The following is a 230,117-nucleotide window of genomic DNA, read 5'->3' on the forward strand; positions in this document are numbered from 1 at the left end:
ACAATCACGAACACGTACAAAAATACAGAAACAACAGAAGTAAATGGTAAGAAAGTATGGGAAGACTACGACAATAAATTCAACACACGTCCAGAAAGCATTAAGGTACAATTGCTTCAAAATGGAACAGAATTTAAAACAGGAGAAGTAAAAGCAGATAAAGAAGGAAACTGGAACTTTAGCTTTAAAGATCTACCGAAGTACGATGAACAAGGAAAAGAGTACGAGTACACAGTAGATGAAGTAAAAGTGAAAAACTATGAAACAAAAGTAGAAGGAACAAAAATTATAAATACTTACAAGAATAAGGATGAAACAGAAGTAAGTGGTAAGAAAGTATGGAATGATAACGATGCAATAGATCGCCCAGCATCCATCAAAGTAGACTTATTACAGAATGGAAAAGTTATTGAAACGAAAGAAGTAAGCGTGGGAACAAACTGGAAGTACACGTTTGAAAAACTACAAGTGTATGATGCGAACGGATTAGCTTATAAGTATGAAGTGAAAGAACAACCAGTAGCGGGATATAAATCCGAAGTGAATGGTTATGACATCACAAATACAAAAATCAAGGACGAACAACATACAGATCCAAAAGATCCAAGCACAGATCAAAATGCAAATACAGAAAAAAATAGCGATTCAAAAGCCCCACCTATTACAGAAAATGATAAGCCGACATTACTTCCTAACACAGGAGGAACATCTACAGAAAGTATTTCAATTCTTGTAGGTATGGTATTATTCGGTTTAGGGGGAATTCTATTCGCTCGACAACGAATCAAACAATAAAGAAATTTAGATTATTCACTGTAATTTAAGCTGTAGATTGTTATAGTTAGTTTATTAGAAAACTTCTTAGGCATGGACTCGGTATTTTACCGGGAGCATGCCTTTTATTTTTGCCTTAATTATTTCGTGTTTAAATGGAAGGCGTTTATAAAATCACGATGAAAAATTTGTATTTTAAGAGCAACATGTGAAATGTAATAGGGTAAATACATTCACTATCTTAGTTGATGGTTTTATAATATTGAATTACAGGATTGTTTGCTTTAACAATTCAACGAGGACTTTTAGCTGTTTCTGTTTTTACGACTTGTATATAGAGAAAAAGAAATAGGGAAAATATCAGTTTCTGCAGTGTTCTTTCGTACTTGATTTTTGCTCCTGTATAACGATTCAAATGTAATTATATCAATGAAATAAAACGGTTAATTCAATGGATGAGTTTGGTGAAAATAGTAATGGAATTTGTTAAAAATGTCTTCGATATATTTTATTCTTCAAATATCTCCGGCCTCTCCACTCTAAATGATTTCACCTCACCACATTCTAAACAAAATGTAGTTAATAGTTTGGAACCAGATAATGAATAAGGCACATAAAGAAAAGGTACCTATATATAGGTACCTTTTCTAATAGTTTTTTAGCAGAAACAACTACATCCGATAATGATTAATAGAATAAATAATACAACTAGTAAAGCAAATCCTCCAGCGAAACCGCAGCCTTCGCCGCAACTACCACCATATCCCATAACAATAGTGCCTCCTTTAGATAAAAGGGTAAAACTAGGGTTCATTCCATGGATTTTAACGGGTTCACTTTACCTTATGTTTTAAAGAATGAATTGAGCAGGTCCTTTTGAAAATATAGAAAAGACGCCATTAGGCGCCTTCCTGTTAGGTAGATAAGACTTTAGTTTTCCAATCTAAAGAAATTTTGTATCAGCTCTTTGTGAGTATATCATAATATCCGATTGATTTATTATGCATTGTTACATACTTTTCTAACTCCCTCTATTTTCTATTTGATAAAATAAAATCCCAATATTACCAAAAGTTAAATAAATATTTCTACATATTCAAGATATTTACATAATTTACAAAAGTGATACAGTTGAGTTGTAAGATATAAAAACTATTAAAGGGGGATTTATTATGTTTAAGAAATTAGTAGTAGGGCTATTGGCAACTGGTATTGCATTAACAGGAGGAATTGGGGCAGCTTCAGCTGATATACAAAAAGATGTGAGCTCTCCGAAGCAAGCAACATGCTCAATTCCTTATGAGTATTCTAATGGTAAATTCAAAAGAACTCTTTATTACTCAAATGGAGTATATGCTAATAGTTTTAATGAAAATGTTTGTGGTGGAACGATTACGTGGTATTTAAAACATGTTCAAAATGGAGTTGCTTTTTACGAAGGTAATTTAAAATAGTAGATTTTTTGAACCTCATTTATTGAGGTTCTTTTATTTTTAGTTTTTAAACTGATCCTCCATAAAAAAAAGACACCTAAAGGTGCCTTTCTCCGACTTGAACCACGCTCATTTAATATAAACCTATCCGTATTATCCCTTTGTTATACATGTAAACACATCCTATAAAACAGAATCATCTATATACACCAGATTGTTAGTTTACAAAATACAAGAGATTTGAGATCAGTATTAGAGTGACGCCACACCTTCTGCAATGATTGATATGTTACGCCTTTCAAAAGAATCTGCTTTATAGAATGTATCCACAATTTATATTTTACTACATGTAATATTTATTTTGTGTAATTATTATAACTATGTATAATTGCATAAAGTTTATAAAAAAATGAGAGCATAATTTGGTATTGTGTAATAAAGATAAGACCCACCTACGGAAATAGGTGGGTCTTATCTTTATTGCTATCTCATTGCACAAAAGGGAATTTGTATCAAAATAATAGCATATTCTTAAAGTTTTTATATTGAGAAATAAAGAAAAGACACCCAAAGGTGCCTTCCTCCGACTTGAACCATCCTAATTTTAATAATATGTATTGAACTCCTATCCAAATCTTTTTTTACATGTTAAGTAATATCGATCATCGAGAAAAAAGAAAAGGGGCTTTCTTATGAAAGGATAGACTTTCATATTTCATCATTACTACTAATGAAGTGTTATTTTATATATAGAAACGAATAAGGGACAGAACAAATTATAAGTTTAAAGAGTTGAAATGGTGAAAATGTATTGAGAAATTTTTTTGAAACAATAATATTCAGAAAATTAAATGTTTTATAGGTTTATTTTTGTTATTATGTTAGTAATCTATAGACAAAGGAGAAGGGGCTATATGAGTGTACACGTAATAAAAAAGGAAGAAATCACTTTACTTTTACATGATTGGTATCGAGAAATTCGTTCACAGAATTTCGTTAAGGCAAAGGAATTAAAACAAAGTATTGATACAAAAATGAATAGTATGGAAGAAAATCAAAAGAATACAGAGTTTTATGCACTTTTAAATTTTAGATTTCAAATGTTAAGTGCAGAGTTTTATCCACATCAATCTGATATATCTAAGAATGATCTAAGAAAAATGAAGTTAGATGAAGCGCCATCGGATGAATCTTTATTATATTATTACCATTTCTTTAAGGCTTCTCATGCTACGGTAAACGGTGATTTTAAAGTGGCTGAAAAGCATTATGGAATAGCAGAATCTTTGTTGGAAAATATTCAGGATCCAATTGAAAAAGCAGAATTTAACTTTAAGCTATCCAGCTATTATTATCATGTTTGCCAGCCTATTTTAGTCATTCAATATGCAACTAGAGCAAGGAATACATTTGAAGGGCTGTACGGATATAGCAGGAAGGTTGCAGCATGTGACAATGTTCTGGGTTTAGCATGTGTAAAGTTAAATGAATTTGAACAGGCAGAAGTTTATTTTATGTCGTCTCTGGATATTTTGAAAAAGCAGAATGAAGAAGAGCTAATGTTACGAGTTCGACATAGCTTAGGGGTTATGTATGCAGAGCAAAACCTATCTGATTTAGCACTTCGTTATTTATCAGAAGTATCACAAAAAATCCCGAATCACTTTAGAGCAATTTTTTTGGAAGCTAGAGAGAATTTAAAGTTAGGAAAAACAAAGCTTGCAGCCTCTTTAATTGAAAAAGGATTAGTAATCTGTAATGAACTAGAACAAAAAGAATATGAACATCATTTTACCATTCTAAAGGGAATGAATGAGAATGTTTCTGCTGAAGAATTAGAGTTAGCTATTTCTAAAGGAATTTCCTTCTTTAATGAAGTAGGTTTATGGCAATATGTCCAGGAATATGCTGAAAAATTAGCGGTTAAATATCATAAAGAAGGAAATTCAATAAAATCCAGTGAATACTTCTATTTAGGATATAAAGAAAAAGAAAAAGGTTTTCAGAAGGGGGCTTTAAAATGAAAAGAATTATAAGCGGTTCAATTGGATTAATAATTACGGTCATACTATTAAATGGAGTAAATGCTCCAACAGAACAATCAAAGGTTAATACAACAAACGTTATACAATATACGCATGGAGAGCCGTGGGGTTGACGTAATATTGAAGTATAAAGAGTTATTAGATCAAAGGGAAGAAAAAGTAATTATTAGGTATATAGATGAAACGCTCAAATGAGCGTTTTTTTTTATTTTATAATCAGATGTTTTATGTTCATATGTACCGCAGTAAAAATTTATTCCTGACTTAAAAAAAGAGCCTCCACCGGAATGGTATTTGTATTAACTACAACCACATCTATCAAGAAAATCAGTTTTTTTCCACATGAAGGACATCTCGATTCTAGTGTTTTATTCCTTAAATATCTCCGGCTTCTCCACTCTAAATGATTTCACCTCACCACATTCTAAACAAAATGTAGTTAATAGTTTGGAACGTTTTCCCACTGAAAAGAGCCTACTAGAATCATTTTCACAAACATATGCATGATAAGCAAATCCAACTCTTCCTTCTTTAAATGTAGTAGAACCACAATTCTCGCATCGTATATTTTTCATGCTACTAACACCTCTTTTTCTGTATTTTTAAGATAGAAGTAAAGCAACTTGGTTATACATGATGTTTTCGACATGATACAACATAGCCCTTTATATATTCGCAAGTAAAACAACATAATACCCCTATAAACCTCTATAATAATATGATTTTTTACATATCATTTAATGTGTATCGGAAAAATAAGTATTGAAATATTGATTTTTATTATTCAGATGATTATAATAAATGGAAATCAAACAATTCTTATGCTGAGAAGTGGAGGGACGGGCCCTATGAAACTTCGGCAACCTCGTTTTAGACGAAAGGTGCCAAATCCTGCAGGTGAAAAAACACCTGAAAGATAAGAGCGGTTCACTTAGTCAAGAAGGCTACTCTTATTGTGATAAGAGTAGCCTTTTTTTATGGCTAAAAGTTAAAGGGGGAATAGGTAGTGGAGTATGGTTTTTGGTTACCGGTTTTTGGGGGATGGCTTCGAAATGTAGATGATGAATCTATGCCACCTACGTTTGAGTATGCAAAGCAAACAGCGCAAGCGGCAGAACAATTAGGTTTTTCAACAACACTGATTGCAGAATTAAATTTAAATGATATAAAAGGTGTGTCAGCACCAAGTTTAGAGGCGTGGACAACTGCGGCAGCACTTGCAGCAGTGACGGATAAATTAGAGATTATGACGGCTGTAAGACCTGGCTTCCATAATCCAGCAGTTACAGCGAAAATGGCAGCGAATATCGATCAATTAAGTAATGGTCGTTTTACATTGAATGTAGTTTCAGCGTGGTGGGAAGAAGAAGCGAGACAGTATGGCGGAGTATTTACCGCACATGATGAAAGGTATGATCGCACAGAGGAATTTGTAACAATTTTGAAGGGGCTTTGGAAAGAAGACGAGTTTTCTTATAAGGGGAACTTTTATGAGCTTCAGCATACACATTTAAGTCCAAAACCTGTGCAGAAACAAGGAATTAAGCTTTATGCAGGTGGTGAGAGTGAGAGAGGAAAAGAGGTTATTGTAAATCACGCGGATGCATATGTAATGCACGGGGGAACAGTGGAAGAAGTATCTGTGAAAATAGAAGATATGAAGAATCGTAGAAAGAAAGTGACAGAGGAGCCATTGCAGTCATTCGGGCTTGCGGCTTACGTCATTTGTCGTGATACAGAAGAAGAGGCAGTAGAAGAATGGAAACGCATAACGGATGTGAAAGATGATGCGTTAGGTTACGCGGGTTACCAAGATTTTGTGAGTAAATCGCAGTTGGAACAGCAAGTGAAGCTCAATGATTATTCCGTATCGAATCGCGGGTTACGTCCTAATTTAATCGGAACACCAGAACAAATTGCAGAAAGGATACTTGCTTTTGAAAAAGTGGGTGTTACGTTATTACTTTTACAATTTTCACCACAGCTTGAAGAGATGAAACGATTTTCTGAAAAAGTGATGCCATTAGTTGAAGCGAAAAGAAAGGAATTGATTACAAATGAGTAAAATTTACATATTACATGAGAATAAGGAATGGACGGATCATTTAGTAAAAAGGTTGGAAGAACTGGAGTTACCGTATGAGGAATGGCTTTTAAATGAGGGAACACTTTCATTAGAACAAGAACCTCCCAAAGGTGTTTTTTATAGCCGTATGAGTGCCTCCTCACATACGAGAGGGCATCGATATGCACCTGAATTAACTGAAGGGGTTCTTGCTTGGCTAGAGGGATACGGGCGCACAGTATTTAACGGATCTCATGCATTACGCCTTGAAGTAAGTAAATTGAATCAATATGCAGCATTAAGAAAATTTGGGATACAAGTGCCGAAAACAATTGGTGCTGTTGGCCGTGATCATATAGTAAAAGCGGCAAAGGAGTTAGGGGAAGTACCGTTCATTACAAAGCATAACCGTGCAGGTAAAGGCCTTGGTGTTCAACTGTTTCATTCCATTGATGCTTTAGAACAATATTTGGATGGTCCAGCGTTTGAAGAACCGATTGATGGAATTACTTTAATTCAGCAATATATTGAAGCGCCCGAACCATATATTACACGTTGTGAGTTTGTAGGCGGTCAGTTTGTATATGCGGTTAAAGTAGATACATCAGAAGGATTTGAACTTTGTCCAGCAGATGCGTGCTCGATTCAAGATGCTTTCTGCCCAGTAGGAGAAGAGAGTAAGACAGAAGCGCCAACAAAATTTGAAATTATATCAGACTTCCACGAGCCAATTATTGAACAATACAAAGAGTTTTTGAAAGAAAATGAAATTACCGTCGCTGGTATTGAATTTATTCGCAGTGTGGATGGAACAATTTATACGTATGATATTAATACAAATACAAACTATAATTCTGACGCAGAGTCTGTAGCGAATCAATTTGGTATGCTTGAACTTGCTACATTCCTTGGAAGAGAATTAGAAAAACAAGTAGAGTCAGTTAAATAGTATAGAAGGTTCTAGTGAAAACCTTTGTTAAAGTAATAGTGGTCATATGGCCAAATTTTTATTGTTTTTGTACAAAAGTATAAGAAGTAGCCCAAGTTTCGGTGAGGAGCTTGGGCTGTTTGTATGTTGTATTTCTTTTTTATTTATATATCCGCAAGTAAAACAACATAATATTAATACGAAAAAATATACTAATATGAGTTTTTGCATATTTCAAAAATTATTGTATCCCTCAAAAAGTTTTAATTGTATAATATGTTTTGTCATATTCTTTTAGATTTTTCGACAAAAAATAACATAAATAGAGAACGTATTGGGAGAAGGAATTATGTACACAAAACTATTAAAATCAATTACATCATTATCACTTATTGGTGGTGCTTTATTGTATACAAACGGCAGTGACGTGAGAGCTGCTGAGGCGGGTATTTTTTCTGATGTGCCTACGTCGCATTGGTCGTATCCGGCGATTAAAGATTTAGCGAATAAAAATATTATTTCAGGTTATGGAAATGGGAAGTTTGGTTTCGGAGATGTTGCGACGAGAGAGCAAGTTGCAGCTTTAATTTATCGTGTGTTAGTACCGAATAAGCAAGGTGGTACGTTTAGTAATGACGGTGCTCGTTACGTATTACAAGATGGATCTACTTTAAACAATCCGTATCGAGATATTCGCACAGGATCAACATTGTTCCCAGAAGAGGTTTTAACGTTAACAAAATTAGGGGTTTTTAAAGGTGATGCAAACGGTGGTTTTAGACCGAAAGATTCTGTTAGCCGCGCAGAAATGGCACAAATTCTTACAAACGCTTTCCATCTTTCAGCAAAACAAAAGCATACATTTAACGATGTTCCGAGTGGTTTTTGGGGTGAAAATGCGATAAGTGCAGTGCAATCAAACGGGATTGCTTCTGGTACAGGTGAAGGGAAGTTTGAGCCATATAGTACGGTAAAACGTGAACAATATGCGCAGTTTTTATATAATACTTTGAAATATAAACAGCCTGAAGTTCCGGTGCAAGATACAGGAGATGCGGCATTATTAACAGCATTCAAAGATGAAGTGCAAAAGCGTATTAATGCGTATGAAACGAATATTACACTTCCATATAAAACGAAAAATAGTAATCAGGAAGAAGTAATGAATACACTTTTTAACGCCTATAAAGAAGTGGCAAGTAAAAATGAGTATACAAATTATAATAGGTCGAATGTTTCATATGGAATTTCTGGATCTTCTGGAAATTATACGTTTACGTTAAAGATTACATATCGTGAAACGAAAGAACAAACAGAATATGTAATGAAGCAAGCGAAGGCAATCGTTTCTTCGATTACGCAAGTTGGAATGGATGATCACGAAAAAGTGAAGGCGATTCATGATTATGTCGTAAAGCATATTTCTTACGATACGTCTTATAAAGCTTACACAGCATATGAAGCACTCGTAAATCGTTCTGCGGTTTGCCAAGGTTACGCACTATTTAAAAGAAGCTGGAATTGAGAATCATTTTGTAGTAGGAACTGGAGACGGTCAGCCCCATGCTTGGAATTTGGTGAAAATCGAAAACAAATGGTATCACCTTGATACAACATTTGATGATCCGGTGCCAGATGAACAAGGGCGTGTAACGTATTCTTATTTCAACTTATCAGATGAGCAAATCGCAAGAAATCATGAGTGGAACCGAGGGGACTATCCGCAAGCTACAACAAATTATTATAGTACACTAACAAATAAAATTGCGGCAGGTGGTACGAAGATCCCTGCATATCAGCAAATATTAAAAGATACAAAGTTAAATTATTTAGGAAATGAATACATCGCAAATAACTATAATGAGTTCAAAAATAAAATGCAGCAACGTTATAACGAAAAGTCACCAAAGATCGAAATTCTTTATAAACAATCAATGGATGGCGCATTGCAAGATGTGAAAAAAGTAATTGGAGAAATCGGTTATCCACAAGGAGCAAATCGTGTTTCTTATAAAGCTGAGCCGTATAATGCGAAAGAAGGATATTCTTTAGTGACGATTACGTTTATGTAAAAAAGCAACCTAGATTCCATGTTGGATCTAGGTTGTTTTTTTTTTAACTTAATTTGACATATAAAGTTAAACTGTATAAAATCAAACTATACAGTTAGACTATATAGTTTAGCTATATATTTATCGTTACATTGGAGGTCTTTATGAATAGAGATAAAAATTTACCATTAACGGAAACAACGTACTACGTTCTTTTAGCTTTATTAGAGCCAGCTCATGGATATTTAATTATGCAAAAGGTGGAGGAACTGAGTAATCATCAAGTGAAAATCGCAGCGGGTACATTGTATGGTGCGGTTGAAAATTTATTAAAACAAGGGTTAATAGAATCGGTAAAAAGTGAAGATAAACGAAGAAAAGTGTATGTCATTACGGGACGTGGGAAAGAAGTATTGCACTTAGACTTTATGAGAATGCAGCACATTATTGAGGTTACAAAGAGTTTATTACACGTATAGTTAGGGGGAAATGATGATGTGGAGATTGAAATTCTTTTTAGACTTTGAGAAAGAGGAAAAATGGTTAGAAGAGATGGCTTGGAAAGGCTATCAATTAGAAAGTACTACATTTGGTTATACATTTAGATATACAGAGCCGGAAGATGCGACGATTAGAATAGACCATAGAGTATTTAGTAGAAAAAGTGAATTTATTAATTACTGCACGTTATTTGAAGATAGTGGCTGGGAGCATATAGCTGGTAATCGGTGGTCAGGTACGTACTATTTTAAAAAGATAAATGAAGAAAGTGAAGATGACATTTTCTCAGATCAAATGTCACGAGCGGGGAAGTATAAACGTCTATCTAAAACCTTTTTAGAATTAGTGATCTGTTATTTGCCGATATTATTTCTATTTATGTATAATAACACGATTAATGTAGATGCATTTGTAAATCCGAAAGAACTATACTTGACGCCTGGATTATGGGATAAGCAAGGCGTATCATTTCTATGGTCATTCTTATTTGAAACACCATTTGCATTAATGAGAGGACTGTTTTGGACGTTTATCCCCGTTGCGACATGTATGTTTTTCATTTGCTCGTATAAAGCAAATCGGTTGTATGAGGCGAGAAGATGATAGAAGAAATCTCCTTAAAGCTGACGCTTTGAGGGGATTTTTTGAGTTTGTAAATGTATCTTTTTAAAATGGGTAAAGGAAAAGAATACGTATTGGAAACAAGTTATTATGATTATCACTTTGTAAATAGTATCCAATGGAATAATATGTTTAAAATATCCATAATTAACCTGTATTTAATATCTTTATATATTAATATTAAATAAGGTGTGTGTAATATTCTTTATGAACACACTATATTAAGGATAAGGGGATTTAATTATGAATTTTAAACAACTAATATTGGCGGGGACAGTTATTGCATCAACAACACTAACACCCCTAACAAATGTACAAGCAGAAAACAAGATAGGATTTAAAGATGTTCCTGTAAATCACTGGTCTTATAAAGCAATCATGAATTTACAAGAGCGAAATATTGTAGCTGGTTATGGAAATGGAATGTTTGGTTTTGGCGATAGTATTACACGTGGACAAGTAGCTAGAATGATATACCTTTATTTGAATCCAGCAGATGAACCTAATGCACCAAACGCTTTTACTGATATTAAAGGTCATATGTTTGAAAAAGAAATTTTAAGTCTTAGTAAAACAGGTATTATGAGTGGATTCGGCGACGGTAAATTTGGTCCGGATGATCTTTTAACACGCGAACAATTGGCTGCTGTATTAACAAGGGCTTTTAACTTAAAAGCGACATCTACTACCACTTTCAAAGATGTAAATAAAAATTACTGGGCAACAGACGCTATTAGCGCATTACAAGAAAATAAAATTACTGTTGGTACGGGAGATAATATGTTTGAGCCTAACAGTATCGTAACTCGTGAGCAGTATGCACAATTCTTATACAATGCAATTATTAAATCTGAAAAACCAGAAAAAGAGCCTGAGTCAAAGCCTATTGTTATCCCACAAGATTTAGTAATCGATGATATTTATTATTATGAAGGTTGGATGGAGAGCTCATCTGTACTGAAAAAATCTGTATCTAAGGAAGCACAAAATCTTCTTACTCAAATTAACACAAAATATAATGCTGAATTAAAGTATTCAGCGATAGGTGGTCCAGGTTCAGAGGTCGTTTTATTCTCTCCGGTATTAGAGGGGATTCCAGAATTTTATGGGAATTTCACTGTCAGGGGTGATGATGAAAATAACTTTACTGTTAATTTTGTAATTGATAGAGGTCAAGGTAATAATGCGTTAATAGAGTTAGGGAAAAAGTGGATCACTATGATAAATCCAAACTTAGATTTGAGTACAGAGATTGATAATATAGTGTCTTCTAATACACGTACAGGTAATTTTGATATAAATAAAAACAAACTTAAAATAGATATAAGCGTAGAGAAGCAAAATTCTAGTAGCGATCTAATGAGTGTTAAAATCCACAAGTAAAAAAGAGGAGTGAAAATTCACTCCTTTTTTAATTTTTATGTAGGGTGACCCTATATAGCTAAAGTTACTAAAAATTGATATGTTACTTCTTTCAAAAGAAGCAACTTTATAGAGCATGCCCACAATTTATAAATTACTACATGTATTGTTGTAAATATGTATAATTACATAAAAATTCAGAGGAAAAGAGAGTATACTTTGATATTGTGTAATAAAGATAAGGCCCACCTACGGAAATAGGTGGGCTTTTTTTACATATAAAGAAAAGACACTCACATGAGTGTCTTTCCGATAGTTTTTTAGCAGAAGCAAGCAGCTCCAACGATGATTAATAAAATAAACAATACAACTAATAATGCAAATCCTCCGGCGAAGCCACAGCCGCCACAACTACCCCAAAAGCCCATCATAGTTCCTCCTTTTAATAGGAGGGGAAAACCAAAGGTTCACTCATGTGTTTTAACGGATTCAATTTACTTTATGCTTTTACGAATGAATGGAGCAGGTCCTTTCCAAAATAGATTTATTTATTCTTAGAAAGAGTTCAAGGGCAAAATAGGAGAATCTATATTATTCATTAAGAGGGAATAAGTGAAAAATAAAATATCCAAAAATACAGATGGAAATCCGCTTTTATACCTTTCATTAAAATAATACTAGCATTATATATTATAAGGAATACTTGTCCTTAATTGTAAATGAAAGGGGGGAATTGATATGAGTTATGGCTATGGTCATCCTCCTGGAAAATGTTATAAACATCACAATGAAACTTTATCAACGGGTATATTACGTAGACATTCCGCTACGTTGTTTCTTACTGTGGAAGCGATGAATGTTGATCCAGATGATACTCATACAGTAACTGTTGAAATGTTTGATTGGTCATCGGGTTCTCCGGTATTGTTACCATTAGTAGACCCTTCAACACAAACATTGGCACCTAATCGATATGTTACTTTTCGTTCAGCAGCTCTTCCTCCAGGACTTTTTGCTTATGAAGTAAGAATCATTCGTCCGAAAGATAGAGATGTTGTTACGAATGTTTTTGGTCTTAGTGCAATAGTATTTAATCCACAAGAAGGAAATAATGTTTTACAACATGATTTAGCAAAATTAGACCTTAAATAGATTTTATCCCGCGTTAACGGACAGTAAAACTCCCACCTCAAAACTCAGTTGGAGCAAAGAAGTTAGGTGGGAGATCAACTGTCCGTAAACGTCCGATTGGTTCAACTAATAATCAGTGGGGGATGAATAAAACCCCCACTGATTAAAGTTTATTTATTGGACAGGATTAAAAAAAGAGTAGGATGTAATTCTACTCTTTTTTTACTGCGATTATATTAGAATTTTAAAAGAAATCCTTCATCATTTTCGCATCTTTAATATTCACTACCACACCTTCAACCTTATTTTTCTTCTCATCTTTAGCAATCGTAATTTGCTCCTTATTATCAACCCACACAAGAAACTCTTCTTTCGTGTCATCTTTATATGTAACGGTAATAGTAGAATGCGCAGACTCTTTCTTTTTTTGATCTAATGTAATTGATTTAGGAGTGCCTTTTTGAACTGCTGAAACGATTGATTGTATTATTTCTTCGTTATCTGTTTGAGATTTTGAAACGTTGTTATTTATTGTGCTAAGTATTTCAATATCTGTAATATTTGCGGAGTTTAATTGAAAGGCATTTTGCTTCTGTTCTTGTTTAGCTTGTGGAGATTTGTCTGTAGCTGAGGTACTGGCACAGCCTATTAAAGTGAAAGATATAGCGGTTAGAGCGCATATAGATATGATTTTTTTCATAGTATCCCTCCTTATGTTTAATTGTAACAATTTTCTGTTAATTAAGGTAGTTATTGTAAGTAGATTTATTCTACTAGTTTTAGGATAGAAAAAAATCAAACAACTTTTTTCAAATTTTATGTTTAACATTTCGAAAATGGGTGTACTACATATAATATAACAAATAATTCATTTTAGAGGAGGAAGTTAAAGATGGAAACGAAGTATAGTAAACCTTTTGTATATGAATTTATTACGGAGAAAGAGGTCATGAATGCGGCAAATGATCTAGTGAAGAAAGGAATAGACCAAAAAGATATTTACGTATTAACACATGAAAAAGAAAGGACAGATAGAATTGCAGACAATGCAGACGTGAATACAATTGGGATAAAAGAGGAGGGACTTGGGACAAGCATCATTAACGTCTTTCAAAAAACGGGAGATCAATTAAGAAATAAGATGCAAGAGTTAGGACTTAATGAGGAAGAAGCTAACTTTTATGAAGAAAAACTGGATGAAGGGAAAATCTTGTTATTCGTTAAGGATTTAGAAAGAGTCGGTGAATGGTTACAAGAAAGAAGATGCATGTATACTCTTTAAATCTATAAATCTATTACGAAAAGGAGATGGGAAATATGAGTGAGAGCGGGCTGAAAGAACAAATTACGGGTAAGGTTGAAAAGACAAAGGGACAAGTAAAAGAAGGAATTGGTGAAATTACAGAGGATAGAGAGTTGAAAAATGAAGGGAAGTGGGAGAAGACGAAAGGAACTATAAAAGAAAAAGTCGGAAAAGTGAAACAAAAGATAAGTGATGGATTGGATAATAAAGAATAATACATGTTTATCAAGCTTTGGTTACATACCAAAGCTTGATAAATCCAATATAAAACGAATATAGGAGGGTTAATAGTGGGACTTATTATTACGTGTATTGTAGGTGGACTTATTGGTGCGTTAGCTGGAATGATTACAGGAAAAGACTTTCCTTTAGGTATAGTTGGTAATGTGATTGCTGGATTAATCGGATCTTGGGTAGGTAGTGCGTTATTTGGTCATTGGGGCCCTGAATGGGGAGGCATTTTCGTTCTTCCAGCGTTATTAGGTGCAATCGTCTTTATTTTAATCGTTACATTCTTTTCTAGAATGCTGCGGAAAGCGTAAGTATGATAATGAATAGTAATCTTAAGTTTATTATATATAGCTATAAGGTTAACAAACTGATAAATATACATAAAAAAGCATCCAATTAAAATAATTTGGATGCTTTTTTCATGTAATCTGCATAGGAATGAGTGGAGGATGAAGAACCCCCACTCATTAAAATTATACTTTCTATTATGTATTAAACCATTGTTACTTTTTCACAATTATTTATTCTTACGACTTGCCTTGGTTCTATATGAGATAAGTCCTCATCATTACCTATATCAACTACAATTGTATTCGTTAGTATGTTAATAATGGAACCAATTAATTTTGTAGCATGATCGTGTCGATAAGAAAATTGAACGAAATCTCCCTTTTTAAACTTGTGCTCTTCCATAGATAGATCCCCCTAAAAATAATGTTTATACATTATACATACACAAATTTACAAGGTTTAAACATTTGGTAGCATTTTTTAAGCATGAAGCTGGGAAAGGTGTAGAAAATTTATTTATAATTAAATGGATAGTACAGGTTTAGGCGTGTTTATAGCTCTATTAAAAGCGATTAAGAAAAATGATGGAAAGCTAGAGTTTATTGGTGTATCTAAAAGACTAAAAAGATTATTTGATATTACAGGACTAACAGAAATATTAAATTTGAATTCCGATTTTGAAAAAGTAGAAAGAAGGTGACTAGGGATGATGGAGAAATTTGAAAAGATAGAAATGAAAATTCCTGCAAAAGCAGAATATGTAGCTATTATTCGTTTAACAATGGCTGGTGTTGCGAATCGAATGGGCTTTGCTTATGACGATATAGAAGATATGAAAATTGCTATTAGTGAAGCTTGTACAAACATTGTGCAACATGCATATAAAGAAGACGTTGGAGAAATTACAATTGTCTTTGGTTTATATGAAGATCGATTAGAAATTATGGTTGCGGATAATGGGGTTAGCTTTGATTTCAGCACTTTAAAAAGGAAAGTTGGTCCGTATGATATTAATAAACCAGTAGAACATTTGCCAGAAAATGGTTTAGGTTTATATTTAATCAATACGTTAATGGATGATATACAAATTATGCATGATGAGGGCATGACAGTTTTAATGACAAAATATATACAAAGAGAGCAGGTGGAGAATGATGGAAATCCAATCTCAACCTACAAATCTTGCTAAAGAAGACGTTATTAAACTAATTGCAGAGTTCCAACAAAACCAATGTGATGAAGCACAGGAAAGATTAGTTAATCACTATAAAAATCTCGTACATTCCATTGCATATCGCTATTCAAAAGGTGGACCGATGCATGAGGATATTATACAAGTAGGGATGTTAGGGCTCTTAGGCGCAATAAGAAGGTATGATTATTCGATAGGAAATGCTTTTGAGCCGTTTGCAATACCTACGATAGTAGGCGAAATAAAGAAGTATTTACGTGATAAAACTTGGGGTATTCATGTTCCAAGGCGAATTAAAGATTTAGGCGGGAAGATTAAACTTGCGATAGAGGAGCTAACAGATCATTTGCAACGTTCACCGAAGATTATAGAGATTGCAGATCATTTAGGACTATCCGAAGAGGAAGTGCTAGAAATTATGGATGCGAAAAATAATTATCGAGTATCTTCCTTAGATGATGTAGTTGAAAATTCATCTGATGGAAGTTCGGTAGCGAGAATTGAATCTGTAGGTGAAGTAGAGCAAGGATATGAAGAGACAGAAAGACGTCTCGTTTTAAAGGATATTTTTAACGTATTAAATGATACCGAAAAGAGTGTCATTCATTATATATTTGGAGAAAATTTAAATCAAAAGGATACAGGGGAACGGTTAGGTATTTCACAAATGCACGTTTCTCGTATTAAAAGACAAGCAATAAGTAAATTGAAGCAAGCGGCATTTTTAGATACATAAAAATTTAAAAGAATTATGTTTAAAACATGAGAAACGGGGTAGTTATTAAGTATAGGAGGAGATATAAAAATGTCACACGATGTGAAAGAACTAATCGAAGGATTGAATGAAGATTTAGCAGGAGAATACTCGGCAATTATTATGTATAACCATAATGCAGCTACAGTTTCTGGTATATATAGACAAGTGTAAAAACCTTTCTTTGAATCTGAAATTAGTGATGAATAAGGACATGCCCTATATTTAGCGGAGAAAATTAAGACGTTAGGTGGTACACCTACTACAATCCCTTTACCAGTGAAACAAGTAGAAGATGTTAGAGAAATGTTAGAATACGCTAGACAATCAGAATATGAAACAATTAAGCGCTATGAAACGAGAAAAGAACAGGCAGCGAAATTAAATATGACAGAGTTAGTTGTAAAGTTAGAAGATATGATCGCAGATGAAACAAATCATATGGAAGAATTAGATCGTCTTTTAAGTGACAAAGCAATGGTGTTAAATTAATAGTGAAAATTTATAGAGTGAAAGAACAAACTCTCATTTCTAGGGGGTTTGTTCTTTTGCTGTATAAATATGTTTGAGTAGGAAATTTTCATTTTATAACTGAGTGTGCAATACTAGAAAAATAGAAAAATGATAATCGATTTATATTTTAAATAAGAAAAGGGGAAATAACTTGTGTCCATTTTAATTGTCGATGATAATCCGGTGAACATCTTTGTAATTGAAAAAATTTTGAAACAAGCCGGATATCAGGATCTTGTATCGCTTAATTCTGCACAAGAGCTTTTCGAATACATCCATTTTGGAAAAGATTCTTCCAGGCATAATGAAATTGATTTAATACTATTAGATATCATGATGCCTGAAATTGATGGACTTGAAGTTTGTAGGCGATTACAAAACGAGGAGAAGTTTAAAGATATTCCTATTATTTTTGTAACAGCTTTAGAAGATGCGAATAAATTAGCTGAAGCGCTTGATATAGGCGCAATGGATTATATTACGAAACCAATAAATAAAGTTGAATTGTTAGCGCGTATGCGTGTAGCATTACGCTTGAAATCGGAATTAAATTGGCATAAAGAACAAGAAGAAAACCTTCGGAATGAACTAGATTTAGCTACACAAGTACAAAGAAACTTATTAAGTAGCCCATTACGAGAAGATCATATAAAAATTGAAGCAAGTTACTTACCTTCATTCAAACTAGCTGGAGATATGTATTATTGGTATAAAATCGATGAAAACCGCTACGGTATTATATTATTAGATGTGATGGGACATGGTATATCTGCTTCATTAGTTTGTATGTTTATTTCGTCTGTATTACGTGAAACGATTAAATGTTTAATCGATCCGGAACTTGTCATTAAAGACCTAAATAAATATATGACTCTTTTACATAATGAGAATGACAATATTCCATATTATTTTACAGCGATATACTTAGTAGTTGATACAGAAAAAAGAACCATTGAATATGTAAATGCAGGACATCCTGCTGGATATGTTTTAGTTGATGAAGAGAATGTAGTGGAACTAAATCGCGGGAGTTGTGCGGTAGGATTTTTTGATGAAATAAAAGTTGAAAAGACAGTTATATCTTTTGAGAAGAACGCTCAAATTGTATTGTTTACAGATGGTGTTCTTGAAGCAATTGCACATGATGAATTTGAGTCTGAAGAGAAATTACGTGCTTTTACAGAAAGAAAATGGGGAGATTTAGAAGAAGAGATAGAAGGGTTTTACAAGGAAGAACAGAAGAAAGCACAATCAGATGATATGTGCCTCATTATGATACAAACGAATGCGAAATAAAAAGCGTATGAAATCCAAAAAGAGGATTTCATACGCTTTTTATTGTATTTTTTGATAGATTTGTTCGTTCGGATTAAATTGAATATAATGCGGCATTATATGTGAAAAACGGAGAGTTTCTTTATTTCCTAAACATAGGAATCCGTTGTGACCTAAACTTTCATAAAATAGTTGCTGTACTTGGTTTTGAAGTTTACTTGTAAAGTAAATTAAAACGTTACGGCAAAGTATAATATGAAATTCATTAAAAGATTGATCAGTTACTAAATTATGCTGAGCAAAAATAATGTTTTGTAAAAGAGAAGGATTAAAATAAGCGAAACGATTATCTGTTGAATAATAGTTAGAAAATGCTTGTGTACCGCCAGCTTGTAAATAATTTTTCGTATAAGTTTGCATTTTATTTAACGGAAGGATACCCTGTTTTGCTTTTTCTAACACATTTGTATTCATGTCTGTTGCGTAAATAACAGCTTTTTCACTTAATCCCTCTTCATGAAGTAAGATGGACATGGATAATACTTCTTCACCAGTTGCGCATCCAGCGTGCCAAATTCTAATTTCGGGCTGCTTTCTTAATTCAGGAATCACATGCTCTCTGAGCGCTTTAAAAAAGTTAGGGTTACGGAACATTTCAGTTACATTAATGGAGAAATCATTTAATAACTGTTCTAAAAACCCTTCCTCATGAATTACTTTTTCAATTAACCTTGAAATGGTTGGGATATTAGAGAGCTGCATTCGATTACAAATTCTTCTATAAATAGATGTGCGAGCATATTGGCGGAAATCGAAGCCAGATAGTTTAAATACTGCTTCCAATAGTAATTCAATTTCTAAGTTCGTACGCTTATCCATATCTACAGATGGATCAAAATTATAATACTTATTTTCCACTTAAACTAAACCTCACTTATTTTATTAACCATACACTCATTACCGAATAGAGTTGATGTAAATTTAATGGTTTACTTATATAATCTGAAGCGCCAGCAGATAAACATTTTTCTTTATCATTTGGCATTGCTTTCGCAGTTAATGCGATAATAGGTATTTCGTGTAACCCTAAGTTCATTCGGATATGTTCCATCGTTTCATAACCGTCCATATTCGGCATCATAATATCCATTAAAATAAGGTCAATATTTGTATTGTTTTTTAGTATGTCCAAACACTCTATGCCGTTTTGTGCAGTAATAATGTTAGCATGTTGTTTTTTTAATGCATTTTGTAATGCAAATATATTTCGGTGATCATCATCGACAATTAAAATAGTTTTCTCTTGGAAGACGTTATTTGTTTCTGGCGTCACAATAGTTTCCTCAGCAACTTCAGCAGGAACAACATCTTCTATCGTTGCTGCAACTTCTAAATTGGATACTTGTGTATCAGTTAACCCATTTGGAAGGTTAGGAATATATACGGTAAAAGTACTACCTTCTCCTACATGACTCTCTAACGTAATCCAACCACCTAACAATCTAGCAAACTCTTTACAAATAGATAATCCTAAGCCTGTACCACCATATTTTCGAATCGTTGCGCCATCTGCCTGTTGAAAGGCTTCGAAAATAAGTTGATGCTGTTCTGTAGCGATACCAATACCAGTATCTTTTACCGAAATTGTCATCCAATCATTGCTTATAGACTGCATTTCATGACTCAAATGAGTTGCTTCTATCGAATCAAAATGTAAAGAGACGGATCCTTTTTCTGTGAATTTAAATGCATTGGATAATAAGTTTTTAATAATTTGTTCAATCCGTTTTGCATCTGTATAAAACAGATCAGGAATCATATCACTGTCTTTAACGGTAAATTCGACATTTTTTTGTGCAGCGATATGTAAAAAGTTTTGCTGCATACTTGCTGCCATGTCACTTATATTAGTTGCTTCAAAAATCACATCTAGTTTCCCGGCTTCTACTTTCGATAAATCTAGTATGTCATTAATTAAAGTAAGTAAATCTTTCCCTGATGAATGAATGACAGTTGCTAATTCAATTTCATCATCGGATAAATGATTATCATGATTTTCTTTTAACATTTCAGATAATAGTAAAATACTATTTAACGGTGTGCGTAATTCATGTGACATATTTGCTAGGAATTCTGATTTGTATTTTGAGCTACGTAATAACTCACTTGCTTTTTCTTCTAATTCTGATTTAGTAATTTGTAAGTCAGCTGTCTTTTGCTCCGCCTCTTCCGTTCTAGACTCTAATTGTTCATTTGTTGTTCTTAATTCTTCGGCTTGCATTTGTAGTTCCTCAGCTTGCGTTTGCAATTCTTCTGATTGAACTTGCAACTCTTCCGTCATCGCTTGTGATTCATGTAAAAGAGTTTGAATTCGCATACGTCCCATAATACTATGGATTGTTAAACCTAGATTATCAACAGTTTGTTGAATTAAATCTTGATGCAAGTCTGAAATCTCAGTTACACTTACTAACTCCATTACTGCAATCACTTCATCTTCAAATAAGATAGGGATAACTAGTAGGTTTTGAGGGCGTATTTCTAATAAGCCGCTAGTGACATAACGAAATTCTTCTGGTATTTCTCGAAGAACAAAGCTTTGCTTTTCTAAAGCACATTGCCCAATGAAACCTTCACCCATTTTAATGGATTGTTTCCCAATATCAGAACCTTGATCGGCGAAAGAAGCTTTCTTCACATAGTAAACAGTGTCTTCAATTTCTTCACGTACATAAAATGCACCACAAGAAGTTTGCGTTTTTTGTATAATGCCGCTCAGAATTTTATTACCTAACATTTCGATAGAAGATACACCTTGATACTTTAAAATTAACTCTGCAAGCTCAGTTTGTAACCATTCTCTTTTAGATATTTCGTCTAGTAGATGGTTCGTTGTATGAGCCAAATCTTTTATTTCATCCCGCGTATTTACATGAATTCTTTCCGTAATTTTTTCTTTAGAAGAAATGGATTTAATAGCTTGAATTACATTTTTAATCGTTTTTGTAATGGAATTCGAAATATAGAGTGAAATGATAATAGAAATAAAAGAAAGTAAGAACAATAAACTGTATAACCAAAGCTCTAATTTATTATTTTCAGTATCTAATTGTGCAGCTCTTTTCTTCGTTAGTTGCTCCTCAACACTACGGAAGTTCGTTACCTGCGATTGTAGTGACTGAATTTGAGTTGTGTCGATTGCTTGTACGTTATTACTATTGCTATTTGTAATAAGTGGGTGAATCTCTTTATTAATCCAACTAGTAATGTTTTCATTAATCTGTTTTAACTTTTCTTGCTGAGAGGGGTTATCCGCTAATAGAGCAAAAAGATCTTGATAATGTTTTTCGTAATCCTTTTCCGCAGCGTTAAGGGATTGAACGTAATTTGCATCATTAGAAGTGATAAATCCTTTCGCTTTATTTTCAATTGTTAGCAATTCTTTTTCTACTTGATTCGTTAAATTAAGAACTTTAAAATCGTGATCAATAATAAAATTACGAGATTTTTGTAAATTAGAAATCTCATTGTTTAGCATAATGAAAGAAATAAGTAAGAACAAAATGATAACTAAATAACCAGCCATAATTTTGTAGCGAATACTAAATTTTGCTTTCGAGTTCATTAAAAATTCCTACCTTCAAGGTTATTAAGAGTTTTCAATCGTAAAGAATGAAAAACGTAATATATATTATATCAGTTTTCGTAAGGCCAAACTAGAAATCCCCCTATTGTATTAGGGGGTCTCGTTTTGAATTGAGGAGCTCATTTTGAAATATAAAAACATATATGAAAAGTAACAATCGAGGGAATAGGGGAATCATAAAACTTTTAAGAAGGAAAGAGTGTTCTTAAAGCTTTTTTTGCATCTATTCCTTCAAAGATAAATAATACAAGTTCTTTCTTTTTGACAGTAAGGAAAAAAGATACTAATGTGCTTAAGTTTTTAATAGAAGTAAGTGTTCCGTGTTTACCTATAAATAAAGTTGTTTGAAATGTTGTCATCAAAGCATAAAAATGATGAATCTGCGTTATTGTAGGTGTTTCATTATAAAGAATAGTAGTAGATTGGATTGCATTCATTGAAATATTCCTTTCCATATAGTAAGCATAACAATATAAACATACCCGTTTTAAAAAATGTTAAACATATAAATAAGAAAAAATATAATTATAGTTTTTTATGTTTAGAAAGGGTTACGGAGGGTATACATAAACTACAAAGAGATTGACTGAAGATGAATTGTAAGATTTCTAGTCTATAAAAATATACTTTTACTTTAAATAAAAAGGAGTCTGGTATACATGAATGAACTGATGATTGATATTACATTTGATTTAATTTACTTGTTAAGTAGTTCGCTTGTAATGCTTTTACTATTCGCTTTTTTCATAAATGGTTATGTTAATAAGAAGATTAGTGTATACAGAAATGAAGAAAGATAAAGATACATTATATAAAACTTTAGGAGGTTAATAGTTATGAATGTAGATAGAAAAATAGTAGGTGTTTTTAGAACAATCGATGATGCGGCATGTGTTATTAATGAATTAAAAGGTAAAGGATATCCAGCTGATAATATTTCAGCTATTGCAAAGGATCAAAAGGAAATTGAACATCTGGAAGAAAAATCGGGTGAAAAAGTGAATCATGAAACCGCACATAAAGCGGATATCTTTTCAGCAACAGGGCTTGTGGCAGGAGGAGTAGCAGGCGGACTCGGGGGTTTATTAACAGGTCTTGGTATACTTGCTATTTCTGGAATGGGTCCAATCGTAGCGGCAGGACCTATCGCAGCAGCTATTGGAGGAGCCGGTATTGGCGGAGGAGCTGGAAGTTTAATAGGAGCATTTATCGGCTTAGGAATCCCTGAGGAACATGCTAAGAAATATGAAGAATACATTTACGATGGAAATATATTAATTTTAGTAGATGCAAAATTAGATGATAAGTTAGAAATCTATAAAATATTTGATAAGCATAATGCGTATAACTCTGATTTCTTTAAATAATATGTACATCACTAAACATAGTGAATATCGTTTTTGATCTTACCAATTTGGCGCGGCCGAGGAGTCGTATGACTATAAGAGAGGAAGGGCTTATAGTAAAAGATCAAGTTCTATTCTGGTATTTAAAAGGAAAGAGGTGCCTTTTCGTGATTGTAAAAATAGTAAAGGATAGTAGTAATAGTTTCCTTTGTACAGTTCAAAATAAAAATGGAGATCAGTATGTGAAGAAATGGTTTCGTAAACAGAAAAACAAGGAAGAAGTAGGGCGACCAACGTTTAAAGAAGTAGAAAAGGATTGGAAAGAAAATAGAGAATCATTTATGTATCCAAATGTAAAAGCGCTTTATTGAACATAATGGGCGTTTTATTCTTACAAAATTGTCACACTGCTGTAAGGTAATTCAATAGATTAGATACTTTTTCCATGTCATAATAAAGACATAAGAAAGCTTATTCAAACTACAACTTATTAGGAGAGTGTCAGTCATGATTGTAACAACAACGTCTGGAATTCAAGGTAAAGAAATTATTGAGTATATCGATATTGTAAATGGTGAAGCTATTATGGGTGCAAATATTGTCCGCGATTTATTCGCTTCTGTTCGTGATGTTGTCGGTGGTCGTGCTGGTTCTTATGAAAGCAAGCTAAAAGAAGCTCGTGATATCGCAATGGATGAAATGAAAGAACTTGCAAAACAAAAAGGTGCGAACGCTATCGTTGGTATTGACGTAGATTACGAGGTTGTTCGTGATGGAATGTTAATGGTTGCTGTAAGTGGTACAGCTGTACGTATATAAGTAAATAAAAAACAGGCTCACCCCTTGAAGTTTATGCTTTGAGGGGATGTTTTTTGTTTCATGAATAAAGTTAACATGAAGAAGAGCTGATGGATTTTTATAAATGAAAAATAAGATGAGAGTGAATGTACTAACTCGCTAAAATGATAAGCTGAAAAAAAACTATACTGTGCATATGTTGAAAATAGGAAAAGGGTTATTGTAAAAAATGCTAGGAGTGCTCTCCTAGCATTTCGTGAGGGGGTATTGCACGGGAATTTAGATAATAAGCAGACACACTTGCTTATCTCAAATGTAGTATATATTGTTTTCAAAGAGAAAAGTAAAAAATACAACAATCTTTATATATGTTTAACGAAGTTGTTAATTTTATGACAAATAATAAAATTGTTATTTGAGGTAAGAAGAGAAATAAATGGTATGAATAGCTTTAGAGAGTGTATAGTTGATAGAAATAAACGATTGAGCATGTAAAGAGTTATATTACATAAAATTTATAAAGGATTGGAGGCGATTACATTATGTTTTGGTTAGGGTGCTTTTTAGGATACATTGTAGGTTCTGTCATTACATGCGCTCTACTTTACTATGGGTATAGATCCAATGAAAACAAAAAAGCGAATATACAAAAGAGGGAGGAGAGGAAAATCAATCAAAAAGGTGTATAGGATGTGGAAGGTAGGGTGATAGCATTGGTGCAAAAATAAAGGACATTACATATTGTATATGACTACTATGTAATGTCCTGATTATTCTTTTTGGATTATGAAAAGTTATCTCCTGTCTTACTATAAATTTCATAGGCGAAATAACCAAATAGATAGCCTATTCCAGATCCTAAACTAACTGGAAGCAGGGAGAAGTCCGGGAAAAACATACCGAAAATCAAAACGATTATACAGCCAACAAGCATTCCTATAGGTATTAAACTGTCTAATAAAATTTGAGCCTCATTTGATTTTTTCTTACCCAATTTGCCGTTCTTATATTTATGCTCTAATCTTTTTATTACAAATACTACAATTCCACCAACTATTAAAACAGGCGTGATTGCCGAAATGAACCACATGTTAGAAGCTCTTTTCGTTTTTAACTAAATTATACCATATATTAACATTTTTAATTTAAGCGGAGACAAGATCTTCTGCATTTCTTTTTCTTTTGTTCATAACTAAAGTTAATAGGAATAAAAGGAAGCTTAAAAATGCCATTATAATAAAAACTTGCGTATAACTATTAAAATAGTCACGAGCGATTCCTGCTAGGACAGGAATGAATCCGCCCATAATATATCCTCCTGACTGCATCATAGCAGTCCATGCACTCGCATCTTCTGAAGTTTTTGTTTCATATAGCGGCAGCATGAGAGCGAGTGGAAATACGCCGCCGAGCCCGATACCTAGTAGGATAGAAGGGAGCCATGGTGTAGTTAATGGGTAAATCATAAGCGATAAACCTCCGAGTACAAAGCATATGCTCCCTAATAACCAAAGTGTCCTGTTTTTATAAATATCCGCTAATGTTGGAATTAAAAAACTACATATCATTTGAATGACTGTAAAAACAGTTATAAGAGTACCCGCTTGCTCGCTACTTACACCCATACTTTGATTTGCCGGCGCAAGCCAAGTCGTAATAGAGTAAAATATTCCTGATTGTAATCCGAAAAAGATTGTAAATAACCATGCTTTTTTATTTTTTAAAGGTAAGCTATTATTCTTTTTATTTTGTGTACTCGTATTCTTTTTTCGTTTCATAACAGGATACCAAAATATAATGGCGATAATCGTAAGTACACCCCAAAAAGCGAGTGCCATATTCCAAGATCCTTTTAATACATGTTGTAAAGGAATCGTTAACCCTGCACTTAAAGAAGCCCCAGTTCCCATACCAACTGAATATATGCCAATCATTAAGCCGATTTTCGTAGGGAATTTTTCTTTAATAAAACCTGATAGTAACGGACCTGCAAGTGCAATTCCAATACCGATAAATAAAGCGCTCATGAATAATGTTGAAATGGAAAAGGTAAAAACCCTCATACATGTTGCCAAGCCAATTAAAATAAGACAAGCCATAATTGATTTTTCTGCCCCGTATTTCTTAATTACCTTCCCAGTCAGTAAGGCAAATGTCCCCATACAAAAAACAGGAATAGCTGTTAAAAAACTAACGGAGAAATTGCTTATGTGTAAGTCTTGTCGGATTGTTTCTAATAAAGGTGAAACAGATGTAATTCCGATACGTAAATTAATGGAAACAAAAAATAGTGCTAGTATATACAAATAAGTTCGTTCTTGATGTTTCAATTTTATTTTCTCCTCTCTTAAACATCAGATGTTATTGGGTATATCATCTGATGTTTGTGTGTAATAGATAAGGAGCTTATTTCAGCTCCAAATTTTGAATAGCGTATGTTCGTGCCTCTTCAGTATTTTGTTTTAAAATCGCTTGAAATAACTTTTCATGAATGTCAGAGTTATCTTCATAGTTCGCGGTATTTAATATGAATTGGCTTAAAATGTGACGAAGGGCAGGTACGAAAGATTGATACAAATCAAGTAGAACTTCGTTTTTACTCGCCTTTGCAATGGCTAGATGAAACTGAATGTCTGCATCTATGTATGCTACATAATTTCCTTCTTGAAGGGCATTTTTTCTTTTACTCAAATGTCCTTTTAAGTATAAAAGATCCTCGTCACTTCGGCGCTGTGCCGCTAACATTGCTACTTCCTTATCTAACATATTTCGTGCTTCATACACATGATGTATATTAGCTGCTTGCAGTCGTTTTTCAAATGAATCTTGCGTTGTATTGAGTGAGACAATACGAGTACCTTGTCCTTGTCGAACTTCTAATATGCCAGCATGTACTAATATCTTTATGCTTTCTCTCAGCGTTGAACGTCCTACCCCTAACTCTTCCATTAATTGCGGCTCTGTAGGAAGGCGATCGCCAACTTCATACTCGCCAGAAAAGATTTTCTCTTGTAGACGTTCTAGCACTTCATCGACTAATTTCCGCCGAGAAACTTTTGAAAAAGATTTCTTTTCGTTCATATTCATCTGCTCATCTCCTGTTATATTCGCTTTTATGATAACCAATTTAAGTTCAGTTGACAATGTTATTTTTTAGGTAGTTGAAGCCAGGATACTAAAATAGGGTTTATAAGACATAAAAAAATCTATTTTGAAAAAATCAATCAAAATAGATCCTTCAATTGCATTTAATAACTCGTCAAAAACACTTTCCCTTTCGTTTTTTCAGCAGACTGCACAACATCAACTGCTGCTTTCACATCCGCTAAGTCATACGTAGAATGTACCGTCATAAAACGTAATTGCTTATTTTCCACTAAGCGAATTAAGTGACGAAACGTTTCTTGCCATGTATATGATGACACTTCATTATTCCAATGTCGTAAATGAAATATGTTCGCGTGTACTTTTGCTTTCGTGACAATCTCTGCCCAGTTCACTTGTATTCCTGATAGAAGCCCGATCGTTAAAAAGTGCCCGTTTGGACGTAAGGAGAAAGCTAATGCATTTCCATCTGGTCCTCCGATAGAGTCAATCGCAGCATCTGCACCAATCCCGTTTGTTAATTCCATAACTGTTTCATAAAGAGGGGCAGTGGAAGTATCAATTACATGTGCAGCACCAAGGCGCAGTAATTCTTCTGTATGCTTATTATTTCGTGTAACAGCAATTAATCGGAAGTTTAAAATTTGTGATAACTGTGCAAATAGATGTCCAATAGCGGACCCACAAGCATTCACTAATAAAACGTCATTACTCTGTAAGTTTAACGTTTCTGTACAAGTAACCCACGCCGTAAGAGGATTAATATACATTTGCGCCGCTGTGAAATCATCAATGGAATCTGGAATTGGGACTACAAAATCAGCTGATGTCTTCACATACTCTTGCCAAGTACCTTCCCCGCGTAACGGTAAAACACGTTTACCGATAAGCTCTCTCGTAACGCCAGCACCTACATCTTCTACAATACCAACACCTTCATAGCCAGGTATGTTAGGTAACGGAATTCTATGAGCGTACGCTCCCGTAACGGGAATTAAGTCAGATGGATTAATCGGTCTAACTAACATACGGACTAAAACTTCATTCTCTTTTAATGGTTCTATATTTTTATATTCCACTTGTAATACATCTTTTGGGTTGCCGAACTTGTGAAATTGAATGTGTTTTCCGTGCAAGATAAATGTGCCCCCTTAGTTTGATTGGGTTTATTATAGCATTTTCAATTTAAATGATTATTTCATTAGCACTAAGTAAAAGGGACCAGAAAGTCGACGTTTATACTTTGAGGAGATTTTGATTGTGCAAACTTTTAAAATATACATTAATTATGTAGCATTGTATGGATTGCTGAATAATAATCTTACATAAACATCAATGCATTTCGATATACAATAATTCATATTTGTATTTGGTAATGAGGATGAAGAGGAATAAGTGACTTATCCCGCTATTTGTGGGAGTCGGGCTATATGTAAAAGCCTTCACTTTATCAAAATGTAAGTTGCATCTTGTATAATGTAATGGTGGAGGTCAGATATGAAAAAAATTAGTTTAAATATAGATTTGGATACAAATGTATTGGAAGTGGTATTTATTCCAAGAAGGTTTATTATTTTATGGATTACACTCGTATATATAGCTTCAATACTTTTAGAATTTCGTAATAATATTTTCTCTATGGATAGTTTTTTCTTTACAATAGTCATTGTTATTCATACTATTTTTCATTGGTATGCGAGTTCATTAAAAAATAGGCAATTGTTGTACTTCTTTTTTGTACAACTTTTCATTGTGTTTTTGGCTGCGTTTATTGCAACAAATGCTTCGATAGCGATTTTTGTTGGATTAACTCCTATTTTAATCGCTCAAAGTTTATATGTTTATAACAATATATTTAAAGTAATGGCAGTTTTTACTCTTATGTATGCAATATTTTGTGCTGCAATTAGTATCAATTATGGTGTGAATAAATTAGCTATTCTTATTTCTATGTTTCTTTTAGTGTTAGCAATTATTATTCCTTTTTCTTATATTAATAAGCAGCAATTTGATGCACGTAATCGTATACAGAGCTATATTCAAGAGTTAGAGTCTGCATATATGAGAGTGGAAGAATTGACATTAGCTAATGAAAGGCAGCGTATGGCAAGAGATTTACACGATACGTTAGCGCAAGGTTTAGCAAGCTTAATTATGCAATTGGAAGCGATAGATGCCCATATGCAAAAAGGGAATACAGGACGATCTCAAGAGATTATGAAACAAACTATGATAAGAGCGAGACAAACTTTACATGATGCAAGGTTGGTTATTGATGATTTGCGTCATACTACTAATTCATTTAATGGAGCAGTAAAAGAAGAGGTTCAACGTTTTTCTGAAGCTACGTCTATACATGTGAGATGTACTATCCAAAGTCCACCGTATATTTCAAGCGTAGTAAAAGAGCACTGCTTATATGTAATTAGTGAATGTTTAACAAATATCGCAAAACATTCACAGGCAGCAGATGTAAATTTAAATGTTGAATATATCGATGATCTTGAAAAACTTACTATTGAAGTTGAAGATAATGGAATTGGTTTTGACACTAGATATATCGGTAAGAATCCTGGACATTATGGTTTAATTGGTCTAAATGAGCGTGTTCGATTGATTAAGGGAGAAATACATATATTGAGTGAAAAGATGAAAGGTACGAAAGTGTATATTCAAGTGCCTATAAATAAAGAAGGAGATAGCCATGAAGCATAATGTATTAATTGTAGATGATCATTTCGTTGTAAGAGAAGGTCTGAAATTAATAATAGAAACGAGTGATTTATTTCAAATTATAGGTGAGGCTGCAAACGGAGAAGAAGCCATTTCTTTCATAGAAAAGAAGAAACCTGATGTCATTTTAATGGATTTGAATATGCCTAAAATGAGTGGTTTAGAAACAATTGAGGCTTTGAATGAAAAACAAAACCATACGCCGATTATTATATTAACTACTTATAATGAAGATGAATTAATGTTAAAGGGAATTGAGTTAGGGGCAAAAGGATATTTGCTAAAAGATACGGATCGAGAGAATTTGTTTCGAACATTGGAAGCGGCTATTCGAGGTGAGATTTTACTACAACCAAATATTATGGAAAAGATAGTGAAGTATAAAAGGAAAGAAGTACATGCTGATAAGGTTGTAGAAAATAACTTAACGGTTAAAGAATTGTTTGTGCTGAAAGCTATTGCGCGGGGATATAAGAATAAAGAAATTGCATTTGATATGGGAATAGCTGAGCGAACGGTAAAAGCATATTTAACAAATATATACAATAAATTAGGTGTTAATTCACGGTCAGAAGCAGTAGCTGTATCTATTGAAAGGAAGTTGATTCATTTTTAAAACATTATATATGCCCAATCGTACATGAAAGGCTTGCCCTTTTGTACGATTTTTTTATTTCTTTCTCATGTTATGCTTCAGAAAGTATGAGAGATTTAAGAACAATCTAATTGCATTACAATTATAGACGTTTCTAATGTAGGAAAGGAAGAAGAATAAGTAAATGGAAACTTTGCTTTTAATTCCTGTATTAATTTTCTTTATTTGGCTGCAAAGCAAACAAAGAAAATTAAACTGGATAGATATTATAGCTTTTCTCATGATGATAGGGATTATTACTTATATGGCGCCGCATCCAATGACTAGGGATTTACAAGCAGAGTTACTGGCAGTTACGCTTGTTTCTTTCGCTATTGGTGTTTGGCAAGGTGGGGGAATTACAGTCTGTTATGAGGATGAAATTTTATATATTACAAATGGAAAACAGTTTTCCATTTCATGGATTCTCTTAATAATTGGCAACATAATTATTATTAATATATTTGAAGATGGATTTACATTTAATGGACCGTGGTTTCTTTTGTGTAGTGTTGTCATTACATCTGGGGTGAAAACCAGTATTCTATGTGTTCTGTACAAATTAACAGTGCGAAATTGAATAGGAAATCAAAGCTGTTTTCTTTTATCCCAACATAAAACGTATTGCTGTAAGCTCATTAAAAGACTGTAGTTGATAAAAAAATGAGAAGGAAGTATTGGAAGAATGGGGGAGTTAACGTAGATGTTTCTACCTATTACTATATTTGATAGGTTTAGTTGGCTGGGGAATGTTGCTTTCTCTTCAGAAAAGACTAGCAGAAATCGAGCACTTTCGAGGGCAGAAGAAAGCAATGTTAATTTGTGTGAAAATAAATGTAGAGATTCAGTTAATAATATTCATCAAAAAATAAATGTGGATGCTTTGGAATATAGTAATAATCGTATATGGGGCCGTGCAGAACCTCATTCAACAATTATCATAACAAGTGGTGATATGTATGTTGGAAGCGGACGAGTTAATAAGTATGGAGAATTTAAAATATATACAAATGATTATCTGGAAGAGTATTTGGTACTAGAGATTCAGTTGATAATGGGTGGTTTTTATCAAGAGAGTATAATGGTAAATAAGATAGGATTATTTCTTTTTTCAGCTAAATAAAAAGGAAGCAACCGTAGTTGCTTCCTACATCAATTAAGCCGAAGCTCTCTTCATTCTCTCAAGTAAACTAGATAACACATGCGTACGATATGATTCTAGTTTTTTACCTTCATAAGTACGAATACCTAATTTTTTAAGTTCTTTTACATACCAACCTTTGCTTCCGAAATACATGTAATCGCTCCCCTTCAACTTTGTTTTTATTTGTTCTGATTGTACTTGGAGGTACAGGTAATATAATGAAGGAAATGAATTTCGCGCGAAAATGGTTAACTTTGTTGCAAAAGACATATATACTAAGGATAGTATATAACGAGGTGGGCAAGACGTGATTATAGAGAAGCACGAAATTCAAATTGACCAAATTACGAGCGGTAAAGTGAATATCTTTACTTTCTATAGAAATAGAAAGCAAGTTGATGATCATTTTTTACGATTGCAAGAATCATCGCTTACAGCAAACTACTTCTTCCATTTTCATTTTGATGCAGAGAGCTTACATCTACTGCAGGAAGAGTTTCCAAGCGTATATCCGTACAACGGTAGTGAAACGATTCACGACTGGACGGAAAAGATGAAAGCAGAATTGCAACATCAGATCCAAACAGGAAAATGGAATAAGCGCGTACGTATCGGTAATCGCATTCTAGATGTGGCGTTTACGTGGTGTGACGAAGATATAGTAGAGTAAAAAGAAGCGGATGACGCTTCTTTTTTTAGCGCTGGAATAAAACGAGCTTACCTGCAGAAGATGTGCAGCGATGTGTTTTTTCATACAATCCTTTTTCTTGTAAAATAGATTCACCTTTTGCTTTCGCTTCTTTTTCAGTTGCCGCCTCGAATGATTCGTCTAATGCTTTTGAACCATCTTTTTCAAAGACTGTTAGAACGTATACTCCCATGAAAATTCCCTCCAATAATAAAAATCAGAATCTTATAACTATTTTGGCATAAATCACTAGAATATGCAAAGAAATATATGACATTGCGTGTTACAATAAAGTGAAACTTTAATAAGCGGGGGAGTTTTTTCATCCCCTGCTTATTATTAGTTGAACCAATCGGGTATTTATGGGCAGTTAACTTTCAGATAAGCTTCTTTGTCTACTGCCCGTTAATACGGGGTAAAGTGAAACTTTAATAAGCGGGGGTGTCTATTCATTCCTACTTATTAAAGTTTTCAGCAATTTTAATATTGATAAAATGAAACTTTTGAAAGATAGAAAGGATCGTTATTTGTGAAACAAGTGAAGTTTATACATGCGGCTGATTTGCATTTGGATAGTCCGTTTAAAGGGATGGAGATGAATGTTGCGCAGTCTGTTTGGGAGAGAATGAAGCAGAGTACGTTTGAATCGTTCGAACGTATTGTTGATAAAGCGATTCAAGAGCGCGTTGATTTCGTATTACTAGCCGGGGATTTGTATGATGCGGAGACGAGAAGTTTGAGGGCGCAAGTGTTTGTGCGCGAGCAAATGAAGAGACTGTCGCAGTATGATATCCCTGTTTTTATTATTCACGGTAACCATGATCATTTAGGGGGAAGCTGGGCAGCAATTGAGTTTCCGGAAAATGTTCATGTGTTTACGGAGCCTTATGTAGAAGAGAAATCATTTTATAAAAATGGTGAGCTAGTAGCTTCTATTTACGGGTTTAGTTATTTACAGCAAGCGGTAACGGATAATATGACAGCGCAGTATACGAAAATGAGTGATGCGCCTTTTCATATTGGTATGCTTCACGGAAGTGTGGAAGGGGATGCAGTGCATAATCGCTATGCACCGTTTCAAATTCGTGAGCTAAAAGAAAAGCAGTTTGATTATTGGGCTCTGGGTCATATACATAAACGTGAAATTTTATCAGAAGGGCCGTGTATTATTTATCCAGGTAATATACAGGGGCGTCATCGTAAGGAAACGGGCGAAAAGGGTGCGTATCTTATTGAACTTACGAAACAAGGAACTCAATGTTCATTTTTCCATACGGCGGATGTTGTGTGGGATGAGATAGAAGTGAATATCGATGGACTTGAAACTGTCGATGAACTTATGACTGTGATATCAAGTGCGATGAATGAATGCCGAAGAGAAGAAGAAGGGACGCTTTTAACTGTCGTATTTACAGGGCAGGGACCACTTTCTCCTTATTTACGTGATGAAAAACGTGTAGAAGAGATTTTTCATATTTTAGCAGCTGGAGAAGAGAGAAAAGACTTCGTATATGCGATGAAGTGGAAAAATGAGACGGTTTCGTTTGCGGAAATCGAGCGTTTGAAAGAGGAAAATCATTTCGTCGGTAGTGTGCTGAAAGAGTTAGAAGCTTTCACCAATATGGACGGAGTATTGCGCAGTATTTGGACATCTCCTGTAGCACGTAATAGTATTGAATCTTTTACAGAAGAAGAGAAGAAAGAGATTCAAAAGGAAGCAGAAAATATTATTTTAGAGCAATTATTCCAGCAAGAGAGGGATAAAAAATGAGAATTGAAAAACTCCATATTTATGGGTACGGAAAATTAGAAAATGTGGAAATGGATCTTTCATTGCTGACTGTTTTATATGGTGAAAATGAAGCGGGGAAATCGACAATTCGCTCATTTATGAAAAGTATTTTATTCGGTTTTCCGACGAGAGGACAACGTCGTTATGAGCCGAAAGAAGGCGGCAAGTACGGCGGTGCGATGATTGTGCAAACAGAGAAGTATGGTCGTTTGAAAATTGAACGATTGCCAAAGACAGCAGCTGGCGAGGTGATCGTTTATTTTGAAGACGGGAAAACGGCCGGCGAGGAAATTTTACACGATATATTAAGCGGGATGAATGAAAGTTTATTTGAATCTGTCTTTTCATTTGATATGCACGGTCTTCAAAACATTCATCAGCTCGGCGAAGCGGATATCGGAAATTATTTATTTTCAGCAAGCGCAGTCGGAAGTGATGCGTTATTACAGCTAGATAAAAAGCTAGAAAAAGAAATGGATCAGCGCTTTAAGCCGAGTGGGCGTAAACCAGAAATTAACGTGTCACTGCAAGAAATGAAGAAGCTTGAAGAGAAGATGAAAGAGTGGCAAGGGAAAATTGGCACGTATGAAAAGCAAGTGGAGCAGTTAAAAGAAAGTGAAGAGAAACTTGCTACTGTTCGCTTGGAAAAAGAGAGTGCAGAAAAACGAAAGCAAGATTATGAAATATTAGCAGCGCTTGAACCTCTCGTTATTGAAAAGCGTGCGCACGAGAAAGTGTTAGAAAACGAGAGCGGGCAATTTCCTGTAAACGGAATGGCGCGTTATGAAGCGATTAAGGCGAAGATGGAGCCGCTTCAATTACAAGTGGATTCGCTTCATAAAAAAATTGAGAATGTGCAATTGGAAATGGAATCGATTCAAATAGATGAAGTGTTTTTGCAAAAAGAAAGTTATGTAGAAGAACTTCGTATGCAGCACATGTCTTATGAAAGTGCACGACAAGAAATGCGCGATATGACAGGAACGATTACGAATATAAAAGAAGAACTGGCAGAATTAGAGCAACAAATTGGTGCTACTTTTGAAAAAGAAACAGTTCTTTCGTTTGATATGAGTTTGGCAACGAAAGAGTTAATTACGCAAGCAGTGCAAAAGGCGCGCGAATTAGAAACGCAAAAAGCACAGCTCGATGATCGTTTTAAAGTAGCGCAGGATCAATTAGAGGAACAAGAAGAAAACATAAGACAAATTAAGCAACAAATGTTAGCGGATGAAGAGCGAAGTGCATTAGTTGAGAAAGAGAAGTCGTTCCAAGATGCGGCGTTTATCGGTATGGGCGCAGAGAGAATGAAGCGCAAGTATGAAGAAAAAGTAGGAGCAGCAGTGCAAAAGAAAAAGCAGTGGCAAAGAGTTTGTCTTCTGTTACTTCTTATTAACACAGTCGTTTTATTCACAAGCTTATTTATAGACAATCGCCCGCTCTTATTTATTAGTGTCATTATTTTTGTAGGGATTGTTCTTGCCCTTGTTTTATATAAAGATCCGTCAAGTGGATTACAAGAGGAGCTCCTTACTCTTCAGCAAAGTGCTGGCGGAAGACAAAGTGAAGAAGCGATGTCTGTGCGCTATGCGTTAGAAAAAGATGAAGAGATTCGTAAGCTATTTGAGCGCGAATCGTATAAGTTACAGCAAATGGAGCGAGCGTATGATAAAGTCGTTTCATCGTATGAGGAATGGGAACGAGAAACGTTCCGCATGAGCGAACAAGTAAATGTGTATAAAATGCGCTATACGTTCCCTGAGTTTTATACGTATGCACACATATTGCCGGCGTTTGAGCGTATGGAAAAAATGCAGCAATTATATCGTGATTTAGAGAAGAAAAGTGAGCGCAAATCTTCATTGTATGAAATGATTTCGCATTTTGAACATAAACTAGAAACTGTTATCGGTAGTGCAGAGTATAGTAAGCTGCACGAGGCGCAAATCCGTATGCAAAATGAGAAAGAAAAACGCCAAACTTGTAAGCAGCTAAAAGAGAAGCTCACGGAATGGCAAGAAGAGTATGAGTTTATGCAAGAGCAATTGAAACAACTGTTAGTAGAACGAGATAGTTTATGGCATATCGCACATTCTACAGATGAAGAGATGTTTTTAGAAGCGGGTAAACTAGCCGAAAAACGTGAAGATGCTGAGAAGCAAGTAGGGCGTTTATTACCGCAAATTGATCTATTAGAACAGCGTTTAACGAGTTTGTCATTAGCTGAACATTATGAGGCTGACGGTTATGATGAGAAATTAAAGCAAGAAATGACAGCCGCGCAAAACTGTCTTACAAAGGAAAAAGAACTGACAGAGCGCATTGCGAAGCATCGTATGGAAATTGCGAATTTAGAAGAAGGAAATACGTACGGTGATTTACTACATGAATGGGAAATGAAAAAAGCGCAAGTGCGTGAACAAGTGAAGAAGTGGGCTGCGTATGCGGCCGCAAAGACAGTGTTAACGAAAACGAAGCAATATTATCACGAAGTACATCTTCCTCGTATTTTACAAAAATCAGAAGAGTACTTTGTGTATTTAACAGGCGGACGATATAGTAAAATCTTTTCACCGTCAGAGGCAGAGCCGTTCATTGTCGAGCGTAACGATGGTATGCGTTTTTACAGTCATGAACTAAGCCAAGCGACAGCAGAGCAGTTATATCTATCGCTGAGATTTGCGTTAGCGAAAACATTTGAGCATGATTATCCTTTCATTATTGATGATAGTTTCGTGCATTTTGATGCGGTAAGGACGAATCGTACGATTGAACTCATAAAGGAAATTGCGAAAGATAGGCAAGTGATCTTCTTTACCTGTCATGCGCATTTACTAACGTATTTTACAGAAAAACAGATTATAAAATTAGTGCGTAAGCGTAAAGAAAATGAGTTGTAGTGTGCTATACTAAAAGTAACTGATATGGTGGAGGAATTCGAATGAAAAAGAAAATTGCAGAATATGAAGTTGGTGAACAAGTCGATGTTTTCTTGTTAATTAAAACAGCGACAAAAGGTCTAGCAAGCAATGGAAAGCCGTTTTTAACAGTAATCTTACAAGATCCAAGTGGAGATATTGAAGCGAAGCTATGGGACGTATCACCAGAAGTTGAGAAACAATATGTAGCGGAAACAATCGTTAAAGTAGCTGGTGACATTCTAAACTACAAAGGCCGTATTCAATTACGTGTGAAACAAATCCGAGTTGCGAATGAAAATGAAGTAACGGACATCTCAGACTTCGTAGAAAAAGCGCCAGTGAAAAAAGAAGATATGGTCGAGAAGATTACGCAATACATATTTGAAATGAGAAATCCAAATATTCAACGTCTAACAAGACATTTATTAAATAAGCATCAAAATGAATTTTTAGAATATCCAGCAGCGACAAAGAATCATCACGAATTCGTATCTGGATTAGCTTATCACGTCGTATCGATGCTTGATTTAGCGAAAGCTATCTCAAATCTATACCCATCTTTAGATAAAGACTTACTATATGCGGGTGTTATTTTACACGACCTTGGTAAAGTAATCGAATTATCTGGCCCAATTTCTACAACATACACGTTAGAAGGAAATTTATTAGGCCACATTTCTATTATGGTGAACGAAATTGGTAAAGCCGCAGATGAGCTGAACATCGATGCAGAAGAAGTATTAATTCTTCAACACATCGTCCTTTCTCACCACGGAAAAGCAGAATGGGGTAGCCCAAAACCACCGTTAGTAAAAGAAGCAGAAATTCTGCACTACATCGATAACTTAGATGCAAAAATGAATATGATGGACCGCGCATTAGGACGCACAAAACCAGGCGAATATACTGAGCGTGTCTTTGCACTTGATAATCGTTCGTTCTATAAACCGACGTTCCATAATTAATAATGTGAATCAAATGGCCTCATTAAGTGTTAATACGCTTAGTGGGGCTGTTGTATAATGATAATAAAGTTATTGAATTTTGATTATTAAAAGCTAAGAGCCTTACTACATTCTACGTAGCAAGGCTCTTTAAAGTTGTTTCAAATTACATCCATCTGTTCGTTCAAGTGTAACTATTCGCAATTGTTTGATATTATACAGGTGAATAGAAAGATACATTAAAATTTAGTTTCGTAGTTGTAAAAGGAGGTTATTTATATTATTCTCTTATAATTTTCCAAAAAGGAGAGTTTATGAAAAAGATTATTGTTTTTGTATTAACGATATTTATATTATTCTCAGGATTTGCAACACAAAGTTATGCGTTGTCAGATTCGCAATCTGCGGCAATACAAGCGTTGCTAGATGATGCCTGTCGTATATCAGGTGTGCCGGGAATGTCAATCTCAATACTTGCTGATGATGAAGTGTTCTACTTTTCTTCAGGTTATGCAGACCGTGAAAAGGGATTGTCTGCAAGTGAAAATACACTCTATGAGTTAGCCTCGGTCAGTAAAGCTTTTACCGGTATGGGTATTATGCTATTGGAAGAGCAAGGGCTGCTTTCAATGACTGACCCTGTCCAAAAATATTTACCTTGGTTTACATTAAAGTATCAAGGGAAACCTGTTGATATGCAAAGTCTTACACTAAATAACTTTCTTCACCATACCAGTGGTCTAACAAATATTAGGCATCTTCAAAATATTCCACAAGGCAATACACCGGATATGTTGCAAAAGACTGTGGAAATGCTCGTTGATGCTGAATTGGCGTTCCCTCCCGGTGAACAGTATAACTATGGAACCGTTAATTATGACGTATTGGGTTTGGTTATTGAGGTTGTGTCGCGACAAAGCTATGAAGACTTTATGAAGGAACAGGTATTTCAGCCGTTAGGTCTTCACCAGACATATGTTTATAAAGAAGATACTCAAGCCACTGGACAGTTGGCACAGGGCTACCGTTCTTCCTTTTTTATGACAACTCCATTTAAAGCTCCGGATTATGCTGGGAATAAACCCGCAGGCTACATCATTTCTAATACAAAAGATATGGCGCGTTGGATGGGCATACAGATGGGGATCGTGCAGGACATACCCGAAATATTTCACATGGTTATCGAAAAATCACATAGGGGTGATATGTCTGTGTCGGCTGTCAACGGTATGTATTATGCGGCAGGCTGGTCCGTAAACGCCGAACAAACGATTATAGAACACACTGGGGGCAATCCAAATTTCAGAACCGAAGTAGTCATACTGCCAAATGAACGAACAGCCGTCTCCTTGCTGAGCAACGGCGCAAATACCAATACAAACATAGTACTAAAAGTTAAAGATATATTAGAAGGCAATCTAACTCAGTCATATGAAATAAGCGGCACACAGCTTTTGGATATCATTTTGTCGTCTATCACAATTATTCTTTTCCTATTGGCTGTTTTGCTATTTCTCTTAGGATTACGCAGAAGGAAAACGAATAATCAGCAGCCAATGACAAAAAAGAGAATAACCGTAACAGTTATTTTCCTGACCGCTACGATTGCCCTGGGTATACTGTGCTGTGCTTTCGATTGGGAAACACTACTTATTTGGCAAACATGTAGTGTTCTTACAGCTTTGATTTCGTCAACATTATTAACAGCAAGCATTACATGGTTTGTATACACTCACCGATAAAATACCTCGCTCCTAAGATAAGCATAATGTTAAGTCATTAAATTTTAATTTATCGGTATGCTTAATTTGAAAAAAAAAAAGACACTTCGGTGTCTTTTTTAATATCATCGACAAAATTCCCAGCCAAACCTAATTACCATAGATTTCACGAACCTGCTCCGTTCGTGGAATAAGGATTTTTAAACAACTATATTATTTCTGCACAGCTGTTTTTATAGGAAGTACATAAGACTTTATAAAAAATATCTCGAATCTGAGATAAATCACTTGCTTTTTAATCACTTGAGTTGTAAAGTGATAGTAACGAAAGCGATTGAGTCATATGAAAAACATACACCCAGTTGCTTTCGATTAAAAAAAACGAAGTAACTTATTCAGTAAAAACTAAGATGAATTTACAAAAACATAATGAGAATAAATTGAAAAGCTAAGAAGTATATTATTTTTTAATTATCACTTGACTAGTAAAATGAAACGGAGGAATTATCAATGTATGAAATTAAAGGGCATCATCACATTTCAATGGTTACAAAAAATGCGAGTGAGAATAACCATTTTTATAAAAATGTACTTGGTTTACGCCGTGTGAAAATGACAGTAAACCAAGATGATCCGTCCATGTATCACTTATTTTACGGAGATAAAACAGGAAGTCCAGGTACAGAACTATCATTTTTTGAAATTCCTTTAGTAGGAAAAACGTACCGTGGTACGAATGCAATTACGCGAATCGGATTACTCGTTCCGTCAGAGGAAAGTTTACATTACTGGAAAGAACGATTTGAGAAGTTTGGTGTAAAACATACTGAAATAACAACATATGCAAATCGTCCTGCTTTGCAATTTGAGGATGCGGAAGGTCTTCGCCTCGTACTACTCGTTTCAAACGGAGAAAAAGTGGAGCACTGGGAAACGTGGGAGAAATCAGAAGTTCCTGCACAACATCAAATTCAAGGAATGGGTTCAGTGGAAATGACAGTGCGTAGACTTGATAAACTGGCGAGTACATTAACAGATATATTTGGTTATACAGAAGTTAGCCGAAGTGACGAAGAAGCGATTTTCCAGTCTATTAAAGGAGAAGCCTTCGGAGAAATCGTTGTGAAATATTTGGATGGTCCTACTGAAAAGCCGGGCCGTGGTAGCATTCATCATTTAGCAATTCGTGTAAAAAACGATGCAGAGCTAGCTTATTGGGAAGAACAGGTGATACAAAAAGGTTTCCATTCTTCAGGCATTATTGACCGTTTCTACTTTAAAAGCTTATACTTCCGCGAATCAAACGGAATCCTATTTGAAATTGCGACAGATGGACCAGGATTTACAGTTGATGGAGATGTAGAGCATTTAGGAGAAAAACTTGATTTACCGCCGTTCTTAGAAGAAAAGCGAGCAGAAATTGAAGCGGAATTAGCACCTATTGAAGAGAAATAATAGAAGAGAAAATAAAATTTAAAACCACTGGGGGAATATAAAATGAACCAATTAAAAGGAATTCACCACGTTACAGCAATTACAAGTAGTGCAGAAAAGAACTATGAGTTTTTCACTCACGTTTTAGGAATGCGTTTAGTTAAAAAAACAGTAAACCAAGACGATATCCAAACGTACCATTTATTCTTTGCAGATGATAAAGGTAGTGCAGGAACAGATATGACATTCTTTGACTTCCCAGGTATTCCTAAAGGAGTACACGGTACAAATGAAATTTCAAAAACTTCATTCCGCGTTCCAACTGATGTAGCATTAGCGTATTGGGTGAACCGTTTTGACCGTCTTGAAGTGGAGCATATAGGAATTAAAGAGCAATTTGGTAAGAAAACTCTTTCTTTCGTTGATTTTGACGATCAACATTATCAATTAATCTCAGATGAATTAGATAACGGGATAGAATCAGGTACACCGTGGCAAAACGGTCCAGTTCCATTAGAATATGCAATTACTGGCTTAGGACCTGTATTTATCCGCATCGCAAACTTTAGTTTCTTCAAAGAAGTGTTAGAAAAAGTTCTATTATTTAAAGAGATTGCGCAAGAAGGAGAATTCTATTTATTTGAAGTAAACGAAGGCGGAAACGGTGCTTCTGTTATTGTAGAACATAATACGGTTCTTCCTGAAGCACAACAAGGATTTGGTACAGTGCACCATGCTGCATTCCGCGTAGAAAATCGTGCTGTATTAGAAGAATGGATTGAGAGAATCGGTAGCGTTGGCCTTCCGTCATCTGGATATGTAGATCGTCACTTCTTCGAGTCATTATACGCAAGAGTAGCACCGCAAATTTTATTTGAATTTGCAACAGACGGCCCAGGATTTATGGGAGATGAGCCATACGAAACACTTGGCGAAAAATTATCATTACCTCCGTTCCTAGAGCCAAAACGTGAAGAAATTGAAAAATTAGTTCGTCCAATTGATACAGTGAGAAGTACGAAGGAATTTATTAAAGAGTAACAATAGAGATAATAGGTAGGAGAGCAAGTAGTTTTAGCTGAGTGCTGGAACTGCTTGTTTTTTTGTTTTCGCTTTATAAGTATTTTGCTAAAATGAATGTAAAACTGATGGAGGAATAGAATGACGAAAATAAGTGGGTATACTTGTAGGTGCTGCGGTACATATCATGAAGAACTTCCAATAAGTTATGGGTACCAAGCTCCAGCTTATTATTATGATGCTGAACCTGAAGAGCGAGAAGCTAGGTTTGAGATGAGTGATGACTTATGTGTAATGGATGGAGAACATTTTTTCATTCGAGGAATTATTGAAATTCCTATCGTTGGTACAGATGAGCACTTTCTCTGGGGTGTATGGGTTTCGTTGAGTGAGGCGAATTTTGATAAGGTAAATGAATTCTGGGATAAACAAGAACTTTTAGAGCCGATGTTTGGGTGGCTTTCTACAGATTTACCATATGAGTTGGAAACAGTAAATTTAAAAACGATGGTTCATCCGAGAGCCGATGGCATTCGTCCTTATATTGAACTAGAGCCGACAGATCATCCTCTAGCAGTGGAGTTTAGAGAAGGAATAACGATGGAACGGGTACAAGAAATAGTGGAACAACTGTGTGTAAATAACGAGGATGATGAGGAAGAGTGCTGATGTTTGTTCAGTGCTCTTTTTATTATATGGAATAAAATAATTGACTTACTTTAAATGTGTAACTATAACGGTTACAAAGTAACCGTTAGTAATGGCAGTGAGTAATATTTTTTTAGTATAATTGTAACCGTAATGGTTACAATTAAAATTAATCATAAAACAACCAAATAATGTAAAAACTTTAAATAGCAACAAGAGAAAGGAGAAGGGAATATTGAAACGGTTTAAATTTTATTTCATTAGCGGTATTGTGCTCGTTTTGTTAATTGTATGTAACTTCGTTGATAAGCCGATTGCGAAGGTTGGAGAAGTGAAAAATACTGTTATGATGAAGCTGCATACGAAAGAGAGTATGGCGCAGATTGATGGGCAGACGATTTATTTTAAGCAAATTGGTGAGGGGAAACCGCCTTTACTTATGCTGCACGGGTTTGGTGGTTCTTCAGATGGATTTAGTGATATTTATCCAGAACTTGTAAAGGACCATACAATTATTGCGGTTGATATTTTAGGATTTGGACGTTCTTCTAAGCCGGTTGATTTTCAGTATTCGTTTCCTGCGCAAGTGAATTTATATTATAAGTTAATGAAGAAGCTAGGATACGATCAATTCGCAGTACTTGGTCATTCGATGGGCGGAGAGATGTCTCTAAATTTAGCGTATTTATATCCGGATGCAGTAACACATCTCGTTTTGGCAGATTCTACAGGAATTGAGTCTTTCCAGCAAAAAGAAAGTTATGAAGTGCCGCCGCTATCGACAGACTTACAAACTGTAACAGAGATTACGGATTATAATAAAAATGCAGTGAAAAATAGTCGCGATGATAAAGAGCATTATGATCAGCTTACGAAAATGAGGGAGCGCCGCATCGCGATGGAAGCAGACAAAATTAAGGTGCCGACTTTAATTATATGGGGACGTCACGATAAGAGCGTTTCTTGGAAAAATGGTGAACTGTATCATGAGCTATTTGCGAATAGTACGTTCCATATCATTGAAAAAGGATACCACGCGCCGTTTCGTCAGGAACCAATAGAGTTTATGGAATATGTACAAGCGTTCTTCGCAAAGAATCCACAATAAAATTTAAGCATAAATCCACTTCTTTCCTCATACAGTGAAACTAATAAGGCTTGTCTAAGGAAAGGAATGAAGTACAGTGGAAACTTTACCATGGTGGGTGTATCTTGTAATCGTCGGGATCGTATTAAGTGGCTACATGGTTTTATATACTTCGAAAAAAGAGCAAGAGATGGATAATGAGTTTATCGAAAAAGAAGGCGAAGTGTATATGAAGCGTTTAGAAGAAGAGCGAGAGAAGCGGAATCAGGATAGTGATAAAGATTCGGTATTGCTTTAATAGAAATTTTGAAAGGCTACCACCTAGTAGAACTTTACATCTAGGTGGTAGCCTTTTTTCTTTTTGGGAGCATGTATACGAAATTCAGCATGAATCTTTACTGATGGTATTTATATATTTTTTTTCTCATAAGAATGGAACTAGCGTGATATTTACTGGGGGGGATTAACAATGCATAGGGATGAAACATCATTACATCCTGATACGGGTGTTACGTCTGTAATGTTTGTTGAGCGTTCATTAAATGAAATTCGTTTTTGGTCTAGAATCATGAAGGAGCATTCTTTTTTTCTTCGCTTAGGGTTTAGATGCGAGGATACGCAACTAATCGAAGAGGCGAATCAATTTTATCGATTGTTTGAACATATTGAACAAATAGCGCATTCCTATACAAATGAAACAGATCCTGAGCAAATAAAAAGATTTAATGCAGAAGTACAACAAGCCGCAACTAATATTTGGGGATTTAAACGAAAAATTTTAGGATTAATTCTCACATGTAAATTGCCAGGACAAAATAACTTTCCACTTTTGGTTGACCATACAAGTAGGGAAGCTGATTATTTTAGAAAACGTTTAATACAATTAAATGAAGGGAAATTAGATGCTCTTCCTGATGCTATTATTAAAGAAAATGTTTTCTTTTTAAGGATTATGGCAGATCACGCTAAATTTATTGGGCATCTTCTTGATCCATCGGAAAGAAAGCTTGTAGATACAGCACGGAATTTTAGCAATGATTTTGATGAATTGATGTATCAAGCAATTGACTTAGAATCGATGAAGCCACAATCTCAAACGGTTCCTCTTTTAGATCAATTTTTAGATCAAAATCGTGTGTCGGTTACATCTCTTCGGGATTTTAAGAAAACAGCACGTGATTTAATTGAGCAATGTAAAATAAAGAGTATCATTCATCCATTATTAGCAGACCATGTTTTCCGTGAAGCTGATAGATTTCTTGAAATCATTGATATGTTTGATGTTCATCTTACAAATATTCAATCACAACCTAGATATTAGAAGATAAGGAAAGATAATATTTTATTTTCAGCTGAGAAGTTAACGATTTATTGCTAGCTTCTTTTCTTTTTGATGAAAATGTTTAAAAATGAAACTTTACGTTATTCCTTCTGGAGAATGATAAGAAAGGATGGCGTATTTTTATGCTTAATCTAGTCTTAACTAGTATCTGTTCGTTGTATTATTGTTCGGGAAATTATTATAGAAGAAAAATATATGAAATCGACATACCACATAGCTTCATTTTTAGATGTAACGCACAAGTTGCACCACCTACGCAACGACAACTCGCTTTACTCTTCATCAGTTATTTGCCCATACTAGGCATAGAGAGGTGATAAACACAGTATGATTTTTAGTGAACGTTTAAAACAAGAACGAGAAAAACGAAATTGGTCGCAACATGATTTGGCTGAAAAAATTCATGTAAGTAGGCAGTCTGTTTCGAAATGGGAGACGGGAAAGAACTATCCGAGCATTGAAATTATTATTCATTTAAGCGATCTGTTCGGTATTACGATTGATGAACTGCTAAGGAGTGATGAAGAGTTGACGCAAAAAGTAATTGAAGATAGTAAACAGTTAGCATATCCAAAATGGAAGGTGTTTTTCGATAGTCTATTCATGCTAGGAGTATTTTTGTTTCTTACCAAAATCGTTGTATGGATGTTAAATAAGTTTGCCGGAGCGAGCATTACAATTGTAGCGGACGCGCCGTATGTAATGAATTTTTTACCTCTCATATTAATGGTCATAGGTGGTATGGGATCTGATAAGTTGAAGAAAATATGTAGATAGAGGAAATAATTCCCCGCACTAGCTGTTCTTTCTACTCAAATTGTGTACTATAAAGGATAGGATGACATAAAGAAGGGGACATTTAGAATGGAATTTCATGAACAGAAGATTTTGCCGGCAGTGAGGCAAATTAAAGATTTGGAAAAGCTATTACATAGTTCGTATGAGTATATCGTTATTTTAGATATTCATGTCGGTCAATTGAAGAGTGTCGTGTCACTTGCGAAGCAATATTGTAAGAAGGTATTTTTACATGTGGATTTAATTCATGGCTTGCAGAGTGATGGGCATGCGACGGAGTATTTATGCCAAGAGTTTAGACCGTACGGGTTACTTTCGACAAAGGCGAGCGTGATTATGAAGGCGAAGCAAAAGGGTGTCGTCTCCATTCAACGCATCTTTTTAATTGATTCTAGCGCGATGGAAAAGAGCTGTAATTTGCTAGAAAAGACGAAGCCGGATTATATAGAGGTGCTTCCGGGTGCGCTAACGGATGTGATTGCTGAAGTGAAAGAGCGTACTGGTGTCCCGATTTTAGCGGGTGGTTTCATTCGTACTGTGGAAGATGTTGAAAGAGCTTTAAATGCTGGTGCGACAGCAATTACGACATCAAAACGCGAACTATGGAAACATTACCAAAAAAAGTGACGAAAATGTGAAAAAATTCTGTTGACACCGCTTTCACGAAAGGTTAACATTATAGACAAGTTAATAAACGTGACGGAGAAAAGAAGAGATCCACATTTCATTGTTTCTATATAAATTTATATAGAAGCGTGCAAAGCTGTGGGTCTTTTTCTTTTGACAAAAACGAATGGCCATTCATTTTACCTCTATCACATTTGGAAGCGTTTAAATTGATTGTGGAGGGATACTATGTCAGCATTTTTAGGAGAGTTAATAGGGACTGCGTTGTTAATCTTACTTGGTGGCGGCGTTTGTGCTGGTGTAAGTTTAAAGAAGTCGTTTGCGAAAGATTCTGGTTGGATTGTCATTACAATGGGCTGGGGCTTAGCGGTAGCGGTTGCAGCGTATGCGGTTGGATCAATTAGTGGGGCACATTTAAATCCAGCATTAACGATAGGATTAGCATTTAAGGGAGCGTTCCCATGGAGTGACGTACCAGGTTATATCGCAGCACAAATGATTGGGGCAATTATCGGGGCAGTTCTTGTATATTTACATTACTTACCACACTGGAAAGAAACAGAAGATCCAGGAACAAAATTAGGTGTATTTGCAACAGGTCCAGCAATTCCGAACACATTTACAAACCTTTTGAGTGAAATGATTGGAACATTCGTTTTAGTATTTGGTATATTAGCAATTGGAGCAAATAAATTTGCAGATGGTTTAAATCCATTTATCGTAGGTTTCTTAATCGTAAGTATTGGTTTATCATTAGGTGGAACAACAGGATACGCGATTAACCCGGCTCGTGATTTAGGTCCGCGTATCGCACACTTCTTCCTTCCGATTGCAGGAAAAGGCGGTTCAAACTGGAAGTATGCATGGATTCCAGTAGTTGGTCCAATTCTAGGTGGATCACTTGCAGGATTATTCCATCAAGTTGTATTTGAAGGAAAACAAAATGTAGCACTTATTTATGTGATTATTGCAACTGTGATTGTACTAGCAATCTCTTATATGACAAGTAAAAAAAGTGAAAGCAATACAAATAGTAGAAAAGTAGCATAGGGGGAAACCGATATGAAAAAATATATTCTTTCTTTAGACCAAGGGACAACTAGCTCACGCGCAATTCTGTTCAATAAAAAAGGTGAAATTGTTCATTCAGCTCAAAAAGAGTTTACACAACATTTTCCAAAGCCAGGTTGGGTAGAGCATAACGCACAAGAAATTTGGGGATCTATTTTAGCAGTTATCGCAACTTGCTTAAGCGAAGCAGATGTAAAACCAGAACAAATCGCTGGTATCGGTATTACGAATCAACGTGAAACAGCGGTTGTTTGGGATAAAACGACTGGAAAACCAATTTACAACGCAATCGTATGGCAATCTCGTCAAACAGTTGAAATTTGTGACGAGTTAAAAGAAAAAGGTTATAGCGGAACGGTTCGCGAAAAAACAGGTCTTTTAATTGACGCATACTTCTCTGGTACGAAAGTAAAATGGATTTTAGATAACGTTGAAGGTGCAAGAGAAAAAGCAGAAAACGGCGATCTATTATTCGGAACAATTGATACGTGGCTTGTATGGAAACTATCTGGCGGTAAAGCGCACGTAACAGATTACTCAAATGCATCACGTACATTAATGTTTAACATTCACGACTTACAGTGGGATGATGAGCTTCTAGATATGTTAACAGTGCCAAAGAGTATGCTTCCAGAAGTACGTCCATCATCTGAAATTTACGGAGAAACAATTGACTATCACTTCTTCGGTCAAAATGTACCGATTGCAGGTGTAGCTGGTGACCAGCAAGCAGCATTATTTGGACAAGCTTGTTTCGGTGAAGGTATGGCGAAGAACACTTACGGAACTGGTTGCTTCATGTTAATGAACACAGGTGAAAAAGCAGTAGCTTCTGAGCATGGCCTATTAACAACAATTGCATGGGGAATAGATGGTAAAGTAAATTATGCATTAGAAGGAAGTATTTTCGTAGCTGGTTCTGCAATTCAGTGGTTACGTGACGGAATGCGCATGTTTAAAGATGCAAGTGAGAGTGAAGTGTACGCATCACGCGTTGCATCAACTGAAGGTGTATACGTTGTACCAGCATTCGTAGGTTTAGGTACACCGTACTGGGATAGTGAAGTACGCGGCGCTATGTTTGGTGTAACGCGCGGTACGACGAAAGAGCATTTCATTCGTGCAACACTAGAATCTTTAGCTTACCAAACGAAAGATGTATTATGTGCCATGGAAGCAGATTCAGGTATTGAACTGAACACATTACGCGTAGATGGCGGAGCTGTTAAAAATAACTTCTTAATGAAGTTCCAAAGTGATATTTTAGATGTTCCTGTAGAGCGTCCAGTGATCAACGAAACGACAGCTTTAGGCGCAGCGTATTTAGCTGGTCTTGCGGTTGGATATTGGAAAAACCAAGATGAAATTAAAGAACAGTGGCATATGGACAAACGCTTTGAACCAACGATGGAAGCGGAAACAAGCGAAGAGCTATATGCTGGATGGAAAAAAGCAATTGAAGCAACAAAAGCTTTCAAATAATCATAAACAGTGTTATAATGGTGACAAGTTAATAATTCGGTAGGAGATTTGGAGAGACCACAACGCGCTATAGAGGCGAAATCTATAGCGGAGTTTGTGGTCTCTTTTTTCGTTATCAAAGGGAGGAATTACCATGAAATTTTCAAGTAAACAACGTAAAGACGTATTAAACGGAGTAAATAAACAAGAGTTAGATGTGATCGTAATTGGTGGAGGTATTACTGGTTCTGGTATTGCATTAGATGGAGCAACACGCGGGTTATCAACAATTGTGTTTGAAATGCAGGACTTTGCAGCAGGTACATCAAGTCGTTCAACGAAGCTTGTACACGGTGGTCTACGTTATTTAAAACAACTTGAAGTGAAAATGGTAGCAGAGGTGGGGAAAGAGCGTGCGATCGTATATGAGAACGGTCCCCATGTAACAACACCAGAGTGGATGTTACTTCCGTTCCATACAGGCGGTACGTTCGGATCATTCAGTACATCAATTGGTCTTCGTGTATACGACTTCTTAGCAGGCGTAAAACGAAGCGAGCGCAGAAAAATGTTTAACCGTGAAGAAACATTAAACAAAGAGCCTCTTGTAAAAAAAGAAGGATTAAAAGGCGGCGGTTACTACGTAGAATATCGTACAGACGATGCGCGTCTTACAATTGAAGTAATGAAAGAAGCAATTGAACACGGTGCAAAAGCTGTTAACTACGCAAAAGTAGACGGTTTCTTATATAAAGATGGAAAAGTATGTGGTGTACGTGTAATCGATTTACTAGACGGTGAAGTATATGAAGTGTACGGTAAGAAAATTGTAAACGCAGCTGGTCCTTGGGTAGATACACTTCGTGAAAAAGATAACTCGAAAAAAGGGAAAGTACTTCAGTTATCAAAAGGTGTTCACTTAGTAATTGACCAAAAACGTTTCCCATTAGGTCAAGCGATTTACTTCGATACACCAGATAAACGTATGGTGTTCGCGATTCCTCGCGGCGGAAAAACATACGTAGGTACAACAGATACGTTCTATGATAAAGACGCAGCTGTACCGCACATGACAACAGAAGATCGCACATACATCATTAATGCGATTAACTACATGTTCCCAAGTGTAAAAATTACAGAAAAAGATGTAGAATCAAGCTGGGCTGGTGTACGTCCGCTAATTTATGAAGAAGGTAAGAATGCATCTGAAATTTCTCGTAAAGATGAAATTTGGACTTCTGAATCTGGTTTAATTACAATCGCAGGTGGTAAATTAACAGGATACCGCAAAATGGCTGAAATGGTAGTAGACTACGTAACGAATCTATTACAAAAAGAAGGTCATAGTGCATATGCGAAGAGCGACACGAAACATATGCCAATCTCTGGTGGACATGTAAGTGGTTCACAAGGATTCCCAGCATTCGTTGCGAAAAAAGCAGACGAAGGTACGAAATCTGGTTTAACGAAAGCGCAAGCAGAAGAATTCGCGAAATTCTACGGCTCTAACGTTGACGTACTGTTCGACTTAGCGAAAAAACATAAAGACGAAGCGAAAGAATACAACATGCCGCTAGACGTTCTAATCCCACTTGTATACGCAATGGATTACGAAATGACAGCGAAACCAGTTGACTTCTTCGTACGCCGCAGAGGCGCTGTATTCTTCAATATCCACTGGGTATACGAGTGGAAAGAAGCAGTAATCAACTACATGGCTGCGAAACTAGGCTGGAGCAAAGAAGAGCAAATGAAATACACAGCAGAACTAGAAAAAGCATTAACAGATGCTGTCATTCCTGTAGATCAACAAGAGCAGGCAGCTGCGTTAGCGTAAAATAGAAACCACCTGAAGGGGAGCCTTTAGGTGGTTTTTTGTGTTATTTATATAATCAAGCCATCTTTGTATGGTCATGAAATATTAGACCCTTTAAGTGAGTGTTGGAAAGAAGGAGGATTCGATTAAATCGGTTCTCTTTTTAATGTAGCGATGAGGGGAATCTTGGCGATAGAAAACTAAGACACCCCCCTTATTGCAAACGTAAAGAGCGCCTTGGGAGAGAGGCGCTCTTTAGGTGAATGTATTGTAACGACTATTCGGTTTATTATATGTAAGTTGTTGCGGAAGTGCTTTATAAAAAATGTTACTTTCAAAAGATAGGGCAACGGATGGGATTAAGGGTTCCTAGGGTTGCTGGTTAATTAATCACGTATTTTTTCAATGGTCGCATCAGTTGCGATTGGTGGTGTAGATTTAGTCGTTACTCCGAAGGATATAACGAGTTTATCCCCTAATTGATAATTCTTATTTTTTTCTATGGGAAGTTTTAATAGTTTATTTGGAATAAATTTCATTGCTTCCATCTCTGAGTAGGAAAGGGCTTCCTTTTTTGTAGGGGTATCTGCAACCAGTATGTATACAGTGTCAATTGAAATAACATATCCCGTGAAAGTCTCCGTTTTTAGAGCGGCAGTACTAGTTTGGTTGGGTGAATCTAGTGATACTGTACATCCGCAAGCTAATGTTAAGGTGGTTACTAAAGTTATGATTTTTTTCTTTGGCATTATTATTTCTGGCCTCCGTATAGTATATGTTTCGTATTATGATATTTGAATGTCTAGAGAAATGAAATTATACCATGAGAAAGTGAATTTAAGTTATAGATAGAGTATAAGCGCGATTAAAAATATTATGTGGAAGTGAAAATGAGCTTGAACTTTAGAGGGAGATGGAGTAGTACTTATAAATAAGTGGCTGTTTCCTATGCGGATTTTAAAGGGCTATATGGATTTTATCCCGCATTAACAGGCAGTAAAACTCCCACCTCAAAATTCACTTGGAGCAAAGAAGTTAGGTGGGAGTCGGGCTGCCCGTAAACGTCCGATTGGTTCAACTAATAATCAGTGGGGATGAACAAAACCCCCACTGATTATAGTTTCACTTTATGAAATTAAGGGTAAACAAAACGGTACGGACATTGCCAACCGAATTTTTTCATAAATTTATAAAACTTTTCTATACGGTACGTCGTCTAATATATGGGAAGGAGGAAATGATTGTGGATGAATTAACGGTAGAAGCGTTTGAAATAGAAGATAAGGAACTCCTTATCGATGAAATTATGAACAAGTATGGACAAGAAGTGCTGCAGCTTGTGTATTCATATGTAAACAATAAAGAGATTGCTGAGGATGTAACGCAAGATATATTTGTGAAATGTTATAAATCTCTTCATACATACAAAGGGAAGTCGAATGTGAAAACGTGGTTATGGAGAATTGCGATTAATCAATGTAAGGACTATATAAAAAGTTGGTATAACAAAAAGGTGATCGTGACAGAGGATGACTCTGCTTATATGGGGGTTCAAAATGATAGTGTCGAACAAACTGTCATTCAAAATGCGGAGGACCGTGAGCTCGCTTCTGCGGTAATGAATTTACCGATAAAATATCGAGAAGTCATTTATCTATTTTATTATAAAGAATTATCAATTAAAGAGATTGCTATTGTAATAGACGTGAAAGAAAACACGATAAAAACGAGACTGAAAAAAGCGAAGGAGCTTTTGAAGAAAGGATTGGAGGAATAATCAAATGGAAGATCGATTAAAAGGCCTGCGAAAATCAATGGAGAATACAACGTTTAAACATTTGAGCTTTTCCGATCAACATCGAAAGCAGGTGCGCGAAAAAATCAATGCTTCAAACGAAAAGGAAGAGGACATCTCTTTAGCGATTTTACAACTCCTCAGTAATGAAAAAACAGGGTACGAATTGTCGCAGCTACTACGAGGGAGAGGGATTCGAAAATTTGAAGGAAATGAAGGGTTTTTATATACCGTATTACATCGTCTAGAACAGAATCGTTTTATTCAATCAAGCTGGGATCATGCAGGAGCGAAATATTATCAATTAAACGATAAAGGAAGAAAGATGCTACGAAAGGCAGAAAAAAATGCTACAAAGGTGCAATTTATATTAAAAGGCTTAGTACAGGAGTGAGGCGAAATTGAATAAAAAAAGGGATCGTTTTGTAAGCGAAGTTACGAGCCATATTAAATCAAAAGAAGCAAAGAGCTTTGTAGCAACTGAACTAGATTTTCACTTAAAACAAGCAAAGAACACATGGATAGAAAAAGGGTTAAGTGAGGAAGTTGCTGAAAATAAAGCGGTGGAACAAATGGGAAGTCCAATTAAACTTGGCCAGGAACTTAATAAACTGCATAAGCCAAAGGTGGATTGGTTTTTACTTATTTTATTAGTGGCTGCTATGGGGTTAGGTTTTTTGCCGGTTATAGCTTTTGGATATATGGATGACTTACTAATGAATAAGGTGATATCTGTTATTCTAGGTAGTGCAACAGTTGCAGTGATGATGCTGACTGATTACCGGAAATTAGAGAGGTTAGGGTGGCTGTTTTACACAATTGGTGTACTTATCTTGTTAATATTATATTGTTTTCCGAGCGTTTTGGTGGCTGGAGAACCGTTAATAAAAATTGGTCCCGTTGCAATTAGTCGTTTAATGGCGGTGCCGTTCTTTTTTCTAGCTTGGGCTTCTTTTTTCAATAATAGTAGGTTAAAAGTTAGGTATCTTGTCGCTTTGTATTTATTTTCTCTCTATTTATTCTTAATTGGATCCGCTTTTTCAACAATGTTTATTTATATCGCAATGATCTTTGTTATGCTTTGGTGGAGTAAATTAGGAAAGAAAACGGCATTAATTATTACAATTGTACCAATCTGTTTATTGATTATAGGGGCCTCTTTTTCCTGGCCCACAGTAAAAGGAGTTTATTTGGATAGATTTTTAGGGTATTTGAATCCAGAGCGTGATGCACAGGGTGCAGGATTTATGTATATACGTTTAAAAGAGGTAATGTCGTCAGCAGGTTGGTTTGGTACATATGGAGATGTAAAGCTCATCCCTAATCCAGATACTGATTTTGTATTTGCAAGTTTGACTTATTATTATGGATATGTACTTGCACTGGTCCTTGTCTTAATTCTTTCTCTTTTTGTAGCACGGTTAATGTTCATATCTTATACAATAAATGACCGGTATGGTAAATTGCTTCTCATTGGAGGAATGACTCTTTTCGTAGTTCAATTTCTTTATAACGTTGGTATGATCTTAGGTTTATTACCGATTACTGCTATATCTTTACCTTTTATTAGTTACGGATTAACGCCGACTGTATTTCATGCGCTTATAATGGGGATCGTGCTGAGTGTATATCGGCGTAAGGATATTTCATTTAGTATGAGAAAAACACCTTGATGCTAAAAGAATTCATTATTATGATCAAGTACAAACGAAAATAGATAGTGGAAGAGGGTTATGATAAATAACCCTCTTTTCTTGTTTAAATAAGTGCACTCGCTTTAATAGAAATACATAATTCAGAACGAGATATCGATTCAGCTAGTTGTTGTAAATAAGTGTATTCTTCCGCATCTTTTTCGGAAGTATTAGGATCTAATAAAGGTGAAGATAGAAGTACATCAAGTGTAAGTATGTCTGCATCATGAGAAGTGATATTATAACCTGCAAATACTGGTCGTTTTAAATCTTTTACTTTTTGAATCATCTTATGGAATTTCGTAACACTTATATTAATTTTGGCTAATGGAAAACATTTTTCGGTCGGGTTATCGATGGTCTTTCTAATTTTATAATCGTATACGTAATAGTACTTTTCTTGTTCTTCTAGTTTTTGCAATTCTTTCGTTAATAAATGGTATGTATCTGTAAGGCCGGTTGTAAGTGCATCGTGTTCTGCGCCAACTAATAATGTAAAAGGTCTTGGTGATGAGATTTCGAGAGGACGGACGTTTAGGGTGGTAAAAGTAGGATTAGATTGTAAAATGTTATGTAATTTTTCGGTAGGAAACACGCCGTCATAAATAGCAATAAAATAATGGTTCATCTTGTCACTCCTTAGCTTGTTCTAAACTGATATATTCTATTTTTAAGGTGTAAATCCTGCATAAAAAAGAAACACCTTGAACAATCAAGGTGTTTTCGTTATAAGCTCAAAACTCTCCGAATTAGCCCCAAGTATAAAAGGACTAACCTCGCCAACGCTATAAAGTTGTAACTCATGCATTGCGCGCGTACAAGCAGTGTAGAACAATCTACGAACGCTCTCATCACTGTATACATCTTTAGAAGCATCGTAAATAATAACAGCATCAAATTCGATACCTTTCGCTAAGTAAGCAGGGATCACGACAATACCTTGCTCATACTCGGCTGAGTTACTCTTCACAAGTTTAATATTGTCGATATGACGAAGTGCTTCGTAGGCAGCGGCACTTTCAGCTGCAGATTTACATATAATTGCGATTGTATTATGCTGCTCTTTTTGTAGGTCAGCAACTTTGGCAGTAATATGCTCATGCAGTTCGCTGTCATTCGATACTTTCGTCACTGTAGGTTTCTCGCCATCACGTTCAAAGGCGTGAATGTGCTCTCCTTCCGGTACGAGAGAGCGTGTAAATTCAATGATCGGTTTTGTTGAGCGATAGCTACGAGTTAAGTTGATGCCGTTCGTTTCATCTGGTCCGTATAAGCTAGTAAGTGTGTTGAAATTCACTGCTTCACTCGCGTGGGAAAATATCGCTTGGTTAAAGTCCCCGAGTACAGTCATTCTTGCAGCAGGGAAGAGACGTTTTAAAAACTCAAACTGAAACGGCGAATAATCTTGCGCTTCATCTACGAGTACGTGTTTAATCGATCTATTCGTTTGGAAGCCTTCAATTAACTCTTTTAAAAGTAAAAATGGCGTCGCATCCTCGTAATATAGCTTTCCTTCATCAAGCATGTTTACTGTTAAGGAGCAAATGTCATCCCATTCTTTCGGTTTTTCTCCAGTAACCCATGATGCATCTGTGAAGAGCTGTTTATATATGCCTGTGAAATTGATGAAACGCAATGTTTGAACGCCTTTACGAAGTGGTTTCAATCTTTTACGGACAATCATACGTCCAAGTACTTTCGTTTCTTTGTCAAAATCATGAAAGGAGTTGTCGTCAAACTCGCCTTTTTTCTGTAAATATTTATAAGCCTTTTGGTATTCATCTTTACTCAGTAATTCAATTTCTTCTTCTACCCAAGGCTTTTTCAGTTCTGCTTTTTCAATTGCATCTATTTGTTTATTTAGCCAATCCGTTAACTTTTCAATTCGATTATGGAAACGGAGGGAGGAGTCAGTGTTGTAAAATTGTTCTGTAATTTCTTTAGCAGAAACAATTAATTTCCCTCTGAATTTCATTCCTCTAAATAGCATGCCAGACGATTCAAGAGATTGTCTGTACGTTCTAATCATCTCGAAAAATTGAGTAGATGCTTTAAATCGAATGCTCGCATTTCTCGTTTTATAGGTAGGGTTATCCGTTTCCGTTAACATATATTCTAATTGTTCATAAGGATCTTCAACGTCAAATGACTTGCTTAGTCTATGGTTTAAATATTCTTGGAACGTCACTTGCTGCATATTTTCTTCACCGAGTTCAGGTAGTACGTTAGATACGTAGCTGTTGAACATAGAGTTAGGGGAGAAGAGAATAATTTGATCGGCTTTTAACCATTCGCGATATTTATATAGTAAGTAGGCGATTCGTTGCAGGGCAGCTGACGTTTTACCACTACCAGCAGCTCCTTGCACGATAAGGAGTCGGCCTTCATCGTGACGGATAATTTCATTTTGCTCGCGCTGAATTGTAGCAACGATGCTCTGCATATGTTTGTTCGTACCTTTTCCGAGCGCTTGTTGCAAGATTTCATCACCAATTGTAAGGCTCGTATCGAACATAGAATCAATCTCGCTATTTTGAATAATGTATTGTAATTTTTTCTCCACATTACCGTGGATTACGCCACCTGGTGTACTGTATTCAGCCGGTCCTGGTGGATAATCGTAGTACACACTCGAAATGGGTGCGCGCCAGTCATATATAAGAAAGTTTTCTCCGCTTGCATCAGTAAGTGTAGCTACGCCGATATAAATTTGATCCGCAGTAGATTCTCCTTCTTCTTTGAAATCAATTCGCCCGAAGTAAGGTGCTTTATGCATGCGTCTTAATGCGGCAAGTCGATTAAAGGTGTGCTTATGGGTAATTTGTGTGACAGCTAGTGACTGAGCTTGTTGTCTTAAGTTGATAACTGTTTCAAGATAATCATCGAAAGTATCAGTATTCACTTTCACGTCATCCCAAAAGTGTTTACGAATATGGATTACTTCTGCCCGGCGTCTGCCAGTTTCGTTTTCCAGTTTATCAATTTGCTCCGTAATCGTTTCTATTACGGTATCCAATCGTTTTTGCTCTAAATCAAGTTTTTTGTTCATACGTAAGCACTCCTTTAAAAGTGAAAAATAGAGGTTGACTGAAGATGTGTTTTGGTGTACAATTAAGATACGGATAAATACGTTCTGAATATTTTTGAAAACGTGTTTCTGTACTAATTTAACATAGTTTTTTCATTTAATCAATGATAATAAGATAAACCTTGGTTCCGTGTGTGATGGAATCAAGGTTTTTTGTTGTTTTTCTTTAAGAAAGAATTGCAATTTTGCCGAGGAGAATTTAAGTAAAGCGTAGAAGAAAATGAGGAATAGGGGGATGCTGATGGAAAAATATTTTGAGGAAGCACATCGTTTTTGTTCTCGTAATAGAAAGCACTTAGAAAAAGATGCTGTATGTGGTTGTTTTTATTGTTTGGAAATTTTTAATCCAGAAAAAATTACAGAGTGGTGGGATGATGATAACACAGCAGTTTGTCCGCATTGTGGGATTGACTCTATTATCGGAGAAAGTTCTGGGTTTAAAATTACAGAAACATTTTTAAAGGAAATGCATAAAAAATGGTTTTAGTTAAATGAATGACAAAATTAATTTCTGTTAACGAAGATTATGTAAATATAAGTAACTAAGATTTTACACGATCCATAAAACGAAAAAGACGTTATCTTTTTTGGAGAATCGGGGAAGTAATTATATAATTTCATTTACCGAATTTGCACGTAATGTATCGTAAAGAGAGAGCAAACAAAAAAGCTTAGGCCGAAGCCCAAGCTTTTTTTACTTCATTATTTCTTTTCGTCTTTTTTAGCGTCAGCTTTTTTCTCTTCGAAAAGATCTTTTAAATCTTTATCGTCAACTTTTACGTCAGCTTTTTTGATTTCTTTCATCATAAGATCGTTCATGAATTCAGCGTCTTGTGCTTTCTTCGCAACTAACTCTTTTTTCAGGTCAGCTTTTGATTGCTCGAATGATTTTTCTGGCTCTTTAATGTCTGTAACTTTAATGATGTGGTAACCGAATTGTGTTTTTACAGGTTCGCTTACTTCATCTTTTTTCAGTTTATAAGCAGCATCTTCGAATTCTTTAACCATTTTACCATGTTCGAAGAATCCTAAGTCGCCACCTTTTTCTTTTGAACCAGTATCTTCAGAGTATTGTTTCGCTAACTCTTCGAAAGATTTACCTTGTCCAAGTTCCTCTTTAACTTTTTTCGCAGTCGCTTCATCTTTTACAAGAATGTGGCTTGCTTTAACTTCAGGCTTGTAGTTATCTTTTAATTCTTTATCAGTGATTGTTTTCTCGATAGCTTTTTCTTGCGCTAATTGAGCACGCACACCAGTTTTTAAAGTTTCTTCTTTAATACCTTGTTGTTTTAATAGTGTATCGAATTGATCACCGTATTGTTTTTTCATTTCATCGTACTTTTTGTCTACTTCTTTGTCTTCAACTTTGTAGTTTTTAATAAGTACTTTTTCCATAACCATGTTGTTTAGTACTTGTTTACCAGCTTGTGTCTTCATTTGATTGTAGAACTCGTCTTTTGTAATGTCACCAGCTTTAGATGTAACGATTTTGTCTGATGATGATCCTGTTCCACATGCTGATAATGCGATTACACTTGTTGCGGCTAAGGCAAGCATAGCTTTCTTCATTCGATAAACACTCCTACTATTATGTATTTTTAATTTATCCTACCCAATGAATTTTAGTTCATAAGAGCCCGATTAAGTCTCACTGATACTTTTGCTTTTGTATTGGTAAAGCGCGCTTAACAGGGCTTACCGAGGCTTTAGGATAAAGTTAAGATGCGTGTCAGTTATTTCATAGTATAAGCAATATGTACAAAATTTAATATATCATATTTCGACTCGATTTCATATTGATAAAGAAAATTTAACCAGTATGTGTCAGATTTTGAAGGTGTTCCATATTGGGCGTATGTCGCATATACAGAAAAGAGGAGGGGATGGGGATGAATTCTCAACTTATTTTATTACTTGTACTGTTTATTTTATTGGTTATAGTAGGTATAATTTGCTTATAGAGGAAAAAAGTGAGGAAGGGGCTTCCTTCCTCACTTTCCATGAAATATAATTTCTATATAACTAGAAATTAATAAAATTGTTATACATACATTAATAACCCGAAAGACACTGGGTTGGCGGCTCGCAGCTATTTGTTTTCGTTCACACAGTGTATGTGTCATAAAATTCGTGTAAAATATAACAAGAAGTGCGAATGCGACAAAAACAACTGTTATAAGTGTCATGAGGCGAGACCTCCTTTTGGCTAAAATACATATACTTTATATATTGTATCATACGATATTTTGTTCGTGTTATAAAATTCAGAAATAGAAGACTTTGTGTTAGAAAGTGAGGGAGAAAATGGACGTTGTTAGAAGATTAGAACAAGCTGAATACTACGTAGACCTACTATTTAAAATGATTGATGAAGAAAAGTGTCCATTTTATTCTTTGATCATAAAGAAAAAAGCTCGCAAAAAAGATATTGAACGTATACTACAACTTTGTGAAATACTGAACGAGCAATATGTAGTGGAAAAAGCAGAAGGGCTTCTTTTGTTCGATGCGCTGTTAGATCAATTTGAAAAAGCGCTTCCACATCAGCTCGAAGTACACGAAACTGCGGAAGCGCTAGCAAAACAAGGTTTATTTAACCCGCTTATGAATGAATTCTTAAGCATGATTGCGAAAAAATAAATAGATTACTTCTTAACTAACTTCTGATCGGATTCCGTAAAATTCTCCTCAATATTCTCTAATGATTTCTCAAAAATATCGATGAAGTCTTGTCCGTAAATGTTGCGCAAGATAGCGATAAGTTCGATATTTTCTGGGAACTTACCATAGAAATTACGAAGTGCAAGAGCCCCATTAAATACAGAGTTATTTTCAGGATCATACTCCTCCATTAAGCGAAGTAGTAATTCTTCCCCTTTGTCTGTAATCTCAATGTACGTATTTCGTTTATCATCTTCTTTTTTCGAGAATACAAGATAGCCGCGTTCTTCCAGCTTTTTCGAGAAGTTAAACGCCGTTGATACGTGCATAACCCCAAACTTAGCAATCTCAGAAATAGAAGCCCCTTTTAAATGATAAGCGATTGATAAAATATGATGCTCATTAATGTTTAAATCGTAAGGCTTAATCCACTGTTGCCAATCTTTCTCTACACATTTCCATAACGCTTTCGATAATTGAGCAATGCGTTGGCTGAAAATCATCGCTTCTTTTACCGAGTAATCTTTTTCTCCACTTTTCATTTACTCACCCACTTTAACATTCTTTTTCATTACTATCTATTATGCCAGTAAAGTAAAAATTAATAAAGTCTTTTTGTGAGAATTGTGAAAATTTTTCGGAAAAATGACATTCTATACAAATCATGCATAACTATGGAAGCGTTTTATGAGTCGTGAATACATGTGTTGTCCTTACATGTTAAGTGATAACATATATTGTAAATGCATAAAAACACGGCATATCTGTGTGATATGCCGTGATAAGGTCAATTTATATAAAAATATTTGTTATATGCAAAAAACTAAGCAGGAATTTGTTTACGCTTTTTCCGGAACAGCTTCTTGTAGTTTCTCAATTGATTTTTGAATGTCCAAAATTTCTTTCTCAATATGGCGCTTGTTTTGAGAAATATCTTGCTTCCAGTTCGAAAGCGTGTCTTGCATATCGTCTTTTAATTCTTGAAACACTTCTTTACCTTCTGAAGCAGTTTCAACGATTTGACGTTTTAATAATTTTGTATCAGCTGTAATATCAGCTAAAGTCTTTTTAATATCAGTTCCTTTTTCTTTCAGCTTACCGCGCATAGCTTTACCAGAAGAAGGAGTAGAGAAAAGAACAGCTAGTCCAGCAACTGCTCCGCCGCAAATGACACCTGTAATAAAGGATTTAGCTTTTGACATAAAAGGAAACCTCCTTATTTTTTGTTCGTATTCATGATGTGAAAAAATATGCATATCTTTAAGACAAGGGAAAGAAAAGTGTGCAATGCACAGTCCCCGGCATCTTGAGTGGAGAAACAAGCCGTGCAATATGTAATCACTTTAGGAAAGTGGCTTGTTATGTATTACTTCTTATTATAGTGTCACTATTTCACACTATTTGCAATTGTACTTGCGATGTTTTGTAAATTTTCCATTGTGTATTCATTTTGATGTGATTTCCAAACAGCACCGAAACCATCGTTTTCACCGTAGCGTGGAATTAAATGAAGGTGGAAGTGGAACACAGTTTGTCCAGCTTTTTCACCGTTATTGTTAAGTAGGTTAAAGCCAACTGGATTAAACTCTGTTTTAATCGCATTTGAGATTTTCGGAACGACAGAAAAAATGTGTGATGCGATTTCTGGCGTTAACGCAAAAATGTCTTGTTTGTGAACTTTTGGAATAACAAGGGTATGTCCTTTTGTTACTTGACTAATATCTAAAAATGCAAGCACATGTTCATCTTCGTATACTTTTGAGCAAGGGATTTGCCCATCAATAATTTTACAAAAAATACAATTGTCCGCTGTATGATTCATTGATCTCATCCTTTCAAATATCCTTAGCCGTATTTTACCATAATTACATAAGAGAACAAACACGAAAAACAGGAAGCTGACTCAGCTTCCTGTTTTCTGAAGAGGGATTGAAAAAGCATTATCGTAATTTACGTTTCGCAGACACCTCATTTATTTAAGAAATGCACGGTAAATCGGCTAAAGTTTCTGCCGTAGACACCTCATTTTCAAGTGAAATGAATTGCAATCTTTATAAAGGGAAATTGTTTATTTTTTAAAACAGTATATGCTCTTTCGGAGACACCCCGTTTCTAAAATGAAACAAATAATCTGGTTATGTGTAAATTTCTTTGTCCAACATGGACACCCCATTTCATGATGACTTCACTATGTTGTTGTACTCATCAATTGGTGGTTGCTTTTTCAATGTGTTCCTTCTTCACTAATTATGATGTCCGCTTTTGTAAAAATATATGCCAACAAATTTAAATTTTTTTTGAGGGCATCGATACTATGTAGTACAGCGCTATTTTTGGTAAGATGAATATAGAATGAATACTAATGAAGAAAGTGGTGTCGTATGAGCGAGTTATTGCGTGTAGAAAATGTTACAGGAGGATATACGAAACGACCTGTACTAAAAGATGTTTCGTTCTCTGTGAATAAAGGTGAACTTGTCGGCTTAATCGGTTTAAATGGAGCGGGTAAAAGTACGACGATTAAACATATTATCGGCTTAATGGAACCGAAAAAAGGAACTGTCACAATTAATGGGAAAACAATTCGTGATGATATGACAGCGTACCGTTCTAGTTTTTCGTTCATCCCAGAAACACCAGTATTATATGACGAGCTAACGCTAGAAGAACATTTGAAGTTAACAGCGATGGCGTACGGTGTGGATGAAAAACAATACGAAGAACGTGTAGGACAACTATTACAAGAATTTCGCATGAAAAATCGTTTAAAGTGGTTTCCATCTCATTTCTCAAAAGGGATGAAACAAAAAGTAATGATTATGAGTGCGTTTTTAGTGGAGCCATCTCTTTACATTGTGGACGAACCATTCGTTGGACTTGATCCGTTAGCAATTCAATCACTCCTTCAAATGATGGATCAAATGAAAAAGAGTGGTGCAGGTATTTTAATGAGTACACATATTTTAGCGACGGCAGAGCGTTATTGTGATTCGTTCATTATTTTGCATCAAGGTGAAGTAAGAGCGATGGGAACATTATCTGAACTGCAATCACAGTTTAATATGCCGGGTGCAACGCTAGATGATATTTATATTGCATTAACGAAGGAAGAAGATTATGAATAGCACAGCATTATGGAAAGAACGATTTCGTCACTTTCTAAAAGAAGTTCGTACATATAGTAAATACGTATTTAATGATCATTTGAAATTTATTTTCGTATTTATCATCGGCGCAGGAGCGTACTATTACCAGCAATGGTTACAAACGTTAACGCCTTCGTTTCAGGCGGCCCTTGTTATGGCAGTGTTACTCGGTCTCGTATTAACGGCCGGATCCATTCAAACGTTATTAAAAGAAGCAGATCTCGTTTACTTACTGCCAGTTGAAGAAAAGTTAAAACCATACTTCACAAAGGCATTTCTCTTTACGTTTATGATTCAGTTATACATAATCGCAATCGTAGCGGCAGCGCTTGCCCCGTTATACTTCCAGCAAATGAAGCAAACAGGAGCGGCTTACATATGGATTGTACTCGCGTTTGTTATTGTAAAAGCGTGGAACTTATTTGTTGCGTGGGAAAAGTCATTTTTAACAGATCAAAATATACAAAGAGCGGATTGGTTCATTCGTTTTATTTTAAACGGCTTATTTGTGTATTTCCTTGTAGAACGTACTTCGGTTATGTTAATTGGTGGAATCGTCCTTCTCATGGTGTTATACCTCGTAGTACTGCATCAAATGGTGAAGGGAAAGCCGCTAAACTGGGAGTATTTAATTTCTGAAGAAGGTAAGAAAATGATGCTGTTGTATCGCATTGCGAACATGTTCGTTGATGTACCAGCATTAAAAGAAAGAGTAGCACGTAGAAAATGGCTTGATTTCATCCTTTCGATGATCGGTGAAAAGCGTACCTATTTATATTTATATACAAGAACGTTTTTACGATCTGGTAACTATTTCGGCTTATATGTGCGCCTGCTCGCTCTTGGCGGAGTTATTCTTTACTTCATTCCGTTTTTATATGGACGATTTATCGTAAGCCTTATTTTCCTATACTTAATCGGTTATCAGCTCTTAACTTTATGGAAACATCACCGCATGAAGATTTGGCTTGATTTGTATCCGGTCGGGGGAGAAGAGAAGAAGAAAGATTTTCTTGTCTTATTAAATGCAATCCTTATTATCGGTAGCGTGATATTTACAGTTATATTCGCCCTTGCGACGAAAGATTTCATGATGACGGGCATTTTATTAGTCGTAAGCATAGTATTTAGTATCGGTTTCGTTTATCAATACGGGGCGAAACGTATTGAGCGTTTAAATTGAAGGGAATGAACCTATGATTACATACGAAGAGAAGGTTATAAAAGAATTGGAGCAGTGGAAAGCTACATTCATGAAAGATTCTTCTATGATGACACGGTTCTCTAAGAAAGTGCAGACGAAAGTACAACAGCTTATTCCGGCGAAAGTGCAAAAAGTATTAACAGAAACGATTCGGATGATGGTGCAAACGATTAGTGCTGGATCAAACTTTATAAAGCCGAAATTAAAAGAGACGAACTGGTCATTGCAAAGAAGAGACGACGAAGTACGTAAAAAAATGGATGAGTACAAAAAAATAGCAGCGGCAGAAGGAGCAGGGACAGGAGCTGGCGGTATTCTCCTTGGCCTTGCTGACTTTCCGCTTTTACTCGGCATTAAAATTAAATTTTTATTCGATGCAGCAACGTTGTACGGATTTGATACGAGCGATAAAGAAGAGCGTCTTTTCATCCTTCACGTTTTCCAGCTTGCCTTTTCAAGTGACGACCACCGAAAAGAAATATGGAAAGCAATCGAAACGTGGGATACAGAAAAAGAAAATCATATGGACTGGGAAAAGTTCCAAACAGAGTACCGAGACTATATTGATTTAGCAAAAACGCTTCAGCTCGTACCAATAATCGGTGCCCCGGTCGGCGCCTATGCGAACTATCAACTACTGCAAAGGCTCGGCGAAGTAACGATGAATTGTTATCGTATGCGATTGTTAAATAGGAATTAAAAAGAAAGCATCCTAAATTGTGAGTTAGGATGCTTTTTTGTTTTCATGATTAATGCTTGAAAAGAAGAATGTATAATTCAGATTGTCTTTTCAGCGTTTTAGGCTGAAATTAGTGGTAGAGATAGAACCGATATTATAATCATCTTTATAATCAATTGAAGTAGTAAATTTCTTATTTGTATCATCTTTGATATGACCCGTTATAAAAATAGTTTCGATATCATTAGAAGGAAATCTATGATTTGTAATAGTCACTTCTAAATTCTCTTTTTCTTTGAAATACTGAATGGTTTCTTCTGTTGCTTTATTAATGATTTGTTGTTCCTCATTCTTTTGATCTATAGTACATCCTCCTAAAAGGATAAGTGTAAAGATAAAGAATAATCTTATAGCATATTTTTTCACGAATAATCACTCCATGAATGTTGCGTTATATTCCTCTTCAATAAATTTTATATTCACTGAACATTGTGTGGTGAGGTATAAAGAAAAGGCACTTTAAAAGAGTGCCTTTTCTTTATTATTTTAAATGTAAATTTTCACTTGTAGAGATAGAACCTATTGTATATTCATCTCCACCGTATTCTATTGTAATATTAAATGTTTTGCTTTCATCATTTTTTATATAGCCGGAGATAAAGATACCTTGTAAATCACTTGGACCAAATCTATAATCAGTGATTACTACATCTAAGTCTTGTTTTTCTTTGAAGTATTGGATTGTTCTTTCTTGTGCCTTTTCAACTATTTGTTGTTCAGTATTTTTTTGATCTATCGTACATCCTCCTAAAAGGATAAGTGTGAAAGTAAAGAATAATCTTATAGCATATTTTTTCAAGAATAATCACTCCATGAATGTTGCGTTATATTCCTCTTCACTAAATTGTATATCCACAGAATATGTTGTGGCTGGGTATAAAGAAACGGGACTCTAAAGTAAAAAGGTTATTAGTTTTTAAGTTTTAAATTTTTAATGTTGGGAGTTAGCCTTATTGAATAGTCATCCTAGCTTATATGCACATGAAATAATTAGAATTAATATAAATTCCCAACAAAAATATATTGTATTTTTATATTAATTTCACTCATCATAACTAATACTTTCAACCTTATATTTATCTTTATAATTTATATCTGCAGTTATTTTACGATTTGGATTATTGGTTACATGACCCGATACAAAAATTACTCCAAAATCTGCAGGGCCGAATTCGACTTTTGTCACTGTAACATCTAGTTTTTTATCCTCTTTAAAATGTTGGATTGCGATCTTTGTTGCTTTTTCTTTTAATGCTATTTCTTCATCATTTTTTTGTTTGTTCATATACATCAACCCTCCAATAAAAAGTATTATTATAATTACTATTAACAAAAATCCCTTTTTTTTTCAAAAAAATCACCCTCTTCTAATAATAAACTATTTATTATAGGGGTAAAAGAATGAAAGAAAGTGCAGTTTTAGATCAAACTTATTATGATTTGGCAAAGGGAGCTTATAGGAATAATTTAGGTGAAAATTATGAGATAAAGGATTATATAGATCAAAAAAAGTTTTACAGACATGAAAAGTAGGAGAAACATTCCACGATAAACCGGAATGGGCGCAGTAGTCTTTTTATTAGATGTGAATGGGGAAAAGCAAGTTATGGTAGCTTTCCGAGGAACAGAAGGGGATAAAATTATAAAGTAAAACTCTGTAGGCGTTCCGATGAAGCTAGGGAAGGTATGAGGGATTTAAAAACAGATACAAATCATTTTGTTAATAAAAAAATTTATATGCTAAAATATTTTACGTAAAAAAGACACTCTAGTGAGTGTCTAATAATTATTCTTTTAATTTTAGATTTTTAGAGTATGATCTAGAACTTATATTATACTCTCCACCCCCATATTCTACACCTACTCCAAACGTTTTGCTTTCATCTCCTTTAACATGTCCATCTATAAAAACAGTTTGAAAATCATTGGGGGAGAACTCATGTCCTGTAATTACTACATCTAGCTCCTCTCTTTCTTTAAAATATTTAATGGTTATCTCTTCTGCCTTTGCTACTATTTCTTTTTCTTCATTTGTTTTATTATTCATACTGCATCCCCCTAAAAGTATAAGTGTAAGGATAATGAATAATCTTATACCATATTTTTTCAATCAAAATCCCTCCATTAATGTTATTCAATATTTAGAATATATTAAATTATCTGGGAGGGGAAATGTTTTGAATGAAAATGATAAAGTTTTAGATTCTAGTTATTATCAAATGTCAAGGTTTGCTTATCGTGGTGATGAGAAGTTAGGAAACAGTATTGAGGTCACCGACAACAAAGGTAATCCTTTACAAAAATGGGAAGTAAGCGAGACGTTCCACGACAAACAAACCGGAATGGACGCAGTAGTCTTTGAACGAGATGTCGATGGGAAAAAGCAAGTTATGGTATCTTTCCGAGGAACAGAAGGGGATAAAATTATAGAGAAAAACTCTTTAGGCATTCCGATGAAGCCAGGGGAAGGCATGAAGGATTTAAAAACGGATACCAATCATTTTGTATTACGAGAAGGTGTTCATGAACCAGCAGCACCTCCTGTAGCAGGGACTGAGAATGAAGGTTCAAAGAAATATTGGAATGAAGAGAATCAGCGCTGGGAAACACATAATCAATTCGAACAAGCTGAAAGGGTCATGAAACAAGTAACGGATACATACAAGGACAGGGATGATGTAGAGATATATACGACGGGTCATTCGTTAGGGGGGCTTTAGCGGAATATGCAGCGGCATCTAATGACAATGTAAGATGTATGTCATGGAATGCGCCGAGTGCAAAACATTTGTTACCACCTGATTTACAAGAAAGAGCAAATAATGGTGAGTTTAATAATAGAATTGTAAGTGTTGTTCACGGAAATGATTCAATTGGCTATGGACCATTTGGTGCATATGAAAGTCATATAGGCTCTACTTATGCGGTAACACCACCAATTTCAAAAGAAGAGATGTCAAAGCTATCATTACAGCAAAAGCTTGGGATGGAGGTTACTCGATTTTTGAATTCGATAAGTGGCCCTGGTTATCATTATCAAACAGATCAGAACTTCCGGTTTGGAGAGAATGGGTCTTTATCCAATAAATACTTGTTAAATGTAGACACGAATGAAAGAGTTTATGATTCACCAGGCGCGTTATTAGGCGGGGGAGAGATTCGTGTAGTTGTAGAGGATTTGGAAAAGGCTGTAAGAGATATGAAGCGAAACGCGCAAGAATTTCAAGATAGAGTACCGAGGTTAATTTCTAATATGATGACATTATTAGAAACGGCTGAAAGTAGACGGGTAGAAGCTAAAGTAAATAATATACGTGCACATGTAGAGCATTTAAGTTTTTGGTACATACGAACAGCAACGGAAATTTCAGATTTTATTGAGAAGAAAGCCGATGATTATAAGAAGACGGATCAACAATATTAAGGGAGAAGATTAGGATGCCGAGAATTTACTTAAATGAAGAAGCTTTGAATCAAGCAATACAACAATTTGACCATATGATTCAAGACTTAAATCATAATAAAAGAGTTGTAAGTAATGTACATAATTTACTCTTATCAAGCTGGTCGCAACTTGGAGTAGGGAAAAAAGCCATTAGCGATTTAGAATCTTTTAAAAAAGATATCGAAAGAAGGATGGAAGAATTAGAGTCTGATAAAAGGGAGTTAAAGGGTGCGATTGATTTATTGAAAGCGCTGGACCAAAGCTATGATTATATGGGTCCTAAATATTAAATTACAAGAAGCACTCACAAAGGTGCTTTTTGTAGTTTAACTGGATTCAAGATTATTGTAGTCATTATTAAGGAATATGATTCTAGATCCGTAATGTAGATTGAAAAAGTAATATACAGTTTTGAATCAAACTTGCAAACGATGATTTTTTATTTTACAATTTATTTACCGACCGGTAAGTAAAAATAAGTGAGGTACAGTATGACAAAGAATTTACAAACATCGCAAAATATTGTCGAGGCATCATTTAAACTCATGGCAGAGCACGGCATTGAGAAGATGAGCCTTTCTATGATTGCGAAAGAGGTAGGTATTTCAAAACCGGCTATTTATTATCATTTTTCTTCTAAAGAAGCGTTAGTTGATTTTTTATTTGAAGAAATTTTTTCTGGGTATCATTTCGTGAGTTATTTCGATAAAGAGCAATATACGAAAGAAAACTTTGCAGAAAAGTTAATTTCAGATGGTTTACATATGCTCTCTGAATATGAAGGGCAAGAAGGAATATTACGCGTCATAAATGAATTTATCGTAACTGCATCGCGAAATGAAAAGTATCAGAAACGCTTATTTGAAATACAAGAAGATTTCTTAAATGGTTTCCACGATTTATTGAAGAAAGGTGTGGAACTTGACGTTGTGTCACAACATGCAACAGAAGAAAATGCTCATACGTTAGCGCTCGTGATCGATAATATGAGTAATTACATGTTAATGGGATTCCAGTTAAAGTACAAAGAAATTTGGATTCGAAATGTGAAAAACGTAATGAAGGAGGAATAAAAGTGAAAATGCAAAAAAACTGGTGGCTCGGTTTTCTTGGATTCATTGGGATTTATAAAATACCAGGTATGATCGAAGCTTTTCAAGCGGATGGAAGTTGGATGAAACTAATCGGTTTCATTTGGTTACTTTGGTTCGGATATTTTATTCCGGAGAAAAAAGAGGATAAATAATAAAATTTCAATTTTATGTAAAGTTATGTAAAATATAGATTGAGAGTATTCATATATTAGATTACTAGATTTGGAGTGGTTACATGGATCCATTGAAAAATGAAATTCACCCTGACATGGTCAAGGTGTGGAAAGTTCGTGCTGTAATTGAAGAAGGAATCGGTATTCTCGTCATTTTAGCTTACCTATTCCTCATGATAAAGTTTGATTGGTGGGCGTGGATTTTGTACGTGTTAATCGGCTTAACGGTTGCACTAGCGCCATTGGAGTACTTCGTATTCCCGAAACTTCGTCAGCGTTATTATAGCTATCAACTAAATGAAGAAGAACTTGAAATTCAGCACGGTCTTTTCGTCGTAAAGCGTGTATTAGTACCGATGATTCGTGTACAGCACGTTACGATTGAACAAGGGCCGATTATGAGAAAATATGGCTTAGCAGAATTACACATTTCAACAGCAGCAACTTCTCACAGCATTCCAGGCTTAACGATGTATGAAGCAGAAATGTTGAAAACGAAAATCGCAGAATTGGCGAAAGTGAGTGATGAGGATGTATAAGAGGCAGCATCCAATCACGATGTTATTAGAATTAAAAATAACAGATTTTATACCACTTATTATTTTTATGTTTAGTTTGAATGGGAAGTTTCCGTTTTGGTATTTAATTCCCGCTGCATTCGGTTTACTCACCGTTTTTTCAGCATTTGAAAAATGGTATTACACAACATATTGGGTTGAAAATAACGTATTACATGTGAAACAAGGGCTCTTTGTGAAGAAGGAGAGCTACTTAAATAAAGAGCGTGTGCAAACAATTAATACAAGTTCTAACGTGTTATATCAAATGCTTGGCTTAAAGAAAATTCAAATCGAAACAGCTGGTGGGGGCGACGATGCAGAAGTTAGCTTAGCTGGTATTACAGTAGAAGAAGCAACAGAACTTATTGCAATGCTAAATGAGCCAACGCCAGAAGTGAAAGCAGAAGAAACGCTAGATGAAACAGCAGAAAACACAGTAGAAAAAGAAATCGTTACAGAGGAAAAACAATCGACAGAATACAAGTTAACTTGGAAAGAGATTTTATTAGCCTCTGTTACATCTGGTCAGTTTGGACTATTATTCTCATTAATCTTTTTCGTGTATCACCAAGTAGATGAGTACATTCCGAAATGGATAGAGAATGGCGTAAAGTCATATATAATGGAACATGATATATATGGTTGGATTTTCATGGTAGCCATTTTGATCGTCCTTTCGTGGATTATATCGACAATTGGTTACGCGTTAAAACATGGTAATTTCACAGTAAATCGAAGAAATGATGAGGTCCGCATTGCTCAAGGGTTACTTGAGAAAAAAGAACTCGTCCTAAAATTGCACCGTATTCAAGGTATTACGATAAAAGAAAGTATGTTACGTCAGCCATTCGGTTATTGTGCTGTGCAAGTAGAAGTTATTCAAGGTAAAGGATTGGGTGACGAGAAAGAAAAAGTTACATTGCATCCTATCATTCGAAAAGATCGCGTACAACAGTTACTCGCACATTTACAATTACCATACGAACTGAATACAAACATTATTTCATTACCAAAAGCAGCATTACGCCGCTATCTCATTGATAGTTTCATCTTTTTCGCAATGCTAGCAATCCCGCTTACTGGGATAAGTATATACTTTGAAAAGCACTTCATCATGTGGGCATTAATTCCGCTCGCGATTCTCATCTTTACACTTGGATACGCAACATTTAAAACAAATGGTTACAGTGTAAACGGAGAGCAAATTACGCTTGTATATCGCAGCGTTGGAAAATATACAGGACTTGTTAGAAGAAGACACGTTCAATCAATGGAAAAGACACAATCATATTTCCAGCGCCGTGCAAATCTATGTACGTATAAATTCTCTAATGCATCATCGAATTACAAATTAGAGCATACGAGAGTAGAAGATGCGGAGAGAATGCAGGATTGGTATAAGAAGAAATTAAGTGAGAATTAAATAAAACAGCTCGTCTTTTGCGGAAGGCGGGCTATTTTTTTATCCCGCATTAACGGGCAGTAAGATTCCCACCTCAAAATTCAGCAAAAGCAAAGACGTTAGGTGCGGGATCAACTGCCCGTAAAAGCCCGATTGGTGAGGGCTGATAATCAGTGGGGAATGAAAAATCCCCCACTGATTAAAGTTTCACTTTATGTAAAAATAATGAATAATATATAGGGAAGGAAAAGTGAGGTGAATGAGAGTGAGCAAATTTTTAATACCGTATTCATTTTCTATATTAAGTTTCTTTATTTCAGTAACGGCACTTGATTTATTCGATAGGATGGGAAGAAATGATGAGATGACTTCGCCGAACATAATTGGAAAGATAATTCAATCTACTGCGCAAATGGGAGTCCTTACATTGTATTTCGGAGTACCTATTATTTTAGGTGGCTGTCTACTGGGTGAGTTATTGTTTAGAGGTATCATTGTACGATTTAAACTAAGCTATATTATATCTTTATTATTATATTTACTTTTAGCTTGTAGTATTGTTTCCGTAACGGTTGGAATTCCAACTACATATGAAGATTCTAATACTACTTTCATGGTAATAACTATGATTTGTGCTGTTACATTCTTTATGGGGCGGAATATATGGGAGAAAAAACAAGTTAACAATGGAGTGAAATAATGAAATACACATGTCCGTGCTGCGGATATAAAACACTAGAAGAAAAACCACCAGGTACATATGGAATTTGTAATATATGTTATTGGGAAGATGATGAGGTTCAGTTTAATGATCCTGAATTTGAAGGCGGAGCGAATGAAGTCTCGTTAAGACAAGCACAAAAAAACTTCATTGCATTTGGTGCTTGCGAGGAATGTTTTGTGAAATCAGTTAGAAAGCCGACTAGTGAAGATGTGAAGGATGCTAGTTGGAAGCAAATTTGTTAAATAGATTAAAATAAAAATGTTATTACTCGATGTAACAGGAGTAATAACATTTTTTTATGTAGTGAATCAAGAATTAAGGCCGTCTTATAAGATAAAAGATTAAAGATGATACAGTAATCGGAAGGCCAGTATCCAGAAAAGCTTCTAAATAAAAGGATAGAAAATCTCTTTTGTTAAACCACATAAAGAGTAAATGATTGTAAGAAATACCTAACAATATAAATAATGGAATACCGATTTTTAATTCGTGAATTCCTTTTATTTTTCTATAACAAAATTCACCTATTAAACAACCGATAAGAACAGGAATGCTTCCAAGAATTGAAACCGCAATAATAGATACCCAAATCGGTCCCCATGAATCCGCATAATTTGGAATGCTTGCATATGGTAAAACATTCATACCAATAGAGAAAACTAGTAAACATGCTATATAGCTAATAGTAAATTTCTTCATTATTATCCCCCGATACTATGTAAAATGGCATGTAGCAATAGAACTAGATACAAATAAAAATCTTCGGTTTTCTATATATGATTATATCAAGTATAGAAAAAGCTAGCTTTATTTTTTCGCTTCTAATATAAACAGTAAACTGGTAGTATAGTATTTCTTTTTATATTTTAATTGGAATATTTAGGATAAAAGGTTATAATTAACATTTGTGTGATCTGTCATTATGATAGTTTTTGTGAAACGAATCACAATAGTACTATGAGTTAGTTTAATTAAGAAGAGGGGACATATATAAATATGAGGCTTATAAAAATAGCAGCGATAGGTATGATTGCGGTAGGATCTCTTTCTATTTCTTCAAGCTCTTTAGCTGAAATGGAAAACGTAACGAAGAATGAAGTGCAAGCAGCTCCAAGTAGTTTCCCGGATGTTCCAGGTTGGGTAAAGCCATCAGTAGATTATCTTATAAGTAAAAATGTATTGTCAGGTATGCCTGATGGCACATTTTCACCAAATTTAGAGATAGATAGAGGCTCAGCTGCCAAAATGATGGCGAAAATATTAAATCTTCCTGTCGATCAATCGGCAACGCCTTCTTTTGAGGACTCAAAAAGGAACTGGGCAGCGCCGTATATTGCGGTTATAGAAAAAGCGGGTGTTATTAAAGGGGATGGGAACGGGAAGTTTAATCCTAATGGAAAGCTAACGAGAGGCGCAATGGCTTCTATGTTAGTAAATGCATATAAATTACAAGAGAAAGTGATAGGGAATCCTCCGACAGTATTTAACGACTTAAAAGGGCATTGGAGCGAGAAATATGTAAACATCTTGGTTGAATTAGGTATTTCAAATGGATACGGTCATGATAATTGGAAGCCTGATCAAACGATTACTCGTGCTGAAACTGTAAGTTTAGTCGCTCGAACTGATACTTCAAAAGATAAAGAGTTCAAGCGTAAACAAATTCAGATGTCCAAAGATTTCTTTGCTTATCACGATGCCTCATTATCTTCAGGAATCGCTTTTGAATGTACACCACAAAATGTAGCAGTGTATGAAGAAAGAGGAGATGGTTGGGTTAAAATTCATACATATCAAGGGTTCAAATGGATCTTATTAAACGAGAAAAGAATTCATATTAATAGAGACTTTTTCACATATGATTATCCAGCAGACTCAGCGAATGTACTGTTAAAATATACAGCGCAAACGGTGACAGTAGTGGAAGAAAGAGGTACGTGGTTACGTATAAAAACTGGTTCTGGTCTACAATGGATGAATACGAATGAATCTAGAACAGTAATCGACAACCTAAAAACGATTCAAAATAATCAACAGGTTATTTTAGTCACAACAAAAGGCTATAATACGAATCAAGCTCAGATTCGTACATTTGAAAATTCAAATGGGAAATGGAGAGAGCAAAAGAATATAAGTGGATATATTGGGAAAAAAGGTTTTGCAGTTGAGATGAGTGAAAGTGGTATGAGTTCGCCAAGAGGAAAATACACAATTGGCTCAGCTTTCGGTAGGCAAGGGAATCCTGGTACGAAACTTCCCTTTATTCATTTAACACCAAATCATGTCTGGGTAGATGATTCTACATCCCCATACTATAATACCCTGCAGGAAAAGCCTGTAAGAGGTCGATGGAAGTCAGCTGAAAATATGTATATCCCAGCGTATGATTATGGATTCGTAATTAATTATAATACGGAATCACGTACACCATACAAAGGAAGCGCAATCTTCTTCCATGTCTCTACTTCATGGACAGAAGGATGTACAGGTGTAGATAAACAAAATGTGATTGATATTTTAAGATGGATTGATCCCGGGAAAAATCCTGTTATTATTCAAACTCCTGAGAATGAACTGACAAATTATTAATTTGATACTCTTAAAAAGTTTTTAGTTGTAAAATGTATTCGGCATTATTTTAAGTCTACTTTCATTAGTAGGCTTTTTTTATTAGTGTAAGGAATTTTTGTTTCAGAGTACTGTTTACTTTTTGGCTTAATGATAATGAGCGGGGGAAAATAATGTAAAAAAACTATTGTATGTTTAAAATCCTTATGTTGCATTTGTGTTACAAGATAGTTACAAACGGTAACTTATGTTACGGTTTGTTTTCTTTTTGTTTTTCGGTATGTTACAAATCGAGGATATGTAAAGTTAAAAAAATAACAAACTAAAAATAGTTATTCTATGTGTATAAGAGTGTGTGTAGTAAAGAGCCTGGTGAGAACTTTACGCACATGATTAAAATTCCTTTCTGTCTTTAAAAGAAGAAGAAAACCAACTACCAACTATTTAGGAGTTTTAAGTAATGATAGTAAATGAAATGTACTTCCTTTCCCACACACAAAGTACATCTTTATTTTCAGTCTAATTACTACACAGACCTTTATACATATGAAGTTATTGTTTTAGGAACACATAGGGGGAGAAAGAATGAGGAAGTTATTAACGGTAATTGGACTTACATTTTTAATGTTAGCTGGATGTAGTAATGGAGATTTTGAAAAGGAAATGGATGCAGGGAAGACAGCGTTAACGAATAAAGAATATAAAAATGCCTTATCATCATTTGAGCGAGCGCTAGATGAGAAAAAAGACGATTCAGATGTAATAGTGCTTGTAGAACAAACGAAAATAATGATTGAAGCAGTGAAGTTAAAAGAAGAAACAAAGGTAGAAGAATCCATCAAGTCATTTGAAAAAGTAGAGAACATGAAGGATGGGAATAATACACTTATAAAGCAGGCAAAGGAAGAACGAACAGCATTACTAGCTGTATTAGAGCAAAAAAAGAAGTATAGCGAGCAACTGACGAAAAGTGAAGAGTTAATCAGTAAGAAAAATTATACAGAAGCGAAAGAGATAGTAAATAAGCTAGTTGCAGAAACAAAAGATAACAAGAACCTTGAAGAATATAATAAAAAAGCAGTAGGATTAGTTACTAAAATGAATGAAGAGGAAAAAACTGCAAAGAGTGAAGCGGCGACGAAAGCACAAAAAACAAATGTAGTAACGAATCAAAAGGTAGAAGCAGAAAAGAATCAAAATGCATTTACTTTTGAGAAAGCAAAAGAATATATCAAAAATGAATATAAAGAAGACTATGATTACACGCTAGAGAATACGCAAGTAGAGAATGGAAAGAAATATTATCAAATTAGAGTGCGTACAACATATAAAATAGAAGGCGCAGCTGGAGCAGGGTTTACTGGCGTATTCAAAGTATTCGAAGATGGTACAATCGTTGAACTGCACTAAATTGATGGAAAAGGTATCCTCAAAGTATATGAGGGTACCTTTTTTAGCATAAAAAAAGGCATCTAGCAAAAGTACTAGATGCAAATAAAAACACAAGGGAAGACAAAATTCTTCCCGTTTCCCGTATGTAATTATATCAAAAAATATATAAAAAACTAGCTTTATTTTTTATATAATTGAAGTGTAAAGCTATGAAAGTGTAAGATTACACTATTTTCATAGTGTTTTATTGAAAAAGGAGCTGGGTATATGATGAATTTTAAACCAGAAAATTTGAACCAACTATTAAAAATAACGTTAATTAGTGCGAATAAATCTTATGATGCGATTAAAGATTATGAATTTACGGGAGAAGCAGTAGTATTCCGTGTAGATTTCGAATATATTGACGTTTCTCTAATGATTATAGATATGTTAGGAAGATCAGCTTCTAAATTTAACATTTTGCCATATGCCCGTCCGAATACGAACGACATAGATTATATTCAGTTTCAAGTGTATTCGATTAATGAAGGGAATTTTAAAGAAATGATTGATACGATGTAGAGGAACTATAATTTTACAAAAATGTATATACCAACTAATATATAATTAATAAATTCATATAATTGGAGTGATGAGATGCAGCCGTTAGAAAGGGAGATTCATTCTAATATGCTGAAAGTGTGGCGAATTCACGCTTTAATTGGGGCGGCAGTTATACTAGCAGTCGTAATTGCGTATTTCTTTTTTATGATTAGTTTTAACTGGTGGGGTTGGTTGTTTGGCTTATTAGTAACAGGCGCTATTACATTTATCCCGCTTGATTATTTTGTGTTTCCAAATTTACGTCAACGTTATTATAGTTACAGATTAAATGAAGAAGAGATTGAGATTCAAAAGGGAATGTTCGTTGTAAAACGCGTACTCATTCCGATGATCCGTGTGCAGCACGTAACGATTGAACAGGGCCCGATTATGAGAAAGTATAATTTAGCAGAATTACATATTTCAACAGCGGCCACTTCTCATAGTATTTCAGGCTTAACGAAGGAAGAAGCAGAGCAACTGAAAAGACAAATTGGAGAACTTGCGAAAGTGAGTGAGGAGGATGTATAAAAGGCAACATCCGATCACGATTTTATTAGGTATTCGAGTTGCGACTTTGTTGCCTTTTATTTTTCTTGTTCTATTTAAATCAGATGGCCAAGTAAAACCTTGGTATTTCTTTCATCTCGTTCTTTTGGCCATATTATTTATTATGGCAATTTTCTCAGCGATAAAATGGTATTTCAAAGTGTACTGGGTTGAAAATAATATTGTACATATAAAGCACGGTGTGTTCGTTAAGAAGGAAAGTTACTTAAATAAAGAACGTGTGCAAAATATTAGTACGTCTTCTAACATCATTTATCAGCTGCTCGGACTGACGAAATTAAATATTGAAGTAGCGGGCGGCGGTACTGAACCAGAAGTGATGTTAGCTGGTATTAGAGAAGAGGAAGCGAAGGAACTGATTGCTTTATTACATAAAGAAAGAAGCGTTGTGACTGAAGAAGAGTCCGCAACAGCAGAAAATAAGACAGTTTATCAGTTAACGGTGAAAGAGATTTTAGCAGCTTCCATTACGTCTGGTAGATTCGGATTAGTGTTTTCTGGATTACTTCTTATTTACTCAGAGTTTAATCAATTTCTACCAGAATGGCTCATCAATAAAGTAGAAGCGTATGTGATGGATAACGGTGTATATGAATTAATTGTTATGGCTGCGATTTTAATGGCGGTTTCGTGGGTCGTTTCGACAGCTGGTTATGCGTTAAAATATGCGAACTTTAAAATTGAGCGAAATAGAAATGAAATTCGCATCGTGCAAGGGTTATTTGATAAGAAAGAGTTTGTTTTAAAACTACACCGCATTCAAGCAATTACGGTGAAAGAAGGAATTCTTCGCCAGCCGTTCGGTTATTGCTCTGTCGAAGTGGAAGTTATTCAAAGTATAGAAGCAGCAGGGCATGAAGTGATGTTACATCCTTTTATGAAGAAAAAAGATGTCCAGCAGTTACTTACGTATTTGAAGTTACCGTATGAAACGGAAGAAGAAATCGTTCATTTACCGAAAGCTGCATTACGCCGTTACATAATAATGGGTTGGATTACAAGTACCATACTCGCAGTGCCGATCATCGGTGCGAGTATATATTTTAAGCAAAATATGGCGTTATTCACTTTAATCCCACTATTTATCATATTTACGTTACTCTCATACGCCCGGTATACAAGTGGTGGATATATGATACGAGACAATCAGTTAGTCATGGTATACCGAGGCCTTGCAAAATATACAGGAATCATGCGAAGAAGGCATGTTCAAGCAGTAGGATACAATCAATCGTATTTTCAAAAGAAAGACGAGCTATGTACAGCTGCCGTATCAGTAGCGGGGCATAAATATAAAGTGAAGCATATGCAAAAAGAAGATGCGCTTCGCATATATAATTGGTACAAAGAAAAAGGAAACACCGGTACGTAACGGTGTTTCCTTTTTTGTGTCGTGATTTGTCAATAAGTCGATATATCTCAAAAATCGCCGATATAATTTCATGTACTGAATCCTTGGAGGACTACCGTACAAAACCCTTAAACTAACACATCAAAAGTAGTTACAAATGACGGACGAGAGAAAATACTTTTTTGCTGCTCTGCATGTGGATGTGCTTGAGTCTGAGCTTGTCCTTCTGCTTGTGCAGGGCGTTTTTTGTGAGCGTTTTCGAATGAACGTGATTCTGTCCAGTCTTTAAAGTTTTGCTCTGTTTCCCACATCGTTAAGATGACATATGTATCGTTACTTAATGGGCGTAGAACGCGAATTGCTTGGAAGCCTGGTTCGTTTTCAATAAGGCCTGCACGGTTTTTAAAACGGTTTTCAAATACTGGGCGACCTTCGTCTGTGACAGAAATGTTGTTACAAACGATATAACCAGGTTGTCCTTTAAATTCGCCAACAGCGTCTAGTACGTCATAGCTAAGTGAGCCTTCTACAGATTCTTCTGTATTTTCTTTATAAAACATATCTTTTTCATTATTTTTTGCAGTGAAATGTGCTTGTTCTAGAGGTGTTTCGTATGAAATAATAGCCTTCATTTTAATGCCCCCTTTAATTGTTTGTATCTATTATATCAACTCTCTTAAAAAACTTCGAAGATTATATACATAAAGATACTTCTTTTTCAAATAATAAATGTACCATCATTTGGAAAGAAGGCCGATGTATGAAGAAAGTAAAATGGACTTTATTAGGTGGATTAGCGACGCTTGTATTAGCGATTGTACTTTATAAACTTATTGTGTTAGCTGGTGGCTATATGATGGATGAAAAGCAGCTCGTTTTCCACTCTTCATCACGTATCGTTGACCAGAAAGGGAAAGAAATTACGAAATTATATGTAGAAAATAGAGACCTCGTACCAATCGAGCAAATTCCAAAATACGTGCAGCAGTCATTTATTGCGGTGGAAGATTCTCGTTTTTATGAGCATCAAGGAATTGATTACCCGTCTATATTCCGGGCTCTTTATAAAGATACGTTAGCAGGAGAAAAGGTAGAGGGCGGTAGTACGATTACGCAGCAACTCGCTAAAAACGTTTTTTTAACTCGTGAAAAAACAGTTACGCGTAAATTGAAGGAAGTCGCAATTTCCCTTCAATTAGAGCAAAAATATACGAAGCAACAAATTCTTGAAATGTATATGAATCATATTTATTTTGGGCATGGGGCTTACGGTATTCAAGCGGCAGCAAAGTTGTATTTTAATAAAAATGTAGAAGATTTAACAGTAGAAGAAGGGGCAATGCTTGCAGGTCTTCCGAAGTCGCCAAACGGATATTCACCGTATTTCTCTCCAGAGAAAAGTAAGGAGCGCCGCGATCTCGTATTGTCACTTATGCATAAACAAGGCTATTTGACTGCCGAAGAAAGCGTACGTTATCAAGGGAAGACGATTGCGCTATATAAAAACTTAGATGAGAATGAGCTCGCATATATGCCGTATATTGATATGGTTATAGATGAAGCAGCTCGTTTATATGGATTGTCTCATCAAGAAGTACTTCGCGGAGGATATACGTTTGTCGTTCCGATGGATGAAAAGATTCAAAAGGTAGCGTATAACCAGTTTCAAGATGCGAGGAATTTCCCTGGTAAAGAAGAGGGGGCGCAAGGTGCTTTTTTATTAATGGATAATCGTACGGGCGGAATTAAAGCGGCGATTGGCGGAAGAAAGTACGTCCCGAGAGGCTTTAATCGTGTTTTCGCAAAAAGACAGCCCGGTTCTGTGCTAAAACCACTTATCGTCTATGCGCCAGCACTCGAAACGAAAAAGTATAATCCGTATTCTTTATTAACGAATGAAAGAAATTCATTTGAAGGCTATGAACCTCGAAATTACAACCATACGTATTCGAAAGAAATGACGATGTACGATGCGATTTTAGAGTCAGCAAATGTACCGGCAGTTTCTTTATTAAATGAGTTAGGGGTAGAAGAAGGAAAGCAATATTTAGAGAAAGGTAATGTTCACATTGCCGATGCTGGTTTAAGTACAGCGCTTGGCGGATTGAAAAACGGTGTTTCAACATTTGAACTTGTGAAAATGTATCGTGCGTTTTTAGCAAATGGCGCTATTATTGAGCCGCACGTGATTGATAAAGTGTTCAATAGACACGGCGCAGTTATTGGAGAATCACCAAAAGTAGAAACGAAAATTTTCTCGAAACAAACGGCATGGTATATGACGAAAATGCTTGAAGGAGTTGTGAAGGAAGGGACAGCGAAAGCAGGTGTATATAACGGGGCGCTAGCTGGGAAAACAGGTACAACTTCCTTACCAAATGACGATAATGGAGCGAGAGATATGTGGTTCGTTGGCTATACGCCAAATTTAGTAGGAGCTGTTTGGATTGGTTATGACCGTACGGATAAAGAGCATCAGTTGCAAGGAGAAAGTGTGTCAGCAACGAAATTGTTTAAGAAAATTTTAACGAAGGCAAATATAGAACAGAAAGAGCAGTTTATGAAACCAGAAGGTGTGGAAACAATCGGTGCTCCAATTCGGCTGCGCAAGATTGAAGATGTGAAAATAAAATTAGCGTTTAGCCCTTTCGGTTTATTTAAAGCGAAATTAAGCTGGACACCACTTCCAGATGATAGAATTATGTATCGGATTTATAGAGTGGAAAACGGAGTTCATACGCTTGTAGCAACTGTAAATGGTGCAGGAGAATATGAAGAAAAGTTCGTTAACATCTTTTCAAAACCGAGTTTTTACGTTGTGCCATATAACACACAAACGAATCGCGAGGGAGAAAAGTCAAAAGTAGCTAAACCATAGTTTTTCTCTGTGTTATAATAAGAATGTTGTGAAAATAGTAAGCGTTTTTAAGAATGTTTGTGTCAATTTAATGAACAACGTACATAATATTATGCATTTTGTTTTTACAAGCTGTATAGTAAAAAAAGATAAATATCGAACGTATTCGAAGCATTGGTAAGGAAGGGAGCAAGGGTCTTGGTAAGAAATATAAATGAGACATTTTTAAAAGCATGTAGGGGGGAACGTACTGATTATGTACCAGCATGGTATATGCGTCAAGCAGGTCGTTCACAGCCGGAGTATAGAAAGATAAAAGAAAAGTATTCTTTATTTGAAATTACACATAATCCAGAGTTATGTGCTTACGTTACAAAGTTGCCAGTTGATCAATATAACGTAGACGCAGCAATTCTTTATAAAGATATCATGTCACCACTACCTGCAATTGGTGTGGATGTAGAAATTAAATCGGGTATTGGCCCAGTTATTGATAACCCAATTCGTTCTTTACAAGACGTAGAAAAGCTAGGGGACATCAATCCAGAAGATGACGTGCCGTACATATTAGATACGATTCGTTTATTAACGACAGAAATGTTAGACGTACCGTTAATCGGTTTTTCAGGAGCTCCGTTTACATTAGCGAGCTATATGATTGAAGGCGGTCCATCTCGTAATTATCATAATACGAAAGCGTTCATGTATGCAGAGCCGAAAGCTTGGTTCGCTTTAATGGATAAGCTAGCAGATATGGTTATTACATATTTAAAAGCGCAAATTAACGCAGGAGCAAAAGCAGTTCAAATTTTCGATTCTTGGGTTGGAACAGTAAATGTAGCAGATTATCGCGTATTTATTAAACCAGCAATGGAGCGTATTTTTGCAGAAGTTCGTCCGATGGGTGTACCGATGATTATGCATGGCGTAGGAGCTGCACATTTAGTAAATGAATGGCACGACTTACCGCTTGATGTAGTAGGCTTAGATTGGCGCTTACCGATCGAAGAGGCACGCACGCGTGGCGTTTATAAGGCGGTACAAGGTAATATGGACCCTTCATTCTTACTTGCGCCATGGTCTGTTATTGAAGAACATGTAAAAGGTATTTTAGATCAAGGGATGAAGCAGCCAGGTTATATCTTTAACTTAGGACACGGTGTATTCCCAGAAGTAAATCCAGATACATTAAAACGTTTAACTACATTTATTCATGAATACTCTAAAGGGCAGTTAGCGAAGTAAAGGAGAATTGCTGTATGAAAAAGAAAATTGGTTTGCTTGTAATGGCATACGGAACGCCATATAAAGAAGAAGATATTGAACGTTACTATACACATATTCGCAGAGGAAGAAAGCCAAGTCCTGAAATGCTAGAAGATTTAACAGAGCGTTACCGTGCAATTGGTGGTATTTCTCCTTTAGCTACTATTACATTAGAGCAAGCTAAAAAGTTAGAGAAGCGTTTAAATGAAGTACAAGATGAAGTAGAGTACCATATGTATCTTGGCTTAAAACATATCGAACCGTTCATTGAAGATGCAGTAAAAGATATGCATAACGACGGTATACAAGATGCAATCGCACTTGTTCTTGCGCCGCACTATTCTACATTTAGCGTGAAATCGTATGTAGGACGAGCACAAGAAGAAGCAGAGAAACTTGGAAACTTAACAATTCACGGCATTGATAGCTGGTATAAAGAACCGAAATTCATCCAGTACTGGGTTGATGCAGTGAAAGGTATATATAACGGTATGGCAGAAGCAGAGCGTGAAAAAGCAGTATTAATCGTATCTGCTCATAGCTTACCAGAAAAAATTATCGCACTTGGCGATCCATATCCAGATCAATTAAATGAAACAGCTGATTATATTGCAAGAGGCGCTGAAGTAGCAAACTATGCAGTAGGTTGGCAAAGTGCAGGAAACACACCAGATCCTTGGATTGGTCCAGATGTACAAGATTTAACGAGAGAATTAAATGAAAAGTACGGTTATACTTCATTCGTATACGCACCAGTTGGATTTGTTGCGGAACATTTAGAAGTTCTATATGACAACGACTTTGAGTGTAAAGTTGTAACAGATGAAATTGGCGCGAAGTATTATCGTCCAGAAATGCCAAATGCATCGGACGCATTTATTGATTGTTTAACAGATGTTGTATTAAAGAAAAAAGAATCTGTATTGTAAGAAGAAAGGGGGAGCCTGCTTGAGGAAAAAAGTTGTAATCATCGGCGGTGGCATCACAGGATTAACAACAATGTATAACTTGCAAAAAGAAATTCGTGACAACAACTTGCCGATCGATACATTACTGATAGAAGCATCGGGTAAACTTGGCGGGAAAATTCAAACCGTTCGAAAAGATGGATTTACAATTGAACGCGGACCGGATTCTTTCTTAGCACGAAAAGAAAGTGCAGCAAGATTAGCGAGAGAATTAGGTCTTGGCGATGAACTTGTAAATAATAAGGCCGGTCAATCATTTATCCTCGTAAACAATCGGTTACATAAAATGCCGAGCGGATCAATGATGGGAATTCCAACGCAAATTACGCCGTTTCTATTTTCCAGGCTGCTCTCTCCAATTGGTAAATTAAGAGCTGGCTTTGATCTGTTAATGCCAAGATCAAAGCCAGTATCTGACCAATCACTCGGGCAGTTTTTCAGACATCGCCTCGGCAACGAAGTGGTTGAAAATTTAATCGAACCATTACTATCGGGTATTTATGCAGGGGATATTGATGAAATGAGCTTAATGTCAACATTCCCGCAAATGTATCAAATTGAGCAGAAACATCGCAGTATTTCACTCGGTATGCGTACACTTGCCCCGAAAAAAGAGACATCTGAACCGAAAAAGGGAATCTTCCAAACAGTGAAAACAGGTTTAGAATCTATCGTAGAATCTCTCGAAGTGAAGATGCATGAAGGTACGATAATAAAGGGAACTCGCATTGAAAAAATTGCAAAACTTGGTGATGGTTATACGATTACTCTTAGTAACGGAAAAGAAATAGAAGCGGATGCGGTCGTAGTGGCAAGCTCACATAAAGTATTGCCATCTATGTTTGCGCAGTACAAGCAGTTTCGTTTCTTCCGCAACATTCCGTCTACATCAGTTGCGAATGTAGCAATGGCTTTCCCAAAATCAGCCATTCAGCGCGATATTGATGGAACAGGATTTGTCGTATCTCGAAATAGCGATTACACAATTACAGCATGTACGTGGACACATAAAAAGTGGCCACATACAACGCCAGAAGGAAAAATGCTTCTTCGTTGTTACGTTGGACGCCCTGGTGATGAAGCAGTTGTAGAACAAACAGAAGAGGAACTCGTTCAGCTCGTACTAGAAGATTTACGAAAGACGATGGATATTACTGAGGATCCAGAGTTTACAGTCGTAAGCCGCTGGAAAGAAGCGATGCCCCAATATACAGTAGGTCATAACGAGCGAATGAAGAAACTCACAACATTTATGGAGAAAGAGTTGCCAGGTATATACTTGGCAGGTAGTTCTTACGCTGGTTCTGGTCTTCCGGACTGTATTGATCAAGGTGAGTTAGCGGCGAAACGTGTACTATCTCATTTGGAGAAAGTAATGGATATGGAATCAATTGCACAATAAAGTGAAACGCCTTCAATCAGATTGAAGGCGTTTTGTTACTTATTCACCAATAAACATATATAAGTTATTGGGCTTTATAACGGCATCTCCCGCATAAATAATCCACTCTGTTAAGTTATCAAAATCTAAATGGTAACTATTTCCTTCACTCATATCTTTTATAAAATACGGTTCGTTAATAAGTATTCCTTGAATGAAGTCTTCCGTAATGTTTTGCATTTCAAACCACATATGTTCACTTTTTCCTTCTTCGTAGGAGACACCAAACTTAGCGAGGAAACGAAAATCTTCATTCGATTGTTCAATGTGAAAAATGTTGCTGAAATATCCGAAAGTATTCTTTGCATTGTAAGCCATACGATCGGTTTCACTATTTGTTTTATAGAACATAAGCCCTGTAGCCTCCTCGTGTTCTTGGAAAAAGCTTTCAATATATTCTTCCGAAGTATTATATTTGAATAAGAGAACGGATGGAGATTGATGGTATTCATCTCGGGCATCCATCCCGCCTAAGAATGTGTTTTGTGCATCTATTGGTTGTAGTTTCACTTCTTCATCCTCGATTGAAGATAATTGATCCATCCTCGTTTTATGTCCAATATAAGATAATCCCTTTTCCCATGGAATAGCTACTGTATGTATAGAACCTTGCTGACTATGCGCGATAACGATAGGCTCATTCATAGGGACTTGTCCGTTCTCAACGGCATTATTAGCAAATGTTTGAAAAAGATCGCCAATGCCGTAATAGGAAGAAATGCGATTGGGAATAATTAATTCTATCTCTGTTACGCCTGCTCTTAAAAGGCCATGTGTATGAAACCAATATTGCGTAGGCTCACCGTCTTTATCGTCTTCATAAACGGAATGAATAACGTATAAATCAGGAATGTCAGGTAACAATTCATTTTCAACGTGATATTCAATATAGCTTCTAGATATCACTTTCATTGCTGCGCTTGAATCGATTACAAATAATAAATCTGGAGCGAGGTTCCATAAAAACTGTAATTGCTGGAAAAAGCAGTCCAGCACATCACCTACAAATAGCGTACGAGCGAAAATTTCAGTGCCATAAGCAGCATCTTCAAAATGACGATCTACGATTGTAGAATCTTCTCTATTGTACATTTTATATTCTTCTGGGTCATTTGCTTCATCAATATGCAGTTCATACGGTATGATTGTTTCATCCATATGTAATTCAACAATAAGGCTTGTCTCATCACTGTAAACAACTTTTAATTCATCAACTTTGGTAGAGATAGTCTCTAACCGCTGTTTTAACTGTTCAATTGTAATTCTAGTTGGTATAACGGCAATCATATCTGAAAAATGACGTTCTAATGTTCCATTCATAGCTGCGCGGTATGTTTCTGTTTGTACTTCCATCCAATCACTCCTATTCAAATGAATCCATTTTACATGCCAATGAACTTTCGATATTTTCTGTTTTCTCTCTAACATTATAGAGTGCATTCGTAGAAGGTGTAAAATTATTATTTTGTATTATAGTTTGAAAGCTTGTAAATTAAATAAATTTTTTGTAAAACTTGTCGAAATAGCATTCTATATAACGAATCATTTGATATGATAGAAATGTTGAGAAAATATGAAATAGGGAGAGGAAAATGGCTGTGAAGAAATTGTTAAGTGTCTTTTTATCATTCATACTATTGCTTTCATTTACTGGAACTTTAGTACAAGCAGAAGAAACGACTTCTATGTCAGTAGAAAAAGCAATTCAAGTATTTAAACAGCAAGGTAAAACGAAGGGGATGGTGGAAGGATATATCGTTGGATATACGCAAAGTCCTTCTAAATACACGAAAGATCCGGCTAAGTTTGATGATACAAACGTAGCAATTGCGGATTCGCCAAATGAAACGAATCCAGATAAAATCATGCCAGTTCAGTTGCCAAAAGGCGATGTGAGAGCGGCAGTAAATGTGAAAGATCATCCTGAAAATATCGGGAAGAAAGTTAGTTTAACAGGGACACTTGAATTATATTTTAGTAGCCCAGGTTTAAAATCAGTAACCGCTCATAAGTTTCAAGGGGAAGGACAAAACCGTGTTAGCGATGTAGTAGCTTCACCTGGTGGCGGAGAAGTTGCGAAGGGAACAGCAGTAACATTAACAACGAATACAGAAGGAGCAACAATCTACTATACGTTAGATGGCTCTAACCCTACAAATAAGAGCGTTCGTTATAACGGACAAATTGTAGTGAATGAAAATAGTGTAATTAAAGCAATCGCAGAGAAAGAAGGACTTACCTCTTCAGCGATTTCAACATTTTCATTTATTATCGTAAATCATGAACCAGTACGTATTCATGATATTCAAGGGAAATCACATGTCTCTCCTTACAAAGGGAAGAAAGTATACAATGTGGAAGGCGTTGTAACAGCGCTTGATAAAAATGGTTTTTATATAGAAGATAATCAGCCGGATAATGATCCAGCTACTTCAGAAGGTATGTATGTATACAAAAAAGATGCGAATGTAGCGGTAGGAGACCTTATTCAAGTTGATGGAGAAGTAGAAGAATATGTTGGTCCTGGATATGCAGAAAGGTTTGACACAGATTTAACGACGACGGAAATTAAGGCGAGCCGTGTTGCTGTAATAGCAAAAGATCAACCTTTACCAGCACCGATTGTACTTGGAGAAAACGGTGTGAAAATCCCTGATCAAATTATTGATAATGATGCATTCGGTTTATTTGATCCAAATGAAGATGCAATCGACTTTTATGAAAGTATAGAAGGTATGCGCGTTACGATGCCAACGCCAAAAATTATTGCACCTCAGAAAAATGGGAATTTATATGTCACAGTAGAAAATGGCGGAAATAAAGTCGTAACGAAATATGGCACACCTGTATTAGATGAAAATCAATTAAACCCAGAGCGTCTTTCTGTGAAAGTACCTCGTGATTATGTAGCAAAAGTAGGAGATACTTTCACTGGAGATATAACAGGGGTAGTCGGATATGATTACGGTTCGTTCCGCATTTCGCCAATAACGGAATTACCATCTGTAGTGGACGGTGGATTTAAGCAAGTAGGGGCGAATATTCAGCCTCGTCTTGATAAGTTAACAGTTGCTACATATAACATTGAAAACTTCTCGGCGAATAAAAAAGAAACAACAGATGAAAAAGTAAAAGCGTTAGCGTATTCTATTAAATACAATTTAAAAATGCCAGATATTATCGGTGTAGAGGAAATGCAAGATAATAATGGATCAATTAATGACGGTACAACAGATGCTTCTTTAAGCGCAAAACGTATCATTGATGCAGTTCTAGAAATTCGCGGACCAAAGTATGAGTATGTAGAAATCGCTCCGCATAATAATCTAGACGGAGGAGCGCCAGGAGCGAATATTCGCGTTGGTTTCTTCTACAACCCATCACGCGTGAAATTAGCAGCAGTACCGAAGTTACTTGATAAAAATGTTGTTCGTATTGGAGACGAAAACCCATTATTTGAAAGTACACGTAAACCGCTTGCGGCAGAATTTACGTTCCAAGGACAGAACGTTGTTGTCGTTGCAAATCACTTAAACTCAAAAATAGGAGATGCAACGCCATTTGGAAAAGTGCAGCCGCTCGTATTAAAGAGTGAAGAAAAACGAATTCAGTTAGCGCAAGAAGTAAATCAATTCGTACAAGGAATTCAGAAAAAGAACACGAATGCACCAGTTGTTGTGTTAGGGGATATGAACGATTTTGAGTTTGCTAAACCACTAAAAGCACTAGAAGGAACAAACTTAAAAAATATGTTAAACACAGTGCCGAAAGAGAACCGCTACACGTACATTCATGAAGGAAATGCACAAGTGTTAGATCATATTTTAGTAACAAATAACATCGCACCACATACAATTGTAGATCCAGTACACTTAAACTCAAACATTATGAAAGAACATGGACGTGTAAGTGACCACGATCCAGTACTTGCTCAAATTGATTTGAAGAAAGCTTCTTAAATGAGGGGAACGCTTAGGCAACTAAGCGTCCTTTTTTGTTTTTGTAGCGTCATAGAATGGTACGAGGCGATTCCTTTTTTTGTAATCTGGTGATAAAATTAATTGAATATTTAGTTTTCGGAAGGAGGGCAACGATGCCAGCACAAATAAATGGGAAATTAATGAATCAGTTAGCGATTTTTTTTAGTACAATCGTTATGTTTCAATTTGTAGCTGAGGTAACAGGACTTACTCAAAATTTAGACCTTACGTATAACTTAATACATACAGCATCGTCCTATATAACGTTTAGTTTGGCAGTCGTTTTTACTTTAATAGGTGCAAGGAGAGAATTAAGTAAATATGCAATTATTTTACTATGTTCAGTTGTAGGTATTAAAGCGATTTATTTTGCGCTGTTCGTTATTTTATGGGGATTGGCAGGTACGCCGTAAAGGGGAGGATGATTATATGAGTAATGATAATAAGAGCGTAATTATCTAAGCTAACTTAGGTAATTACGCTCTTATTCGTTCAATGATCTAGTCTGAAATTGCTTGAAACGCTTTTCTACACCGATCTCTTTTTTGCAGTCTTCTTCTATATTTTTTTCTATCCCGCTTTACTCCTTGTATATACATGAATAAGCTAACGAGAAGGAAGAAAGTACATTGCATCGTTAAAATGTACGGTGACATGCCTTGTAATGGTTGCTTTGGGTCATACAAGTGAAAAGGTGCTCCACCTATTGTAGGGAATATTGTATTTAGCAGGACGTACGGAATGGAGGCAACTGCGAATGGAAAGAGAATCGCCATATAGTCTTTTTGTGACCATACAGATGCAGCAAGTCCTAAAAGGGCCATTAAACCTGCGAATAAAAAATTAATTCCGATATATACAGTAATATAAGTGAGAGGCGCATCGAAATATAGGTTTGCGAACATTCCATCAGCATTTATGATACCTGAACCAATCGTAGGTGTTCCGTCTGGAATGGTTAATTTGCAAAATAATAACGATAAGATGAATGGAAGCGTATAAAGAAACCCTCCGCAAAAAAACGTAACGATATATTTCGTTACTGAATAAGGAAATATAGAAATTCCCTTACTCACGAACGGTTTAAAACCATCTGACTTATCCGAATTGTAACTTGTACTAAAGGGGAAACTCGCAATAACTGGCATTAATAATAAATAAACATCCATTTCATTGTCGCGGAATCCAATCCATTTTAAATCTGTTGATATAGGACCATTCGCTGCGTCTCCTAAATAACGAATGACATAGTAATAGTGATAAATGCAAATAAGAACGAATCCACTAAACATCATAATTAAAGAAATACGACTACCAAAAGCTTGCTTTATATTTAAACGAAGCGCACGCATCATGACTGAAAAAGCCTCCACTATTTTGATAAACTTGTCTATTTTCTATATTACTATTAAATGTAAAGATTTTCTTGTTTTTTTATTTGATTATTTGAAAAAAGAGAAATTCGTTGTCGTTAAGTAAGGTTTATTTATGAGTTAATAAAATCTGGTTTCTAAAATACATTGGTAATTATTAATCGTAGTTTAGATAAGTTAGGAGAAATAGCGTTGTATAATAATAATTAGAACAGATGATGAAATACTATGTTGAAATAAAAAAAGTGTTCCTGAATTGCTTACATTTGGAACACTTTTTTACAGTTAAATGATATAAGGTAATATGATTATGAAAGAAATACACCCTCGTATTAGATGGTGATGTATATGAATTTTGTCGTGAAGATAATAGCCATTCCTTATTGTTAATACGTGTACAGTAGTGAGAGTGACAATTAATAGAAATAATATAGAGGGGATGAAAAAAATTAAAATGCTAGATACAAGCATAATTATTCCGGACACAGTAATTCCGACAGCAGAGTAAGTAGGTATACGTTTCTGTTTATATTGAGTTAACCCAGCTAAGATGAGAAGAGAAGCATAAAAGATAGCTAAAATACTACTACTCCATGAAAAGATATTCAAAATACTTCCTCCTTGTATATTGCTAAAATATGATTTCATTAAAATATGCGGGGTTAACCCCCTGTCAATAAATAATGTTAAGGAAGTGAAAAAAATGCGAATCGGAGAATTTGTTACGCTATTACATACTACAAAAGATACAGTTCGGCACTATGAAGATTTAAATTTAATTGTTCCAAATCGAACAAATAATAGAAAAGGGTATAGTGAAAAAGAAATAGTAGACTTTCAAGTTATTATTGAATTAAAAGAGATGGGGTTGAGCCTGAAAGACATTCAACTACTATTTGAGCTGAAAGGTTTATTAGGATGTGGGGATAAGAAACTAATAGATGAAGTAGTAGCTAAACTTAAAAATCATGCAGATTCTTTACTGTTAGAAGAAGAAAACATCCGTAACAGAAGGATTCAATTACAAAAAAATTGAGTGAAATAAAGAAATTATTATGAAGATATTCTAGTTTTTCATATAAGCATTCTTTTTGATACACTATGGACAGTGTTATATAACTTGACTGGAATTTTTTAATACTGGAAATAATAAAAAAGAGAACTTGTATAGAATGTAAGCGTGTGGTAATATCAAAGATGTACTGATTGACTATATTATCCAATTGGTCATTTTTGGAGGTGACGATGTGGCGATAGATCGAAAACGTTCTATTATTGATGCTGCAACAAAGTCTTTTTCAGCGTTCGGTTATAAAGCAACAACGATGGATCAAGTAGCGAAGTTAGCGAATGTAGGAAAAGGAACGATTTATACTTTTTTCAAAAATAAAGAAGAGCTATTTGGTGAAATTATTTCTAATTTAATTACAGAGATGAAGCAAGTTGCAGAAAATGCAATTCGTTCAGATGTTTCATTTTTTGAAAATGTACATAGAGCATTATATAGCATATTAGAATTCAGAAAAGAACATCAGCTCATGATTAAGTTAATTCAAGAAGAGCGCGATATGGGAACGAAAGAAGTACAAGAAGTGATGCAACAAGTAGATGTGGAAATCGTTTCTGTCATTCAATCGTATTTAAAGATTGCGATTGAAAAAGGTGAGATTGGCAAATGTGATCCAGAAATTACAGCATTTATTATGCTTCGCTTATACGTATCGCTTATTTTTGATTGGGAAAAAAATCATGAACCGCTAGAAAAAGAGAAAATCGCAGAATTATTTGAACTTTATTTATTAAAAGGATTGTCAAACTAAGATAATCCTTTTATTATTATAAAAAATGACCGTTTGAACAAAACGGTCATACGTTTATTTTAGGGAGGGATAATAGAAATATTCACTTCATATGAAGAAACAGTTGCATAGTATAAATTCGGGGATAAGGCATATGTATGAATAGGTATAGCCTTTTTATTTGGGAGGAAATGACCAAATGAACAATTTGGTCATTTAGAAAAGGGGGAGAAATGATGAAATGGAATCAGTTACTTCGTAAAGAGTTTACTGAAATTATAAAAAGTAAAAAAATATTAATTCCAATTATCGCGGTTTTATTCGTACCAATTTTATATGCAGGTATGTTTTTATGGGCCTTTTGGGATCCGTATAAACAGTTAGATGATTTACCAGTGGCGGTAGTCAATTTAGATAAAGGTGCAGTATTTGATGGGAAACCAATTGAGGTCGGAAAAGGGCTTGTTGACAACTTAAAAGATAATACAAGTTTCAAATGGGAATTTGTCAGTGAAAAAGAAGCGAAAAAAGGAATGGAAGGTAGAAAGTATTACATGTTAGTACGCATTCCAGATGACTTCTCAAGTAACGCTACAACGTTATTAAAAGATGATCCAAAACCATTAAACTTAGAATATATTCCAAACGAAAGTTTAAACTTCTTATCTTCACAAATTGGCGGAACAGCGATTGAAAAAATTAAAGGTGAAGTATCAAGTACGTTAACGAAAACATATGCAGAGAAAATGTTTGATTCCATTCAAGACGTCTCAAAAGGATTAGCAGATGGGGCGGAAGGAGCAAATAAACTACACGACGGATTAAGTGAGCTACATGATGGTTCAAGTAAAGTGACGGATGGCCTTCATACACTTCAAGGGAAGTCTGGAGAGATGAAGGATGGAGTGGGGAAATTAGCAGATGGATCTGGGAAAGTAACGGAGGGTCTTTATACGTTGCAAGGAAAATCAGGCGAAATGACAAGTGGTATTAATAAGCTGTTAGATGGATCTGGTCAGGTAACAGCTGGTTTGCATACTTTGCAAGGAAATTCAGGAGAGATGACAACAGGCATTGCTAAGTTATTAAATGGATCCAGTGAAGTGACAAATGGAGTAAGTAAATTAACAGATGGTTCAAGCCAATTAACAAATAATTTAAATACATTTGCAAATAAAACGGGTGAATTACAAAAAGGGGTGGATGACCTTTCAATTGGATCAGGTCAATTATATGGGGGATTAAACGATTTAACTGGCCGATTTATAACATTTAATAATGGTTTACATGATGCTTCTCTCGGATCTAGTGATTTGAAAAAAGGTGCTACTAACCTTTCAAATGGGATGAAAACGCTGGATAGCGCACAAGGTAACCTAGCGCAAGGAGCTCAAAATATTCAACAAGGTTTACAAAATTTAAATAATCAATTGGAAGGTTTTAAAACTGGATCATTGAACGTGAAGCCAAATGTAACAGGTTCATTGAAACAAGTAAATGACAAGATAAATGGAGCTGAAAGTAATATAAAACAATTAGATTCAGCTGCGCAGTTGAATGTAGAGAATTCAAATAAAGCAATGCAAGATGTAGCGGCTTTACAAGAACAGATTAAGAGCTTACCGGAAGAATACCAAGAAAAATTAAAGCCTTTTATTATGAATGCTACAAATAGTACTGCTGTTGTTCAAAAGAATTCAGCAGGAGTAGCAGGTACTACAGGTCATTTAAAAACTGAAGTATCAAATTTAAAAGAGAATGTAAGTGAAACCGTTAATGGATTACAAACGGAATTACCGAATCCTCAAGTTTTAAAAGAACTAGCTATGGGTGTTGAAAAGTTAACGAATGGACAGAACGTTTTTGTTACTAAATTCCAGGAATTCGGTAAAGGTTTAGATGAAGTAAAATCTGGGGCTATAAAAATTGAAGAAGGTAGTCAGCTGTTAGATGGAGGAATAAGTAAATTAGCTGAAAATGGCCCGAAACTTATAAACGGATTAAATGAATTAACAGCTGGTTCAAATAAGATAAATGGCGGGTTAAATAAATTATCAACAGGGTCAGAGCAGTTAACGCTGGGAGCGAATAAGTTAGCGGACGGTTCTAATAAAGTAACAAGTGGTTTAGGACAGCTAACCAATGGTTCGGGTCAAGTGACAACAGGCTTAGGCACATTATCAGGGGGAACAAACCAATTAGTCGATGGAGTAAATAAGTTAGCAGACGGTTCCGGCCAAGTGACAACAGGCTTAGGCACATTATCAGGAGGAACAGGTCAATTAGTTGATGGAGTAAACAAGTTAGCAAATGGCTCTGGCCAAGTAACAACAGGATTAAGTACATTATCAACCGGCTCAACCCAGCTAATCGACGGCGTAAATAAACTAGCAGACGGATCCGGAAAAGTAACGGACGGCCTCGTAAAAGTAAATGATGGTTCCGGTGAACTTGCTGAGAAACTTGGCGAAGGAGCAGAGAAAACTGGTGAAGTGAAAGGGACGGATAAAACGTATGATATGTTTGCAAGTCCTGTAAAAGTGAAGACGGAGAAAATGGCGGAAGTTCCTAACTACGGAACTGGATTTACACCGTATTTCTTATCACTCGGTTTATTTGTTGGGGCGTTATTATTATCAATCGTTTATCCATTACGCGATACAGTTGGCGTTCCGAAATCTGGATTTAGTTGGTTTATTAGTAAGTTCGGCGTGTTACTATCAGTCGGTATTATTCAAGCGATTGTAGCAGATATTATATTACTATTCGGCTTAGGTGTAGAAGTACAAAGTATTCCGTATTTCATACTCTTTAGCATCGTTACAAGTTTAGCATTTATCGCATTAATTCAATGTTTAGTAACGGCATTTGGTGATGCAGGGCGTTTCATCGCCATCATCACATTAATTATTCAGCTTACAACAAGTGCGGGAACATTCCCACTAGAATTGATTCCGAAGTTTTTACAACCATTCAACGCTTGGTTACCGATGACATATTCTGTATCAGGACTGAAAGCAGTCGTATCAAGCGGAGACTTTAATTTCATGTGGCAAAACGTAGGGGTGCTCATGATTTTCATTGTTGTATTATCACTTGGAACAATTGCATCCTTAACTTGGATGCACAAACGACAATTTAGAAATATTGCTGAAAATCAATCGATTGAAGCGTAGAAAAAAGCACCTTTCTGGTGCTTTTTTTATTTTAATGTAGGCATCTTTTCTATAGTTTATATATGAATCTTTTTAAAAGCTATAGAGACGAAAGAAAAGGGTTTACAACAATTTACAGAGAAAACTAGAATAGAGGAGTTGATATGATGAAAGGAAATCTTACTTATTATTTTATCTTAAATCCGCTAATCATCTTTCTTGTTTACGCCCTTTCACCTATCTTGTTTCATAAAGAAAAATATATAAATATGAAAGATGCACTAGGAATACTTTTAGTTTACTATGTGCTAATTAGCGGATATTACTTTATGGATGTTGTAAGTAAAAGAATGAAGAAAAATAATAAGGACGAACAATAAAGTTGTAGTATTAAAAAACCGATGGAGGATAACAAAATGACCGAAAATGAAATGAAATTCAGAGATACGACGATTCGTAACTTTTTCGATAAAGAGGACCGCCTAAAATCGATTCCAGGTCAAAAGAAGAAAAAACTAGTATTGTTAGAGCATTTAACTAGCAAATTAAATGCTGAAAATCAATATACAGAAAAAGAAATTAATACATTCATAAAACAATATCACGATGATTTTTGTACGATTAGACGTGAGTTTATTGTGCACGGGTTTATGGAGCGAGAGGATAATATGTACCATATAAACGGGAGAGAAGTTTGGACGAAGTGGGAGGAGTTAAAATAATGAATTAGAAAGGGAATCCTCACGTTATCTATTCTTCTTTGTAGTTTTTAGAAAAAGGTATGAGGTGATTCAGTGATACGATTAGCAAAAGAGATTGATGCAGAATCCATTATGAATATTAGAAAAGAAATTATATTATCGGAAACTACTACTAAGTTTTTTATAGTATCTCCAACTAAACTGCCCAATGATATTGATGCAGAAAAAGAAAAGATAGGGAAAGGCAATGAAAAGGGTAATCTTTACATAGTTTATGAAGTAGATAAAAAAGTGGCTGGCTTTTTAATTTTCAATCGATATGAATTAGACCGCTTACGACATGCAGGCACAATGGGAATGGGGATTAGAGAGGCGTACTGTAATCAAGGCATTGGTACGAAACTAATTGAATTTCTTATTAGCTGGGCTAAAGGACAGGAAGGTTTAGAGAAAATTTGCTTAGGCGTAGTTTCTATTAATGATAGGGCGATTAAGGTGTATAAACGTATGGGATTTATAGAAGAAGGAAGACAAATAAAGCAAATTAAATATGAAGATGGATCTTATGGAGATGACGTATTGATGGGGCTTTATATTGAATAAAATAAAGGAGTTTTCTATTGATAGTAAGTGAGACTTTATGAGTCATCATATAGACGGTGCATATTTTAGTGATAAGACTGCCAATATTGGCAGTCTCTTTTTAGTGGAAGGTTTACACTTAGCAAGCCTTAAGTTCCAATCGCTCTTTCTGACGAAGATGATGTGCAAAATGCATAGAAATAAGCTGGAACCATTCTGCTGCATGTAAGTAACCAAGCCCAGGATGTTCGACTTTACAATCACTTGGGATAGAAGAAAGTGTTGGCTCAATGTCTTTAACAATTGTAATTAAGTCTAGAAGCTGTTTCTGTACGTCTTCTTTATTAGCTGGGTTTTCAGGCGTATATCCAGGATGATCTGGTAATTTGATTTTTATGTCTGGGAAAGCTCCCATCATATATACCTTTTCTCCCATATCCGTTTTTTTATTAGTTACAGAAGGCGCTTCAGTTCTGCATTTCGCGATTGCATCTAACTGCATGTGTGTAGCTGAAATTAAGTGATTATACATTTGACCGAGAGACCATTCCTCATGAGAAGGCTTCATCCTAAATTGTTCTATAGAGTACTTTTCTAATTCCTCTATGTAGTACGTTGCTAACTCTTCAAAATTCTTCATATCACTAACTCCTTTTTATGAAAATGTATTTGTTACTCCCTACTATAAAGAAGTAATGCTGACAACATTATGTCAGTAGTGAAATGCAACAATTAAAGTTTTAACATTTTCCTTGCTTCATCACGGATTTTCTCAGATAGAACGTTTGGTTCAAGTACTTGCACTTGGCTTCCCCAGCTTAATACCCATTGAAATACTTCGTCTATGTTTCTCGATTTCAAAAAGACGTGAAAACCATTGTCTCTATGCTCGTATGAATCTATGAAGAAGTATCGTGATTCAATAATTTTATGTGCAATATGGGCTGGGAATAATAAATGAATCATCACAGTACGGTTGCTTTCAGGCTGATATTCTTGCAAAGAAAAGTCTTCGGGTTTTGTAAAGAATTCTTGTTCTCGCTGTAATTCCTCCATTCGATCTAAGCGGAAATTACGTATTTGTTCTCGCAGTAAACAATGGGCAACGACATACCAAATTCCTGAAATATTGACTAAGCCGTAAGGATGAACGGTCCGTTTTATTTTTGTAGTTTCTCTTGGTTTACGATAAGAAAAAGAGATAGCCTGTTCTTTTTGGATAGATTCTTGCAACAGGATAAGTTGTTTTTCAAGGTTTTCTTGTTCAGATTGTTTGTGTGAAAATATAGGAGAAAGGAAACGGAAAGTCCCTCGTAACTCTCGGGATTTCTTTTGTTGATCAGTAGGGAGGACAACCTCAAGTTTTTCTTTTGCCGATTTTGCATGTACAGAGAAAGAAGAAGTGAAAGTTTTCTCGATATAATCACCGCCTAATAAAAGAGTAACAGCCTCTTCAGACGTAAGCTGAATGGGTGGTAAGAAATAGCCATCCATTAATGAATAACCTTGGCCAGGCGTGGCGAAAAGTGGGACGCCAGATTCACCAAGTGCATCCATATCTCTATAAATCGTTCTTATACTTGTCTCAAATTTTTCAGCTAAGCTTTGTGCTGTAACAGTTTGTCTTCTTTGTAATTCAATTAATATAGCTAATAAACGATCCGTCCGATTCATGAAGTATCCCCCTGTATCTTTTATAAATATGCCTACTGTAAACTTCTAAAACTAATATAAATTTCCCTCCTATTAACAGACTTTTTCCTATGTATAATATTAATATAGTAAAATCATAACAACCCATATTGCAGTTTCCAATAATATACTATATAATCAATTTAAGAAAACGTTTTCATGCAAAGGGGGAGAATTTCGTGTCGACTATAGAGGACGTGGCGAAATTAGCGGGGTTATCAAGGACAACGGTTTCTAGGGTGATTAATAATCATCCATATGTTTCAGATGAGAAGAAAAAAAGGGTTCAATTAGCAATGAAGCATTTAGGCTTTGTTCCTAATTCTGCGGCGAGAAGGCTTCGTAAACAAAAGACGGAAACAATTGCGGTGCTCGTTCCAAGGATTACAAATCCTTTCTTCAGTAGATTTATCGAAGCAATCGAGATTGCTGCTTCTGAACATAAATATAAACTGATTATTTGTCAAACAAGATATTTACCGGAAAAAGAGATGGAGTATTTACAATTATTATCTACGAAACAAGTAGATGGGATTATTCTATGTTCACTAGAAAATCCGTGGGAAGATGTAGAGCCATACTTACAGCACGGTCCAATCGTGTTATGTAATGAATATATTGAGGAAGCAAATGTTCCAACAGTGAAGTTTGATCATGCACAAGGAGCATACATAGCTGCTAAGCATGTGTTAGAACAAGGATATCGTAATCTTATTTTTTGTCGTGGTAACGAAACCAAAGTGGTTAGCCAACAGCGAAAAATGGGCTTTTTACGTGCCATCACGGAGAAGAGCCGCCAAGTAGAAGCGATCGATTTTCTTGAAAACGCTTTCTCTTGGGACGATGGAAAGAGAATATTCCATGAAGTATTAAAGGACAAAAAAAATCCTACCGCGATTTTGGCAGGAGGCGACGAGGTTGCAGCTGGAATTATTTCAGAGGCAAAACGCCATGACTGGAGCATTCCAGATGATCTCGCTGTTATCGGTTTTGATAATCAAATATTATCACAGATTACAGAGCCAGGTATTACGACAATTGAACAGCCAATCGATGAGATGGCCCGAAAAGTTGTCGACCTGATGATGGATAAAATCCATACGAAAAATTATCGACAAAAAGAATTGTATGAGTTTGAACTGGAGCTCTTGGTGAAAGGTTCAACGATGAAGAAAGATACGATGTTATTAGCCTAGTAGACTATGTCTGCTAGGTTTTTTTATGTTCATAAACTACTATTCTTCGTGAACGCAGTCATCACATTTGTTATGGTACGCTTCGTGCTGCTCATCAATTTCTTTCCCGCAGTGCGCACAAGTTTTCGTCGGTAAATTTCTGAAAAACTCCATTGGTTGATCGATCATGTCAATCCCTCCATTTCCATTTCTTACTATCATTGTATTAGTACAAAAAACAAAAGTCAACAACTGTTTTATAACAAAATTGAAAATTAATGAAAAAGTTTAGGAAATGGATTATAGTTAACAATGTAGGATGTAAGTGAAACATGCATTCCTACTCGGTTTTTAGAAAGGATGGATACATATGAAAATGACTGTTGTCGGCTTTTGGGGCGGCTTTCCAGAAGCGGGAGAAGCAACGTCGGGGTATTTGTTTGAACACGATGGTTTTCGTTTACTTGTAGACTGTGGTAGTGGTGTACTAGCACAGCTTCAAAAATATATAACACCGTCTGATATAGATGCAGTTGTACTTTCGCATTATCATCACGATCATGTTGCAGACATTGGGGTATTGCAATATGCGAGATTAATTACGAGTGCGACAAAGGGGCAACTACCGGAATTACCAATATACGGTCATACGTTTGACGAGAATGGATTCCATTCTTTAACACATGAACCACATACGAAAGGAATCGCATACAACCCAGAAGAAACACTTCAAGTTGGACCGTTCTCGATTTCATTCTTAAAAACTGTTCATCCTGTTACATGCTTTGCGATGCGTATTACAGCTGGTAGTGACGCTGTAGTATATAGCGCGGATTCCAGTTATATTCCTGAATTCATTCCATTCACAAAAGATGCTGATCTTTTCATTTGTGAGTGTAATATGTATGCACATCAAGAAGCGGCAAAAGCAGGACATATGAATAGTACAGAAGTAGCAAGTATTGCGAAAGATGCGAATGTAAAAGAACTTTTATTAACGCATTTACCGCATACAGGCAACACATCTGATTTAGTAACAGAAGCAAAACAAATTTTCAGTGGCTATATTACGCTAGCGCATAGTGGCTACGTATGGAACTCATGAGGTGATATGATGTTATTTATTGATAATAAAGGAATTACAGATCCTAGAATAAACTTAGCAATTGAAGAATATTGTGTGAAGAATTTAGATATTAACGAAACATATTTACTGTTCTACATTAACGAACCTTCCATTATCATTGGTAAAAACCAAAACACAGTAGAAGAAATTAATGCAGATTACGTAAAAGAAAAAGGTATTCATGTCGTTCGTCGTCTATCAGGCGGAGGCGCAGTATATCACGATTTAGGAAACTTAAACTTCAGCTTTATTACGAAAGATGATGGAGACAGTTTCAGCAACTTCAAAAAATTCACAGAGCCTGTAACGAAAGCTCTTGGTAAATTAGGCGTAAATGCAGAACTAAGTGGTCGTAACGACATTTTAGCTGAAGGTAGAAAAATTTCAGGTAACGCGCAGTTCTCAACGAAAGGTCGTATGTTCAGTCACGGTACGTTACTATTTGACTCTGAAATCGATCACGTCGTATCAGCGTTAAAAGTAAAAATGGATAAGATCCAATCAAAAGGAATCAAATCAATCCGTAGCCGCGTTGCGAATATTACAGAGTTTTTAAATGAAAAAATGACGACAGAAGAGTTTAGACAACTTCTTCTAGAAACAATTTTCGAAGGTGAAATAGACATTCCGATGTACGAATTAACAGAAAATGATTGGAAAGAAATCCATAAACTTTCTGAAGAACGTTATCAAAATTGGGATTGGAACTACGGAAAATCTCCAAAGTTCAACTTACAACATTCACACCGCTTCCCAGTTGGCCAAGTTGACGTTCGTCTTGAAGTGAAAAAAGGAACAGTAACAGAATGTAAAATTTACGGTGACTTCTTCGGCTCACTAGATGTACATGACATTGAAGAGCGTCTAACAGGTGTACAATTTGATAAAGATGCATTCACTGTAGCTTTAGAAGGCGTAGATATCGCACGTTACTTCGGTAATATTACAACAGAAGATTTCTTACATTTATTCTTCTAAAAATGAGGGAGGCTGCCGTAACTGGCAGCCTCTTTTTTTTGCGTAAATTTTCGGTAAGTCGATACAATTTCACTCACCATACAATCACAGGACATTTCCCCCTTATAAAGGAATATATATATATTTAAAAGGAGGCGGATCGAAATGAAAAGGGTAATGTACGTCGTATTACTACTCAGTTTCGTCATCGGAATGACAGCGTGTAACGATGAAACGTCCTCAAGTCGCACACTTTTATCTATTGGAAAACCAGCGAAAGATAATGTCATATATTTTACACATACAGATAACAGGCGAAAGATAGATGATATACGAACTATGTTTCAAAATAAGGAATGGAAAAGAAATGGAGCGTTTAGTACGGTGAATAAAACGCCAGATCTTGTCTTGTCGATAGACGAGGACAATAAAGGAATGCCAACGTTATATGTTACATTGTTCTTTCATGAAAATGGAGCGGATGCAATCAACTTGTATGGGGAGTATACGAGCTTGAATAAAGAGGAACTAGAAAAACTTAGTGAAAAGATGAGTGCATATTATCCTGAAATGATTTTAGCCTTCGTTTCATAATTTATTAACACACGAAATTCCCGTATCCTTCCAAAGTGAATCAACAGGAGGTGATCGTTGTATATGCAATTAATGGAATATCACTTGCTACTTTAATTTTCTTTTAATATAATTAATTTAGAATTTTTAAATATTCTAAATTTTATAAAGGTGGGGTTTGTGTGAATCTCGTTCAATCTTTGGCTGAAACGGCGAAAAAGAAGGGGGATAAACCGGCTTATATATTTATGGATCAGTCGGTCTCGTATGACCAATTAAATAAAATGGTCACAAGGTTTTCTAGCAATTTAGCAGCGATGGGCATTGGAAAAGGGGACAATGTCGCATTAGTTGTTGGAAACTCACCACATTTTTTGGTCGGTTTATACGGAACAATGAAAGCTGGAGCAACTGTCATTCCGGTTAATCCAATTTATACAGCAGACGAAATGCATTACATTTTACAAAATGGAGATGTAAAAACAATCATCGTACTCGACGTCCTTCTACCTGTTATACAATCTCTTACAACAAGACTTCCTTCACTTGAAAACATCATCATATGCGAAACCTCATCAGATTTTAAACATACAGAAACCGAAAAAATGAAAACGTTTACGACAATGGTAGGGGCTGGAGATTTAACTTACGAAGGCCCAGAGCTAGATGAAGAAGATGTAGCGGTTATTCTATACACTTCAGGCACGACTGGAAAACCGAAAGGCGCTATGTTAACACATAAAAATTTATATAGTAATGCGAGCGACGTGGCGTCGTATTTACAATATACTGCCGATGATCGCGTCGTTGCCGCCTTACCGATGTTCCATGTATTTTGCTTAACAGTGGCGGTCAATGCGCCAATTGTGAACGGAGCGACTATTTTAATGTTACCGAAATTTAGTCCGAAAGAAGTATTCCGTATTTGTCGTACGTACGAACCGACGATTTTTGCTGGTGTACCGACGATGTACAATTATTTATATTTATTCGAAGAAGCAAGCGCAGAAGATGTGAAGACGCTTCGCCTTTGTATTTCAGGTGGTGCATCAATGCCTGTTGCTCTTCTGCAAAACTTTGAAAAACGTTTTGACGTTATCGTTTCAGAAGGATACGGTTTATCAGAAGCATCACCAGTTACTTGTTTTAACCCGCTAGATCGTCCGCGTAAACCAGGGTCGATTGGTACAAATATTTGGCATGTAGAAAATAAAATTGTGAACGAACTTGGGGAAGAAGTACCTGTTGGTGCAGTTGGCGAATTAATTGTTCGCGGACCTAACGTTATGAAAGGATATTATAACGCGCCAGAAGATACAGCTGCGACATTGAAAGACGGCTGGCTGTATACAGGAGACTTAGCGAAAATGGATGAAGAAGGTTACTTCTATATCGTTGATCGTAAAAAAGATATCGTCTTAGTTGGCGGTTATAACGTATATCCTCGTGAAGTAGAGGAAGTATTATACACACACGAATCTGTAGCAGAAGTTGTCGTAATTGGCGTTCCTGATGAAAACTTAGGAGAAGCAGTGCGAGCTTACGTCGTTCTGAAACAAGCTCAAGTAACAGAAGAGGAGCTTATGCATTATTGCACGTTACATTTAGCAAAATATAAAGTGCCGGTGAGTATCGAGTTTTTAACAGAATTACCAAAGAATACGACGGGTAAATTGTTAAGAAGGGCGTTAAAAGAGAAAGCGATGCAAGTATAAAAATAGGGGCAACCATCTTTATGAAGGTGGTTGCCTTTGTATTTTTTAGCATTGGTTAAGCTATGGTGCCATATATTTAGACCGTAATATGACTAATAAGGAGGAGATATACGTGGAGCAAAAGGAATTACGTTTACGGAGAGTTCAATACCTTATTTGTGACATTATGGATGAAATGAACGCGGAAAGTGAAAAGAAAAACTTAGAAATACTGCAACAAGTCATTGATCATCTTTCAGGTGCGATAGGTGATTTAGTCGATCCATCAAGCTCGTATTCTATTGATTATTTGGAAAGAAAAGTTCATACGGCACATTATTTACTGTTTAAAAATGAGCGAAAGGCATATTTGTGCAGGAAATGATATTTTTTATTTGACATTGATAATCATTATCAATATGATGGTTATGTTGGGTATAATCATATAAAGAGAGAGGTCATGTTGATAATGATTAAGAAAAAATATGTTAATGCGTTCGTTATAGCAGCAACTTTAGCAGTTCCATTTAGTGGTATTATGGCACCGATTGCGAAAGCAGAAGCGGCAGTAGAAATGAAAGCAACTAGCAAACTAGCAGATGGCACATATGACGTTATTTTAAAGACTTATAAAGATCAAACGAATGATACATCAGTTGCATCTACATATTTAAAAAATCCAAAAGTAACGATTCAAGGTGATAAAAAAATCGTTACGTTAACAGTTCAAGATAGTAGCTATTTTCAGTATCTTAGAGTAGAAGATCCAAATAAAATAGGGACATTCCATGATGTAAAAGTAATCTCCGAAGATAAAGCGAATAATGGCACGAAAGTTGTTCGATTTGAAATCGGTGAGTTCTCGAAAAAATATAATATGCAAATGCATATATTAATTCCAGCAATTAAATATGATCATAAATATCAACTACAGTTTGAAATTGATGCAAGTGCAATTGAACAGAAGCCTAAATTCTCAGATGTACCGGCCTGGGCACAAGAATCAGTTCAATATTTAGTAGATAAAGAAGCAGTGCACGGTAAGCCAGATGGTACATTTGCTCCGGCTGAAAATATCGATCGTGGCTCAGCTGCGAAAATATTAGCAACTGTTCTAGGTTTAGAAATTAAGAAAGATGCAAAGCCATCATTCCCTGATGCACAAAATCACTGGGCTACACCATACATCGCAGCAGTTGAAAAAGCAGGTATTGTAAAAGGTGATGAGAAAGGTAACTTTAATCCAAGCGGGTTAATTAACCGTGCATCAATGGCTTCTATGCTAGTAAATGCATATAAATTAGAAAGAAATGAAAATATGAAACTACCAAAAGAATTTGCTGACTTAAACAATCATTGGGGTGCGAAGTATGCCAATATTTTAATCCAAGAAAACATTTCAATTGGAACAGATAATGGCTGGGCTCCAGATAAAGCGGTAAGCCGTGCGGAAGCAGCGCAATTTATTGCGAAGACGGATAAGTTAAAGAAATAAATTGAAACTGTAATCAGTGAGGGACGATCCTCACTGATTTTTATTTAGGAAGAAAAAACAAAATCCAAGTTGACACATATGAATTACGGAATTAAAATGAAAAGAAATCGAATAAAATGCATTAGAAGCTAATCAGATAAACTGAAGGCGCACAATGTTCACTTTTGTGAATATATTGTGTGCCTTTTTCTATTATATAAACTAAGGGGGCTTAACAATGAAAAAGTGGGGTAAGACAGCGTTTATGAAAAGTACAGGTATTTTATTATCAGCAGTTGTGCTTTTATCAGGATGTGGTTCGGCAACATCCACTAATAATTCTGAAGGAAGTGGAGATAAAAAAACAGTTGAGCTTTTAAATGTTTCATATGATCCAACTAGGGAATTATATCAAGACTTCAATAAAGAATTTGCGAAGTATTGGAAAGAGAAAAATGGGCAAACGGTAAATGTAAAACAATCACACGGAGGGTCTGGAAGTCAGGCGCGTTCTGTTATTGATGGTTTAGAAGCAGATGTTGTTACGCTAGCGCTTGCTTATGATATTGATGCGATTAGCAAGAAGAAACAGTTAGCAGAAGACTGGCAAAAGCGATTTGCGGATAATTCAACTCCGTACACATCAACAATTGTATTTCTAGTGCGAAAGGGCAACCCGAAAGGAATTAAAGACTGGGATGATTTAACGAAAAAAGGTGTGTCTGTCATTACGCCAAATCCGAAAACATCAGGCGGAGCACGTTGGAACTATTTAGCGGCGTGGGGATACGCACTGAAAAAATATAATAACAGTGAAGATAAGGCGAAAGAATTTGTTGGGCAAATTTATAAAAACGTGGAAGTACTTGATTCAGGAGCACGCGGAGCAACGACAACATTTGTTGAAAAAGGAATTGGAGACGTATTAATCGCGTGGGAAAATGAAGCGTTGTTATCACAAAAAGAACTTGGAAAAGATAAATTTGAAATTGTAACACCGTCTATTAGTGTACTTGCGGAACCACCAGTAGCGGTTGTAGATAAAGTCGTTGATAAAAAAGGAACGAAAAAAGTAGCAGAAGGATATCTGGAATATTTGTACTCAGAAAAAGGGCAGGAAATTGCGGCGAAAAATTTTTATCGTCCTCGTAATGAAAAAGTAGCAGAAAAATACGCATCTCAATTTCCGAAGATTCAATTATTTACAGTAGATGAACTATTTGGTGGTTGGAAAAAGGCACAGGAAAAACACTTTAATGACGGCGGCGTATTCGATAAAATGTATCAAAAATAATGGGCGCTGCTAAAGGGGGATGAGGTGAAAGAAGATGAGAAAGAAACGTGTTTTACCAGGGTTTGGATTATCTCTTGGGTTTACAATGCTGTATATGAGTTTATTCGTACTTATACCACTTTCTATCGTATTTATTCAAACTTCACAGTTAGGTTGGAAGAAGTTTGCTGGGGTTATAACGAACGAGCGTGTGTTACATTCCTATCAAGTTAGCTTGACAACTTCATTTGCAGCGGCGGTTGTAAATGCCATTTTCGGCTTATTAATTGCTTGGGTACTCGTTCGCTACACATTTCCAGGGAAACGATTATTAGATGGACTCATTGATTTACCGTTTGCCCTGCCTACAGCCGTAGCTGGTATTACACTTACCACTTTATATGCGGAAAATGGCTGGATTGGAAAAATATTAAGCGTGTTTCATATAAAAGTAGCATTCACACAACTTGGAATAATCGTTGCGCTTACTTTTATCGGTTTACCATTTGTCGTCCGGATGGTGCAACCGGTACTGCAAAATATTGATAAAGAAATAGAAGAAGCGGCCTCGAGTTTAGGGGCATCACGCTTTCAAATATTTGTGAAAATCATTTTACCAGAAATCTTTCCCGCTCTTCTGGCGGGTTTTTCACTCGCATTTGCACGAGCATTAGGAGAATACGGATCTGTCGTTTTCATCGCAGGGAATATGCCGATGAAAACAGAAATTGCACCACTGATGATTATGACAAAACTAGAACAATATGATTATGCGGGCGCAACAGCTGTAGCGACTGTAATGCTTATTGTTTCTCTCCTTTTCCTTCTTCTTATCAATATGATTCAAAGCTGGAGTAGAAGGCATGAACTGAAAAGCGAATAGGAGGGGAGAAAATGGAACCAACATTACTAGAAAAGAAAATAGTAAAAAGCAAATCACCTAAAAAAGAATCTAAGTTTGTACCAATTGTATTTATTACGATTACAGTTTTATTTTTATCTCTCTTTCTATTACTGCCGCTTATAACAATTTTTCTAAAGGCTTTCGAACGAGGGATTGATGTATACGTTGCAGCCGTAACAGATCAAGAAGCATTTTCGGCAATTCGGTTAACGCTTCTCGTTGCATGTATCGTCGTACCGCTTAATACGATATTCGGGATAGCGGCTGCATGGCTTATTACTAAATTTCAGTTTAAAGGAAAACAAATATTGCTTTCTCTTATTGAATTGCCATTTGCTGTGTCACCAGTTATCGCAGGATTAGTATTCGTTTTACTTTTTACACCGAGGGCTGCTCTTGGCGGATGGTTACTCGAGCATGGGATCAAACTCATTTTCTCTGTCCCAGGCATTATTATCGCAACGATTTTTGTAACGTTTCCTTTTGTTGCACGTGAACTAATTCCGATTATGCAAGCGCAAGGGAAAAGTGAAGAAGAGGCAGCTCTATCACTTGGCGCAAGTGGCTGGAAAATGTTTTGGCGCGTTACACTTCCCAATATAAAATGGGGTCTTTTATACGGCATGATCCTATGTAATGCCCGGGCTATCGGTGAGTTCGGAGCAGTTTCTGTTGTATCAGGTCACGTACGCGGTGTTACGAATACGATGCCGCTTCACATTGAAATTTTGTACAATGAATATCAATTTTCAGCAGCGTTCGCTGTGGCGACTTTAATGTCACTCATCGCTGTTCTTACGCTCGTTATAAAAAACTGGATTGAATGGAGAATGGAAAAACGACAATAAGGGGGATTATGGTGAGTATTCAAATTCAAAATGTATCAAAACAATATGGTGCATTTCAGGCGTTAACAGACATTCATTTGGATATTCCAAAAGGCGAACTTGTCGCCTTATTAGGCCCGTCAGGTTCTGGGAAAACGACGTTATTACGAATTATTGCCGGATTAGAAGAAGCGGATGACGGCTCTATATCATTTGATGGGGAAGACTTAACGAGCATTCATGTGAAAAATCGGCAAGTCGGCTTCGTCTTCCAGCATTATGCGCTCTTTAAACATATGGATGTATTTGAAAATGTCGCTTTCGGCTTAAAGGTAAGAAAGAAAAGCTTAAGACCGTCAGCAGAAGTGATAGAAGAAAAAGTAACAGAACTATTGAAACTAGTAAAGATGGATGGTTTCGCCAAACGTTACCCAGCGCAACTATCTGGCGGACAACGACAGCGTATCGCGCTAGCGCGGGCACTTGCAGTTGAACCGAAAATTTTATTACTCGATGAACCGTTCGGGGCACTTGATGCAAAAGTGAGAAAAGAATTACGAAGATGGCTCCGGAAACTACATGACGAATTTCAAATAACGAGCGTATTCGTAACGCATGACCAAGAAGAAGCACTAGACGTTGCGGACCGCATCGTTGTAATGAATGAGGGTCGCATTGAACAAATGGGAACACCGGAAGAAGTATATGAAAACCCAGCAAGCCCGTTCGTGTATGACTTTTTAGGGAATGTAAATTTATTTCACGGCCGCGTCCATAAAGGTAAGCTGAATGTAGGATCAGTGGAACTAGAAGCACCAGAGCATAAGCACGTTTCAAACGTAGACGGAGTAGCCTACGTAAGGCCGCATCACTTATCCATCTCCCGTACGAAACAAAGCGTAGATGCAATCCCTGCAAAAGTATCATACTCTCACGCAGTTGGCCCTGTCGTATATGTAGAATTAAAACGAGACGGAACAGATGAGTATTTAGAAGCAGAAATTAGTAAAGAACAGTTCAAACAGCTCAGCATTCAAGCAGGTGATGTTGTATACGTACAGCCGAAAGAAGCGAAGGTGTTTATTCCAGAGGATTTTGTTATTTAAGAGAGTTAAAATCAGCAGTCTATTAATAAGAGGAAGCCTCCAAAAATATATTTTTGGAGGCTTCCTCTTTGTTTGTAGTGATAGTTCTTCGTGTGCGAAATGTAGTGGGGAAAACTATAGATATCATAAGAAGAGGGGGAACGCGTTCAAACAGTTATTTGGTATGAATAGCGAGGAAGATATTCTAATTACCTGCTATAAATAAAGGTATTACAGTTAGAGGAACCATATTTATCCCAGGAATATGAAGCTCATTGTACTAGCTTCATTGAATATTAGAACAAAATGGAAAGTGAAAATAAAAGGTTAGTTGAATGAGGTTCATATCATGTTGTTAGTAAACAATAATCGTATCAATTATTGTTAATCTTAAATTATATAATAAAAATAGTTATCTGCAATAATATTTGTGAAAATGTTGTTAATTTGTCGGATTTTGTGCACGAAATCTTCAAAACTTTAAAACTATATTTACTTTACTCTTTCATTTGTTTACATTGTGATATGTAACATTATATGTGTTAAAAATATTTCAGCGAGGTGAGTTTATGGAAGCAAAGAAATGGTATAGGTACTTAATACAACTTATCGTAGTTGCATTAATCGTTACTTCCGTACCACTGAATGGATTGGCGGAAACGGCACCACCGTTTACACCATCTCCAAATTCAGAACAAAGTCCAGAAGTAGAAAAGAAAGAGGAAAAGGAGTTACCAGCTCCACATCCAGATCAGTTAAAGAAGGATCAGGCTAAAGCGCAAGCGAGTCCGACTGAGATTGTAGAGGAAAGAACGGAAACCGAAAAAGTTTTCGATAATAATGATGGTACATATACGAAAAAGGTATATACGGAACCGATTCATATTGAGAAAGATGGAAAGTTAGAAGAGGTTTCACCGAAATTAGTAGAAGCACCAAATGAAAAAATTGTAACAGAAAATACAACATTAGAACCAGAATTTGAAAAGGCAGCACAAGATGGAAAGTACGTTCAATTTAAAGTAAAAGATCATACGATTCAGTATAAATTAATGAGTGCAAATGGTGAAAAAGGTGAAGTGAAGCCGTCACCGGTCACTGCAACACATGAAAATAATACAGTCTGGTATAAAGGGATTTTCCCAAATATAGATTTAAAGAGTACGACGTTTAACGAAAATGTAAAAGAAGATTTTGTATTACGCGAGTATACAGGACATCATATTTTTACATTTGCATTAGAAACAGATTTAACACCGAATATACAGGAAGATGGTTCAATCGACTTCCAAAATGAGAAAAAAGAAAAAGTCTTCACATTACCGAAACCGTATATGAATGATTCAAATGTGGATCAACAATCAGGTGAGGCTGTAACGTCAGATGCGGTTCGTTACAATATTGAGAAGGCAGATGAAAAAACATATACATTAACTGTTACCGCAGACCCGCAGTGGTTACAAGCACCAGAGCGAAAATATCCGGTATATGTAGATCCTTCTGTTGAACTAGGTAACTTTGAAAATGCTTACGCTGCAAGTGCCTATCCAACTGTTAACTATTCAGGAGGAAAACTTTGGGATTCTGGTCAAAATGCCTACACGTTAAAAGTAGGGTATTATGATGGATCATCTGGAACAAACTTTGCATTTGTTAAACCGAATGTTTCAAATTTAAAAGGTGCAAAGATTGAAGGTGCAACATTCCATGCCTATACAGTTTGGCATTATTATGCGAATCAACCAAATGGTGTTTGGTTAGATGAAGTTACTGGTAGTTGGAATGTTGGCGGAGTGAACTGGAATAATAAACCGAACTCTGCAAATATTGCGCATGCTGATGTAACAAGAGGACAATGGGCAAAATTTAACGTAACAAATACAGTAAAAGCATGGGTGGAAGGCACAAAACAAAATAACGGTTTTAAGCTACATGCAAACGGAAATGGACAAAACCATTGGAAGAAATTTATTGCAGCTGAAAACGGAGCAAATGCACCGTACTTAGAAGTGAAATATTCTTACGCAAAACCGAATAAGCCAAGAGTACAAACTTACTCAAATGGTAGTGGTAGTGGTTCAGGTCACTTCAATGTACAATGGGATGCAGTTCCAGGAGCAACAGGTTATAAAGTTGCTATTTTTAATGGGTATGATTATGAATATATTCCTGTTGGGAATGTGACGAGTTGGACGACAAAAGATAAAAAAATCTTCCCGACGCCAGCTGAAATTGCACAAGGGGAATTTGAGTTCCATACAGATGGTGCAGGTGGTGGAGAAGCACCAGTTAATCCAGGGCCAATTTATAAAAATGCTCATTTAGCAGGCAGCCCATATGGAGATTATAGCGGGAGACGTGGTTATTGGATTCGTGTTGTTGCGACATATCCATTTGGCGATAGTCCGCTTTCAGATGAAGTAGTTCCAACTATTCCATTAGAACAAGTGAAAAAGCCAGATGGTTCAGCATATATTAATGCGACCGATAAGGCAACAGGATATGTGACATTGAAATGGGATCCGGTTCCTGAAGCATCTGGATATAAAGTTTGGATTTATAACGGAAAAGATTATGAAGCGTTCGATGTCGGAAATAAAACGAATTGGACAACGCAAAATGAGAAGATTTGGCCAACGAAAGATGAAATCGCAAAAGGTCAATATTTACTTCATCATGATAAAAAAGGGACAGAATTAGCAGTTGATCCATCACCTGTGTATAAGAATTCTGGTGGAATCTATGCAGGTGCACAAAACTATTGGTTCCGCGTAACAGCGTATAGTACAGCGGGGCATGCTGAAAGTGAAATTTCGCATGAATTTGTCCCTAAATTCTCTCAAGACTTTGGATTTATGGGGATGTTTGATTACTGGGCATCAGTTCCGGTGTTAAATGGTAAAGTGAATGCTACAAATGGTAACTTTATCATGAGTGAGAAAGATATTACATTATCAGGGCGCGGGCCAGACGTATCAGTAGAAAGAACGTATAATAGTCAAAGTAAGAAGGTAGGTTTATTTGGTACGGGTTGGTCGAGTGGATTAGAGGAAAGAATTTGGGCCGACGGAAATGGAAACTTACTGTTAATTTCTGCTGACGGAGCAAATGTTACATTTACTAAAACTGGAGATAATAAGTATCAAGCTCCTACTGGTATATATTTAGAGATTAAGCAAGTATCAGGCGGATATGAAATAAAAGATAAAGATCAAACTGTTACATTCTATAAATCTGGTGATGCCCAGGGGCGTATTGAGTATACAAAAGATAAATATGGAAACACGACGACATATGAGTATGATGGTGCATCCCGTTTATCAAAAGTAAAGAATGCTTCTGGTAAAGAATTAGTCGTACAATATGACGGTAATAATAAAAAAGTAGCAAGAGTAATCGGTCCAGATAACAAGACCCTTACCTTTAATTATGATGGAGATTTACTCGTTTCTTCTACAACACCAGAAGGAAAAGTATATAAATATGGATATGATAATGGGGTACTAACATCTATTTATGATCCACAACATACAGATGCCAAACCATATAAAACATCGTATGCATATGAGAATGATAGATTAGTAAAAGTGACGGATCCATTAGGAAAAGCTACGACATTAGCATATAATACAGGTTCGAAGGAAGTTACGTTAACGAACCCTAAAGGACGTAAGACGGTTTATACGTATAACGATGCTGGAAATCCAGTGAAAACAGTTGAAGATGTGGGACGTCTGAATTTAACGACATCGTCTGAATATAATGCGAACAATTTAGTGAAAACAACAACTCCTAAAAATCAAACAGAAACAGCAACCTATGATGGTAATGGGAATGTAACTTCTGTTACTGATGAAATGGGAACTGAGAAATTTGAATACAATAAAGATAATGGGATTGTTAAAGCGACAGATAATGAGAATCGTGAAACAACAGTTGCTTATAAAGGAGCAAACACAGAAGTATCTGAAACAGATCAAGCAGCAAATACATCATCTTTCATGCAGTATGATCAATTTGGAAACCCAATTGAAACAACTAGAGAGCTAGGGACAGGGGAAAACCTGATTAAAAATCCAAGCTTTGAGACGGATATAACGAATGGATGGAAAGAAGAAAAAGGCAATAGTCAAGGGGCTTTGAAAAAAGATGCAATCTTTGCACCTGGTGGATTGGGTGGAGCTTCATCTTTACAAATGATAGTAAAAGCACAAAATGCTGGTTGGGGCTACCATAGTGCGATTCAGGATATTGTAGTAGAACCAAATACAACATATACATTAAGTGGGATGATGAAAACAGCATTAACGCATGCTGGTGCATTCTTTAATGTTCAGTTGTTAAAAGAAGACGGAAATCCTCTTGATGGTGGGAATAATTGGTTTGATACACGTCATAACAGGATAGAGGGCGAGAAAGATTGGACGAATCGCCAAGTAACTTTTAAGACGACAGGCCAAACGAAAAAAGTTAGAATCTATCTACAAGTTGATTATAATCGAGCGGATTCAAGTGGTTCTGCATGGTTTGATAAGATGCAACTTGAAAAAGGAGAAGTTTCTTCTAGCTTTAATCCAATTGAAAATAGTAGTGTAGAGAATATGACGGAGAAAGGTTGTATTCCAGGATGGATTCGAGGTAATGGGTCAAGTTGTGATCCGAAAGATACTTCCCATGAGGAAAGCTTTACAGGAGATTCGTCTATTGTATTAGAACGTAGCCAATATGGCGGTTCAGATGTAGGCTATGGTGCACATATACATTTAAACCAACAAAAAGCAGAGACAATTACATTAACAGGGATGTCTAAATCTCAGAATGTAGAAAATACTGCACCAGATAAGCTCTCACGAGATTACTCTATTTGGGCAGATGTGTATTATCAAGATGGTAGTGGTACGAACTATCAGGCGAAATTCCCAAGTGGTACAAATGATTGGAATCGTAGTGCGGTTGTCATTCCTGCCACGAAACCAATTAAGCGTATGGAAGTCTACCTTCTATTTAGAAGAGAGAATAAAGGAAAAGTTTGGTTCGATAATATTCGTTTACTAGAAGGTAACGCCCTTATTAAAAACGAGTACGATAACGACGGAAATGTTGTTGCGACGTATGATGAAGAAGGACAGAAGAATACATTCACATACGATGCATCAGGAAATAAAAAGAGCGAGACAGATGAAAAAGGAAATACAAAACTATATGATTACAACAAAGATAATCTATTAACGAAGGTTACATTAAAAAATGGTACTTCTGTAAATTATCGTTATGATCATAATGGAAATACAACAGAGAAATCTGTCATGTTTGGTGGAAAGACACAAACACACAAATATGAATATGATGTAGATAATAAAAATACAGTGTATATCGATGCATTAAACCGTCGTATTGAAAATACGTACGATGAAAATGCAAACAAGATTAAAACAACAATGCCAAATGGTTCGATTTTAGAATCTGTATATGATACAGCAGACCGTGTCATTGGTGAAAAACGTAATGGAAAAGATTCATTTACATTTGAACGTGATCAAAATGGACAAGTTACGAAAGTAAAAGATCTTGTCAATGGCGTAGAACGAACAAAAACATACGACAAGGCAGACCGCGTCACAAGCGCAACAGATAGCCGAGGCGGAAAAATTGACTGGGCATATCACGACAAAGCAAACAGTAAGACAGAAAAATTAAAAGAACAAACAGTAACACAAGGTGGATACACAAATAAAGTATCGTACGACTACAACACGTTAGATCAAAACATTCGTGTGACAGATGGCTCGCAAACGTATCGATTTGATTATGACGATCAAGGAAATGTTCGTACGTATACAGCTGGAAATGGTTCAGGTTCTACCTTCAACTACGACCATGCGAACAAAATTAAAGATTTAGTAGTAGGTACGTCAAATAGTATTCTACTTTCTGAACGATATGAATATGACCAATCAGGTAACCGTACGAAAATTAAACATGAAGGTGCGGGCGGAAAAGTAACAGAAACAAACTTTGTATATGACCCGATTAACCAATTATTAAATGAAGCACTACCAAACGGAACAACTAAATCATACACATATGATGGATTTGGAAACCGTACGAGTGTGAAAGTTGTAGAAAATGGCAAAGAAACAAAGTCTATAGCAGCAACATTTAATGAAGGAAATCAACTTGTAAAATTCGGAAATGAATCGTTAACGTATGATGCGAATGGAAATCGTACATCAGACGGAAAGTACAAGTATACATGGAATGAAAATGACCAAATTGTAGCTATCACAAAACAAGGTGAGAGCAATGCATTCGCAACTTATAAATACGATGAGAATAACCGTCGTATCGAAAAGAGTGTAAATGGTCAAGTAATACGTTACTTCTATGATGGAGATAGTATTAATCCGTTGTATGAGACGGATGGAAGTGGAAAAGTACTTCGTCAATATGTGTACTCTGTAGATGGTGTACGTTTGACTATGAAATCGAATGGACAAACGTTATATTATCACTATAACCCTCGTGGTGACGTGGTGGCGATGACAGATCAAAACAAAGAAGTTGTAGCAACGTATGAATATGACTCGTGGGGTAACGTATTAAAGAGTGATACGAAAGGTATCGCAGCAGATAATCCATTTGGATATGCGGGATACATGTACGATAAAGAAATTGGCATGTATTACTTAATTGCAAGATATTATAGCCCAGAGCATGGTGTGTTCTTATCGGTGGATCCTGATCCGGGTGATGAAGATGACCCGGTTACAATGAATGGGTATACGTATGCTGATAATAATCCGGTGATGAAGGTGGATCCGGATGGGCACCTTGCATGGTGGGTCGCTTCTGGAGCTGTTGGCGGAATTGCTAATGTGGGCAGTTATGTAGTAGGGCATTATGCAAAACATAAAACTTTAAAAGGAATGAATTATAAAAGAATGGGTAAGGATTTCCTTTGGGGAGTTGCCGGTGGTATTATAGGAGGATCAGGAGGTCATGTTGCTAGGCATTTAGGAAAAGGGGCTCGTTTATTTGTTAGTACTCATACAGCGGTACCTGGATACGCTGTAGCGAATGCTGGAAGTGGTGTAAAAAGAAAAGGACAAAGTGGTTATAGTGGAAAAGGTATGGCTCGAGATGTAGCATATTCTATGACTGGAAGTAAAGGTTATTTAGGATTAACCTTTGCGACTGCATATCGTGATAATCGTTCTACTAAAAATATAAGTAGTAAGAAGAAAAATACAAAAAGTAATAAAAAGGCTGCTAAAAAAAGGCGAAGATAGTTTTTAATAGAAAATTGAGGTTAGTATATTAGTTAGAAGTTATTTTATTATTATGAGTAAGATGAATGTTTATGAATAATATTTATTAAAGTGAAAATATATTTTTCACTTAATGGATAAGGTCCTTTAAAAAATCATAAAGTAGGAGAGATATATGGAAGACATTTTTTTTATGGTACTGTGTTTTTTTATAGCCTGTGGAATTATAATTTTTGGAATTATAATAGATAAAGAAACTTTTAAAAAGCAGCGTGTTAACTCACTGTTATTTTCTTTATTAACACCATTCCCAATCGTACTGTCTTTCAGTTTTTATTTGTTTAAGATATTTTCGATCGGTGTAGGGGCAGCTATATTATATTCGATTTTTTATGATGTATATAGTTATTTTGGATAATAATTTATCACGCTTTAATGGGCAGTAAGCCCCCCCTCAAAATTCAGCGAAATCAAAGAATTTAGGTGGGGGATCAACTGCCCATAAAAGTCCGATTGGTTCAACTAATAATCAGTGGGGGATGAAGAAAACCCCCACTGATTAAAGTTTCATTTTATTATAACTTAGTGTCTAAGTACTTGAGAGATTAAGAAGAAAATAATTATTGATGATAATATAAGGATTTTTAAAAAAAGAAGAGCTGAGAGTGGCTCTTCTTTTTCTACATATGATTTCGAGAATTTAGATTTTAAGTTGAGTGATATTTTTAAAGTCTCATACGTTAGTATTATATGAAGATTGGGTGAATTGAATTTCTTGATTGATAAAATTAGAGTGATGACGGAAATTAACTTGTAAAATTTAGAAACAAATCGTTAATGTATGATGCGAATAGCAATATAAAAAGATTTTATCATATAAAAAGAAAAATAATGGGAAACGTCCCCCGCTAAATAAAAGCGATTATTGAAAAGGACGAGTGATTATGAGATTTTTTTAAGTGGTGAATTAGAAGGTGACATTGCTGAAGAATTTATAAATATTATTTCAGAAATAAGCAGTGAACTTGAAAAATTAAATAATAATAATTATGGGAGTGAGGTAGAAAAAATATCTATAATTCCTATAGTGGTTAAAATAACTCCGAAATATGAAGCTGCGGGTTTCTTTAAAGAAAGCTTTTTAAAAAGAAGAGTAAAGTAGCAGACTTTCGATTAAGGATTGACTATGAAACATTTTCAACGGCAAATTATTCCGCGAGGAAAATATTAATACTAAAAAACATTATTCAATCTATTAGAATACTAGGGGAAAAGGCGAAGTCTGATTTTAATGCAATAAAGTTAGAGCAAGATATTTTACAAGTTTTTGATATCGATGGGAGTATATAGTAGGTCATTTTGAAGACGAGTACTATATAGTATCTTTATGTTCGGAAAAGTCAGTATTTGTTTGTTATGCAAAAGAACGGATTATTAAAATAAAAGCTATAAAAGTTTTTACGTTGAGAATGAAAGTGCACCCAACAATTCGGGTGCACTTTTTCATAACCGTTATATATTCCTCCCCATCAATTCCCCAACTTGCGTCGCAACATACTCAACATCATTATCAATTTCATCCAATACGTAAGATTCCAAAATGCCCATGACAGCTGTTCCTAAAAATTTTAAAACGATATGTTTATCAATATTTTTATTTACGGATGTATTTGTGTTTAATTTTTTTTCTAGTTCACCCATGATGAACGTTAGGAACTTTTTCTGAAATGATAATGTGCTGTTGCTTCTAAATAACGCTGCGAAAAATGGTTTGTGTTCTTTGAAGTATTCAAACCATATGACAGTTCCTTCTATATAGCCTTTTGTTTGTTTTATATCGCATATTTCTCTTAATTGATTTAAATGGTCGTCCACAATTTTGTCTAATAAATTGTATTTATCTAGGTAGTGTAGGTAGAAAGTTTTTCTTCCGATGTTCGCTTTTTCTGTAATGTTTTTTACTGTAATTTCGTCAAAGCCATCTTCAATTAACATTTCTATAAATGCGGATTGAATGGCGTTTTGTGATTTTATAATTCTTCTATCGATTTTCTCCATATGATGTTCCTCCGTTATTGATACACATATTTCTTTATGTGTGTATTATCACCCAAATGCGTAAATGTGGTCATTGAAACAAGTGGTTGCTCGCTTTATTATAAATATACACGTGAGTATTAACTCTCACAAGTGTAAATTAAAAATAAAGTAAGGGTGGTTTTATATATGGCAGTTACGAAGAGAAATGTTCATTTTTATGCAAGAGGATTACAAGTTGCAGGTGTTTTAAATATTCCTGTAGGTGCTGAGGAAAAGAAACAAAATGCAGCGATTGTTTGTGTGCATCCAGGTAGTAGCTGTAAAGATCAAACAGCAGGATTATATGCGGAGAAATTAGCAGAACAAGGTTATGTAACGCTTGCGTTTGATACATCATATCAAGGTGAAAGTGAAGGGGCGCCGAGATATATGGAAGAACCAGCTGCGCGCGTTGAAGATATTCGCTCAGCGGTAGATTATGTAACTACTCTTCCTTATGTAGATGAAGAACGTATCGGTGTGTTAGGCGTTTGTGCAGGCGGTGGTTATACGGTAAATGCCGCAATGACGGAGCGCCGTATTAAAGCAGTTGGCACAGTTGTTGGTGCAAATATCGGCCGATTAAACCGTGAAGCTGATCCGATTGGGGTGTTAGAGGCGATTGGTAAACAACGTACTGCTGAAGCACGCGGAGCAGAAGCGATGATTACAAACTGGATTCCTAAAAATGAGGAGGAATTAAAGGCAGCAAGTATGACGGATATAGATATTGTAGAAGCAGTTGAGTATTATACAACACCGCGAGGGCAAAGTGTTAACTCGCCAAATAAGTTAAACTTTACGAGCATGGGATCGGTAATTGGCTTTGATGCGTTCCATTTAACAGATACACTATTAACACAGCCGTTACAAATTATTGTCGGCAGTAAGCAAGGTGCATTCGGTTCTTATAAAGATGGTCATGAGCTGTATGAGAAAGCAGCTTCAGAGAAAAAAGATTTACTTGTTGTGGAAGATACGAGTCATTACGATTTATACGACCAACCAGAACCAGTAAAAATTGCAGTTGAAAAATTAACAAGTTTCTATAACGAAAATCTGTAAAAGTAATTTTGTTTTGAATGGCACCTCTAATTGTTAGGTTTGCATCTAGCAGTTAGAGGTTTTTATTGTGAAGATTGCTGTGCTTAATATTTACGTTAAACGTGCATAACAAGATATAATAGAAGAAATCAATAAGGAGGCTATCAGTGAAAAATTTTCGTTATCTCAATATATTCACTATTTTAATTGTATACACACTACTCATGTTTTACATCGGCTGGAACGGCTGGGTTTGGCTTCATGCGGTATTTGGCTGGGAGTCTTGGGGATATTACGCTTTCGTAGTCGGATTTATTTCATATGCGTACATTCTCGTGCAAGTGTTTAAGTTCCTTCCATTCCTACGAACGATTGGTTCGATTTGGTTTGCGGTTATCCAATACGCGCTGATGTTGTTGCCAATTGCTGATATCACAGTCTTTCTTTTACAGTTTTCAGTAGAGAAAGAAGCGGCAATTATTTGGACAGGAGCGGCCGTGTTACTTGCGTTTATCTTTATTTTTGCATATGGGGTATTCAACGCATATAGCCCAGTAGTAAGAAAGTACGAGGTGCACATCCCGAAAAAAGTAGAGGGACGTAAAAGCTTACGTATTGCGATGGCTTCGGATATGCATTTCGGTAAATTATCTGGTGTTTCGCATTTAAAAAGACTTGTCCGTCATATAAATGAGATGGAGCCTGATATTATTTTACTGCCAGGTGATATTATTGATGATCATCCAGGTGTGTTCATTCAAAAAAATATGGGACCAATTATGAAACAAATGAAAGCTCCATTAGGCGTATATGGTGTGCTAGGAAACCACGAATATTACGGACGAGCGGTTCCTGAATTTTTACAAGAGATGGATAAGATTGATATTCGTATTCTGTTAGATGAAGTGATTACAATTGAAGATCATTTTTATCTCGTTGGAAGAAGAGATAAAACAGAGCGAGATCGCCAAAGCTTTGAAAGTTTAATGAGTACGGTAAATAAATCTATGCCAGTAATCGCAATGGATCACCAACCATTCGAGTTGAAACAAGCGGCGGATGCTGGCGTCGATTTACTATTATCCGGCCACACGCACCGCGGACAAATGGCACCGAATCATATTGTAACGAGAAGAATGTACGAATTAGACTGGGGATACGTACAAAAAGGCACATTCCACGCGATTGTTTCTTCTGGTTTCGGATTCTGGGGACCACCGCTTCGACTTGGAAGTAGGTCAGAGATTGTACAGGTGGAAGTTACGTTTGAGTAGTGTTATAAAATTTTACTTATTTAGAAGTAGAATCACATACGCAGTAAGCTGAAATTTTCATCCGTTACTAGGATTTGAATTGTAAAAAAAGGATTATACATGACTCATATGTATAATCCTTTTTTGTTTCGCAATCGCGCCCGTTACTTGAATAAAATTTCAATTAGTTGTAGTGGATGTGCATTAATTAGTCCATGGACAATAATAATTGCCCATACTTTACGATAACGTGCCCACAAATATCCAAGAAATAGACCTACGATACCAAGGTTCACAATAACCGTAGCGGTATCAATATCCCAATGACCAGAGCCGTGTAATGCAATATGCCAGCTCGCCCATAACAATGAGGTAAGAAGAATAGCCGGCCAAGTGCCTAGTAATAATTCCAAACGTGTTTGCAACCAAACCCTATAAAAAAACTCTTCCAGTAAACTATTTATAAGAAAGCCTACAAGTAAAATTAATATTAAAACCATGGGTTCCATTTTAGCCGGAACAAATGGTGTAGAGAATGTAGAAAAGAAGTTGAAGTATCCCCATATTATAATGACAATAAGTGGTGTAAAACGATACCATTTATGATTCTCTATTGATTTCATAGATTTTAGTTTCTCTTTTTGGGGATTACTTTTATAAAACAAAAGAAGCATGAATGGCGTGAATAATAATAAAATGATTTTAAATATCATAAACCAAAATTGTAATGCCATCCCTTCAAAGTTTGTGGTGAGAAGACTAATTGTGAAGAGGGATCCGCTCAAGAACAAGACAATAGCTTGAATCATGATGCGCCTTTGTTCAAACTGTCGAAGAGGATTATAGTTTTTATGATAAAACGGTAAGAAACGGACAAGAAGTATACCGATTATAACAGGGATCCACTTGTGCCAAAAAGGCATCGTGCCCGTATGATCTCCACTATAACGAATATTTGTTTCGCCAATCCATATAAGCCAAAGCGATGAAAGCAAAATGACAAGTACACATAATCCACCAATTAACTTCCCCATTTTTGGAAAATAACTGTCCATAGATTCCCGACCTTTCGTACTATAACTGTAAAACTAGTTTTTTCTAAAATCATACGTATCCGTCTCTACATGTAATTTATGTTTATTAATCATTACTGTATGATTGTCTAACCACTGTGCAGTTGCATCTTCTTCACGATAATTCCAGTATATATTTTTCGTGTTCATAAATTTTTTATTATTTGCTACAAGCTCTCCTCTTATAGCAAAGCTAGTCGTTGCACCGCCATTATGCCTGTATATATGTAAAGTATACGTTTTATCTGGGGAGTGTATGGATTGAATTTTTTCACCGCCTGAAACCCCAGATAAAGTAAAGAACTTCCAATATCCTAAACTAATTAATACAATAATGATGAATAGAATGGTGAAGAAAATCTTTTTCATGTTTCCCCTCTTTTCCTTGACGGCCATACCTGTATTAAATCAAAAAACAATAAAACTGGCAATCTTATCCTTTTTCTCGCTGGAATATGTATGCTCCTATTTCTAACGTAATGTTCGCAATTCAAATGAATTAAAAGAAATAACAGACATGTATAATATATAATAATTATAAAATTATATAAAAATATTTAGATTTAATATTTTTGTTGATGTCGATTTCATAAAAGAGGTACGATTAGAAGACTCTGCTGAAATAAAGGGGGATTATAAGTGGTTATATCAGATGTTATTTACGGTGAGTTTAAAGTGGATCAAGTAGTAGAAGAGTTAATTTTAAGCAAGCCTGTGCAAAGGTTGAAAGGCATCCATCAAAACGGTGCAAGTTATTTAATGAGCGAGAAATGGAATGTAACGCGCTTTGATCATTCAGTTGGTGTTATGTTGTTAGTGAAAAAACTAGGTGGTTCAGTAGAAGAACAAATTGCAGGTTTACTGCATGACGTATCACATACTGCTTTTTCCCACGTGATTGATTACGTTTTTCATAATGAGGGTGAAAGTTATCATGAAGAGATATTTAGTTCTGTCGTGAAAAACTCAGAAATTCCAGCGATTCTTTCAAAGTATGGTTATAACTATGAAGATATTTTATTAGATGATTCGAAGTGGACATTACTGGAAAGGTCAGCACCAGAATTATGTGCAGACCGAGTGGATTATACGTTACGAGATATGTATACATATGGGTATGTTTCTTTAGAAGAAGTTCACAGTTTTTTAGAAGATGTCATCGCTGTAGATGGGAAAATGGTTGTTCAAAGTGTCGAAATGGCAGAATGGTTTACAGAAACGTATTACAAAGAAGTAATCGATTTCTTTATGAACCCAATGAATATTTACGGAAACGACATGTTAGCTAAGACGTTAAAGTTAGCTCTTCATAAAAAGGTTATTCATGCAGATGATTTCCTTCTTGAAGATGAGTCGCTTATTTCAAAATTGCAGCAATGTAACGATCGAGAAGTACATGCTTTATTAAGTAAAGTCCATCCAAATGTAAAAGTAATAGAAGATAGAAACGATTATGATTTGTATCAGAAAAATAAAGTCCGACTCATTGATCCGCCATTACTTCATGAAGGTGAAATTGTTTCATCGTCTGTCGTATCAGAAAACATAAGGCAGATGAGCGAAATTGCTTATGAAAAAGCGGTGGGAGGGATGTATGTGAAAGTGATTTCGAATTAAAAAGGAGAGCATATCTTTGCTCTCCTTTTCCTCATTAATAATCAAACCAATTCCAATCCTCAATATCCCCAAGAGTCGCATAACGCACATTCGGTGAGTTTTGTAATTTTAATAACTCTTTTGACGGGCCAGTAATGACCATGCCGTATACTTTAACGCCATTATCTTTTACATACTGGTAGCGCTTATCTAATTTTAGTTCTTTCTCAGGAATTATAGCTATTTTACTTACCGTTTCCGTATGTGTAGAAAGAATACGCATCATTTCGATAACTTTATCTTCTGGCGTTTTCTGATTCTCTGTATCACTATCTAGGAATCTTATATGTTCTGGAAAGCCTATAGCTTCTCCGCCATGTAGGATGTGGTCTTCTACATTTGTTTTTTCTTGTCCCGTATCTAAAGCGTACCATAAAGGAGTTGGAGGGAGTTCTTGTGCTTCAAATACGTTATATAAAAGTGGTTCTAGCTCCTTTAAAGTGTAAGCTTTGTCAAAAGAAATTGCTATTTCTGCAACGGTTCCTTCATGTACTTTTGCAAGTGTATCCCATACCTTCTTTGAAGATTCCTTTAAATAATCACCCTGTTCTGTTTTTGGGTGAACAAAGAAGAGCTTTGGCTGATAGAATGTATTCATCCAAGAGTTATTTAGGACATTTACAGATGATAAGAAGCTACTCGTTTCTAATGTCCCGAGTGGTATTTCTTTTTTACCGACCGTTTTTACTACATCAAAGTGGCTGTTCGTACGGAAAAAAGCTTCTACACTTGTTCCACCGCCCATAACGCGGCTATTTGGCATAGTCGCTTCAAGTGCAAGAGAAGGAACACTTCTTATTTCTTCTAACCTTTTATCGTTATTAGATTGGAAATAAAAGGCGGATAATATTCCGCCGATTATATATATGACGATACAAATGGATAGGATGAAACCAAGCGTCTGTAATCGATGTTTCCACTTAATTCTCCAAAAAGGAACTTGAAGATCTTTTGGCGATAATTTTTTCTTAACTGGTTCTGTTTTTGCGAGCAATTCATCCAAATGTGCTTCACACTCTTCGCAAGTCTCGATATGACTTTCTAACTCTTCTTGTTCATCCTGCGTGAGCGTTCCGTTTTCGTACTTCCCCCATAGTTTTTTAAACGCTGTACAACCCATGACTATCACTCCTTTATGCTTTTCGTTTCTTTTCGTCCTCGGTGTAATTCAATTTTTACTTTCGCTAGTGAGAGACCGGTCATCTCTGCTATTTCCTTATAAGAGAATCCGTAGTAATCTCGTAGTAGTAGGACATTTCGTCTTTCAAGGGGAAGCGAAGATAAACTGTCTAACCAACTAGCAATCTCGTGTTTTATAAAATAAGAGTGCTCTGTACTTGGTACGTTTGGTAAATGGAATTCTTCAACTGTCGTTGTTTTATATCTTTTTTCTTTTCGATACCAATCGATAAAGGCGTTGTAGGCAATCGTAAATAACCACGGCCTAATCTCTTCTCCTTTATAATAATCAATATGGACGAGCATTCGGTAAAATGTTTCTTGCATGAGATCTTCCGCGTAGTGGGAATCTCCGGTTAGGGAGAGAAGATAGCGAAATAAATCTTGCATATGTTCGGAGTAAATTTCTTCTAATGATTGTTTGCGTTTCACTACATTTCCCTCCCTTCATACATAACAACGAAATACATATAAAAAAGTTACATTTGTTTTTAAAATTATAGTAAAAAACGTCAAGAATTGGATAGGATTCTCTTTTATCATAATACATATAAGGCGGGTGAACAGAGATGGAAAGCTATGAAACACAAATTCAAAGGTCAATTGATTATATTGAAGAAGATGTAATGGAAAAACAGACGCTGCGTAATTTAGCGCGGATTGCAGGTTTTTCTGAGTCGCATTTTCATCGTGTATTTCAGGCGTTAGTAGGCGATACAGTAATGGAGTATGTTCGAAAGAGGAGGTTAGCCCGGGCAGCTTATCAACTTTCTCATACGGATGAAAAAGTTATTGATATCGCGTTTGAGCATGGCTTTCAATCTCATGAAACGTTCACGAGAGCCTTTAAAAAATTATTTCAAATGACACCGAGTGAATATCGAAAACAAGAAATTGAAACACCGATGTATTACAGCGTGAATGTAAAGCAAAGAAAATTAAATCCGTATTTAGGAGGCATACAAATGGAATATCGTATTGTAAATAAACCAGAATTTTTAGTGGCGGGTTATGAACTGAAGACGACAAGTAAAGAAGGGAAAAACCATCAAGACATCCCAGCATTTTGGCAAGAATATTTACAGAAAGATCTTGGAACAACGATTCCGAATCGTAAAGATACGAGTCAATGGGTAGAGCTTGGATTATGTACTGATTTTAATTTAGAAACAGGGGACTTCACTTATATAATTGGAATGGAAGTTACAGGCTTTGAAAATGTACCAAATGAAGTTGCGAAGCGTACTTTCCCGGCAGCGACATACGCCGTGTTTACAACACCGAAAGTTCCTCATGAAGAGATGGTATCGTCTATCCACCAAACGTGGAATGCCGTATTCTCAGAATGGTTCCCGCATTCAGGATACGAACATTGCGGCGTTAATGAGTTTGAGCTATACGATGAGCGTTCCCATGCAGATAAAAGTGAGTTCGCTCAAATTGAACTTTGGATACCGGTGAAGAAGAAGTAATAGAAGGAAAAGCGAACCACTGCGTGGTTCGCTTTTCTAATATCGCAACCTATATTTGACGATTTTTGTCGGTAAGTCGATATATATTGAAAATCGCTTATATCATTGCATTTCATTTACCGCTGAACTACGCAAAAAGAAAAGACGCCACATAGCGCCTTTTCTACGAATGAAACGGGAACACAAGTATAATCGTCGTTCCTTTTCCAAGTTCGCTATCAATCGAAATCGTTCCATTATGAGCATGAACGAGCTGTTTCGTAATGGCGAGGCCAAGTCCTGTTCCAATGTTACTTTCTTCTGTATTTGTTCCTCTGTAATAGCGCTCAAAGAGAAGCTCTTTCGTTTTATCATCCATTCCTTTTCCGTTATCTGAAATAGAGAGTGTAAATGAAGTAGCGTTTTGGGAAAGTTTTACGCTGACATTTGTCGTTTCATTATTATGTTTTACAGCGTTTACGAGTAAGTTTTCGATAATACGCTGGAACCATTTTTCTTCAATGAAATATTGAATTTTGTTTGAGCTTGGTACGAATTCAATATTTTGATTTTGAAGTGTCGGATTATTAATGAATTGTAATAATACTTTTTGGACGAATTGATTCATTTCAATATTTACGTGCTGCGCAGGAAGACTGTTATTTTTTAATTGATACGTTAAACTTAAGTCATCAATTAATGTCGTCATATATTGAGATTTCTCTTTCATAACGCTGCCAAATTGTTGAATGTCACGATCAGTCCAGTTGTACTGCTGTGATTCTAGTAATAATGCGTAGCCATATATAGAGCTAAGTGGCGTTTTTAAATCATGCGTGAGACCGGTAATCCATTCTTCACGTGTTTGCTGCAATACTTGCCTCATTGCATCATTTTTTTTAAGTGTAATAGAAAGATGCTCTAGTGAATTTGTCACATCACTAAATAAGCGGAATGACCATTTTTCTTTACCGGATCGCCGGAACCTGACAGGTTTCCCTTTTTTACTAACAGGTTCTTCGTACTTTCCACCAGCTATATTCTTAAGCCAGCGCATCGCATGCAATAACGGTTTTCCAAATTTATTACCGTACCAAATAGAAAGAATGACTAAATAAACAAATACGATAAGCAGGATTAATCCGCATCCGATTAGAAACTTTTTAGCAAATACATCTTCTATTTCATCATCTGGGTAGTAGTGCTCATTTTTGGCAGTTACAACGAGAAGATGATTGCTATTTGTGTCGTAAAAGCTAGACGTGTTTTCTTTATGATTCCACGGTTCTTTTGCGTTAAGAGCAGCTTGTATGGCAGAAAACGTTTTTTTCTTTCCATTTGGATAGGAGAATACTTCTTCGCCGCCACTATTAAAGATTTGAAGCGTTGCTTTTTCTTTAGAAAGTAACTGTTTTTCTTCTTCTGTTAATGTGAATGTACCCGTAGATACAGAAGGGTGCTCTTTCTGGATTGATTTCAGTAATTCATTGCTTTTTAACGTACCGCCGTAAATAACAAGTACGTTTTTTCTTCTAATTCAATTTCCCAATATGTAAATGTATAAGGGCTTTCTATGTGATTCTGTATATATGAGAATAAAGATGTTTTCGTATAAGATGTCGGTACGTCATTTGGCGTATTAAAGTGATAGAGAACTTTTCCGTTTTCCTCTACAACTTGAATCCAATCATTTTTCTCTTTAATTAAGTCTTTTACTTCAGCTTTTAATGAAATATCGCCATCTTCTGAAGAGATATATCTTGCAATCACAAAATTATCAGAGTCTGGAATGTTCGGTTCGTATGAAGTACTCGTAACAAGAAAAATTAAATAAGTGAAAGCAGCTACTACAGCAATTAGTAGTGTAACCAAAACAAATACGTGTTGCATAATAAACTGGATAATAAGTCGTTTATTAAAGTTCATATCGTCACCCTACTTTGTAATGAACTTATAGCCAAGTCCGCGAACAGTTTTTATATATTCTGGTTTACTTGGATCTTGTTCAATTTTTTCACGTAGTTTTCGAATGTGGACCATAACGGTATTGTCATCGCCATTGTAGGCAGGTGCTCCCCAAACTTTTTCGTATATTTCTTCTTTCGAAAATACGTAGTTCGGATTCTCGCAAAAGAAGAGTAATAGCTGAAATAGCTGGGCGGAACATTCGACAACCTGTCCACCTACTGTAAGTTCTGCGGAATATCGATCAATTTCAAATCTGCCAAATGAACTGGAGTGTGCTTTTTGTTCATTGGGTACTGCTTGTTTCATATGTCTACGGAGTTGTGCTTTCATACGAGCTACTACTTCAAGTGGATTAAATGGCTTCGTAATATAATCATCTGCACCATGTGAAAATCCGGATATTTTATCTAAATCAGATGTTTTAGCTGTGAGGAAGAAGATAGGGCAATCTGTTTTTTGGCGAATGATCGGACAAATATCAAAACCAGATTGTCCAGGAAGCATGACATCTAAAATAATTAAATCGTAATCGTTTTGCTCAGTGAGAGATAACGCTATTTCAGCGGATGTTGCAGTTGTAATATGAGAAAAACCTTCTTTTTCAAGAATGGTAGTTAGTAATTGTAAAATTGCTGTTTCATCATCAACGAGCAAAATATTTGCTTCATACATAAAAATCCCTCCTAATTTCCTCGAATATCATATCATCTTTCTATAACTTATGGAATTTTTAAGGAAATTTTAAGGTTTTCTTTCGCAAAAAATTAAGAATCAAATGATATGATAAAAGTAACATAGGGGAGGAGATGAGTGTGAATCCGTTTCAAACGATGCGAGCTAGATATTTTTTAATTGTATTTGCACTATTAACTTTAGTTGCAAGAGTCAGTAATGAATTGATAGAAAATACATTTCATATGCAAAATTCTACTTTTATAAATATTCTTATATTCTATATCCTTCCGTTTACGTGGATTTTTTTTGAGTATAGAAAACACCGTGTTTCATTTTCATTATTTATTAATAAAAATGAAACATTTAACCTGGTGCAAGTTTTATACATTGCACTTATGTTAGCCGTGTTTAGTTATGGATATCTTATTTTGTACATGTATAGCTTTGCTTGGATTACACCGGAATTTATTATGAACGCGTTACGTGAACCGATTATAGATAGCACAGGGGGATTTGTATATCAGTTTATTATGGTCGTGTTCATCGCACCAATTATTGGTGAATTTGTTTTTCGGGGATTTTTACTGCAACGTTTTGCGGCAAAATGGGGAACGAGTATAGCAATTATTGTAGTAGCAATATTGTTTGCGTTGTTACACGTTGATTTCCTAGGCGCAGTTGTATTTAGCGTTGTACTATCAATCGTATATATTCGTACGAATAGTTTACTTATGCCAATTGCTATTCACATGTTAAACAATGCATTTGTAATCGGTGCTTCTTTTTTAATAAATAAAGAAGAGATCATGAGTTTTGCAGATTTCTCAAATTATACGACGTTCTTTCCAGGGCTTATTATTTTTATAACAGGATTAAACTTAGTACTCATCTTTTTATTTGTTAACCGCAAATATTGGAATAAAGAAATGCCAGCTATATATGTAGAGCAAGAAAAGAGTTTTTCAGACGTAGTGGAGAGTAAATAAGATGAAGAAGACAATTGAAAAAATATTGAAAGACATTATAGATGCTACGTCACTTACAGATATGTGTGATAAAAGCGTGTGTCATTGGGTGCAACCTGTAGTAGATACGATTGTGTTTCCAGAGTATTACTTATTTTCTAGTACTCATGTAAAAGAAAATATTATTTCTCTTCTTATTGTGTTAGGGGTTTTATTAATATTTGGTCTAATTGTAGAAGAAATGATGAAGCGCATCTTCAGAAGAAATGAAGAGAAGTATATGTGGGTTCATAAAATATTCGAGAAAGTAATGGTGGCTTTCCTTTTGTTTTATAGTATGAAAACAATTATTTACTTTATAGCTTTGAAACATCATTAATTCTAAATTTGAAAGGGATGTATAAAATTATATGAATGAAACAATATCATCAAATAAGTTTTTTTATTTGATTTTGCTTAGTATAGTGCTGATAACGACAGTCAATGTTATTCTTCGCTGGGAGGAAGCTTATTTCTTTATGTATTTAGCACTCCATTTGTTAGGAATATTATGTATAAGCGGCGGAATAGTTGCTGAAAAAAAGAGTGAAGAAAGCGTTAATTATATGTGTGTGACAGGTCTTATTTTACTTTTAGCTGTACAAGGTATTATGAAATATAGTTCTTTTTCTTTACAAGATTTTAGTTTATTAGTGGATGTACTTCCTTAAGGGGGGCGCGTTATGTTATCTAAGAAGCAAATAGGATACGTACTAGTTTTAATTGGATTTTTTACGCTTATTGTAACGACTTTATTTTTTCAAGACTATGAATATATACGCTATATAAAAGGCGCTGGTTTAATATGTTGGGTTGTAAGTACGTTTCTTATCCCAGAGTATGAACCGAAGAAAGTGTCTAAAGGTAGGTAAAACTCTTCTTTTTGTAGAAGAGTTTTTTTATATAAATAGAAGGCTCTTGAACAATTCGTGTAATAAGCTTGTTCTAATTTAGCATGTACGAACTTACAATAATAATAGACAGGCAGCATAGAGGAGGGAATAGCGTGAGGAAGGTTATTGGGTGGTCGCTTTTTTTGTACGTTGGGTTTGCGTTGCTTATATATTGGTATTTATTTGGATGGAATCATGAACTGATTCCGGACATGTATAAAGGAACAAAGGCAGATCCAGAAACGTTTATGAATGCAAGGGAGCTTACGCTAAGCCAAGATTATTCGCGCGTGAAAAACTTACTGTACTTTTTAGCGACGCCTCTGGAATGGATTATTTTATTATTTGTACTTGTGCTCGGTGTTTCAAGAAAGTTTGAGAAATGGTCGAAGGAAACGACGAAAATAAGTGTCCTGCAAGTTGCGATTTATTTCTTTTATTTATCACTACTCACAACAGTTCTTGCCCTACCGATGCAATGGATTAGCCGAAAAGTGTCCGTTGATTACGGCATTTCAACGCAAAGTACACAAAGCTGGATAAAAGATCACGTTATCGATTTTTGGGTGAATTATGCGACGATGTTACTCATTGTTACTGTTTTGTTATGGCTGATTCGTAAATTTCCGAAGCGATGGTGGCTAGCAGGATGGGCGCTCTCTGTACCATTTACAATCTTTTTAACATTTGTGCAGCCGGTTGTTATTGACCCACTTTATAATGACTTCTCGACGCTACAAAATAAAGAATTAGAAACGAAAATTTTAGCACTTGCAGATAAAGCTGATATTCCATCTGAACACGTATATGAAGTGAATATGTCAGAGAAAACGAATGCGTTAAATGCATACGTAACGGGGCTTGGAAAAAACCTGCGCATTGTAATGTGGGATACAACGCTTCAGCAATTAAAAGATAAAGAAATTTTATTTATAATGGCCCATGAAATGGGGCATTATGTTATGAAACATATATATTGGGGCGTTGCGAGTTATGTGTTGCTATCGTTTATAGGGATGTTTCTCATTAGTCGTATTATCAATATGTGTATTCGAAAATGGGGAGATACGCTGCAAATTTCAAAAGTAGCATGTTTCTCAATTTTACCTTTATTTTTCTTAATTTCTTCTGTACTCTCTTTTGCATCGCAGCCAGCAACAAACTATGTTTCTCGTATAGAAGAACGAGCGGCAGATCAATATGCTTTAGACATGACAAAAGATGGGGCATCTGGTGTAAAAACGTTTCAATATTTATCAAAAACGAGTTTAAGCCAAGTAAATCCGCCTGCGCTAGTGAAGTTTTTCCTATACACACATCCACCAATTTTTGAAAGAATTCATACGTTTGAACAATATGAGAAACAAAGCAAAAAGAAGTAGCGATTATGCTACTTCTTTTTTAGAGATATAAGTTTTATATTGGGAATATTTATCATTGCTTTTTATTGCGATTTTGTAAATAATAAGCTATAAAATTCTAAAAATCTATATATAAAGGAATAAAGGTGAAAAAATGTATTTTTTAAAAAATTTAAAAGTGAAATATAAATTATTATCGCTTATTTCATTAGCAGTATTGAGCATGGTAATTATGAGCTGCGTAGCAATTAATTCTATTAACAAGATTAAGCATGATACAGAGGTTGTAGTAGATGATTATCAACATTCTGTAGTTTTATTAGAAGGAATGCTTCGTACACAAAATTCACTAGAGTATAACTTACTAGAATTAATTACAGCGTCACCAAATGAGGCGACAAATAAAGAGGGGATTATTGGTAATATTGAAAAGGATCTTGAAAAATATGATTCTTTATTAAAAGAATATGATGATGGCTTCAATTTAAGTAAGCAAGAGGATGAACTGTTTCAGAAGATGAAGAAATCTTTGCCAAGTTATATGGATACATATAAGAAGTTGTTTGATAAAGCGAAGCTAACAAATGAATCTCAAATGGTAAACGAATTTCATAAGGAATTAAAACCGAAGGGAGTAGAGTTAGCTAGTTATGCTGTAGATCTAGAAGCGTATGTTTCAAATTTAGCTGACCAAGTATTTAAAGATTCTCAAAAAATGATAGAGCGGTCTGTTATTACTTTTATCATTCTTGTAGTAGTTACTACAGTCATTATATGTATAGTAAGTTATATTATTAGCAAGCTTATAGTTGCCCCTTTACAAACGGTTAGTCTTATGATGGAAAGAGCAAAAGATGGGGATTTAACTGTACATGGTGAGTATAATGCTAAGGATGAATTAGGTGTATTAGTAAGTGATTTTAACGAAATGATTGCAGGGCTAAGAACAAATATGCAAGAAGTAGAGAATAATATTCAGCTTTTATTCCAACATGCAGACGGAGTAGTATCTGCATCGGAAGTATCTAGTGGTGCAGCGAAGAAAATCACTATAGATATTGAAGAAGTTGCAAATGGCGCAGAGAGTCAAATGCAAGCAATGGAGCAAACTGCGGGTGCGATGGAAGAGTTGACACAAGGAATGCAGAGTATAGTGAATACATCATCCTCTGTAAATGAATTGTCTGCTCAATCAGCATTAGATGCAGAGAGTGGTAACAAATTAATGAAACAAATGATTCAACAGATGGATACAATCCAAAATTCAGTACATAACGGTGTGAACCAAGTAGAGACTATGAAAGAACAATCAGAAGAAATTGTTAAAATCATTGATGTTATGCAAGGTATTACCTCTCAAATTAACTTATTAGCATTAAACGCCGCAATTGAGGCTGCACGTGCTGGGGAAAGTGGTAGAGGATTTGCAATTGTGGCAGATGAAGTAAGAAAATTAGCAGAACAATCCAGTGATTCTGCAAAACAAATTGAGAAGCTTATTACTCAAGTTATGGGAACAACGAACCATACGGTACATATGATGGGGAAAGTAGATAATGAGGTACAGGCAGGTACACAAGTAGTAATGCATACAGAAAAAGTATTTGGAAAAATTACAGAAAAAGTACAGCAAGTATCTGAGCAAATTCAAACGGTATCTATGTCTACAGATGAAATTGCAGCGAGTAGTGAAGAGATTTCGGCTTCTGCAGAAGACATGGCTCAAATTTCCCAAAGATCATCTGACCGAACTGATAGGGTAAAAGAGTCTATTCAACAGCAAGAAAAATCTGTTCAAGAGATCTCGGTTTCAATTGAACATATGCATAATGCAGCAGGAGGATTAAAACAAATAGTTGCCCAATTTACTCTTCAAAAGTAGTAGTATATTTAAGTTTTAATATAGAAAAATTCCATTTAATAAATAAAGAAATCATCCTATATAACAAAGGATGATTTTTTTATGGGAATTTTGTGCAGCTATCACTCAATAAATTCTAATTTTTTACAATTTTCCGATTGTAATATATAATAATACGTAATGTTTTGGAGATTTTTCATTTGTAAAAGATAGTTTATAGGAGGAGAGAAAGGGTGTTCAATAAAAAATCAATGCCGGCTATAAAAATGATCCTTTCGATGTCTATTTTCGGATCAATTGGATTTTTTTCTGTTCAAACAGGTTTACCGTCTTTTGAATTAGTATTCGTTCGTTGCATTTGTGCGACTATATTTTTAGCATTATGTTGGCTCGTAACAGGACAGTATAAAAGTGAAAAATGGAATAAAAAAGAAGTAATGCAAATATTGGCATGCGGTGTATTTCTCGTTTTTAACTGGGTATTTTTATTTAAAGCATTTGAAGTTATGTCGATTACAATTGCGATTTCAGTGTATCACCTTGCACCCATTATCGTATTAATGATTGGTAGTATTGTATTTAAAGAGAGACTTACAGTGTTTGCGGTTATGTCCATTGTCATTTGTTTTATCGGTACAGTTTTAGTAGCTGGAGTAGATGGAAGTCTATCGCTCGAAAAACTGATGTCATCTGGAATGGTATGGGCACTTCTTGCAGCTGTATTTTATGCTTTTACCACTTTATTAGGAAAAGGAATTCAGCATACGAGCGCATATGCGATGACCTTTTTACAAACGTTTTTAGGTATATTTTTATTGCTACCATTCGTAGATTTTGGCAAGTTTCAAGGGTTAACAGAGATGAACTGGATGATGATCACAGCAACAGGACTTATACATACCGGATTTGTATATTACTTATTTTTTGACAGTTTAAGAGGTTTATCGACGAGATTAATCTCGGTATTAGTGTTTTTAGATCCTGCGGTTGCAATATTATTAGATACAGTCTTTACCGGCTTTAGACCGACTAGTATACAAGTAGTAGGGATTGTTCTTATATTTGTAGGAATGGCATTTACTTTTCGAAAAACAAAGGATGAAAAAATAGCGGTAAAAGAAAACTTGTGCTCTTAATTGTAAAAAAATAGGTATATTATATTGAAAAATTTTCTATTTTTTGTACAATATAAAAGGTAGGAAAATAAAGGAAAAGGTAGATGAGAGAGATGAAAAAGCTAGTAAAGGTAGCGACATCGTTAACTTTAATGGGAGGAATATTTGTAGGTGCAAATGGTGTGTCTGCAAATACAGATGTTATCGAAAAATCTAGTCCTAATATTATGATAGAGTTTGATGATGTAGCAACAGATCATTGGGCATATGATGAAATTACGAATTTAGTATATCATCGCATTATGTATGGGTATGGAAATGGTAAGTTTGGGACAGAAGATAATATAACACGCGAACAGGCAGCGGCAGTATTGCATCGTGCACTTCATTTAAAGCGTAGTGTGTTTGATGAAAACCCATATGGAGATATTAGTGGGAAATCAACAATGTTCCCTTACGAAATTTTACATTTAACGAGTATCGGTATTTTTAAAGGTGACGAAAATGGGAATTTCCGTCCGAAAGATACACTGACTCGTGCAGAATTAGCACAAATTTTAACGAAAGCATATGAGTTGAAAACAAAGAGTCCACATACATTTACAGATATACCAGAAAACCATTGGGCAAGAGATGCAATTAGCGCATTGCAATCTAATAATGTAGCGATTGGAACGGGAAATGGCAAGTTCGAGCCTGAAATGCTCGTTACACGCGGGCAATTTGCGAAGTTTTTACAACGATCAATTGATAATTCTTCAGGGAAAATGGAATAGATAAAGAGAAAGCTCATAATTTGTAGAGGAGACATCCTCTGCTCATTATGAGCTTTTATTAATTAGGTAGGTTATTATTTTCGTATTTTGTAGTTCAGTTGATATCCTTTGTCGAAACGTCGAAATATACAGAGTAACAACATATATTTGCATTTTTTGTCTAGAAAATGAAGTTTTAAAATGTGAAGGATTTCTTTTTTAGAAAGTAGAATATTTAATGTATAGAAACACCTTTAAACGACCATAGGAAAGGGAAATGATTTGCGTACAATTCGGCATAAAAATTGAAATTGAGAGCGAATTGGCTCTCCTTTAGTAGTGATTTTCACAATAATAGATTTTTTAAATGTAATATATTGCATAATGGGTGCGAAGGCAACATATGTAATATTGGAAAGGATTTCAGTCTATTATTTTCCGTTTTTTCAAATGGAGATAAAGGGGAGAGGGCAATGAAGAAGAACATGTTACGTATAATGGCAACGGTAACTATTATGGGCGGCTTGTTTGTAAGTACAAATGTTCCAAACGTAAAAGCAGAAGAATATCCAGAAATGATTGTGTTTGATGATGTTCCAGTAAACCACTGGGCATATGACGATATAATGGACGTAGTATACAATAAAGTAATGTTAGGCTATGGAAATGGTAAGTTTGGTGTAGGAGATAATGTAACACGAGAACAAGTAGCAGCAGTACTTTATCGTACATTGAATTTGAAAAAAGAAGGACCTTTAAAAAATCCATATAAAGATATTTCTGAGAGGGCAACAATGTTTTTAGATGAAATTTTAGTATTAACAAAGCATGGTATTTTTAACGGCGATGAAAAAGGAAACTTTAGACCAGCTGCACCAGTAACACGTGCAGAAATGGCTCAAATTCTTACGAAGGCATTTACATTTGAGGTGAAGAAGAACCATACATTTAAAGATGTACAAAATAATCATTGGGCAAAAAATGCAATTAGTGCACTGCAGTCTAATCATGTCATAGTAGGAACAGGAAATGGGAAATTTGAACCGAATACAGTTGTAACACGTGAGCAATATGCAACGTTTTTAAATAGAGCTGTTTTTTATTTTCCTGTAAAAGATGAAAATTATGAATAAAAGTTAAAATATAAGGATATTTAAGTTATATCAATATAATATAAAACAAGAAAAAAGCGCGGGAATCCCACGCTTTTTTCTTGTTTTATATTATTTATAAGTATATCGATTTTCTGTTCATAATTTATTTGTTGGAATTTAGTGGATAAGAAGAGATTGAATAAAGTAACTTTTTATTGCTTAAATATGCGATTTAGTAACTTTATTATTAATAGAGTGTAAATAAAAGTATATGAAATATAGTTCATAAATTAGACAAAAATCACATGGGAATTGTATTGTTACGCTTTCATTAATTCTTTATATTAGAAAAAAATATGTTTTTAGGGAGAGAATACTTTGAAGACAAAAATTCTAAAAGTAGCAACAGCTTTAACAATTATGGGTGGAGTAGCATTTGGTGCCGAGGGGAATACAGCAAAAGCTGAAGTAGCTGCAAAGCCACAACAAGCAAGTCAAGCTATCTTTAAAGATGTACCAGCAGGACATTGGTCTTATGAAGCAATTCAAACTTTAGCAGAACAAGACATTATGCGTGGTTATGGAAATGGTATGTTCGGTTTTGGACATAACGTAACACGTGAACAAGTAGCAGCTTTAATTTATCGTGCACTTGATCTTGATGAAGAATTTGGTGAAGATGAGGAACTAGAAAGCCCATATAATGATATTGTTGATGATAACTCAACGATGTTTCCGTTCGAAGTATTAGCAGTAACAGAATTCGGTATCTTTACAGGTGACGAGAAAGGGAACTTCAGGCCAAAAGATACGTTAACACGTGCAGAAATGGCGCAAGTTCTTACGAGAGCATTTGGATTAAAGGTACAAGGACCAGCAGGATTTAAAGATGTACCAAAGGGACATTGGGCAGAAAATGCGATTAATGCAGTAGGTTCAAATGGTATTTCAATAGGAGATGGTAAGGGTAACTTCGCTCCGAACATGAAAGTAACACGTGAACAATATGCGCAGTTCTTATTTAGAGCACTTTAATAAAAAGGGGATCAGTGTTGTATAACACTGGTCCTTTTTTTGTGTGTAATGCGGGTGAAAGAATACAGTTTTATAAAAAAACGATGAAATTTTCAAAAAAAACTTCCTTTTCTGAAGATTTGTTATATAATATAAAACATAAAATCAAATCTGTTATAAAACAGTTTAAGAAGGGGATGCTAATATGTCGACGCAAACTTCACGGGTTACACTGACCGGAGAAATGTTACCAGCGTACAACGAAATATTGACACCTGAGGCGCTTAGTTTTTTGAAGGAACTACATGAAAATTTCAATGAGCGCTGCATAGAACTTTTACAAAAACGTGCGGAGAAACAAAAGAGAATTGATGCAGGAGAGTTTCCGAAGTTTTTAGAAGAAACAAAGCACATACGTGAAGCGGATTGGACAATTGCCAAATTGCCAAAAGATTTAGAGGATCGCCGCGTAGAGATTACTGGACCAGTAGATAGAAAGATGGTTATTAATGCTTTAAATTCAGGAGCACATCTTTTTATGGCGGATTTTGAAGATTCGAATTCACCAACTTGGGAGAATGCAATTGAAGGACAAATAAACTTACGAGATGCTGTACAGGGAACGATTTCACATAAAAATGAAAACGGAAAAGAATATCGATTAAATAGTAAAACAGCAGTATTAATTGTGCGTCCAAGAGGATGGCATTTAGAAGAAAAACATATGCAAGTTGATGGGAAGAATATGTCTGGTAGCTTAGTAGATTTTGGACTTTATTTTTTCCATAATGCGAAAGCTCTTTTAGCAAAAGAAAGCGGTCCATACTTTTACTTACCGAAAATGGAAAGTCATTTAGAAGCAAGGTTATGGAATGATGTTTTCGTATTTGCTCAAAAATATATCGGTATTCCAAACGGAACAATCAAAGCAACGGTACTACTGGAAACGATTCACGCTTCGTTTGAAATGGATGAAATTTTGTATGAGCTTAAAGATCATTCTGCTGGATTAAATTGCGGAAGATGGGATTATATTTTCAGCTTTCTAAAGAGTTTCCGTAAGCATAATAAATTTTTACTTCCAGATAGAGCGCAAGTCACGATGACGGCGCCATTTATGCGCGCGTATTCTTTGAAAGTCATTCAAACGTGTCACCGCCGTAATGCACCAGCTATTGGAGGAATGGCAGCGCAAATTCCGATTAAAAATAATCCAGAAGCAAATGAAGCAGCTTTTGAAAAAGTGCGTGCAGATAAGGAGCGCGAAGCTTTAGACGGTCATGACGGGACTTGGGTTGCCCACCCGGGACTTGTACCAGTCGCGATGGAAGTATTTAATCACATTATGAAAACTCCGAATCAAATTTTTAGAAAACGTGAAGAAATACATGTTACAGAAAAGGATTTATTAGAAGTGCCAGTGGGAACGATTACAGAAGAGGGACTTCGTCTGAATATTAGTGTAGGTATTCAATATATCGCATCTTGGTTAAGCGGACGGGGAGCAGCACCAATTTATAACTTAATGGAAGATGCGGCAACAGCGGAAATTTCTAGAGCGCAAGTATGGCAATGGATTCGTCATGAAGGTGGAAAGCTAAATGACGGCCGTAATATTACGCTTGAATTGATGGAAGAGCTAAAAGAAGAAGAGCTAGCAAAAATAGAAAGAGAGATTGGTAAAGAAGCCTTTAAGAAAGGGAGATTCCAAGAGGCGACAACGTTGTTTACAAATCTCGTTCGGAATGATGAATTCGTACCATTTTTAACATTACCGGGTTATGAAATTTTATAAAAATTGAAAAGGGGATGGAACAAATGAAAAACGAAAGAATCGAGAAATTACAAGAGAGCTGGGAATTAGATACACGCTGGAAAGGGATTACACGTCCGTATTCGGCAGAAGATGTAATTCGCTTGCGCGGATCGATTGATATTGAACATACATTAGCGCGCCGCGGTGCAGAAAAGCTTTGGTCATCGCTTCATACGGAAGATTACATTAACGCACTTGGCGCATTAACAGGGAACCAAGCGATGCAACAAGTGAAAGCTGGACTAAAAGCAATTTATTTAAGTGGATGGCAAGTAGCGGCGGATGCGAACCTTTCTGGACATATGTATCCAGACCAAAGTTTATATCCAGCGAACAGCGTACCTGCTGTAGTAAAACGAATTAATCAAACACTGCAACGTGCGGATCAAATTCAGCATATGGAAGGAAGCGATGATACAGATTATTTCGTACCGATTGTAGCAGATGCAGAAGCTGGATTTGGCGGACAATTAAACGTATTTGAACTGATGAAAGGTATGATTGAAGCAGGTGCATCAGGTGTGCACTTTGAAGATCAATTATCTTCAGAGAAAAAATGCGGCCATTTAGGCGGAAAAGTATTACTACCGACGCAAACAGCGGTACGTAATTTAATTTCGGCACGCCTTGCGGCAGATGTAATGGGAGTGCCGACCATTATTGTTGCAAGAACAGATGCGGATGCAGCAGATTTAATTACGAGCGATATTGATCCGGTTGATAAAGCATTTATTACAGGAGAAAGAACTCCAGAAGGATTTTACCGTACGAAAGCAGGTCTTGATCAAGCGATTGCACGTGGTTTAGCATACGCTCCTTATGCAGATCTCGTTTGGTGCGAAACATCTGAACCGAATTTAGAAGATGCAAAACGATTTGCGGATGCAATTCATAAAGAGCATCCAGGGAAATTACTTGCATATAACTGTTCGCCTTCATTCAACTGGAAACAAAAACTAGATGAGAAAACAATTGCGAGCTTCCAAAAAGAAATCGCATCTTACGGTTATAAGTTTCAGTTCGTAACACTAGCTGGATTCCACTCATTAAACTACGGCATGTTTGAATTAGCACGTGGCTATAAAGAGCGCGGCATGGCAGCGTACTCTGAACTACAACAAGCAGAATTCGCAGCAGAAAAACACGGTTACTCTGCAACTCGTCATCAACGCGAAGTAGGAACAGGTTACTTTGATGAAGTAGCACAAGTTATTACAGGCGGTACTTCATCAACGACAGCGTTAAAAGGCTCTACAGAAGAAGCACAGTTTACAAAATAAAAGGAAGGGGCACCTCTTTGAAGGGTGCCCCTTCCTTTTATTTTGTAAACGATTCGAGAGTAAATGAAAATATATCAAAGATTTTTTCGATATATCGACTTACCGACAAAAAAGACAATATGATTAAATCCACTCAGCTCTATGCTTACGAATAAACTCCATATCCTTTTCATAATGCTTTAAATGTCCTTCATCAATCATTCTTTGGAAATTCACATCGCCTTCTTGTGCTTTTCTTTTCATATATGTACATAAAGCTTCTAATCGTAGTAACACCATTCCTAAGTAATCTTCGTCCATACTTTTACCGTAGGACTGGACAAATAATTTCACTCTTTCTTTCATCCGGCTAGCATGTTGCGATGAGTCGTAATGAACTGCCTTATCTGTATAATACGTTCTACTTAAAGGTACACAAGTATACAGCGTGTAAGCGATATCCCAAATTCTTGGACCAGGAGCAGCAACATCAAAATCAATAATGCCTACTGGTTTTTCTTGATTAAAAATAATGTTATACATAGCAAAATCATTGTGGCATACAACCTCAATGTCATTTGGAGTACAATCCATCGGTTGCCATTTATCTGATAAGGGAAAGTCACTTACCGCATCATGGTACAGGCGCAGCATCTTTGCTATTTCTTTTAAAACAGCATTAGACCACATATATTCTTTTAACGGATAATTCCCAGCTTCTCCTTCAATAAAGGATAAAATTTCTCTATCTTTTTCATCTACACCTAAAAACCTTGGAGCATGATGAAACCCTTTATTTTCTAAGTGTTGTAATAATGTATGAATGTTTGCGCTACTTGACTTTAATTCTCGCCGAACAGTATTTTCAGAACGATATACGTTTGAGACGTTTCCCCCTGTAAGCCTTTCTTCGTTGGCGTAGTTTGACATGTAATCCCCTCCGATATAATTATATTGTAACACTTCAGAACAAGGGGTGTAATCGTATTTAAATGATGTGTATGTTCATTTTCAAATGAAATCCGCACATACTAAAATCAATTATTTACGAAAGTACAATCCATTTGATTTGTCAGTTATTTTCAAAAAAGATTGTACATTTTATTTTAATGTGCTATGATAGTCCCAGTTGAATAGTTAAATTAAGCAATCCATATGTTATCAAGTGCTGAAAACGAACGAGAAAAAGTATGTGAGAACTAGTTTATGTTTCGTATTTGATAATGTGTGGATTCTTTTTTTAGACAGGAAGACTAAAAAAATTAAAATTTGTATTTTCTTAGGAGGAAATAATCATGGCAGTAACAGGACAAGTAAAATGGTTTAACAACGAAAAAGGCTTCGGTTTCATCGAAGTTCCAGGCGAAAACGATGTATTCGTACATTTCTCTGCAATCGAAACTGAAGGTTTCAAATCTTTAGAAGAAGGTCAAAAAGTTAGCTTCGAAATCGAAGAAGGTAACCGTGGACCTCAAGCTAAAAACGTAATCAAACTATAATTTTATAGTTTATTATGGAAAAAAGGGATGGCTGCTGCCATCCCTTTTTTTGTTGTAATATACGATGAAAAAGTATATAAAACGAAGAAGAGTAAAAGGCCTTCCAAAATGGAAGGCCTTTTACTCTTCTTTTCCAATCTTTTTCTTTTCGCGTTTCTTACATTCAGGGCATTTCGATTTACGAAAAGGTTTTGCGAAAAATAGTAGAATGAAAAATAAACCGAATATAATGCTAGCTGAGTTTTTTATGATCACAATGCTGCTATTTTTCATTTGAATCGTTGGTTGCATTTCTTTTTCTTCCATAGTGGACCTCCATATATTGGATTTTTTCTTTTAATTATAGCAAAGTTAATTGTCATAATGATGAAAAATGAAGAAGCAGTTGTAAATATTTATAGGTAGTATAAATGGATTTTGTATCGGTTTTTTATTATTAAATCACTATAGTGTTGTTTTGTAATTTAAAAGATGTTTGATAAATGATAAAGTATTGTAAAAAAGCGGAACCTGTAAACCATTTCCTTTACATAGATGCTAGAATTATATATGCAGCTGCTAATATAAATAGAAAAAAAGGAGACAGTAGAATATGGAAAGTAAAGTAGAACGCTATGTTGAAAATTATGTGGTAAATAAAAATACAATGGCCTTACTTCCTGTTATTCTAAGTGAGAAGAAAATTGTTACACGAGTTGTTGAGATGGAAGATTCCTTTTTCGTATTTCAAAAGCCCCTAGATATTATAGAAAGAAGTTGCCGCAAGCATGGTTCTAGTTTCTTAGGCAGAAAAGAAGGAACGAAAGAGTTAACTCATATTACACATAAAGCACCGATTGCCATTAGTCCGGCAGATCAACTTTATTTTTTCCCCACTTATTCATACTCTAGAAAAGAGTGTGCTTGGTTGTCTCATTTTTATATTGAAAGTAATAAAGAGTCAAAAGATGGAAATGTTATTATTAGATTTATAAATGGCTTTGCTGTGAAATTAGAAATATCAAAAAGTAGTTTTGAAAATCAACAAAATCGTACAGCGAAATTGCGTACTGAATATGAAGATTGTAGAAAAAAACAAGGAAACCCTTGTTTTAAAGAGATTGATAAAACGGAAGAATCTAGACTGAAACCAGCATATGAGAAAGTGTATTTTGTTAAGGAAGGCGAAGTGTGAGAGGATGGGGGGAACCCCCATCCTTTTATTTGTCAGTTTTTGTCAGTGAGGCGATATATTCGAGAAATCGCTGATAAAAAGCGATTTACGGTCGATATATTCAGAAAATCGCCGATATAATTTCAGTTACTTAGGAAGTTGCTACTAAAACAAAAGAACCACTTCCAAAATCGCGACACGACCTGTCGAATATTGATAGATTATCATAGCGTAATAATGAAGGAATTCTTGTGAAAGGTATGGAAACTTAATAATTACATCTCCATATGTCGTATCCACCATTTCCTCTTTCATATAAGCAATGATACAGTAGAGGTAGTACTTAGAGTAAAGGGGTAAAGTGTAGAATGGATTTTCAGACAATCAAAGAGTATTTTTCACCAGAAAATATGGATCATATTGTTGAAAGCTATAAAGCGTTCGGACCACTGCTTGGTATTGGTTTGCCGATGATAGAAGCGTTGATTCCGGCATTGCCACTCATCGTATTTGTACTGGCAAATGCTGTTGCATTTGGATTTTGGCTCGGTTTTCTTTATTCTTGGCTTGGATCAGTAATGGGCGCCTTACTTGTCTTTTTCATTATCCGCCATTTTGGCAGAAGTCGTTTCTTTTCTTTTGTAAATAAGCATGAGAGAGTACGAAAGGCAATGGGATGGATTGAAAGGAAAGGATTCGCACCGATTTTCGTCATATTTTGTTTTCCGTTTACACCGTCTGCGCTTATAAATGTTGTCGCTGGTTTATCTCGCATTAGTGTAAAGCAGTTTGGACTTGCGCTCGCGTTCGGAAAGCTTGTGATGATCTTTATTTTAACGTATATCGGTCATGATTTAATGTCATTTATTCATAATCCGGTGAAATCAGTCATTGTAGTGATTGGTATTTTTATTTTATGGTATGTCGGTAAGAAAATCGAAGTAAAGTTAGAACTACATTAAGAATAGTCTTCTTGGTAAAGGAAAGCTTCATTATTAAAGGATAAGGGGAGAAGCGGATGAAGAAAACTTTGAAAAAAGAAGGCATAGAGTGGATACGAACAATTTTAATTGGTGTATTATTAGCTGTATTTTTTCGAACGTTTTTCTTTTCAACGTACGTTGTAGAGGGGAAGTCAATGATGCCGACATTGCAAGATGGCAATATGCTCGTTGTAAATAAGGTGAGTTATCAAGTGGGGGACTTGAATAGATTTGATGTTGTTGTGTTTCATGCGAATAAAAAAGAGGACTACGTAAAACGAATTATCGGTTTACCTGGGGATCAAATTGAATATAAGCATGATAAACTATATATAAACGGACAATTCGTGGATGAACCTTATTTAGAGACGTATAAGAAAGAGATAAATGGACGACAACTAACAGGTGATTTTAAACTAGAAGAGTTAACGAAAGAAAAGTCGGTGCCACCTGGATATATTTTTGTAGTAGGTGATAACCGCCTCGGGAGCTGGGATAGTAGACACTTTGGATTTGTAAAAGCTGATACAGTTGTCGGTAAAGTTGATTTACGATATTGGCCAATTCAAGAGGTACAAACGAATTTTTCAAAAGGTTGATATAATAGGTAAAAGTATAGAAAAAGACAAACTACTCCGTTTGTCTTTTTTCGTGTCCTATAATACAATTATAGTAGCAAACTAACGTTCGTTATGTAAGTGAAAGGTGGGGTTACATGTCACTTCGATTTGTGATTGGTAGAGCGGGAAGTGGAAAAAGTACACTTTGTTTACACGAAGTGCAAGAAGAGTTAAAGCAGCGCCCAAGAGGGGAAACAATATTATATCTTGTGCCAGAACAGATGACATTCCAAACGCAGCAGGCGTTAATTGGTAGTGAGGATGTTAGAGGTTCTATTCGGGCACAAGTTTTTAGTTTTTCACGGTTAGCGTGGAAGGTGCTGCAAGAAGTGGGTGGAGCGAGTCGTCTTCACATTGATGAAGCGGGTGTACATATGCTACTTCGTAAAATTGTAGAGTCTCGTAAAGATGGATTATCAGTGTTCCAAAAAGCAGCGGAGCAAAACGGTTTCTTTGAACATCTTGGTAGCATGATTGCGGAGTTTAAACGTTACAATGTGACGCCATCTAACATATATGAAATGTGGCAACAATTAGATGCGCATAGTAGCAGTGCAGAGCAAAAGTTATTAGCGAATAAAGTGTATGATCTACAACTATTATATGATGATTTCGAACGTGCTTTAATCGGAAAATATTTAGATTCAGAAGACTACCTGCAATTACTAGTGGAAAAGCTTCCGCAATCTGAATATGTAAATGGAGCTGAAATTTATATAGATGGATTCCATTCGTTCTTGCCGCAAGAACTAGAAATTGTAAGACAGCTTATGATTTGCGGAGCGAGAGTTACAATCACGTTAACGATAGATGAAAAAACGTTAGCACAGCCAGTAAATGAACTAGATTTATTTTATGAAACGACGTTAACGTATGAAAAAATAAAGCAAGTGGCGCGTGAAGAGAAGATAGAAATTGAAAAAACGATTCCACTTATGGAACAACCACGTTTTCATTCGCAAGCATTAGCGCATTTAGAAACGCATTATGAAGCGCGTCCGAATGAAAAGTTTCACGGGGAAGCAAGTGTAACGATTCATACAGCAGCGAATTTACGAGCTGAAGTAGAAGGTGTTGCTCGTGAAATTCGTAGACTTGTGGCGGATGAAGACTACCGTTACCGAGATATTGCGGTCCTTCTTCGTAATGGGGAAAGTTATTACGATGTAATGCGAACGTTATTTACGGATTATAATATCCCACACTTCATCGATGAAAAACGCCCAATGTCACATCATCCGCTAGTAGAATGTATTCGTTCTGCACTAGAGATTATTAGTGGGAATTGGCGTTATGATGCAGTGTTTCGCTGCGTGAAAACAGAGCTTTTATATCCATTAGACGTAAGAAAAGAAATGATGCGTGAAGAGATGGATGAGTTTGAAAACTACTGTTTAGCGTACGGTGTACAAGGGAAGAGATGGACTTCAGAAGATCCGTGGATGTACCGTCGTTATCGTTCTCTTGACGATACGGACGGGATGATTACAGACAGTGAACGTGAAATGGAAGAGAAAATAAATCGACTACGCGACGTTGTAAGAACGCCTGTTATTCGTATGCAAAAAAGGTTGAAGCGTGCGGGAACAGTTATGCAAATGTGCGAAGCTGTTTACTTATTTTTAGAAGAGCTTGATGTTCCGAAAAAGCTAGAAGCATTACGTATTCGTGCAGAAGAGAGTGGAGATTTCTTATTCGCAACAGATCATGAGCAAGTATGGGAAGAAGTAATGAGTCTTCTTGATACGTTCGTTGAGATGCTTGGTGAAGAGAAAATGTCACTTTCTATGTTCACAGACGTTATGTCGACAGGTCTTGAGGCGCTTCAATTCGCAAACATTCCGCCTTCATTAGACCAAGTGTTAATTGCAAATATTGATCGTTCTAGATTATCGAATGTGAAAGCAACGTTTGTTATTGGCGTAAATGAAGGAGTGATTCCAGCAGCACCGATGGATGAAGGTATGCTTTCTGATGAAGAAAGAGATGTTCTTAGTGCTACAGGTATCGAATTAGCACCAACGACGAGACAAACTTTACTAGAAGAACAGTTCGTTATGTACCAAATGGTAACGAGAGCGACTGAGAAATTATATATTTCTTGTCCGCTAGCAGATGAGGAAGGAAAGACGTTACTTGCGTCTAGCTTTATTAAGAAAATAAAAAGAATGTTCCCTGATGTGAAAGATACATTTATTACGAATGACGTAAATGATTTATCACGCTTGGAACAAATTTCGTACGTAGCAACGCCAGAAGTAACGTTGTCATATGTTATGCAGCAACTGCAAACGTGGAAGCGATATGGATTTGAAGGGAATTTAGACTTTTGGTGGGACGTATATAATTTCTACGTTACTTCAGATGAATGGAAGCAAAAAAGTAGCCGTGTATTATCAAGTTTATTCTACCGAAATCGTGCGCAAAAGCTAAGTTCAGTTGTAAGTAGAGATTTATACGGAGACACAATAAAAGGAAGCGTCTCTCGTATGGAACTATTTAACCGTTGCGCATATGCTCATTTCGCGCAGCACGGTTTATCATTAAGAGAGCGTGATATTTTCAAACTGGATGCGCCAGATATCGGGGAATTATTCCATGCAGCGCTGAAGAGAATTGCAGACAGGCTATTACGTGAAAATCGTACTTGGGCAGATTTATCAATAAAAGAGTGTGAGCATCTTTCTGCTGTAGTAATAGAAGAGATTGCACCGTTATTACAAAGACAAATTTTATTAAGTTCAAACCGTCATTTCTATTTAAAACAAAAACTACAACAAATCATTTTCCGTACGTCAATTATTCTTCGTGAACATGCGAAATCAAGTGGTTTCGTACCCGTTGATTTAGAAGTGCCGTTCGGTATGGGCGGTACAGGATCACTTCCGCCAATGGAATTCTCATTACCAAATGGCGTGAAGATGGAAGTAGTTGGCCGTATTGACCGTGTTGATAAGGCAGAAGATGAAAGTGGTACGTTCCTACGTATTATTGACTATAAATCAAGCTCAAAATCGTTAGACTTAACGGAAGTGTATTACGGATTGGCACTTCAAATGTTAACGTATTTAGATGTTGTTACTTCGAATGCACATACGTGGATGAAAAAAGGCGGCACGGCATCACCGGCTGGTGTACTGTACTTCCATATTCATAACCCAATCGTTGAGATGAAAGGTGACGCATCTGAAGCAGAAATTGAGAAAGAAATTTTAAAGAAATTTAAAATGAAAGGACTCGTGCTAGGCGATGCTGACGTTGTTCGTTTAATGGATAACAAACTTTCAACAGGAAGCTCTGATATTATTTCTGCGGGTCTGAAAAAAGACGGTAGCTTTAGTGCGCGTTCAAGTATTGCAAGTGAACAAGAGTTTAACGTATTGCAAAAATACGTACACCATACGTTTGAAAATATCGGAAAAGACATTACAGAAGGCGTAATCGATATTGCTCCTTACAAAAAGGGGAACAAAGCGGCATGTACGTTCTGTAACTTCAAATCTGTTTGTCAGTTCGATGAATCACTTGAAGATAATCAATTCCGTACGCTAAAAGATATGAAAGATAGCGAAGCGATGGAGAAAATTAGAGAGGAGGTTGGCGGAGAATGATTGAAAATTGGCCTGAAAAACCAGAAGGTAGTCAGTGGACAGATGATCAGTGGAAAGCGGTTGTAGCGAACGGACGTGATATTTTAGTCGCAGCAGCAGCTGGATCAGGGAAAACAGCAGTATTAGTTGAACGTATTATTAAAAAGATTATAAGTGAAGAAAATCCAGTCGATGTCGACCGCCTGCTCGTTGTAACATTTACGAATGCAGCGGCGCAAGAGATGAAAAACAGAATTGGGGAAGCGTTAGAAAAAGTATTAATTGATGAGCCGGCCTCTCAGCACGTAAGAAAGCAGCTGAGCTTATTAAATAAAGCTTCTATTTCGACGATCCATTCCTTTTGTTTACAAGTAATTAGAGGATACTACTACATGCTTGATGTTGATCCTCGTTTCCGCATTGCGAATCAAACAGAAAACGAATTATTAAAAGAAGAAGTGTTAGATGACATATTAGAAGCAGAGTATGGAATTGAAGATAATACGATATTCTTTGAACTCGTTGATCGTTATACGAGTGATCGTAGTGATGATGACTTACAGCGTATGATTTTAGCGCTTCATACAGAATCAAGAGCGCATCCAAATCCGGAAAAATGGCTCGATAAATTAGTAGAAGCATACGACGTGGAAGGAAAGACAATTGAAGATTTAGTGTATGCTTCTTACTTATTAGAAGATGTGAAATTCCAGCTTGAAACAGCAGAACAGCATATTTGTAAAGCGACCGAACTCGCAATGCTTCCTGACGGTCCAGCGCCTCGCGTTGAAACCTTGCAAGCTGATGCAGCGTTACTCGGAACGTTATCATCAGCTGCTTGTGAATCGTGGACAAGCGTTTATGAAGCGATGCAAAACGTATCGTGGCAAACATTAAAGCGTATTAAGAAAAGTGATTACAACGAAGATGTTGTAAAACAAGTAGACTCTCTTCGTAATAAAGCGAAAGATGAAGTGAAGAAATTACAAGAAGAGCTATTTAGCCGTAAACCTGAAAGTTTCTTACGAGATTTTCAAGATATGCATCCTGTATTAGAAAAGCTTGTTCAACTTGTAAAAGTATTTACAGAGCGTTTCCAAGCGATGAAACGAGATAAAGGGATGGTCGATTTCACAGATTTAGAGCATTTCTGTTTACAAATTTTAAGTGAACAAAGTGAAAATGGTGAGATGAAGCCATCAGCAGTAGCGCTTCAATATCGCAATAAATTTGCTGAAGTACTAGTTGATGAATATCAAGATACGAACTTCGTACAGGAATCCATTATTAAATTCGTAACGAAAGATTCTGAGAGTGAAGGAAACTTGTTCATGGTAGGTGACGTAAAACAGTCGATTTATCGTTTCCGACTAGCAGAACCAGGTTTATTCCTAGGAAAGTATAAACGCTTCACACCAGAAGGATCGGGCGGCGGAATGAAGATAGATTTAGCGAAAAACTTCCGTAGTCGTCATGAAGTGTTAGCAGGTACGAACTTTATTTTCAAACAAATTATGGGTGAAGAAGTCGGAGAAATCGACTACGATGCAGACGCTGAATTAAAGTTAGGTGCTAGCTATCCAGAAGGTGAAGATGTAGCGGCAGAACTACTATGCATTCAGCAAACGGAAGAAGAAGTGCAAGACGGAGAAGAAGGTGCGGAAGTCGAAAAAGCGCAACTTGAAGCTCGTCTTATGGCGCAGCGCATTAAAGCGATGGTTGATTCAGGTTATGAAGTGTACGATCGTAAAACGGATAGTATGCGCCCTGTACAATACCGCGATTTCGTTATTTTACTTCGCTCGATGCCGTGGGCACCACAAATTATGGAAGAGTTAAAGCTGCAAGGAATTCCAGTATACGCTGATCTTGCGACTGGTTACTTTGAAGCGACAGAAGTAAATATTATGATGAACGTATTCCGTGTGATCGATAATCCGATGCAAGATATTCCACTTGCCGCAGTGCTTCGTTCACCAATCGTTGGGTTAAATGATGAGGAACTTGCGACGCTTCGTGCTCATGGGAAGAAAGGATCGTTTTATGAAGTAATGAGCTCATTCTTAAAAGGGGCACCGCTTGAGGAAGAACAAGAACTTCATGATAAATTAGAGTGGTTCTATAACTTACTGCAAGGATGGCGTGAATTTGCGCGTCAACAGTCACTTTCTGATTTAATTTGGAAAGTGTACGGTGAGACAGGTTATTACGACTTTGTTGTCGGTTTACCAGCTGGAAAGCAAAGGCAAGCAAACCTGCGTGTACTTTATGACCGCGCAAGGCAATATGAAGCAACATCGTTTAGAGGATTATTCCGCTTCTTGCGCTTTATTGAGCGTATTTTAGAACGCGGTGATGATATGGGTACGGCGAGAGCTTTAGGTGAACAAGAAGATGTCGTTCGTATTATGACGATTCATAAAAGTAAAGGATTAGAGTTCCCAGTGGTATTCGTAGCGGGGCTTGGTCGCCGTTTTAATACACAAGATTTAATGAAACGTTTCTTACTGCATAAAGACTTCGGTTTCGGTTCGCAATTTATCGATCCACGTAAACGTATTAAATATACGACATTATCGCAACTAGCAATTAAGCGTAAAATGAAAATGGAATTAATCGCGGAAGAAATGCGCGTATTATACGTAGCGTTAACGCGTGCAAAAGAGAAGTTAATTTTAATCGGAACGGTTAAGGATGCAAATAAGGAAATGGAAAAATGGCTTGATGCGAGGGAGCATAGTGAGTGGTTATTACCAGACCATATACGTGCTGGGGCGTCTTGTTATTTAGACTGGATTGCACCTTCGTTATATAGACATCGTGATAGTGAAATGCTTCTTGAATTAGGACAAGGTAGTATTCCAGCTGAAATTTATGGATATAGTGCGAGCTGGAAAGTCGAAGTTGTAGACGGCAGCACGTTACTTGCGCCAGAACCGGTTCAAGAAGAGAAACAAGAATTACTAGAAGCACTTCGTGAGAAAAAAGCTGTTCCCCTGCAAAGTGAACGAAAAGATGAAGTGTACGACAGATTAATGTGGAAGTATGGATATGAGGAAGCAACATCTCACCGTGCGAAACAATCTGTTACGGAAATAAAGAGAAATTATCAATCTGAAGAAGGTAGCGATAACGCCTTTATTAAAAAAATGCGTGCGCCAATTAAAACACGCCCTCGTTTTATGGAGAAAAAAGGATTAACATACGCTGAAAGAGGTACGGCAGTTCATGCTGTTATGCAGCATGTTGATTTGAAAAAGCCGATTACAGAAGAAGTGATTCGGGAGCAAATTAGTGGCATGGTTAATAAAGAACTATTAACATTCGAACAAGCCGAAGAAATAGCAATCGAAAAAGTGATTTCATTCTTTGACAGTGATCTAGGTAAAAGGGTATTAGCGGCGAAAAGTGTTGAGCGTGAAGTACCATTTACGATGATGCTTGCAGCAGAAGAAGCATATCAAGATTGGCAAGGGCAGAGCGGGGAATCAATACTTGTCCAAGGGGTTATCGACTGCATAATTGAAGAGGAAGACGGTATTACATTAATCGACTTTAAAACAGATACGATTGAAGGAAAGTTCCCAGGTGGATTTGATCAAGCGAAACCAATTTTAGAAGATCGATACAAAGTGCAGCTTTCGTTGTATGCAAAGGCACTTGAAAAAAGCTTGCAACATCCTGTGAAAGAGAAATGCTTATACTTCTTTGATGGCAATCATATTGTAAAAATTGAAGAATAGAGGGACTTGAAAATGGCAACGGAAAAAACGTTAAGAACGTGTGAAAAAGGACATGAATACTATAAAAGTAGCGATTGTCCAACTTGCCCAGATTGTGAGAAAGAAAAGAAACCAACAACAGGATTTCTTTCACTTCTTTCATCACCAGCACGAAATGCGCTAGAGCATCATGGAATTCACACGATAGAAGAACTATCAAAGTATAGTGAGAAAGAAATTTTAAAACTGCATGGTATGGGGCCAGCGTCTATGCCGAAGCTTAGAAAGGCTTTGGAGGAAGCTGGGTTATCATTTCAATAAAATGAAGCAGTAAACAGTGGAGTCTTTTCATAATCTTGAATGAGATAAAAGAAAAAAGTAGGAGATATTCTCCTACTTTTTTTACGCTGTTCCAATCTGATCTTGATCCGCCACATCAGAATCAAACGTATTTGTTGCACTAACACCACTAAAAGTATTCACGACAAATCCAACATTGGAAGCTCCGGATCCATTATAAGCTTTCGTATTTTCTTTCGGAGATACGTTATAAAAATCCCCTAAATTAAAAGAACCATTACTGTTTTGAACGACGAGATTTCCAACAACAGAAGGCATACCATCCACCTACTTTACTAAGCCTTTTAATTACTATATGAATTATTGAGCGGAAGGTTCATCAGTAATATATTGGCGAATTTGCATAATACGAGAGTTATTGAAAGCATAATCAACATTTCCGATTTGAAAGCAACCAGAATTTAAGAGTGTTCGTAATTCAACGTCATTCACTTCAATAAAAGGACATTCATTTACAATGTTTAATTTTACATCTGTCGTTCGTTTTGGGATTGTGACATGTTCATCTGTAAAAATTTCAAATGCATCTAAGCGACCTTCGCCTTTTATATAACAAGGAATTTCCCGGTGGACGGCAAGAGCCCTACTTTTTAACTCCATTTGATTTGCATCTCCAACTTGAAACACGGCAGTAATCCCTAAAGAAATAATAGAAACATTTTGGACAACAGACACATGATGTAACATAATTTCTCAGTCTCCTTAACCTGGAGTAGGAGGGACATCTGTTACTAACGGTACAAACGGACCCTCTGTTACAGTTTCAAATGGTGTATCAAGAATAGAAGATAGAATGAGGAGATTCGCATCCCCAATTAAAAAGAGTGCAGATGACGATACACCGTTCATTTTAATCTGGCCGACCTTTAATTCACGATTTACAACGTTAAGATTCATACATACTTACTCCTTTCGGAAATTGCCCGGTATGTGTTGAATAAAAGAGAGGAAAGCTTTGTCGATATCATGCTTCATTGCTTGAATAATAATATCTCGTAAATAATCTGGATCTGTTGAAATCCCTTCATATGATTGCGCTTGTGTTAAATAATAAGGAAGTCTGTGCTCCATCTGTTTTTTTATGTCATCAACCATCATTTGTCGATACATTTCATCGAGCGGCGTTCTCTCTTCTTGTTCAAAATGGAGAATTCGATTATATGCTTCTTCATCTAAGTAACGATGCATTTCTTGAAGAATCCCTTGGTAAAAGTCTGGATTTGTGTCAGTCTCAGGATTGACCTTCAAAGTTTCTGTATCCACTTGGAAATCTTCAATTTGCTGTCCTTTTGCTGAAAATGGGTTTAAACCAATATTTAAAGTGCCATTTAAGTTCTCTACTTTTAATTGATCGAATTTGTATTCCACTTTTCCTACAGAAGAGGAGGGGCGATTTTTTAATTCGTTAAGCTCTTCTTGGAGTTGGCGCACTTGTTCTTCTAAATTCAGGATGGATGCTTGTTGTATTTGAAGAGCTTGTTGAAGTTGGTGTAAGTAAGTATATATATCTTGATTCATTTGTGAAACCTCCTTTTCAATAGGGAGGGTAAATATATTCCTGCTATATATTTATGACAAGGATGTCTTAAGAAGAACTAGTTGATGGTTTGATAGAAATAATTTGTCCTTTCGCTTGTAAGGGGCGAAGGGGCTCTGTAAAGCCACCACTATTTGAGAATTTAGATAGAGCTTTAATACTTCCAGCAGTACCAATTTGAAATACAGAAGAGGTTGTAATGCTATCAATTTTAATGCTGTTAATGATGATGCTTTGATTTACGTAAAAATTCAATACAATCGCCTCCTCTAAGTTGAACCAATTATCGCCTGATCAATTACATCGGAGTCATTAACAGTCGTTGCGCTTTGATAATTGTAGACAGAAACGTTATCTCCAACATTAAAAGAGCCGGCCCCAGCAAAAGCGCGTGAATAACTAATAGGCCTAATCGCAAATACATCTCCAATATGAAAAATACCACTTGATCCAATATTAACGATACGAATATGTCCGACCATAGCTGGCATACAAAACACCTTTCGTTTTTAAAATTTTCTTTTCTACTATTGTATGGGCGTTTTCAATAAAATGTGTGTTTTTTTGAAATAAAAGAAACACACGCGTTATTGCGTGTGTGTATCGAGTGTTTGATTAGGGTGAAAATCCGTATGTACATGCCAAATTACATTTAAGAGCCTGTCCAGTTCTTGGCTACAATCCACTGTTTTTTGAGAAGTCATTCCGTAGCGTTCAGCAAAATAAATCATTTTTTCACGTTTTTTTTCAATCGCTTGCTCAAACATTGAAATCGGCTCCATCTCTAAATGAAATTTTTAGTATATATGTAGTACATATTATACAAAAACCCCATAAAAAAGAAATGCTTTCGCCAAAAAAAGTAAATTTTCTACATTTTATGTCAAATGTAAAGGAGTAACGAATAGGATAGGTGAAGAATATTGTAAAAATTAGCGCGCATGAGAAGGTTTTTTTCTTACGGATGCGAATACAATTAAATGGTATGAGTTTTAGGATGGAGAGTGGAAATATTGCGTTTGGTAACGGCAAAAAAAGATGAAAAGGTATTTGTAGGTATTGTGGATGAAGAAGAAAAAAGGTATTGCACTTAAGAGAAGCGCAAAGGCAAAAGGGGGAAAAGGTTACAATCCCCATTACAATGCTAGAGTATATTGAAAGAGGGACCACATGCTTTGAGAAAGTATGTGAAATTGTAAATTGGGCAAAAGAGCATGGGGAAACCGCGTATTATCCGTTAACTGAGGTGAAAATATTAGCACCAATTCCAAGGCCAAGGAAGAATATTCTATGCGTTGGAAAAAACTATCGTGAGCATGCGATAGAAATGGGCGGAGTAGAATCCATTCCGGAAAATATAATGATCTTTACGAAAGCACCAACGACAGTTATTGGAATGGATGAAAAAATTAATAGTCATCCCCACGCTACGAATGAACTAGACTATGAAGGAGAACTAGCTATCATTATCGGTAAGCGAGGGAAACAAATAAAAAAAGAAAAAGCGCTTGAGCATGTGTTTGGCTACACCATTATAAATGATATAACCGCTCGCGACATTCAAAGGAAGCATAAACAATTTTTCCTTGGGGAAAGTTTCGATACATTTTGTCCGATGGGACCGTATTTAATTCATAAATCAATGGTTGAAACGCCAAATGCGTTACACATTGAAACGGTAGTAAATGGGGAAGTAAGGCAAACTTCAAATACAAATAAAATGATTTTTTCAATAGAAGAAATTATTTCAACGATAAGTAAAGGCATGACGTTAGAACCAGGGGATATTATAGCAACAGGAACGCCGTCTGGAGTCGGAAAAGGTTTCACACCACCGAAGTTTTTACATGCTGGTGATGAAGTTGTCATTACAGTAGAAGGCATTGGTACTTTGCGAAATGTAGTGAAATGAAAAAAGAGCTATCTTATCGAAGATAGCTCTTTTTTATGGTCTTGGGTTATAGAGGTAATCAATAACCGAAAAAATGTAAAGACCAATGAATGCAAGTGTACAAATGCCAAATAGTATAACGGTAAGTGCACTTTTTTCTCGTCCAAAACCAATGATAGTAAGAATAACAGCAGTCCAAAATGATGCTTTCAGTAGTGTGAATGTAGTAGAAGTTGAGTAGTTAATAAGCAATGTTGTGGAAAGTAGGAAGCCAAAGAACGTAACTAAAATAAAAGATGTAGCCAAATAGTTAATGTGTTTGCCGTACCTTAATAACATATCGAATCTCCTTTACAATTTTAAAAGGCAGAAAATTACAACTTTATTTTAGTATAAATCAATATAAAAAGAAAGAGGTTGTCCCAACATGTAGGACAACCTCTCTATTATTACGATAATACCGCTTTAATTTTTTGGAATGCCCACTCTAAATCTTCTTCAGAGATTACTAGAGGTGGTGCGATACGAATTACATTTTCGTGTGTTTCTTTACATAATAGACCAGCTGCTTTTAGTTGTTCACAGTAAGGACGAGCTGGCTCGTTTAATTCGATACCGATGAATAAACCTTTACCACGAACTTCAGTGATCATTGGGTTATCAATCTCTTTTAATTGCCCAACTAATTTTTCACCTAATTGAAGAGAACGCTCTGTTAATTTTTCTTCTTCTAACACTTCAAGAGCTGCGATAGAAACAGCACATGCAAGTGGGTTACCACCAAATGTAGAACCGTGAGAACCTGGCTCGAATACGCCTAAAATGTCGCGGTTTGCTGCTACACAAGAGATTGGGAATACGCCGCCGCCAAGTGCTTTACCAAGTATGTACATGTCAGGAGTTACATTGTCCCAATCACAAGCAAATACTTTACCAGTACGGCCTAAGCCAGTTTGGATTTCATCTGCTACAAATAAAACGTTTTCTTTTTTACATACTTCAAGAGCTTCTTTTAAGTAACCAGCTGGTGGGATGTTAATTCCTGCTTCACCTTGGATTGGCTCTAAAATGAATGCAGCTGTATTTGGTGTAATAGCAGCTTTTAACGCTTCTAAATCACCGTAAGGAATTACGATAATGCCAGGAAGCATTGGACCGAATCCGCGCTTGTACTCTTCGTTTGAAGACATAGAAACAGCACCCATCGTACGTCCGTGGAAGTTATCTTCACAAACGATGATTTCAGCACGATTTGCTTCTACTTTCTTCACGTCATAAGCCCAGCGGCGAGCTGTTTTAATTGCAGTTTCAACAGCTTCTGCACCTGTATTCATTGGAAGTACCATTTCTTTATTAGTTAGTTTCGCAACTTTTTCGTACCAAGGACCTAATTGATCGCTATGGAAAGCACGAGAAGTTAACGTAACACGATTAGCTTGGTCAATTAAAGCGTTAATAATTTTTGGGTGACGATGACCTTGGTTTACAGCAGAATATGCACTTAATAAGTCCATATAGCGGTTTCCTTCAGGATCTTCTACCCAAACGCCTTCTGCTTTAGAAATAACGATTGGAAGTGGGTGATAGTTATTTGCCCCGTATGTGTCTGTAAGTTCGATAATATCCTTAGTTTGAATCATGATTGTTCCCCCTTTTGTTATTACAAGAAGTTTGTAAATACTCTAAATATTATATCATTTAAATGTAAAAAAGCGAAACATTTCCTGAAAATAAATGAACATGTTATCATATAGAGTGAAAAAGTCTGAAAAGAGGAGGTAAGGGATACGATGGTACATATGCATATTACAGCATGGGCGTTAGGTTTAATTTTATTCTTCGTTGCGTATTCACTTTATTCAGCAGGAAGAAAAGGTAAAGGTGTACATATGGGGCTTCGTCTTATGTACATTATCATTATTGTGACAGGCGTTTGGTTATACCTAGATCAAACTATAGTCGATAAGAGCTATCACATGTGGTACGGTCTAAAAATGTTAGCTGGTATATTAGTAATCGCTGGAATGGAAATGGTTCTTGTGAAAATGAGCAAGAACAAAGCAACAGGGGCATTTTGGGGATTATTTATTGTTGCACTAGTAGCAGTATTTTACCTTGGACTGAAATTACCGATTGGTTGGCAAGTATTCTAATAAAAAATAAAACCACCTTATAATCTCAAAGACTTGGGAGATAAGGTGGTTTTTTTACGTTATGTCGCATCGATATGCAACTCTTCTCCGTTTACTTTCGTAAAACGAAACATGTTTTTATTTGACGCAGCGTGACGAACGAAATGATGCTGCAGTGTACAAATCATCTCTTCGTTATCGAACAAAAGAATATTTACTCCTTCGCATGCTTCTTCTTTCGGTAAGAAAGATAAATAATTATGACAATACATGCAATCATATAAAGAGTAGTGAAGGGATTGCAATGATTCAGTTAATAACGTAAAGACAGAGTCAGGTAACTCCTCAAGCCATTCCGTATAGCTAAGAAGTAATTTCTTTCGAATTCGTATCATTTCTCCGTTTTGCAGGTGGTGCTGTTCGTTGGCGATTTGTAATACATCTTGTTCATAGAAACGAGCTGGTAGCCAGTTGTTGTTATATAAAATCTCAAAGCCATCTTCGGCAATATCTTCTAATAAAAATGCTTCATCATTTTCATCATCAAAGAATACCCATTCATTGTTTATATATTCTACATTACCGACCGTATGAGCACGAGGCTGGTTATATAAAATATGGTTACGTTGTATCATACACGATTTCTCCTTTATGAAAAGTAGTTATTTCTGTTATAGACAGTTCGCGCATTCTTTATAACTAGACACATCTAGACATAGGTGGGCATACAATAAAACACGTTTTACTGAGTGAAAATGCTATTCCATATGTGGATAGTAGGTTATCGTCAAGTTTTTCGCTTTTTTGATCCGCACCTTGTAGGGTGGGGATTACTGCTCGTTTAGGAAAAGAAATAGGATGGAAGGATGATTTATATGTGCGGGATTACAGGATGGGTGGATTATAAACGCTCATTAGAAGGAGAGCGAGACGTCGTTACGAAGATGGCTGAGACGTTAGCAAAGCGTGGCCCAGATGATAATAAAGTTTGGATTAAAGGCAATGTTGCATTTGGGCACAAACGGTTAATCGTTGTTGATCCTGAGGGCGGGAAACAACCGATGACTTGTTTAAAAGATGAAACGAATTATGCGATTTGCTATAACGGTGAACTGTATAACACGGAAGATATTCGAAAGGAATTATTAAGAAGAGGATATACGTTCAAAGGCCATTCTGATACGGAGGTGCTATTAGCGTCGTATATCGAATGGAAAGAAGAATGTGTCGATCATTTAAACGGTATATATGCGTTTGCCGTATGGGATGAACAGAAAGAACAAGTATTTATTGCGCGAGATCGACTAGGTGTAAAACCGCTATTTTTTAAATATGATAGTGGGCGATTACTATTTGGTTCAGAGTTAAAAGCGATATTGGCTCATCCAGATGTGAAGGCGGAAGTAACGTTAGAAGGATTATCTGAAATATTCGGTCTTGGACCATCGAGAACACCTGGTCATGGCATTTATGCTGGTATAAAAGAATTACGTCCAGGTCATGCGATGACATTTTCAAAGAACGGTCTATGTATATGGAGATATTGGAATGTGGAAAGCAAAAAACATGAAGATTCCTTTGAAGAAACAGTAGAGAAAACACGCTTTTTATTACAAGATGCGATTACAAGGCAGCTCGTTTCTGATGTACCACTATGTACTTTTTTATCAGGCGGTGTAGATTCGAGCGCAATTACAGCAATTGCTGCGAAAGAATATGCAAGGTCAGGAAAAGGGCAATTACACACATATTCTGTTGATTATGAAGATAATGACAAATACTTTAAAGCGAATGCGTTTCAGCCAAATTCAGATGCACCATTTATTCATTTAATGACGGAGACGTTTCAAACAATCCACCATCGTTGCGTCATTTCAAATGAACAATTAGCACAGTATTTAACAGAAGCAGTACTCGTTCGTGACTTGCCTGGTATGGCAGATATCGATTCGTCATTATTATGGTTTTGCCGTGAAATTAAACAAGATTTTGTCGTCGGTTTATCTGGGGAATGTGCAGACGAAATATTTGGTGGTTATCCGTGGTTTTATAGAGAAGATGATTTGCAATCGAGTGCCTTTCCGTGGATGCGCTCTACAGAAGCACGTGAACAACTACTAAAGAAAGAATGGAGAAATAAATTAAATTTACAACAATATGTACAGCAGCGCTATGAAGAATCCATTCAAGAAGTTCCTATTTTAGAGGGAGAAAGCCCAATTGAAGCAAAGAGACGACAACTATTTTACTTGAACATGGTATGGTTTATGACAACATTATTAGACAGAAAAGACCGTATGAGTATGGGGGCAAGCTTAGAAGTACGCGTTCCGTTTGCAGACCACCGACTTGTCGAATATGCGTGGAATATTCCTTGGGAAATGAAAATGTATAAAAACCGCGAAAAAGGTCTATTGCGTAAAGCGTTAGAAGGGTTACTTCCAAATGACATCTTATATAGAAAGAAGAGCCCATATCCGAAAACGCATAATCCGCACTATACGAAAGCAGTCACAGTATGGCTACAAGATTTATTAACGGATAAAGGCTCAATTTTGCACGAGTTATTTGATAAAGAGCAGTTAAGTGGATTAATTGAGTCAGGCGGCAGTGCATTTCAATCGCCTTGGTTCGGTCAATTAATGACTGGACCTCAGCTTTTAGCTCATTTAGCGCAAATTCATGTTTGGTTTAAAGAGTATGGGGTAAATATTAAAGAATAGAAGAAAAGCGACTTACTTTTATGTAAGTCGCTTTTTATTAAATAAAGTGTCAAATAAAATTTAAAATCATATTAGAAATAATACTTATTTAGAATAATTATTTTGACGTACTTATTATTAGTTGTTATAATTGGAAACAAATGTTCTTGAAAAAGATTCTCATTTATGAAATTGAGGTGTTATATAGATGACAAAGAAAAAAATAGGTTTACTCGTAATGGCGTATGGAACGCCAGAATCATTAGATGATGTAGAAGCGTACTATACACATATTCGCCACGGGCGTAAACCTTCAGAAGAAGCACTCCAAGACTTAATCGAGCGCTATAAAGCGATTGGCGGAATTTCACCACTTGCAAAAATTACGAAAGAGCAGGCGCATAAATTAACAGATTCAATGAATAATATATTTACAGAGTATGAATTTACTTGTTATTTAGGATTAAAACATACAGCTCCATTTATAGAAGATGCAGTAGAAGAGATGAAGAAAGATGGAATTGAGCAGGCGATTAGTATCGTATTAGCACCGCACTATTCTACATTTAGTATTAAAGCGTATAATGACCGTGCTATTTGTCTTTCAGAAGAAATCGGTGGCCCTGTTATTGAACCAATTGAACAATGGTACGATGAACCGAAATTTATTTCGTATTGGGCAGAGCAAATAAAAGAAACATTTACAAATATTGAAGATAAAGAGAAAGCTATCGTAATTTTTTCAGCGCATAGTTTACCGGAGAAAATTATTGCAGCAGGTGACCCTTATGTAGAGCAATTGCAACATACAGCGGATTTAATCGCAGCAGCTGCAAATATTCAAAACTATACAATTGGTTGGCAAAGTGCCGGAAATACACCGGATCCATGGATTGGACCGGATGTACAAGATTTAACGAGAGATTTATTTGAAGAGCATAGATATGAATCTTTCATATATTGCCCAGTTGGCTTTGTGGCAGAGCATTTAGAAGTTTTATATGACAACGATTACGAGTGTAAAGTTGTAACTGATGAATTAAACGTGGCATATTTTAGACCAAATATGCCAAATTCAAAATCTGTATTTATCGATTGCTTAGCTGAAATTGTTTCCAAAAAAATGAAGAAAATAGTTGACAAGAACTTAGTTTTGAATAATAATTAATTTATAATAATTTTAAATAAATAATAATTCCTAAAAGATAAAGAGGAGGATCCCCCTGATGAATCCAAATAATCGCTTAACAACAAACCAAGGTGCTCCGGTTGGAGATAACCAAAATTCTCGTACAGCTGGTCGCCGTGGACCGGTATTATTAGAAGACTATCATTTAGTAGAAAAACTGGCTCACTTTGATCGTGAACGTATTCCAGAACGCGTTGTACATGCACGTGGTGCAGGTGCTCACGGTGTATTCGTAACGAAAAACAGCATGAAGCAATATACAAAGGCAGCGTTTTTACAAAATGAAGGAACTGAAACGCCTGTATTTGTTCGTTTCTCAACGGTTATTCATGGTCAAGGTTCTCCAGAAACAGCTCGTGACCCACGCGGGTTTGCTGTCAAATTTTATACAGAAGAAGGAAATTACGATATTGTAGGTAACCATTTACCGGTCTTCTTCATTCGTGATGCAATTAAATTCCCTGATATGGTGCATTCTTTAAAACCAGCACCTGATACAAATATTCAAACGCCAGATCGTTACTGGGATTTCATGACGTTAAGTCCAGAATCTACACATATGATGACATGGGTGTTCTCTGATTACGGTACACCAGCAAGCTATCGCGAAATGGAAGGTTTCGGTGTCCATTCATTTAAATGGATTAATGCAGAAGGTAAAATCGTCTACATTAAATATCACTGGAAACCACAGCAAAGTGTACGTAACTTAAGTGCAAAAGAAGTGCAAGAAGTACAAGGAAAAGACTTCAACCATGCAACTCGTGACTTGTTCGATGCAATCGAAAAAGGAAACTATCCGAAGTGGGATTTACACGTACAAGTGATGCAACTAGAAGAAACGGATTCTTTAGATTTCGATCCATTAGATCCGACGAAAGTATGGCCAGAAGATCGCTTCCCATTAATTGAAGTAGGGACAATGACGTTAAATCGTAACCCGAAAAACTTCTTCGCAGAAGTAGAGCAAGTGGCGTTCTCTCCAAGTGCAACTGTAAATGGTATTGAACCATCTGAAGATAAATTATTACAAGGTCGTTTATTCTCTTATCCAGATACACAGCGTTATCGTCTTGGTGCAAACTACTTGCAAATTCCAGTAAACTGCCCGTACGCAGCTGTTCATAACCAACAACGTGATGGTGCGATGCAAATCAATCAAAATCCATCTACAATCAACTACGAACCGAGCCGCCATGCTGAAAATCCAGTTGAAGACCTGACTTACCGCGATTCAACTATGAAAGTAGAAGGCTATGTATCTCGTGAAAAAATTGACAAACCAAATGACTTCAAACAAGCAGGTGAGCGTTACCGTTCATTCTCTAAAGAAGAGCAAGACAACTTAATTGCAAACTTAACAAATGACTTAAAAGACGTAAATGAGCGCACGAAATTACTAGCTGTTTGTAACTTCTTCCGTGCAGATCAAGAGTATGGAATGCGTTTAGCGCAGTCTTTAAATGTTGATATTACGCAATATGTAGGGAATGCTCCGAAATAAATAGGAAAAGACGACTGTTAACCGGTCGTCTTTTTCGCATGTAAAAGATGTTTTGCATGCGAGGTGAAAGATGCTATACTCGTGTCAAATAAGTTTTACATATAAGGGGTGTATTTTAATGGATGTTTTGATTTTTGTTATTGCGTTAAGTGTCTTTTTATTTGTAGTGTTTGCTATTATAAAAATGTTTAGAGCGATTGGGAAACAAGGTGATGAGCGTGCTACGTTTATAAAAAACAAAGCGATGGCTGAGACATTTAAAATAGCGATGGGGCTAATGGTACTGGAGATGATTCCCTTTATTTATCATCGTTTTAATGAAACGGTAGGAACACCGTTTAATCCAGTTCGATTTTTAGCTGTAATAGCGATTGCATTTCTTATTATATTAAGTTTGAATAAAAGTAAGTATGGTGATTCGTAAGTTATACCGGGGTATTCTTCAGGTTCGTTATGTTGGGGTTTATTGACAAATTGATATATCCGGAGAATCGCCGATATACTCACTAGAATACTAGGTGGGGTATACCGCCAACAAGCACAATAAAAAGAGATGCAATCTACTACCAATAGATTGCATCTCTTTTTTAGTTCACTCGCTCCGTGTACTCATAAGCTTTCTCCCCGTGCATCGAAATATCAAGTCCCATATGTTCCTCATGCTCATCTACCCGAACAGGGAGGAAGAAGTTAATCACTTTAATAATGGCGTACGTCATGATGATCGTGAATGCATATGTTGCGCCGATTGCTACAAGTTGTTTAAGCAGTAAAGCGGCATTTCCGTAAAATAATCCGTTAGCGCCATCACTGTTTACAGCAGTAGTTGCAAATAGCCCTGTCGCAATACCGCCCCAAGTGCCGCCGATACCGTGACATCCGAATGCATCGAGTGTATCATCGTATCCGAATTTTGTTTTTAAGAAAAAGACTGCTCCGAAGCATAATACGCCGCCAATTGCTCCGATAAGAAGAGCGGAGAAAGGTGTAACGAATCCACAAGCTGGTGTAATAGCGACTAGGCCGGAAACAACTCCACAAGCAGCTCCCATCGCGGTCGGTTTCGATTGGAAGAACCATTCTGAAAGCATCCAAGTTAATGCGGAGGCAGCTGCGGCTATATTTGTATTAATAAATGCGGTTAAAGCTACATCATTTAAAGATAATGCACTTCCGACATTAAAACCGAACCAGCCGAACCATAGTAGACCGGCGCCTAACATTGTGAATGGTAAATGGTGAGGAGAAGTGCCGTTTATGTTTTTTCGTTTTCCGAGAAAAATAGCTAATACAAGGCCGGCCACGCCAGATGTAATATGAACGACATTACCACCAGCGAAGTCTAACGCCCCAAGTTCTCTTAGCCACCCGCCGACGCCCCATACCCAATGAGCGACAGGATTGTAAACGATTGTTGTCCATAGAAGGATGAAAATAAGGAAAGCAGAAAATCGCATTCTTTCGGCGAATGCACCTGAAATTAAAGCGGGAGTTAAAATGGCGAACATGAGTTGGAACATCATAAATAAGTTGTGAGGAATAGTAGATGAGTAGTCTGGATTTGGTGCGTAGGTAACGCCGTTTAAACCGAACCAATCGAGTGTACCGATAAGTCCGTGCCAATCTGGTCCAAATGATAAAGAATAGCCGATCACAATCCATTGAATCGAAACGATAGCCATTGCGCTATAACTATGCATTGTTGTACTGAGTACGTTTTTACTGCGAACCATGCCCCCATAAAAAAGTGCCAATCCTGGTGTCATTAACATGACCATTACTGTCGTTACAAACATAAAAACCGTATCTCCTGTATTCATTCTCTCTCCTCCTATAATGTTAGAAAAAATAACATCAACTTGTTATGTTTCATATCATATTCGAAACAAAATGAAAAATCAACTAAAAATTCAGAAAACTTTTTAGTTGATGTTAGAAAATCTAACATGAAGTATTTTAGGGAGAAAGAAATCAACGTATGCGATTTGTTCTGATAATTGGTATAATATTCTTACAATTAAAAAACATGGGGGATGCATGTGGGAAAAATATGGACTAGGAAACTATTCATTTGTTTTTGTTTAGCCGTCGTATTGTTTGTACCAATACATACGTTTGCGGATGAAAAAAGAGAGTGGCGAGATGAAGTTATATATTCCATTATGATTGATCGCTTCAATAATGGAGAACCGAAAAATGACAAACAGTTAGAAGTTGGCAATTTGGAAGGATATCAGGGCGGAGATATAAGAGGGATTATAAAAAGACTGGATTACATAAAAGAAATGGGTTTTACCGCTGTTATGCTTTCTCCGCTTTTTGAAAGTGGAAAGTATGATGGGGTAGATGTGCGCGATTTTCAAAAGGTAAATGAACATTTCGGAACAGAAAATGATGTGAAAGAACTTGTGCAAACAGCGCACGCAAAAGGAATGAAAGTGGTACTTCAATTTCCACTTGAGGAAAACGAACAACAAGTCATCGACGCGATGAAATGGTGGATCAAAGAAGTTGATTTAGATGGAAGTTATGTGATACATAGTGAAAAAAAGTCGGATACTTTTTGGGATGATGTACAAAAAGATATACAAGCGATAAAGAAAGATTTTCGTATTATGACAGAGGAAAAAAGTGGGTATAACGAAAAAATAGTAGAATCGTTTTCCAAAGCGGACGTATCGGTGAAACTTTTATATGATGTGAGTAAAAAAGACGGGGAATCCATTATATTTTTAGATAATCAAAATACAAAAAGGTTTGCTCGTATTGCGAAAGAGTATATGAATTATCCGCCATCTCGTTTGAAATTAGCTCTCACATATTTATTAACATCACCGGGTATTCCAAATTTTTATTACGGGACTGAAATTGCATTAGATGGAGGGGATACGCCAGATAATAGACGATTAATGGATTTTAAATCAGATGAAAAATTTATGCAGCACATAACGAAACTCGGTGAGCTTAGACAATCGAGACCATCTCTACGTAGGGGTACGTTTGAGCTTCTATACGATAAAGATGGAATGAGTGTACTAAAGAGAAAGTACAAAGATGAAGTGACAGTAGTAGCGATTAATAATACGAAAGAAACGCAAAAAGTTGCTTTACCTGTAAGTGCAATTGGTAAAAAACAAGAGTTAAGAGGATTGTTAGAAGATGAAATTATAAGAGAAGAAAACGGAAAGTTTTATCTCGTTTTAAAGCGAGAAGAATCAAATGTGTATAAAGTTAACGGGGAAACAGGTGTGAATTGGTTGTTTATCTCCTTAATAGTCGGTGTGAATGTATTATTTATTGCGTTTTTAGTTGCGGTTAAAAAGAGACGGAAATGAGTAACGTTTTTTTAGTAGTTCTTCTTCAGTTTAAGGTGGTGAGGTCTTTGCGGAAAAAGAAGTGGTTCGCTCTATGTGTATGTGTTTTTATCGCATTTGTAAGTTTTTATTTTTGGGACAACCGTGATGATGGGGAATTTGTTCCGTGGGGCGATAGTGTTAATTCTGTTGATACAGCAATTCTAAAGAGAAATAATACAAAATCGAAAATGATAAAGTATATATTCCTGAAAAATCATTTGATAAAGCGATAATGTGTTGCTCTTAATAAGTACGAAAACGTCTCTAATGGGAGGGGTTTCTAGGCTAAGTAGAAGACTTTCTCCCTAGCCTGTTTTTTTGTAATGAATATGTATGAGTCTCTATAGAAGGATTAGTTCCGCAAGTTCATTTTCATTTCATTCTACTATTTGTGTGAAGTAAGACTCTCACCTCGAAATTCAGCTGACCAAAGAAGTGAAAAGCCCGTTAGAAAAAACAATAATTGCAACTATACGAATTTTACATTACATTAAAGGATGAAAAATAGTCTTATACTCATTAAGAGTTACACATTTGAGGAGGAAAAATGGAATTTTACGATTTGGGTATTACCATTAAAGAACTTAGAATGAAAAAGAATATATCGCAATCTGAATTGTGTCATGGAATATGTTCACAAAGTCAAATTAGTAAAATAGAAAAAGGTATGATTTTTCCATCAAGTATATTGTTGTATCAACTATCTGAAAGACTTGGTATTGATCCGAATAATATATTTGCACTAACTCAAAATAAAAGATTGAAATATGTAGAAAATGTAAAATGTGTAATAAGAGATTGCATAAAGCAAAAACAATATACAGAACTTTATGAGATAGTAAAAAAAGAAAAAGATGAAAATGCTTTCCAGACAAAAGAAGATAAACAATTTCTACTATGGCATGAAGCAATTGCTATATTTATGGTGAATAGATCAACAAAAACGGCGTTAGATCTTTTAAATAATGCATTAAAACTAACGTTAACTAATGCTGATTTTTTATCAGAAAGAGAAATAGACATTATGCAGACAATGTCTATATTTTATGCGGAAAACAAAGAATATGAAAAAAGTATTGATATATTAAGAAAATGTTTAACTAACTTTAATAAGTTAGATTTTCCTAGAGATAGAGAAATTAAATTAAAAATCATTTTTAATTTAGCGAACTGTTTAGGTGAGGCATACCAACATGAAGAGGCAATGAAATACCTTGATAAGGGCATCAAATTAGCTATTAATTTAAACACGTTATACCTATTAGGTGAACTATACTATTTAAAGGGCTGGAATTTATTAAGGATTAAAGAACATAATGAAGAAGATGTTGTTGATAACATGAAAAAAGCATTATTTATATTTGAACTAACAGAAAAAGAGCATTATATAAAAAGGATTAAAGAAAAATATTTAAAAAAACATCTATAAATTCTTGAAAATTACTTATACATAGAACAAAACCCACAGGAAAAATCTCTGTAGGTTTTACGCTTATAAACATCTTATTATTTTCTACAAACTTGATTCTAAAATCATTTTTGAATCAAGTTTGTATCCCTGTTAATAATTTATATTTCCGTCTATATAGTATTAAAATTAAGATGATTCGAGTATTGCATTACATATGTTTCTTATACCAAGCTTTGTTGATGTGTTTGTGCTTCGTTGGTGTTGAAGTTTTAGATTTATCTTTGAGTGTAGTCATATTATTAGAACATCCTGCAATATGTAGACAGAATGTAGTTAATAAAAACCATAGTATTAATTTTTTCAAATAACCACTTCTAACTCTTTTTTAATGAATATTTTTCATAAAATAAATTCCTTACTAATTGTACATTACATGAAAGGGTGGAAAATATTCTTATACTCATAATTTGTTACATTTGAGCCGGGAGGGTGATCTTGCATCGATTTTCAAAAGGGCTTCTTTGATTTAGGCAAACTCTCTGATTGTGAGTTTGCTTACTCGCTAAAAAGAAAAACATCCTCTGTGTAGAGGATGTTTTTCTTTTTAGCGGTAGTTAATGAATTGTACGTCAATCGGTAAATCAGCACTGCGAACTGCAGCGATAACTGCTTGTAAGTCATCACGGCTTTTCGCTGTAACACGTACTTGGTCATCTTGTACTTGTGTTTTTACTTTTAATTTCATTTCTTTAATGATGTTGTTAATTTTTTTCGCGTTATCTTTATCGATACCTTGTTGAAGTGTTGCACGTTGGCGAACAGTGTTGCCAGTCGCAGCTTCAACTTTTCCGTAATCCAAGTTTTTAATTGGAACGTTACGTTTTACAAGTTTAGAAATTAGAACGTCTTTTACTTGGTCTAATTTGAACTCATCGTCAGAAGTTAAAACTAGTACTTCTTTTTCTAATTTAATATCACTTTTACTTCCTTTAAAGTCATATCGGTTTTGGATTTCCTTTAATGCGATGTTAATTGCGTTTGTTACTTCAGGTAATTCTACTTTCGAAACGATGTCAAAAGAACTATCTTTTGCCATAGTTAGCACCTCCAAATAAATTTCTAATCTTTTTATGTACTGTACATACTAAAGTATAGCTGAAAACGAGCTTAGACTTAAGTGTTTTCATACTTATAATCATGTAACCTCATTTTATTATAGTGAATTTTGGGCAGTTGGACAAATAAAGGGGAAATCGTGTTATAATTAACTTTTGTTTGGAATGATAAAAAAGATAATTTTATCCCGCATTAACGGGCATTCAGTTAGAGCAAAGAAGTTCAAGTGGGAGATCCACTGCCGTAAACGCCTGATTGGTGAGGGTTGACAATCAGTGGGAAGGAACAAAATCCCCACTGACTAAAGTTTCACTTTATATAGAGAAGGGAATTAAAAAATATGCATTTACAATTAGGAGCGATTGAACAGGTAACTGTTTTACGTGAAACGGAAATCGGATATATGGTTGGGAATGAAGAAGAAGAAATTTTCCTACATAAAAACGAATTAGTTGGAGAAATTGAAGAAGGCGATACGATTGATGTATTCTTATACCTTGATCATCAAAATCGTGTTTCAGCAACAATGAAGGAGCCACTTATTACAACTTTTGATTGGAACTGGGTAAAAGTTGTAGAAGTTATTCCTAGTCTAGGTGTGTTTGTTGATATTGGTGTATCAAAAGATATACTAATCCCAGCTGATGAGTTCCCGATTTACATGCCAGTATGGCCAGAAGTTGGAGACGAATTATATTGTACGTTAAAATTAACGAATCGTGATCGTCTTATTGCTCTTCCGGCAAGAGATAGTGATATGCAAGAAATTATCGTAGATGCGACGCCATCTATGCGTAATAAAAACGTAAATGGACGTGTGTATCGTTCACTTCAAGTTGGTTCATTCATACTAACTGATGAGCATTTCCGTGCTTTCTTACACCATACTGAAAGAAAAGAACAAGTACGTATCGGTGAACGTGTAACGGGTCGTATTATTGACGTAAAAGATGACGGTACAATTAACATTTCACTTCTTCCTCGTAAAGAAGAAGGAATGGAAGACGATGCTGCTGTAATTTATGCATATATGGAAGAACGAGGCGGAGCAATGCCGTTTTGGGATAAGAGCCACCCAGAAGACATTAAAGAACGCTTCAACATGAGTAAAGCTGCCTTTAAGCGTGCGCTTGGTAAGTTGATGAAAGAAGAAAAGATTTATCAAGAAGAAGGCTGGACGTATTTTAAGAAGTAAATGAAATAAAAAGCACCGCCTTATTTTGTTATAACAAAATAAGGCGGTGCTTTTTTAATTCCCTTGCTCACGCGCAAGAGTAAATGTATCTTCCAAGTCACTATCGTTTATTTTAATATTTGCCTTTTTTAATTCGTTTTGTAATAGTTTTTTGCTGAATATAGGATCGGCAATACGTTCTGCTTCTAAGTTTTTGCGGATGGAGTCTTTTACTTCATCGTAAGGTTGTAAATCTTTTTTACCAGTTAGTTTAATAATGTGATAGCCGTTTGGTGATTTGACGGGCTCACTAATTTGGTCAATTTTTAGTTTGTAAGCAGTTGTTTCAAATTCAGGTGTCATTGTACCGGAATGGAAGTACCCAAGGTCGCCGCCTTTATCTTTTGATAGTAGATCTTGCGATTCTTGTTTTGCTAATTCTTCAAATGAAGCACCAGCATCTAATTTTTTCTTTATTTCTTTCGCTTCATTTTCGTCACTTACTAAAATGTGACTCGCTTTAATTTCTGGTTTATAGTGATCTTTCACGTCTTTTTCTGTAACACTTTTCTTAATCGCTTCATTCATAGCAAGTTTGAATTTAATTTGATTTTTGAAATCAGCTTCATCTTTTAAACGATTGTTTTCTAGTACAGCTGTGAATTGATCGCCGTATTGCTTTTTTGCTTTTTGTACTTCTTTATCTACATCATCGTCAGATACTTTATATTTTTTCGTGATAACGTCTTGTGCCATCATTTCGTATAACATGTCTTTTCCGTAACGATCTTTCAACTGCTTTTCGAAGTCGCTCTTCGTAATGGTTGAGTCTGTTGCCGTAGCGACTGTAGCCGAGCTGTTTTTTTGTCCGCAAGCAGCTAGCATTAATATACTTATTAGTGCAGTAATAATGAAAATGTGTTTCCCTCTCATGCCAACACCTCATCCGAATATGTTATCGCTATTGTAGAATATAGAAGTGAACATGAAGTGAATTTTTAATGTTTTTTCCTGTGAAATGTAAAAAAAAAGTACATCAACAATATTGTTGATGTACGATGGAATCAAAGGTGATCGGTCTTTTTAGAATAGGCACGTTTACCTTGCTGAATATTTTTTTGTTCTTGTTCATTTTTTTGCGTACGCTTTGCATTATTATCGCGTGCTTTTTTGTCGTTATCACTCGTATGTGGCATATGTATCAACTCCATTTCTAAACGTTGTACGTTTATCATTTCCTTTTTCGTAAAGACTATGTATAGCGGTGCATTCATGAATAATAAAGGTGGATTAGAAATGGATTTGAAGTTGAATTATACCGAACTTATAAAGAAGTTAATCGTTGTAATCGTCGCAGGTTTGTTAAACGCGATTGGAATGAATTTATTTTTAACGCCAGCGAAAGTGTACGCGAGTGGCTTTGCTGGATTGTCTCAATTGTTATCGCAAATATTAGGTGACTTTTTATCTATTCACATATCAACGGGGGTATTGTTTAGTTTGTTTAATATTCCTGTCGTTATTTTAGCATGGAAAAAGGTTGGAAAGGCCTTTACTTTCTTTAGTTTTCTTTGCGTTATATTTATGACTTTATTTTTAGAAATTATCCCAGTTAGAGCGGTTTCAAACGACATCATATTGAATGCGATTTTTGGCGGGATTATTTCAGCAATCGGGGTAGGTATGGCGTTGAAGTGGGGGGCTTCTACAGGTGGTTTAGATATTATCGCCATGATTTTATCTAAAATAAAAGACAAGCCTGTCGGTACATATTTTTTCTTCTTTAATGCACTAATTATTATCGCTGCTGGCTATGTGTATGGCTGGGAAAAAGCATTATATACTTTGGTGACTTTGTATGTCTCAACGCGATTTATCGATGCGATTCATACGCGGCATGTGAAGATTACAGCATTAATCGTTACGAAGAATGGGACGGATGTACGAAAGGCGATTCATTCACGCTTAGTGAGGGGGATTACAACTATCCCAGCAACAGGTGCTTATACAAATGAAAATAAGGAAATGTTAATGATCGTTATTACTCGTTATGAACTGTATGAATTAGAGAGGGTTATTAAACAAGTGGACCCAGGTGCATTTACAAATGTACTGCAAACGGTCGGGGTGTTTGGATTATTTAGAAAAGATTAAAGAGGACCAAAGCTGGTCCTCTTTTTTAATGCAAATTCGTAATGTTTTGCAACTGCTCCTGCATTTCACGTAGCTGAACTTTTTCAGCTGTTGAAGAGTTTGCATAAGCAGAGTGCAAAGCGTTTTTTGCTCTATATACGAGATCTTGTTGCTCAGCACCGCTTGAACAAGTTACGGCATTTGCAACAGCATCTCTAGCTTGTTGGAATAGTAAGTTCCCCATTTAAACCCCTCCAAAAGAAGAGTTACTTCTCGCTTTTTCTGCCTCAGCTAATGTACCTCTGTACGGGAATCTTGCATCATGCTTCATTACAGCATCGGCTCCTTGTTGGATAAAACGTTTTGATTTGTTCTTTTTACCCATTCGAAAAACCCCCTTTATTTAGCTGAAAACAATCGACGCGCTGACTTTTGCGTCTAATAATAGTATGAGCGTTTAGCGAGAAACTATAAGCAGGGAATTTTTAGATTACAACCCAAGAACCTCTTCTAAATATAGTGCAATACCATCTTCTTCATTCGTTAACGTTGTATGGTTTGCGAGTGATTTTAATTCAGGGATAGCATTCCCCATTGCGATGCCGTGACCAGCGAATTCAATCATTTCAAAGTCGTTATCTTCATCACCGAAAGCGATAATGCGCTCTTGTGGAATGTTGTAATGACTAGAAATTTTTTGTAATCCGACAGCTTTATTTAACCCGCTTTTTACAATTTCAATAATTGGCCAAGGTGCGCCCCATTTTCTATGGTCGATTACTTCAGCATGCATATCAGTTAAATGTTGACGAATTGCGCTAGAATGCTCATCATGTGCGTCAATTAATAAGCAAGTTGGATGATCGTTTAAAGTATTTAATAAGTCTCCTGTAAAAATCTTCGGAGAACCGAATTCGAAAATATGTTTTTTATCTTCATCAATTTCACGAACATACACATCGTCCATTACTTCAGCGTATATATTTTTTACACCAAAATCAAAGCAAGCTCGGACAATTTCTTGGGCTGTTGCTAGCTCAAGAGGAGAGTGATGTGTTCCCCATTTTGAATCAAGAGGATGATGTACGTAAGCGCCGTTAAAGTTTACGATTGGTGTATTCAGACCAAGTTCTTTATAGTAATCAAAACTAGCACGGAATGGACGCCCTGTTGAAATAACGACAATATGTCCTTGTTCCTTTGCTTTTGCAATTGTATGTTTCGTTCGAGTGGAAATTATTTTGTTGTCTGTTAATAAAGTACCGTCTAAGTCTAATGCGATTAAATGTTGTTTATTCATAATTTCACCTCTTATAATAATTTTTTTGTTTCTATCTGTATTTCCGTTTTTAATATGCAGAAATAAGAGGTTGAGCTGGGTGAGACCACCAAAGATGGAAACTTCACTATATATCCATCTTACGTCGCAAAGCGCTACGGTGTCTACTATTTCTCGTTGGAAATTAAGAAAAGTCAACGTCTTTTTAGAAAGTTCAAATAATGTTTCTTTCATTATGTACAAATTGTGAAAAGGGTTACATTGCTCGTGTGAGGGAGCTTATAATGAACATGTAATCTTCTCGTATATGTTTGACTCTCCTTTGAAACTGGCCTATAGTAGGTTGGTTTCTTTTTTTCTACAAATAGGAAAGAAATCCCTTCCTAAGCTTGTGTCATTCATGTATATGTACAAGAACGAAATGTAGTACTTGTTTCCTAAACATGACAGAAAAGCTTTCTTTGAAAATGGATATACTAATGAGGCAAAGACGTCATGGAAGGAGAATGGAAATGGGACAAAATCGCAGGTTTCGTTCTGGACAAAAAGCGCCAAATGATGGCATTTATGTAGAAATTGGTGAAACAGGAAGTATGGTAAAAGATCCGCAAATGGTGAAATTAACTGCCGGTGACAAGTTTCCAGATAACACAAATCATAACCGTCAGTGGACATATAAAAGAAAACCGTAACAGAAGCCACAATCATTATTGCGGCTTTTTTGTTATGGGGCATTATAATTTCATTTACCATAACTTTTTAACCTGTATAATGAATGCACTCTTTTTCTTTTTCCAATAATAAGTTTGAAAATACATAAGCAAAATTATTGTATAAAAAAGTCAGTTGGCGTATAATCAAATCAAAGGTCAAAGAAAGTCAAACATTTGGAGGGCTGTAAAGATGGACTTAAATCAAATGACAACAAAAACACAAGAGGCGATTATGAGTGCCCAATCTTTAGCGGTGTCTCATCATCATCAAGAAGTAGATACTGTTCATCTCTTGTTTACATTATTAGAAGAGCAAGATGGATTAGCAGTACGTATTTTTCAAAAAATGAATGTCGATATAGAAGCGTTAAAGCAAGGCGCCGAAAGTTTAATTAAGAAAAAGCCTTCTGTAACAGGAAGCGGTGCAGAAGCAGGTAAATTATATATAACAGGTGCTCTGCAACAACTGCTTGTAAGAGCAGGAAAAGAAGCAGAGAAATTGCAAGATGACTACATTTCAGTTGAACATGTACTGCTTGCTTTTTCTGAAGAAAAAGGCGATATAAATCAATTACTTACAAAATTTCATATTACGAAAGATAACTTATTACAGTCTTTAATGACAGTTCGGGGGAATCAAAGAGTGACTAGTCAAAATCCAGAAGCAACTTATGAAGCGTTAGAGAAATATGGTCGTGATTTAGTGGCGGAAGTAAGAGCGGGGAAAATTGACCCTGTTATCGGCCGCGATAGTGAAATTCGCCGTGTTATTCGCATTCTTTCACGTAAAACGAAAAACAACCCGGTTTTAATTGGTGAGCCAGGTGTTGGTAAAACAGCAATCGTTGAAGGATTAGCACAGCGTATTGTGAAAAAGGATGTACCAGAAGGGTTAAAAGATAGAACAATCTTTGCATTAGATATGAGTGCACTCGTAGCTGGAGCGAAATTCCGTGGTGAGTTTGAAGAGCGCCTGCAAGCTGTATTAAATGAAATTAAAAAGAGTGAAGGCCGCATTTTATTATTCATTGATGAACTTCATACAATTGTCGGCGCTGGTAAAACAGAAGGTGCGATGGACGCAGGAAATATGTTAAAACCGATGCTTGCACGTGGTGAACTGCATTGTATCGGAGCGACAACGTTAGATGAATATCGTAAATATATTGAGAAAGACCCAGCGCTAGAAAGACGTTTCCAACAAGTATTAGCAGAAGAACCGACTGTTGAAGATACAATTTCCATTTTACGTGGTTTAAAAGAGCGTTTTGAAATTTATCATGGTGTAAATATTCATGACCGCGCGATTGTAGCAGCATCTGTTTTATCAGATCGATATATTTCGGATCGTTTTTTACCAGATAAGGCAATTGATCTTGTTGACGAAGCGTGTGCAACGATTCGAACAGAGATTGATTCTATGCCAACAGAATTAGATGAAGTAACGCGCCGCATTATGCAACTGGAAATTGAAGAAGCAGCTCTTGGAAAAGAGAAGGACTTTGGTAGCCAAGAACGTCTAAAAACGTTGCAACGTGAATTATCGGATTTAAAAGAAGTTGCAAGTGGTATGAGAGCGAAATGGGAGAAAGAAAAAGAAGATATTCACAAAGTTCGTGACTTACGTGAACATTTAGAGCGTCTGCGCCGTGAATTAGAAGAAGCAGAAGGTAATTACGATTTAAATAAAGCAGCGGAACTTCGCCATGGGAAAATTCCTGCAATTGAAAAAGAGTTAAAAGAAGCAGAAGAAATGGGCGCACATAATAAACAAGAAAATCGTTTATTACGTGAGGAAGTAAGTGAAGAAGAGATTGCTGATATTGTTTCACGCTGGACTGGTATTCCTGTCGCAAAACTCGTTGAAGGTGAACGCGAGAAATTACTACGCTTAGAGCAAATTTTATCAGAGCGTGTCATCGGACAAGAGGAAGCGGTAAGTTTAGTATCAGACGCAGTTCTTCGTGCACGCGCTGGTATTAAAGACCCGAACCGTCCAATTGGTTCCTTCATCTTCTTAGGACCGACAGGTGTTGGTAAAACAGAACTTGCAAAAACGTTAGCACAGTCTTTATTCGATAGTGAAGAGCAAATGATTCGTATTGATATGTCTGAGTATATGGAGAAACACGCTGTGTCACGCTTAATTGGTGCGCCTCCTGGATATGTTGGATATGAAGAAGGCGGTCAATTAACAGAAGCGGTAAGACGTAAACCGTATTCAGTTATTTTGTTAGACGAAATCGAAAAAGCACATCCAGAAGTATTCAACATTTTATTACAAATGTTAGATGACGGGCGTATTACAGATTCGCAAGGGCGTACAGTAGACTTTAAAAACACGGTTATTATTATGACTTCAAATATTGGATCTGCTCATTTGTTAGATGGATTAGAAGCAGATGGCTCCATTAAAGAGGAATCAAGAGAACTTGTCATGGGGCAATTAAGAGGACACTTCCGACCAGAGTTTTTAAATCGTGTCGACGAAATTATTTTATTCAAACCTCTTACAACGAATGAAATTAAAGGTATTGTTGATAAAATTGTAAAAGAATTGCAAGGCCGTTTAGCTGACCGTCATATTACAGTTGAATTAACAGACGCAGCGAAAGAATTTGTTGTAGAAGCTGGCTTTGATCCGATGTACGGAGCTCGTCCATTAAAACGATATGTACAGCGTCAAGTTGAGACAAAATTAGCGAGAGAATTAATTGCAGGAACGATTACTGATAACAGTCACGTAGTTGTTGATGTAGAAAATAACGAATTAGTCGTTCATGTAAAGTAAAATAAAAAAGAGTTCGGATAAAATCCGGACTCTTTTTTTAGTGCTGTTCTACTGGCTCGTTTGGAATTGCAGCTGAAATTGCTAGTACTAATACCGCAAGAACAACTGAGAAAATAGACGCTTGGTTAAAATCGTATGTACCGCCAGTCATAGAGCCGATTACGTAGCTCATCATATGTACAAGCGCGAACGACCAAATTAATGCCCAAATGAAACGCATATTTTACACCTCTATTCGTTCAATCTGTCCTTATTGTAACACAATTGAAAAAAGAATATAGAAAAATATTTGTAGATTTTTCAACGCAAATTTGCATTCCGTTCATACATTATAGAAGAGTACTTTTATACGTTTAGAAAATAAGGCGGGGGAAAAATGAGTATTACGGAACGTTTTTTTTACTTAGAAAAAGAACCATGTGTCATTTATTTACCGGAGAAGCCAAATGGATTTTCTGTAATGCTTCTTGGTGATTATAACTACTTTATTGAGAATGGTACAAGTTTATGGACACAGCATGCAGGTCGATCTTATTTTTTACATGGTCTTATTGAGGAAGGCTACACGGTCTTTTCTTCTAATTTATACGGAAGACATTGGGGAAACGACCAATCTGTTCGTCTAGCAAAACGCTTATATGACGTTGTTTTGAGAAAAGAGACATTAAATGCGAAAATGCACATTATGGCAGATGGTATGGGTGCACTTGTAGCACTTGAAATGATGAACAAATACCCTGAATGTATACGCTCAGTCATTATGTTAAATCCGTGTTTAGATTTACCAGAATATGTGGAGTTTGAGAAAGAGCATAAGTTTTTTTACAAAAGATTAGTGAAGGAATTAAGTTTAGCGTATGACTCCAAAGAAGAGGAATTAGAATCCAAAATAAATAAGAAATCATTTACGCTTCTTCCGTCTTGTGTACCTGTTAAAGTTTTCGTATCAACACAAGAAAAAAGAGGAAGAAAACAGTTGTTACGTAAATATGAGAAAATGAGGCAATTCAATCAATGCGATACTTCTGTCTTATTCCATCTGCAAGATGTGAAATATAAAATGGTTAGGCAAACGACTGATTTCTTTAAAAAATATGAAGAAGAATTGTGAAGCTCCCATATACATAAATGAGGAGCTATTTGTTTCAAGGAGAAAGGGTTGGTGGTATGGAGCGCGTGCTAATTATAGGTGCACTTACGTTTGTAGGTTATCACCTTGTGAATAAAATGATTGCAGAAGAAGTAGAAGTGTACGGTCTTGATTTTGATGAATTCGAGAATATGACAAAAATTAATGAAGAGAAGTTATTGTTAATTGGGCGAAATGCGTTATTTACGTATTATTCGATAAGAGATGAAGATGGATGGAGATCAGTAGAAGGAGAGAGGTTCGATACGGTTTACTTTTGCTTGTATGAGCCAAATCAACAAAGTGGCTTTCGGAATGAAAGGGTCATATTACAGTATTTAAAGCGAATTGTAAGATTGTGTGAAGAACATAAAGTGAAGTTAAATCTAATTTCTTCTATTGAAGTAGGAAACACAGATGAGTCCGAAAATAAACGTCTATTTTCGAAAGTGGAAGAAGGATTGAAAAAAGGAGAGTTACAATATAGTGTATTTCGAGTTCCTATATTATATGGGCCATGGCAACCATCTTTTATGATGTACCATCAGCTCATTTTATCAGAACTGGATGAGAAAGAGTGCCATTATGCGAGTGAGGAAAACGGAAGTGATTTACTGTACGTGGAAGATGTATGTGAATACTTATGGGAAAATGGAATGAACGAGGAGCATCTCGGTATATACAATTTACTTAGTGGTAAAAAATCATTATGGAAAAAAGGTATGAACCTTTTACGTGCAGAGGATAAAGTGAATAAAGAGAATGAAGAAGAAAGAGATGATACTGTCGAGGTTATTTCGATAAAAAGAAATACTCCGTTAGAATACGGTTTAAATAAACAATTGGCACATATGAAAAAATATAAAGAGTTATACGAAGGATAGCGAGCGTGTTACACTATGTATGTGAAAGTTTTAATGGAGAGGAAGAACATAATATGAATGAGAAAAGTATGCAATTTTTACAAATCGCAATGAAGCATTTACCAGAAGCAAAGGCCATTTTAGATGATAATGGAATTGCGCTTGATATGGAGAAAGCACAACCAGTATTAGAGTTATTGATGAAAGTTATGAACGAAGCATATGAGCTTGGGAAAGCAGATAAAGAATAAAACCTTCTTTTTTAGATGGAAGAGGGGCTCGAACCGTGAATAGAAGCGGTTCGGGCCTTTTTATATTTCAAAAGAAACAGGAAAGGTATGTTTCTGTTTCTTTTAATAAACAATAAAGTGAATAATGCCTAGCTTTATGTTTTAGCTGAAATATATTCTAGACAAAAATACATTTATGTTTTAAAATTAGTACCAAGTCATAATAATTGATATAAAACGGAGGGCTGCGATGTGAACGTGGGCATTTTAGGGATCGGAAGATATGTGCCGGAAAAAGTAGTCACAAATCACGATTTAGAGAAAATAATGGATACATCCGATGAATGGATTCGTACGAGAACGGGAATTGCAGAAAGACGCATTGCCGATGATACAATAGATACTTCATATATGGCCGTAGAGGCTGCTAAAAAAGCACTTGAAGATGCAGGGATTAGCGGAGAAGATATCGATCTTATTTTAGTAGCGACAGTAACACCAGATCGTGCGTTTCCAGCAGTAGCTTGTGTCATTCAAGAAGCGATTGGAGCGAAACATGCAGCTGCAATGGATGTAGGTGCAGCATGTGCTGGTTTTATGTACGGAATGATTACAGCGCAGCAATTTATTCAAACGGGAACTTATAAAAATGTATTAGTAGTTGGTAGTGATAAACTATCTAAAATTGTAGACTGGAATGATCGTAATACAGCAGTACTATTTGGAGACGGAGCCGGTGCTATCGTAATGGGGGCTGTTTCAGAAGGAAGAGGCGTTCTATCTTTCGAATTAGGAGCAGACGGAAGTGGCGGTAAGCATCTATATCAAGACGAGTATGTTATGATGAATGGCAGAGAAGTCTTTAAATTTGCCGTTCGTCAACTTGGTGAATCTTGTCTTCGCGTGCTGGATAAGGCCGGTCTTACAAAAGAGGATGTGGATTTCTTAGTACCGCATCAAGCGAATATTCGTATTATGGAATCTGCAAGAGAGAGATTAAATTTACCACAAGAAAAAATGAGTATGACAATTGAAAAGTTTGGTAATACATCAGCTTCTTCAATTCCAATTGCAATGGTAGAGGAATTGCAAAATGGACGTATTCAAGATGGTGATTTAATTATACTTGTTGGTTTCGGCGGCGGATTAACATGGGGAGCAGTTGCTCTTCGTTGGGGTAAATAAGGACTGAGAGAAAAAAAGGAGTGTATTTTGTATGGAAAAAAAGAGGGTCGTAATTACAGGACTAGGAGCTGTTACACCGATCGGTACAGATGTTGAAACAGCGTGGGAAAACATTAAAAAGGGTGTATCTGGAATCGGACGACTTACAAGAATTGATCCGGAACTATTTCCAGCAAAAGTAGCAGCAGAAATTAACGACTTTGAAGTCGAGAAATATATTGATAAAAAAGAAGCGCGCCGTATGGATCGCTTTACACAATATGCAGTAGCAGCAGCGAAAATGGCAGTTGCAGATGCAAAGCTTGAAATTACAGAAGAAAACGGACCTCGAATTGGTGTATGGATTGGTTCTGGTATTGGCGGTATGGAAACATACGAAGAACAATTTAAGATTTTTACTGAGAAAGGCCCGCGCCGCGTGAGCCCATTCTTCGTACCGATGATGATTCCAGATATGGCAGCAGGTCAAGTATCAATCGCAACAGGAGCAAAAGGAATTAACACTTGTTCTGTAACGGCTTGTGCATCTGGTGCAAATTCAATTGGTGATGCATTTAAAGCAATTCAGCGCGGTGATGCTGATGCAATGATAACTGGCGGAGCAGAAGCACCATTAACAAGTATGGCATTTGCAGGATTTAGTTCAGCGAAAGCATTAACATTTAATGAAGATCCAGCAACAGCTTGCCGTCCATTCGATAAAAATCGTAGCGGTTTCGTAATGGGTGAAGGTTCAGGTATTTTAATTCTTGAAGAATTAGAGCACGCATTAGCTCGTGGTGCTCACATTTATGCGGAAATCGCTGGTTACGGTGCAACTGGTGATGCGTTCCATATTACAATGCCGGCTCCTGGCGGTGAAGGCGGCGTGCGTGCAATGCGTCAAGCTTTAGCAGATGCAGGTCTACAGCCAGAAGATATTGATTACATTAATGCGCACGGTACAAGTACAGATGCGAATGAAAAGTATGAAACGATGGCAATTAAAGAAACGTTCGGTGAGCATGCGTATAAGGTGGCAATTAGCTCAACGAAATCAATGACAGGTCACTTATTGGGAGCAGCTGGTGCTGTTGAAGCGATCTTCTCGATTAAATCAATTACAGACGGAGTAATCCCTCCAACAATTAACTATGAAACACCAGATCCAGAATGTGACTTAGATTACGTGCCGAATAAAGCGAGACAACAAGAAGTAAATGCAGTATTAAGTAACTCACTAGGATTCGGTGGTCATAACGCAGTATTAGTATTTAAATCGTATAAATAATAGATGAAATAAGGAGTTTTTTCGCAATATATTGCGAAAAAACTCCTTATTTATTTTTACGCCTTTTTCTCCTTTTGCATATATATAAGAAAAAGGAGGGATAAAGATGGGGATTGTTGAAACTGCTGAGTGGTTACATCTATATTATGGACGGCCAGAAAAGCTGTGTGAGAAGTTTACGAAGTATATCCCGCTGCCAAAAGAAAGATTGTATCGCTTTTTAATTTCTAAAGGTATGTATCGCCCGGTTATACGAGGAGAACAGGAAATTAAAGAGTTAGAGAAGAAGGGAATTTGGAAAGAATTACGTACGGAGTATGAGAAACTGAAAGATTGGTTGAAAGGTCCAGATGTCCCTGTCTTTATTTTATTATCAGATTCCTATAATCGAACTGTACAAGAAGAGTATAACGGAAGGGCTGGATTATCTATGCGTCACGTTATTTTCTTATTCGTATGCGGACGGAATTCGGTGGAAGAATTAAAAGTGTTATTGGCGCATGAATATCATCACATATGTAGGTTACATCAAATTGAGAAGAAAGAAACAGAATATACATTACTTGATACGATGATTATGGAAGGGCTAGCTGAGCAAGCAGTAACGGAAAGATATTCAGAAAAAAACAATGCACCGTGGACGACGTATCTTTCAAAAGAAGAGGCTATTTATTATTGGGAAAACGTTGTACATGAAAGAATAAGTATAAAACGAGGAACAAGGGAGCATGACATCTTATTAAATGGATTTCATTCTTATCCGAAGATGCTTGGCTATGCACTTGGATTTCATATTGTCAAAGATTGTGTAACTTCGGAAGGAGAAGATACGCTTTCTTTATTATCTATAGATGCAAAAGCGATATTGAATAAAGCAAATACATTTCATATATAAAAAACAGGATCTCTATTTCCTGTTTTTTTAGTATTAATAGAAGAAAAAATATTAATTAGAATATATTTCCTTAGGTGGAATAAAGTTAAGAAAAATTGAACATAATGATTGATACAAACAGTAGTGAAGTGAGGGGTAGTGAATGTTATATCTACATGATGTATGGGTAAATTGGTTTGAAGGTGAAGAGAATGGGTATAACGTTTGTCATTTTTACGAATGGCGAAAAGATGATACGATTGAGCTATTAGATCAAGTGCCATTATTAAAAGTAGATTCCACATTATATCATTACATCGAAGACGAATTGTTAGAGCTTCCGCAAAAGTTGTTGGAAGACGTACATCATAAGGCTTATATTCGTAAAAATCATGAACGTTTGCAGCAAGAGTATTGCTTTGTTGTTACAGATGGAAAAGGAATTATTGCGATCGACACAATTGGTTACAATGTACCAATTCGAAAAAGTAGACTTATACCGCGCCAAGAGCAGATGGTATATGAGATGGTAGAAAGCGTACAAGCAGAAAAATTTGAGTTCCAAGTAGAAGAAATGGAAAAAGAACATCATATTTTATCACCATCACCTTTCATTATGAATGGTTTAACTCGTAAAGAAAGACAACTTAAACAATTATTATTTATGGCGTTAGATCAATTACATACAACGAAAAACACAGCGGAAATTCGCTATTGGTTCACAGAGTGGGATCCATCAGCATACGGAATGGTTCAACATATGGAATTTGAAGATATTTGGTCTAGACTGTATGATGAAGCGAAAGCAGGCTGGTCTGAGAAGCACGAACAATTATGCGAGCGTCTCGTAAAAGGACAGCCATTCTTTGAAAAGTTATGGGAAATGGAAAACGAGCAGAAGGTAAATTAAAAAACCGCCAATTGGCGGTTTTTTAATTTGCTGTAACTTGGCTTCAGCGAGCATTCTAAGAAATCCAGCTCCAGCAGCGAGCTCTTCGTGTCTAAGAACCTTCCCCACGAGAAGGTAAAAAGCACCTTCTGTGGGAAAGAACCTTAGCCAGTCAGAGCTGAACGAGCTGCCTCCGCTTTATATAGCAATCCAGCTCCAGCGGCAAGAATGTTCGGTGGCTTCGCGCCTTCCTACGAGGCAAAAAGCGCCACTACGTCAGGAGCTCCATCCCCCTCACATTCTAAGCCAGCCGCTTCCGCTTTTTACATTACCTACGTTTTCTACTTAACCCCATTGCGTTTTCTACTTTGCGTAGTTGTTTGAATGCAACACGGTTTGCTTTTTCGGCACCTTTGTCTAGAATTTCGTCTAGTTCTGGTGAGCTGATTAGTTCGTTATATTTGTCTTGGATTGGACGAATTGCATCTACGACTACTTGTGCTAGGTCGCCTTTGAAGTCTCCGTATCCTTTTCCTTCGTACATTGCTTCGATTTCTTCTACTGTTTTTCCTGAGAATGAAGAGTAGATTGTTAATAAGTTAGAGATTCCAGGTTTGTTTTCTTTATCGAATTTCACAATACCTTCAGAGTCAGTTACAGCACTCTTAATTTTCTTTTCAATTGTTTTTGGTTCATCAAGCATGCTGATCATCGATTTTGGATTCGGATCAGATTTACTCATTTTCTTCGTAGGTTCTGTTAATGACATAACGCGAGCTCCTACTTTTGGAATGCGAATTTCAGGAACAGTGAACACTTCACGGAAGCGTTTGTTGAAACGCTCTGCTAGGTCACGTGTTAATTCCATATGTTGTTTTTGATCATCACCAACAGGTACGATTTCAGTGTTGTAAAGTAAAATATCAGCAGCCATTAATGGTGGATACGTTAGTAATCCAGCTGGAACTGAATCTCTACCAGAAGATTTATCTTTATATTGCGTCATACGCTCTAATTCTCCAACGTAAGCAACTGATTGCATAATCCATCCTAGTTGAGCGTGTGCTGGTACTTCTGACTGTACAAATAAAGTAGCTTTTTCAGGATCGATGCCGCATGCTACATAAAGCGCAGCAAGACTGCGAATGTTTTTACGAAGTTGTACGGGATCTTGAGGTACTGTAATCGCATGTTGGTTTACAATACAGAAATAACAGTCGTGTTCATTTTGAAGCTCTGTAAATTGCTTCATAGCTCCTAGATAGTTTCCAAGTGTAATCGTTCCACTCGGCTGAATACCAGAAAAGATAACTGACATAAGTAATTCCTCCTAAATTTGAATGCGTGATAGGGAAGAGAAGGCAAACAAAAAAGCCCATTCATCCCAAAAAACTATAGGGACGAATGGACCGCGGTACCACCCTAATTATTTCACTACTGTGAAATCTCTCTAATCCATAATAACGTTTGGATATAACGCCAAAGCCTACTACTTTCGGTTCGGTTTGGTGCTCAAAAGCCCATTCCATACTGTACAATTACTTGTTCACACCAGCCACAAGCTCTCTGAAATTGCCTCAATATGTACTCTTCTTTATCATCGCATACATATAAAATTATTTATTGTTACCTGAGCTCTTTTAATATGAAAGAACTAAAGTTTTATAACAAAATGTTTTGCTGATTATTATATCATATGGGATAGTGTTTGCAAACTACATCAAAATAGTAAAGCTAATGAGGGTCGAGAACAACCCAAGAACGATACCTGTAATACAAATTGGATACGTCCATTTGAATGAATATGTTTTATAAATACGTTCTTTCTTATCGACAGGTTCCTCTACTTCTTCAATTAAAGACTCAATTTTTTTGTTCGTACCAAATACTCTTTGGAAGGCGTAAATTGTTACATTGAAAAATCCATTTTGAAATATGAATAAAAAACCGCCAACAAGAATAAAAAATAGTGCGACATAAAACGATATATTGACAAAATTCAACAAAAATTGCGATGAAACGAGGAATGCGCCAATACTAGAAGCGATTATCGCTATGAAAATTAGTATACAAGTATGAAAAAAAACTTTATTCAAAATGTTCCCCTCCGTCAAAATATTACTAGAATTATTATACTATAAAAGCTATAATATGTACTAGAATTAATTTTTTGAAAATTATACGCAATTAAAGGTCTGATTTCAAGATGATGGTAGCAATGTTAACGTATCCCTTTACAAAAAAATAAAAAAATAAACATTTTATTAAAAATTTTAACAAAAAAACAAAAAACTATATTCACAATTGTTATATTATATGTATAATGAAAATTGTAGAAACTTGGAGATTATTCTTTCAATTCTACATTTTTACAAGTGAGGGTACAGGAAGTGCAATTAGGGGAGGCAACACAACATGAAGAAAAAGATACCGTTATTACTTGCATCGACGTTGACTGTCAGTATGTTAGGAGCTTGTAGTTACCAAAAAGAGGATAATAAAGCAGGCGCAAAAGAAAAATCCTCAAACAAGCAAGTGTTAAATCTAACCGAGACAGCTGAAATCCCAACTATGGATACGACGTTATCAACAGATGCAACATCTTCTAACATCATGAATAACACAATGGAAGGATTATATCGTCTGGGCAAAGACGATAAGCTTGTTCCAGGTGTCGCTAAATCTTATGAGAAATCAGAAGATGGCAAAAAGTATGTATTTAAGTTACGTGAAGATGCGAAATGGTCTAATGGTGAACCTGTAACAGCGAAAGACTTCGTTTATTCTTGGCGAAGAGCTGTAGATTCAAACACGGGTGCCAAGTTTGCTTACATACTATTTGATGTGAAAAATGCGGAGAAAGTTAACAAAAAAGAATTACCAGTTGAAGAACTTGGTGTAAAGGCAATTGATGATCATACACTTGAAGTGGAATTAGATAACCCTGTTCCTTATTTTGTAAGTTTAACAGTCTATCCAACATTGTATCCTTTGAATGAGAAGTTTGTAACAGAACAAGGAGCAAAATTTGGATTAGAATCCAATACGACACTTTATAATGGTCCATTCGTATTAAATGAATGGACGCATGAACAAAGTTTCCAACTTAAGAAGAATCCAACGTATTGGGAAAATAAAGAAGTGAAACTTGAGGAAATAAACTTCAATATTGTTAAGGATCGTTCAACTGCTATAAATTTATATGAAACGAAAGCAATTGATCGTGTAGTCTTAACATCAGAGTTTGTAGATAAATACAAATCAGATGCTGACTTTAAAACGATTAAGAGACCATCTACACAATTTATTCGCTTAAATGAAAAGAATAAATTTTTAGCAAATAAAAATATCCGAAAAGCAATTGCAATGTCCTTTGAGCGTGAAAATATCGGCAAAGTTATCTTAAACGATGGTTCAGAGGGTATATATGGTTTTGTTCCGAAAGGCTTAGCAAAAGGTCCGAATGGAAAAGACTTCCGTGAAGAGAATGGAAAGCTTATAAAAGAGGATATGAAAGAAGCTCAAAAATATTGGGAAGCTGGTAAAAAAGAACTTGGTGTAGACAAAGTAGAGTTAGAGCTATTAAACTTTGATACTGATGATGCTAAAAAAATCGGAGAGTATTTAAAAGGTCAATTTGAAAAGAACTTACCAGGTTTAACAGTTTCCACAAAAATGCAGCCATTTGCACAAAAATTAAAACTTGAAGCAAGTGGAGATTATGCAATGTCATATGCGGGATGGAGTCCAGATTATATGGATCCAATGTCATTCCTTGAAATGTATACGACAGGTAATGCGCAAAACAAAGTAAATTATGCAAACCCAGCGTATGATGATTTAATTAAAAAAGCGAAAACAGAAGTTGATGTACAAGCTCGTTGGGATGCATTATTACAAGCGGAAAAACAACTGCTTGAAGATGCAGCGATTGCTCCAGTATATCAACCAGGAAAAGCTTATTTACAACGTGGCTCAATTACTGGCCTATTAGAACATAAATATGGCGGAGAATTTAGCTATAAGTGGGTTGAACTCAAAAACTAAAAATGGTTTCCATCATGAATAAGGGTATATGCCTATGATGGGCATATGCTCTTATTTTAAAAAAATAAAAGTAAGAATATTTAAAACTATCTTATTGCTTTTGAGAAAAACGGGGAGGTGCTTGACTATGGGACGTTATGTATTAAAACGTTTCGTGTACATGGCTTTGACATTATTTTTAATTACTACACTGACTTTCTTTTTGATGAAATTACTTCCGGGTTCTCCGCTTAAAAACCAGGAGAAACTATCACCGGCACAAAAAGAAATCATTCTTGAAAAATATGGCTTAAATGATCCAGTACCAGTTCAATATGCACGTTACTTAGGTAACTTAGCAAAAGGTGATTTAGGGGTATCATTCCAATATGATAACCGTCCAGTAACAGATATGATTGTGGATCGCATTGGACCATCAGCACAACTTGGTTTACAGGCGATTATATTAGGAACATTTATCGGTTTAATTTTAGGAATCGTTGCGGCACTTCGTAACAATACGTGGGTCGATTATGGGGCGACAATTATTTCCGTACTCGGGATGTCGGTACCATCGTTCGTATTCGCCGCATTACTACAATATTTCGTAGGGGTAAAACTTGGATGGTTCCCAGTAGCATTCTGGAAAGGACCAGAGTTTACAGTAATGCCTACAATCGCTTTATCGATGGCAGTTATCGCAACAATCGCACGTTTTGCTCGTGCAGAGTTAATTGAAGTTATGCAAGCTGACTACATTTTAACAGCGAAAGCGAAAGGAATTAGCCAAGGCGTTATCATTATCAAACACGCACTTCGTAACGCGTTAATTCCAGTTGTAACAATTTTAGGACCAATGGTTGCAGGATTAATTACAGGGACATTAGTTATTGAGCAAATTTATGCTGTACCAGGACTAGGGGAACAGTTCGTTAAATCTATTACAGTGAATGACTATACAGTTATTATGGGAACTACAATTTTCTATAGTGCGATTTTCATCTTAGTTATTTTCATTGTTGATATTTTATACGGAATTATTGATCCTCGTATTCGTTTAGCGGGAGGGAAAAAATGATGAAAGATGTACAAAAATTATCTCCAGATTTATTTCAACAAGCCAATCAAAATAATGTTGATAATGAAGTCATTGCCCGTCCAAGCTTAACGTTTTGGCAAGATGTAAGAAGACGTTTGTTCCAACATAAAGGAGCAATGTTTGGTTTCATTTTATTAGCGCTTATTATATTACTAGCAATTTTAGGACCGATGGTAAGTAAGCACTCGTATAAAGAGCAAGATTTAGGTCGTGCGAAATTACCACCGAAAATTCCTGTTATTGAAAATGTTCATTGGCTACCATTTGACGGTACAGATCAATATGGTGTTGACCAATATGAAAAACGTGATATTAAAGAGTATTTCTGGTTCGGTACAGATGATCTTGGACGCGATTTATGGACAAGAACATGGGAAGGTACGCGCGTATCATTATATATCGCTCTTTTAGCAGCAGCAATTGACTTAGTCATTGGGGTTGCATATGGAGGTATTTCAGCGTTCTATGGCGGTAGAGTAGATAATATTATGCAACGTATTATGGAGATTATTAACGGTATTCCATACTTAATCATCGTAATTTTAATGGTAATCATTATGGGATCTGGTATATGGTCAATTACACTCGCAATGGCGATTACAGGTTGGATAGGGATGTCGCGTATCGTTCGTGGACAAATCCTGAAATTAAAAAATCAAGAATACGTATTAGCATCTCGTACATTAGGTGCAACAAATACACAGTTAATTGTAAAACACTTAATCCCGAACGTAATGGGACCAATTATCGTAATGACAATGTTTACAATTCCAACAGCAGTGTTTGGTGAGGCGTTCTTAAGCTTTATCGGTTTAGGTATTCAGCCACCATTCGCATCACTTGGTTCTCTTGTAAACGACGGTTATAAATCAATTCAAACGTATCCACATATGATGTTCATCCCAGCGGTTGTCATCAGTATGTTAATCTTAGCATTCAACTTAATGGCAGACGGATTACGCGACGCGTTAGATCCAAAAATGCGTAAGTAAAAGAGGGGAGAAGTAAAAATGAAAACATTGCTAGAGGTAAAAGATTTGCAAGTCTCCTTTGATACACATGCAGGTGAAGTACAAGCTGTACGCGGTGTTACTTTTGATTTGAAAAAAGGAGAAACATTAGCGATTGTAGGAGAATCTGGTTCTGGGAAATCAGTTACTTCTAAGGCGTTAATGGGATTAATTCCGAATCCTCCAGGACGTATTAAAAACGGTGAAATCGTATTTGAAGGTCGTGACTTAACGAAATTAACAGAAAAAGAAATGCAACAAGTGCGCGGTAAAGATATCGCGATGATTTTCCAAGATCCTATGACATCATTAAACCCAACGATGACAATTGGAAATCAAATTATGGAAGGCCTTATTAAACACCAAGGGATGAGTAAAGCAGATGCACGTAAAGTTGCATTAGAATTAATCGACCTTGTAGGTATTCCAAACCCAGAAGCGCGCTTAAAACAATATCCTCATCAATTCTCAGGTGGTATGAGACAGCGTGTAGTTATTGCGATGGCGTTAGCTTGTAACCCGAAATTATTAATTGCCGATGAGCCGACAACAGCGCTAGATGTTACAATTCAGGCGCAAATTTTAGAGCTTATGAAAGACATTCAACAAAAAACAGAAGCGGCAATCATTTTCATTACGCATGACTTAGGTGTAGTGGCAAACGTTGCGGACCGTGTAGCAGTTATGTACGCTGGTAAAGTTGTTGAAATTGGAACGGTTGATGAAATTTTCTACAATCCAAAACATCCGTACACTTGGGGCCTAATTGCATCTATGCCAAGTTTAGATGGTTCAGAAGAAGAGTTATATGCAATCCCTGGAACGCCTCCAGATTTATTGAAGCCGCCAAAGGGAGATGCTTTTGCACCACGTAACCCGCAAGCACTGAAAATTGATTTTGAAATGGACCCACCTTTATTTAAAGTAAGTGATACACACTACGCGGCAACTTGGTTACTTCACGAGCAAGCTCCAGAAGTAAGACCGCCGGCAGTTGTTGAAAAACGCATTCTTCAAATGAAAGCAGGTGAACAACATGACTAAACAACGTGAGAAATTAATTGAAGTAAAAAATGTAAAGCAGCACTTCGACGTGAGTGGTGGTGTTGTCAAAGCGGTTAATGATATTTCATTTGATATTTACCGCGGAGAGACATTTGGTCTTGTAGGAGAATCAGGTTGTGGTAAATCGACAACTGGAAGAACGATTATTCGTTTATATGATGCAACTGCTGGTGAAGTATTGTTCGATGGTGAAAATGTACATGGTAAAAAATCACGCGCACAACTGAAGAAGTTCAACCGTAAAATGCAAATGATTTTCCAAGATCCATATGCATCATTAAACCCTCGTATGACAGTAGGGGATATTATTGCAGAAGGTATTGATATTCACGGACTAGCAAAAGGCAAAAAAGAGCGTATGGACCGTGTTCATGAATTATTAATCACAGTTGGTTTAAATAAAGAGCACGCAAACCGTTTCCCGCATGAATTCTCAGGTGGACAACGTCAACGTATCGGTATCGCTCGCGCACTTGCTGTAGAACCTGAATTTATCATTGCCGATGAGCCAATCTCAGCACTTGATGTTTCAATCCAGGCGCAAGTTGTAAACTTACTGAAAAAGTTACAAAAAGAAAAAGGTTTAACATACTTATTCATTGCCCATGATTTATCAATGGTAAAATACATTAGTGACCGCATCGGTGTAATGTACCGTGGTCAAATCGTTGAGCTTACAACAAGTGAAGAGTTATATGCGAATCCAATTCATCCATATACGAAATCACTATTATCAGCAATTCCGCTTCCAGATCCAGATTATGAGCGTAATCGTAAACGTATCGTATACGATCCATCTCAGCATGATTATGGTAGTGAAGCACCAACAATGCGTGAAATTCGCCCAGGACATTTCGTCTTATGTTCTGAAGCGGAGTATAAGAAGTATAAAGAGATTTATCAATAATAAAAAGCCAATCTTCCGTTATGGAAGATTGGCTTTTTTCTACTATATAAACAGTTTTATTGTTAATATTTGTTTGTAAGTGAATACATGCATTTTGATTAAACGAGTATTACTGTGCCTGAACAGAAACACTCTCCTCTTGTTCTTCAGGTTTAACGAGTGCATAACGTTCCCACGCTCTACTTTTCCAGCGGAAGAACATAATGATGGCACGTGTCCATTCATCAATAGCAATCGCTAACCAAATACCAACGAGCCCCATATCTAAATGGAAGGCGAAAAAGTAACCGAGTGGTAAACTCATTAACACCATAGAGAATGCTCCGATTAAAACTGGGTACTTTGCATCACCAGCTGCGCGAAGTGAATTGATAATGACGATGTTCATTGTACGTCCCGTTTCAAGTAGTACACTTAGTAAAAGAACTGATGCACCTAACGTAATAATGTGCGGATTATCTGTAAATAGTCCCATTAATTGTGTACGGAATGTAATGACGAGAGCGACCATACATAAAGTGACTCCAATTGCCCACTTTACACTTTTCCATACGCGTTCATACGCTTCGTCTTTTTCACCACCGCCAACGAGGCGTCCGATAATAATGGCTGTTCCCATACCAATCGCAATCGCGAATAAATAAGTGAACATAGAAATATTCGTAGCGTATTGTCTCGCCGCTAATGATTCCGTTCCTAAGTATGTTGCATAGTATAAGAAGACAATTTGGCAAGCTTGATACATAACCTGTTCAAATGCAGATGGAATCCCGATTTTTAAAATTTTCCCGATGTATTCCTTTGATAAGGTGAAGTAATATTGTAATTTCACACGGTATTCCATAACGCGGTACAGTAACCAGAAGAAAACGATAAGTGCGATTAATCTGCTGACAGCAGAAGAAATAGCAGCCCCTTGTACACCGAGCTCTGGGAAACCAAATTTTCCGAAAATGAGTACGTAGTTTCCAGCGATATGAATAATATTCATTCCAAGAGAAATAAACATCGCTTGCTTTGTGAAGCCGTGTACGCGGATAATTGCGGCTAATGAATTAATAATAGCTTGAAGGAAAATAGCGCCTCCGACGATGGATAAATAGTTTTGCGCATACATGAGTACATCGCCTTGTAAGTTCATTGCCATCATCATATGTTTTGAAAATAAAAGAAAACCAGCGCTTATAATGAGTCCGACCACTAAATTTAATGTGACGGCTAAAGCTGATATTTTAGATGCTTCCATAAAACGTTTGGAACCGAGGTATTGAGATACGACGATAGCTGCGCCGTTCCCGATGACTTCTAGTACCAAAATAGCGATATGGAGATATTGATTCGCTGCACCAACCCCAGATACAGCATCGTCTGATAATGCACTTAACATGAAAGTATCAGCGATCCCCATTAACATAAATAGAAAAACTTCTAGAAAAATAGGCCATGTTAATAAGAATAAACTTAATTTCTCTGTCGGCCCGTTTTTTGCCTGAATTGCTGTCATGTCCGTCCCCTCTTTACCGATATCTATTTTTAGCAAAATGTATCGTAACATACTTTCGTATCCTTTGCACTCATTTTAACCTACATATCTTTAATATGAAGAGGGTGCTATTTTATGATAAAAAGAGAAGGATAATTATGCAGAAAGTATTATAGGATATAAAATTTGTTTTTCTCTGATAATTTAGAAAAATACAATAAAATTCATTTTTAACACTTTAGTAAGAAAAATCAACAATATAAAACGTTTACAAAGGTTTATTTCTTAACAGAAAATTTTAATAAAATAGAAATATAAATATACAAAAAATATATTTGTGTGTATAATATGAATTGTTAGAACATATATATTTCTATTTGTTTGAAAATGAAAGGGCTAACATTTTTTTGGAGGGTGGAAGTATGAAAAAAAAGATACCAGTTTTTGTAGCGTCAACAGTAGCAATGAGCATGATGTTAGGGGCATGTAGCTACCAAAAAGATGAACCGCAAGCGAACGCAAAAGGGGATAGCGGGAAAAGCGGTGCGAAGCAAGTTATTAACTTAATTGAAACACAAGAAATTCCAACGATGGACCCAGCGTTATCAGCTGATGCAGTTTCTTCAAGAGTAATGACTAATACGATGGAAGGCTTATACAGTTTAGGTAAAGATGATAAGCTAGTTCCTGGTGTAGCGAAGGAATTCCAAAAGTCAGAAGACGGTAAAAAATATACATTTAAATTACGTGAAGACGCAAAATGGTCAAATGGTGAGCCTGTGACGGCGAAGGATTTCGTATACGCATGGCAAAGAGCGATTAACCCAGATACAGCTGCGAAATCAGCGTACATTATGTATGATATAAAAAATGCAGAGAAAATTAATAAAAAAGAGATGAGTCCAGATCAATTAGGCGTGAAAGCGATTGATGATCATACATTAGAAGTGGAATTAGACAATTCAATTCCATACCTTGTAGATTTAATGGTATATCCAATCTTCTATCCTGTGAATGAAAAGTTTGTGAAAGAGCAAGGTACGAAGTTTGGTTTGGAAGCGAATACAACACTTTATAACGGACCATTTACATTAAGTGATTGGCAACATGAACGTAGCTTTAAAATGACAAAGAGCGCGTCATATTGGGACAATAAAGAAGTGAAGATTGAGGAAGTAAACTTTAATATTGTAAAAGATACGTCTACGCCAATTAATTTATATGAAACAAACGCAGTCGATCGAGCGACGTTATTAGCAGAGTTCATCGATAAATATAAAGGAAAACCAGATTTCCAAACAGTAGAAGATACATCTGTATTCTTCCTTCGTTTAAATCAAAAAGACCCAGCTTTAGCAAATAAAAATATTCGTAAAGCAATTTCACTTGCTTTTGAACGTAAGCCGTTCGTTGATACATTATTAAATAACGGTTCTAAGCCAGCAACAGGATTAATTCCTGATAACTTCATTAAAGGACCAGATAAGAAAGACTTCCGTGCTGTAAATGGAGATATTGTAAAACCAAACGTGAAAGAAGCGAAGAAGTATTGGGAAGCTGGTAAAAAAGAACTTGGTAAAAATGAAATCGAATTAGAGCTATTAAATGAAGACGTTGAATTATCGAAGAAAACGGGTGAATATTTAAAAGGTGAGTTAGAAAAGAATTTACCAGGTTTAACAGTGAAAATTAAACAACAACCATTCGCGCAAAAACTAAAATTAGAAGATGCGGGCGATTATGTGATGTCATTCTCTGGATGGAGTGCAGACTTCCCAGATCCAGTTACATACCTTGATATGTTTGTAACGGACGGATCGCAAAATAAAATGAAATACTCTAATCCGAAATATGATGAAATTATCATGAAAGCGAAGAAAGATGGAAGCGATGTAAATGCTCGTTGGAAAAACTTACTAGAAGCAGAGAAAATGTTACTTGATGACGCTGCGATTGTTCCAGTATATCAGCGTGGTAGAGCATATATACAAAGAGAATCAATTAAAAATATGTACAACCATAAATATGGCGGCGATTTAAGCTTTAAATGGGCGTCAGTAGAGAAATAAGAAAAAAGCAGGTGATTGCCTGCTTTTTTTAATACGTACGTTTCTTATAAATACCTTTTCCGCCAACTTGATTCCAGCCGGATTGCACATCCAAACTTTTATTAACAAACTTCATCTTTTCTTTTCCGCCAAAGAGTTTTTCACCAATGCTATTTGTAATGACACCAATCAATGCTGTTATTCCGATGATGAGGGCAGCAACCGTGACAAAATCAATAAAAAAAGCAATCATTTGCAAATTCCCCCTTTGCCTGTCTGTATGTTTATTGTATGAGATAAAAGATAAAAAAGAAAGAAATGTCAGAAAAATTATTGATTTATTTTAGAAATTGTATAGACATGAATGAGAATGTTTGTTAAAATAAGAACAAACGTTCCTTTTTATTCTCAATTGTATAGTCTTACATTTCTTAATTGATTTATCAAGAAAAGGTAAGAAAACGTTCTCTTTTTATAGGAAAGATTCTGGAAAAATAACTATATATCATATGAATAATCTATGAAAAGCAAGTGTTAAGAGGGTTGGAGGTATTGTTAAAGTACAGATGAATCGAGTGTGATCATGTTACATAGCAGTGGAATACACGGAAGAGTTTTCTCAATTAGAAGGAAATTTACTGTATATTTCTTGTAAAATCTATTGTATAATGATTATAGAAGTTACTTATTAAAAGTAATTGTTGTTTGCTAAAAGTTGTTGCTTACATGAAATGCGATTTTTGCACTTTGTTTTAAGACAAGGTATCGCAAAAAATTGCTGAATTTAGAAATTTAAACTGTAATTAGTACAGAATTTGTACTCTTTAAGGAGAGTGAGCTTTGTATGGTAACATTATATAGTTCTCCAAGCTGTACGTCTTGTAGAAAGGCGAAATTATGGCTAGAGGAAAATCATATTCCTTATACAGAACGTAATATTTTCTCAGATCCATTAACGATTGAGGAAATTAAAGAGATTTTACGTATGACAGAAAGCGGAACGGATGAGATTATTTCTACTCGTTCGAAAGTTTTCCAAGAATTAAATGTAAACTTAGAGTCTTTACCACTTCAAGATTTATATAAGATGATTCGTGACTATCCAGGGATTTTACGTCGTCCAATTATGATTGACGAGAAACGCCTTCAAGTAGGTTACAATGAAGACGAAATCCGCCGTTTCTTACCACGTACAGTAAGAACGTTCCAATTACGTGAAGCACAACGTCTTGTAAATTAATTATAATAATATGAAAACCTTCTACCTATTATATAGTAGAAGGTTTTTTTTAATGTTTCACATTCCGTAATCGAACTCGTTGCACGATAATCCCGATGCATAAAATGGTGAAAATAAATAAGTAAGGAATGCCTGCAGTGAAACTTGGGTTGTTATGAAAAAAGGTTGCAAGTCGGTCTTCATGTGTGACCATTTTTCCGGCTGTATAGGCGAGAATCGCTGCCCCGCAATAAATGAGGAATGGAAAGCGTTCCATAAGTATTAAAATAAGTTTGCTGCCCCAAATAATAATCGGGATAGAAATGAGTAAGCCGATTATTACGAGTAAAAATCTTCCGTGAGCTGCACCTGCAATGGCAATAACATTGTCAAACCCCATAACGAGATCCGCGAATACAATTGTACGCACAGCTTGAAATAAAGTTGTTTTCCCCTGAATAGCAGAAAGATCGTTGCTATTATCAGTTAGTAAATTTACTGCAATTAATGTAAGTAAAACGCCTCCGATAAGTTGCAGAAATGGAATGTCGAGTAAATAGACAGCTAGTATAGTAAGGATAATTCTTAGTACGATTGCTAAAAGAGTACCAATCAAAATGGCTTTATTTCGTTTCGATTCAGGTAAATTTCGACTAGCTAGTGCGATAACGATTGCATTGTCACCACCTAATACAACATCGATACCGACAATCATTAGTACAGATGTTAAAAACTCTAAGTCCATTCGTCTGCCTCCATTTATGATGTTTTAATAAGCGAACTATATGTATGTGGTGAAGAGAGAGACTAAATCATCTTCTCTAATAAAAGTTTCACTTTATTACAGTGTACGAGGAAAGGGGGAAATGTATGTCCAAATTTTTTGTGAGTAAGAAATCGCTATAATGATATATTTGTGTAGACAATCGAATAAAGATAGGCATATAACTATTTTTGTAAAATAAATCGATTTTATTTCCATTCTGGAGAATCTTATCATAAAATGAGAGTACAAGAATCTATTGATTTGTCATATGAGTGGGGAATCCCTTCATAACAATTCTAAGCAGGAAGGGAGAGTTGTATTTTGGATATTGAAAGAATTAATGACCATACGATGAAATTTTTTATTACGTACATTGATATAGAGGACAGAGGGTTTAATCGTGAAGAAATTTGGTACGACCGCGAACGAAGTGAAGAGCTCTTTTGGGAGATGATGGACGAAGCTCGTGATCATGACGATTTCTTTATTGATGGACCGTTATGGATTCAAGTGCAAGCAGTCGATAAAGGGATTGAAGTACTTGTAACGAAAGCAGAGCTTTCAAAGGATGGACAAAAGTTAGAACTACCAATAGGTGTAGATAAAATCATAGACATTCCTCTAGAGGAAGGCATTGAATCATTATTCCAGCAAGAATTAGTGGAAGAGGTAGAAGAACAAGCAGGAACAAACTTTAACGAAGATGGTACGTTTGGCTTTTTAATTAAGTTTAATGATTTGGAAGATGTCATTTCATTAAGCCACCGTCTTATCTTTGAAGATATAAAAGATGAGCTGTATTCATTTGAGAACCGCTATTATGTATATGTGGAATTCGATGAAGTGCTACATGATGAAGAAGAAATTGATCGTATTTTAAGTATTGTTTTAGAGTACGGAGAAGAATCAACTTTAACAATTCATCGTGTAAGTGAGTATGGGAAACAAATTGTGAAAGAGCATGCGCTTGAAACAATTCGCAATAATTTTCCTGCTAAAACGTAGGCCGATTTCTGTAGTATGAAATCGGCTTTTTATATGAAGAATAGGAAAGCTTTCTTAGTAAGGAGGTAAGAGATGAAAAATACGTTAAAGTTGATTTTCTTTGTTTTACTATTGTTCGCATTATTTGTTTCGTTACGTATGTTTATTGATGTAGCATTTTATTCGGATGTAATTGGGATAAAAGATGTGTCGATTCTAGGTATTATTAGTATTTTATTTACAGTATCTGCATTTTTAATTGGCTGCGTGATTTTCTTAGAGAACCGTCATCCGTCAAAAACACTTACATGGCTTATTGTGTTAGGTATTTTTCCTGTATTTGGATTCTTCGCTTATTTATTATTCGGACAGAACTTTCGGAGGAAGAGAATGTTCCAAAAGAAGGCGTTGCTCGATGAACAAGCGTTTTTACAATATAAGGGGCATGAAGATTACGAAGAACGAATTTTGCGTAATCATAAGCATCAAGAGCTTTTATTTCGTTTAGCGGATCGCCTAGGCGCTTTAAATATTTCATTTCAAACTGAAACGAGAACATTAACAAATGGAGATGAAACGTTTCAGGCCATTTTAGATGGATTAAAACGAGCGAAACATCACATTCATATGGAATATTACATTGTGCGTGATGATAAGCTTGGAACAGAAATTAAAGATATTTTAATACAAAAATCAAAAGAAGGCGTAGTTGTTCGTTTTTTATATGATGCGGTTGGAAGTTTTAGATTATCGAATTCGTATATTGAAGAATTAAACGACGCAGGTGTTGAAATGATTCCGTTTTTCCCTGTGCGCTTTCCGATTTTAAACGATAAGATTAATTATCGAAACCACCGAAAAATCGTTATTATTGATGGGAATGAAGGATTTGTAGGTGGATTAAATATTGGTGATGAATATTTAGGGAAGGATAAGTACTTCGGCTTTTGGCGAGATACGCATTTATATTTGCGTGGTGAAGCTGTTCAAAGCTTGCAACTTATTTTCCTTCAAGATTGGTTTTATATGACCGGTGAGGCTGTGCTAGCCCCTGAATATTTACAAGCGAAAGCAGTTGAGGGGGATCATTGGGGAGGCGTGCAGCTCGTTGCAGGTGGACCGGATAATAAATGGGAAACAATTAAACATTTATATTTTGCTATGATTTCTTCTGCACGGAAATCCATTTGGATTGCGACGCCGTATTTCATTCCGGATGATGATATTTTATCTGCATTAAAGGTAGCGGCACTTGCTGGTATTGATGTTCGTTTGTTAATGCCGAGTAAGCCCGATAAGCGCACCGTCTTTTACGCATCGAGATCATACTTCCCAGAGCTTTTAGATGCAGGGGTAAAGATATATGAATACGAAAAAGGTTTTCTCCATAGTAAAGTTGTCATTGTCGATTCCGATTTAGCTTCAATTGGGACCGCTAATATGGATATGAGAAGTTTTCATTTGAACTTTGAAGTAAATGCCTTTTTATATGATACAGACAGCATTCGAAAACTCGTTCAAGATTTTAAAGAGGATATAGAAGAATCAAGTGAAATTCATGTCGATCGTTTTCATAAAAGGCGTCTTCATAGACGGATTGTGGAATCAACGTATCGATTATTATCACCTTTATTATAAAAAGAGATGTCCGAAATTGGGACATCTCTTTTTTAAAAGGAATTTGTAATAAATTGTAGAATATAAGGAGCTGAAAGGGAGTGATTCCGATGTTTATCGCCAAAAGAGAAAACGGAGAAAAAATTCACCTACTCTATCATCATGATGAAGAGCTTTTACATCGTATGCGTAAAATAGAAAGCTTCTTTTGCATAGCTTGCGGGAAAGAAGTGCAAATGAAATTAGGGAAACAAAAAAGCTGGCATTTTGCTCATAAAAAAATGGAGGCATGTCTTGCTTTTTATGAAGCAGAATCTATGTATCACATGCACGGTAAAGAACTGTTATATAGGTGGTTCAAACGTCAAAACTTTCATGTAAATATAGAGCACTATCTGCCAGAGATTCAGCAACGACCAGATATTTTCATAGAGAGAGCAGGGAGGAAAATCGCGATTGAGTACCAATGCGCCAATCTCTCTATAGAGCAGCTGTACAAACGAACCTATTCGTATTGGCGAGTTGGTATACAGGTCATTTGGATTATTGGTGGAAATCATTTGAAAAAGCAATCAGCATATTGGATAAAATTCTCCTCCCTTATGGCTTTCTCCTTACAATCTTATCCTCAGCCATTTCTTATTTTTTTCTGTCCGGAACAAAAATCATTTATGAAATGCGCGTTTATCACTTTATTTTCTACAAGCGTCTCTTTCTCACATACTCTTCATTTGCCAACTGATACAACTACTTTTGAAATGCTCTTTTCTCCCGTCTCTTTCCGAAAAGAAACATTAGGTGAGGAATGGAAACAGCGAAAGAGCTACTTTCGGCAAAATGCTCTGCCGATTTGGAATTACAATCATAAGTCACTATTACGCCTCTTATATCAATGTAAATGTACCCCAGCAAATTTTCCTTCTGAAATTGGTGTGCCGCTCCCGTCTTCATTTGCTTTTCAAACAAATCCATTTATATGGCAAGCTTTTCTATATATGAAGTGTATAGGTGAGCTTGCGGTAGGGGATTATATTTCCCTCGGGTATGTGTGTAGTTATGTGAAAAAGTATACGAAAAGGCGTATGCTCCCTTACTTTTCACGGCATATATGGAAGGTAGCAGTTGCTGAATATATGGTATTTCTATGTTATGCAGGTGTATTGCAGAAAGTAGGGACTTATAAGTACCGAAAAAAAAGGGGTGTAGTTATGCTGAAAACAGAGGAGGAAGTTATGAAATATGATGAAATTTGCTTGGCGTATGCCTTATCTTTATTTGAGGCAAAGTACAACATGAGAGAAGGAAAAGGGGATATAATAAAGACTGATCGTGAAGGAATTACATAAGAAAAATCGAATTGTATGTAAGTAGAGATATTTAAAGGAGGGCTTAAAGGATGTCTGAACAAAACACAGCAAAAACATTACCAGATCGCAAAGAGATTGAAGAATCAAGTACGTGGCGATTAGAAGATATTTTCCAAACAGATGCAGAATGGGAAAAAGAATTCCAAGCCATTAAAGAGCTATTACCGAAGTTAACTGAATTTAAAGGGAAACTTGGTGACTCTGCGAACAATTTACTTGAAGCATTGCAATATGAAGATGAAATTTCAATGCGATTAGGTAAGCTATATACATATGCGCATATGCGTTACGATCAAGATACAACAAACTCTGTGTATCAAGCGTTAAATGACCGCGCGACAAATTTATATTCACAAGTATCTAGTAGCACAGCATATATTGTGCCTGAAATTTTATCGATTTCAGAAGATACATTGCAAACATTCTTGAAAGAAAATAGAGACTTAAGTGTATATGAGCATGCATTAGAAGAAATTACGCGTCAACGCCCGCACGTATTATCTGAAGCGGAAGAGGCTCTATTAGCAGAAGCATCTGAAGTTATGAGTGCATCAAGTAATACATTCGGTATGTTGAATAATGCGGATTTGAAATTCCCATCTATTAAAGGTGAGGATGGAGAAGAAGTAGAAATTACACATGGTCGTTACATTCAGTTTTTAGAAAGTGATGATCGTCGTGTGCGCGAAGATGCATTCAAAGCTGTATATGAAACGTACGGAAAATATAAGAATACATTTGCAAGTACGTTAAGCGGAGCTGTGAAACGTAACAATTTCAATGCACGTGTTCGTAAATACGATTCTGCACGTCAAGCGGCATTAAGTAATAATAATATTCCTGAAGCGGTGTATGATCAACTTGTTGAATCTGTAAATGATAATTTACACTTGCTACATCGTTACATTGATATTCGTAAGCGTGCACTAGGGCTTGATGAGCTTCATATGTATGATTTATATACACCACTTGTACCAGAAGTGAAAATGAACGTGAAGTATGAAGAAGCACAAGACATGTTATTAAAGTCTTTAAACGTGCTTGGTGATGAGTATGTTGACATTTTAAAAGACGCATATGAAAATCGCTGGGTAGATGTGTACGAGAATAAAGGAAAACGAAGCGGAGCATATTCATCTGGTGCATACGGAACAAATCCGTATATTTTAATGAACTGGCATGATAATGTAAATAATTTATATACACTTGCTCATGAGTTCGGTCATTCTGTGCATAGTTACTACACAAGAAAAACGCAGCCGCACGTATACGGTGATTATTCAATCTTCGTTGCAGAAGTTGCATCAACTTGTAATGAAGCGCTTCTAAACGATTATTTATTAAAAACGACCGAAGATAAGAAAGAGCGTCTATACTTATTAAATCATTATTTAGAAGGATTCCGTGGTACTGTATTCCGTCAAACGATGTTCGCAGAGTTTGAGCATATTATTCATAAGAAAGTACAAGAGGGACATGCGGTTACGCCAGACATGTTAACGGAGATCTACTATGATTTAAATAAGAAATATTTCGGTGATGCTTTAGTCATCGATGAAGAAATTGGTTTAGAGTGGTCTCGTATTCCGCACTTCTACTACAACTATTACGTATATCAATACGCAACAGGATTTAGTGCAGCAACAGCTCTATCTAAACAAATTTTAGAAGAAGGGCAACCAGCAGTAGAACGTTACATTAATGAGTTCTTAAAAGCAGGAAGCTCAGATTATCCAATTGAAGTTCTGAAAAAAGCTGGAGTAGATATGGCATCTCCAGAACCGGTAAAAGAAGCATTGCAAGTATTTGAAGAGAAATTAAATGAATTAGAAGCATTATTATTTGAAGAGAAGTAAGAGAAAAGACGAGGAATTTCCCTCGTCTTTTTTGCTTTGAATATTTTTGTTGATATTTGTCGGAAAAATAAAGTGATTTTCCTTCTTTTTCCTAAATTAGAAGGCAGTTTTGCGATTTTTTTTGTAGTTAAAACCCTTTAAATCGTTTTTTATGGTTGAAATAAGAGAGAGCGATGACAATGACTCCAAATAAAAGAGGGAAGGCAATAATTTTAGGAAAAGCTTGTAGTAGAGAGAGGATGTACAAGAAAAAAGAAACGATGACAGCTAGTAAGATAAGTAAAATATATGTTTTTTTCATACAGAACACCTCCAAAATAGCTTTTTTATAGCTTATTCAGAAATGAAAACGTTTAGAATGTGACAAAAGTGTGAAATTCGACAAAAGGGGTTGTCATCTGACGTCGAATCTTGTAATATAATAAGCGTGAACGAATTCACATACAAACATATACCCCTTTGTTTGAACGTGAAAATTTCTCCCATCCCCTTTAATATTTTTATAAGCCGTAAAGAAAAAGACCTGGTGTTTTACACCAGGTCTTTTTCTTTTGCTATCCATTTCCAATAACGCTCACATTTTACGTCAATCATTTGTACTTTTCGTTTCAGTTGTAATTTTTTTAGTTCACGCTCGATCTCTTGCTGCGAGCAGTCATATATAAATGCTACTTCTTTTGAAGAGATAAATTGCGTGGCTTCTAATAATACTTCTAAAGGTGGTAACGGTTCTGGTTCAATTTCACATTTTACAAGTTCTTTCAATAATTGTACGTATACGTCGTAAGAATAAGTTCCAGCGATTTTAATACCTTCTTCATCTGAATTCGCATGAAAAAATACGAGAGAAGGTATTTCTGTAATATGCATCTCATTTGTGAATTTTAAGTCACATTGGAAAGCTTTTTTTGCGCTAGTGGAATGTAGGTCTTTTTTAAATTCTTCTACATCAATACCGCTATCTCTTGCACAGGCAAGTAATAATTCGCAGTCAGGGTTTGATACATTTTCAAGGAAAATGTATTCTTGGAGTTTTCGCAAAAACTTCGAACCTGCTTTTCGGCCCTGCAACTCCGCTGCCTTAATTGCCATCGATACTAAATATGGTGTTGACGATGCCTCTTGCATATGTACCTTTCCATCACATGAAAAACCTTGTAAACTTGTTGTCTTTTCCCACACAAATCGAATATTAGCAGGTTTATTCCATTTGTGTGAGGAAGCGTTCGTTCCGTCCACTTTTCCTGTTACGATATGACGGATAGAGAAGTATTTCCCGTATTCAAGCCATAGTTTAATAATAAAGGGCTCAATTTCCCAGCAATCTTTACAAAGTGGATCAATAAATAAATATGCTTCTACAGACTTATGCTCACATGCGGAAGGAGATGGCATATTTATATGCTTTGCTTCCTGCTTATCCATTACACTTCACCTGTTTCATTTGGAGTATTAACCATATGCTGAGCAGTTAATGCTAAACGTTCAAAAACGAACTCTCTTATATGACCGTGCACTCCTGTGTCATCCATTGCTTGCTCCATACATGATAGCCAAGCCTCTGCTCGTTTTGGAGTAATCTCAAACGGAAGATGGCGTGCTCTTAACATAGGATGACCATGTTCTTCAGTGTACAAATTAGGACCACCTAAATATTGTGTTAAAAATTGTTTTTGCTTCCTAGCGGTTTCTGTTAAATCATCCGGGAAGATGGGAGATAGGTCAGGGTGTTTACTGACATAGGAATAAAATGTGTCTACTAATATTGCAATGCATTGTTCACCGCCAATTGCCTCAAATGGTGTCATCGGTTGCTTGCTCATCCTTTATAAACTCCTTTTTCCATGAAATGTATATCTATTGTAGCAATGGAATGTTCCAGAGGGCAAATAAACAGCCTTCATAACGTTCTTTGCTTATTCTACAGATGTAAAAGAATCTGTTCCTTTTAAAAAGTGAGATATATCCACTAGTAGAACGTATTCACTAGTGGAATTTTCACTTTAGCGTGCTTTGTTTTGTTTGGCAAGGAAAAAGCGTTTTACTTTATTATTTGTATGACGGATTGGTATGTCATGTTGCTTTAATAAATGCATAAATGCAGCTTTGCCTGTTTCTTCATCTTGCACTTCAAATTCAATTTCATAATCATCGTGATTGTAATAGAAACTATGATCAAAGACAAGTGTTCCGCCTTCAAATAGCGTTTCGGCTCTTTCAGTTGTTAAACTACCCATATAAGTTAAAGTGGAAACAGGAATTTGTAATTTGTGTAGTTGATCCATTACAGTCCCTGGAATGATTACGTTTGTTTCCATCATCATTCTTGCTTTGTCTTCTGTTACGACTTGATGAGTTTCCAGCAAGCCGACTTCTGCAGGTTGTTTCAATGTTAATGTATAAGTTTCTCCTTTATGACGAATACGAAGTGCAGAGCCAGCTTCTTTTAATGAGAAGCCTGGTGTTTCAAAGTAGTGATTCACCTGTTTCGTAAATACCTCAATAGAGAATGATTTACATAATGTATCGAATTCTGCTTCTGTAACAATATTTTTAAATTCAATTTCAATTTCTTGTGTCATTGTATACGCGCTCCTTTTAAAAAATAATTCTTTACACATTATCGCTTTTTCATAAATTTGGTTCAATGTTTTATTTGTTTGCGTCCATGTTATGATACAATAATACTGTTAAGTAAGACAGGAAGTTGAGATGGAGGAGTTAGAGCATGCAAAATAAAATTCAAGTTAAGAGCGTAGAAAAGAGAGAGAATGCGCTTATTTTTTGTGCGGAAAATAATGAAATAGAGGTAAAGGAGTTAAGTACGCGTAATCACGTACTTGTAGACTCAGACAATTTATCATTTTTATATATTTTAGAAAACGAATCATCTTTCATTTATGTAAGTATTCCGCACACATGCTGGGAAGCAATGCATGAAGCGATGAATAACGATATAGTAATGTTCGTTCGTGTGAATGACGTTGAAATGGAATTAGAAAATTTAAAAGAAGAAGTAGAATATTTAGTTGAAAATATTGAAGGTAATGCAAATTACGGAGAAGAACTAGTAACTGCTGTAGAAAAAGTATTTCTATAAGCAAATGGATTGATTTTGGTGGTGGTTGAAATGAATCGAAATTGGGAAGAATTTTTAGCACCTTACCATCAAGCGGTGGCAGAGCTGAAAGTGAAACTAAAAGGAATGCGTACTCAATTTTCAATGTTAACAGAGCATTCTCCAATTGAGTTTGTAACTGGAAGGGTAAAGTCGGTTGCTAGTATTATTGATAAAGCGGAGAAGAGAAATGTGCCGCTAGATCGGCTAAGAGAAGATATGCAAGACATCGCGGGCCTTCGAATGATGTGTCAATTTGTTGATGAAATTAAGCCTGTTGTAGAATATCTTCGAAAACGAAATGACTTTGAAATCGTGGAAGAACGTGATTATGTCACGCAAAAGAAAGATAGCGGTTATCGTTCTTATCACGTTGTCATTAGTTATCCAGTTCAAACGATTCAGGGAGAAAAAAAAGTATTAGTAGAAATCCAAATACGCACGTTAGCAATGAATTTTTGGGCAACAATTGAGCATTCTTTAAATTATAAATATAGTGGACGTTTTCCTGAAGATATTAAAATACGCTTGCAACGCGCAGCGGAAGCAGCATTTTTATTAGATGAAGAAATGTCCTCTATCCGTCTTGAAATTCAAGAAGCGCAGAAAGCTTTTTCAAGAAAACAAGAAACGAAAGATTCCGAATCATAAACTAAAGGGTGTTGGGCGATGAAATTTACAATTATGTCAAAGGGAGATCAATCATCAGATACATTGGCAGGCACGATGAAAGAGTACTTGCTAGATTTTGGATTTATAATGGATGAAAAGGAACCCGATATTGTAATTTCTGTTGGGGGAGATGGAACGCTTTTATATGCGTTTCATCGTTACTATAATCGATTGGATGAAACAGCGTTTGTTGGTGTACATACAGGGCATTTAGGTTTCTATGCAGATTGGTTACCGACAGAAGTAGAGAAATTAGTAATTGCAATTGCTAAAACACCATTCCAAGTGGTGGAATATCCACTTTTAGAAGTGATTATTCGCTATGTGAATGGGAGTAAAGAGTCACAGTATTTGGCGATGAATGAAGCAACTGTTAAAAGTGCGGAAGGTACATTAGTAACAGAAGTGGAAATACGCGGAGAGTACTTCGAAACGTTCCGCGGAGATGGCCTTTGTATTTCTACTCCTTCGGGAAGTACTGCGTATAATAAGGCGCTTGGCGGAGCAATTATTCACCCTTCTATTGAAGCGATTCAAATTGCAGAAATGGCATCTATTAATAATCGTGTGTTTCGTACGGTAGGTTCGCCGCTCGTACTGCCGAAGCATCATACATGTGTGTTGAAGCCGGCTGCAGGAATGAACTTACAAATTACGGTGGACCATTTAACGATGGTGCATCAAGATGTGAAATCAATCCAGTATCGCGTTGCAAACGAGAAAGTACGATTTGTTCGTTTCCGTCCATTCCCGTTTTGGAAACGAGTTCGTGACTCGTTTGTTGCAGATAAATAGAAAGGGTTTATATATTTGAACAGATTTACATTGAAATGGGATATAGAATCGGCTGAAGAGGGAGCTTTAGTTAGAGAATTTTTAAAAACAAAAGGGATTTCTAAAGCTGCATTAACGGATATAAAGTTTCACGGCGGAGCTATTGAAGTAAATGGTCAGCATGCGAGCGTTCGTCATCAGTTGCAAGCTGGTGAAGAATTACGTGTCTTTTTTCCAGTGGAGGAAAGAAGCGAAGGGATGGTTGCAGAAGATATTCCTTTGTGTATCGTATATGAAGATGACGCGGTTCTTGTCATAAACAAAGAGGCAGACATGTCAACGATTCCGTCTAGAGAACATCCGGCAGGGAGTGTTGCGAATGCGCTCTTATCTCATTATGATAAGCAGCATCTTGCAAGTACAGTGCATATTGTAACAAGATTAGATCGTGATACTTCAGGGCTTATGCTTATTGCAAAAAATCGTTTCGTGCATCATCTTTTATCGAAACAGCATCAACAAAAAGCTGTGAAAAGAACGTATGAAGCAATCGTGCATGGTGAGATTCTCGAACGAGAAGGAACGATTGACGCACCGATTGGACGAAAATCGGATAGCATTATTGAGCGAACGGTTTGTGATAAGGGGCAAAGAGCAGTTACTCACTTTAGAGTGATTGATAGCGCCTATCATAAGACGCATGTATCACTTGAGCTTGAGACAGGAAGAACGCATCAAATTCGTGTACATATGGCTCATATAGGACATCCGTTACTTGGCGATACTTTATATGGTGGGAAAAGGGATGAAATGAAACGACAAGCACTTCACAGTACATCATTGACGTTTTATCATCCTGTTTTAGAGAAGGAAATGTCTTTCACTACAACGATTCCAAGCGATATGCAGGAGGTAGTAAGGCATACTTAAAAAGGGAACAAAATTCTTATGTAATGAAGAATTTTGTTCCCTTTTTTCTTAGCGGAATAATATTAAAATTTGATTTTCACCCGTGCGCTTTATAACGAAAAATCCACTTTCGGATTTTGTTGCAATGCCATCGTTATTTGGACGACAATATCCATGCGTTTCGCAAGTGCCGTCATCGCGTACTAGCATTTGTCCAATTAATCCGACAGGAAGCCACTCGGCACGATCTTTTCTTGCTATATATTTGCAAGCTGGATCCCATTCTGTATTTAAAAGAGGTTGTATGTCTTGCGATTCCGCACATACATATTGACGTTTTCCAAAGCTATCTGTTTTGTAGCGTTTCTGCCAACTTAAAGCACCGCTATTTCCTATAAGTGCCGGGGTTGCGCTAGATATTCCTAAAATGAATGAATCGTTTGAAGTAGCGATCCGAATTTTTTCTTCGCTACTAAATGTAACGAAATAACCTACATCAATAAGATTATTGTCTGCTGTTTCAAACATTTGTGCAAAATCAGTTCCACTTGCATTGTAAGAAGCGCCATCAATATACATTTCCCCATTATGAGCAAGCCACTTTGCACCAATATGACGATCGGTTTCATTTGTACCGTTAGCAATAAACCAAGAATAAGATTCTTCTGCTGTGCCGAAGCGCCCCATAATATGGCTACCTGCAAAATGAGCCGTTGATGTATGATTACCTTCCGCATGAGAAGAGAATCCGTTAGCGATAGTCGCGGTTCCTTCTGCATGTGCTGCTTCGCCTAAAGCGATTGTATGTTTACCTTCCGCATGAGAATAAGAGCCGCCTGCTGTCGTTTCACTTCCTTCACTATGGGAACTATGTCCAGTTGCTTTCGTTTTTGACCCTTCTGCATGAGAGAAAGAAGCTTTTGCGTGTGTAAGAAGCCCTTCTGCATGTGAAGCTGTCCCCTCTGCATTAGAGTGAAGCCCTTCTGCATGTGCATACCGCCCACCTTTTTTCACTTTTGTATTTTCAGGTGTAGGGGTTTGAATTATGATCGTTTTTTCCGTTTGTATATCATTGGATGGTGCTAATGCTTCTTTTATTTTCTTCACTTGATTGATAATAGCAGCTGGAATTTCTGCTTCTGCTTTTTTATTTATTGCTACAGGTATATTTTCTTCTATATTTTTCTCTGTTTGCTCAGAGGGCACAATCTGTTCATTATGAGTAGAGAGAGGTTTATTTTTTTGCTGCATCTTTGTTTTTCTATTATCAATTATGCGGCTCATTACAGCATTTTCTAAAGAGACATATTTTGGTCTGGCTTTGTTTTTGGGGGAAGCCTCTTGTCCTTCCAGTTCTTCTAAAGCTGCAGCTCGGATGCTGCACCAGTTGTTAATTCCGTACATGGGCAGATAAAAAGGCGGGCATTTTCTTTTTTGTTTAGAAGATTTTTTCTTCATTCTGTCACCTCCTGCGACAGTATATGCCGTGTAATGAAAAAAAGATGCACTTTATTGCATCTTTTTTTCATTACTTTACCTAGTTTTTGTATGAGAGCGGCCTAAATGATATGGTAATCCCTCGTAAGTTATGAAATTGGGCGAAACTTCTCTGGGACAAAAGGTAGGGAGGAAGGGACAGAAACAGTCTCCATTTCGGGATAACGTAATCCAGTTAAACGCCCGCCAAATACAGCACCAGTGTCAATATTAACTGTATGATTTACAAAGCGAGGTTCTTTTACAGGTGTATGTCCATATATAATCCAATATTTTCCTTTGTATTCCTTCGCCCAGTCGCGACGGACAGGAGAGCCGTCAGCATGTTTTTCTCCTGTAATATCGCCATATAATACAAAGGTTTGTACTTTTTTATCTTGTCTTCCTATGTAATCTTGCCGAATTCCGGCGTGACATACAATTAACCTTTTTTCATCGAGTACGTGATATAAAGGGGATTGTTCATAAAGTGTGATGAATTTTTCTTTTATAATATTTTGTTTATGAGAAGGCAGTGCTTCATATTCAGCAACAGTTGTTTCGAGCCCGTGAGCGATTGATACGTTACGCCCAAGGAAAAATCGGTATAGTTTATTACAGTGATTTCCCGGAGCGTAATAAGCTACTTTTTTATTGATGACAAGTTCCCATACAATTTCAATCATACGTAATGAATGAGGGCCCCGATCTGTAATATCACCAACAAATGCAAGCTTACGTTGATCAGGGTGGATCGGTAGGTCACTATTCCACTTATATCCGAGTTTCGTCGTTAAATCTTGAAACTCTTGGAAGCATCCATGAATATCCCCTATAATGTCATATTTCATATTTAAACCTCCATCATATTTTCCATTAGTATATCTAAAAAAGGATAGAGATAAAGTGAAACTTTAATCAGTGGGGGTGTTCTTCATCCCCCACTGATTATTAGCCCTCACCAATCGGACTTTAATGGGCAGCCCGACCCCCACCTAACTTCTTTGCTTTCGCTGAATTTTAAGGTGGGGGTCTTACTGCCCATTAAAGCTTGATAAAAATATACCGTTTTTGTACTTCATTTAAACATAAAAATTTTCGTCCTTGAGCGAACGTTCAAAACAAATCCAATCGCTATCATGTATGTGAGTAAGGAACTTCCTCCGTAGCTCATAAGGGGTAGTGTGATTCCTGTAATAGGGAGTAACCCGATAGTCATCCCGATATTTTGAAATACTTGAAAAGTAAACATTCCGATTGTACCAGCGCAGATGTAACTACCAAAAGGATCATTACTTTCTAAAGCGATATGAATCATGCGGAAAATGAGTAGGAAAAAAAGTGCAATAATGACACTTGCGCCTAAAAAGCCGAATTGTTCAGCGACATTAGTGAAAATAAAATCTGTATGTGGTTCTGGAAAGTATACTTGTCCATTTTCCCAACCTTTACCATGCATTTCTCCTGATCCAGTAGCTAAGAAAGCTTGTCTTAATTGATAGCCTTGCGCATCATATTTGTATGGAGCTAACCAGCCATAAAAGCGATTTAGTTGATATTCTTGTAAAATGTGTGCTTTAAAGAATTTTGTATGAGTAAAAAAAATATAAGTTAATGTAACGCCAGCTGCAGAAATGCCAGAAACTAATCCGAAAATAAAACGCCAACGTATACCAGAAACTAGTATCATTGCTGCGAGCATAGCTGAAATTACCATCGTATTTCCTAAATCAGGTTCCTTTGCAATAAGCAGCAGAGGTGGCAAACTTGTTGCACATATTTTTCCGAGTAATAAAAAATCGTCGTGTATTGTTCGGGAAAAATATTTCTCATTGTGATTTGCTATAATTCGTCCGGTGACGAGGATTAAAAACAATTTCATAATTTCAGAAGGCTGGAAATTTCCGATGCCTGGGAGCCTGTACCAAGCGGTAGCGCCTTTAATTGTGACGGCACCTGGTACTTGAAGTTCTAGTCCAATGAGTAGTACCAATGCAAAGCTATATAAATACCAAGCAATTTTTTGATAACGATCGAAATCAATAATCATAATGACACCAATGGCTATAAATCCAATGAAGTACCATTGGATTTGCTTTAATACAAAATTTACGCTTTGCAAAAATGGTGGTAAAGAAGCTTGTGCACTTGCAATTGCAAAGCAACTAACAGTCCCAATGGCAAATAAGATGAATAGTAATACGTAGTCTATTTGATATTGAGAATTTGGATCTTTCAATGTATGTATTCCTTTCTATCGCCTAGTAAGTATATGGATCATGTCATGATAAAAATAATATACAAGCAGACTATGCATACATTTATTCCACTTTTTGTGGGAAGTCATACATCACGAGGAAGGAATAGCTCCTCCCTTGTGATAGACTATATTGCACGGAGCTCTTTTGTAATGATATTTAAACAATGGGAAAGGCGGGCATGTGTATTTATATCTGGAATGAGGTTTGGGAATAAATTGTAAAATTTGACTGCATTTTTATACCATCCGTAAGCTCTTATCAAACCCTTTTTATAATATTTAGTGTCTTGTAAGAAACCATACTTTTTTGAGGTTAAAACGAGCTGAGAAAAATCTTCACAGCCCTCAAGGAATTTGTGACGTACTTGCTGTCCCGTATGAAGGCGGAATGAACTTAAAGGCTCAGTGATATACATCGCATCACCTTTTGAAAGTAAACTTATCCAAGAGGCCATATCAACACTACAACCATATTTTCTGCCATTTAAAGTGCCGAAAGGATCCGTTAATAGGCTTTTTCTAAAGAGTACGATTGTAGGTTCACCGATAATATTTTGTCCTGCCATAAGCATACGGTTTCCAAAATCTTTCCCATTTAGTAGCGTATCTTCATCATATAATTTTTTCATGGAGGGATGTTGTTCAATTATATCTCCATTATCATCAATCCAAGTGCGATAGGATGTGATAAGTGCGAGATTTTTATTTAAGTCTTGTTGGAAATAAAACATCATTTTTTCGATTTTATTATTATAAAATGTATCATCGTCCATCAAGAAATTTATGTACTCTCCATTTGAATGTTCTAAGAGCATAAGAGCGTTATGAAATTGTCCTAGCGTAGAGGCGTTTCGAATGTATGTTATATGTTTATGCTTATGTAAATAATGTCTGTATATTAATTTTTCTGTTTCATTATTTGTACTATCGTCCCCTACAATGATTTCAATATTTGAATACGTTTGTGCTAATGCACTTTCTAAAGCAATTTTAAAATAATGTGGTCGATTATAGGTGGGAATAAGAATGGAAACGAGAGGCGGATTTTTTATATTATTCATATACAACTACCTTTCAGAAGTTTTTTGTGTAAGAATAATATCTTGATAACTTGTGTGTGCAGTTCTGCTACACCATGAACCATAATGAGTGGGGGACTGTACTTCTAGCCCATATTTATTTAATAGGGTACGAATATCTTCCTCAGGATAGGCAACTGCGAAATTCGGAATATCTTTATTTAGAACATAACAATTATCAATTTGATGATAAAAACCTAACGTACTTAGTCCGGCATTTAAGTAATAGGATGATTCAGGATTAATTAAAAAGAAAGTAATAAAACATCTCCCATCTTTTTTTAGAACTCGTGCAATCTCGCGTACGTAATGTTCTAATTCTTTCGGAAGGAGATGGGTAAATACAGACGTTAAAAAAATAAAATCAAATGATTCATCTTCATATGGAAACTTGTATTGGGAGGCATCTTCTTTTCCATCGGGATTGTAGAACTGATTATATATATCGACATGTTCAAAATGGAAATTGTTACGGCGTGTTGAAATGTTACTTTTGCACCATGTAATTCCAGCATTAAATAAGTCAAATCCATAATAAGTACCATCATCGCTTAAATAATTCATTAATGGAACCGCCATTCGGCCGATGCCACAACCTACATCTAACACTGTTTCATTTGATTTTAAATTGCCAATTTCAATAAAGTACTGCATAAACTCTTTTCCAACTTCTTCAAAGTTACCACCTACATATTGAACGAGTTCTGGGGGTGGAATTAATGTGATTTTTTTCTCGTTTTCGTTCATACATTCACTCCGTCCTTGTAGTAAAGTAGGGGATTTCTATTGTCCATTTATAGTGAGGGGAACTTTACACAATTCGTTCTTATGAATAAATAGTGTAATAGAACCCCTCAAAAAATAAAATTATATTCTATTCTTTTCGCCAATAAATACCGAAATCATCAATTGTAGTAATAGGAGCTTTTAAGTTTCTTTCATTTCTGAAATCTGTTACAGCTTCGGCGCATGTTACCAATCCGTAATCATCAATAATAATATAGCCACCTGTTGAAACTTTATCGTATAAGTTAACAAGACTATCCATTGTTGATTCATACATATCACCATCAAGGCGAGCAATTGCAATTTTTTCTACTGGTGCGGAAGGTAAAGTATCTTTAAACCAACCCTTTAAAAATTTCACCTGATCATTTAATAAATCGTATTTTCTAAAGTTTTCTTGCACTGTTTCTAAGGAAACTCGTAAGTAATCGAATGTATGCAAATAATCACCGTAATCTTTCGGGTATTGTTCTAAGTTAGGTGCGGGCAGACCTTCAAACGAATCGGCAACCCACACAGTACGATCCGTAATATTATTTGCTTGTAAAAAACCATTCATAAAAATGCATGATCCTCCACGCCATACACCAGTTTCAATAAAATCACCTTCTATATTTTCCCTGACAACAGTTTCCATAGCCTCATGTAATTGATTCATACGTTTTCGCCCAACCATACTGTGTGCTGCTCTTGGCCAATCCTTTCCACCTTGACGCTCACTTTTTGAAACGTTAGGATCAACGATTTTTAAATTGTGATTTTCTACGTACTGCTTAAGAAATAAAGGAAGTGGAACTGTAACTGGTTCATATGATAGCTCTTTAGATATATGTAAAGAAGCAGGTAAGTATGGTTCGTATTCTAACCATATTTCAAATAAAATGGTTTTCTTTAATAACTCGAGATAAAGCTGGACAGCAGATTTATTTTCCATATAAGAGCCTCCTGCAGAATGTCATACAACATTATGACTATGTAGAAAAGAAAGATTTCATGATTGAATTTAGCAATGAAAAAGCAGTAAAACTGATATCAGTTTTACTGCTAAGTACAAAATTAAGCGATTTTTTCAATAATAATTGATGCACTTGTACCAAGAGCTAGTGATAATCCAATTCCTGTAACAATTGCTTCAACGAGTGATGGTGTTGTAGTAATTTGTGTAATGGCTTGGATAACGATAGGAGCTCCAAGTGAAATCAAGCTTGTGCCCGCACCTGGTACATTAACTCCATTAACTTGAATTCCAAGACTTCCTAATAAACTTACTGCCGCTGTATAAGCAATAACAGTAATTTTATAGAAACCAGTTTCACTAATTACGAAAGTATCGGCATCCATTTGAGAAATTGCCGTACCAAACTGAGATCCAACGGTATTAAATGGTACTGGATCATTAATTCCAAGAGCCAAAGAAACTGTAGCTGAGTTAAAGGCATACAATCCTGCTGGAAGTCCTAATCCAGAAGGTCCAGTTGGCCCAGTTGGCCCAGTCGGTCCAGTCGGCCCAGTTGGTCCAGTCGGTCCGGTAGCGCCAGTAGCACCAGTTGGCCCAGTCGGTCCAGTCGCACCAGTTAGCCCAGTCGGTCCAGTCGGTCCAGTCGGTCCAGTCGGTCCAGTCGGTCCAGTCGGTCCAGTCGGTCCAGTTGGTCCAGTCGGTCCAGTCGGTCCAGTTGGTCCAGTTGGTCCAGTTGGTCCAGTCGGTCCAGACGGTCCAGTCGGTCCAGTCGGTCCAGTTGGTCCAGTCGGTCCAGTCGGTCCAGTTGGCCCAGTCGGTCCAGTTGGCCCAGTCGGTCCAGTTGGTCCAGTCGGTCCAGTCGGCCCGGTAGGAAGGGTAAACGGTGGTATTGGTGGTAATGTTGGTCCTACAAGATTAGGGTCAAATGCACTAGCTGATAAAGATTCATCGGGATTTAATCCATCTGAATAATTATTATTTGACATAAATTCACCTCCATAAAGCGTTCATTATATAGTAGATGCAAAACCGGAAGAAAATGACACGGACATTTGAATTATTGAAAAGAAATCTTAAACTGCTTGTGCAAGTTAAAAAAGTGGAAAGTTTATTGTATGTATAACATATGATTGATTTGGAAGAGGGTGATTATGTTGAACAAGCAAGGAATTACAATTAGTTTATGTATGATTGTTCGAGATGAGGAAGATACAATCGGTCGATGTTTAGACGCAGTAGAAAAAATTGTTGATGAAATTATTGTAGTTGATACAGGTTCTATTGATCGAACGAAAGAAATTGTAGCTCAATATACCTCTAACATATATGACTTTCCATGGATTAACGATTTTGCGGCAGCTAGAAATTTTTCTTTTTCGAAAGCAACGCAAGAATATATATTATGGCTAGATGCTGATGATGTGTTATTAGAAGACGCTCAAGAGGCATTGAAGCTATTAAAAAGAGAGTTAGATCCTGATGTTGATGCTGTTTCGATGCCGTATCATCTTGTAATGGATTCTAACGGGAAACCTTTATATTGTACAAAAAGATATCGACTTGTAAAGCGTGAAAAAGAATTTCAATGGTTTGGAAAGGTGCATGAGTATTTAGCTATTTTTGGTGAGATTTTTAATAGTAATGTGGCGATTACACATAAAAAAGAAAAGAAAGTAACGAACCGTAATTTGAAAATTTTTCAAGATGCTGTAGCAGCTGGAGAAGAATTGAGTCCGAGAGATTTGTTTTATTACGCGAATGAATCTATGGATAATCAAAAATATGATGATGCAGTTCTGCTATATGAAACATTTCTTAATCAAGACGAAGGTTGGTATGAAGAGAAAATTTATGCATGTGGTAAATTAGGAGATTGCTATGCAAAGCTTGGAATGTGGGAGAAGGCAGTTGAATCTTGTGTAAAGTCATTTCGATATGATGTTCCTAGAGGAGAGAATTGTACAAGAATAGGATATATATATATGGATCAACAAAAATATAATGAAGCAATTTTTTGGTTTAAACTTGCAACAGAAGTGACAATGGCAACAGACAGTCCTTTTCACAGTCCAGCTAGCTACACGTGGATTCCTTATTTACAAATGTGTATTTGTTATAGCAAGTTAGGCGAGCAAGATAAAGCTTATTATTACAATGAATTAGCAGCTTCTTATGTTCCGAATAATGCTGCAATTGAATATAACCGCAAATATTTTCGGAGCGTTTTTGATGAACAATATAAATCGTTATAGGTTGCATTTTTTAGAAATGGCCTTATTACGATTCTAACTATAATAGATTGGCTATATAGTAAAGTATCCGTGTACTGGTTACATGTATAGACTTCATATGAGGTTTATATTTCAAATTCAATTTGCATAAGGAGTGTGTGAAATGAATTCTCCAAAAAATTCTTTATATGAAGAAAAGTCTGGGCATTATTATAATGCAGTGAATCCGAATTTATTAAAGCATATAAAAAAGAAATGGAAAGAAGTTCTTGATATTGGTTGTTCGAGTGGTGCATTGGGGGCGGTCATAAAAGAAAATGGTACACGTGTATCAGGAATTGAGGCATTCCCAGAGGCGGCAGAACAAGCGAAAGAAAAACTAGATCATGTTGTTTTAGGTGATATAGAAACAATGGATATGCCGTATGAGGAAGAGCAATTTGATTGCGTTATATTTGGAGACGTATTAGAGCATTTATTTGATCCGTGGGCTGTAATAGAAAAAGTAAAACCATATATAAAGCAAAATGGTGTGATTTTGGCTAGTATACCGAACGTTTCTCACATCTCAGTATTAGCTCCCTTACTCGCTGGAAATTGGACGTATACAGAATATGGTTTATTAGATAAAACACATATTCGTTTCTTTACATTTAATGAAATGCTGCGAATGTTTTTAAAAGCAGGTTATTCGATTAGTAAAGTAGATCGTGTATATGTTGATCATAAAATGTATGAACCGCTTATTGAGGAATTATATGGGATTTGTAAAAAATATCGTCTTGGAAGTGGCTTCATGGCTGAGACGGTTGTATTTCAATACATTATTGAAGCAGAAAAATCACAATTATGAGTGCGGCAGATAAAACAATATTATTTGTTACGTGTATAAATGATCGGCAAATGTATGCACAATGTGCGCGACATATATTACAATTGCCAGTTCCTCCAGGATATACGATACAGTTTATGCCGATTAGGAATGCAAAAAGTATGACGAGCGGATATAATAAAGCAATTTCGCATCCAGCGAAATATAAAGTGTATATACATCAAGATGTTTTCATTGTAAATATGGGGTTTTTATACGGATTACTTCAATTGTTTCAGGAACATGAACATCTTGGAATGATTGGTATGGTTGGAGCCCAATATGTTCCTCCAAATGGAATATGGAATGTAGGTAGAGGAGTTGTTGGAAAAGTCATTGGTTATATGAATGATTTATATTATATGGCAAGTCAAGAAAAGCCATATCATGACTCAAAAACATTTATGCCTGTAGAATGTATTGACGGATTATTAATGGCAACGCAATACGATATTCCGTGGCGTGAAGACTTGTTTGATGGGTTTGACTATTATGATGTGTCTCAATCATTTGAATTTAGAAAAGCTGGATATACAGTTGGGGTTCCTGTACAGCGTGATGCTTGGTGCATTCACTATCATATTGATGTGAATATGACCAACTATGAAAAGTATAGAAAGATATTTGTGGAGCACTATATGTCAGATGTAAATCAAGACGAATAGAGGGGCTACAAGATGAAGGATCATACAATATTAGTCGTTGTTTGTATAAATAATGAAGAGCTATTTGAACAATGCGAGAGACAAATAAGAAACCTTTTTGTTCCCCCTGGTTATGTCGTACAAATTTTTCCGATACGAGATGCGAAAAGTATGGCAAGTGCATATAACCGAGCACTTTCCTATCCCGCGAAGTATAAGGTTTATATACATCAAGATACTTACCTTATTAATCGAGAGATGTTTTATACACTCATTTCTCTTTTTAAAGATAACGAAAAACTTGGTTTAATTGGCGTAGCTGGAGCTCAGTTTTTACCGAGCAATGGGATATGGTGGGAAGGGAAAAATTTAGTAGGGAAAGTGATTGAGTACAGAAGACAAAATTATCAATTGTTGAATTTAGATCAGCTGTTTTATGGGAATCAATCATTTATGTCAGTTCAGGCAATTGATGGATTATTAATGGCCACACAATATGATATTCCGTGGCGAGAAGACTTGTTTCAAGGGTTCCACTTTTATGATGTGTCGCAGGCTTTAGAATTTCAAAAGGCGGGTTATTTAATTGGTATCCCTAATCAAGCAAATTTATGGTGTATTCACTACAACGGGGATGAGTTTGATGCGGATACATATGAGAAGTATCGGAAAGTATTTGTAGAACATTACAAAGATATACTATCTCCATCATAAGGGAGAGATGCAGGATGAAAGGAATTATTTTAGCAGGTGGAACTGGATCGAGATTATATCCAATAACGAAAGTAACGAATAAGCATTTGCTTCCCGTTGGACGTTATCCAATGATTTATCATGCAGTATATAAGCTGAAACAATGCGATATTACAGATATTATGATTATTACAGGGAAAGAGCATATGGGAGATGTTGTTAGTTTTTTAGGAAGCGGTCAAGAGTTTGGCGTGTCCTTTACGTATCGTGTGCAAGATAAGGCCGGGGGAATTGCACAAGCATTAGGGCTTTGTGAGGATTTCGTCGGGAACGATCGTATGGTAGTTATATTAGGAGATAATATTTTTTCAGATGACATTGCTCCGTACGTTGAAGAGTTTGCAAATCAAAAAGAAGGTGCGAAAGTACTGCTGCAATCTGTAGATGATCCAGAGAGATTTGGCGTAGCGCACATTCAAAACAGAAAAATAATTGAAATTGAAGAAAAGCCGAAAGAGCCGAAAAGTTCCTATGCAGTTACAGGAATTTATTTGTACGATTCGAAAGTCTTTTCTTATATAAAAGAATTAAAACCTTCCGCAAGGGGAGAACTTGAAATTACAGATATCAATAATTGGTATTTAAAACGAGAGGTACTTACTTATAATGAAATGGGCGGTTGGTGGACTGATGCGGGAACGCATATTTCTCTTCAAAGGGCGAATACGTTAGCACGGGATATAAACTTTGGGAAACAGTTTAACGGAGAATAGGTGAGAATATGAAAGTTGTAGAAACAAACTTTATCGACGCAAAATTGTTAGAACCGAGGTTATTTGGAGATGAGCGTGGCTTTTTTACAGAAAGTTATAATAAGAAGGTACTAGAAACATTAGGAGTTACGCATTCATTTGTACAGGATAATGTTTCTTATTCGGCAGAAGCGGGAACGATTCGGGGGTTACACTTTCAAAAAAATCCGAAAGCACAAACGAAACTTATTCAAGTTATGCAAGGCGCAATCTATGACGTTATCGTTGATTTGCGAAAAGATTCACCAACGTTTAAGCAGTGGAGAGGATATATTTTAAGTGCGGATAATCATCGGCAATTATTAGTGCCAAAAGGATTTGCACATGGTTTTTGTACACTTGTCCCGCATACGATTGTTATGTATAAAGTAGATGAGTATTATAGCGCCGAGCATGACTCAGGGTTACTTTGGGAAGATAAAGAATTAGCAATTCCATGGCCGGTAACAAGTCCTATTTTGTCTGATAAAGATCGAATATTACCGTTACTTCAGGAATGTGAAGATAGCTTTTGAGTAGGAGAGTTGTTATATGAATATATTAGTAACAGGTGGGGCCGGATTTATTGGAAGTAATTTTGTTCATTACATGTTACAAAGCTATGAAACATATAAAATTATTAATTTCGATGCATTAACATATAGCGGGAATTTAAATAATGTAAAGTCTATTCAAGATCATCCGAATTACTCTTTTATAAAAGGGGAAATTCAAAATGGAGAGCTGCTGGAGCATGTTATTAAGGAGCGTGACGTGCAAGTAATTGTCAATTTCGCAGCTGAATCACATGTGGACCGTAGCATTGAAAATCCGATTCCTTTTTATGATACAAATGTAATTGGGACAGTAACCTTATTAGAATTAGTAAAAAAATATCCACATATTAAACTCGTGCAAGTATCAACAGATGAGGTGTACGGCTCTTTAGGGAAAACAGGGCGATTTACCGAGGAAACCCCGTTAGCTCCAAATAGTCCATATTCTTCAAGTAAGGCGAGCGCCGACATGATAGCTTTATCTTATTATAAAACATATCAATTACCAGTTATAGTAACGCGTTGCTCCAATAACTATGGGCCGTATCAATATCCTGAAAAGTTAATTCCGTTAATGGTTACGAATGCGCTAGAAGAAAAAAAGCTACCGTTATACGGCGACGGATTAAATGTAAGAGATTGGTTACATGTAACGGATCATTGTAGTGCGATTGACGTCGTTCTGCATGAGGGGCGTATAGGAGAAGTATATAATATAGGTGGAAATAATGAAAAAACAAATATAGATGTTGTGGAACAAATCATCTCTCTCTTAGGAAAAACGAAAAAAGATATTGAATATGTGACAGACCGTTTAGGACACGATCGTCGTTATGCGATTGATGCAGAGAAAATGAAGAATGAATTTGATTGGGAACCGAAGTATACGTTTGAGCAAGGATTACAAGAAACAGTGCAATGGTATGAGAAGAATAAGGAATGGTGGAAACCATTAAAACAGTAAGGGGCATATAAATGAAAGAACGGATTATCATAACAGGAGCAAATGGTCAATTGGGAAAGCAACTACAAGAAGAGTTAAATCCTGAAGAATATGACATATATCCATTTGATAAAAAGTTACTAGATATAACAAATATATCCCGAATGCAGCAAGTGGTACAAGAAATAAGGCCACACATAATTATTCATTGTGCAGCGTATACGAAGGTTGATCATGCTGAGAAAGAACAAGATCTCGCTTATGTAATAAATGCAATAGGAGCTCGAAATGTAGCGGTTGCTTCACAATTAGTAGGGGCGAAATTAGTTTATATTAGTACTGATTATGTATTTCAGGGCGACAGACCGGAGGGGTACGGTGAATTTCATAATCCAGCGCCGATAAATATATACGGAGCTTCTAAGTATGCGGGAGAGCAGTTCGTCAAAGAGCTACATAATAAATACTTTATCGTTCGTACATCGTGGCTATATGGTAAGTATGGGAATAATTTTGTGAAAACGATGATGAGATTAGGTAAAGAAAGAGAAGAAGTATCTGTTGTAGCGGATCAAATCGGTTCTCCTACTTATGTGACAGATTTAAATGTGATGATTAATAAGCTCATTCATACTTCTTTATACGGTACGTATCATGTATCAAATAGAGGCTCGTGTTCTTGGTTTGAATTTGCAAAGAAAATATTTTCGAATGCAAATATGAAAGTGAATGTATTACCAGTTTCAACTGAAGAATTTGGAGCAGCGGCAGCGAGACCGAAATATTCTGTTTTTCAACATAACATGCTACGATTAAATGGTTTTTCACAAATGCCTTCTTGGGAAGAAGGATTAGAGCAGTTTTTTATAGAAACAAAAAGTCATTAACAAAATTTAAGTTAATGACTTTTTTGTTTGCCTTTAAGAGGTTTTATGGTACTATAATTATAGTATCAGGTACTAATAACAAGTATAAGTATTTCTGGGAGGATATATCATGGAACTATTACAAGGGAAAACATTTGTTGTTATGGGCGTTGCGAACCAAAGAAGTATTGCATGGGGAATCGCTCGCTCTTTGCATAATGCAGGTGCAAAATTAATCTTCACATATGCAGGAGAACGTTTAGAGAGAAACGTTCGTGAATTAGCGGACACATTAGAAGGACAAGAATCACTTGTATTACCTTGTGATGTAACAAATGATGAAGAACTTACAGCTTGCTTTGAAACAATCAAGCAAGAGGTTGGTACAATTCACGGTGTTGCACACTGTATTGCTTTTGCAAATCGTGATGATTTAAAAGGTGAATTTGTAGATACTTCTCGCGATGGATTTTTACTTGCACAAAATATTAGTGCATTCTCTTTAACAGCTGTAGCAAGAGAAGCGAAGAAAGTAATGACAGAAGGCGGAAATATTTTAACGTTAACATACCTTGGCGGCGAGCGCGTTGTGAAAAACTATAACGTTATGGGTGTTGCGAAAGCTTCATTAGAAGCTAGCGTGAAATATTTGGCTAACGATTTAGGTCAACATGGCATTCGCGTTAACGCTATTTCAGCAGGACCAATTCGTACGTTATCTGCAAAAGGCGTAGGCGACTTTAACTCAATCTTAAGAGAAATTGAGGAGCGCGCACCACTTCGTCGTACAACAACTCCAGAAGAAGTTGGGGATACAGCAGTATTCTTATTCAGTGATTTAGCACGCGGCGTAACAGGAGAAAACATTCACGTTGATTCAGGGTATCATATCCTAGGATAAATATAATAGTAATTTTAAAAGGGCAATCTCTACATGTTGAGATTGTCCTTTTATTTGTTCTTAGAAAGAACGATTTTTAACGAAAGTTCTTACCACGTTATGAATATAACTATAATAGTACACGATTTATTCAGCTACGTATGGAAGTGGGAGGGACGAGTGTGAAGAATAAAAATAAAAGTTCAACAGTTGGAAAACCGTTGTTATATATTGCGCAAGTAAGTTTGGAACTTGCTGCACCGAAAATAAAAAGGATTATCTTAACAAACTTTGAAAATGAGGATCGAAGAGAAGAAAGTAATAGAAATGAAAATGAAAATGCTGTAAGTAGTGCTGTGGAAGAGGTAATAGAACAGCAAGAACAAGAACAACAAGAGCAGAAAATAGAAGAAATAGAAGAAGAGGAACAAGTACAAGAACAGCAAGAACCAGTGAGAACAGTCCCGTATAATAAATCATTTAAGGATATGAACAATGAAGAGAAAATTCATTTTTTATTAAACCGCCCTCATTATATTCCGAAAGTAAGGTGCAGAATAAAAACGGCTACCGTTTCTTATATTGGATCAATTATCTCGTATCGTAATGGAATTGTAGCTATTATGCCACCAAATAGTATGAGAGATATTAGGTTATCTATAGAAGACATCAAATCGATTGATATGGCTGGCTTTTAAATATGTAAAGGTGGTAGAAAGCTTCTACCACCCCAATAGTTTTTTAGTTCACTTTATTTATTAGATAGAAACGTCGCGTAAGCACTGGATCGCACAGAAACAGCTTAAATCAACAGTGATGCAAGTAGGTGTTGCTATTAATTTAGCATTTGGTACAGCTAAAAACGTACAAATTGGATTATCTCCAGGCGGTACAGAGGTACCATCACCTAATACTACAGTTAGTACTCTTAGTACAGCGCAGCTATCATCATCTACACTTTCCACACGGAAAATTGGAGATTGGCAGCTAACTAGGCTTGCAGATGGTGCGAAAGCTTCAAAAGGTGTTCCAGCTTTTGTGTATAAAATAAAAGGACGTGTATTTGCTACTGATGCAGTATTGTGTGCACCTAAAAATGGAATTTCACAACCAGATCCACATGTTGTTGTAGAACAATCTTGTAATTCATTGATGAATTTTACAACGTCAACTACACAATGAGAAGAGCTATGGTGTTTATTTTCGTTACAACTCATTAATGTCACTCCTTATCTTCTTGTTTGTATTTACATTAATAAGATATTGGAGTCGAGGAGATTTGGTCACAATCTCAAGACCTTTTTTTTTAAATAGGCGAAAGAAGATAAGGGAAGGTGGAATCATGCTGTTTACAAGTTGGCTTTTATTTTTTATTTTCGCTTTAGCAGCTTTTAGGCTCACCCGTTTAATTGTATATGATAAAATTACAGCTTTTTTGCGAAGACCGTTTATTGACGAATTAGAGATTACAGAGCCGGATGGAAGTGTATCAACTTTTACAAAAGTAAAAGGTAAAGGATTAAGAAAGTGGATTGGTGAATTATTAAGTTGTTATTGGTGTACAGGTGTATGGGTTAGTGCTTTTTTATTAGTTTTATATAATTGGATCCCTATCGTTGCAGAGCCGTTACTTGCATTATTAGCTATTGCAGGTGCAGCAGCAATTATTGAAACGATTACAGGATATTTTATGGGAGAATAACATATTTTTATAATACGAGAGGAAGCGGAGTTTAAAAGAATGAGGGAACGGAAATAAAGAGTTGTTCATATAGTAAATAGACAGAATTGACAGTAGAGGAGATGTTTGCTGTGAGCAATAATCCAAGGCAAAATTCATATGACCTGCAGCAATGGTATCATATACAGCAACAACACCAAGCGCAACAACAGGCGTATCAAGAACAATTACAGCAACAAGGATTTGTGAAGAAAAAAGGATGTAATTGTGGGAAAAAGAAGAACGCAATAAAACACTATGAAGAATGAAACACTCATGTTACTGTGAGTGTTTTTATTATATATATAAAAAGCGGTATTTCAAAAGAGAAATACCGCTTTTTACTAGCTAATTTGTGCAACTGTTAATGCTGCAGCACGGATGTCCACAGTTCCAAGCAGTTCAACTGGTACAATTTGAATTAAGTCACCAGGGTTTAAGTTAATAAGAATAACACCACTGGATACATCTACTTCACCAGTACCAATAACGTTAGATCGAACTGCTGTACCTGATCCAGGAATAATGTTAGCTGGCGTACCTAATGATAAGAAGAAACGACCAGCTTCTGGTGCGGTAGGAACGTTATCGAGACTAATTGTTAATGTATAACTGATTTGATAAATACCAGCTACTTGAATTCGAATGCCATCTCCGACACTTACTGTATTGTTTATTACAGGAACAGTAATATTTGGGTTTGGACTTACGCTAGGTAATAGTAATGGTGTGAATAATGAAGCGAACTGAGGGCCGGAAGCGTTGAAAGCAAAACCGAAGGCAGGTAGTGTACTAGCTGGTTTCGCCTCACAATCAATTTTAGGAAATTCGCAATCAGAAGAGAACATGTTTTTCACTCCTTTATCTGTTTCTACTTTCAGTTAATGAAAAGGACAGGTTCTATGTTCTAGACAAGTTCCCAATTTTATGAAAAATACATAATAATACCTTTTAAGCATGGATTGGGTGGCAGAAAACTCTGCCACCCAATCCATGCTTAAATTAGTATTCAGTTTTATATAGAAACATCACGTAAGCATTGAATAGCGCAGAAGCAACTTAAATCAACAGTAAGACAAGTGGAGCTTGATACGAGTCTTGCATTTGGTACAGCTAAAAACGTACAAATTGGGTCATCCCCAGGTGGTACTGAGGTACCATCACCTAAAACTACAGTCAATACACGCAATACAGCACAGTCATCATCATCTATACTTTCTACGCGGAAAATTGGAGATTGGCAGCTAGTAAGGCTTGCAGATGGTGCAAAGGCTTCAAAAGGTGTTCCTGCTTTTGTGTATAAAATAAAAGGACGTGTATTTGCTACTGATGCATTGTTATGTGCACCTAAAAATGGAACTTCGCAACCAGATCCACATGTTGTCGTGGCACATTCTTGTAGTTCATGTATAAAACGAACGACATTTGATACACAATTGAAATCAAAATCATGTTGATTATCTTCGTTACAATTGCAGCTCATTATGTTCACTCCTTATCGTGAGTTCTGACATACACTATTACAATATGAATGGGATATGGTTGATATTACGTTAATTCTTATGATAAAAACAGGGAATTTATATAGTAGGGATGTACATAATGCAATATGAAAAAAAGACATCCTTATTTAGTGGATGTCTTTTCAGGTAAATCTTTTCGCGCAGTATATAAAAAACGAGAGATATCTAATTTTTTTCCTCTAAAAAATTGCGGAGAGGAAATGTAAAGTTCTTCTTTCGCACGTGTAATGGCGACATAAAGTAGTCGACGTTCTTCTTCTAAAGCTTCAGAAGTCTCTGTAACACGATCATTTGCATCTTTTAAAGAAGAAGTATGAGGGAGAATACCATCGCTCGCTCCAAGTAAAAAGACGCATGGAAATTCAAGACCTTTTGCGTTATGGATAGACATAAGCGAAACAGCATCTTTTTCGGGCATTGTTTTTAATGCTTCCATTTCTTTTTGACCTTGAATTGCTTCATCAATAAATTGTAAGTATGCTGGAATATCGGTGAAACGAGTTGCAGACTCCATTAATTCTTCTAACATTTCTTCTTGTATATCTTTATGCATCGTAAAGGAAGAGCGATCATTACTTTGTAAGTACTCTAAATACTTTCCTTTACCATGAATAATTTCTTTTAATGCTTTTTTCGGTTCTAATTCTTTTATAAATTTAATAAAATCGATACGCTCATTTACCTTTTTCACTTGAAAAGGTTTTAAGCTCGGATTTAATAATAAGAAATGAAGAAGAGAAGGGAAGCGTCCCTCACCATATTTCCATTGTTCACGTTCAATAAATGAAATACAATCATCACGCCCAATATACATCGTTGGTAATATATTTGAAAGTGATTCTAATCGAAACGGTTCAATTACCAGTCTTAAATGATCTAATACAGGCTTAATTAAAGAATGTTCATAAAATGATTGGCTCGCTCCGTGCTTAATAAACGGGATTTTGTGAATGGTAAGCTGATCAAGTAACGAACGGCTTACAGAATGTGTGCGGTACAGTAAACAAAAATCTTTAAAGTTACGTTCGCCGCTATCTACTTTTTCTTGAATGAGCTGCAAAATTTGATTTGCTTCATCAAGAGTCGTAGCAGGTCTTGCGTAAAAAGGTTGTACACCTTCTTCGCGCACAGAATATAGCTCTTTATCAAAACGTTCTTGATTTAGTTTGATAACTTCATTTCCAAGTCCGACGATAAAAGGATTAGATCGATAGTTCGTATTCAGTGCGATAATCGTAGTGTTATCAAATTCTTTTGGAAAAGATAAAATAATTTGGTGACTTGCTCCTCGCCAGCCGTATATCGCTTGGTCGTCATCACCTGCGATAAATAAATTATTTCTTGGCGTGGCTAACAATTTTACGATTTCATATTGTGCATACGATGTATCGTTGGGTAAGAATCCAGTGCCTTGCCTAATTGCTTAGGTAGGTTCCCAAGTCCTCCCCACCGAACCGTACGTACCCC

Annotated in this window: 232 protein-coding genes, 11 pseudogenes, 1 riboswitch and 1 other annotated feature; of the genes and pseudogenes, 163 read left to right on the forward strand and 80 right to left on the reverse strand. The window is 36.0% G+C overall.

Going from position 1 to position 230,117, the window contains the following annotated elements:
* Positions 1 to 795 (forward strand): Cna B-type domain-containing protein (locus tag PDL00_RS18515; protein WP_270730550.1); only part of this gene is annotated, 795 nt, incomplete at its 5' end.
* Positions 796 to 1,432: 637 nt separating this feature from the next.
* Here PDL00_RS18515 and PDL00_RS18520 read toward each other — a convergent pair.
* Positions 1,433 to 1,543 (reverse strand): YjcZ family sporulation protein, encoded by a 111-nt coding sequence (locus tag PDL00_RS18520; RefSeq protein ID WP_000540371.1) that lies wholly within the window; start codon positions 1,541 to 1,543, stop codon positions 1,433 to 1,435.
* Positions 1,544 to 1,946: 403 nt separating this feature from the next.
* On the opposite strand from PDL00_RS18520, the gene PDL00_RS18525 reads away from it, so the two are divergent.
* From PDL00_RS18525 to PDL00_RS18535, 3 genes are all read left to right on the forward strand, one after another.
* Positions 1,947 to 2,228 carry an LCI fold-containing protein gene (locus tag PDL00_RS18525; protein ID WP_061680502.1) on the forward strand — a complete coding sequence of 94 codons (282 nt, stop codon included), beginning with the start codon at positions 1,947 to 1,949 and terminating at the stop codon, positions 2,226 to 2,228.
* 893 nt (positions 2,229 to 3,121) lie between these two features.
* Complete coding sequence (locus PDL00_RS18530) at positions 3,122 to 4,231, forward strand: response regulator aspartate phosphatase (protein WP_270730552.1); 1,110 nt, start codon at positions 3,122 to 3,124, stop codon at positions 4,229 to 4,231.
* The gene (locus PDL00_RS18535) at positions 4,228 to 4,365 is read left to right on the forward strand and encodes a Phr family secreted Rap phosphatase inhibitor (protein WP_098585446.1); all 138 of its coding nucleotides are present in this window, start codon (positions 4,228 to 4,230) and stop codon (positions 4,363 to 4,365) included. The genes PDL00_RS18530 and PDL00_RS18535 overlap by 4 nt, the downstream gene beginning before the upstream one ends.
* A gap of 255 nt (positions 4,366 to 4,620) precedes the next feature.
* Here the strand turns inward: PDL00_RS18535 and PDL00_RS18540 are convergent, their stop codons facing one another.
* On the reverse strand, positions 4,621 to 4,827 hold the full coding sequence (locus PDL00_RS18540; RefSeq protein ID WP_242257163.1) for a hypothetical protein: 207 nt from the start codon (positions 4,825 to 4,827) through the stop codon (positions 4,621 to 4,623).
* Positions 4,828 to 5,068: 241 nt separating this feature from the next.
* Positions 5,069 to 5,175: riboswitch (SAM riboswitch) on the forward strand.
* A gap of 83 nt (positions 5,176 to 5,258) precedes the next feature.
* Here PDL00_RS18540 and PDL00_RS18545 point away from each other — a divergent pair.
* The 6 genes and pseudogenes from PDL00_RS18545 (at position 5,259) to PDL00_RS18570 (ending at position 11,801) form a co-directional block, all read left to right on the forward strand.
* Entirely contained in the window at positions 5,259 to 6,317 is a 1,059-nt protein-coding gene (locus PDL00_RS18545; protein WP_270730555.1) for an LLM class flavin-dependent oxidoreductase, read from the forward strand.
* A complete protein-coding gene (locus PDL00_RS18550; RefSeq protein ID WP_270730556.1) occupies positions 6,310 to 7,266 on the forward strand; it encodes an ATP-grasp domain-containing protein in 957 nt (318 codons plus the stop codon). Before PDL00_RS18545 ends, PDL00_RS18550 begins: the two co-directional genes overlap by 8 nt.
* Before the next feature lie 328 nt (positions 7,267 to 7,594).
* Positions 7,595 to 9,317: pseudogene (locus PDL00_RS18555) on the forward strand (S-layer homology domain-containing protein).
* A gap of 143 nt (positions 9,318 to 9,460) precedes the next feature.
* Positions 9,461 to 9,775: a PadR family transcriptional regulator gene (locus tag PDL00_RS18560; protein WP_063263595.1), complete on the forward strand. Its 315-nt coding sequence runs from the start codon at positions 9,461 to 9,463 to the stop codon at positions 9,773 to 9,775.
* A 13-nt stretch (positions 9,776 to 9,788) separates the two neighbouring features.
* On the forward strand, positions 9,789 to 10,400 hold the full coding sequence (locus PDL00_RS18565; RefSeq protein WP_270730558.1) for a DUF2812 domain-containing protein: 612 nt from the start codon (positions 9,789 to 9,791) through the stop codon (positions 10,398 to 10,400).
* A 261-nt stretch (positions 10,401 to 10,661) separates the two neighbouring features.
* Positions 10,662 to 11,801 (forward strand): S-layer homology domain-containing protein, encoded by a 1,140-nt coding sequence (locus tag PDL00_RS18570; protein ID WP_270730560.1) that lies wholly within the window; start codon positions 10,662 to 10,664, stop codon positions 11,799 to 11,801.
* A 299-nt stretch (positions 11,802 to 12,100) separates the two neighbouring features.
* On the opposite strand, the gene PDL00_RS18575 is transcribed toward PDL00_RS18570, so the two are convergent.
* On the reverse strand, positions 12,101 to 12,208 hold the full coding sequence (locus PDL00_RS18575; RefSeq protein ID WP_270730563.1) for a YjcZ family sporulation protein: 108 nt from the start codon (positions 12,206 to 12,208) through the stop codon (positions 12,101 to 12,103).
* Between the two features lie 310 nt (positions 12,209 to 12,518).
* On the opposite strand from PDL00_RS18575, the gene PDL00_RS18580 reads away from it, so the two are divergent.
* Complete coding sequence (locus PDL00_RS18580) at positions 12,519 to 12,932, forward strand: hypothetical protein (protein ID WP_172554330.1); 414 nt, start codon at positions 12,519 to 12,521, stop codon at positions 12,930 to 12,932.
* Positions 12,933 to 13,155: 223 nt separating this feature from the next.
* On the opposite strand, the gene PDL00_RS18585 is transcribed toward PDL00_RS18580, so the two are convergent.
* On the reverse strand, positions 13,156 to 13,611 hold the full coding sequence (locus PDL00_RS18585; RefSeq protein WP_270730565.1) for an LptM family lipoprotein: 456 nt from the start codon (positions 13,609 to 13,611) through the stop codon (positions 13,156 to 13,158).
* Positions 13,612 to 13,803: 192 nt separating this feature from the next.
* Between PDL00_RS18585 and PDL00_RS18590 the strand changes: the two genes are divergently transcribed.
* The 3 genes from PDL00_RS18590 to PDL00_RS18600 all read left to right on the forward strand — a co-directional run bounded on the left by PDL00_RS18590 (position 13,804) and on the right by PDL00_RS18600 (position 14,756).
* Positions 13,804 to 14,193, forward strand: a complete 390-nt coding sequence (locus PDL00_RS18590) for a general stress protein (RefSeq protein WP_061678673.1) — start codon at positions 13,804 to 13,806, stop codon at positions 14,191 to 14,193.
* A 35-nt stretch (positions 14,194 to 14,228) separates the two neighbouring features.
* Positions 14,229 to 14,429 (forward strand): CsbD family protein, encoded by a 201-nt coding sequence (locus PDL00_RS18595; RefSeq protein ID WP_270730567.1) that lies wholly within the window; start codon positions 14,229 to 14,231, stop codon positions 14,427 to 14,429.
* Between the two features lie 75 nt (positions 14,430 to 14,504).
* The gene (locus tag PDL00_RS18600; RefSeq protein ID WP_000522903.1) at positions 14,505 to 14,756 is read left to right on the forward strand and encodes a GlsB/YeaQ/YmgE family stress response membrane protein; all 252 of its coding nucleotides are present in this window, start codon (positions 14,505 to 14,507) and stop codon (positions 14,754 to 14,756) included.
* A gap of 181 nt (positions 14,757 to 14,937) precedes the next feature.
* On the opposite strand, the gene PDL00_RS18605 is transcribed toward PDL00_RS18600, so the two are convergent.
* Positions 14,938 to 15,138 carry a methyltransferase gene (locus PDL00_RS18605; protein WP_242257171.1) on the reverse strand — a complete coding sequence of 67 codons (201 nt, stop codon included), beginning with the start codon at positions 15,136 to 15,138 and terminating at the stop codon, positions 14,938 to 14,940.
* Between the two features lie 124 nt (positions 15,139 to 15,262).
* Here PDL00_RS18605 and rsbV point away from each other — a divergent pair.
* The 5 genes and pseudogenes from rsbV to PDL00_RS18630 all read left to right on the forward strand — a co-directional run.
* Positions 15,263 to 15,436 (forward strand): annotated as a pseudogene (gene rsbV, locus PDL00_RS18610) (anti sigma b factor antagonist RsbV); the annotation flags it as partial.
* A 6-nt stretch (positions 15,437 to 15,442) separates the two neighbouring features.
* Entirely contained in the window at positions 15,443 to 15,925 is a 483-nt protein-coding gene (rsbW, locus tag PDL00_RS18615; protein WP_061678677.1) for an anti-sigma B factor RsbW, read from the forward strand.
* A complete protein-coding gene (gene sigB, locus PDL00_RS18620) occupies positions 15,888 to 16,664 on the forward strand; it encodes an RNA polymerase sigma factor SigB (RefSeq protein ID WP_242257431.1) in 777 nt (258 codons plus the stop codon). The genes rsbW and sigB overlap by 38 nt, the downstream gene beginning before the upstream one ends.
* A gap of 69 nt (positions 16,665 to 16,733) precedes the next feature.
* A pseudogene (locus tag PDL00_RS18625) lies at positions 16,734 to 17,174 on the forward strand (ferritin-like domain-containing protein).
* 174 nt (positions 17,175 to 17,348) lie between these two features.
* Positions 17,349 to 18,491, forward strand: coding sequence for a fused response regulator/phosphatase (locus PDL00_RS18630; RefSeq protein WP_242257432.1), 1,143 nt, complete (start codon positions 17,349 to 17,351; stop codon positions 18,489 to 18,491).
* A 39-nt stretch (positions 18,492 to 18,530) separates the two neighbouring features.
* Here PDL00_RS18630 and PDL00_RS18635 read toward each other — a convergent pair whose 3' ends face one another.
* The 3 genes from PDL00_RS18635 to PDL00_RS18645 form a co-directional block, all read right to left on the reverse strand.
* Entirely contained in the window at positions 18,531 to 19,388 is an 858-nt protein-coding gene (locus tag PDL00_RS18635) for a CheR family methyltransferase (RefSeq protein WP_242257433.1), read from the reverse strand.
* 16 nt (positions 19,389 to 19,404) lie between these two features.
* A complete protein-coding gene (locus tag PDL00_RS18640; RefSeq protein ID WP_270730571.1) occupies positions 19,405 to 22,095 on the reverse strand; it encodes an ATP-binding protein in 2,691 nt (896 codons plus the stop codon).
* 206 nt (positions 22,096 to 22,301) lie between these two features.
* Positions 22,302 to 22,553 (reverse strand): hypothetical protein, encoded by a 252-nt coding sequence (locus PDL00_RS18645; protein WP_000991709.1) that lies wholly within the window; start codon positions 22,551 to 22,553, stop codon positions 22,302 to 22,304.
* A gap of 222 nt (positions 22,554 to 22,775) precedes the next feature.
* Between PDL00_RS18645 and PDL00_RS18650 the strand changes: the two genes are divergently transcribed.
* From PDL00_RS18650 to PDL00_RS18665, 4 genes are all read left to right on the forward strand, one after another.
* A complete protein-coding gene (locus PDL00_RS18650; protein ID WP_001004256.1) occupies positions 22,776 to 22,916 on the forward strand; it encodes a hypothetical protein in 141 nt (46 codons plus the stop codon).
* A gap of 36 nt (positions 22,917 to 22,952) precedes the next feature.
* A complete protein-coding gene (locus PDL00_RS18655; protein WP_242256357.1) occupies positions 22,953 to 23,483 on the forward strand; it encodes a general stress protein in 531 nt (176 codons plus the stop codon).
* Positions 23,484 to 23,629: 146 nt separating this feature from the next.
* Positions 23,630 to 23,833 carry a DUF4028 family protein gene (locus PDL00_RS18660; RefSeq protein WP_061674059.1) on the forward strand — a complete coding sequence of 68 codons (204 nt, stop codon included), beginning with the start codon at positions 23,630 to 23,632 and terminating at the stop codon, positions 23,831 to 23,833.
* Between the two features lie 136 nt (positions 23,834 to 23,969).
* Complete coding sequence (locus PDL00_RS18665) at positions 23,970 to 24,281, forward strand: YbjQ family protein (protein ID WP_000637510.1); 312 nt, start codon at positions 23,970 to 23,972, stop codon at positions 24,279 to 24,281.
* Between the two features lie 763 nt (positions 24,282 to 25,044).
* On the opposite strand, the gene PDL00_RS18670 is transcribed toward PDL00_RS18665, so the two are convergent.
* The 4 genes from PDL00_RS18670 to PDL00_RS18685 form a co-directional block, all read right to left on the reverse strand.
* Complete coding sequence (locus PDL00_RS18670; RefSeq protein WP_270730575.1) at positions 25,045 to 25,350, reverse strand: hypothetical protein; 306 nt, start codon at positions 25,348 to 25,350, stop codon at positions 25,045 to 25,047.
* Between the two features lie 55 nt (positions 25,351 to 25,405).
* Positions 25,406 to 26,590 (reverse strand): MFS transporter, encoded by a 1,185-nt coding sequence (locus PDL00_RS18675; RefSeq protein WP_270730577.1) that lies wholly within the window; start codon positions 26,588 to 26,590, stop codon positions 25,406 to 25,408.
* 76 nt (positions 26,591 to 26,666) lie between these two features.
* Positions 26,667 to 27,347, reverse strand: a complete 681-nt coding sequence (locus PDL00_RS18680; RefSeq protein WP_088028904.1) for a FadR/GntR family transcriptional regulator — start codon at positions 27,345 to 27,347, stop codon at positions 26,667 to 26,669.
* A 161-nt stretch (positions 27,348 to 27,508) separates the two neighbouring features.
* Positions 27,509 to 28,504 carry a zinc-dependent alcohol dehydrogenase family protein gene (locus tag PDL00_RS18685; protein ID WP_270730797.1) on the reverse strand — a complete coding sequence of 332 codons (996 nt, stop codon included), beginning with the start codon at positions 28,502 to 28,504 and terminating at the stop codon, positions 27,509 to 27,511.
* Between the two features lie 358 nt (positions 28,505 to 28,862).
* Here PDL00_RS18685 and PDL00_RS18690 point away from each other — a divergent pair, with 358 nt between their 5' ends.
* From PDL00_RS18690 to PDL00_RS18705, 4 genes are all read left to right on the forward strand, one after another.
* Complete coding sequence (locus tag PDL00_RS18690; protein WP_151631422.1) at positions 28,863 to 30,080, forward strand: sensor histidine kinase; 1,218 nt, start codon at positions 28,863 to 28,865, stop codon at positions 30,078 to 30,080.
* Positions 30,070 to 30,714 (forward strand): response regulator, encoded by a 645-nt coding sequence (locus PDL00_RS18695; RefSeq protein WP_242256363.1) that lies wholly within the window; start codon positions 30,070 to 30,072, stop codon positions 30,712 to 30,714. The genes PDL00_RS18690 and PDL00_RS18695 overlap by 11 nt, the downstream gene beginning before the upstream one ends.
* 163 nt (positions 30,715 to 30,877) lie before the next feature.
* On the forward strand, positions 30,878 to 31,312 hold the full coding sequence (locus PDL00_RS18700; protein ID WP_098871519.1) for a hypothetical protein: 435 nt from the start codon (positions 30,878 to 30,880) through the stop codon (positions 31,310 to 31,312).
* A 123-nt stretch (positions 31,313 to 31,435) separates the two neighbouring features.
* Complete coding sequence (locus PDL00_RS18705) at positions 31,436 to 31,855, forward strand: hypothetical protein (RefSeq protein ID WP_242256365.1); 420 nt, start codon at positions 31,436 to 31,438, stop codon at positions 31,853 to 31,855.
* Positions 31,856 to 31,888: 33 nt separating this feature from the next.
* Here the strand turns inward: PDL00_RS18705 and PDL00_RS18710 are convergent, their stop codons facing one another.
* Positions 31,889 to 32,029 carry a YflJ family protein gene (locus PDL00_RS18710; RefSeq protein ID WP_000273537.1) on the reverse strand — a complete coding sequence of 47 codons (141 nt, stop codon included), beginning with the start codon at positions 32,027 to 32,029 and terminating at the stop codon, positions 31,889 to 31,891.
* Between the two features lie 154 nt (positions 32,030 to 32,183).
* Here PDL00_RS18710 and PDL00_RS18715 point away from each other — a divergent pair, with 154 nt between their 5' ends.
* Complete coding sequence (locus tag PDL00_RS18715; RefSeq protein ID WP_270730582.1) at positions 32,184 to 32,546, forward strand: hypothetical protein; 363 nt, start codon at positions 32,184 to 32,186, stop codon at positions 32,544 to 32,546.
* A gap of 25 nt (positions 32,547 to 32,571) precedes the next feature.
* Here PDL00_RS18715 and PDL00_RS18720 read toward each other — a convergent pair whose 3' ends face one another.
* Complete coding sequence (locus tag PDL00_RS18720) at positions 32,572 to 32,757, reverse strand: YhzD family protein (RefSeq protein WP_000539551.1); 186 nt, start codon at positions 32,755 to 32,757, stop codon at positions 32,572 to 32,574.
* Positions 32,758 to 33,093: 336 nt separating this feature from the next.
* Here PDL00_RS18720 and PDL00_RS18725 point away from each other — a divergent pair, with 336 nt between their 5' ends.
* From PDL00_RS18725 to glpD, 15 genes are all read left to right on the forward strand, one after another.
* Entirely contained in the window at positions 33,094 to 34,335 is a 1,242-nt protein-coding gene (locus PDL00_RS18725; RefSeq protein ID WP_270730584.1) for a metallophosphoesterase family protein, read from the forward strand.
* Positions 34,332 to 37,256, forward strand: coding sequence for an ATP-binding protein (locus PDL00_RS18730; RefSeq protein ID WP_270730586.1), 2,925 nt, complete (start codon positions 34,332 to 34,334; stop codon positions 37,254 to 37,256). The genes PDL00_RS18725 and PDL00_RS18730 overlap by 4 nt, the downstream gene beginning before the upstream one ends.
* A gap of 41 nt (positions 37,257 to 37,297) precedes the next feature.
* On the forward strand, positions 37,298 to 38,242 hold the full coding sequence (gene yhaM / locus PDL00_RS18735; RefSeq protein ID WP_000726650.1) for a 3'-5' exoribonuclease YhaM: 945 nt from the start codon (positions 37,298 to 37,300) through the stop codon (positions 38,240 to 38,242).
* A gap of 293 nt (positions 38,243 to 38,535) precedes the next feature.
* Entirely contained in the window at positions 38,536 to 39,963 is a 1,428-nt protein-coding gene (locus tag PDL00_RS18740; protein WP_270730590.1) for a serine hydrolase domain-containing protein, read from the forward strand.
* 489 nt (positions 39,964 to 40,452) lie between these two features.
* Positions 40,453 to 41,397 carry a ring-cleaving dioxygenase gene (locus tag PDL00_RS18745; protein WP_270730592.1) on the forward strand — a complete coding sequence of 315 codons (945 nt, stop codon included), beginning with the start codon at positions 40,453 to 40,455 and terminating at the stop codon, positions 41,395 to 41,397.
* 42 nt (positions 41,398 to 41,439) lie between these two features.
* Positions 41,440 to 42,417 carry a ring-cleaving dioxygenase gene (locus PDL00_RS18750; RefSeq protein WP_270730594.1) on the forward strand — a complete coding sequence of 326 codons (978 nt, stop codon included), beginning with the start codon at positions 41,440 to 41,442 and terminating at the stop codon, positions 42,415 to 42,417.
* A 120-nt stretch (positions 42,418 to 42,537) separates the two neighbouring features.
* Positions 42,538 to 43,065 (forward strand): DUF2199 domain-containing protein, encoded by a 528-nt coding sequence (locus PDL00_RS18755; protein ID WP_270730596.1) that lies wholly within the window; start codon positions 42,538 to 42,540, stop codon positions 43,063 to 43,065.
* Between the two features lie 214 nt (positions 43,066 to 43,279).
* Complete coding sequence (locus tag PDL00_RS18760) at positions 43,280 to 44,152, forward strand: alpha/beta fold hydrolase (RefSeq protein ID WP_142315402.1); 873 nt, start codon at positions 43,280 to 43,282, stop codon at positions 44,150 to 44,152.
* Positions 44,153 to 44,228: 76 nt separating this feature from the next.
* Positions 44,229 to 44,429, forward strand: coding sequence for a sporulation YhaL family protein (locus PDL00_RS18765; protein WP_000449229.1), 201 nt, complete (start codon positions 44,229 to 44,231; stop codon positions 44,427 to 44,429).
* Between the two features lie 171 nt (positions 44,430 to 44,600).
* The gene (locus PDL00_RS18770) at positions 44,601 to 45,452 is read left to right on the forward strand and encodes a DUF2935 domain-containing protein (protein ID WP_002087190.1); all 852 of its coding nucleotides are present in this window, start codon (positions 44,601 to 44,603) and stop codon (positions 45,450 to 45,452) included.
* A 348-nt stretch (positions 45,453 to 45,800) separates the two neighbouring features.
* Positions 45,801 to 46,250: a helix-turn-helix domain-containing protein gene (locus PDL00_RS18775; RefSeq protein ID WP_270730601.1), complete on the forward strand. Its 450-nt coding sequence runs from the start codon at positions 45,801 to 45,803 to the stop codon at positions 46,248 to 46,250.
* Positions 46,251 to 46,337: 87 nt separating this feature from the next.
* Entirely contained in the window at positions 46,338 to 46,898 is a 561-nt protein-coding gene (gene glpP / locus PDL00_RS18780; RefSeq protein ID WP_061678705.1) for a glycerol uptake operon antiterminator GlpP, read from the forward strand.
* A 228-nt stretch (positions 46,899 to 47,126) separates the two neighbouring features.
* Complete coding sequence (gene glpF / locus PDL00_RS18785) at positions 47,127 to 47,948, forward strand: glycerol uptake facilitator protein GlpF (protein WP_064473812.1); 822 nt, start codon at positions 47,127 to 47,129, stop codon at positions 47,946 to 47,948.
* A 12-nt stretch (positions 47,949 to 47,960) separates the two neighbouring features.
* On the forward strand, positions 47,961 to 49,451 hold the full coding sequence (gene glpK / locus PDL00_RS18790) for a glycerol kinase GlpK (RefSeq protein ID WP_270730605.1): 1,491 nt from the start codon (positions 47,961 to 47,963) through the stop codon (positions 49,449 to 49,451).
* A 133-nt stretch (positions 49,452 to 49,584) separates the two neighbouring features.
* Complete coding sequence (gene glpD / locus PDL00_RS18795) at positions 49,585 to 51,267, forward strand: aerobic glycerol-3-phosphate dehydrogenase (RefSeq protein WP_242256382.1); 1,683 nt, start codon at positions 49,585 to 49,587, stop codon at positions 51,265 to 51,267.
* Between the two features lie 365 nt (positions 51,268 to 51,632).
* Here the strand turns inward: glpD and PDL00_RS18800 are convergent, their stop codons facing one another.
* On the reverse strand, positions 51,633 to 51,995 hold the full coding sequence (locus tag PDL00_RS18800; protein WP_242256647.1) for a YobA family protein: 363 nt from the start codon (positions 51,993 to 51,995) through the stop codon (positions 51,633 to 51,635).
* 494 nt (positions 51,996 to 52,489) lie between these two features.
* Between PDL00_RS18800 and PDL00_RS18805 the strand changes: the two genes are divergently transcribed.
* The 3 genes from PDL00_RS18805 to PDL00_RS18815 are packed head-to-tail and all read left to right on the forward strand — an operon-like array spanning position 52,490 to position 54,714.
* Positions 52,490 to 53,023 carry a sigma-70 family RNA polymerase sigma factor gene (locus tag PDL00_RS18805; protein WP_270730608.1) on the forward strand — a complete coding sequence of 178 codons (534 nt, stop codon included), beginning with the start codon at positions 52,490 to 52,492 and terminating at the stop codon, positions 53,021 to 53,023.
* Positions 53,024 to 53,027: 4 nt separating this feature from the next.
* Positions 53,028 to 53,435, forward strand: coding sequence for a PadR family transcriptional regulator (locus PDL00_RS18810; RefSeq protein ID WP_016128876.1), 408 nt, complete (start codon positions 53,028 to 53,030; stop codon positions 53,433 to 53,435).
* A gap of 7 nt (positions 53,436 to 53,442) precedes the next feature.
* Positions 53,443 to 54,714 (forward strand): FtsW/RodA/SpoVE family cell cycle protein, encoded by a 1,272-nt coding sequence (locus PDL00_RS18815; RefSeq protein ID WP_242256652.1) that lies wholly within the window; start codon positions 53,443 to 53,445, stop codon positions 54,712 to 54,714.
* Positions 54,715 to 54,799: 85 nt separating this feature from the next.
* Here PDL00_RS18815 and PDL00_RS18820 read toward each other — a convergent pair whose 3' ends face one another.
* Both PDL00_RS18820 and helD read right to left on the reverse strand, forming a co-directional pair.
* Positions 54,800 to 55,363: a hypothetical protein gene (locus tag PDL00_RS18820; protein ID WP_242256653.1), complete on the reverse strand. Its 564-nt coding sequence runs from the start codon at positions 55,361 to 55,363 to the stop codon at positions 54,800 to 54,802.
* 84 nt (positions 55,364 to 55,447) lie between these two features.
* Positions 55,448 to 57,784 (reverse strand): RNA polymerase recycling motor HelD, encoded by a 2,337-nt coding sequence (gene helD, locus PDL00_RS18825; protein WP_270730610.1) that lies wholly within the window; start codon positions 57,782 to 57,784, stop codon positions 55,448 to 55,450.
* A 280-nt stretch (positions 57,785 to 58,064) separates the two neighbouring features.
* Here helD and PDL00_RS18830 point away from each other — a divergent pair, with 280 nt between their 5' ends.
* Positions 58,065 to 58,310 (forward strand): cytoplasmic protein, encoded by a 246-nt coding sequence (locus tag PDL00_RS18830; protein WP_270730611.1) that lies wholly within the window; start codon positions 58,065 to 58,067, stop codon positions 58,308 to 58,310.
* Positions 58,311 to 58,525: 215 nt separating this feature from the next.
* Here the strand turns inward: PDL00_RS18830 and prsA (PDL00_RS18835) are convergent, their stop codons facing one another.
* A complete protein-coding gene (prsA, locus tag PDL00_RS18835) occupies positions 58,526 to 59,392 on the reverse strand; it encodes a peptidylprolyl isomerase PrsA (RefSeq protein ID WP_242256659.1) in 867 nt (288 codons plus the stop codon).
* A 278-nt stretch (positions 59,393 to 59,670) separates the two neighbouring features.
* Between prsA (PDL00_RS18835) and PDL00_RS34740 the strand changes: the two genes are divergently transcribed.
* Positions 59,671 to 59,784 (forward strand): YjcZ family sporulation protein, encoded by a 114-nt coding sequence (locus tag PDL00_RS34740; RefSeq protein WP_306447429.1) that lies wholly within the window; start codon positions 59,671 to 59,673, stop codon positions 59,782 to 59,784.
* Positions 59,785 to 59,814: 30 nt separating this feature from the next.
* On the opposite strand, the gene PDL00_RS18840 is transcribed toward PDL00_RS34740, so the two are convergent.
* The gene (locus PDL00_RS18840; RefSeq protein WP_000172691.1) at positions 59,815 to 60,009 is read right to left on the reverse strand and encodes a hypothetical protein; all 195 of its coding nucleotides are present in this window, start codon (positions 60,007 to 60,009) and stop codon (positions 59,815 to 59,817) included.
* A 118-nt stretch (positions 60,010 to 60,127) separates the two neighbouring features.
* Between PDL00_RS18840 and PDL00_RS18845 the strand changes: the two genes are divergently transcribed.
* Complete coding sequence (locus tag PDL00_RS18845; protein ID WP_063262020.1) at positions 60,128 to 60,463, forward strand: DUF1878 family protein; 336 nt, start codon at positions 60,128 to 60,130, stop codon at positions 60,461 to 60,463.
* Between the two features lie 5 nt (positions 60,464 to 60,468).
* Here the strand turns inward: PDL00_RS18845 and PDL00_RS18850 are convergent, their stop codons facing one another.
* The 3 genes from PDL00_RS18850 to PDL00_RS18860 all read right to left on the reverse strand — a co-directional run bounded on the left by PDL00_RS18850 (position 60,469) and on the right by PDL00_RS18860 (position 62,306).
* Positions 60,469 to 61,026: an HTH-type transcriptional regulator Hpr gene (locus PDL00_RS18850; RefSeq protein WP_000834920.1), complete on the reverse strand. Its 558-nt coding sequence runs from the start codon at positions 61,024 to 61,026 to the stop codon at positions 60,469 to 60,471.
* A gap of 297 nt (positions 61,027 to 61,323) precedes the next feature.
* Complete coding sequence (locus PDL00_RS18855; protein WP_000030296.1) at positions 61,324 to 61,686, reverse strand: YtxH domain-containing protein; 363 nt, start codon at positions 61,684 to 61,686, stop codon at positions 61,324 to 61,326.
* A 185-nt stretch (positions 61,687 to 61,871) separates the two neighbouring features.
* Complete coding sequence (locus tag PDL00_RS18860; protein ID WP_242256663.1) at positions 61,872 to 62,306, reverse strand: HIT family protein; 435 nt, start codon at positions 62,304 to 62,306, stop codon at positions 61,872 to 61,874.
* A 559-nt stretch (positions 62,307 to 62,865) separates the two neighbouring features.
* Here PDL00_RS18860 and ecsA point away from each other — a divergent pair.
* Genes ecsA through ecsC form a run of 3 tightly spaced genes read left to right on the forward strand, consistent with a single transcriptional unit; the run spans position 62,866 to position 65,534 of the window.
* Positions 62,866 to 63,609, forward strand: a complete 744-nt coding sequence (gene ecsA / locus PDL00_RS18865; RefSeq protein ID WP_001292604.1) for an ABC transporter ATP-binding protein EcsA — start codon at positions 62,866 to 62,868, stop codon at positions 63,607 to 63,609.
* Positions 63,602 to 64,813 carry an ABC transporter permease EcsB gene (gene ecsB, locus PDL00_RS18870; protein ID WP_242256667.1) on the forward strand — a complete coding sequence of 404 codons (1,212 nt, stop codon included), beginning with the start codon at positions 63,602 to 63,604 and terminating at the stop codon, positions 64,811 to 64,813. The genes ecsA and ecsB overlap by 8 nt, the downstream gene beginning before the upstream one ends.
* A 13-nt stretch (positions 64,814 to 64,826) precedes the next feature.
* Positions 64,827 to 65,534 carry an ecs operon protein EcsC gene (ecsC, locus tag PDL00_RS18875; protein ID WP_270730617.1) on the forward strand — a complete coding sequence of 236 codons (708 nt, stop codon included), beginning with the start codon at positions 64,827 to 64,829 and terminating at the stop codon, positions 65,532 to 65,534.
* 90 nt (positions 65,535 to 65,624) lie between these two features.
* On the opposite strand, the gene PDL00_RS18880 is transcribed toward ecsC, so the two are convergent.
* The 3 genes from PDL00_RS18880 to PDL00_RS18890 form a co-directional block, all read right to left on the reverse strand.
* The gene (locus tag PDL00_RS18880) at positions 65,625 to 65,939 is read right to left on the reverse strand and encodes a DUF1433 domain-containing protein (protein WP_270730619.1); all 315 of its coding nucleotides are present in this window, start codon (positions 65,937 to 65,939) and stop codon (positions 65,625 to 65,627) included.
* A gap of 115 nt (positions 65,940 to 66,054) precedes the next feature.
* Positions 66,055 to 66,372, reverse strand: a complete 318-nt coding sequence (locus PDL00_RS18885) for a hypothetical protein (protein WP_002188638.1) — start codon at positions 66,370 to 66,372, stop codon at positions 66,055 to 66,057.
* 243 nt (positions 66,373 to 66,615) lie between these two features.
* Positions 66,616 to 66,858 carry a hypothetical protein gene (locus tag PDL00_RS18890; protein ID WP_223270640.1) on the reverse strand — a complete coding sequence of 81 codons (243 nt, stop codon included), beginning with the start codon at positions 66,856 to 66,858 and terminating at the stop codon, positions 66,616 to 66,618.
* Between the two features lie 116 nt (positions 66,859 to 66,974).
* On the opposite strand from PDL00_RS18890, the pseudogene PDL00_RS34745 reads away from it, so the two are divergent.
* Positions 66,975 to 67,295, forward strand: a pseudogene (locus PDL00_RS34745) (lipase family protein); the annotation flags it as partial.
* A gap of 64 nt (positions 67,296 to 67,359) precedes the next feature.
* Here PDL00_RS34745 and PDL00_RS18905 read toward each other — a convergent pair.
* Positions 67,360 to 67,683 (reverse strand): hypothetical protein, encoded by a 324-nt coding sequence (locus PDL00_RS18905; RefSeq protein WP_176546175.1) that lies wholly within the window; start codon positions 67,681 to 67,683, stop codon positions 67,360 to 67,362.
* 67 nt (positions 67,684 to 67,750) lie between these two features.
* Between PDL00_RS18905 and PDL00_RS18910 the strand changes: the two are divergent.
* The 8 genes and pseudogenes from PDL00_RS18910 to PDL00_RS18945 all read left to right on the forward strand — a co-directional run bounded on the left by PDL00_RS18910 (position 67,751) and on the right by PDL00_RS18945 (position 73,213).
* A pseudogene (locus tag PDL00_RS18910) lies at positions 67,751 to 68,997 on the forward strand (lipase family protein).
* Positions 68,998 to 69,011: 14 nt separating this feature from the next.
* On the forward strand, positions 69,012 to 69,308 hold the full coding sequence (locus PDL00_RS18915) for a hypothetical protein (RefSeq protein WP_001137433.1): 297 nt from the start codon (positions 69,012 to 69,014) through the stop codon (positions 69,306 to 69,308).
* 201 nt (positions 69,309 to 69,509) lie between these two features.
* Positions 69,510 to 70,091: a TetR/AcrR family transcriptional regulator gene (locus PDL00_RS18920; protein ID WP_144613364.1), complete on the forward strand. Its 582-nt coding sequence runs from the start codon at positions 69,510 to 69,512 to the stop codon at positions 70,089 to 70,091.
* 2 nt (positions 70,092 to 70,093) lie between these two features.
* Positions 70,094 to 70,264, forward strand: coding sequence for a hypothetical protein (locus PDL00_RS18925; RefSeq protein ID WP_170959451.1), 171 nt, complete (start codon positions 70,094 to 70,096; stop codon positions 70,262 to 70,264).
* Between the two features lie 83 nt (positions 70,265 to 70,347).
* Positions 70,348 to 70,824, forward strand: a complete 477-nt coding sequence (locus PDL00_RS18930) for a PH domain-containing protein (RefSeq protein WP_000371354.1) — start codon at positions 70,348 to 70,350, stop codon at positions 70,822 to 70,824.
* Positions 70,817 to 72,268 (forward strand): PH domain-containing protein, encoded by a 1,452-nt coding sequence (locus PDL00_RS18935; protein ID WP_242256681.1) that lies wholly within the window; start codon positions 70,817 to 70,819, stop codon positions 72,266 to 72,268. The genes PDL00_RS18930 and PDL00_RS18935 overlap by 8 nt, the downstream gene beginning before the upstream one ends.
* Before the next feature lie 244 nt (positions 72,269 to 72,512).
* Complete coding sequence (locus tag PDL00_RS18940; protein ID WP_000033025.1) at positions 72,513 to 72,947, forward strand: hypothetical protein; 435 nt, start codon at positions 72,513 to 72,515, stop codon at positions 72,945 to 72,947.
* Positions 72,947 to 73,213: a CPCC family cysteine-rich protein gene (locus PDL00_RS18945; RefSeq protein ID WP_270730632.1), complete on the forward strand. Its 267-nt coding sequence runs from the start codon at positions 72,947 to 72,949 to the stop codon at positions 73,211 to 73,213. Before PDL00_RS18940 ends, PDL00_RS18945 begins: the two co-directional genes overlap by 1 nt.
* A 73-nt stretch (positions 73,214 to 73,286) precedes the next feature.
* Here PDL00_RS18945 and PDL00_RS18950 read toward each other — a convergent pair whose 3' ends face one another.
* Positions 73,287 to 73,670 carry a hypothetical protein gene (locus tag PDL00_RS18950; protein ID WP_270730634.1) on the reverse strand — a complete coding sequence of 128 codons (384 nt, stop codon included), beginning with the start codon at positions 73,668 to 73,670 and terminating at the stop codon, positions 73,287 to 73,289.
* A gap of 297 nt (positions 73,671 to 73,967) precedes the next feature.
* Here PDL00_RS18950 and PDL00_RS18955 point away from each other — a divergent pair, with 297 nt between their 5' ends.
* The 5 genes from PDL00_RS18955 (at position 73,968) to PDL00_RS18975 (ending at position 79,458) form a co-directional block, all read left to right on the forward strand.
* On the forward strand, positions 73,968 to 75,560 hold the full coding sequence (locus PDL00_RS18955) for an S-layer homology domain-containing protein (protein WP_270730635.1): 1,593 nt from the start codon (positions 73,968 to 73,970) through the stop codon (positions 75,558 to 75,560).
* A gap of 564 nt (positions 75,561 to 76,124) precedes the next feature.
* Positions 76,125 to 76,949: a hypothetical protein gene (locus PDL00_RS18960; RefSeq protein ID WP_270730637.1), complete on the forward strand. Its 825-nt coding sequence runs from the start codon at positions 76,125 to 76,127 to the stop codon at positions 76,947 to 76,949.
* 249 nt (positions 76,950 to 77,198) lie between these two features.
* A complete protein-coding gene (locus PDL00_RS18965) occupies positions 77,199 to 77,495 on the forward strand; it encodes a protoporphyrinogen oxidase (RefSeq protein ID WP_270730639.1) in 297 nt (98 codons plus the stop codon).
* A 75-nt stretch (positions 77,496 to 77,570) separates the two neighbouring features.
* Positions 77,571 to 78,047 carry a PH domain-containing protein gene (locus PDL00_RS18970; protein WP_270730641.1) on the forward strand — a complete coding sequence of 159 codons (477 nt, stop codon included), beginning with the start codon at positions 77,571 to 77,573 and terminating at the stop codon, positions 78,045 to 78,047.
* Positions 78,040 to 79,458, forward strand: a complete 1,419-nt coding sequence (locus PDL00_RS18975) for a PH domain-containing protein (protein WP_270730643.1) — start codon at positions 78,040 to 78,042, stop codon at positions 79,456 to 79,458. The genes PDL00_RS18970 and PDL00_RS18975 overlap by 8 nt, the downstream gene beginning before the upstream one ends.
* A 107-nt stretch (positions 79,459 to 79,565) precedes the next feature.
* On the opposite strand, the gene hmoB is transcribed toward PDL00_RS18975, so the two are convergent.
* Positions 79,566 to 80,069 carry a heme-degrading monooxygenase HmoB gene (hmoB, locus tag PDL00_RS18980; protein ID WP_270730645.1) on the reverse strand — a complete coding sequence of 168 codons (504 nt, stop codon included), beginning with the start codon at positions 80,067 to 80,069 and terminating at the stop codon, positions 79,566 to 79,568.
* 128 nt (positions 80,070 to 80,197) lie between these two features.
* On the opposite strand from hmoB, the gene PDL00_RS18985 reads away from it, so the two are divergent.
* From PDL00_RS18985 to hemY, 4 genes are all read left to right on the forward strand, one after another.
* Positions 80,198 to 82,315 (forward strand): transglycosylase domain-containing protein, encoded by a 2,118-nt coding sequence (locus PDL00_RS18985; RefSeq protein ID WP_242257183.1) that lies wholly within the window; start codon positions 80,198 to 80,200, stop codon positions 82,313 to 82,315.
* 177 nt (positions 82,316 to 82,492) lie between these two features.
* Positions 82,493 to 83,539, forward strand: a complete 1,047-nt coding sequence (hemE, locus tag PDL00_RS18990; protein ID WP_270730647.1) for a uroporphyrinogen decarboxylase — start codon at positions 82,493 to 82,495, stop codon at positions 83,537 to 83,539.
* A 14-nt stretch (positions 83,540 to 83,553) separates the two neighbouring features.
* Positions 83,554 to 84,489, forward strand: coding sequence for a ferrochelatase (hemH, locus tag PDL00_RS18995; RefSeq protein ID WP_097863929.1), 936 nt, complete (start codon positions 83,554 to 83,556; stop codon positions 84,487 to 84,489).
* A 19-nt stretch (positions 84,490 to 84,508) separates the two neighbouring features.
* A complete protein-coding gene (gene hemY / locus PDL00_RS19000; protein WP_270730649.1) occupies positions 84,509 to 85,930 on the forward strand; it encodes a protoporphyrinogen oxidase in 1,422 nt (473 codons plus the stop codon).
* A 39-nt stretch (positions 85,931 to 85,969) separates the two neighbouring features.
* Here hemY and PDL00_RS19005 read toward each other — a convergent pair whose 3' ends face one another.
* On the reverse strand, positions 85,970 to 87,322 hold the full coding sequence (locus tag PDL00_RS19005; RefSeq protein WP_270730650.1) for a DUF4026 domain-containing protein: 1,353 nt from the start codon (positions 87,320 to 87,322) through the stop codon (positions 85,970 to 85,972).
* A 239-nt stretch (positions 87,323 to 87,561) separates the two neighbouring features.
* On the opposite strand from PDL00_RS19005, the gene PDL00_RS19010 reads away from it, so the two are divergent.
* Positions 87,562 to 89,928 (forward strand): DUF6359 domain-containing protein, encoded by a 2,367-nt coding sequence (locus PDL00_RS19010; protein WP_270730652.1) that lies wholly within the window; start codon positions 87,562 to 87,564, stop codon positions 89,926 to 89,928.
* A gap of 134 nt (positions 89,929 to 90,062) precedes the next feature.
* On the forward strand, positions 90,063 to 90,362 hold the full coding sequence (locus tag PDL00_RS19015; RefSeq protein WP_270730654.1) for a hypothetical protein: 300 nt from the start codon (positions 90,063 to 90,065) through the stop codon (positions 90,360 to 90,362).
* A gap of 87 nt (positions 90,363 to 90,449) precedes the next feature.
* On the opposite strand, the gene PDL00_RS19020 is transcribed toward PDL00_RS19015, so the two are convergent.
* Positions 90,450 to 91,304, reverse strand: a complete 855-nt coding sequence (locus PDL00_RS19020; protein WP_242257188.1) for a hypothetical protein — start codon at positions 91,302 to 91,304, stop codon at positions 90,450 to 90,452.
* A 721-nt stretch (positions 91,305 to 92,025) separates the two neighbouring features.
* Between PDL00_RS19020 and PDL00_RS19025 the strand changes: the two genes are divergently transcribed.
* The 6 genes from PDL00_RS19025 to PDL00_RS19050 all read left to right on the forward strand — a co-directional run bounded on the left by PDL00_RS19025 (position 92,026) and on the right by PDL00_RS19050 (position 97,580).
* On the forward strand, positions 92,026 to 92,358 hold the full coding sequence (locus PDL00_RS19025; RefSeq protein ID WP_270730656.1) for a MerR family transcriptional regulator: 333 nt from the start codon (positions 92,026 to 92,028) through the stop codon (positions 92,356 to 92,358).
* Between the two features lie 211 nt (positions 92,359 to 92,569).
* Entirely contained in the window at positions 92,570 to 93,142 is a 573-nt protein-coding gene (locus PDL00_RS19030) for a TetR/AcrR family transcriptional regulator (protein ID WP_098275586.1), read from the forward strand.
* A gap of 215 nt (positions 93,143 to 93,357) precedes the next feature.
* Positions 93,358 to 96,297, forward strand: coding sequence for a YhgE/Pip domain-containing protein (locus tag PDL00_RS19035; RefSeq protein WP_270730660.1), 2,940 nt, complete (start codon positions 93,358 to 93,360; stop codon positions 96,295 to 96,297).
* A 143-nt stretch (positions 96,298 to 96,440) separates the two neighbouring features.
* On the forward strand, positions 96,441 to 96,656 hold the full coding sequence (locus PDL00_RS19040) for a hypothetical protein (RefSeq protein WP_270730662.1): 216 nt from the start codon (positions 96,441 to 96,443) through the stop codon (positions 96,654 to 96,656).
* A gap of 36 nt (positions 96,657 to 96,692) precedes the next feature.
* Complete coding sequence (locus PDL00_RS19045) at positions 96,693 to 96,998, forward strand: DUF2087 domain-containing protein (RefSeq protein WP_270730664.1); 306 nt, start codon at positions 96,693 to 96,695, stop codon at positions 96,996 to 96,998.
* 72 nt (positions 96,999 to 97,070) lie between these two features.
* Entirely contained in the window at positions 97,071 to 97,580 is a 510-nt protein-coding gene (locus tag PDL00_RS19050; protein WP_270730666.1) for a GNAT family N-acetyltransferase, read from the forward strand.
* Positions 97,581 to 97,698: 118 nt separating this feature from the next.
* On the opposite strand, the gene PDL00_RS19055 is transcribed toward PDL00_RS19050, so the two are convergent.
* Both PDL00_RS19055 and PDL00_RS19060 read right to left on the reverse strand, forming a co-directional pair.
* The gene (locus tag PDL00_RS19055) at positions 97,699 to 98,199 is read right to left on the reverse strand and encodes a DinB family protein (RefSeq protein WP_270730668.1); all 501 of its coding nucleotides are present in this window, start codon (positions 98,197 to 98,199) and stop codon (positions 97,699 to 97,701) included.
* A gap of 92 nt (positions 98,200 to 98,291) precedes the next feature.
* Positions 98,292 to 99,233 carry a helix-turn-helix transcriptional regulator gene (locus tag PDL00_RS19060; RefSeq protein WP_270730670.1) on the reverse strand — a complete coding sequence of 314 codons (942 nt, stop codon included), beginning with the start codon at positions 99,231 to 99,233 and terminating at the stop codon, positions 98,292 to 98,294.
* Between the two features lie 197 nt (positions 99,234 to 99,430).
* Between PDL00_RS19060 and PDL00_RS19065 the strand changes: the two genes are divergently transcribed.
* On the forward strand, positions 99,431 to 100,447 hold the full coding sequence (locus PDL00_RS19065; RefSeq protein ID WP_000103724.1) for a LacI family DNA-binding transcriptional regulator: 1,017 nt from the start codon (positions 99,431 to 99,433) through the stop codon (positions 100,445 to 100,447).
* Positions 100,448 to 100,486: 39 nt separating this feature from the next.
* On the opposite strand, the gene yhfH is transcribed toward PDL00_RS19065, so the two are convergent.
* Positions 100,487 to 100,615 (reverse strand): protein YhfH, encoded by a 129-nt coding sequence (gene yhfH / locus PDL00_RS19070; protein ID WP_000567010.1) that lies wholly within the window; start codon positions 100,613 to 100,615, stop codon positions 100,487 to 100,489.
* Between the two features lie 181 nt (positions 100,616 to 100,796).
* Between yhfH and PDL00_RS19075 the strand changes: the two genes are divergently transcribed.
* The 13 genes and pseudogenes from PDL00_RS19075 (at position 100,797) to PDL00_RS19135 (ending at position 118,957) form a co-directional block, all read left to right on the forward strand.
* A complete protein-coding gene (locus tag PDL00_RS19075; protein WP_270730672.1) occupies positions 100,797 to 101,531 on the forward strand; it encodes an MBL fold metallo-hydrolase in 735 nt (244 codons plus the stop codon).
* Between the two features lie 9 nt (positions 101,532 to 101,540).
* Complete coding sequence (locus PDL00_RS19080; protein WP_242256196.1) at positions 101,541 to 102,530, forward strand: lipoate--protein ligase; 990 nt, start codon at positions 101,541 to 101,543, stop codon at positions 102,528 to 102,530.
* A 144-nt stretch (positions 102,531 to 102,674) separates the two neighbouring features.
* Positions 102,675 to 103,103: a hypothetical protein gene (locus tag PDL00_RS19085; protein WP_242256194.1), complete on the forward strand. Its 429-nt coding sequence runs from the start codon at positions 102,675 to 102,677 to the stop codon at positions 103,101 to 103,103.
* 161 nt (positions 103,104 to 103,264) lie between these two features.
* Complete coding sequence (locus tag PDL00_RS19090; protein ID WP_270730675.1) at positions 103,265 to 104,797, forward strand: fatty acid--CoA ligase family protein; 1,533 nt, start codon at positions 103,265 to 103,267, stop codon at positions 104,795 to 104,797.
* A 112-nt stretch (positions 104,798 to 104,909) separates the two neighbouring features.
* A complete protein-coding gene (locus PDL00_RS19095; RefSeq protein ID WP_000435468.1) occupies positions 104,910 to 105,161 on the forward strand; it encodes a hypothetical protein in 252 nt (83 codons plus the stop codon).
* Between the two features lie 84 nt (positions 105,162 to 105,245).
* Entirely contained in the window at positions 105,246 to 106,271 is a 1,026-nt protein-coding gene (locus tag PDL00_RS19100; RefSeq protein ID WP_270730677.1) for an S-layer homology domain-containing protein, read from the forward strand.
* A 217-nt stretch (positions 106,272 to 106,488) separates the two neighbouring features.
* Positions 106,489 to 107,544 (forward strand): sulfate ABC transporter substrate-binding protein, encoded by a 1,056-nt coding sequence (locus tag PDL00_RS19105; protein ID WP_242256189.1) that lies wholly within the window; start codon positions 106,489 to 106,491, stop codon positions 107,542 to 107,544.
* A gap of 34 nt (positions 107,545 to 107,578) precedes the next feature.
* Complete coding sequence (cysT, locus tag PDL00_RS19110) at positions 107,579 to 108,406, forward strand: sulfate ABC transporter permease subunit CysT (RefSeq protein ID WP_240587282.1); 828 nt, start codon at positions 107,579 to 107,581, stop codon at positions 108,404 to 108,406.
* An 11-nt stretch (positions 108,407 to 108,417) separates the two neighbouring features.
* Positions 108,418 to 109,275: a sulfate ABC transporter permease subunit CysW gene (cysW, locus tag PDL00_RS19115; protein WP_242256188.1), complete on the forward strand. Its 858-nt coding sequence runs from the start codon at positions 108,418 to 108,420 to the stop codon at positions 109,273 to 109,275.
* 11 nt (positions 109,276 to 109,286) lie between these two features.
* Positions 109,287 to 110,360, forward strand: a complete 1,074-nt coding sequence (locus PDL00_RS19120; protein WP_270730683.1) for a sulfate/molybdate ABC transporter ATP-binding protein — start codon at positions 109,287 to 109,289, stop codon at positions 110,358 to 110,360.
* Between the two features lie 548 nt (positions 110,361 to 110,908).
* Positions 110,909 to 117,628, forward strand: a complete 6,720-nt coding sequence (locus PDL00_RS19125; RefSeq protein ID WP_270730685.1) for a DNRLRE domain-containing protein — start codon at positions 110,909 to 110,911, stop codon at positions 117,626 to 117,628.
* Positions 117,629 to 117,782: 154 nt separating this feature from the next.
* Entirely contained in the window at positions 117,783 to 118,025 is a 243-nt protein-coding gene (locus tag PDL00_RS19130) for a protoheme IX farnesyltransferase (protein WP_243499565.1), read from the forward strand.
* A 531-nt stretch (positions 118,026 to 118,556) separates the two neighbouring features.
* Positions 118,557 to 118,957, forward strand: a pseudogene (locus tag PDL00_RS19135) (Imm44 family immunity protein).
* Between the two features lie 162 nt (positions 118,958 to 119,119).
* On the opposite strand, the gene PDL00_RS19140 reads toward PDL00_RS19135, so the two are convergent.
* Positions 119,120 to 119,665 (reverse strand): TetR/AcrR family transcriptional regulator, encoded by a 546-nt coding sequence (locus PDL00_RS19140; RefSeq protein ID WP_270730689.1) that lies wholly within the window; start codon positions 119,663 to 119,665, stop codon positions 119,120 to 119,122.
* Positions 119,666 to 119,833: 168 nt separating this feature from the next.
* On the opposite strand from PDL00_RS19140, the gene PDL00_RS19145 reads away from it, so the two are divergent.
* Together PDL00_RS19145 and PDL00_RS19150 are read left to right on the forward strand one after the other, a co-directional pair.
* Positions 119,834 to 120,751, forward strand: a complete 918-nt coding sequence (locus PDL00_RS19145) for an alpha/beta hydrolase (RefSeq protein ID WP_270730691.1) — start codon at positions 119,834 to 119,836, stop codon at positions 120,749 to 120,751.
* 146 nt (positions 120,752 to 120,897) lie between these two features.
* Positions 120,898 to 122,004, forward strand: coding sequence for a metallophosphoesterase (locus PDL00_RS19150; protein ID WP_270730693.1), 1,107 nt, complete (start codon positions 120,898 to 120,900; stop codon positions 122,002 to 122,004).
* 143 nt (positions 122,005 to 122,147) lie between these two features.
* Here PDL00_RS19150 and PDL00_RS19155 read toward each other — a convergent pair whose 3' ends face one another.
* Together PDL00_RS19155 and PDL00_RS19160 are read right to left on the reverse strand one after the other, a co-directional pair.
* Positions 122,148 to 123,038, reverse strand: a complete 891-nt coding sequence (locus tag PDL00_RS19155) for a type II CAAX endopeptidase family protein (RefSeq protein ID WP_270730697.1) — start codon at positions 123,036 to 123,038, stop codon at positions 122,148 to 122,150.
* A 33-nt stretch (positions 123,039 to 123,071) separates the two neighbouring features.
* A complete protein-coding gene (locus tag PDL00_RS19160) occupies positions 123,072 to 123,425 on the reverse strand; it encodes a DUF5412 family protein (RefSeq protein WP_270730699.1) in 354 nt (117 codons plus the stop codon).
* Positions 123,426 to 123,695: 270 nt separating this feature from the next.
* Between PDL00_RS19160 and PDL00_RS19165 the strand changes: the two genes are divergently transcribed.
* On the forward strand, positions 123,696 to 124,673 hold the full coding sequence (locus PDL00_RS19165; RefSeq protein ID WP_270730701.1) for an HD domain-containing protein: 978 nt from the start codon (positions 123,696 to 123,698) through the stop codon (positions 124,671 to 124,673).
* Positions 124,674 to 124,707: 34 nt separating this feature from the next.
* On the opposite strand, the gene PDL00_RS19170 is transcribed toward PDL00_RS19165, so the two are convergent.
* Together PDL00_RS19170 and PDL00_RS19175 are read right to left on the reverse strand one after the other, a co-directional pair.
* The gene (locus PDL00_RS19170; protein WP_270730702.1) at positions 124,708 to 125,832 is read right to left on the reverse strand and encodes an anti-sigma factor; all 1,125 of its coding nucleotides are present in this window, start codon (positions 125,830 to 125,832) and stop codon (positions 124,708 to 124,710) included.
* Between the two features lie 5 nt (positions 125,833 to 125,837).
* Complete coding sequence (locus PDL00_RS19175; RefSeq protein ID WP_270730704.1) at positions 125,838 to 126,323, reverse strand: RNA polymerase sigma factor; 486 nt, start codon at positions 126,321 to 126,323, stop codon at positions 125,838 to 125,840.
* A gap of 137 nt (positions 126,324 to 126,460) precedes the next feature.
* Here PDL00_RS19175 and PDL00_RS19180 point away from each other — a divergent pair, with 137 nt between their 5' ends.
* Positions 126,461 to 127,363 carry an AraC family transcriptional regulator gene (locus PDL00_RS19180; RefSeq protein ID WP_061676519.1) on the forward strand — a complete coding sequence of 301 codons (903 nt, stop codon included), beginning with the start codon at positions 126,461 to 126,463 and terminating at the stop codon, positions 127,361 to 127,363.
* Positions 127,364 to 127,526: 163 nt separating this feature from the next.
* Here the strand turns inward: PDL00_RS19180 and PDL00_RS19185 are convergent.
* Together PDL00_RS19185 and PDL00_RS19190 are read right to left on the reverse strand one after the other, a co-directional pair.
* Positions 127,527 to 129,268: pseudogene (locus PDL00_RS19185) on the reverse strand (sensor histidine kinase).
* A gap of 9 nt (positions 129,269 to 129,277) precedes the next feature.
* Positions 129,278 to 129,982 carry a response regulator transcription factor gene (locus tag PDL00_RS19190; protein WP_061676517.1) on the reverse strand — a complete coding sequence of 235 codons (705 nt, stop codon included), beginning with the start codon at positions 129,980 to 129,982 and terminating at the stop codon, positions 129,278 to 129,280.
* Positions 129,983 to 130,122: 140 nt separating this feature from the next.
* Between PDL00_RS19190 and PDL00_RS19195 the strand changes: the two genes are divergently transcribed.
* The 13 genes and pseudogenes from PDL00_RS19195 to aceA all read left to right on the forward strand — a co-directional run bounded on the left by PDL00_RS19195 (position 130,123) and on the right by aceA (position 142,178).
* Positions 130,123 to 130,971 carry a CPBP family intramembrane glutamic endopeptidase gene (locus PDL00_RS19195; RefSeq protein WP_242251620.1) on the forward strand — a complete coding sequence of 283 codons (849 nt, stop codon included), beginning with the start codon at positions 130,123 to 130,125 and terminating at the stop codon, positions 130,969 to 130,971.
* A 1-nt stretch (position 130,972) separates the two neighbouring features.
* Entirely contained in the window at positions 130,973 to 131,329 is a 357-nt protein-coding gene (locus PDL00_RS19200; protein WP_242251618.1) for a hypothetical protein, read from the forward strand.
* A 31-nt stretch (positions 131,330 to 131,360) separates the two neighbouring features.
* Positions 131,361 to 131,660, forward strand: coding sequence for a hypothetical protein (locus tag PDL00_RS19205; RefSeq protein WP_001006046.1), 300 nt, complete (start codon positions 131,361 to 131,363; stop codon positions 131,658 to 131,660).
* A gap of 12 nt (positions 131,661 to 131,672) precedes the next feature.
* Positions 131,673 to 131,861, forward strand: a complete 189-nt coding sequence (locus PDL00_RS19210) for a hypothetical protein (protein WP_016088942.1) — start codon at positions 131,673 to 131,675, stop codon at positions 131,859 to 131,861.
* A 134-nt stretch (positions 131,862 to 131,995) separates the two neighbouring features.
* Positions 131,996 to 133,264 carry a M48 family metallopeptidase gene (locus PDL00_RS19215; RefSeq protein WP_270730709.1) on the forward strand — a complete coding sequence of 423 codons (1,269 nt, stop codon included), beginning with the start codon at positions 131,996 to 131,998 and terminating at the stop codon, positions 133,262 to 133,264.
* Between the two features lie 133 nt (positions 133,265 to 133,397).
* A pseudogene (locus tag PDL00_RS34875) lies at positions 133,398 to 134,177 on the forward strand (MCP four helix bundle domain-containing protein); the annotation flags it as partial.
* Positions 134,178 to 134,333: 156 nt separating this feature from the next.
* Positions 134,334 to 135,125 carry a methyl-accepting chemotaxis protein gene (locus PDL00_RS34880; protein WP_442868341.1) on the forward strand — a complete coding sequence of 264 codons (792 nt, stop codon included), beginning with the start codon at positions 134,334 to 134,336 and terminating at the stop codon, positions 135,123 to 135,125.
* A 212-nt stretch (positions 135,126 to 135,337) separates the two neighbouring features.
* Positions 135,338 to 136,240 (forward strand): DMT family transporter, encoded by a 903-nt coding sequence (locus tag PDL00_RS19225; RefSeq protein ID WP_242251612.1) that lies wholly within the window; start codon positions 135,338 to 135,340, stop codon positions 136,238 to 136,240.
* Between the two features lie 83 nt (positions 136,241 to 136,323).
* Complete coding sequence (locus tag PDL00_RS19230) at positions 136,324 to 136,995, forward strand: S-layer homology domain-containing protein (RefSeq protein ID WP_242251608.1); 672 nt, start codon at positions 136,324 to 136,326, stop codon at positions 136,993 to 136,995.
* 452 nt (positions 136,996 to 137,447) lie between these two features.
* Positions 137,448 to 138,107 carry an S-layer homology domain-containing protein gene (locus tag PDL00_RS19235; RefSeq protein WP_270730715.1) on the forward strand — a complete coding sequence of 220 codons (660 nt, stop codon included), beginning with the start codon at positions 137,448 to 137,450 and terminating at the stop codon, positions 138,105 to 138,107.
* A 339-nt stretch (positions 138,108 to 138,446) separates the two neighbouring features.
* Positions 138,447 to 139,103, forward strand: a complete 657-nt coding sequence (locus PDL00_RS19240) for an S-layer homology domain-containing protein (protein ID WP_242251604.1) — start codon at positions 138,447 to 138,449, stop codon at positions 139,101 to 139,103.
* 184 nt (positions 139,104 to 139,287) lie between these two features.
* On the forward strand, positions 139,288 to 140,877 hold the full coding sequence (gene aceB / locus PDL00_RS19245; protein ID WP_270730718.1) for a malate synthase A: 1,590 nt from the start codon (positions 139,288 to 139,290) through the stop codon (positions 140,875 to 140,877).
* Between the two features lie 23 nt (positions 140,878 to 140,900).
* Positions 140,901 to 142,178 (forward strand): isocitrate lyase, encoded by a 1,278-nt coding sequence (gene aceA / locus PDL00_RS19250; RefSeq protein ID WP_000787360.1) that lies wholly within the window; start codon positions 140,901 to 140,903, stop codon positions 142,176 to 142,178.
* Between the two features lie 123 nt (positions 142,179 to 142,301).
* On the opposite strand, the gene PDL00_RS19255 is transcribed toward aceA, so the two are convergent.
* Positions 142,302 to 143,087 (reverse strand): phosphotransferase, encoded by a 786-nt coding sequence (locus tag PDL00_RS19255; RefSeq protein WP_270730720.1) that lies wholly within the window; start codon positions 143,085 to 143,087, stop codon positions 142,302 to 142,304.
* A gap of 365 nt (positions 143,088 to 143,452) precedes the next feature.
* On the opposite strand from PDL00_RS19255, the gene cspA reads away from it, so the two are divergent.
* The gene (gene cspA / locus PDL00_RS19260) at positions 143,453 to 143,656 is read left to right on the forward strand and encodes an RNA chaperone/antiterminator CspA (protein WP_000301522.1); all 204 of its coding nucleotides are present in this window, start codon (positions 143,453 to 143,455) and stop codon (positions 143,654 to 143,656) included.
* A gap of 120 nt (positions 143,657 to 143,776) precedes the next feature.
* On the opposite strand, the gene PDL00_RS19265 is transcribed toward cspA, so the two are convergent.
* Complete coding sequence (locus PDL00_RS19265) at positions 143,777 to 143,962, reverse strand: hypothetical protein (protein ID WP_242251589.1); 186 nt, start codon at positions 143,960 to 143,962, stop codon at positions 143,777 to 143,779.
* Positions 143,963 to 144,248: 286 nt separating this feature from the next.
* On the opposite strand from PDL00_RS19265, the gene PDL00_RS19270 reads away from it, so the two are divergent.
* From PDL00_RS19270 to PDL00_RS19295, 6 genes are all read left to right on the forward strand, one after another.
* Entirely contained in the window at positions 144,249 to 144,830 is a 582-nt protein-coding gene (locus tag PDL00_RS19270) for a competence protein ComK (protein WP_242251579.1), read from the forward strand.
* A 347-nt stretch (positions 144,831 to 145,177) separates the two neighbouring features.
* The gene (locus PDL00_RS19275) at positions 145,178 to 145,771 is read left to right on the forward strand and encodes a TVP38/TMEM64 family protein (protein ID WP_242242232.1); all 594 of its coding nucleotides are present in this window, start codon (positions 145,178 to 145,180) and stop codon (positions 145,769 to 145,771) included.
* 56 nt (positions 145,772 to 145,827) lie between these two features.
* Positions 145,828 to 146,391, forward strand: a complete 564-nt coding sequence (gene lepB / locus PDL00_RS19280) for a signal peptidase I (RefSeq protein ID WP_048567025.1) — start codon at positions 145,828 to 145,830, stop codon at positions 146,389 to 146,391.
* A gap of 116 nt (positions 146,392 to 146,507) precedes the next feature.
* Positions 146,508 to 150,023 (forward strand): helicase-exonuclease AddAB subunit AddB, encoded by a 3,516-nt coding sequence (gene addB, locus PDL00_RS19285; protein WP_270730726.1) that lies wholly within the window; start codon positions 146,508 to 146,510, stop codon positions 150,021 to 150,023.
* Entirely contained in the window at positions 150,020 to 153,745 is a 3,726-nt protein-coding gene (gene addA, locus PDL00_RS19290; protein WP_270730729.1) for a helicase-exonuclease AddAB subunit AddA, read from the forward strand. The genes addB and addA overlap by 4 nt, the downstream gene beginning before the upstream one ends.
* Before the next feature lie 12 nt (positions 153,746 to 153,757).
* On the forward strand, positions 153,758 to 154,045 hold the full coding sequence (locus PDL00_RS19295) for an RNA polymerase alpha subunit C-terminal domain-containing protein (protein ID WP_242251553.1): 288 nt from the start codon (positions 153,758 to 153,760) through the stop codon (positions 154,043 to 154,045).
* An 81-nt stretch (positions 154,046 to 154,126) separates the two neighbouring features.
* On the opposite strand, the gene gerPF is transcribed toward PDL00_RS19295, so the two are convergent.
* The 7 genes from gerPF to PDL00_RS19330 form a co-directional block, all read right to left on the reverse strand.
* Positions 154,127 to 154,342, reverse strand: a complete 216-nt coding sequence (gerPF, locus tag PDL00_RS19300) for a spore germination protein GerPF (protein ID WP_001141570.1) — start codon at positions 154,340 to 154,342, stop codon at positions 154,127 to 154,129.
* Positions 154,343 to 154,384: 42 nt separating this feature from the next.
* Complete coding sequence (locus tag PDL00_RS19305; protein ID WP_088095504.1) at positions 154,385 to 154,771, reverse strand: spore germination protein GerPE; 387 nt, start codon at positions 154,769 to 154,771, stop codon at positions 154,385 to 154,387.
* A gap of 15 nt (positions 154,772 to 154,786) precedes the next feature.
* Complete coding sequence (gene gerPD, locus PDL00_RS19310; RefSeq protein WP_001052807.1) at positions 154,787 to 154,981, reverse strand: spore germination protein GerPD; 195 nt, start codon at positions 154,979 to 154,981, stop codon at positions 154,787 to 154,789.
* A 6-nt stretch (positions 154,982 to 154,987) separates the two neighbouring features.
* The gene (gerPC, locus tag PDL00_RS19315) at positions 154,988 to 155,602 is read right to left on the reverse strand and encodes a spore germination protein GerPC (RefSeq protein ID WP_242251552.1); all 615 of its coding nucleotides are present in this window, start codon (positions 155,600 to 155,602) and stop codon (positions 154,988 to 154,990) included.
* A gap of 67 nt (positions 155,603 to 155,669) precedes the next feature.
* Complete coding sequence (gene gerPB, locus PDL00_RS19320) at positions 155,670 to 155,876, reverse strand: spore germination protein GerPB (protein ID WP_001012506.1); 207 nt, start codon at positions 155,874 to 155,876, stop codon at positions 155,670 to 155,672.
* Positions 155,877 to 155,890: 14 nt separating this feature from the next.
* Positions 155,891 to 156,112: a spore germination protein GerPA gene (gene gerPA / locus PDL00_RS19325; RefSeq protein WP_001111187.1), complete on the reverse strand. Its 222-nt coding sequence runs from the start codon at positions 156,110 to 156,112 to the stop codon at positions 155,891 to 155,893.
* A 96-nt stretch (positions 156,113 to 156,208) separates the two neighbouring features.
* Entirely contained in the window at positions 156,209 to 156,388 is a 180-nt protein-coding gene (locus PDL00_RS19330) for an aspartyl-phosphate phosphatase Spo0E family protein (protein ID WP_000462845.1), read from the reverse strand.
* A 246-nt stretch (positions 156,389 to 156,634) separates the two neighbouring features.
* On the opposite strand from PDL00_RS19330, the pseudogene PDL00_RS19335 reads away from it, so the two are divergent.
* Positions 156,635 to 157,533, forward strand: a pseudogene (locus PDL00_RS19335) (fumarylacetoacetate hydrolase family protein).
* 33 nt (positions 157,534 to 157,566) lie between these two features.
* Here the strand turns inward: PDL00_RS19335 and PDL00_RS19340 are convergent.
* Positions 157,567 to 157,851 carry a hypothetical protein gene (locus PDL00_RS19340; RefSeq protein WP_242251550.1) on the reverse strand — a complete coding sequence of 95 codons (285 nt, stop codon included), beginning with the start codon at positions 157,849 to 157,851 and terminating at the stop codon, positions 157,567 to 157,569.
* A 110-nt stretch (positions 157,852 to 157,961) separates the two neighbouring features.
* Complete coding sequence (rocD, locus tag PDL00_RS19345) at positions 157,962 to 159,152, reverse strand: ornithine aminotransferase (protein WP_000616654.1); 1,191 nt, start codon at positions 159,150 to 159,152, stop codon at positions 157,962 to 157,964.
* Positions 159,153 to 159,302: 150 nt separating this feature from the next.
* Between rocD and PDL00_RS19350 the strand changes: the two genes are divergently transcribed.
* Complete coding sequence (locus tag PDL00_RS19350) at positions 159,303 to 159,665, forward strand: YisL family protein (protein WP_061656766.1); 363 nt, start codon at positions 159,303 to 159,305, stop codon at positions 159,663 to 159,665.
* A gap of 59 nt (positions 159,666 to 159,724) precedes the next feature.
* Here the strand turns inward: PDL00_RS19350 and PDL00_RS19355 are convergent, their stop codons facing one another.
* Complete coding sequence (locus tag PDL00_RS19355; RefSeq protein ID WP_087957708.1) at positions 159,725 to 160,279, reverse strand: DUF2777 domain-containing protein; 555 nt, start codon at positions 160,277 to 160,279, stop codon at positions 159,725 to 159,727.
* Between the two features lie 240 nt (positions 160,280 to 160,519).
* On the opposite strand from PDL00_RS19355, the gene asnB reads away from it, so the two are divergent.
* The 4 genes from asnB (at position 160,520) to PDL00_RS19375 (ending at position 165,463) form a co-directional block, all read left to right on the forward strand.
* Complete coding sequence (gene asnB, locus PDL00_RS19360; RefSeq protein WP_242251660.1) at positions 160,520 to 162,367, forward strand: asparagine synthase (glutamine-hydrolyzing); 1,848 nt, start codon at positions 160,520 to 160,522, stop codon at positions 162,365 to 162,367.
* A gap of 187 nt (positions 162,368 to 162,554) precedes the next feature.
* Positions 162,555 to 163,514 (forward strand): ferrochelatase, encoded by a 960-nt coding sequence (gene hemH / locus PDL00_RS19365; RefSeq protein WP_242251548.1) that lies wholly within the window; start codon positions 162,555 to 162,557, stop codon positions 163,512 to 163,514.
* Between the two features lie 58 nt (positions 163,515 to 163,572).
* Positions 163,573 to 165,039: a catalase KatB gene (gene katB / locus PDL00_RS19370; RefSeq protein ID WP_270730739.1), complete on the forward strand. Its 1,467-nt coding sequence runs from the start codon at positions 163,573 to 163,575 to the stop codon at positions 165,037 to 165,039.
* Positions 165,040 to 165,157: 118 nt separating this feature from the next.
* Entirely contained in the window at positions 165,158 to 165,463 is a 306-nt protein-coding gene (locus PDL00_RS19375; RefSeq protein WP_270730741.1) for a hypothetical protein, read from the forward strand.
* Positions 165,464 to 165,626: 163 nt separating this feature from the next.
* Here the strand turns inward: PDL00_RS19375 and PDL00_RS19380 are convergent, their stop codons facing one another.
* Positions 165,627 to 166,859: an ammonium transporter gene (locus tag PDL00_RS19380; RefSeq protein WP_270730742.1), complete on the reverse strand. Its 1,233-nt coding sequence runs from the start codon at positions 166,857 to 166,859 to the stop codon at positions 165,627 to 165,629.
* 219 nt (positions 166,860 to 167,078) lie between these two features.
* Between PDL00_RS19380 and PDL00_RS19385 the strand changes: the two genes are divergently transcribed.
* From PDL00_RS19385 to PDL00_RS19395, 3 genes and pseudogenes are all read left to right on the forward strand, one after another.
* Positions 167,079 to 168,374, forward strand: coding sequence for an alpha-amylase family glycosyl hydrolase (locus tag PDL00_RS19385; RefSeq protein WP_270730744.1), 1,296 nt, complete (start codon positions 167,079 to 167,081; stop codon positions 168,372 to 168,374).
* 47 nt (positions 168,375 to 168,421) lie between these two features.
* A pseudogene (locus PDL00_RS19390) lies at positions 168,422 to 168,642 on the forward strand (hypothetical protein).
* A gap of 300 nt (positions 168,643 to 168,942) precedes the next feature.
* Complete coding sequence (locus tag PDL00_RS19395; RefSeq protein WP_242251520.1) at positions 168,943 to 169,824, forward strand: helix-turn-helix domain-containing protein; 882 nt, start codon at positions 168,943 to 168,945, stop codon at positions 169,822 to 169,824.
* Between the two features lie 586 nt (positions 169,825 to 170,410).
* On the opposite strand, the gene PDL00_RS19400 is transcribed toward PDL00_RS19395, so the two are convergent.
* Positions 170,411 to 170,902 (reverse strand): YajQ family cyclic di-GMP-binding protein, encoded by a 492-nt coding sequence (locus PDL00_RS19400; RefSeq protein ID WP_001040146.1) that lies wholly within the window; start codon positions 170,900 to 170,902, stop codon positions 170,411 to 170,413.
* Positions 170,903 to 171,262: 360 nt separating this feature from the next.
* On the opposite strand from PDL00_RS19400, the gene PDL00_RS19405 reads away from it, so the two are divergent.
* Positions 171,263 to 172,117 (forward strand): CvfB family protein, encoded by an 855-nt coding sequence (locus PDL00_RS19405; RefSeq protein WP_242251511.1) that lies wholly within the window; start codon positions 171,263 to 171,265, stop codon positions 172,115 to 172,117.
* Between the two features lie 54 nt (positions 172,118 to 172,171).
* Here PDL00_RS19405 and prsA (PDL00_RS19410) read toward each other — a convergent pair whose 3' ends face one another.
* Both prsA (PDL00_RS19410) and PDL00_RS19415 read right to left on the reverse strand, forming a co-directional pair.
* Complete coding sequence (gene prsA / locus PDL00_RS19410; RefSeq protein WP_270730749.1) at positions 172,172 to 173,029, reverse strand: peptidylprolyl isomerase PrsA; 858 nt, start codon at positions 173,027 to 173,029, stop codon at positions 172,172 to 172,174.
* Positions 173,030 to 173,160: 131 nt separating this feature from the next.
* Complete coding sequence (locus PDL00_RS19415) at positions 173,161 to 173,292, reverse strand: DUF3941 domain-containing protein (protein WP_001120851.1); 132 nt, start codon at positions 173,290 to 173,292, stop codon at positions 173,161 to 173,163.
* 100 nt (positions 173,293 to 173,392) lie between these two features.
* Here PDL00_RS19415 and PDL00_RS19420 point away from each other — a divergent pair, with 100 nt between their 5' ends.
* On the forward strand, positions 173,393 to 174,250 hold the full coding sequence (locus tag PDL00_RS19420; RefSeq protein ID WP_270730751.1) for a YitT family protein: 858 nt from the start codon (positions 173,393 to 173,395) through the stop codon (positions 174,248 to 174,250).
* Positions 174,251 to 174,275: 25 nt separating this feature from the next.
* On the opposite strand, the gene PDL00_RS19425 is transcribed toward PDL00_RS19420, so the two are convergent.
* The 3 genes from PDL00_RS19425 to PDL00_RS19435 form a co-directional block, all read right to left on the reverse strand.
* Entirely contained in the window at positions 174,276 to 174,473 is a 198-nt protein-coding gene (locus tag PDL00_RS19425; protein WP_000527404.1) for a DUF3813 domain-containing protein, read from the reverse strand.
* Complete coding sequence (locus tag PDL00_RS19430; protein WP_000516816.1) at positions 174,474 to 174,614, reverse strand: hypothetical protein; 141 nt, start codon at positions 174,612 to 174,614, stop codon at positions 174,474 to 174,476.
* 105 nt (positions 174,615 to 174,719) lie between these two features.
* The gene (locus PDL00_RS19435) at positions 174,720 to 175,529 is read right to left on the reverse strand and encodes a Cof-type HAD-IIB family hydrolase (protein WP_071721617.1); all 810 of its coding nucleotides are present in this window, start codon (positions 175,527 to 175,529) and stop codon (positions 174,720 to 174,722) included.
* A gap of 491 nt (positions 175,530 to 176,020) precedes the next feature.
* Here PDL00_RS19435 and PDL00_RS19440 point away from each other — a divergent pair, with 491 nt between their 5' ends.
* Positions 176,021 to 176,200: a YjzC family protein gene (locus tag PDL00_RS19440; protein WP_000531418.1), complete on the forward strand. Its 180-nt coding sequence runs from the start codon at positions 176,021 to 176,023 to the stop codon at positions 176,198 to 176,200.
* 211 nt (positions 176,201 to 176,411) lie between these two features.
* Positions 176,412 to 179,012 (forward strand): ATP-dependent chaperone ClpB, encoded by a 2,601-nt coding sequence (clpB, locus tag PDL00_RS19445; protein ID WP_270730756.1) that lies wholly within the window; start codon positions 176,412 to 176,414, stop codon positions 179,010 to 179,012.
* A gap of 37 nt (positions 179,013 to 179,049) precedes the next feature.
* Here clpB and PDL00_RS19450 read toward each other — a convergent pair whose 3' ends face one another.
* Positions 179,050 to 179,232 carry a YjzD family protein gene (locus tag PDL00_RS19450; RefSeq protein WP_001211112.1) on the reverse strand — a complete coding sequence of 61 codons (183 nt, stop codon included), beginning with the start codon at positions 179,230 to 179,232 and terminating at the stop codon, positions 179,050 to 179,052.
* 156 nt (positions 179,233 to 179,388) lie between these two features.
* On the opposite strand from PDL00_RS19450, the gene PDL00_RS19455 reads away from it, so the two are divergent.
* The 7 genes from PDL00_RS19455 to PDL00_RS19485 all read left to right on the forward strand — a co-directional run bounded on the left by PDL00_RS19455 (position 179,389) and on the right by PDL00_RS19485 (position 185,473).
* The gene (locus PDL00_RS19455; RefSeq protein ID WP_048545174.1) at positions 179,389 to 180,123 is read left to right on the forward strand and encodes a hydrolase; all 735 of its coding nucleotides are present in this window, start codon (positions 179,389 to 179,391) and stop codon (positions 180,121 to 180,123) included.
* A gap of 29 nt (positions 180,124 to 180,152) precedes the next feature.
* Positions 180,153 to 181,025: an NAD-dependent epimerase/dehydratase family protein gene (locus PDL00_RS19460; protein WP_242251463.1), complete on the forward strand. Its 873-nt coding sequence runs from the start codon at positions 180,153 to 180,155 to the stop codon at positions 181,023 to 181,025.
* A gap of 53 nt (positions 181,026 to 181,078) precedes the next feature.
* Positions 181,079 to 181,255, forward strand: a complete 177-nt coding sequence (locus tag PDL00_RS19465) for a ComZ family protein (RefSeq protein WP_001986215.1) — start codon at positions 181,079 to 181,081, stop codon at positions 181,253 to 181,255.
* 231 nt (positions 181,256 to 181,486) lie between these two features.
* A complete protein-coding gene (gene fabH / locus PDL00_RS19470; protein WP_071713724.1) occupies positions 181,487 to 182,419 on the forward strand; it encodes a beta-ketoacyl-ACP synthase III in 933 nt (310 codons plus the stop codon).
* A gap of 31 nt (positions 182,420 to 182,450) precedes the next feature.
* Positions 182,451 to 183,689: a beta-ketoacyl-ACP synthase II gene (fabF, locus tag PDL00_RS19475; RefSeq protein WP_000412643.1), complete on the forward strand. Its 1,239-nt coding sequence runs from the start codon at positions 182,451 to 182,453 to the stop codon at positions 183,687 to 183,689.
* Between the two features lie 106 nt (positions 183,690 to 183,795).
* Positions 183,796 to 184,584, forward strand: a complete 789-nt coding sequence (locus PDL00_RS19480) for a DUF2268 domain-containing protein (RefSeq protein ID WP_242251461.1) — start codon at positions 183,796 to 183,798, stop codon at positions 184,582 to 184,584.
* A 142-nt stretch (positions 184,585 to 184,726) separates the two neighbouring features.
* Positions 184,727 to 185,473: a YjbA family protein gene (locus tag PDL00_RS19485; RefSeq protein WP_270730765.1), complete on the forward strand. Its 747-nt coding sequence runs from the start codon at positions 184,727 to 184,729 to the stop codon at positions 185,471 to 185,473.
* 307 nt (positions 185,474 to 185,780) lie between these two features.
* On the opposite strand, the gene trpS is transcribed toward PDL00_RS19485, so the two are convergent.
* Together trpS and PDL00_RS19495 are read right to left on the reverse strand one after the other, a co-directional pair.
* Positions 185,781 to 186,770, reverse strand: coding sequence for a tryptophan--tRNA ligase (gene trpS, locus PDL00_RS19490; RefSeq protein WP_270730767.1), 990 nt, complete (start codon positions 186,768 to 186,770; stop codon positions 185,781 to 185,783).
* 75 nt (positions 186,771 to 186,845) lie between these two features.
* Positions 186,846 to 187,062: a binding site (T-box leader), on the reverse strand.
* Between the two features lie 105 nt (positions 187,063 to 187,167).
* A complete protein-coding gene (locus PDL00_RS19495; protein WP_001044993.1) occupies positions 187,168 to 187,548 on the reverse strand; it encodes a DUF3899 domain-containing protein in 381 nt (126 codons plus the stop codon).
* A 319-nt stretch (positions 187,549 to 187,867) separates the two neighbouring features.
* Between PDL00_RS19495 and PDL00_RS19500 the strand changes: the two genes are divergently transcribed.
* The 5 genes from PDL00_RS19500 (at position 187,868) to PDL00_RS19520 (ending at position 193,559) form a co-directional block, all read left to right on the forward strand.
* A complete protein-coding gene (locus tag PDL00_RS19500) occupies positions 187,868 to 189,499 on the forward strand; it encodes a peptide ABC transporter substrate-binding protein (protein ID WP_270730770.1) in 1,632 nt (543 codons plus the stop codon).
* 127 nt (positions 189,500 to 189,626) lie between these two features.
* On the forward strand, positions 189,627 to 190,556 hold the full coding sequence (gene opp3b, locus PDL00_RS19505) for an oligopeptide ABC transporter permease (protein ID WP_000534165.1): 930 nt from the start codon (positions 189,627 to 189,629) through the stop codon (positions 190,554 to 190,556).
* On the forward strand, positions 190,553 to 191,569 hold the full coding sequence (gene opp3C, locus PDL00_RS19510; protein ID WP_048559566.1) for an oligopeptide ABC transporter permease: 1,017 nt from the start codon (positions 190,553 to 190,555) through the stop codon (positions 191,567 to 191,569). The genes opp3b and opp3C overlap by 4 nt, the downstream gene beginning before the upstream one ends.
* Positions 191,570 to 191,587: 18 nt before the next feature.
* Positions 191,588 to 192,631: an ABC transporter ATP-binding protein gene (locus PDL00_RS19515; protein ID WP_000854348.1), complete on the forward strand. Its 1,044-nt coding sequence runs from the start codon at positions 191,588 to 191,590 to the stop codon at positions 192,629 to 192,631.
* Positions 192,624 to 193,559: an ABC transporter ATP-binding protein gene (locus PDL00_RS19520; protein WP_242251454.1), complete on the forward strand. Its 936-nt coding sequence runs from the start codon at positions 192,624 to 192,626 to the stop codon at positions 193,557 to 193,559. The genes PDL00_RS19515 and PDL00_RS19520 overlap by 8 nt, the downstream gene beginning before the upstream one ends.
* Before the next feature lie 109 nt (positions 193,560 to 193,668).
* Here the strand turns inward: PDL00_RS19520 and PDL00_RS19525 are convergent, their stop codons facing one another.
* Entirely contained in the window at positions 193,669 to 195,114 is a 1,446-nt protein-coding gene (locus PDL00_RS19525; RefSeq protein ID WP_242251445.1) for an MATE family efflux transporter, read from the reverse strand.
* A gap of 350 nt (positions 195,115 to 195,464) precedes the next feature.
* On the opposite strand from PDL00_RS19525, the gene PDL00_RS19530 reads away from it, so the two are divergent.
* On the forward strand, positions 195,465 to 197,111 hold the full coding sequence (locus tag PDL00_RS19530; protein WP_063260239.1) for a peptide ABC transporter substrate-binding protein: 1,647 nt from the start codon (positions 195,465 to 195,467) through the stop codon (positions 197,109 to 197,111).
* A gap of 28 nt (positions 197,112 to 197,139) precedes the next feature.
* Here PDL00_RS19530 and PDL00_RS19535 read toward each other — a convergent pair whose 3' ends face one another.
* Positions 197,140 to 197,343, reverse strand: a complete 204-nt coding sequence (locus tag PDL00_RS19535; protein ID WP_000559978.1) for a hypothetical protein — start codon at positions 197,341 to 197,343, stop codon at positions 197,140 to 197,142.
* A gap of 591 nt (positions 197,344 to 197,934) precedes the next feature.
* Here PDL00_RS19535 and spx point away from each other — a divergent pair.
* Positions 197,935 to 198,330, forward strand: coding sequence for a transcriptional regulator Spx (spx, locus tag PDL00_RS19540; protein WP_000258267.1), 396 nt, complete (start codon positions 197,935 to 197,937; stop codon positions 198,328 to 198,330).
* 49 nt (positions 198,331 to 198,379) lie between these two features.
* Here the strand turns inward: spx and PDL00_RS19545 are convergent, their stop codons facing one another.
* The gene (locus tag PDL00_RS19545) at positions 198,380 to 199,054 is read right to left on the reverse strand and encodes a TerC family protein (protein ID WP_098596768.1); all 675 of its coding nucleotides are present in this window, start codon (positions 199,052 to 199,054) and stop codon (positions 198,380 to 198,382) included.
* A 342-nt stretch (positions 199,055 to 199,396) separates the two neighbouring features.
* On the opposite strand from PDL00_RS19545, the gene mecA reads away from it, so the two are divergent.
* The 4 genes from mecA to pepF all read left to right on the forward strand — a co-directional run bounded on the left by mecA (position 199,397) and on the right by pepF (position 204,899).
* The gene (gene mecA / locus PDL00_RS19550; protein WP_242251441.1) at positions 199,397 to 200,080 is read left to right on the forward strand and encodes an adaptor protein MecA; all 684 of its coding nucleotides are present in this window, start codon (positions 199,397 to 199,399) and stop codon (positions 200,078 to 200,080) included.
* A gap of 72 nt (positions 200,081 to 200,152) precedes the next feature.
* Positions 200,153 to 201,697: a cardiolipin synthase gene (locus tag PDL00_RS19555; RefSeq protein ID WP_000799208.1), complete on the forward strand. Its 1,545-nt coding sequence runs from the start codon at positions 200,153 to 200,155 to the stop codon at positions 201,695 to 201,697.
* Positions 201,698 to 201,777: 80 nt separating this feature from the next.
* On the forward strand, positions 201,778 to 203,022 hold the full coding sequence (locus tag PDL00_RS19560) for a competence protein CoiA (protein WP_270730779.1): 1,245 nt from the start codon (positions 201,778 to 201,780) through the stop codon (positions 203,020 to 203,022).
* Between the two features lie 50 nt (positions 203,023 to 203,072).
* A complete protein-coding gene (gene pepF, locus PDL00_RS19565; RefSeq protein WP_270730781.1) occupies positions 203,073 to 204,899 on the forward strand; it encodes an oligoendopeptidase F in 1,827 nt (608 codons plus the stop codon).
* Positions 204,900 to 205,026: 127 nt separating this feature from the next.
* Here pepF and PDL00_RS19570 read toward each other — a convergent pair whose 3' ends face one another.
* The 4 genes from PDL00_RS19570 to PDL00_RS19585 form a co-directional block, all read right to left on the reverse strand.
* A complete protein-coding gene (locus tag PDL00_RS19570) occupies positions 205,027 to 205,200 on the reverse strand; it encodes a hypothetical protein (protein WP_046957017.1) in 174 nt (57 codons plus the stop codon).
* Between the two features lie 230 nt (positions 205,201 to 205,430).
* Positions 205,431 to 206,324 carry a ClpXP adapter SpxH family protein gene (locus PDL00_RS19575; RefSeq protein ID WP_000360655.1) on the reverse strand — a complete coding sequence of 298 codons (894 nt, stop codon included), beginning with the start codon at positions 206,322 to 206,324 and terminating at the stop codon, positions 205,431 to 205,433.
* Positions 206,324 to 206,722 (reverse strand): globin domain-containing protein, encoded by a 399-nt coding sequence (locus tag PDL00_RS19580; protein WP_000043382.1) that lies wholly within the window; start codon positions 206,720 to 206,722, stop codon positions 206,324 to 206,326. The genes PDL00_RS19575 and PDL00_RS19580 overlap by 1 nt, the downstream gene beginning before the upstream one ends.
* A gap of 180 nt (positions 206,723 to 206,902) precedes the next feature.
* A complete protein-coding gene (locus PDL00_RS19585; RefSeq protein WP_242251427.1) occupies positions 206,903 to 207,481 on the reverse strand; it encodes a CYTH domain-containing protein in 579 nt (192 codons plus the stop codon).
* A 146-nt stretch (positions 207,482 to 207,627) separates the two neighbouring features.
* Here PDL00_RS19585 and PDL00_RS19590 point away from each other — a divergent pair, with 146 nt between their 5' ends.
* From PDL00_RS19590 to PDL00_RS19605, 4 genes are read left to right on the forward strand one after another with little or no spacing between them, the layout of a single operon-like run.
* The gene (locus tag PDL00_RS19590; RefSeq protein ID WP_242251425.1) at positions 207,628 to 207,999 is read left to right on the forward strand and encodes a hypothetical protein; all 372 of its coding nucleotides are present in this window, start codon (positions 207,628 to 207,630) and stop codon (positions 207,997 to 207,999) included.
* 30 nt (positions 208,000 to 208,029) lie between these two features.
* Positions 208,030 to 208,668, forward strand: a complete 639-nt coding sequence (locus tag PDL00_RS19595) for a GTP pyrophosphokinase (protein ID WP_242251423.1) — start codon at positions 208,030 to 208,032, stop codon at positions 208,666 to 208,668.
* 18 nt (positions 208,669 to 208,686) lie between these two features.
* Positions 208,687 to 209,484 (forward strand): NAD kinase, encoded by a 798-nt coding sequence (locus tag PDL00_RS19600; RefSeq protein WP_000673186.1) that lies wholly within the window; start codon positions 208,687 to 208,689, stop codon positions 209,482 to 209,484.
* A 15-nt stretch (positions 209,485 to 209,499) separates the two neighbouring features.
* Complete coding sequence (locus tag PDL00_RS19605; RefSeq protein WP_270730785.1) at positions 209,500 to 210,393, forward strand: RluA family pseudouridine synthase; 894 nt, start codon at positions 209,500 to 209,502, stop codon at positions 210,391 to 210,393.
* A gap of 48 nt (positions 210,394 to 210,441) precedes the next feature.
* Here the strand turns inward: PDL00_RS19605 and PDL00_RS19610 are convergent, their stop codons facing one another.
* The 7 genes from PDL00_RS19610 to PDL00_RS19640 form a co-directional block, all read right to left on the reverse strand.
* A complete protein-coding gene (locus PDL00_RS19610; RefSeq protein WP_270730787.1) occupies positions 210,442 to 211,830 on the reverse strand; it encodes a peptidase G2 autoproteolytic cleavage domain-containing protein in 1,389 nt (462 codons plus the stop codon).
* Positions 211,831 to 211,958: 128 nt separating this feature from the next.
* The gene (gene prpE / locus PDL00_RS19615) at positions 211,959 to 212,699 is read right to left on the reverse strand and encodes a bis(5'-nucleosyl)-tetraphosphatase PrpE (protein ID WP_242255576.1); all 741 of its coding nucleotides are present in this window, start codon (positions 212,697 to 212,699) and stop codon (positions 211,959 to 211,961) included.
* 227 nt (positions 212,700 to 212,926) lie between these two features.
* Positions 212,927 to 214,087 carry an FtsW/RodA/SpoVE family cell cycle protein gene (locus tag PDL00_RS19620; RefSeq protein ID WP_270730789.1) on the reverse strand — a complete coding sequence of 387 codons (1,161 nt, stop codon included), beginning with the start codon at positions 214,085 to 214,087 and terminating at the stop codon, positions 212,927 to 212,929.
* 146 nt (positions 214,088 to 214,233) lie between these two features.
* Positions 214,234 to 215,169 carry a glycosyltransferase family 2 protein gene (locus PDL00_RS19625; protein WP_270730791.1) on the reverse strand — a complete coding sequence of 312 codons (936 nt, stop codon included), beginning with the start codon at positions 215,167 to 215,169 and terminating at the stop codon, positions 214,234 to 214,236.
* Between the two features lie 6 nt (positions 215,170 to 215,175).
* The gene (locus tag PDL00_RS19630; RefSeq protein WP_242255571.1) at positions 215,176 to 215,934 is read right to left on the reverse strand and encodes a class I SAM-dependent methyltransferase; all 759 of its coding nucleotides are present in this window, start codon (positions 215,932 to 215,934) and stop codon (positions 215,176 to 215,178) included.
* Positions 215,935 to 216,061: 127 nt separating this feature from the next.
* Positions 216,062 to 216,907 carry a TylF/MycF family methyltransferase gene (locus PDL00_RS19635; protein ID WP_098109762.1) on the reverse strand — a complete coding sequence of 282 codons (846 nt, stop codon included), beginning with the start codon at positions 216,905 to 216,907 and terminating at the stop codon, positions 216,062 to 216,064.
* A 122-nt stretch (positions 216,908 to 217,029) separates the two neighbouring features.
* On the reverse strand, positions 217,030 to 217,917 hold the full coding sequence (locus PDL00_RS19640; RefSeq protein ID WP_270730793.1) for a BclA C-terminal domain-containing protein: 888 nt from the start codon (positions 217,915 to 217,917) through the stop codon (positions 217,030 to 217,032).
* 165 nt (positions 217,918 to 218,082) lie between these two features.
* On the opposite strand from PDL00_RS19640, the gene PDL00_RS19645 reads away from it, so the two are divergent.
* From PDL00_RS19645 to PDL00_RS19690, 10 genes are all read left to right on the forward strand, one after another.
* Positions 218,083 to 219,183, forward strand: a complete 1,101-nt coding sequence (locus PDL00_RS19645) for a glycosyltransferase (RefSeq protein ID WP_270730794.1) — start codon at positions 218,083 to 218,085, stop codon at positions 219,181 to 219,183.
* Between the two features lie 142 nt (positions 219,184 to 219,325).
* Positions 219,326 to 220,015 (forward strand): class I SAM-dependent methyltransferase, encoded by a 690-nt coding sequence (locus PDL00_RS19650; RefSeq protein WP_270730795.1) that lies wholly within the window; start codon positions 219,326 to 219,328, stop codon positions 220,013 to 220,015.
* On the forward strand, positions 220,012 to 220,698 hold the full coding sequence (locus tag PDL00_RS19655) for a glycosyltransferase family protein (RefSeq protein ID WP_073517533.1): 687 nt from the start codon (positions 220,012 to 220,014) through the stop codon (positions 220,696 to 220,698). Before PDL00_RS19650 ends, PDL00_RS19655 begins: the two co-directional genes overlap by 4 nt.
* 12 nt (positions 220,699 to 220,710) lie before the next feature.
* A complete protein-coding gene (locus tag PDL00_RS19660; RefSeq protein ID WP_242255566.1) occupies positions 220,711 to 221,391 on the forward strand; it encodes a glycosyltransferase family protein in 681 nt (226 codons plus the stop codon).
* A gap of 14 nt (positions 221,392 to 221,405) precedes the next feature.
* Positions 221,406 to 222,143, forward strand: a complete 738-nt coding sequence (locus PDL00_RS19665) for a sugar phosphate nucleotidyltransferase (protein ID WP_242255564.1) — start codon at positions 221,406 to 221,408, stop codon at positions 222,141 to 222,143.
* Positions 222,144 to 222,151: 8 nt separating this feature from the next.
* A complete protein-coding gene (gene rfbC, locus PDL00_RS19670) occupies positions 222,152 to 222,697 on the forward strand; it encodes a dTDP-4-dehydrorhamnose 3,5-epimerase (protein WP_242255561.1) in 546 nt (181 codons plus the stop codon).
* Positions 222,698 to 222,713: 16 nt separating this feature from the next.
* Positions 222,714 to 223,682, forward strand: a complete 969-nt coding sequence (gene rfbB, locus PDL00_RS19675) for a dTDP-glucose 4,6-dehydratase (protein ID WP_242255559.1) — start codon at positions 222,714 to 222,716, stop codon at positions 223,680 to 223,682.
* A gap of 11 nt (positions 223,683 to 223,693) precedes the next feature.
* The gene (rfbD, locus tag PDL00_RS19680; protein ID WP_097845354.1) at positions 223,694 to 224,548 is read left to right on the forward strand and encodes a dTDP-4-dehydrorhamnose reductase; all 855 of its coding nucleotides are present in this window, start codon (positions 223,694 to 223,696) and stop codon (positions 224,546 to 224,548) included.
* A 109-nt stretch (positions 224,549 to 224,657) separates the two neighbouring features.
* Positions 224,658 to 225,428: an enoyl-ACP reductase FabI gene (gene fabI, locus PDL00_RS19685; protein ID WP_000421885.1), complete on the forward strand. Its 771-nt coding sequence runs from the start codon at positions 224,658 to 224,660 to the stop codon at positions 225,426 to 225,428.
* Positions 225,429 to 225,568: 140 nt separating this feature from the next.
* Complete coding sequence (locus PDL00_RS19690) at positions 225,569 to 226,105, forward strand: CotO family spore coat protein (protein WP_270730796.1); 537 nt, start codon at positions 225,569 to 225,571, stop codon at positions 226,103 to 226,105.
* A 60-nt stretch (positions 226,106 to 226,165) separates the two neighbouring features.
* Here the strand turns inward: PDL00_RS19690 and exsY are convergent, their stop codons facing one another.
* The gene (gene exsY, locus PDL00_RS19695) at positions 226,166 to 226,624 is read right to left on the reverse strand and encodes an exosporium assembly protein ExsY (RefSeq protein WP_098499954.1); all 459 of its coding nucleotides are present in this window, start codon (positions 226,622 to 226,624) and stop codon (positions 226,166 to 226,168) included.
* A 125-nt stretch (positions 226,625 to 226,749) separates the two neighbouring features.
* On the opposite strand from exsY, the gene PDL00_RS19700 reads away from it, so the two are divergent.
* Entirely contained in the window at positions 226,750 to 227,109 is a 360-nt protein-coding gene (locus tag PDL00_RS19700) for a DUF1360 domain-containing protein (protein WP_000899662.1), read from the forward strand.
* A gap of 101 nt (positions 227,110 to 227,210) precedes the next feature.
* Entirely contained in the window at positions 227,211 to 227,396 is a 186-nt protein-coding gene (locus tag PDL00_RS19705; RefSeq protein WP_242255555.1) for a cytochrome C oxidase subunit III, read from the forward strand.
* Between the two features lie 75 nt (positions 227,397 to 227,471).
* On the opposite strand, the gene exsF is transcribed toward PDL00_RS19705, so the two are convergent.
* The 3 genes and pseudogenes from exsF to PDL00_RS19720 all read right to left on the reverse strand — a co-directional run.
* On the reverse strand, positions 227,472 to 227,975 hold the full coding sequence (gene exsF / locus PDL00_RS19710) for an exosporium protein ExsF (RefSeq protein ID WP_073517525.1): 504 nt from the start codon (positions 227,973 to 227,975) through the stop codon (positions 227,472 to 227,474).
* Positions 227,976 to 228,142: 167 nt separating this feature from the next.
* On the reverse strand, positions 228,143 to 228,610 hold the full coding sequence (gene cotY / locus PDL00_RS19715; RefSeq protein ID WP_061678757.1) for a spore coat protein CotY: 468 nt from the start codon (positions 228,608 to 228,610) through the stop codon (positions 228,143 to 228,145).
* 143 nt (positions 228,611 to 228,753) lie between these two features.
* Positions 228,754 to 230,040: pseudogene (locus PDL00_RS19720) on the reverse strand (ATP-dependent helicase); the annotation flags it as partial.
* Between the last annotated feature and the right edge of the window lie 77 nt (positions 230,041 to 230,117).

The organism is Bacillus cereus group sp. TH152-1LC, assembly GCF_027710505.1.
GTDB lineage: Bacteria > Bacillota > Bacilli > Bacillales > Bacillaceae_G > Bacillus_A > Bacillus_A mobilis.

What these genes read in the sequence shown, in the direction of transcription:
- PDL00_RS18520 (WP_000540371.1), bottom strand. Translation starts at nt 1,543, where the DNA reads ATGGGATATGGTGGTAGTTGCGGCGAAGGCTGCGGTTTCGCTGGAGGA.
- PDL00_RS18525 (WP_061680502.1), top strand. Translation starts at nt 1,947, where the DNA reads ATGTTTAAGAAATTAGTAGTAGGGCTATTGGCAACTGGTATTGCATTA.
- PDL00_RS18530 (WP_270730552.1), top strand. Translation starts at nt 3,122, where the DNA reads ATGAGTGTACACGTAATAAAAAAGGAAGAAATCACTTTACTTTTACAT.
- PDL00_RS18535 (WP_098585446.1), top strand. Translation starts at nt 4,228, where the DNA reads ATGAAAAGAATTATAAGCGGTTCAATTGGATTAATAATTACGGTCATA.
- PDL00_RS18540 (WP_242257163.1), bottom strand. Translation starts at nt 4,827, where the DNA reads ATGAAAAATATACGATGCGAGAATTGTGGTTCTACTACATTTAAAGAA.
- PDL00_RS18550 (WP_270730556.1), top strand. Translation starts at nt 6,310, where the DNA reads ATGAGTAAAATTTACATATTACATGAGAATAAGGAATGGACGGATCAT.
- PDL00_RS18560 (WP_063263595.1), top strand. Translation starts at nt 9,461, where the DNA reads ATGAATAGAGATAAAAATTTACCATTAACGGAAACAACGTACTACGTT.
- PDL00_RS18565 (WP_270730558.1), top strand. Translation starts at nt 9,789, where the DNA reads ATGATGTGGAGATTGAAATTCTTTTTAGACTTTGAGAAAGAGGAAAAA.
- PDL00_RS18570 (WP_270730560.1), top strand. Translation starts at nt 10,662, where the DNA reads ATGAATTTTAAACAACTAATATTGGCGGGGACAGTTATTGCATCAACA.
- PDL00_RS18575 (WP_270730563.1), bottom strand. Translation starts at nt 12,208, where the DNA reads ATGGGCTTTTGGGGTAGTTGTGGCGGCTGTGGCTTCGCCGGAGGATTT.
- PDL00_RS18580 (WP_172554330.1), top strand. Translation starts at nt 12,519, where the DNA reads ATGAGTTATGGCTATGGTCATCCTCCTGGAAAATGTTATAAACATCAC.
- PDL00_RS18585 (WP_270730565.1), bottom strand. Translation starts at nt 13,611, where the DNA reads ATGAAAAAAATCATATCTATATGCGCTCTAACCGCTATATCTTTCACT.
- PDL00_RS18590 (WP_061678673.1), top strand. Translation starts at nt 13,804, where the DNA reads ATGGAAACGAAGTATAGTAAACCTTTTGTATATGAATTTATTACGGAG.
- PDL00_RS18595 (WP_270730567.1), top strand. Translation starts at nt 14,229, where the DNA reads ATGAGTGAGAGCGGGCTGAAAGAACAAATTACGGGTAAGGTTGAAAAG.
- PDL00_RS18605 (WP_242257171.1), bottom strand. Translation starts at nt 15,138, where the DNA reads ATGGAAGAGCACAAGTTTAAAAAGGGAGATTTCGTTCAATTTTCTTAT.
- rsbW (WP_061678677.1), top strand. Translation starts at nt 15,443, where the DNA reads ATGATGGAGAAATTTGAAAAGATAGAAATGAAAATTCCTGCAAAAGCA.
- sigB (WP_242257431.1), top strand. Translation starts at nt 15,888, where the DNA reads ATGATGGAAATCCAATCTCAACCTACAAATCTTGCTAAAGAAGACGTT.
- PDL00_RS18640 (WP_270730571.1), bottom strand. Translation starts at nt 22,095, where the DNA reads ATGAACTCGAAAGCAAAATTTAGTATTCGCTACAAAATTATGGCTGGT.
- PDL00_RS18645 (WP_000991709.1), bottom strand. Translation starts at nt 22,553, where the DNA reads ATGAATGCAATCCAATCTACTACTATTCTTTATAATGAAACACCTACA.
- PDL00_RS18650 (WP_001004256.1), top strand. Translation starts at nt 22,776, where the DNA reads ATGAATGAACTGATGATTGATATTACATTTGATTTAATTTACTTGTTA.
- PDL00_RS18655 (WP_242256357.1), top strand. Translation starts at nt 22,953, where the DNA reads ATGAATGTAGATAGAAAAATAGTAGGTGTTTTTAGAACAATCGATGAT.
- PDL00_RS18665 (WP_000637510.1), top strand. Translation starts at nt 23,970, where the DNA reads ATGATTGTAACAACAACGTCTGGAATTCAAGGTAAAGAAATTATTGAG.
- PDL00_RS18670 (WP_270730575.1), bottom strand. Translation starts at nt 25,350, where the DNA reads ATGTGGTTCATTTCGGCAATCACGCCTGTTTTAATAGTTGGTGGAATT.
- PDL00_RS18680 (WP_088028904.1), bottom strand. Translation starts at nt 27,347, where the DNA reads ATGAATATGAACGAAAAGAAATCTTTTTCAAAAGTTTCTCGGCGGAAA.
- PDL00_RS18690 (WP_151631422.1), top strand. Translation starts at nt 28,863, where the DNA reads ATGAAAAAAATTAGTTTAAATATAGATTTGGATACAAATGTATTGGAA.
- PDL00_RS18695 (WP_242256363.1), top strand. Translation starts at nt 30,070, where the DNA reads ATGAAGCATAATGTATTAATTGTAGATGATCATTTCGTTGTAAGAGAA.
- PDL00_RS18700 (WP_098871519.1), top strand. Translation starts at nt 30,878, where the DNA reads ATGGAAACTTTGCTTTTAATTCCTGTATTAATTTTCTTTATTTGGCTG.
- PDL00_RS18705 (WP_242256365.1), top strand. Translation starts at nt 31,436, where the DNA reads ATGTTTCTACCTATTACTATATTTGATAGGTTTAGTTGGCTGGGGAAT.
- PDL00_RS18710 (WP_000273537.1), bottom strand. Translation starts at nt 32,029, where the DNA reads ATGTATTTCGGAAGCAAAGGTTGGTATGTAAAAGAACTTAAAAAATTA.
- PDL00_RS18720 (WP_000539551.1), bottom strand. Translation starts at nt 32,757, where the DNA reads ATGGGAGTATACGTTCTAACAGTCTTTGAAAAAGATGGTTCAAAAGCA.
- PDL00_RS18730 (WP_270730586.1), top strand. Translation starts at nt 34,332, where the DNA reads ATGAGAATTGAAAAACTCCATATTTATGGGTACGGAAAATTAGAAAAT.
- yhaM (WP_000726650.1), top strand. Translation starts at nt 37,298, where the DNA reads ATGAAAAAGAAAATTGCAGAATATGAAGTTGGTGAACAAGTCGATGTT.
- PDL00_RS18740 (WP_270730590.1), top strand. Translation starts at nt 38,536, where the DNA reads ATGAAAAAGATTATTGTTTTTGTATTAACGATATTTATATTATTCTCA.
- PDL00_RS18745 (WP_270730592.1), top strand. Translation starts at nt 40,453, where the DNA reads ATGTATGAAATTAAAGGGCATCATCACATTTCAATGGTTACAAAAAAT.
- PDL00_RS18750 (WP_270730594.1), top strand. Translation starts at nt 41,440, where the DNA reads ATGAACCAATTAAAAGGAATTCACCACGTTACAGCAATTACAAGTAGT.
- PDL00_RS18755 (WP_270730596.1), top strand. Translation starts at nt 42,538, where the DNA reads ATGACGAAAATAAGTGGGTATACTTGTAGGTGCTGCGGTACATATCAT.
- PDL00_RS18770 (WP_002087190.1), top strand. Translation starts at nt 44,601, where the DNA reads ATGCATAGGGATGAAACATCATTACATCCTGATACGGGTGTTACGTCT.
- PDL00_RS18775 (WP_270730601.1), top strand. Translation starts at nt 45,801, where the DNA reads ATGATTTTTAGTGAACGTTTAAAACAAGAACGAGAAAAACGAAATTGG.
- glpP (WP_061678705.1), top strand. Translation starts at nt 46,338, where the DNA reads ATGGAATTTCATGAACAGAAGATTTTGCCGGCAGTGAGGCAAATTAAA.
- glpF (WP_064473812.1), top strand. Translation starts at nt 47,127, where the DNA reads ATGTCAGCATTTTTAGGAGAGTTAATAGGGACTGCGTTGTTAATCTTA.
- glpK (WP_270730605.1), top strand. Translation starts at nt 47,961, where the DNA reads ATGAAAAAATATATTCTTTCTTTAGACCAAGGGACAACTAGCTCACGC.
- glpD (WP_242256382.1), top strand. Translation starts at nt 49,585, where the DNA reads ATGAAATTTTCAAGTAAACAACGTAAAGACGTATTAAACGGAGTAAAT.
- PDL00_RS18800 (WP_242256647.1), bottom strand. Translation starts at nt 51,995, where the DNA reads ATGCCAAAGAAAAAAATCATAACTTTAGTAACCACCTTAACATTAGCT.
- PDL00_RS18810 (WP_016128876.1), top strand. Translation starts at nt 53,028, where the DNA reads ATGGAAGATCGATTAAAAGGCCTGCGAAAATCAATGGAGAATACAACG.
- PDL00_RS18820 (WP_242256653.1), bottom strand. Translation starts at nt 55,363, where the DNA reads ATGAACCATTATTTTATTGCTATTTATGACGGCGTGTTTCCTACCGAA.
- helD (WP_270730610.1), bottom strand. Translation starts at nt 57,784, where the DNA reads ATGAACAAAAAACTTGATTTAGAGCAAAAACGATTGGATACCGTAATA.
- PDL00_RS18830 (WP_270730611.1), top strand. Translation starts at nt 58,065, where the DNA reads ATGGAAAAATATTTTGAGGAAGCACATCGTTTTTGTTCTCGTAATAGA.
- prsA (WP_242256659.1), bottom strand. Translation starts at nt 59,392, where the DNA reads ATGAAGAAAGCTATGCTTGCCTTAGCCGCAACAAGTGTAATCGCATTA.
- PDL00_RS18840 (WP_000172691.1), bottom strand. Translation starts at nt 60,009, where the DNA reads ATGACACTTATAACAGTTGTTTTTGTCGCATTCGCACTTCTTGTTATA.
- PDL00_RS18845 (WP_063262020.1), top strand. Translation starts at nt 60,128, where the DNA reads ATGGACGTTGTTAGAAGATTAGAACAAGCTGAATACTACGTAGACCTA.
- PDL00_RS18850 (WP_000834920.1), bottom strand. Translation starts at nt 61,026, where the DNA reads ATGAAAAGTGGAGAAAAAGATTACTCGGTAAAAGAAGCGATGATTTTC.
- PDL00_RS18855 (WP_000030296.1), bottom strand. Translation starts at nt 61,686, where the DNA reads ATGTCAAAAGCTAAATCCTTTATTACAGGTGTCATTTGCGGCGGAGCA.
- PDL00_RS18860 (WP_242256663.1), bottom strand. Translation starts at nt 62,306, where the DNA reads ATGAATCATACAGCGGACAATTGTATTTTTTGTAAAATTATTGATGGG.
- ecsA (WP_001292604.1), top strand. Translation starts at nt 62,866, where the DNA reads ATGAGCGAGTTATTGCGTGTAGAAAATGTTACAGGAGGATATACGAAA.
- ecsB (WP_242256667.1), top strand. Translation starts at nt 63,602, where the DNA reads ATGAATAGCACAGCATTATGGAAAGAACGATTTCGTCACTTTCTAAAA.
- ecsC (WP_270730617.1), top strand. Translation starts at nt 64,827, where the DNA reads ATGATTACATACGAAGAGAAGGTTATAAAAGAATTGGAGCAGTGGAAA.
- PDL00_RS18890 (WP_223270640.1), bottom strand. Translation starts at nt 66,858, where the DNA reads ATGAACAAACAAAAAAATGATGAAGAAATAGCATTAAAAGAAAAAGCA.
- PDL00_RS18915 (WP_001137433.1), top strand. Translation starts at nt 69,012, where the DNA reads ATGCCGAGAATTTACTTAAATGAAGAAGCTTTGAATCAAGCAATACAA.
- PDL00_RS18920 (WP_144613364.1), top strand. Translation starts at nt 69,510, where the DNA reads ATGACAAAGAATTTACAAACATCGCAAAATATTGTCGAGGCATCATTT.
- PDL00_RS18930 (WP_000371354.1), top strand. Translation starts at nt 70,348, where the DNA reads ATGGATCCATTGAAAAATGAAATTCACCCTGACATGGTCAAGGTGTGG.
- PDL00_RS18935 (WP_242256681.1), top strand. Translation starts at nt 70,817, where the DNA reads ATGTATAAGAGGCAGCATCCAATCACGATGTTATTAGAATTAAAAATA.
- PDL00_RS18945 (WP_270730632.1), top strand. Translation starts at nt 72,947, where the DNA reads ATGAAATACACATGTCCGTGCTGCGGATATAAAACACTAGAAGAAAAA.
- PDL00_RS18950 (WP_270730634.1), bottom strand. Translation starts at nt 73,670, where the DNA reads ATGAAGAAATTTACTATTAGCTATATAGCATGTTTACTAGTTTTCTCT.
- PDL00_RS18955 (WP_270730635.1), top strand. Translation starts at nt 73,968, where the DNA reads ATGAGGCTTATAAAAATAGCAGCGATAGGTATGATTGCGGTAGGATCT.
- PDL00_RS18960 (WP_270730637.1), top strand. Translation starts at nt 76,125, where the DNA reads ATGAGGAAGTTATTAACGGTAATTGGACTTACATTTTTAATGTTAGCT.
- PDL00_RS18965 (WP_270730639.1), top strand. Translation starts at nt 77,199, where the DNA reads ATGATGAATTTTAAACCAGAAAATTTGAACCAACTATTAAAAATAACG.
- PDL00_RS18970 (WP_270730641.1), top strand. Translation starts at nt 77,571, where the DNA reads ATGCAGCCGTTAGAAAGGGAGATTCATTCTAATATGCTGAAAGTGTGG.
- PDL00_RS18975 (WP_270730643.1), top strand. Translation starts at nt 78,040, where the DNA reads ATGTATAAAAGGCAACATCCGATCACGATTTTATTAGGTATTCGAGTT.
- hmoB (WP_270730645.1), bottom strand. Translation starts at nt 80,069, where the DNA reads ATGAAGGCTATTATTTCATACGAAACACCTCTAGAACAAGCACATTTC.
- PDL00_RS18985 (WP_242257183.1), top strand. Translation starts at nt 80,198, where the DNA reads ATGAAGAAAGTAAAATGGACTTTATTAGGTGGATTAGCGACGCTTGTA.
- hemH (WP_097863929.1), top strand. Translation starts at nt 83,554, where the DNA reads ATGAAAAAGAAAATTGGTTTGCTTGTAATGGCATACGGAACGCCATAT.
- PDL00_RS19005 (WP_270730650.1), bottom strand. Translation starts at nt 87,322, where the DNA reads ATGGAAGTACAAACAGAAACATACCGCGCAGCTATGAATGGAACATTA.
- PDL00_RS19010 (WP_270730652.1), top strand. Translation starts at nt 87,562, where the DNA reads ATGGCTGTGAAGAAATTGTTAAGTGTCTTTTTATCATTCATACTATTG.
- PDL00_RS19015 (WP_270730654.1), top strand. Translation starts at nt 90,063, where the DNA reads ATGCCAGCACAAATAAATGGGAAATTAATGAATCAGTTAGCGATTTTT.
- PDL00_RS19020 (WP_242257188.1), bottom strand. Translation starts at nt 91,304, where the DNA reads ATGATGCGTGCGCTTCGTTTAAATATAAAGCAAGCTTTTGGTAGTCGT.
- PDL00_RS19025 (WP_270730656.1), top strand. Translation starts at nt 92,026, where the DNA reads ATGCGAATCGGAGAATTTGTTACGCTATTACATACTACAAAAGATACA.
- PDL00_RS19035 (WP_270730660.1), top strand. Translation starts at nt 93,358, where the DNA reads ATGAAATGGAATCAGTTACTTCGTAAAGAGTTTACTGAAATTATAAAA.
- PDL00_RS19040 (WP_270730662.1), top strand. Translation starts at nt 96,441, where the DNA reads ATGATGAAAGGAAATCTTACTTATTATTTTATCTTAAATCCGCTAATC.
- PDL00_RS19045 (WP_270730664.1), top strand. Translation starts at nt 96,693, where the DNA reads ATGACCGAAAATGAAATGAAATTCAGAGATACGACGATTCGTAACTTT.
- PDL00_RS19055 (WP_270730668.1), bottom strand. Translation starts at nt 98,199, where the DNA reads ATGAAGAATTTTGAAGAGTTAGCAACGTACTACATAGAGGAATTAGAA.
- PDL00_RS19060 (WP_270730670.1), bottom strand. Translation starts at nt 99,233, where the DNA reads ATGAATCGGACGGATCGTTTATTAGCTATATTAATTGAATTACAAAGA.
- yhfH (WP_000567010.1), bottom strand. Translation starts at nt 100,615, where the DNA reads ATGATCGATCAACCAATGGAGTTTTTCAGAAATTTACCGACGAAAACT.
- PDL00_RS19075 (WP_270730672.1), top strand. Translation starts at nt 100,797, where the DNA reads ATGAAAATGACTGTTGTCGGCTTTTGGGGCGGCTTTCCAGAAGCGGGA.
- PDL00_RS19080 (WP_242256196.1), top strand. Translation starts at nt 101,541, where the DNA reads ATGTTATTTATTGATAATAAAGGAATTACAGATCCTAGAATAAACTTA.
- PDL00_RS19085 (WP_242256194.1), top strand. Translation starts at nt 102,675, where the DNA reads ATGAAAAGGGTAATGTACGTCGTATTACTACTCAGTTTCGTCATCGGA.
- PDL00_RS19100 (WP_270730677.1), top strand. Translation starts at nt 105,246, where the DNA reads ATGATTAAGAAAAAATATGTTAATGCGTTCGTTATAGCAGCAACTTTA.
- PDL00_RS19105 (WP_242256189.1), top strand. Translation starts at nt 106,489, where the DNA reads ATGAAAAAGTGGGGTAAGACAGCGTTTATGAAAAGTACAGGTATTTTA.
- cysT (WP_240587282.1), top strand. Translation starts at nt 107,579, where the DNA reads ATGAGAAAGAAACGTGTTTTACCAGGGTTTGGATTATCTCTTGGGTTT.
- cysW (WP_242256188.1), top strand. Translation starts at nt 108,418, where the DNA reads ATGGAACCAACATTACTAGAAAAGAAAATAGTAAAAAGCAAATCACCT.
- PDL00_RS19125 (WP_270730685.1), top strand. Translation starts at nt 110,909, where the DNA reads ATGGAAGCAAAGAAATGGTATAGGTACTTAATACAACTTATCGTAGTT.
- PDL00_RS19130 (WP_243499565.1), top strand. Translation starts at nt 117,783, where the DNA reads ATGGAAGACATTTTTTTTATGGTACTGTGTTTTTTTATAGCCTGTGGA.
- PDL00_RS19140 (WP_270730689.1), bottom strand. Translation starts at nt 119,665, where the DNA reads ATGGAGAAAATCGATAGAAGAATTATAAAATCACAAAACGCCATTCAA.
- PDL00_RS19145 (WP_270730691.1), top strand. Translation starts at nt 119,834, where the DNA reads ATGGCAGTTACGAAGAGAAATGTTCATTTTTATGCAAGAGGATTACAA.
- PDL00_RS19155 (WP_270730697.1), bottom strand. Translation starts at nt 123,038, where the DNA reads ATGGACAGTTATTTTCCAAAAATGGGGAAGTTAATTGGTGGATTATGT.
- PDL00_RS19160 (WP_270730699.1), bottom strand. Translation starts at nt 123,425, where the DNA reads ATGAAAAAGATTTTCTTCACCATTCTATTCATCATTATTGTATTAATT.
- PDL00_RS19170 (WP_270730702.1), bottom strand. Translation starts at nt 125,832, where the DNA reads ATGGGTTGTACAGCGTTTAAAAAACTATGGGGGAAGTACGAAAACGGA.
- PDL00_RS19180 (WP_061676519.1), top strand. Translation starts at nt 126,461, where the DNA reads ATGGAAAGCTATGAAACACAAATTCAAAGGTCAATTGATTATATTGAA.
- PDL00_RS19190 (WP_061676517.1), bottom strand. Translation starts at nt 129,982, where the DNA reads ATGTATGAAGCAAATATTTTGCTCGTTGATGATGAAACAGCAATTTTA.
- PDL00_RS19200 (WP_242251618.1), top strand. Translation starts at nt 130,973, where the DNA reads ATGAAGAAGACAATTGAAAAAATATTGAAAGACATTATAGATGCTACG.
- PDL00_RS19205 (WP_001006046.1), top strand. Translation starts at nt 131,361, where the DNA reads ATGAATGAAACAATATCATCAAATAAGTTTTTTTATTTGATTTTGCTT.
- PDL00_RS19210 (WP_016088942.1), top strand. Translation starts at nt 131,673, where the DNA reads ATGTTATCTAAGAAGCAAATAGGATACGTACTAGTTTTAATTGGATTT.
- PDL00_RS34880 (WP_442868341.1), top strand. Translation starts at nt 134,334, where the DNA reads ATGCAAGCAATGGAGCAAACTGCGGGTGCGATGGAAGAGTTGACACAA.
- PDL00_RS19230 (WP_242251608.1), top strand. Translation starts at nt 136,324, where the DNA reads ATGAGAGAGATGAAAAAGCTAGTAAAGGTAGCGACATCGTTAACTTTA.
- PDL00_RS19235 (WP_270730715.1), top strand. Translation starts at nt 137,448, where the DNA reads ATGAAGAAGAACATGTTACGTATAATGGCAACGGTAACTATTATGGGC.
- aceB (WP_270730718.1), top strand. Translation starts at nt 139,288, where the DNA reads ATGTCGACGCAAACTTCACGGGTTACACTGACCGGAGAAATGTTACCA.
- aceA (WP_000787360.1), top strand. Translation starts at nt 140,901, where the DNA reads ATGAAAAACGAAAGAATCGAGAAATTACAAGAGAGCTGGGAATTAGAT.
- PDL00_RS19255 (WP_270730720.1), bottom strand. Translation starts at nt 143,087, where the DNA reads ATGTCAAACTACGCCAACGAAGAAAGGCTTACAGGGGGAAACGTCTCA.
- cspA (WP_000301522.1), top strand. Translation starts at nt 143,453, where the DNA reads ATGGCAGTAACAGGACAAGTAAAATGGTTTAACAACGAAAAAGGCTTC.
- PDL00_RS19265 (WP_242251589.1), bottom strand. Translation starts at nt 143,962, where the DNA reads ATGGAAGAAAAAGAAATGCAACCAACGATTCAAATGAAAAATAGCAGC.
- PDL00_RS19270 (WP_242251579.1), top strand. Translation starts at nt 144,249, where the DNA reads ATGGAAAGTAAAGTAGAACGCTATGTTGAAAATTATGTGGTAAATAAA.
- PDL00_RS19275 (WP_242242232.1), top strand. Translation starts at nt 145,178, where the DNA reads ATGGATTTTCAGACAATCAAAGAGTATTTTTCACCAGAAAATATGGAT.
- lepB (WP_048567025.1), top strand. Translation starts at nt 145,828, where the DNA reads ATGAAGAAAACTTTGAAAAAAGAAGGCATAGAGTGGATACGAACAATT.
- addB (WP_270730726.1), top strand. Translation starts at nt 146,508, where the DNA reads ATGTCACTTCGATTTGTGATTGGTAGAGCGGGAAGTGGAAAAAGTACA.
- addA (WP_270730729.1), top strand. Translation starts at nt 150,020, where the DNA reads ATGATTGAAAATTGGCCTGAAAAACCAGAAGGTAGTCAGTGGACAGAT.
- PDL00_RS19295 (WP_242251553.1), top strand. Translation starts at nt 153,758, where the DNA reads ATGGCAACGGAAAAAACGTTAAGAACGTGTGAAAAAGGACATGAATAC.
- gerPF (WP_001141570.1), bottom strand. Translation starts at nt 154,342, where the DNA reads ATGCCTTCTGTTGTTGGAAATCTCGTCGTTCAAAACAGTAATGGTTCT.
- PDL00_RS19305 (WP_088095504.1), bottom strand. Translation starts at nt 154,771, where the DNA reads ATGTTACATCATGTGTCTGTTGTCCAAAATGTTTCTATTATTTCTTTA.
- gerPD (WP_001052807.1), bottom strand. Translation starts at nt 154,981, where the DNA reads ATGAATCTTAACGTTGTAAATCGTGAATTAAAGGTCGGCCAGATTAAA.
- gerPC (WP_242251552.1), bottom strand. Translation starts at nt 155,602, where the DNA reads ATGAATCAAGATATATATACTTACTTACACCAACTTCAACAAGCTCTT.
- gerPA (WP_001111187.1), bottom strand. Translation starts at nt 156,112, where the DNA reads ATGCCAGCTATGGTCGGACATATTCGTATCGTTAATATTGGATCAAGT.
- PDL00_RS19330 (WP_000462845.1), bottom strand. Translation starts at nt 156,388, where the DNA reads ATGTTTGAGCAAGCGATTGAAAAAAAACGTGAAAAAATGATTTATTTT.
- PDL00_RS19340 (WP_242251550.1), bottom strand. Translation starts at nt 157,851, where the DNA reads ATGTTATTAAGGTACGGCAAACACATTAACTATTTGGCTACATCTTTT.
- rocD (WP_000616654.1), bottom strand. Translation starts at nt 159,152, where the DNA reads ATGATTCAAACTAAGGATATTATCGAACTTACAGACACATACGGGGCA.
- PDL00_RS19350 (WP_061656766.1), top strand. Translation starts at nt 159,303, where the DNA reads ATGGTACATATGCATATTACAGCATGGGCGTTAGGTTTAATTTTATTC.
- PDL00_RS19355 (WP_087957708.1), bottom strand. Translation starts at nt 160,279, where the DNA reads ATGATACAACGTAACCATATTTTATATAACCAGCCTCGTGCTCATACG.
- asnB (WP_242251660.1), top strand. Translation starts at nt 160,520, where the DNA reads ATGTGCGGGATTACAGGATGGGTGGATTATAAACGCTCATTAGAAGGA.
- hemH (WP_242251548.1), top strand. Translation starts at nt 162,555, where the DNA reads ATGACAAAGAAAAAAATAGGTTTACTCGTAATGGCGTATGGAACGCCA.
- katB (WP_270730739.1), top strand. Translation starts at nt 163,573, where the DNA reads ATGAATCCAAATAATCGCTTAACAACAAACCAAGGTGCTCCGGTTGGA.
- PDL00_RS19375 (WP_270730741.1), top strand. Translation starts at nt 165,158, where the DNA reads ATGGATGTTTTGATTTTTGTTATTGCGTTAAGTGTCTTTTTATTTGTA.
- PDL00_RS19380 (WP_270730742.1), bottom strand. Translation starts at nt 166,859, where the DNA reads ATGAATACAGGAGATACGGTTTTTATGTTTGTAACGACAGTAATGGTC.
- PDL00_RS19395 (WP_242251520.1), top strand. Translation starts at nt 168,943, where the DNA reads ATGGAATTTTACGATTTGGGTATTACCATTAAAGAACTTAGAATGAAA.
- PDL00_RS19400 (WP_001040146.1), bottom strand. Translation starts at nt 170,902, where the DNA reads ATGGCAAAAGATAGTTCTTTTGACATCGTTTCGAAAGTAGAATTACCT.
- PDL00_RS19405 (WP_242251511.1), top strand. Translation starts at nt 171,263, where the DNA reads ATGCATTTACAATTAGGAGCGATTGAACAGGTAACTGTTTTACGTGAA.
- prsA (WP_270730749.1), bottom strand. Translation starts at nt 173,029, where the DNA reads ATGAGAGGGAAACACATTTTCATTATTACTGCACTAATAAGTATATTA.
- PDL00_RS19415 (WP_001120851.1), bottom strand. Translation starts at nt 173,292, where the DNA reads ATGCCACATACGAGTGATAACGACAAAAAAGCACGCGATAATAATGCA.
- PDL00_RS19420 (WP_270730751.1), top strand. Translation starts at nt 173,393, where the DNA reads ATGGATTTGAAGTTGAATTATACCGAACTTATAAAGAAGTTAATCGTT.
- PDL00_RS19425 (WP_000527404.1), bottom strand. Translation starts at nt 174,473, where the DNA reads ATGGGGAACTTACTATTCCAACAAGCTAGAGATGCTGTTGCAAATGCC.
- PDL00_RS19430 (WP_000516816.1), bottom strand. Translation starts at nt 174,614, where the DNA reads ATGGGTAAAAAGAACAAATCAAAACGTTTTATCCAACAAGGAGCCGAT.
- PDL00_RS19435 (WP_071721617.1), bottom strand. Translation starts at nt 175,529, where the DNA reads ATGAATAAACAACATTTAATCGCATTAGACTTAGACGGTACTTTATTA.
- PDL00_RS19440 (WP_000531418.1), top strand. Translation starts at nt 176,021, where the DNA reads ATGGGACAAAATCGCAGGTTTCGTTCTGGACAAAAAGCGCCAAATGAT.
- clpB (WP_270730756.1), top strand. Translation starts at nt 176,412, where the DNA reads ATGGACTTAAATCAAATGACAACAAAAACACAAGAGGCGATTATGAGT.
- PDL00_RS19450 (WP_001211112.1), bottom strand. Translation starts at nt 179,232, where the DNA reads ATGCGTTTCATTTGGGCATTAATTTGGTCGTTCGCGCTTGTACATATG.
- PDL00_RS19455 (WP_048545174.1), top strand. Translation starts at nt 179,389, where the DNA reads ATGAGTATTACGGAACGTTTTTTTTACTTAGAAAAAGAACCATGTGTC.
- PDL00_RS19465 (WP_001986215.1), top strand. Translation starts at nt 181,079, where the DNA reads ATGAATGAGAAAAGTATGCAATTTTTACAAATCGCAATGAAGCATTTA.
- fabF (WP_000412643.1), top strand. Translation starts at nt 182,451, where the DNA reads ATGGAAAAAAAGAGGGTCGTAATTACAGGACTAGGAGCTGTTACACCG.
- PDL00_RS19480 (WP_242251461.1), top strand. Translation starts at nt 183,796, where the DNA reads ATGGGGATTGTTGAAACTGCTGAGTGGTTACATCTATATTATGGACGG.
- PDL00_RS19485 (WP_270730765.1), top strand. Translation starts at nt 184,727, where the DNA reads ATGTTATATCTACATGATGTATGGGTAAATTGGTTTGAAGGTGAAGAG.
- trpS (WP_270730767.1), bottom strand. Translation starts at nt 186,770, where the DNA reads ATGTCAGTTATCTTTTCTGGTATTCAGCCGAGTGGAACGATTACACTT.
- PDL00_RS19500 (WP_270730770.1), top strand. Translation starts at nt 187,868, where the DNA reads ATGAAGAAAAAGATACCGTTATTACTTGCATCGACGTTGACTGTCAGT.
- opp3b (WP_000534165.1), top strand. Translation starts at nt 189,627, where the DNA reads ATGGGACGTTATGTATTAAAACGTTTCGTGTACATGGCTTTGACATTA.
- opp3C (WP_048559566.1), top strand. Translation starts at nt 190,553, where the DNA reads ATGATGAAAGATGTACAAAAATTATCTCCAGATTTATTTCAACAAGCC.
- PDL00_RS19515 (WP_000854348.1), top strand. Translation starts at nt 191,588, where the DNA reads ATGAAAACATTGCTAGAGGTAAAAGATTTGCAAGTCTCCTTTGATACA.
- PDL00_RS19520 (WP_242251454.1), top strand. Translation starts at nt 192,624, where the DNA reads ATGACTAAACAACGTGAGAAATTAATTGAAGTAAAAAATGTAAAGCAG.
- PDL00_RS19525 (WP_242251445.1), bottom strand. Translation starts at nt 195,114, where the DNA reads ATGTTACGATACATTTTGCTAAAAATAGATATCGGTAAAGAGGGGACG.
- PDL00_RS19530 (WP_063260239.1), top strand. Translation starts at nt 195,465, where the DNA reads ATGAAAAAAAAGATACCAGTTTTTGTAGCGTCAACAGTAGCAATGAGC.
- PDL00_RS19535 (WP_000559978.1), bottom strand. Translation starts at nt 197,343, where the DNA reads ATGATTGCTTTTTTTATTGATTTTGTCACGGTTGCTGCCCTCATCATC.
- spx (WP_000258267.1), top strand. Translation starts at nt 197,935, where the DNA reads ATGGTAACATTATATAGTTCTCCAAGCTGTACGTCTTGTAGAAAGGCG.
- PDL00_RS19545 (WP_098596768.1), bottom strand. Translation starts at nt 199,054, where the DNA reads ATGGACTTAGAGTTTTTAACATCTGTACTAATGATTGTCGGTATCGAT.
- PDL00_RS19555 (WP_000799208.1), top strand. Translation starts at nt 200,153, where the DNA reads ATGAAAAATACGTTAAAGTTGATTTTCTTTGTTTTACTATTGTTCGCA.
- pepF (WP_270730781.1), top strand. Translation starts at nt 203,073, where the DNA reads ATGTCTGAACAAAACACAGCAAAAACATTACCAGATCGCAAAGAGATT.
- PDL00_RS19570 (WP_046957017.1), bottom strand. Translation starts at nt 205,200, where the DNA reads ATGAAAAAAACATATATTTTACTTATCTTACTAGCTGTCATCGTTTCT.
- PDL00_RS19575 (WP_000360655.1), bottom strand. Translation starts at nt 206,324, where the DNA reads ATGGATAAGCAGGAAGCAAAGCATATAAATATGCCATCTCCTTCCGCA.
- PDL00_RS19580 (WP_000043382.1), bottom strand. Translation starts at nt 206,722, where the DNA reads ATGAGCAAGCAACCGATGACACCATTTGAGGCAATTGGCGGTGAACAA.
- PDL00_RS19585 (WP_242251427.1), bottom strand. Translation starts at nt 207,481, where the DNA reads ATGACACAAGAAATTGAAATTGAATTTAAAAATATTGTTACAGAAGCA.
- PDL00_RS19590 (WP_242251425.1), top strand. Translation starts at nt 207,628, where the DNA reads ATGCAAAATAAAATTCAAGTTAAGAGCGTAGAAAAGAGAGAGAATGCG.
- PDL00_RS19595 (WP_242251423.1), top strand. Translation starts at nt 208,030, where the DNA reads ATGAATCGAAATTGGGAAGAATTTTTAGCACCTTACCATCAAGCGGTG.
- PDL00_RS19600 (WP_000673186.1), top strand. Translation starts at nt 208,687, where the DNA reads ATGAAATTTACAATTATGTCAAAGGGAGATCAATCATCAGATACATTG.
- PDL00_RS19610 (WP_270730787.1), bottom strand. Translation starts at nt 211,830, where the DNA reads ATGAAGAAAAAATCTTCTAAACAAAAAAGAAAATGCCCGCCTTTTTAT.
- prpE (WP_242255576.1), bottom strand. Translation starts at nt 212,699, where the DNA reads ATGAAATATGACATTATAGGGGATATTCATGGATGCTTCCAAGAGTTT.
- PDL00_RS19625 (WP_270730791.1), bottom strand. Translation starts at nt 215,169, where the DNA reads ATGAATAATATAAAAAATCCGCCTCTCGTTTCCATTCTTATTCCCACC.
- PDL00_RS19630 (WP_242255571.1), bottom strand. Translation starts at nt 215,934, where the DNA reads ATGAACGAAAACGAGAAAAAAATCACATTAATTCCACCCCCAGAACTC.
- PDL00_RS19635 (WP_098109762.1), bottom strand. Translation starts at nt 216,907, where the DNA reads ATGGAAAATAAATCTGCTGTCCAGCTTTATCTCGAGTTATTAAAGAAA.
- PDL00_RS19640 (WP_270730793.1), bottom strand. Translation starts at nt 217,917, where the DNA reads ATGTCAAATAATAATTATTCAGATGGATTAAATCCCGATGAATCTTTA.
- PDL00_RS19645 (WP_270730794.1), top strand. Translation starts at nt 218,083, where the DNA reads ATGTTGAACAAGCAAGGAATTACAATTAGTTTATGTATGATTGTTCGA.
- PDL00_RS19650 (WP_270730795.1), top strand. Translation starts at nt 219,326, where the DNA reads ATGAATTCTCCAAAAAATTCTTTATATGAAGAAAAGTCTGGGCATTAT.
- PDL00_RS19655 (WP_073517533.1), top strand. Translation starts at nt 220,012, where the DNA reads ATGAGTGCGGCAGATAAAACAATATTATTTGTTACGTGTATAAATGAT.
- PDL00_RS19660 (WP_242255566.1), top strand. Translation starts at nt 220,711, where the DNA reads ATGAAGGATCATACAATATTAGTCGTTGTTTGTATAAATAATGAAGAG.
- PDL00_RS19665 (WP_242255564.1), top strand. Translation starts at nt 221,406, where the DNA reads ATGAAAGGAATTATTTTAGCAGGTGGAACTGGATCGAGATTATATCCA.
- rfbC (WP_242255561.1), top strand. Translation starts at nt 222,152, where the DNA reads ATGAAAGTTGTAGAAACAAACTTTATCGACGCAAAATTGTTAGAACCG.
- rfbB (WP_242255559.1), top strand. Translation starts at nt 222,714, where the DNA reads ATGAATATATTAGTAACAGGTGGGGCCGGATTTATTGGAAGTAATTTT.
- rfbD (WP_097845354.1), top strand. Translation starts at nt 223,694, where the DNA reads ATGAAAGAACGGATTATCATAACAGGAGCAAATGGTCAATTGGGAAAG.
- fabI (WP_000421885.1), top strand. Translation starts at nt 224,658, where the DNA reads ATGGAACTATTACAAGGGAAAACATTTGTTGTTATGGGCGTTGCGAAC.
- PDL00_RS19690 (WP_270730796.1), top strand. Translation starts at nt 225,569, where the DNA reads ATGGAAGTGGGAGGGACGAGTGTGAAGAATAAAAATAAAAGTTCAACA.
- exsY (WP_098499954.1), bottom strand. Translation starts at nt 226,624, where the DNA reads ATGAGTTGTAACGAAAATAAACACCATAGCTCTTCTCATTGTGTAGTT.
- PDL00_RS19700 (WP_000899662.1), top strand. Translation starts at nt 226,750, where the DNA reads ATGCTGTTTACAAGTTGGCTTTTATTTTTTATTTTCGCTTTAGCAGCT.
- PDL00_RS19705 (WP_242255555.1), top strand. Translation starts at nt 227,211, where the DNA reads ATGTTTGCTGTGAGCAATAATCCAAGGCAAAATTCATATGACCTGCAG.
- exsF (WP_073517525.1), bottom strand. Translation starts at nt 227,975, where the DNA reads ATGTTCTCTTCTGATTGCGAATTTCCTAAAATTGATTGTGAGGCGAAA.
- cotY (WP_061678757.1), bottom strand. Translation starts at nt 228,610, where the DNA reads ATGAGCTGCAATTGTAACGAAGATAATCAACATGATTTTGATTTCAAT.